Annotated in this window: 174 protein-coding genes and 1 tRNA gene (1 of these 175 cut by a window edge); 77 read left to right on the top strand and 98 right to left on the bottom strand. The window is 62.7% G+C overall.

The window, feature by feature from the left end:
- Window positions 1-122: 122 nt before the first annotated feature.
- From PLANPX_RS00005 to PLANPX_RS00015, 3 genes are all read right to left on the bottom strand, one after another.
- Window positions 123-716, bottom strand: coding sequence for a LemA family protein (locus tag PLANPX_RS00005; RefSeq protein ID WP_198421823.1), 594 nt, complete (start codon window positions 714-716; stop codon window positions 123-125).
- Window positions 717-767: 51 nt separating this feature from the next.
- Window positions 768-1484, bottom strand: coding sequence for a hypothetical protein (locus PLANPX_RS00010; RefSeq protein WP_152096745.1), 717 nt, complete (start codon window positions 1482-1484; stop codon window positions 768-770).
- A 66-nt stretch (window positions 1485-1550) separates the two neighbouring features.
- On the bottom strand, window positions 1551-2285 hold the full coding sequence (locus PLANPX_RS00015; RefSeq protein WP_152096746.1) for a DUF3137 domain-containing protein: 735 nt from the start codon (window positions 2283-2285) through the stop codon (window positions 1551-1553).
- A gap of 204 nt (window positions 2286-2489) precedes the next feature.
- Between PLANPX_RS00015 and PLANPX_RS00020 the strand changes: the two genes are divergently transcribed.
- Window positions 2490-3428 (top strand): cation diffusion facilitator family transporter, encoded by a 939-nt coding sequence (locus tag PLANPX_RS00020; protein ID WP_152096747.1) that lies wholly within the window; start codon window positions 2490-2492, stop codon window positions 3426-3428.
- Window positions 3429-3493: 65 nt separating this feature from the next.
- Here the strand turns inward: PLANPX_RS00020 and recQ are convergent, their stop codons facing one another.
- On the bottom strand, window positions 3494-5698 hold the full coding sequence (gene recQ / locus PLANPX_RS00025; RefSeq protein ID WP_152096748.1) for a DNA helicase RecQ: 2205 nt from the start codon (window positions 5696-5698) through the stop codon (window positions 3494-3496).
- 358 nt (window positions 5699-6056) lie between these two features.
- Here recQ and PLANPX_RS27060 point away from each other — a divergent pair, with 358 nt between their 5' ends.
- Entirely contained in the window at window positions 6057-7118 is a 1062-nt protein-coding gene (locus PLANPX_RS27060; RefSeq protein WP_172991750.1) for a dockerin type I domain-containing protein, read from the top strand.
- A 212-nt stretch (window positions 7119-7330) separates the two neighbouring features.
- On the opposite strand, the gene PLANPX_RS00035 is transcribed toward PLANPX_RS27060, so the two are convergent.
- The 7 genes from PLANPX_RS00035 to PLANPX_RS00065 all read right to left on the bottom strand — a co-directional run bounded on the left by PLANPX_RS00035 (window position 7331) and on the right by PLANPX_RS00065 (window position 17712).
- Window positions 7331-11188 (bottom strand): proline dehydrogenase family protein, encoded by a 3858-nt coding sequence (locus PLANPX_RS00035; RefSeq protein WP_232536259.1) that lies wholly within the window; start codon window positions 11186-11188, stop codon window positions 7331-7333.
- Between the two features lie 124 nt (window positions 11189-11312).
- Complete coding sequence (locus PLANPX_RS00040) at window positions 11313-11834, bottom strand: cyclic nucleotide-binding/CBS domain-containing protein (protein ID WP_172991751.1); 522 nt, start codon at window positions 11832-11834, stop codon at window positions 11313-11315.
- 140 nt (window positions 11835-11974) lie between these two features.
- Entirely contained in the window at window positions 11975-13000 is a 1026-nt protein-coding gene (locus PLANPX_RS00045; RefSeq protein WP_152096750.1) for a 2-oxoacid:ferredoxin oxidoreductase subunit beta, read from the bottom strand.
- Between the two features lie 117 nt (window positions 13001-13117).
- Entirely contained in the window at window positions 13118-14971 is a 1854-nt protein-coding gene (locus PLANPX_RS00050) for a 2-oxoacid:acceptor oxidoreductase subunit alpha (protein ID WP_152096751.1), read from the bottom strand.
- A 79-nt stretch (window positions 14972-15050) separates the two neighbouring features.
- A complete protein-coding gene (locus PLANPX_RS00055; protein ID WP_152096752.1) occupies window positions 15051-15524 on the bottom strand; it encodes a CBS domain-containing protein in 474 nt (157 codons plus the stop codon).
- 312 nt (window positions 15525-15836) lie between these two features.
- On the bottom strand, window positions 15837-16796 hold the full coding sequence (locus PLANPX_RS00060; protein ID WP_232536260.1) for a hypothetical protein: 960 nt from the start codon (window positions 16794-16796) through the stop codon (window positions 15837-15839).
- Between the two features lie 49 nt (window positions 16797-16845).
- Entirely contained in the window at window positions 16846-17712 is an 867-nt protein-coding gene (locus PLANPX_RS00065; protein ID WP_172991752.1) for an alpha/beta hydrolase, read from the bottom strand.
- Between the two features lie 160 nt (window positions 17713-17872).
- Between PLANPX_RS00065 and ribB the strand changes: the two genes are divergently transcribed.
- From ribB to PLANPX_RS00080, 3 genes are all read left to right on the top strand, one after another.
- Window positions 17873-19078 (top strand): 3,4-dihydroxy-2-butanone-4-phosphate synthase, encoded by a 1206-nt coding sequence (gene ribB, locus PLANPX_RS00070; RefSeq protein WP_152096754.1) that lies wholly within the window; start codon window positions 17873-17875, stop codon window positions 19076-19078.
- A gap of 113 nt (window positions 19079-19191) precedes the next feature.
- Window positions 19192-19707, top strand: a complete 516-nt coding sequence (locus tag PLANPX_RS00075; protein ID WP_152096755.1) for a transposase — start codon at window positions 19192-19194, stop codon at window positions 19705-19707.
- 99 nt (window positions 19708-19806) lie between these two features.
- Entirely contained in the window at window positions 19807-20241 is a 435-nt protein-coding gene (locus PLANPX_RS00080; protein WP_152096756.1) for a hypothetical protein, read from the top strand.
- Here PLANPX_RS00080 and PLANPX_RS00085 read toward each other — a convergent pair.
- Both PLANPX_RS00085 and glf read right to left on the bottom strand, forming a co-directional pair.
- Window positions 20231-21352 carry a hypothetical protein gene (locus tag PLANPX_RS00085; RefSeq protein ID WP_152096757.1) on the bottom strand — a complete coding sequence of 374 codons (1122 nt, stop codon included), beginning with the start codon at window positions 21350-21352 and terminating at the stop codon, window positions 20231-20233. The two genes, PLANPX_RS00080 and PLANPX_RS00085, sit on opposite strands and share 11 nt — an antisense overlap.
- 172 nt (window positions 21353-21524) lie before the next feature.
- Window positions 21525-22649, bottom strand: coding sequence for a UDP-galactopyranose mutase (glf, locus tag PLANPX_RS00090; RefSeq protein ID WP_152096758.1), 1125 nt, complete (start codon window positions 22647-22649; stop codon window positions 21525-21527).
- Window positions 22650-23154: 505 nt separating this feature from the next.
- On the opposite strand from glf, the gene PLANPX_RS00095 reads away from it, so the two are divergent.
- Entirely contained in the window at window positions 23155-24411 is a 1257-nt protein-coding gene (locus PLANPX_RS00095; protein ID WP_152096759.1) for a glycosyltransferase family 4 protein, read from the top strand.
- 4 nt (window positions 24412-24415) lie between these two features.
- Here PLANPX_RS00095 and PLANPX_RS00100 read toward each other — a convergent pair whose 3' ends face one another.
- The 4 genes from PLANPX_RS00100 to PLANPX_RS00115 form a co-directional block, all read right to left on the bottom strand.
- Window positions 24416-25336: an NAD(P)-dependent oxidoreductase gene (locus tag PLANPX_RS00100; RefSeq protein WP_152096760.1), complete on the bottom strand. Its 921-nt coding sequence runs from the start codon at window positions 25334-25336 to the stop codon at window positions 24416-24418.
- Window positions 25337-25444: 108 nt separating this feature from the next.
- The gene (locus tag PLANPX_RS00105) at window positions 25445-26128 is read right to left on the bottom strand and encodes a response regulator transcription factor (protein ID WP_152096761.1); all 684 of its coding nucleotides are present in this window, start codon (window positions 26126-26128) and stop codon (window positions 25445-25447) included.
- A 468-nt stretch (window positions 26129-26596) separates the two neighbouring features.
- Complete coding sequence (locus PLANPX_RS00110; protein ID WP_152096762.1) at window positions 26597-26857, bottom strand: hypothetical protein; 261 nt, start codon at window positions 26855-26857, stop codon at window positions 26597-26599.
- A 192-nt stretch (window positions 26858-27049) separates the two neighbouring features.
- Window positions 27050-28771, bottom strand: coding sequence for an NADPH-dependent assimilatory sulfite reductase hemoprotein subunit (locus tag PLANPX_RS00115; protein ID WP_152096763.1), 1722 nt, complete (start codon window positions 28769-28771; stop codon window positions 27050-27052).
- A 258-nt stretch (window positions 28772-29029) separates the two neighbouring features.
- Between PLANPX_RS00115 and PLANPX_RS00120 the strand changes: the two genes are divergently transcribed.
- From PLANPX_RS00120 to phnD, 3 genes are all read left to right on the top strand, one after another.
- Entirely contained in the window at window positions 29030-29563 is a 534-nt protein-coding gene (locus tag PLANPX_RS00120) for a phosphatidylglycerophosphatase A (RefSeq protein WP_172991753.1), read from the top strand.
- A 118-nt stretch (window positions 29564-29681) separates the two neighbouring features.
- On the top strand, window positions 29682-30545 hold the full coding sequence (locus PLANPX_RS00125) for a bifunctional 5,10-methylenetetrahydrofolate dehydrogenase/5,10-methenyltetrahydrofolate cyclohydrolase (protein ID WP_152096765.1): 864 nt from the start codon (window positions 29682-29684) through the stop codon (window positions 30543-30545).
- 172 nt (window positions 30546-30717) lie between these two features.
- Window positions 30718-31794, top strand: coding sequence for a phosphate/phosphite/phosphonate ABC transporter substrate-binding protein (phnD, locus tag PLANPX_RS00130; RefSeq protein ID WP_152096766.1), 1077 nt, complete (start codon window positions 30718-30720; stop codon window positions 31792-31794).
- Between the two features lie 35 nt (window positions 31795-31829).
- On the opposite strand, the gene PLANPX_RS00135 is transcribed toward phnD, so the two are convergent.
- The 4 genes from PLANPX_RS00135 to PLANPX_RS00145 form a co-directional block, all read right to left on the bottom strand.
- Window positions 31830-32645, bottom strand: a complete 816-nt coding sequence (locus PLANPX_RS00135) for a TrmH family RNA methyltransferase (RefSeq protein ID WP_152096767.1) — start codon at window positions 32643-32645, stop codon at window positions 31830-31832.
- Window positions 32646-32647: 2 nt separating this feature from the next.
- On the bottom strand, window positions 32648-32812 hold the full coding sequence (locus tag PLANPX_RS27065; RefSeq protein WP_172991754.1) for a hypothetical protein: 165 nt from the start codon (window positions 32810-32812) through the stop codon (window positions 32648-32650).
- Between the two features lie 113 nt (window positions 32813-32925).
- Window positions 32926-33801, bottom strand: a complete 876-nt coding sequence (locus PLANPX_RS00140; protein ID WP_152096768.1) for a class I SAM-dependent methyltransferase — start codon at window positions 33799-33801, stop codon at window positions 32926-32928.
- A 124-nt stretch (window positions 33802-33925) separates the two neighbouring features.
- Entirely contained in the window at window positions 33926-34618 is a 693-nt protein-coding gene (locus PLANPX_RS00145; protein ID WP_152096769.1) for an SGNH/GDSL hydrolase family protein, read from the bottom strand.
- Between the two features lie 204 nt (window positions 34619-34822).
- On the opposite strand from PLANPX_RS00145, the gene uvrA reads away from it, so the two are divergent.
- The gene (gene uvrA / locus PLANPX_RS00150) at window positions 34823-42250 is read left to right on the top strand and encodes an excinuclease ABC subunit UvrA (protein WP_152096770.1); all 7428 of its coding nucleotides are present in this window, start codon (window positions 34823-34825) and stop codon (window positions 42248-42250) included.
- 488 nt (window positions 42251-42738) lie between these two features.
- A complete protein-coding gene (locus tag PLANPX_RS00155) occupies window positions 42739-44259 on the top strand; it encodes a C2 family cysteine protease (protein WP_152096771.1) in 1521 nt (506 codons plus the stop codon).
- A gap of 22 nt (window positions 44260-44281) precedes the next feature.
- On the opposite strand, the gene PLANPX_RS00160 is transcribed toward PLANPX_RS00155, so the two are convergent.
- Window positions 44282-45658, bottom strand: coding sequence for a hypothetical protein (locus PLANPX_RS00160; protein ID WP_152096772.1), 1377 nt, complete (start codon window positions 45656-45658; stop codon window positions 44282-44284).
- A 787-nt stretch (window positions 45659-46445) separates the two neighbouring features.
- Between PLANPX_RS00160 and PLANPX_RS00165 the strand changes: the two genes are divergently transcribed.
- Complete coding sequence (locus tag PLANPX_RS00165; RefSeq protein WP_172991755.1) at window positions 46446-47681, top strand: MFS transporter; 1236 nt, start codon at window positions 46446-46448, stop codon at window positions 47679-47681.
- Window positions 47682-47789: 108 nt separating this feature from the next.
- On the opposite strand, the gene PLANPX_RS00170 is transcribed toward PLANPX_RS00165, so the two are convergent.
- Window positions 47790-49070, bottom strand: coding sequence for a fatty acid desaturase family protein (locus tag PLANPX_RS00170; RefSeq protein ID WP_232536262.1), 1281 nt, complete (start codon window positions 49068-49070; stop codon window positions 47790-47792).
- Between the two features lie 218 nt (window positions 49071-49288).
- Here PLANPX_RS00170 and PLANPX_RS00175 point away from each other — a divergent pair, with 218 nt between their 5' ends.
- Complete coding sequence (locus PLANPX_RS00175) at window positions 49289-50545, top strand: beta-ketoacyl-[acyl-carrier-protein] synthase family protein (RefSeq protein WP_152096774.1); 1257 nt, start codon at window positions 49289-49291, stop codon at window positions 50543-50545.
- 228 nt (window positions 50546-50773) lie between these two features.
- Here the strand turns inward: PLANPX_RS00175 and smpB are convergent, their stop codons facing one another.
- From smpB to PLANPX_RS27070, 7 genes are all read right to left on the bottom strand, one after another.
- The gene (smpB, locus tag PLANPX_RS00180) at window positions 50774-51442 is read right to left on the bottom strand and encodes an SsrA-binding protein SmpB (RefSeq protein WP_338034249.1); all 669 of its coding nucleotides are present in this window, start codon (window positions 51440-51442) and stop codon (window positions 50774-50776) included.
- A gap of 187 nt (window positions 51443-51629) precedes the next feature.
- Complete coding sequence (locus PLANPX_RS00185; protein ID WP_152096776.1) at window positions 51630-51941, bottom strand: hypothetical protein; 312 nt, start codon at window positions 51939-51941, stop codon at window positions 51630-51632.
- Window positions 51942-52312: 371 nt separating this feature from the next.
- Window positions 52313-52795, bottom strand: a complete 483-nt coding sequence (locus PLANPX_RS00190) for a YfcE family phosphodiesterase (RefSeq protein WP_152096777.1) — start codon at window positions 52793-52795, stop codon at window positions 52313-52315.
- Between the two features lie 3 nt (window positions 52796-52798).
- A complete protein-coding gene (locus PLANPX_RS00195; RefSeq protein WP_152096778.1) occupies window positions 52799-53983 on the bottom strand; it encodes an ATP-grasp domain-containing protein in 1185 nt (394 codons plus the stop codon).
- The gene (locus PLANPX_RS00200; RefSeq protein ID WP_152096779.1) at window positions 53976-54335 is read right to left on the bottom strand and encodes a nucleotide pyrophosphohydrolase; all 360 of its coding nucleotides are present in this window, start codon (window positions 54333-54335) and stop codon (window positions 53976-53978) included. Before PLANPX_RS00200 ends, PLANPX_RS00195 begins: the two co-directional genes overlap by 8 nt.
- A 155-nt stretch (window positions 54336-54490) precedes the next feature.
- Complete coding sequence (locus tag PLANPX_RS00205; protein ID WP_152096780.1) at window positions 54491-55507, bottom strand: hypothetical protein; 1017 nt, start codon at window positions 55505-55507, stop codon at window positions 54491-54493.
- Window positions 55508-55591: 84 nt separating this feature from the next.
- A complete protein-coding gene (locus PLANPX_RS27070) occupies window positions 55592-55732 on the bottom strand; it encodes a hypothetical protein (protein WP_172991756.1) in 141 nt (46 codons plus the stop codon).
- 116 nt (window positions 55733-55848) lie between these two features.
- On the opposite strand from PLANPX_RS27070, the gene larC reads away from it, so the two are divergent.
- A complete protein-coding gene (larC, locus tag PLANPX_RS00210; RefSeq protein ID WP_152096781.1) occupies window positions 55849-57021 on the top strand; it encodes a nickel pincer cofactor biosynthesis protein LarC in 1173 nt (390 codons plus the stop codon).
- Window positions 57022-57069: 48 nt separating this feature from the next.
- Window positions 57070-57252 carry a hypothetical protein gene (locus tag PLANPX_RS00215; protein WP_152096782.1) on the top strand — a complete coding sequence of 61 codons (183 nt, stop codon included), beginning with the start codon at window positions 57070-57072 and terminating at the stop codon, window positions 57250-57252.
- A gap of 78 nt (window positions 57253-57330) precedes the next feature.
- Here the strand turns inward: PLANPX_RS00215 and PLANPX_RS00220 are convergent, their stop codons facing one another.
- The 3 genes from PLANPX_RS00220 to PLANPX_RS00230 all read right to left on the bottom strand — a co-directional run bounded on the left by PLANPX_RS00220 (window position 57331) and on the right by PLANPX_RS00230 (window position 65425).
- Window positions 57331-58968 carry a hypothetical protein gene (locus PLANPX_RS00220; protein ID WP_152096783.1) on the bottom strand — a complete coding sequence of 546 codons (1638 nt, stop codon included), beginning with the start codon at window positions 58966-58968 and terminating at the stop codon, window positions 57331-57333.
- Window positions 58969-59153: 185 nt separating this feature from the next.
- Window positions 59154-61847: a DNA gyrase subunit A gene (gene gyrA, locus PLANPX_RS00225; RefSeq protein ID WP_232536450.1), complete on the bottom strand. Its 2694-nt coding sequence runs from the start codon at window positions 61845-61847 to the stop codon at window positions 59154-59156.
- A 392-nt stretch (window positions 61848-62239) separates the two neighbouring features.
- On the bottom strand, window positions 62240-65425 hold the full coding sequence (locus tag PLANPX_RS00230; protein WP_152096785.1) for a LamG-like jellyroll fold domain-containing protein: 3186 nt from the start codon (window positions 65423-65425) through the stop codon (window positions 62240-62242).
- A gap of 687 nt (window positions 65426-66112) precedes the next feature.
- Here PLANPX_RS00230 and PLANPX_RS00235 point away from each other — a divergent pair.
- The 4 genes from PLANPX_RS00235 to PLANPX_RS00250 all read left to right on the top strand — a co-directional run bounded on the left by PLANPX_RS00235 (window position 66113) and on the right by PLANPX_RS00250 (window position 68691).
- Window positions 66113-67345 carry a hypothetical protein gene (locus tag PLANPX_RS00235; protein ID WP_152096786.1) on the top strand — a complete coding sequence of 411 codons (1233 nt, stop codon included), beginning with the start codon at window positions 66113-66115 and terminating at the stop codon, window positions 67343-67345.
- Window positions 67346-67656: 311 nt separating this feature from the next.
- A complete protein-coding gene (locus PLANPX_RS00240; protein WP_152096787.1) occupies window positions 67657-68235 on the top strand; it encodes a DUF6677 family protein in 579 nt (192 codons plus the stop codon).
- Window positions 68236-68299: 64 nt separating this feature from the next.
- Window positions 68300-68515 (top strand): hypothetical protein, encoded by a 216-nt coding sequence (locus PLANPX_RS00245; protein WP_172991757.1) that lies wholly within the window; start codon window positions 68300-68302, stop codon window positions 68513-68515.
- Window positions 68516-68617: 102 nt separating this feature from the next.
- A tRNA-Arg gene (locus PLANPX_RS00250) sits at window positions 68618-68691 on the top strand.
- A 315-nt stretch (window positions 68692-69006) separates the two neighbouring features.
- Here the strand turns inward: PLANPX_RS00250 and PLANPX_RS00255 are convergent.
- From PLANPX_RS00255 to PLANPX_RS00295, 9 genes are all read right to left on the bottom strand, one after another.
- Complete coding sequence (locus PLANPX_RS00255) at window positions 69007-70701, bottom strand: HAD family hydrolase (RefSeq protein WP_152096788.1); 1695 nt, start codon at window positions 70699-70701, stop codon at window positions 69007-69009.
- 41 nt (window positions 70702-70742) lie between these two features.
- Window positions 70743-73628 carry a phospholipase D-like domain-containing protein gene (locus PLANPX_RS00260; protein ID WP_152096789.1) on the bottom strand — a complete coding sequence of 962 codons (2886 nt, stop codon included), beginning with the start codon at window positions 73626-73628 and terminating at the stop codon, window positions 70743-70745.
- A 34-nt stretch (window positions 73629-73662) separates the two neighbouring features.
- The gene (locus tag PLANPX_RS00265; RefSeq protein ID WP_152096790.1) at window positions 73663-74928 is read right to left on the bottom strand and encodes a Dyp-type peroxidase; all 1266 of its coding nucleotides are present in this window, start codon (window positions 74926-74928) and stop codon (window positions 73663-73665) included.
- Between the two features lie 13 nt (window positions 74929-74941).
- Window positions 74942-77467: a pyruvate formate lyase family protein gene (locus PLANPX_RS00270; RefSeq protein WP_172991758.1), complete on the bottom strand. Its 2526-nt coding sequence runs from the start codon at window positions 77465-77467 to the stop codon at window positions 74942-74944.
- A gap of 323 nt (window positions 77468-77790) precedes the next feature.
- Window positions 77791-79422 (bottom strand): hypothetical protein, encoded by a 1632-nt coding sequence (locus PLANPX_RS00275; RefSeq protein ID WP_152096792.1) that lies wholly within the window; start codon window positions 79420-79422, stop codon window positions 77791-77793.
- Window positions 79423-79540: 118 nt separating this feature from the next.
- Window positions 79541-80272 carry a PEP-CTERM sorting domain-containing protein gene (locus PLANPX_RS00280; RefSeq protein ID WP_152096793.1) on the bottom strand — a complete coding sequence of 244 codons (732 nt, stop codon included), beginning with the start codon at window positions 80270-80272 and terminating at the stop codon, window positions 79541-79543.
- A 211-nt stretch (window positions 80273-80483) separates the two neighbouring features.
- Window positions 80484-84014, bottom strand: a complete 3531-nt coding sequence (locus PLANPX_RS00285; protein WP_172991759.1) for a PQQ-dependent sugar dehydrogenase — start codon at window positions 84012-84014, stop codon at window positions 80484-80486.
- A 156-nt stretch (window positions 84015-84170) separates the two neighbouring features.
- Window positions 84171-85211: a DUF1559 domain-containing protein gene (locus tag PLANPX_RS00290; protein ID WP_172991760.1), complete on the bottom strand. Its 1041-nt coding sequence runs from the start codon at window positions 85209-85211 to the stop codon at window positions 84171-84173.
- A 147-nt stretch (window positions 85212-85358) separates the two neighbouring features.
- A complete protein-coding gene (locus tag PLANPX_RS00295; RefSeq protein ID WP_172991761.1) occupies window positions 85359-88034 on the bottom strand; it encodes a PEP-CTERM sorting domain-containing protein in 2676 nt (891 codons plus the stop codon).
- Window positions 88035-88839: 805 nt separating this feature from the next.
- Between PLANPX_RS00295 and PLANPX_RS00300 the strand changes: the two genes are divergently transcribed.
- The 3 genes from PLANPX_RS00300 to PLANPX_RS00310 all read left to right on the top strand — a co-directional run bounded on the left by PLANPX_RS00300 (window position 88840) and on the right by PLANPX_RS00310 (window position 93606).
- Window positions 88840-89382 (top strand): sigma-70 family RNA polymerase sigma factor, encoded by a 543-nt coding sequence (locus PLANPX_RS00300; protein ID WP_152096797.1) that lies wholly within the window; start codon window positions 88840-88842, stop codon window positions 89380-89382.
- 19 nt (window positions 89383-89401) lie between these two features.
- Complete coding sequence (locus PLANPX_RS00305; protein ID WP_152096798.1) at window positions 89402-92107, top strand: FecR domain-containing protein; 2706 nt, start codon at window positions 89402-89404, stop codon at window positions 92105-92107.
- Window positions 92108-92277: 170 nt separating this feature from the next.
- Window positions 92278-93606 carry a basic secretory protein-like protein gene (locus PLANPX_RS00310; RefSeq protein ID WP_172991762.1) on the top strand — a complete coding sequence of 443 codons (1329 nt, stop codon included), beginning with the start codon at window positions 92278-92280 and terminating at the stop codon, window positions 93604-93606.
- Window positions 93607-93665: 59 nt separating this feature from the next.
- Here PLANPX_RS00310 and PLANPX_RS00315 read toward each other — a convergent pair whose 3' ends face one another.
- From PLANPX_RS00315 to PLANPX_RS00330, 4 genes are all read right to left on the bottom strand, one after another.
- A complete protein-coding gene (locus PLANPX_RS00315; RefSeq protein ID WP_152096800.1) occupies window positions 93666-94262 on the bottom strand; it encodes a sigma 54-interacting transcriptional regulator in 597 nt (198 codons plus the stop codon).
- A 118-nt stretch (window positions 94263-94380) separates the two neighbouring features.
- Window positions 94381-95277, bottom strand: a complete 897-nt coding sequence (locus PLANPX_RS00320) for a PEP-CTERM sorting domain-containing protein (RefSeq protein ID WP_152096801.1) — start codon at window positions 95275-95277, stop codon at window positions 94381-94383.
- Between the two features lie 283 nt (window positions 95278-95560).
- Window positions 95561-97054, bottom strand: coding sequence for a c-type cytochrome (locus PLANPX_RS00325; protein WP_172991763.1), 1494 nt, complete (start codon window positions 97052-97054; stop codon window positions 95561-95563).
- Between the two features lie 55 nt (window positions 97055-97109).
- Window positions 97110-97730, bottom strand: coding sequence for a redoxin domain-containing protein (locus tag PLANPX_RS00330; protein ID WP_152096803.1), 621 nt, complete (start codon window positions 97728-97730; stop codon window positions 97110-97112).
- A gap of 260 nt (window positions 97731-97990) precedes the next feature.
- On the opposite strand from PLANPX_RS00330, the gene PLANPX_RS00335 reads away from it, so the two are divergent.
- Together PLANPX_RS00335 and PLANPX_RS00340 are read left to right on the top strand one after the other, a co-directional pair.
- Window positions 97991-98524, top strand: coding sequence for a sigma-70 family RNA polymerase sigma factor (locus PLANPX_RS00335; protein ID WP_152096804.1), 534 nt, complete (start codon window positions 97991-97993; stop codon window positions 98522-98524).
- Window positions 98521-99534 (top strand): hypothetical protein, encoded by a 1014-nt coding sequence (locus tag PLANPX_RS00340; RefSeq protein ID WP_152096805.1) that lies wholly within the window; start codon window positions 98521-98523, stop codon window positions 99532-99534. The genes PLANPX_RS00335 and PLANPX_RS00340 overlap by 4 nt, the downstream gene beginning before the upstream one ends.
- An 18-nt stretch (window positions 99535-99552) precedes the next feature.
- On the opposite strand, the gene PLANPX_RS00345 is transcribed toward PLANPX_RS00340, so the two are convergent.
- The 8 genes from PLANPX_RS00345 to PLANPX_RS00380 form a co-directional block, all read right to left on the bottom strand.
- Window positions 99553-100944 (bottom strand): YiiX/YebB-like N1pC/P60 family cysteine hydrolase, encoded by a 1392-nt coding sequence (locus PLANPX_RS00345; RefSeq protein WP_152096806.1) that lies wholly within the window; start codon window positions 100942-100944, stop codon window positions 99553-99555.
- A 73-nt stretch (window positions 100945-101017) separates the two neighbouring features.
- Window positions 101018-102949 (bottom strand): LamG-like jellyroll fold domain-containing protein, encoded by a 1932-nt coding sequence (locus PLANPX_RS00350; RefSeq protein ID WP_152096807.1) that lies wholly within the window; start codon window positions 102947-102949, stop codon window positions 101018-101020.
- A 193-nt stretch (window positions 102950-103142) separates the two neighbouring features.
- Window positions 103143-103925 (bottom strand): MIP/aquaporin family protein, encoded by a 783-nt coding sequence (locus PLANPX_RS00355; RefSeq protein WP_152096808.1) that lies wholly within the window; start codon window positions 103923-103925, stop codon window positions 103143-103145.
- A gap of 54 nt (window positions 103926-103979) precedes the next feature.
- The gene (gene glpK / locus PLANPX_RS00360; RefSeq protein WP_152096809.1) at window positions 103980-105470 is read right to left on the bottom strand and encodes a glycerol kinase GlpK; all 1491 of its coding nucleotides are present in this window, start codon (window positions 105468-105470) and stop codon (window positions 103980-103982) included.
- A 191-nt stretch (window positions 105471-105661) separates the two neighbouring features.
- A complete protein-coding gene (locus tag PLANPX_RS00365; protein WP_198421824.1) occupies window positions 105662-107053 on the bottom strand; it encodes an MFS transporter in 1392 nt (463 codons plus the stop codon).
- Window positions 107050-107865, bottom strand: a complete 816-nt coding sequence (locus tag PLANPX_RS00370) for an HAD-IIA family hydrolase (protein ID WP_152096810.1) — start codon at window positions 107863-107865, stop codon at window positions 107050-107052. The genes PLANPX_RS00365 and PLANPX_RS00370 overlap by 4 nt, the downstream gene beginning before the upstream one ends.
- Window positions 107866-107916: 51 nt before the next feature.
- Window positions 107917-109215 (bottom strand): MFS transporter, encoded by a 1299-nt coding sequence (locus PLANPX_RS00375; protein ID WP_198421825.1) that lies wholly within the window; start codon window positions 109213-109215, stop codon window positions 107917-107919.
- Between the two features lie 11 nt (window positions 109216-109226).
- The gene (locus tag PLANPX_RS00380) at window positions 109227-110576 is read right to left on the bottom strand and encodes a sn-glycerol-1-phosphate dehydrogenase (protein ID WP_152096811.1); all 1350 of its coding nucleotides are present in this window, start codon (window positions 110574-110576) and stop codon (window positions 109227-109229) included.
- 323 nt (window positions 110577-110899) lie between these two features.
- Between PLANPX_RS00380 and PLANPX_RS00385 the strand changes: the two genes are divergently transcribed.
- Together PLANPX_RS00385 and PLANPX_RS00390 are read left to right on the top strand one after the other, a co-directional pair.
- The gene (locus tag PLANPX_RS00385) at window positions 110900-111883 is read left to right on the top strand and encodes a sugar-binding transcriptional regulator (RefSeq protein ID WP_152096812.1); all 984 of its coding nucleotides are present in this window, start codon (window positions 110900-110902) and stop codon (window positions 111881-111883) included.
- A 337-nt stretch (window positions 111884-112220) separates the two neighbouring features.
- Entirely contained in the window at window positions 112221-113003 is a 783-nt protein-coding gene (locus PLANPX_RS00390; RefSeq protein WP_152096813.1) for a PEP-CTERM sorting domain-containing protein, read from the top strand.
- Between the two features lie 246 nt (window positions 113004-113249).
- Here the strand turns inward: PLANPX_RS00390 and PLANPX_RS00395 are convergent, their stop codons facing one another.
- Window positions 113250-113828: a glycerol-3-phosphate responsive antiterminator gene (locus PLANPX_RS00395; RefSeq protein WP_152096814.1), complete on the bottom strand. Its 579-nt coding sequence runs from the start codon at window positions 113826-113828 to the stop codon at window positions 113250-113252.
- Window positions 113829-114079: 251 nt separating this feature from the next.
- Between PLANPX_RS00395 and PLANPX_RS00400 the strand changes: the two genes are divergently transcribed.
- The 5 genes from PLANPX_RS00400 to PLANPX_RS00420 all read left to right on the top strand — a co-directional run bounded on the left by PLANPX_RS00400 (window position 114080) and on the right by PLANPX_RS00420 (window position 122625).
- Window positions 114080-115633, top strand: a complete 1554-nt coding sequence (locus tag PLANPX_RS00400; RefSeq protein WP_152096815.1) for a glycerol-3-phosphate dehydrogenase/oxidase — start codon at window positions 114080-114082, stop codon at window positions 115631-115633.
- 440 nt (window positions 115634-116073) lie between these two features.
- On the top strand, window positions 116074-118539 hold the full coding sequence (locus tag PLANPX_RS00405; protein WP_172991764.1) for a dockerin type I domain-containing protein: 2466 nt from the start codon (window positions 116074-116076) through the stop codon (window positions 118537-118539).
- Between the two features lie 119 nt (window positions 118540-118658).
- Window positions 118659-119669 carry a DUF1559 domain-containing protein gene (locus tag PLANPX_RS00410; RefSeq protein WP_152096817.1) on the top strand — a complete coding sequence of 337 codons (1011 nt, stop codon included), beginning with the start codon at window positions 118659-118661 and terminating at the stop codon, window positions 119667-119669.
- A gap of 210 nt (window positions 119670-119879) precedes the next feature.
- Window positions 119880-121754, top strand: coding sequence for a lamin tail domain-containing protein (locus PLANPX_RS00415; RefSeq protein ID WP_152096818.1), 1875 nt, complete (start codon window positions 119880-119882; stop codon window positions 121752-121754).
- Window positions 121755-121764: 10 nt separating this feature from the next.
- Window positions 121765-122625, top strand: a complete 861-nt coding sequence (locus tag PLANPX_RS00420) for a glycerophosphodiester phosphodiesterase (protein ID WP_152096819.1) — start codon at window positions 121765-121767, stop codon at window positions 122623-122625.
- 184 nt (window positions 122626-122809) lie between these two features.
- Here the strand turns inward: PLANPX_RS00420 and PLANPX_RS00425 are convergent, their stop codons facing one another.
- From PLANPX_RS00425 to PLANPX_RS00445, 5 genes are all read right to left on the bottom strand, one after another.
- The gene (locus tag PLANPX_RS00425) at window positions 122810-124366 is read right to left on the bottom strand and encodes a hypothetical protein (RefSeq protein ID WP_152096820.1); all 1557 of its coding nucleotides are present in this window, start codon (window positions 124364-124366) and stop codon (window positions 122810-122812) included.
- A gap of 80 nt (window positions 124367-124446) precedes the next feature.
- A complete protein-coding gene (locus PLANPX_RS00430; protein ID WP_152096821.1) occupies window positions 124447-126018 on the bottom strand; it encodes a PQQ-binding-like beta-propeller repeat protein in 1572 nt (523 codons plus the stop codon).
- 435 nt (window positions 126019-126453) lie between these two features.
- Entirely contained in the window at window positions 126454-127833 is a 1380-nt protein-coding gene (locus PLANPX_RS00435) for a PQQ-binding-like beta-propeller repeat protein (protein WP_198421826.1), read from the bottom strand.
- Between the two features lie 300 nt (window positions 127834-128133).
- A complete protein-coding gene (locus tag PLANPX_RS00440; protein WP_152096822.1) occupies window positions 128134-129513 on the bottom strand; it encodes a DUF1552 domain-containing protein in 1380 nt (459 codons plus the stop codon).
- A 163-nt stretch (window positions 129514-129676) separates the two neighbouring features.
- Complete coding sequence (locus tag PLANPX_RS00445; RefSeq protein WP_152096823.1) at window positions 129677-131716, bottom strand: DUF1592 domain-containing protein; 2040 nt, start codon at window positions 131714-131716, stop codon at window positions 129677-129679.
- Between the two features lie 361 nt (window positions 131717-132077).
- On the opposite strand from PLANPX_RS00445, the gene PLANPX_RS00450 reads away from it, so the two are divergent.
- From PLANPX_RS00450 to PLANPX_RS00500, 11 genes are all read left to right on the top strand, one after another.
- Complete coding sequence (locus PLANPX_RS00450; RefSeq protein WP_152096824.1) at window positions 132078-133691, top strand: serine/threonine protein kinase; 1614 nt, start codon at window positions 132078-132080, stop codon at window positions 133689-133691.
- 124 nt (window positions 133692-133815) lie between these two features.
- Window positions 133816-134505, top strand: a complete 690-nt coding sequence (locus PLANPX_RS00455; protein WP_152096825.1) for a PEP-CTERM sorting domain-containing protein — start codon at window positions 133816-133818, stop codon at window positions 134503-134505.
- Between the two features lie 69 nt (window positions 134506-134574).
- On the top strand, window positions 134575-134817 hold the full coding sequence (locus PLANPX_RS00460) for a GlsB/YeaQ/YmgE family stress response membrane protein (RefSeq protein ID WP_152096826.1): 243 nt from the start codon (window positions 134575-134577) through the stop codon (window positions 134815-134817).
- A gap of 242 nt (window positions 134818-135059) precedes the next feature.
- The gene (locus PLANPX_RS00465) at window positions 135060-135545 is read left to right on the top strand and encodes a 3-hydroxyacyl-ACP dehydratase FabZ family protein (RefSeq protein WP_152096827.1); all 486 of its coding nucleotides are present in this window, start codon (window positions 135060-135062) and stop codon (window positions 135543-135545) included.
- A 165-nt stretch (window positions 135546-135710) separates the two neighbouring features.
- A complete protein-coding gene (locus PLANPX_RS00470) occupies window positions 135711-136106 on the top strand; it encodes an acyl carrier protein (RefSeq protein WP_232536265.1) in 396 nt (131 codons plus the stop codon).
- A 100-nt stretch (window positions 136107-136206) separates the two neighbouring features.
- Complete coding sequence (locus PLANPX_RS00475; RefSeq protein ID WP_152096828.1) at window positions 136207-136740, top strand: 3-hydroxyacyl-ACP dehydratase FabZ family protein; 534 nt, start codon at window positions 136207-136209, stop codon at window positions 136738-136740.
- Between the two features lie 245 nt (window positions 136741-136985).
- The gene (locus PLANPX_RS00480; RefSeq protein WP_152096829.1) at window positions 136986-138263 is read left to right on the top strand and encodes a beta-ketoacyl-[acyl-carrier-protein] synthase family protein; all 1278 of its coding nucleotides are present in this window, start codon (window positions 136986-136988) and stop codon (window positions 138261-138263) included.
- 146 nt (window positions 138264-138409) lie between these two features.
- Complete coding sequence (locus PLANPX_RS00485) at window positions 138410-139480, top strand: AI-2E family transporter (protein WP_172991765.1); 1071 nt, start codon at window positions 138410-138412, stop codon at window positions 139478-139480.
- 231 nt (window positions 139481-139711) lie between these two features.
- Complete coding sequence (locus PLANPX_RS00490) at window positions 139712-140272, top strand: DUF2760 domain-containing protein (protein WP_172991766.1); 561 nt, start codon at window positions 139712-139714, stop codon at window positions 140270-140272.
- Window positions 140273-140289: 17 nt separating this feature from the next.
- Window positions 140290-142098 carry an Hsp70 family protein gene (locus tag PLANPX_RS00495; RefSeq protein WP_152096832.1) on the top strand — a complete coding sequence of 603 codons (1809 nt, stop codon included), beginning with the start codon at window positions 140290-140292 and terminating at the stop codon, window positions 142096-142098.
- Window positions 142095-144938 carry a hsp70 family protein gene (locus tag PLANPX_RS00500; protein ID WP_152096833.1) on the top strand — a complete coding sequence of 948 codons (2844 nt, stop codon included), beginning with the start codon at window positions 142095-142097 and terminating at the stop codon, window positions 144936-144938. Before PLANPX_RS00495 ends, PLANPX_RS00500 begins: the two co-directional genes overlap by 4 nt.
- Window positions 144939-145171: 233 nt before the next feature.
- Here the strand turns inward: PLANPX_RS00500 and PLANPX_RS00505 are convergent, their stop codons facing one another.
- Window positions 145172-145669, bottom strand: coding sequence for a hypothetical protein (locus PLANPX_RS00505; RefSeq protein ID WP_152096834.1), 498 nt, complete (start codon window positions 145667-145669; stop codon window positions 145172-145174).
- A gap of 357 nt (window positions 145670-146026) precedes the next feature.
- Between PLANPX_RS00505 and PLANPX_RS00510 the strand changes: the two genes are divergently transcribed.
- The 3 genes from PLANPX_RS00510 to PLANPX_RS00520 all read left to right on the top strand — a co-directional run bounded on the left by PLANPX_RS00510 (window position 146027) and on the right by PLANPX_RS00520 (window position 151018).
- Window positions 146027-146896 (top strand): radical SAM protein, encoded by an 870-nt coding sequence (locus PLANPX_RS00510; protein ID WP_152096835.1) that lies wholly within the window; start codon window positions 146027-146029, stop codon window positions 146894-146896.
- A gap of 273 nt (window positions 146897-147169) precedes the next feature.
- Window positions 147170-148477, top strand: coding sequence for a UDP-glucose dehydrogenase family protein (locus PLANPX_RS00515; RefSeq protein ID WP_152096836.1), 1308 nt, complete (start codon window positions 147170-147172; stop codon window positions 148475-148477).
- A gap of 354 nt (window positions 148478-148831) precedes the next feature.
- Window positions 148832-151018 (top strand): aspartyl protease family protein, encoded by a 2187-nt coding sequence (locus PLANPX_RS00520; protein ID WP_172991767.1) that lies wholly within the window; start codon window positions 148832-148834, stop codon window positions 151016-151018.
- Window positions 151019-151078: 60 nt separating this feature from the next.
- Here the strand turns inward: PLANPX_RS00520 and PLANPX_RS00525 are convergent, their stop codons facing one another.
- The 5 genes from PLANPX_RS00525 to PLANPX_RS00545 form a co-directional block, all read right to left on the bottom strand.
- Window positions 151079-151489, bottom strand: a complete 411-nt coding sequence (locus PLANPX_RS00525) for a TadE family protein (RefSeq protein ID WP_152096838.1) — start codon at window positions 151487-151489, stop codon at window positions 151079-151081.
- Window positions 151490-151574: 85 nt separating this feature from the next.
- Window positions 151575-152660, bottom strand: a complete 1086-nt coding sequence (locus PLANPX_RS00530; RefSeq protein WP_172991768.1) for a vWA domain-containing protein — start codon at window positions 152658-152660, stop codon at window positions 151575-151577.
- Window positions 152661-152796: 136 nt separating this feature from the next.
- Complete coding sequence (locus PLANPX_RS00535; protein ID WP_152096840.1) at window positions 152797-153213, bottom strand: TadE/TadG family type IV pilus assembly protein; 417 nt, start codon at window positions 153211-153213, stop codon at window positions 152797-152799.
- A gap of 269 nt (window positions 153214-153482) precedes the next feature.
- Window positions 153483-153956, bottom strand: a complete 474-nt coding sequence (locus PLANPX_RS00540; protein ID WP_152096841.1) for a hypothetical protein — start codon at window positions 153954-153956, stop codon at window positions 153483-153485.
- 351 nt (window positions 153957-154307) lie between these two features.
- On the bottom strand, window positions 154308-155276 hold the full coding sequence (locus tag PLANPX_RS00545) for a hypothetical protein (RefSeq protein ID WP_152096842.1): 969 nt from the start codon (window positions 155274-155276) through the stop codon (window positions 154308-154310).
- A 251-nt stretch (window positions 155277-155527) separates the two neighbouring features.
- Here PLANPX_RS00545 and PLANPX_RS00550 point away from each other — a divergent pair, with 251 nt between their 5' ends.
- The 3 genes from PLANPX_RS00550 to PLANPX_RS00560 all read left to right on the top strand — a co-directional run bounded on the left by PLANPX_RS00550 (window position 155528) and on the right by PLANPX_RS00560 (window position 160266).
- A complete protein-coding gene (locus PLANPX_RS00550) occupies window positions 155528-156310 on the top strand; it encodes a metallophosphoesterase (RefSeq protein ID WP_172991769.1) in 783 nt (260 codons plus the stop codon).
- 290 nt (window positions 156311-156600) lie between these two features.
- On the top strand, window positions 156601-158340 hold the full coding sequence (gene lnt / locus PLANPX_RS00555) for an apolipoprotein N-acyltransferase (RefSeq protein ID WP_172991770.1): 1740 nt from the start codon (window positions 156601-156603) through the stop codon (window positions 158338-158340).
- A 129-nt stretch (window positions 158341-158469) separates the two neighbouring features.
- Window positions 158470-160266: an ABC-F family ATP-binding cassette domain-containing protein gene (locus PLANPX_RS00560; RefSeq protein ID WP_152096845.1), complete on the top strand. Its 1797-nt coding sequence runs from the start codon at window positions 158470-158472 to the stop codon at window positions 160264-160266.
- 105 nt (window positions 160267-160371) lie between these two features.
- Here PLANPX_RS00560 and PLANPX_RS00565 read toward each other — a convergent pair whose 3' ends face one another.
- Together PLANPX_RS00565 and PLANPX_RS00570 are read right to left on the bottom strand one after the other, a co-directional pair.
- Entirely contained in the window at window positions 160372-161286 is a 915-nt protein-coding gene (locus tag PLANPX_RS00565; RefSeq protein ID WP_152096846.1) for an alpha/beta hydrolase, read from the bottom strand.
- Window positions 161287-161332: 46 nt separating this feature from the next.
- A complete protein-coding gene (locus PLANPX_RS00570) occupies window positions 161333-162061 on the bottom strand; it encodes an RsmD family RNA methyltransferase (protein WP_152096847.1) in 729 nt (242 codons plus the stop codon).
- Between the two features lie 309 nt (window positions 162062-162370).
- On the opposite strand from PLANPX_RS00570, the gene PLANPX_RS27850 reads away from it, so the two are divergent.
- The 9 genes from PLANPX_RS27850 (at window position 162371) to PLANPX_RS00615 (ending at window position 176111) form a co-directional block, all read left to right on the top strand.
- Window positions 162371-163648, top strand: coding sequence for a peptidylprolyl isomerase (locus PLANPX_RS27850; protein ID WP_232536267.1), 1278 nt, complete (start codon window positions 162371-162373; stop codon window positions 163646-163648).
- Window positions 163649-164137: 489 nt separating this feature from the next.
- A complete protein-coding gene (locus PLANPX_RS00580) occupies window positions 164138-165076 on the top strand; it encodes a LysR family transcriptional regulator (protein ID WP_152096848.1) in 939 nt (312 codons plus the stop codon).
- A gap of 216 nt (window positions 165077-165292) precedes the next feature.
- Window positions 165293-169969, top strand: a complete 4677-nt coding sequence (locus PLANPX_RS00585) for a glutamate synthase-related protein (protein ID WP_152096849.1) — start codon at window positions 165293-165295, stop codon at window positions 169967-169969.
- 104 nt (window positions 169970-170073) lie between these two features.
- Window positions 170074-170457: a GxxExxY protein gene (locus PLANPX_RS00590; protein WP_152096850.1), complete on the top strand. Its 384-nt coding sequence runs from the start codon at window positions 170074-170076 to the stop codon at window positions 170455-170457.
- A 69-nt stretch (window positions 170458-170526) separates the two neighbouring features.
- Window positions 170527-172104, top strand: a complete 1578-nt coding sequence (locus tag PLANPX_RS00595) for a glutamate synthase subunit beta (protein WP_152096851.1) — start codon at window positions 170527-170529, stop codon at window positions 172102-172104.
- Between the two features lie 249 nt (window positions 172105-172353).
- A complete protein-coding gene (locus PLANPX_RS00600; protein ID WP_152096852.1) occupies window positions 172354-173094 on the top strand; it encodes a PEP-CTERM sorting domain-containing protein in 741 nt (246 codons plus the stop codon).
- 64 nt (window positions 173095-173158) lie between these two features.
- Window positions 173159-173614, top strand: a complete 456-nt coding sequence (locus PLANPX_RS00605) for a peroxiredoxin (protein ID WP_152096853.1) — start codon at window positions 173159-173161, stop codon at window positions 173612-173614.
- 436 nt (window positions 173615-174050) lie between these two features.
- Entirely contained in the window at window positions 174051-174305 is a 255-nt protein-coding gene (locus PLANPX_RS00610) for a DUF485 domain-containing protein (RefSeq protein WP_198421827.1), read from the top strand.
- 66 nt (window positions 174306-174371) lie between these two features.
- A complete protein-coding gene (locus PLANPX_RS00615) occupies window positions 174372-176111 on the top strand; it encodes a cation acetate symporter (protein WP_152096855.1) in 1740 nt (579 codons plus the stop codon).
- A gap of 28 nt (window positions 176112-176139) precedes the next feature.
- Here the strand turns inward: PLANPX_RS00615 and PLANPX_RS00620 are convergent, their stop codons facing one another.
- The 5 genes from PLANPX_RS00620 to PLANPX_RS00640 form a co-directional block, all read right to left on the bottom strand.
- Complete coding sequence (locus PLANPX_RS00620; protein ID WP_172991771.1) at window positions 176140-177804, bottom strand: DUF1559 domain-containing protein; 1665 nt, start codon at window positions 177802-177804, stop codon at window positions 176140-176142.
- A gap of 68 nt (window positions 177805-177872) precedes the next feature.
- Window positions 177873-179387 carry a hypothetical protein gene (locus tag PLANPX_RS00625; protein WP_152096857.1) on the bottom strand — a complete coding sequence of 505 codons (1515 nt, stop codon included), beginning with the start codon at window positions 179385-179387 and terminating at the stop codon, window positions 177873-177875.
- On the bottom strand, window positions 179384-180025 hold the full coding sequence (locus PLANPX_RS00630; RefSeq protein WP_172991772.1) for a hypothetical protein: 642 nt from the start codon (window positions 180023-180025) through the stop codon (window positions 179384-179386). The genes PLANPX_RS00625 and PLANPX_RS00630 overlap by 4 nt, the downstream gene beginning before the upstream one ends.
- A 20-nt stretch (window positions 180026-180045) precedes the next feature.
- Window positions 180046-180528 carry an RNA polymerase sigma factor gene (locus PLANPX_RS00635; RefSeq protein WP_152096859.1) on the bottom strand — a complete coding sequence of 161 codons (483 nt, stop codon included), beginning with the start codon at window positions 180526-180528 and terminating at the stop codon, window positions 180046-180048.
- A gap of 148 nt (window positions 180529-180676) precedes the next feature.
- Window positions 180677-181390, bottom strand: a complete 714-nt coding sequence (locus PLANPX_RS00640; protein ID WP_152096860.1) for an RsmE family RNA methyltransferase — start codon at window positions 181388-181390, stop codon at window positions 180677-180679.
- Between the two features lie 138 nt (window positions 181391-181528).
- Here PLANPX_RS00640 and PLANPX_RS00645 point away from each other — a divergent pair, with 138 nt between their 5' ends.
- On the top strand, window positions 181529-182335 hold the full coding sequence (locus PLANPX_RS00645) for an ExeA family protein (protein ID WP_172991773.1): 807 nt from the start codon (window positions 181529-181531) through the stop codon (window positions 182333-182335).
- 48 nt (window positions 182336-182383) lie between these two features.
- On the opposite strand, the gene PLANPX_RS00650 is transcribed toward PLANPX_RS00645, so the two are convergent.
- Window positions 182384-186412, bottom strand: a complete 4029-nt coding sequence (locus tag PLANPX_RS00650) for a hypothetical protein (protein ID WP_152096862.1) — start codon at window positions 186410-186412, stop codon at window positions 182384-182386.
- A 433-nt stretch (window positions 186413-186845) separates the two neighbouring features.
- Here PLANPX_RS00650 and PLANPX_RS00655 point away from each other — a divergent pair, with 433 nt between their 5' ends.
- Window positions 186846-188186, top strand: coding sequence for a PQQ-binding-like beta-propeller repeat protein (locus tag PLANPX_RS00655; RefSeq protein ID WP_152096863.1), 1341 nt, complete (start codon window positions 186846-186848; stop codon window positions 188184-188186).
- Window positions 188187-188309: 123 nt separating this feature from the next.
- Here the strand turns inward: PLANPX_RS00655 and PLANPX_RS00660 are convergent, their stop codons facing one another.
- Window positions 188310-189623 carry an ATP-dependent 6-phosphofructokinase gene (locus PLANPX_RS00660; protein WP_152096864.1) on the bottom strand — a complete coding sequence of 438 codons (1314 nt, stop codon included), beginning with the start codon at window positions 189621-189623 and terminating at the stop codon, window positions 188310-188312.
- 219 nt (window positions 189624-189842) lie between these two features.
- A complete protein-coding gene (locus PLANPX_RS00665) occupies window positions 189843-190859 on the bottom strand; it encodes an NAD-dependent epimerase/dehydratase family protein (RefSeq protein ID WP_152096865.1) in 1017 nt (338 codons plus the stop codon).
- Window positions 190860-191093: 234 nt separating this feature from the next.
- Here PLANPX_RS00665 and PLANPX_RS00670 point away from each other — a divergent pair, with 234 nt between their 5' ends.
- The gene (locus PLANPX_RS00670) at window positions 191094-192260 is read left to right on the top strand and encodes an N-acetyltransferase (protein WP_152096866.1); all 1167 of its coding nucleotides are present in this window, start codon (window positions 191094-191096) and stop codon (window positions 192258-192260) included.
- Window positions 192261-192301: 41 nt separating this feature from the next.
- The gene (locus tag PLANPX_RS00675) at window positions 192302-193057 is read left to right on the top strand and encodes a hypothetical protein (RefSeq protein WP_152096867.1); all 756 of its coding nucleotides are present in this window, start codon (window positions 192302-192304) and stop codon (window positions 193055-193057) included.
- A gap of 77 nt (window positions 193058-193134) precedes the next feature.
- On the opposite strand, the gene PLANPX_RS00680 is transcribed toward PLANPX_RS00675, so the two are convergent.
- Window positions 193135-193971: a glycosyltransferase family 2 protein gene (locus PLANPX_RS00680; RefSeq protein ID WP_232536269.1), complete on the bottom strand. Its 837-nt coding sequence runs from the start codon at window positions 193969-193971 to the stop codon at window positions 193135-193137.
- 569 nt (window positions 193972-194540) lie between these two features.
- Between PLANPX_RS00680 and rimI the strand changes: the two genes are divergently transcribed.
- Complete coding sequence (rimI, locus tag PLANPX_RS00685; protein WP_152096868.1) at window positions 194541-195062, top strand: ribosomal protein S18-alanine N-acetyltransferase; 522 nt, start codon at window positions 194541-194543, stop codon at window positions 195060-195062.
- 77 nt (window positions 195063-195139) lie between these two features.
- Here the strand turns inward: rimI and PLANPX_RS00690 are convergent, their stop codons facing one another.
- On the bottom strand, window positions 195140-196120 hold the full coding sequence (locus PLANPX_RS00690) for a dockerin type I domain-containing protein (RefSeq protein WP_152096869.1): 981 nt from the start codon (window positions 196118-196120) through the stop codon (window positions 195140-195142).
- 495 nt (window positions 196121-196615) lie between these two features.
- On the opposite strand from PLANPX_RS00690, the gene PLANPX_RS00695 reads away from it, so the two are divergent.
- From PLANPX_RS00695 to PLANPX_RS00705, 3 genes are all read left to right on the top strand, one after another.
- Entirely contained in the window at window positions 196616-196813 is a 198-nt protein-coding gene (locus PLANPX_RS00695) for a cold-shock protein (RefSeq protein WP_152096870.1), read from the top strand.
- 189 nt (window positions 196814-197002) lie between these two features.
- Entirely contained in the window at window positions 197003-197338 is a 336-nt protein-coding gene (locus PLANPX_RS00700; RefSeq protein ID WP_198421828.1) for a four helix bundle protein, read from the top strand.
- A gap of 58 nt (window positions 197339-197396) precedes the next feature.
- Complete coding sequence (locus PLANPX_RS00705) at window positions 197397-199460, top strand: thioredoxin domain-containing protein (protein WP_152096871.1); 2064 nt, start codon at window positions 197397-197399, stop codon at window positions 199458-199460.
- Window positions 199461-199488: 28 nt separating this feature from the next.
- On the opposite strand, the gene PLANPX_RS00710 is transcribed toward PLANPX_RS00705, so the two are convergent.
- The 3 genes from PLANPX_RS00710 to PLANPX_RS00720 all read right to left on the bottom strand — a co-directional run bounded on the left by PLANPX_RS00710 (window position 199489) and on the right by PLANPX_RS00720 (window position 201966).
- Window positions 199489-200838 carry a hypothetical protein gene (locus tag PLANPX_RS00710; RefSeq protein ID WP_172991774.1) on the bottom strand — a complete coding sequence of 450 codons (1350 nt, stop codon included), beginning with the start codon at window positions 200836-200838 and terminating at the stop codon, window positions 199489-199491.
- A 22-nt stretch (window positions 200839-200860) separates the two neighbouring features.
- Complete coding sequence (locus PLANPX_RS00715; protein WP_152096873.1) at window positions 200861-201271, bottom strand: hypothetical protein; 411 nt, start codon at window positions 201269-201271, stop codon at window positions 200861-200863.
- A 176-nt stretch (window positions 201272-201447) separates the two neighbouring features.
- Window positions 201448-201966, bottom strand: coding sequence for an RNA polymerase sigma factor (locus tag PLANPX_RS00720; RefSeq protein ID WP_152096874.1), 519 nt, complete (start codon window positions 201964-201966; stop codon window positions 201448-201450).
- A gap of 262 nt (window positions 201967-202228) precedes the next feature.
- Here PLANPX_RS00720 and PLANPX_RS00725 point away from each other — a divergent pair, with 262 nt between their 5' ends.
- Window positions 202229-203461 carry an LL-diaminopimelate aminotransferase gene (locus PLANPX_RS00725; RefSeq protein ID WP_152096875.1) on the top strand — a complete coding sequence of 411 codons (1233 nt, stop codon included), beginning with the start codon at window positions 202229-202231 and terminating at the stop codon, window positions 203459-203461.
- A gap of 30 nt (window positions 203462-203491) precedes the next feature.
- Here the strand turns inward: PLANPX_RS00725 and PLANPX_RS00730 are convergent, their stop codons facing one another.
- The 3 genes from PLANPX_RS00730 to PLANPX_RS00740 are packed head-to-tail and all read right to left on the bottom strand — an operon-like array spanning window position 203492 to window position 205819.
- Window positions 203492-204301, bottom strand: coding sequence for an endonuclease/exonuclease/phosphatase family protein (locus PLANPX_RS00730; protein ID WP_152096876.1), 810 nt, complete (start codon window positions 204299-204301; stop codon window positions 203492-203494).
- Window positions 204298-204564 (bottom strand): hypothetical protein, encoded by a 267-nt coding sequence (locus PLANPX_RS00735; protein ID WP_152096877.1) that lies wholly within the window; start codon window positions 204562-204564, stop codon window positions 204298-204300. Before PLANPX_RS00735 ends, PLANPX_RS00730 begins: the two co-directional genes overlap by 4 nt.
- Before the next feature lie 40 nt (window positions 204565-204604).
- Entirely contained in the window at window positions 204605-205819 is a 1215-nt protein-coding gene (locus PLANPX_RS00740) for an acyltransferase family protein (RefSeq protein WP_152096878.1), read from the bottom strand.
- Window positions 205820-206136: 317 nt separating this feature from the next.
- Between PLANPX_RS00740 and PLANPX_RS00745 the strand changes: the two genes are divergently transcribed.
- Both PLANPX_RS00745 and PLANPX_RS00750 read left to right on the top strand, forming a co-directional pair.
- Window positions 206137-207516 carry an APC family permease gene (locus PLANPX_RS00745; RefSeq protein ID WP_152096879.1) on the top strand — a complete coding sequence of 460 codons (1380 nt, stop codon included), beginning with the start codon at window positions 206137-206139 and terminating at the stop codon, window positions 207514-207516.
- Window positions 207517-207679: 163 nt separating this feature from the next.
- Window positions 207680-208336: a protocatechuate 3,4-dioxygenase gene (locus PLANPX_RS00750; RefSeq protein WP_152096880.1), complete on the top strand. Its 657-nt coding sequence runs from the start codon at window positions 207680-207682 to the stop codon at window positions 208334-208336.
- Between the two features lie 74 nt (window positions 208337-208410).
- Here PLANPX_RS00750 and PLANPX_RS00755 read toward each other — a convergent pair whose 3' ends face one another.
- From PLANPX_RS00755 to PLANPX_RS00765, 3 genes are all read right to left on the bottom strand, one after another.
- Window positions 208411-209127: a hypothetical protein gene (locus PLANPX_RS00755; protein ID WP_152096881.1), complete on the bottom strand. Its 717-nt coding sequence runs from the start codon at window positions 209125-209127 to the stop codon at window positions 208411-208413.
- A 136-nt stretch (window positions 209128-209263) separates the two neighbouring features.
- On the bottom strand, window positions 209264-209929 hold the full coding sequence (locus PLANPX_RS00760) for an HAD family hydrolase (RefSeq protein ID WP_152096882.1): 666 nt from the start codon (window positions 209927-209929) through the stop codon (window positions 209264-209266).
- A gap of 178 nt (window positions 209930-210107) precedes the next feature.
- The gene (locus tag PLANPX_RS00765) at window positions 210108-211619 is read right to left on the bottom strand and encodes a sulfatase (RefSeq protein WP_152096883.1); all 1512 of its coding nucleotides are present in this window, start codon (window positions 211617-211619) and stop codon (window positions 210108-210110) included.
- Between the two features lie 201 nt (window positions 211620-211820).
- On the opposite strand from PLANPX_RS00765, the gene PLANPX_RS00770 reads away from it, so the two are divergent.
- Complete coding sequence (locus PLANPX_RS00770) at window positions 211821-212681, top strand: phosphoenolpyruvate hydrolase family protein (RefSeq protein WP_152096884.1); 861 nt, start codon at window positions 211821-211823, stop codon at window positions 212679-212681.
- Between the two features lie 139 nt (window positions 212682-212820).
- Window positions 212821-214050, top strand: a complete 1230-nt coding sequence (locus tag PLANPX_RS00775) for a Tm-1-like ATP-binding domain-containing protein (RefSeq protein WP_152096885.1) — start codon at window positions 212821-212823, stop codon at window positions 214048-214050.
- 61 nt (window positions 214051-214111) lie between these two features.
- Here the strand turns inward: PLANPX_RS00775 and PLANPX_RS00780 are convergent, their stop codons facing one another.
- The 4 genes from PLANPX_RS00780 to PLANPX_RS00795 form a co-directional block, all read right to left on the bottom strand.
- Window positions 214112-214483 carry a hypothetical protein gene (locus PLANPX_RS00780; RefSeq protein ID WP_152096886.1) on the bottom strand — a complete coding sequence of 124 codons (372 nt, stop codon included), beginning with the start codon at window positions 214481-214483 and terminating at the stop codon, window positions 214112-214114.
- Between the two features lie 265 nt (window positions 214484-214748).
- Entirely contained in the window at window positions 214749-215105 is a 357-nt protein-coding gene (locus PLANPX_RS00785; protein WP_152096887.1) for a hypothetical protein, read from the bottom strand.
- Between the two features lie 15 nt (window positions 215106-215120).
- Window positions 215121-215663: a hypothetical protein gene (locus PLANPX_RS00790; RefSeq protein ID WP_152096888.1), complete on the bottom strand. Its 543-nt coding sequence runs from the start codon at window positions 215661-215663 to the stop codon at window positions 215121-215123.
- A 71-nt stretch (window positions 215664-215734) separates the two neighbouring features.
- Entirely contained in the window at window positions 215735-216295 is a 561-nt protein-coding gene (locus tag PLANPX_RS00795) for a hypothetical protein (protein ID WP_152096889.1), read from the bottom strand.
- Window positions 216296-216542: 247 nt separating this feature from the next.
- On the opposite strand from PLANPX_RS00795, the gene PLANPX_RS00800 reads away from it, so the two are divergent.
- The 3 genes from PLANPX_RS00800 to PLANPX_RS00810 all read left to right on the top strand — a co-directional run bounded on the left by PLANPX_RS00800 (window position 216543) and on the right by PLANPX_RS00810 (window position 218573).
- The gene (locus tag PLANPX_RS00800) at window positions 216543-216827 is read left to right on the top strand and encodes an antibiotic biosynthesis monooxygenase family protein (RefSeq protein WP_152096890.1); all 285 of its coding nucleotides are present in this window, start codon (window positions 216543-216545) and stop codon (window positions 216825-216827) included.
- Window positions 216828-217248: 421 nt separating this feature from the next.
- Window positions 217249-218055 carry a phosphoadenylyl-sulfate reductase gene (locus PLANPX_RS00805; RefSeq protein ID WP_232536271.1) on the top strand — a complete coding sequence of 269 codons (807 nt, stop codon included), beginning with the start codon at window positions 217249-217251 and terminating at the stop codon, window positions 218053-218055.
- Window positions 218056-218150: 95 nt separating this feature from the next.
- Entirely contained in the window at window positions 218151-218573 is a 423-nt protein-coding gene (locus PLANPX_RS00810; RefSeq protein ID WP_152096892.1) for an RrF2 family transcriptional regulator, read from the top strand.
- 33 nt (window positions 218574-218606) lie between these two features.
- On the opposite strand, the gene PLANPX_RS00815 is transcribed toward PLANPX_RS00810, so the two are convergent.
- From PLANPX_RS00815 to cysD, 5 genes are all read right to left on the bottom strand, one after another.
- The gene (locus tag PLANPX_RS00815; RefSeq protein ID WP_152096893.1) at window positions 218607-218897 is read right to left on the bottom strand and encodes a hypothetical protein; all 291 of its coding nucleotides are present in this window, start codon (window positions 218895-218897) and stop codon (window positions 218607-218609) included.
- 141 nt (window positions 218898-219038) lie between these two features.
- Window positions 219039-219812: a hypothetical protein gene (locus PLANPX_RS00820; RefSeq protein WP_152096894.1), complete on the bottom strand. Its 774-nt coding sequence runs from the start codon at window positions 219810-219812 to the stop codon at window positions 219039-219041.
- A 38-nt stretch (window positions 219813-219850) separates the two neighbouring features.
- Window positions 219851-220576, bottom strand: a complete 726-nt coding sequence (locus tag PLANPX_RS00825; protein ID WP_152096895.1) for a hypothetical protein — start codon at window positions 220574-220576, stop codon at window positions 219851-219853.
- 50 nt (window positions 220577-220626) lie between these two features.
- Window positions 220627-222561: a sulfate adenylyltransferase subunit CysN gene (cysN, locus tag PLANPX_RS00830; protein ID WP_152096896.1), complete on the bottom strand. Its 1935-nt coding sequence runs from the start codon at window positions 222559-222561 to the stop codon at window positions 220627-220629.
- A gap of 122 nt (window positions 222562-222683) precedes the next feature.
- Window positions 222684-223595, bottom strand: a complete 912-nt coding sequence (gene cysD, locus PLANPX_RS00835; protein WP_152096897.1) for a sulfate adenylyltransferase subunit CysD — start codon at window positions 223593-223595, stop codon at window positions 222684-222686.
- A gap of 587 nt (window positions 223596-224182) precedes the next feature.
- Here cysD and PLANPX_RS00840 point away from each other — a divergent pair.
- The 4 genes from PLANPX_RS00840 to PLANPX_RS00855 are packed head-to-tail and all read left to right on the top strand — an operon-like array spanning window position 224183 to window position 228187.
- On the top strand, window positions 224183-225931 hold the full coding sequence (locus PLANPX_RS00840) for a hypothetical protein (protein WP_152096898.1): 1749 nt from the start codon (window positions 224183-224185) through the stop codon (window positions 225929-225931).
- 3 nt (window positions 225932-225934) lie between these two features.
- Complete coding sequence (locus PLANPX_RS00845; RefSeq protein ID WP_152096899.1) at window positions 225935-226996, top strand: DUF1559 domain-containing protein; 1062 nt, start codon at window positions 225935-225937, stop codon at window positions 226994-226996.
- A 55-nt stretch (window positions 226997-227051) separates the two neighbouring features.
- Window positions 227052-227420, top strand: a complete 369-nt coding sequence (locus tag PLANPX_RS00850) for a hypothetical protein (RefSeq protein WP_152096900.1) — start codon at window positions 227052-227054, stop codon at window positions 227418-227420.
- Between the two features lie 50 nt (window positions 227421-227470).
- Entirely contained in the window at window positions 227471-228187 is a 717-nt protein-coding gene (locus tag PLANPX_RS00855; protein ID WP_152096901.1) for an FKBP-type peptidyl-prolyl cis-trans isomerase, read from the top strand.
- 122 nt (window positions 228188-228309) lie between these two features.
- Here PLANPX_RS00855 and PLANPX_RS00860 read toward each other — a convergent pair whose 3' ends face one another.
- Both PLANPX_RS00860 and PLANPX_RS00865 read right to left on the bottom strand, forming a co-directional pair.
- On the bottom strand, window positions 228310-229776 hold the full coding sequence (locus tag PLANPX_RS00860) for a DUF4139 domain-containing protein (protein WP_152096902.1): 1467 nt from the start codon (window positions 229774-229776) through the stop codon (window positions 228310-228312).
- Window positions 229777-229901: 125 nt separating this feature from the next.
- Window positions 229902-230686, bottom strand: partial view of a hypothetical protein gene (locus tag PLANPX_RS00865; RefSeq protein ID WP_152096903.1) — the 3' portion only. It continues 433 nt past the right edge of the window; only the last 785 of its 1218 coding nucleotides appear in the window; its start codon lies off the right edge, out of view; it ends in the stop codon at window positions 229902-229904.

Below are 230686 nucleotides of genomic sequence, written 5' to 3' on the forward strand. Positions count from 1 at the left end.
GCCTCTGGAGAGAGATCGGACCGGTGTTAGATGAGCAGAACGCTTGTTGTAGCCCTGGACTCTGCCCGGGGGTAGCAGTTCGCGGGGCCTTCGCCGACTGGAATGGCTAGCGACCCCCGTGGCTAGGCCTCGATGGCGACGCGGGGGGCGGTGCGTTCGGCGTCGTTTGCTAGCTCGAAGTAGCTACCTCGTTCGACGTTAAACATACTCGCCACGAAATTGCTGGGGAACGTATCGCACAGCTGATTCATTTCGCGGACGTTGGCGTTGAAGAAGCGGCGGGCGGCGGCGAGGCGGTCTTCCGTGATGGCGAGCTCTTGCTGCAGCGCGAGGAACTGCGTGTCGGCCTTCAACTGCGGGTAGTTCTCGACGACCGCGAAGAGTTGCTTCAGGCCGATGGCGAGCGCCGTTTCGTCGACCGCTTGCTCGGCGGCGGCGCCATGGTTGGCGGCGGCCGTATTGCGGAGGCGGACGACCTGCTCGAGGACGCTGCTTTCGTGGGCGGCGTAGCCCTTCACCGCGGCGACGAGGTTGGGGATGAGGTCGTAGCGGCGTTTGAGTTCGACGTCGATGTCGGCCCAGCTTTCGCGCATGTGCTGGCGAGTGCTGACGAGGCGGTTGAACGTGGCGATGAGCCAGATGAGCGCAAGGAGCGCGACCACGCCGACGGCGATCAGGGCGATGAAGGCGGGGCTCATGTCGGTGGATTGGTCCATGGCGGTGGTAAGTGGGATGCGGTGCGTGCCCCCGGTTTGAAGAACCGGGGGCTAATTGGTTGTTTGGCGGCGGGTGGCTAGGTCGGCGATCACGTGGCGGGGCCAGTGTTCGAAGAACTCGGTCGACCATTGGATCGTCGCGGCGAGGTCTTCGACTTCCAGGATACCGCCATGATAGAGGCAGCACTGGCTGCCGCGGAAGTCGACCGTCGGCGGCGTCGTGGCGAGCATGAACTCCATTACCTGCGGCGAGACGACGTCGTACGCGAACCGCTTGTCGCTGCTCTTCACGTGAAAATCGCGACTGAACTCGACCGATTCGAAGTCGATGTCTTCGAAACCGATGGCGCTTGCGATGCGATCGAAGAATCTCTCTTTGCGAATGAAGAGATCGGGGGCCGTCGCGTAAGGGCTGTCGAGAATCACGTAGCTGAGGAGGTGGGTTTGAGTCGTCGTCGTTTTGCCGTTGGAGGAGGTTGTTTGGTAATGGAAGTCGCCGTACTGGAGAGGCCAGTCGTCGCCGGCGATGACGACGCTGCCACGGGTAGTGTTGTATGCGTAGCGAGAATGACCGTTCGTGAAGACCGAGAAGTGGCTGAAACGGGCGTCGTGCGTCGAGTCGTTCGACGGATCGAAAGTCCAGCCATGCTTCGCGGCGAGGCGGAGCAACGCGAGTTGCCGCTCTTGCTGACGTTTGCGCGAATAGATCACGCTCGCGATGAACAGCGCTGCGACGATGGTGATGATGAGAAAAGTGAAGGGTGGCATCGGCGGCGTATGTGGAGCAAGCGGGCCGAAGGCTGGCGTTTGGCCCCCGGTTTGAAGAACCGGGGGCTAAGTTGACGCTTGTTGGCGGGCGGCTAGATCGGCGATGACGTGGCGGGGCCAGTGTTCGAAGAACTCGGTCGACCACTGGATCGTCGCGGCGAAGTCCTCGGCCTTCAGCACGCTGCCATGATAGAGGCAGCACTTGGCGTCGCGGAAGTCGACCGTCGGCGGCGTCGTGTCGAGCATGAATTCCATCATCTGCGGCGAGATGACGTCGTAGGCAAAACGCTTGTCACTGCTCTTCACGACGAACTTGCGGCTGAACTCGACCGACTCGAAGTCGATGTCGGGGAAGCCGATGGCGCTGGCGATGCGATCGAAGAAGCCTTCTTTGCGAATGAAGAGGTCGGGGGTGCCGGCGTAGGGGCTTTCGAGGATCACGTAGCTGAAGACATGCGTCTGGGTTTCGGTTTTGGTGTTCCCTTCGCTGTCGGTGCTCGTCGTGGTCGTCTGGTAGTGGTAGTCGCCGTATTGCAGCGGCCACTGGGCGTCGGCGATCGTCACGCTGCCGCGGGTGGTGTTGTAGGCGTAGCGCGACTCGCCGGTGGTGAAGAGCGAGAATTGAGGGAACCGCTTGTCTTGCGCGTAGTCGTACGACGGATCGAATTGCCAGCCGCGACTCGCAGCGAGTTGTTCGAGCGCGAGCCGCCGCGCCTTCTGCTGTTTGTAGGAGTAGATGGCGCCGCCAATGATCAACGCCGCGAAGGCGACGAAGATCAGGATCATGAAGACAGGTTCCATCGGCGGCGTTTCGGCGGTGGGTGAAGTGGCGGGGACTGGGGAATCGTTGAGACTAATTCGCTGGATGGGACAGAATCTTGCCGGGCGGCGGCTTTCCGCGGGTGGTTCGCAATGGTCGGTGCGGGCGGGATGGCGTATCCTTCAGGGCCCGGTTTCAACGACTCAAATCTACACCGTCTGACGGTGAATTCTAGCTCACGACCCATGGCCCCGCCCCCCCGAACCAACAGTGTCGATGCCGCCCGGGCAGATGCCGCGGCGAACGCCGTCCGCGGCATGCGGGCGGCCCTCACGGCGATCGTCATCAGCGGGCTGCTGGGGGCGGTGAAATTCACTGCTGGCGTCTTGGGGCATAGCTACGCGTTGATCGCCGACGGAATCGAATCGCTCGTCGACATCGTCGCGTCGATCGCCGTGTGGGGCGGGCTGAAGGTCGCCGCGGCCGATCCGAGCCAACGGTTTCCGTATGGCTATGGCAAGGCGGAGCCGCTCGTGGGGCTCGTCATCTCAGCGGGGCTCGTGTGCGTCGCCGGGGTGCTTGCGGTGCAGAGCATTCACGAAATCCGCGCGCCGCATTTGGGGCCGGAGCCGTTCACGCTGCTGGTGCTCGTGCTGGTCATGGCGGTGAAGGAGATGCTGTTCCGCTGGCTGGTGAAGACCGGCAAGGAGATCGACAGCAGCGCGATGCAAAGCGACGCGTGGCATCATCGGAGCGACGCGCTTACCTCGCTCGCGGCGTTCGTCGGCATCACGATCGCGCTGTGGGGCGGCAAAGGATATGAAGCGGCCGACGATTGGGCGGCGCTGGCGGCGTGCGGGCTCATTGCGTTCAACGGCGTGCAACTATTTCGTTCAGCGCTGCATGAAATTCTCGACGCGGCGCCGTCGGCGGAGGCGCTACAGAAGATTCGCTCGATCGCGACGGCAGTGCCGGGGGTGACGGGGATCGACGATTGCCGCGCGCGGAAGAGCGGGCTGGGGTGGCTTGTCGATATTCATGTGGAAGTCGACGGCGAGATGCCGGTCCGCGAGGGGCACCGCATTGCGCATGCAGTGAAGGATGCGCTGTTGGCGAGCGATGCGGCGGTGCTCGATGCGCTCGTGCACATCGAGCCGAGCGGGCATGGGCCTTGTGACGTTTGACGCTGGGGGCACGCGACGGCGTGGATACCGACCCCCGGGCGGAGCCCGGGGCTAGAGTGACGCGCTCAGCCTTCACGATTTGCGACGCAGGTGGCGACGATGCGGATCGGTTCGTAGGGAACTTCGCCGCCGAGGTGGTCGAAGATCGGCTTGAGGCCGACGAGGCCGACTTCGGCGATCGCGAGTTCGATCCGTTTCACCAGATCGTCCTCGACCCAGGGACTGGGATCTTGCACCTGCTCGTGCCGCAGGTACTCGCTGAGGTAGCCGGCAACCGTGGAGCGGGCGCGGCCCATTGCTTCCATCGTTTCTTCGATCGACGCGCCGCGGCGAAAGTGGGTGAACGCGGCGATTGACGAGGCGTTCGGGCCTTCGGCGCGCGTGCGCGGCGAGGCGACCGGCGTTGACGCGACTTCAGCAACGTCGACGGGGACGCCGCCTGTGGAGCAGTAGTCGACGATCGCGGTGATAAACGCGTCGCCGTAGTCGTCGCGTTTGCGTTCGCCGACGCCGCGAACTTCGAGAAACGCGTCGAGCGTGCTCGGCCGGCGGCGGGCCATGTCGCGGAGGGCGGCGTCGCCGAACACCACGTACGGCGGAACGCCATGCTCGTTAGCGAGCGTCGTGCGCAGCTTGCGGAGCTCTTCGAACAGACCGCGATCAACCCCTTCCCAGTTATCGCTCGACGAACCGCTGCGCGAACGGCGTTCCTTCGCGGCTGGCGCCGGCTTGGTGAGTTGCGGACTCCCCTCCCCTTTGAGCACCGCGCGGCCCGCTTCGGTGAGTTCGAGCGTGCCGTACTCGCCCGCTTTGCGGAGGAACGATTGGCCGACAAGCTGCTCGACCCATTCGCGGATCGCCGAGTTGCGATGCTCGCTGAGCAGGCCGTAGGTGCTGAGGCGATCGTGGCCGAGTTCGCGGATGCGAGCTTCGTTCGAGCCGGCGAGAACCTTCGAGGTGTAGTCCGCGCCAAAGCGTTGGTCGAGCCGCAAGACGCACGAGAGAATCTTCTGGGCGAGCACGACCGGCTCTTCGACGAGGTTGAGCTCGCCGAGGCAGACGTCGCAGGCGCCGCAGTTGTCGTTTTCGAGCTCTTGGCCGAAGTAGTTGACGATTGCCTTGTGCCGGCAGGTAACGCCGCCGCAGAATCGTTCCATCGCGGCGAGCGATTCGAGAGCCCCGGCGTCGGCGCCATTCTCGCCCTTCTCGATGAGCTGCCGCCAGACGATCGCGTCGCGGCCGCTGTAGAGGAGCAGGCAATCGGCTTCGAGGCCGTCGCGACCGGCGCGACCGCTTTCTTGCACGTAGTGCTCGAGCGACTTCGGCATGCCGGCGTGGATGACGTAGCGGACGTTCGACTTGTCGATGCCCATGCCGAAGGCGACCGTGGCAACGACGACGTCGGCCTCTTCGTCGAGGAAGGCGTCTTGATTGCGGTGGCGCTGGTCGTCGCTCAGGCCGGCGTGGTACGGCAACGCCCGGTAGCCGAGCGAGCGGAGGGCATCGGCCGTTTTGTCGACTTCCTTACGGCTGATGCAGTAGACGATGCCTGCCTCGCCCTTGCGTTGTTCGACGAGTTGGCAGACCTCGGCGAACCGGTTCGCGGGACGGCGGATGCGGAAGTTGAGGTTCGGCCGATCGAACGAACCGATCAGCATCTGCGGATCGGCGAGGCCGAGCTGGTCGGCAATGTCGCGCTGGACGGCGTCGGAGGCGGTGGCCGTGAAGGCGTGGACGCTCGCCTTCGGGAAGACTTCCTTGAGGATTCGCAGGCCGCGGTACTCGGGGCGGAAGTCGTGTCCCCACTGGCTGATGCAGTGGGCCTCGTCGATGGCGATGAGCGAGAGGGGCGTTTGCTTGAAGAACTCAAGCGTCCGCTCGGCTAGCAAGCGCTCGGGGGCGACGTAAACGAGCTTTAACTTGCCGCGGCGGATTTGCTCGGCGACTTCGCGGCGTTCGCCGGCAGTGAGGGTGCTGTTGATCGCCGCTGCGGGGACGCCGCACGCGCGGAGGGCGTCGACCTGGTCCTTCATCAGCGAGATGAGGGGCGAGATGACGAGCGCGAGGCCGTCGCGGCAGACGGCGGGGGCCTGATAGCACAAGCTTTTGCCGCCGCCGGTAGGCAGGACGACGACCGAATCTTGCCCCGCCATGCCGGCGGACATCGCCTGTTCTTGCAGCGGCAGGAATGAGTCGTAACCCCAATAGCGGCGGAGCGCTTCGAGGAGTTGCGTGCGAACTGGCGGGGAGGATGCTAACTGGCTCGGCATGGGAGGGAATTTTAGCCGCGGCGGGCGATGGCGGGGAAGGAATTTTCTTGGGGAGTGGCGGGGGGCGAGATTGGGAAAGTGCTGTTTAGGCTAAAGCCGGGTTGTGGGAGGCGTCTCCGACGCCGATGCCGGTCACTACTCCAGGCGGTTTTCGGTAGCTCAACGCCGCTTCGGGGTCGGAGACCCCTCCCACAGGTTTTCTCAAGTCCCTCCCGCAGATTTACTGGCAACGCGGCCGGGTGTGACGGTTTTGTCGGCAGTTGGCCGGTGGTTTTCGGGCTGCAAAACTGTCGCTAACCTGCGGCCGAGCGGACATAATGGAAGGACTCGACCGAACTCCTCAGGAGCCGCACCGACGATGCGTCGACTTCTCTTTGCCGCCCTCGTGGCCATTGTAGCGCTCAGCTCGCACTCTGCGCGGGTGCTAGCGTTCGATTTGCAATTCACCATCCCGAACGATGGCGGGCAGTTCGATGCGAATGAGATGAACATCCTCAACGCGGCGCTAGTGCGCGTCGAGCGGATGTGGGAGATGGTGATCACTGGCTATCAGCCGGGGATCAATGTCGCGAGCGTGCCGATCACGATCTATCCGACGACGAGCGGACTCGCGGCGGCGAATTTTTCGAGCTTAGCATCTCCAGCCGATTCTCCGGTTTTTGCGGTCGCCACGAGCGGGTTTGTGAACGTCAACGTGAACGAGATTGAGAACTTCGCCAATTGGCAAGGCGTTGGCGCCAATGGGCGGAACTACATCGACGAGTTGCTGGCCCACGAAGTGGGGCATGTCCTGGGCATCGGCACGCTGTGGACGGCGAACAACGTTTACGCGAACAACACATTCCACTACACCGGCGCTTACGGGTTGGCGGCGTATCAGGCAGAGTTCAACCAAGCGGTCGCCTATGTGCCGGTCGAGAACGCTGGCAACCCCGGCACGCCGAACTCGCATTGGGATCAACTGATGCGGAGCAGTCCGCAAGAGGGGAACCCGAGCGATCCCTTCTCGCTCGACCCGCGCGTCGGCGTCGTCGACCAGTATGGCCGCGACCGCGGGCTGGAGTTGATGACGGGCGCCATCGACCCCGATTATGGCGAGCCGTTCTTGTCGCGGTTCACGGTCGAGTCGATGCGCGACCTCGGTTACACCGTCGCGAAGTTTGAAGACTTCAACGGCGACGGCGTCGTGAATTTGGCCGACCGCGCGATTCTGATGGCGAACATGGGCGCCACCGGTTTGGAGATCGACAGCATTGCATTCGGCGATGCGAATCGCGACCGCGTCGTGAACGCGGCGGACCTGGCGCTGTGGCAAGCGGCGGCCGGCGTGCCGGAGCCGAGCGCGTGGGTGCTGGCGCTCGGCGCGGCGGCGGTGATTCGCCTGCGGCGGAAGATCGCGATGCGGCGTGAAGCCCCATAGGGGCGGCATCATGTAGCCAGGGGCGTGAGCCCCTGGTAAACTTTGCATTGCTCTAAAGCCCTGAAAGGGCGCTGAAAGGGCGAAAGAGTTCCTGCCGCACCGCAGGAGTTATGTCGCCCCTCCGGGGCTCGCTTGCCTCAGATCGACGCAGACCAGGGGCTTGCGCCCCTGGCTACATTATTCCGCCCCTCTGGGGCTATCGCGCTTCTGTGCTAACTGACCTCTGCTCGCGGTTCGTCCGCCCGGCGGCCGAGGTTGCCGTAGCGGTGGTAGACGTGCGACAGGCTTTGTTCCTGTTGGTACCAGAGCAATTCCACGCGGCCGTGGGCGAGGACGGGGGCGTCGGCGATGTAAACGTAGGCCTCGGTCGCGGCGATGCGGATGGCGTCGGGGACGCGCGAGCGGTCGGCGTAGCGGAGCCGCCCGACCCCGCCGGCTTGGATCGCAGCGACGAGTTGCTCGTCGCTCTCCGTGATGAACTCAATGGCGCCGGCCCAGTTGTCGGTCGCCCCGTCGAGTAGTGCGACCGCTTGTCGCAGCGACTCGGGCAGCGCCGGCGACGAGCTGACGACGACGCGGCAACCGGCGGCGCGGGCGGCCGCGGCGCGTGCGAAGACGTCCCATGGCGCATCGCCGTCGGCGACGCGCAACCGTACGTTCGCCACGGCGCGATAGCGCCGCAGGTTATCTTCACCGACGAGCAGGAAATGATCGTGGGCCGGTTCGAACTCGTCGAGCGTCCAGGCGAGGTAGCTGTCGATCGCGTGGTCGAGGCGGGCCAGATCGGCGGCGGTGAGGAGGAGGCGAGCCGACTGGCCGAGCGCGGCGAGCGTGTGGCGGAGCGAGTGGAGGTGCGTTTGGCGTTCCGCGACCGATTCGTGGGGGAGGATGAGGGAGTCGGGGGGGAAGACGATGTCGAGCTCTTCGGCGCGTGAGGATTGGGCCGCGGGGACCGGGGGGATGAACCCCCCGGCTCGCTGTTGGTTTGCCGGTGACTCCTTATCTTCAAACGCCATGAGCGGGGCGACGTAGTTCGGGCCGCCGGCTTTGATGCCGGGGCCGAAGGCGCTTTTGCCCAGGCCGCCGAATGGTTGCCGCAGGACGATGGCGCCGGTCGTCGGGCGATTGATATAGAGGTTGCCCGCGCGGATCCCTTCCTGCCAAATGCGATGCTCGCGATCGTCGAGGCTTTCAAGACCCGAGGTGAGGCCGTAGCCAGTGGCGTTCACGAGGTCGATCGCCGCGTGCAGGTTCTTCGCGCTCATCACGCCGAGGAGCGGGCCGAAGAATTCCGTGAGGTGAGTGATGCTGCCAGGCTGAACGCCCCACTTCACGCCTGGGCTCACCAGCGAGGCGTTGCCATCGACGTGCAGCCGCGGCATCACGGCCCACGATTCGCCCCCTTCGAGTTCCTTCAATGCGCGTTCGAGGTCGCCGCTCGGCGGGCGGATGAGGGGGCCCATTTTTGAATGGAGTTCCCAGGCGGAGCCGACGCGGAGGCTTTCGACGGCGTCGCACAGCGTCGCGCGGAACTTGGCGTCTTCGTACACTTCCTCTTCGAGAATCAACAGCGACGTTGCCGAGCACTTTTGTCCGCTGTGGCTGAACGCTGAGTGGAGGACGTTCTTGATCGCGAGGTCGCGATCGGAGAGCGCGGTGACGATTGTGGCGTTCTTGCCGCCGGTTTCGGCCAGCAGGTTGATCGACGGCTTGCGGTGCAGCATGTCGAGCGCCGTCTCGGTACCGCCGGTGAGGATCACGGCATCGACGGCGTGATGGCTGATGAGTTGTTGGCCGACGGTGGCGCCGCTGCAGGGGACGAACTGCAGCGCGGTGCGCGGCACGCCGGCGGCCCAGAAGCATTCGCAGAGGGCGTGGGCGATGAGGACCGTGTCGGAGGCGGGCTTGAGGATGACCGTGTTCCCCGCCGCGAGGGCGGCCGCGACGCCGCCGCACGGGATGGCGAGCGGGAAGTTCCACGGCGAGACGACTATAACCACCCCTCTGCCGCGCGCGGCGAGTCCCGGCAGCTCGTAGAAGTCTTGCGCGGTCTCGGCGTAGAAGCAGCAGAAGTCGATTGCTTCGGAGATTTCGGGATCACTCTCGGTGAGGAGCTTGCCCCCTTCGGCGAGCATGGCGCCCATGAGATCGCCGCGGCGGCGGGCGAGTTCGTCGGCAACGCGGTGGAGCGTGGCGGTGCGCTCGCGCGGCGGCAGGCGGCGCCAGCCGTCGGGGTCGGCGGCGGCGCACTGCACGGCGTGGGCGGCGTCGTTCGCGGTTGCTTGGCGGTACTTCGCAACGACTGTCTTGGGACGTGACGGGTCGGTTGAGGGGCGGACTTCACGGTCGTCGAAGAGTTGTTCGCCAGCGATCACCAGCGGGACTTGCGTGGCGTTGTCGCCGTGGCGGGGTTGCCAGCGGGCGAGGATGTCGGCGCCCCAGTCGCTGTTGGCGGGTAGCGACCAGTCGGTGTCGGGGGCGTTGGTGAAGTCGGTGGCGGGGTGCGTGGGGGAGATGAGTGGAGCGGGGGGCGGGGGGACCGCGGGGATGAACCCCGCGGCTCGCGAGTCGTTGGTTGTTGATTCTTGGGTTCGATCTTGAACTCGGCGCGGTTCGTCAGTGAGCGTCTGCATCGCATCGAAGCTGGCGACGAAGTTTTGCTCCAGGCGGTTCCAAGTGGCTCCGCCGACTTCGAGGTTGAAGGCATAGCGCAAGAAGTTGTCGGGGCCGGTGTTTTCGTCGAGGCGGCGGACGAGGTAGCCGATCGCGTTGATGAAATCTTCTTGCCGGCAGGCGGGGGCGTAGAGGAGCAGGTTCTCGGCGAGTTCGAACAGCGCGCGGCGTTGGTGGTTCGCCATCCCTTCGAGCATCTCGAACTGGACGTGATCGAGTTGCCCCGACTGCGCGGCAAGCACCAGGCCGTAAGCGATCGAGAAGAGATTGTGCGAAGCGACGCCGAGCCGGACCGCGGCGAGGTTCTCCGGCTGCATGCCATACTGCAGCATGCGGTGGTAGTTGGCGTCGGTGTGAAGCTTGTCGCTAAACGTCGCGAGCGGCCAGCCGCGGAGGCTCGCTTCGACGCGTTCCATTTCCATGTTGGCGCCTTTCACGACGCGGATCGTCGCGGGGGCGCCCCCCTGCTCTACTCGGCGGCGGGCCCACTCGGTGATGCGGCGCTGCGTGGCGAACGAATCGGGAATGTACGCCTGCAGCGCGATGCCGGCGTGGAGCTGTTCGAATCCAGGCCGATCGAGCGTTCGCATGAAGACTTTGGAGGTGATCTCCTTATCGCGGTACTCTTCCATGTCGAGGTAGACGAACTTCGACACGAGTTGGCCGTCGTGACGGCGGAACTTGTTCTTCGCGGCGGCGCGGTAGAGGAGTTCGAGCCGATCGCACAGCACCTCGATCGTATGCTCGCGGGCGAGGCCGGAGATTTGCGAATAGATTGTCGAGATCTTCACCGACATCACTTCGATGAACGGCTCCTGCAGCGCCTGGAGGTACGACTTGAGGCGAGCCTGGGCGTCTTCCTCCCCCAGCAGCGATTCGCCGAGGTAGTTAACGTTCATCCGCAGCCCTTCGTGGCGGCGGTCTTCGAGATGTTGCCGCAGCAGGTCTTCCTCGGCCGGCAGCACGACGTTGGCCGTCTCTTGCTGCATCTTTTCCTTCACGAGCGGCATCGCGACGCCGGGGAGGTAGGCGCCGAACGATTGGAAGCCTTTCAGCAGCGTGCGGTCGAGCGGGCCGAAGAATCGCGGCACGCCCTGGACGTCGAGGATGTGAATCAGCTGGTCGGCGGCGCGGGGCGAGAGCTGGGCGCGGAACGCCTGGTCGGTGATCTCGACCATCGTCGCCTTGTCGGCGGGCGATTGAATCATGCGGTCGAGTTCGGCCTGTTGACGCCGCTCGGCCGAGGTTTGCATCTCGCGGGCGGTTCCCTGCAGCTTGCGCGCGATGAGGAGGGCGCGTTCGACGTCGCTGGCGGGCGACCCCGCGGCGACGGCGGGCGTTTCGGCCAGGAGTTTTGCAAGGCGGTGGGTGAGATTGTCGTTCGCTGCCGGCGCCACGGTGTTGCTCCTTCACGGCGGGTGGGATTGCCGTAAGGAATTGTAGAGGCGCGGGCGGCGAATCATAGCGGAGCACGGTGCGCAATGGCGGGGTGAATTTGGCGCGCCGAACCTGGCCAGTTTGCTAGCCGACCGGAGATTGTTCGGTGAGATACGCCAGGATGCCGCGGATGGAGATCACGCCGACGAGGCGGGAGTTGTCGTCGATGATTGGCACGTGGCGGAAGCCGCCGACGTTCATGCGATGGAGGGCGAACGCGATTTTGTCGCGGGCGCGGAGCGTCGTCGGGTTGCTGGTCATCACCGAAGAGACTGGCTTGTGGCGGAGGCGGTCGACGTCCACGTTAAGCCGCAGCAGTGCGTCGCGTTCGGTGAAGATGCCGAGGAGGCGTTGCTGGTCGTCGACGATCGCGGCGCAGCCGACGCGCTCGGCGATCATGCGGCGGAGGACTTCGCCAATCGGCGATTCGGGCGGGAAGCAGACGGGCGGGCGGGGTTTGAGGATCTCGATGCGGTCGTGGAGCAATGCCCGCTCGACTGGCGTCGTCGCTTGGGGGAGCGACAGCTCCGTGAGGGGAGCTTGGCACTGCTCGCAGGCGTCGGCGCCTTCGAGGTTTTCACAGCCGCAGGCGGGGCAGATGAGCATGGGGAGTTGCGGGGTTCGAGTTTCGAGTTGCGAGCGAGGAGTTGCGCGACGGGAAGCGCAGTTCGCGAACCGCGCGCAGCATGATGCAAGTTGCAGGCTTCCCTGCATTTAACTCGCAACTCGCTACTCGCGGCTCGTAACTACTCCACCGTCCAAGTGTCGCCCGAGTTGAACAGCGCTTCCAAGTCTCCCTGTCCTCGTTTCTGCGTCGCTTCTTCAATCTGGCCGTTGATGAGGGCGTCGTACCGCGGCGCGTCGACGCAGCGGAAGACGCCGATGGGTTCCGGGAAGCCGTCTTCGTACCGCATCCGACTGAGGAGGTACGCGAGGCTTGGCTCGGGGCTGCGCTCGTCGTGGAACAGCAGATCGTCTTCGGTGATTCCTTTGCCGAGTTCGACCACCTCGGGGTTCATGCCGTTGAGGCGGATCCCCTTCTCGCGGAGTTTGCCGAACAGCAGCGGCTTGCCATGTTGCAGTTCGAGCGTCGTGTCGAGCTTCGTGTCGCGGTCCTTCGCGTAGTCCCAGGCGCCGTCGTTGAAGACGTTGCAGTTTTGGTAGACCTCGACGAATGAGGCGCCGGGATGTTCGGCGGCCCGTTTAAGCGTTTCGCCGAGGTGGTTGATGTTCGTGTCGATCGAGCGGGCGACGAAGGTCGCTTCGCAGCCGATGGCGATTGAGAGCGGGTGGAGTGGATTGTCGATCGCCCCCATCGGCGTGCTTTTGGTCTTCTGGCCTAGCGGCGACGTGGGGGAATACTGCCCCTTGGTGAGGCCGTAGATGCGGTTGTTGAACAGGACGATGTTGATGTCGAGGTTGCGGCGGATGGCGTGCATGAGATGGTTGCCGCCGATCGAGAGACCGTCGCCGTCGCCGGTGATGACCCACACCTGCAGGTCGGGGCGGACGCATTTCAGGCCGGTCGCCACTGCCGGCGCGCGGCCATGGATCGAGTGAACGCCGTAGGTGTTCATGTAGTACGGAAAGCGGCTGCTGCAGCCGATGCCGCTGATGAAGACGGTTTTCTCGCGCGGCACGCCGAGCGTCGGCAGCACCTTCTTCATCTGGGCGAGAATCGAATAGTCGCCGCAACCGGGACACCAGCGGACGTCTTGGTCGCTGGCGAAGTCGGTGGGTTTGAGGACTGGGAGGGGTGTTTCGATGCTCATCTTATTGGTGCTTCATAAGAAGATGTCTCACGCAAAGGCGCAAAGGAAATGCGGGGGATTTCTTCTTTGCGTCTTCGCGCCTTTGCGTGAGATTTTTCTTCTGCGTGATTGAATGATTTAAGTGCTCAGTAAGTGTTCGATCTTCTCCACCAACTCGCCGACACTGAAGGGTTTGCCTTGCACTTTGTTGTGCCCGATCGCGTCAACGAGGTACGTGGCCCGTAGCAGCATGCGGAGTTGGCCGAGGTTGAGTTCTGGGACGAGGATTTGTTTGTAGTTGCCCAGGATCTCGCCGAGGTTTTTGGGGAGCGGGTTGAGGTAGCGGAGGTGGCAGTGGGCGACGCTGCCGCCGTGGTGTTGCACTTTGTGAACCGCCGTGGCGCAGGCGCCGTAGGTGCCGCCCCAGCTGACGACGAGCAGGTCGCCGCTGGCGGGGCCGTCGACGGTTTGCATCGGGATGTCGTCGGCGACGAGCGCGACTTTCCGGGCGCGGGTGTCGACCATGTGCTGGTGGTTGAGCGGGTCGTAGCTCACGTTGCCGGTGACGTCTTGCTTCTCGAGCCCGCCGATGCGGTGCATGAGGCCGGGCGTGCCGGGGACGGCCCAGGGGCGGGCGAGGCGTTCGTTGCGCAGGTAGGGAAGGAACGCGTCGCCGTTGTCGGTCGGTGCCGGGTGAGTGATCTCGGTCGGCCGGAGTTCGCTGAGCTGCGGGATCCGCCACGGCTCCGAGCCGTTCGCGATGTAGCCGTCGGTGAGCAAGATGACAGGCGTCATGAATCGCGCGGCGATCCGCCACGCTTCTTGGGCAGCGTGGAAGCAATCGGCCGGGCCGCTGGCGGCAATCACGGGGAGGGGGCACTCGCCGTTGCGGCCATAGAGGGCCTGCATGAGGTCGGCTTGCTCGGTTTTTGTTGGGAGGCCCGTCGATGGGCCGCCGCGCTGGACGCTGATGATTAAGAGGGGCAACTCGGTCATCACGGCGAGGCCCATCCCTTCGGCCTTCAGAGCGATGCCAGGGCCGCTCGAAGCAGTGACGGCCATTTCGCCGGCGAACGAGGCGCCGATGGCGCTGGTGATCGCCGCGATCTCATCCTCAGCCTGGAACGTGAGGACGTCGAAGTTCTTGTGATTGGCGAGCTCGTGGAGGATGTCGCTCGCCGGGGTGATCGGATAAGCGCCGAGGAAGAGCCGTTTGCCCGACAGCTTCGCCGCGGCGAGCAGGCCGTAGGCGAGGGCCGTGTTCCCCATGATGTTGCGGTACTTGCCGGGCGGCAGCTTCGCGGCGGCGACGTGGTACTGCGTATTGATCGCTTCGACCGTCTCGCCGTAGTGGTAGCCGGCGCGGAGACTGGCGGTGTTCGCTTCGGCGACTTCGGGCCGCTTGCCGAACTTTTGCGCGATGAAGCGAAGCGTCGGTTCGAGCGAGCGATCGTAGAGCCAGAAGACGAGCCCCATCGCGAAGAAGTTGCGACAGAGGTCGGCTTCCTTCTGGGTGAGGCCGAAGCCTTCAACGGCGAGACGGTTGAGCTTGGTCATCTCGACCGGGTGCATGCTGTAGTGGCTGAGGCTGCCGTCTTCGAGCGGGTTCGATTTGTAGCCGGCTTGTTCGAGCCCTTTCTTATCGAACGAATCTTTGTTGATGATCAGCACGCCGCCGTCGCGGAGGTCTTCGAGATTCGTGACGAGCGCCGCCGGGTTCATCGCCACGAGGGCGTCGACCGTGTCGCCGGGAGTGTAGATGTCGTTGCTGGAGAAGTGGACTTGGAAGCCAGAGACGCCGGCCTTCGTGCCGCGGGGAGCGCGGATCTCGGCGGGGAAGTCGGGGAACGTGGCGACGTCGTTGCCGGCCAGCGCCGAGGTGTTGGTGAACTGCGTTCCGGCGAGCTGCATGCCGTCGCCCGAGTCGCCGCAGAAGCGGACGGTGGCGTCATCGAGCGGGGCGATGGGTTTGTGAGGGGCGAGGGTGTCCATGGTGCGTTCGTTTGAAGACTGGACAAGATCACAGGATGAGGTGATTGGCTCGTGCTACCGTCGGACTGGTACGTCTGACCTACGCTCCTTCGCGTTGCTCGTAATGCTTCCCTGGTTCGGGGGGGAGCGTGTAGATCGTTTGGGGGAAGTGTTCGACGAGGTACTGCACGATGCCGCCGACGGCGACGACGCCTTGTGGCGTGCCTTGCTCGTCGACGATCGGCAAGTGGCGGAAGCCGCGCTGGGCCATCAGTTGAATGCCGGCTTCAACGCTTGCGGTTGCGGGAAGCGTCGCGGGAGTGCGCGTCATTGCGAGGCGGATGTTGACGCCGGTTTCGCCGCCGGCGGCCATCCAGCGGAGGGCGTCGCGTTCGGTGAAAATTCCTTCGAGCTGGCAGCCGTCGGCGTCGTCGCCGCAGATGAGGACGCAGCTTCCCCGTTGGGCCCGCATGAGTTCCAGGACCTCGCCCACCGTCGCGTCGGTCGACACGGGGAGCGATTCGTCTGGATAGGCCTGCGTGATGAGATCGGTGCTGAGGCTGAGATAACTCACTGCCTAGCCGAGTGCCGTCGGTCGGAATAACCTCCGCAGCGGGCGCCGCACACCTGCTGTGGTTCGCGAGGCGAGAGCCGTCTCGAGAAACCTGCCGTCGTCTATCTGCTGTTAATCTAACACCGCGCCGGCGCCGATTGAACTGGAAAATGAGGGCTAATTTTTGTGAGATCGCGCGTCGGTTTTACGTTGCGTTGGCGACGCTTGGCGTTCGGTGGGAGCGCGATGGGCGGTTGCTTACGGGAATGTCAGGATGATGAGCGCCGCCAAGACCGCGGGGATGAACCCCGCGGCTCGCTATGGGGATGACGGCTACTCGTTGCGGTTGGGGGCGTCGAAGTCGGTCGGTTTGTAGAAGCGGTTGAGGTCGATGCCGCCGCGTTGTTCTTCTTCGACGAGTTTTAAACGCGATTCGAGTTGCTCGACCCGTCGGGCGAGGACAGGCAGCAAACGCTCTTCGGGGTTCTCGGCTTCGGGCCGCGGCGCTTCGGGGTAGCCGAGTTGACGATGGAGTGCGCCGAAGAGCAGCAGCGGGTCTTTCTTGCGGTTCGCCCAGGCGATGCGGCCTTCCTGTCGGCCGAAGAGGGGCGGGAAGCCTGCGGCAGTGGCCTCGGCGATTAGCTCCGCGGCGAGCGACGGGTTGCCTTGCTCGGCGGCTTTGCGTTCGTGATAGAACTCGCTCCGCACGAACAGCAGGTCGGCCGTGTCGACGATGCCGATCTGGCGGCGGACGGTGAAGATCCAATTCCGCCAGTTTTCGTCGAATGCGGGATCCTTGGCGATCGCATCGAGGCCGCTGTCGTAGCCCATGCGGTTGCGGCAGAGGACTTCGAGCTGATAGAGGAACAGTCCCTGACGCGAGGCGCCCTCGGCGCGGTACGCGGCTTCGCGGCGCAAGATTTCGAGCGCGACGCGGATGTCGAACCGCTGCCGATCGTTCTCCGCCTCAGCCATGACGAACGACTGAAACGGCGTGAAGTAATGCGGCAGCCGTTCCATCGCCGTGGCGAACGCGCCGAGGTGGCGAAGTTCGGCGAGCATGAAGTCGACCGCCATCGGCAGTTTGGTCGTGGCGAGGATCTCTTCGCGGACGCTTTCGAGAATCTCTTGCGCGGGCATGTTCTCGCGCATGCGGGCGGCGAGGACTTCGAAGAGGTGGGCTTGTTCGACGTATTCTTCGCGCGGCAGCGGCGAGACGTCGTCGTGCGACGCGTCGTTAAGCGAGCCGGGGCGTCTCGCCCCCGGCGTGTTCGCGTTTGGGTGTCTGGTCAATGGGGGACCGGGGGGATGAACCCCCCGGCTCGCTGCTTGGAGGTGAGGGTTACTTTGTTTTGGGTTTGAGGTGTTCTTCTAGGAACGCGATCGAGCGTTCGATCGCTTTGCGGTCGACGGCGGCGGCGGTGTGGCCGAGGTAGGGAACGACGTAGAGATCGCTCGCGATGCCGGCGGCCTTCAGCGCGACTTGCATATTCTCGGGGCTGGCGATCGGCACGAGCTGGTCATCCTCGCCGTGATAGAAAAACATTGGCGGGTCGTCGGGGGTGACGAACGCCGCGGGCGAGGCGAGGCGGTACTGCTCGGGGCACTGGGCCCGCGAGCCGCCGAGGAAAAACGCGAGGCCTTCGACGTCGGCCGGCAGCGGACGCAAGTCGCAAGGTGCTCCGCCGCAGGCGACGCATTGGATGCGCGTGCTGGGAACGCTCTTGGGATCGGTGACCCCTTCAAGGCCGTCTTTGTCGTCGGTCGTCCCGAGGAGCGACACGAGGTGGGCACCGGCCGAGTAGCCGAAGCCGCCGATGTGGTCGGGATCAATTTTCAGTTGCTTGGCGTTGGTACGCATCCAACGGATCGCTTCTTTGCAATCGAGAATCTGCGCGGGGAATTTGTGAGCGGGCGCCAGGCGGTAGCTGATCGCGATCGCGGTGAAGCCATGCTGAGCGAGCATTTGGGCGGCGCCAGAAATATCGCCGCGGGCGCCCATCCGCCACGCCCCGCCGTGGACCACCAGCACGCCCGGGAATGGCCCTTCGCCTTCGGGAATGTACAGGTCGGCCTTCAACGGGCCCGATTCGCGCTCGGCGTAGATTTCGCCGTACTTCGCTTTGAATTCGCCGGAAAACGCCTGCTGTCCAGCGGCCAGCAGGCTGGCGGCCGCGAGTGCGAGGCCCAGTATTCGTCGTCCCGTCACGCCCAAGGCTCCTGTCGAATGGAGGTCGAGTTCTGTAGCCTCTATAATATCCCCTGAACCGCAGAAAAGCGGCAATGGCAGAAGGCTGATAGCTGAGGGCCGACAGCCCTGCCCGCTCGCCTGCCGACAAACGCTCGCCTTCCAGCCCCAGGCCCCCACCTTGAGTCATCAATTTTCCAGCATTGAGTCCGCCGTCGAAGCGATCCGCCAGGGACGCGTCATTATCGTTGCCGACGATGAAGACCGCGAAAACGAGGGCGACTTCGTTTGCGCCGCCGAGAAGGTGACGCCCGAAATCGTCAACTTCATGATTACCTACGGCCGCGGGCAGCTCTGCATGCCGATTTTGCCCGACGTAAGCGAGCGGCTGGAACTTGGCGCCATGGTCGAGTCGAACAACAGCCCCCTCGGGACGAACTACACGGTGCCGGTGGATCACCGCACGAGCAAGACGGGGATTACCGCCGGCGAGCGGTCGACGACAATTCGTGCGTTGTGCGATCCGACGAGCGTGCCGGCCGACTTCATTCGGCCAGGACACTTGTTTCCGCTCGTCGCGAAAGAGGGGGGCGTGCTACGTCGCGCGGGGCACACTGAAGCGGCCGTCGACCTGACCCGCATGGCGGGCCTTACCCCCGCGGGCGTGCTGTGCGAGATTCTCGACGACGACGGCGACCGGGCCACGCGGCCGAAGTTGCAAGAGCTGGCGAAGAAGTTCGACCTGCCGGTGATTTCAATCGAGCAGTTGATCGCCCACCGCCGACTGAGCGAGAAGCTGGTCTACCGCACGGCCGAGGCGAAGCTGCCGACGAAGTACGGCAACGGCAAGATTATCTCCTACGGCGTGAAGTATGAGTCACAGGAACCGGTGGTCTACGTGATCGGCGACCCGTCGTCGGTCGCGGCGCCGCTCGTGCGGCTGCATTCGTCATGCTTCACGGGCGACTTGCTGGAGTCGCTCCGCTGCGACTGCGGCGATCAACTCCACATGGCGCTCGACATGATCGGACGCGAAGGCGCCGGCGTGCTCGTCTACCTGCCGCAAGAAGGCCGCGGCATCGGGCTGGTGGAAAAGATCAAAGCCTACGCGCTGCAAGACCAAGGAATGGACACGGTCGAGGCGAACATCGCCCTCGGCTACATGGCCGACCCGCGCGATTACGGTGTGGGGATTCAGCTGCTGAAGGACCTCGGGCTGCGGAAGGTGCGGCTGCTGACGAACAACCCGAAGAAGACCGACGCGTTTATTTACGGTGGGTTCGATTTGGAGGTGATCGATCAGGTGCCGATCGTGGGGCCGATTCACGAACACAACGCGGCGTACATGGCGACGAAGCGGGAGAAGATGGGGCACAAGTTGCCATAGGGTAGTTCGGAAAGACCGGGGGCGAGGACGCCCCGGCTCACTGGAGGGAGTCGATCCTTTACTAGCGAGCCGGGTCGTCTCGACCCCGGCGTGCGTCTCCGAAGGCGATCGCCATGTCACTCCCTCGACAGGCCCTCGATCCTTCGCGTACGCCGTGGCACATCACTTGGGGCACCTACGGAACTCGCCTCCACGGCAGCGTACGGCCAACAGTCGAACGCGAGCACAACAAACGGGGGGAAGCGTTTGTTCCCGCCAATGCTCAGCGCGAACAAGCGATTCGCAAGATTCTCAACTTTCCGCCGGTCGTTTTTACTGGTGTGCAGCGAGAGTTTATCGAGGCTGCTTTACCGGCCGTTTGTGAACGCGGCGGTTGGACCTATCGCATCGCGGCTGCGGCGGGTGACCATGTTCACATCTTGTGCGATATAGTTCCCGCGATTCACGGCGAGAAGGTGCGACGGTTATTGAAGCGGTGGCTAGGCGAGGCGCTTTCAACGGAGTGGCCGTTGCCCGCAAAGGCGACTTGGTGGGCGGAGGAGGGATCGAATCTTGCGGTGAAGGATGAGGCGTATTTGAATAATGTTTATCGTTACATTGCTAAGCAGCGGGCGACGGTTGTGAAGTAAGTTGACGCGCGGCGGGGTCGGGACGACCCGGCTCGCTTGAAGAGATAGAACACCTAGCGAGCCGGGGCGTCCCCGCCCCCGGCGCAACCTCAGATAAACATGCCTTACCGTTTCCACGCGAATATCTTCGCTCTGCCATTACACGCCGTCGCAGGCGAGCGGTTTGCGTTGCGTGGAGTCGACGTGCAGTCGTTGCGCGCGAGTGCGTTCGACGCCTTTCTGCCAATGACGTTTGAAGAAGCGTACGCTGCCCTCGCGAAGTTGCCGCGGGTTGATATCGAGCCCGATGGGTTCTTCGTCATTTCGGGGGAAGTGAACGGGCAGCGCTGGCAGCTCAACGGGCATCTGTTCGACTTCGGCGATCGCTTGCACCGCGTTGAGCTGCATGGCGACTGCCCCGCTGAGTCGCTTGATGCGATTCTGACTTGCATCGGCTGGCCGGCGACGCCGCTCGTGTTTGAGCTGGTGCGCGAGGGGGTGGCGCTCGACGAAGCGAACTTTCGCTGGTTCGCCGCGGCGGCGGCTACCAGCTGATGCCGACGCTCGGCGTGACGCCGGCGAGGCTCACTCGTTGGATTTGCGGGACGTCCCACGTTTGGATTTCGAACGCGCACCGTACGAACAGGTCGGCGCGGGGGAGCTTGCGGCGGTACTCAAGGCCGACTGCCGCTTCGCCGACGGTGAAGCTGGCGTCGCGCCCTGTGCGCCAGTAGGAGGCATCGGCTTGCTGTTCGCCGACGAGATAGGCGAAGCGACCAGATCCAAACACCGACCACTGGTGAGTCGGAGAATTGTTGATGCGGTGCGATCCTTCCAGCAATAGTCCCAAACCCCCGCCGCGCGTGCGAATCTTGTCCGCATCTTCTACGGTGACCACGTTCTGAGTGTAGGTGGGGTTGTAGTAAGAGTAGCCCGTGTAGTCGTCGATAATATAGTTGTAATTGTAACTGTATGTTGTGTACTGGTAGGCGTACTCGTTGCGGACGGTGAGTTGAGCGGCCGTCAGACTAGCTCCGACTCGCAAGTACCCTCCCTCGAATTCCATGTGCTTGTAGAAGTCGAGATCAAACTTTCCGCCGCGAAAAATGAGTTTGTTCTCTGTGAGGTTGGTGGGGTAATAGTAGTACGAGAAGTTCTGCGTCATGAGCGGCGAGCCTTCGACGTCGACGGCGTTGTCGAAACCCCAGCCGCGCGCTTGAACGCCGAGTCCGTTGGCGTTTTGCCAAGCAAGCGAGAGTCGCGGTCCGAACACCGGGTTCTCTTTGGGCGTCGTCACGACGCGCGAGTCGAGATATGGCAGCAGGATGGGGAAATCGACGAGCACCGCCCAGCGACGGCATTGGAGGCGATTGGGTTCGATGAGCGCTGCTAGGCCGATTTCGTCGCCGCAGTCGACGGCGTCGGTGCATTCGAGCGCAGGGTCGGCGTTTGAGTCGTCGCTGAATTCTTCGTTGGCGGGAACTTCTTCGGCCCACTGCGCTGCTTGCAGGAACGGATCGACCGTTTTCGATTCTTCGGCCGCCGCGGGGAGCGCGCAGCAGAGCATCAGCCAGCAAATGGCGGCGACAAAGCGAGCGAGGTGCGTCGAGACATGCTGCATGGGGACGATCGCGACGACTGGGCGGCGAATGTCAAAAGTGGCCATCGAAGTCACTTTTGTAAGCGATCGGCGATTTGCCGCAAACCCCAATGCGCGCAGCGGCTTGCTAGCACTCAAGTCGATCTGTGGGAGGCGTCTCCGACGCCGATGAAGCGTAGAGGGAGAGCCGACATGGAAGTGGTGAGCGGAATCGGCGTCGGAGACGCCTCCCATAAACCTACGCTGCCTTAGCGATCGGCAGCGATCGCCCCAATTCCCGCTCAGCGGCGGCGAGGGCCTGGATGATCGTTTGATCCATATCGAAGTATCGATAAGAGCCGAGCCGACCGCCGATGATGGTCGAGGTTTCGTCTGCCAAGCGACGATAGCGCTGGTAGATTTGCACGCTCCGCCAATCGCGGACGGGGTACGACGCCTCGCGCCCCTGCTGGTAGGCCTGCGGATACTCGTAGGTGACGACGGTCCGCTCGCTCTCGCGCATCGCGAAATGCTTGTGCTCGATGACGCGAGTATAGGGGATGTTGACGTCGGCGTAGTTGACGACCGCGGCGCCTTGGAAGTCCCCGGTCGCGCGGGTCGTTTGGAAACGCAGCGAGCGGTATTCGAGTTCGCCGAAGCGATAGTCGAAAAACTCGTCGATCTTGCCGGTGAAGACGACGGACGTTGCGGCAGCTTCGAGTTCTTGACGATTGCCGAAGAAGTCGACGTTCGTTTGGACCTTGATATTCGGGTGGTCGAGCATGTTCTCGAACAGCCGGGCGTAACCGTCGACGGGGATGCCTTGGTACTCGTCTTCGAAGAAGCTGTCGTCCCAAGTGAGGCGGACGAGCGGCCGTTTGATTGCCGAGGCGGGAAGTTCGCTCGGATCGCGGCCCCATAGCTTGGTCGTGTAACCTTGGAAGAAGCGCTCGTACAGTTCGCGGCCGACTTCGCCGACGATCCAGGTTTCAAAACTGTCGTGCGAGCCAGATTGTTGGACGGTTTCGAGCCGGCGGCGGGCTTCAAGCGGAGTGGTGACGCCCCAGACTTGCTGCAGCGTCGCGAGATTGATGGGGAACGAGTAGAGCTGGTTCCCTTGCCGAACGACGCCGCGATGGCGGTAGCGGTTGAACTCGGCGAAGCGATTGACGAAGTCCCAAACCTGCGCGTCGCGGGTGTGGAAAATGTGGGGGCCGTAGCGGTGGACTTCGACGCCGTCGACCGGTTCGCTGAAGCAGTTGCCGGCGATGTGGGGGCGGCGGTCGACGACCAAGGCGCGGCGACCCGCTTCGGCGACGGTGCGGGCAAAGACGCTGCCGTACATGCCGGCGCCGACGATTAAGTAATCAAAACCAGCCTTCATCACTGCACTTCACGCGGTCGCGGGGCTCGCAGATTGCGGCCGGCAGAGTCAGGCCGGCACGAGGGGGCGGAACTTATAGCAACGGGCCACGATTCGGAGAAGTCGATTCGGCGAGTGCTAGCGAGACAAGTGCGGGGTTGGGACGGCCTAAGAGTTTGTCGCGAAACGAGTGGCACACGCTCTGCCTAATGAATGGTTTGTGGGAGGCGTCTCCGACGCCGATTCCGGTCACAACCACAAGCTGTTGTGGTCACGCAAAGCTGCTTCGGGGTCAGAGACCCCTCCCACAAAGTATTTAGATAAAGTTGCTAGCACTTCGTCCACCGGCGGAGCCGGTGGCTTTTATGGGGCGATAGCGCGGGATTGTCGATGAAAGGGCCCGTTTGTCCGAGGCGTTTTTGGCGTTGCTCGCATTGTTTCCGGACTGTTACTATCCTGCCGCCTGCTCGGGTTGCCACATGGAAGGGGCGGTCGAGCTTACCAAAATGTCACCGAACTGGGAGCGATGCGTGCCGACGACAATGTCTGCGCCCTCGCTTCCAACCACAGCGGCGATCCTTTCGTCGTCCTCGCGTTCCGGCTAAGGAAGGCCACGATGCGGATCGGATTTTATTCAACGATGAGCGGCATGCCGTGGGGCGGGAGCGAAGAGCTCTGGAGCCGCGCCGCTCACCACTTGCTGCGACAAGGCCACGACGTTTGCGTCAACTACAAGCGGCGACGTAAGCAAGTCGTTAAGCAGTTGACGGCGCTGGAGGAGGCGGGCGCCGCGGTTCATCTGCGCAGCAGCGTCCGCGTCGGCCGCGCGGTGCGAAAGGTGATGAAGGCGTTGCACCTGGGGCAGTCGCCGGGGAAGGATTGGCTTAAGCAATCGCGCCCTGACTTCGTGCTGATTTCGGTTGGCTTCCACACGGATGAAACGGCGATCACGCCGACGCTGCGAGAGTTGGGAATTCCGTACGGCATCTTGGTGCAGTCGGCCAGCCCCTATCACTGGATCGAAGGGCAGCGGGTAACAGTGGAGCGCGAAGCGTATGCTGGGGCCGATCGTTGCTACTTCGTCTCGCAGCAGAATCAGGCGATCGTTGAAACGAACCTGGCGGTTGATTTGCCGGAGTCGGAGATCGTGGACAATCCATTCCAGGTGTCGCTCGACGCGGCGCCGGCGTGGCCAAGCTGCGACAAGTCGTGGAAGCTGGCCTGCGTGGCGCGGGTGCACTTTCAGTCAAAGGCCCAAGACCTGCTATTGCGGGTGATGCGGCAACCGAAGTGGCGGAGCCGACCCGTCGAAGTTCACCTCTGGGGGAGCGACGGCGGCAGCGCCCAACAAGCGAAGGAGCTGATTTCGCTTCACGGGCAGCAGAAGCAGTTCTTCGTCCATGGATTTACTGAAGGGATCGAGAAGATTTGGCGCGATCACCACGCCCTCGTGCTGCCGTCGCGGTTCGAAGGGAACGCGCTGGCGATGATCGAGGCGATGCTGTGCGGGCGGATGCCGATCGTCACCGACGTTGGCCGCGTGTCGCAGTTGGTGGACGACGGCGAGTGCGGATTCGTGGCTCCGGCGGCGACGTTCGAGTTGATTGACGATGCGCTCGAGCGGGCGTGGCAGCGTCGGCACGAATGGCAATCGCTGGGCGCCCGAGCGGCGACGACAATTCGTCAGCGGCACAGTTTGCAGCCGTCGGAAGACTTTGCGGAGTTGCTGCTGAGCGCCTGCTCCGGGCAGCGGAACGCGAAGCGTCGCGTGGCGGCTGCGTAGCGGTTTAGTTCTCCACTTTCCACGCGAAGCCGCTGAGCTGTGCGAGCGTCAGGATGAGCGATTGCGTGCCGTCGCGGGAGTGCCCCTGCCCGGCGGCGGCGCGGTAGAGCTGCTCCGCCAGCGCGACGCCGGGGAGCGCCAGGTTCATGCGGCGCGATTCTTCGAGGACGATCGCCAGGTCTTTGAGAAAATGCTCGACGAAGAAGCCGGGGGCGAAGTCGCCGCGGATGATCCGCGGGCCGAGGTTCGAGAGGGCCCAACTGCCGGCGGCGCCGGAGGCGACTGATTCGAGGGCACGGTTCAAGTCGAGTCCCGCGCGGTGAGCGTAGAGCAACGCTTCGCAGATGCTCATCATGCCGCCGGCGACGAGCGTTTGGTTCATCATCTTCGTGTGCTGACCGGCGCCGGGGCCGCCTTGCAAGATCCACGTCTTGCCCATCGCTTGCCAGCAAGGTTCGAGCGCGTCGACCGCTTCCTTGTCGCCGCCGATCATGATCGAGAGCGTGCCGTTGCGGGCGCCGACGTCGCCGCCGGAGACGGGGGCGTCGATCGACGTGACGCCGCGCTCGCTGGCCACGGCGGCAATCCGCTCGGCAAGTGACGGTTTGCTGGTGGTCATGTCGACCAGGATGGCGCCTTCTCGGCAACCGGCGAGCACGCCCTCCGGCCCGAGGATCACCTCGTGAACGTCGTGCGGATGGCCGACCATCGTGAAAATAACGCCGGCGTCGGCGGCCGCCTCTCGCGGGGTGGCGGCGAACTTGGCTCCGCGAGCGACGAGGGCGTCGGTCTTGGCGCGGCTGCGGTTTTGCACCGTCGCCGCGAAGCCAGCGTCCATCAGCCGGCCGCACATGCTGGAGCCCATGACGCCGGTGCCGATCCAGGCGATGCGAGTCGAGGCGGGATCGATGGCGGGGCGCGGCATGGCGAGGTCTCCTGAGTGGGTGAAGCTCAGGTGACCTTACCATGGCGGGGGGAGCGCTGCCACGCACGCGTCGACTCACGTATTCCTAGCCCCGGGCGGAGCCCGGGGCTAGCCAGCCGTGCAGAGCAGCGCTTGCGGCATAAGTTCGCCCATCGAGATCGCTTCGTTCAACGGCGGGCGTTGTTCGTCGGTTGTCGTTTGCATGACGATCGTCACGAGTTCCGCCACCGAGCGAATGCCAAGCTTCGCGAAGATGCTGCGGCGGCGGTTCTCGATCGTGCGGACGCTGACGCCGAGCCGGCGGGCGGTGATCTTATTCGGCGAGCCGTCGACGATTTGCCACATCACTTCGCGTTCTTGCGGCGTGAGGCTGCCGATCCGTTCTTGCATGCTGGCGTGCCGGCCGCGGCGGTAGCGGCGTTCGGCGTCGAGTGCGAGGGCGGCTTCGACGGCTTTCCACAATGCTTCGCCGGTGCAAGGTTTGTCGAGCACCGCGATGGCGCCGTTGCGCATCGCCGTGACGATCAACTCGGTTTGGGGAGTCGCGGTCATCAAGATCAGCGGCAGCGAGATCTCGCGGCGTTGCAGTTCGAGCTGCAGGTCCAGCCCGCGCATGTCGACGAGGGCGTCGCCCGCGATGATGCAGCCGGCGCGATCGACGCAAGCGGCGAGCAGCGCTTCGGCCGAGGCGTGGACGCGGCATTCCAAGCGGAGCGAGCGGAGGTGGGCGGCGAGCGAGTCGATGTTCGTGGCGTCGTCGTCCACGACATGGATCAGGGGAGATTCGTTCATGGGGAATCCTTCGGCGGGAGTTTGACCGTGGCGATCAAACCGTGGCGGGCGGTAGGCGGAAAGTTGTCGGGCGGCGTCGATTCGTGCGACGCCAAAATCGGATCCGAGCAACTCTAACCCCTTGCTGTCGCGCCGTTGGCAGAATTTCGCTGACCGCTAGAGACTTCGCTCTACGCAGAGTCAGCGGATGTGCCGTGTATGCCGGGATGGGCCCCCAAAGGGGGCACATTGATCCGTAAACCCTGTGATGCGAACACCCCCGGCCCTGGAATGCGCGGAAACACCGGCTTTCTAGGCGTTGTTGACGAGCGTGCGCGGCGGTTGGGGTGAATGCGTCACGGGCGCGTGCAGCGGGGGGCTTTTGCCGTTGTGGGCTGGGGTGAAGCCTTTGAGGCGCGGGATGAGGCTGTGACCGCGGGATGAATCCGAAGACCGCAGGGATGAACCCTGCGGCTCGCTTGGATGCCACTACTTCGTCGTGCGTTCGTCGGCGTCGAAGACGTAGTGGTCGATGCAGGCGAGGATGCCCATGGCGACGATCGAGAGGACGAAGGCCGAAGCGCTCATCAGCGAGAGCATCAAGTAGTCAGCCGAGTCTTCGCCGCCGTCGATCTTCCAGAGGCGAATGCCGTGCACCAGGTAGTAGACGGCGCCCGTCAGAAAGACGAGGCCCAGCACCAGGGCGACCCAGGCAGCCAACTCGATCGCCCGCTCGAAAAGCCAAGCCATGTCCGTCGCCTCGCAGCTAGAGGAGTGTGTTAACGGACACAGTTTAGACCGGCGCAGCGCGGATCGCCACTGGGACGCGGCGAGCGGCATGGTCGCGTTCTAGCCCCGGGCTCCGCCCGGGGGTCGGCGTGAACTAGAGACGACGCTCCATCGGCATAGTGCGCGACCCCCGGGCGGAGCCCGGGGCTAGGTTTACGCCGCTTCGACGGGGAGTTCGCAGTGGGCGAGGAGGTCGTCCTTCCCCATGCGATGGCAGAAGTCGCCGAGCGCTTCGCCGGGAGTCCGGGCGTCGCGGAAGTAGCGGAAGACGTTCGCCAGCCGCGTCGGCACTTCCTCGGCCGGGACCATGTCCTGGTAGATGAAGCTGAGTCGATCGCCCTGTTTGCGGCCGCCGAGGAAGATCGTGTACTTCCCCTTCGCTTTGCCGACGAGGCCGATGTCGCTGTTGTAGGGGCGAGCGCAACCGTTGGGGCAGCCCGTCATGCGGGTGGTGAAGACTTCGCCCGCCAGGCCGAGCTCGGCGAGGCTGTGCTCCATTTGGTCGATCATGCCGGGGAGCGCGCGTTCGCTCTCGGTGATCGACAGGCCGCACGTCGGCAGCGCGGGGCACGCCATCGACCAGCGGCGGATCGTGCTGGTTTCTTCAGTGGTCGGGACGCCGTTGCGATGGAAGATTTCCATCAGGCGGCCATGGTCCGACTCCTTAAGGTCGCAGAAGATGATGCCTTGGTGCGGGGTGAGCCGCAGCGGCGGGGCGATCGTCCGGCAGACTTCGCGGAGGGCGGTCTTCAGCTTGAACGAGCCTTCATCCTTGATGCGGCCGTTCTCGACGTTGAGGCCGTAGAACCACTTGCCGTCGCCCTGGGCGTGCCAGCCCATGCCGTCGTTTTGGTCGGTGACGATCACCGGCTTCGGCGGAGCGAGCGGACCGCCGTAGTATTCTTCGACCTTCTCCTTGAAGCGTTCGATGCCCCAGTTGTGGATCAGGTACTTCAGGCGGGCGACCTTGCGGTCGGAGCGGTTGCCGAAGTCGCGTTGGACCTTGATGACCGCCTTGGTGACTTCGATCGCGTGCGCCAGCGGGATGTAGCAGAGGGGTTGGGCTAGCGCGGGGAAGGTTTTCGCCGCGCTAGGGGTGACGCCAAAGCCGCCGCCGACCAGGACGTTGAAGCCAGAGACGTGCCAATTCTCGGCGATCGCCATCAGGCCGAGATCTTGGGAGTAAAGATCAACGATGTTGTCGGCCGGCAGACCAATGCCGATCTTGAACTTGCGCGGCAAATAGGTGGGGCCGTAGAGGGGTTCGACTTCGTCCCCCTCAATCTTGCCGCCGCCGACGAGTTGCCGTTCGCGGGTCTCTTCGTCGATCAGCCACAGCTCATGGTACGCGCGGGTGCGCGGACGCATGTGGGTGACGAGTTCGTCGGTGAACGCCTGTAGTTGGTTGTAGACGGCGTCGCCATGGTAAGGGCATGGCGAGCACATGATGTTGCGCACGACGTCGCCGCACGCGGCCAGCGTCGTGAGCTGGATCTCGTTGATCCGGTTGATCGTCCGCTGCAGGTCCGACTTGAGAATGCCGTGGTGCTGCAGGCCCTGGCGGGTGGTGATGCGGAGCGTGGTGTTGCCGACCTCGTCGCAAAGATCGATCTCGGCCAGCATCTGATTGCTGGTCAGCTTGCCGCCCGGAATGGCGGAGCGGACCATGAAGCTATAGGTCTTGCCGTTGCCGCGGTCGTCGCGGTTGTCTTGCTGGTAGGTGCCGTGGTGCTTGAGGAGCTGGATACTCTCCTTGCCGAAGAAGTCGTTTTCATCGACGAGTTCGGTCGGGATCGGGCCCCGCAGGTAATCGCTTTCGATCTTGAACCCTTCGACGGGGCTCAACTTCTCTTCTTTGGTGGGGGCGTCGCTCATGATCCCGTGTGCTTACGGCCTGCCAGGTGGGAGGGCGGCCTGCGTAGATTGCCTAGGTAGGTAGATTTGACTCGAACACTCATCATACCTGTCGACGGAATGGCGGGCCATATCGTTCGGGGGGATCGGCCGAAGGCGTCGGAGGCCTTTCGTCGCTGGAAACCTGCCTCTGCCGCAGGAATCGCGAGTGGCGAAAGGCCCCCGACACCGTTGGCCGCCGCTTGTCGCCCCGGCCTGCTTCGCCGTACGATGCGAGCCATGCAAGCAGATGACACGCACGATGAGCCCACAGGTTCGCTCGGAGAGCGGCTGGCGGTTTGGCTAGCCACAGGACTAGGGCTGGGGCTCGTGACCCCCGCCCCGGGGACAATTGCGGGGCTCTGGGGGCTGGGCGTGGGGGCCGCGGTCGCCCAAATCAGCGATCTGGGCGCCCAGATCGGCGTCATTGTCATGCTGCTGATCGCCGCCGTCTGGATCTGCGGCGTCGCGGCTCGGGCCCTCGGCGGCGGCAGCGATCCGGGAGCCATTGTTCTCGATGAGATCGTCGTCCTGCCGATCGTGTACCTCGTCGCCCCGGAAATGAACTGGGCGATTTTGTTGACCGGCTACGTGCTGTTCCGGATCTGCGATATCTGGAAGCCGGGGCTCGTGCGGGTGGCGGAGCGGCTGCCGGGCGGATTTGGGATCGTCGCCGACGATGCTGTAGCCGCCGTGTTGGCGGCGCTACTGCTCCAGATTCTGCTGTGGATCGAGCAGGCGGCTGGGGTGAAATGGCTGGTGGCGAGCGCCTGACGCTTGCGTGGGGTGAGGGGTACAATCGGCGGAAGGTCCGAGGGGATAAACCCCTCGGCTCGCTGGCGAATGCGACGCATTTGCTGAACCCTGACACCTGAACCCCGACGCCTCGCCGATGCCTGCCCAACTGCTTGATGGCAATGCTCTCGCCCGCCAGATTCGTCGTGAGCTGACTGCCGAGGTCGCCGACTTCATCGAGAACAATGGCGTCGTGCCGGCGCTGGCGGCGGTGCTCGTCGGCGAGGACGCGGCCAGTCAGGTCTATGTGCGGAACAAGCGCCGCGACTGCGAAGAGGTGGGGATCCAAAGCTCGCTTCACCGGCTCGGCGCCGACGCGACGCAGGAAGAGCTGCTGAATCTCATCGCGAAGCTCAATCGCGACGAGACCGTCCACGGAATTCTCGTGCAACTGCCGCTGCCGCCGCAGATCGACACCCGCGTGATCCTCGAAGCGGTCAGTGCGAACAAAGACGTCGACGCCTTTCACCCCGAGAACGTCGGGCTCGTCGTGCAGGGACAGCCGCGGTTTTTGCCGTGCACTCCTTCGGCGGTGCAACAGATTCTGGTTCGCAACAACGTGCCGATCGCCGGCAAGCATGTGGTGGTCGTGGGGCGGAGCGACATTGTCGGCAAGCCGCTGGCGATCATGCTCGGGCAGCGCGGCGAAGGCGCCGACGCGACGGTGACGCTCTGCCACAGCCGTACCCCCGATTTGGGGGCGTTCACCCGGCAAGCCGACATTCTGGTGGCGGCGATCGGCAAGCCGAAGTTCATCACCGCCGACATGATTCGCCCCGGGGCGACGGTGATCGACGTCGGCATCAACCGGACCGACGCGGGGTTGGTGGGCGACGTTGATTTCGAGGCGGCATTGCCGGTGGCGGGGCGTATCACGCCAGTGCCGGGCGGCATTGGTCCGCTCACTCGCGTGATGCTGTTGGTGAACACGCTGACGGCGGCCCGGCAGTTGGAAATGTAGGGCTGACTTCACGGCCTTCGCGGCATCTTCACGCCGCAGGCATTTTTGTTGAATTCACCCGCGCGAGTGGTATGCTGACCCAAACCAGCAACCGGCGAGCCGGAGGGCTCACCCCTCCGGTCCCCTAATTTCCCGCGCCGTGCACCCTCCCCGCCTTCCCGCAGGTTCTCCCATGTCCGACGCATCCGCTGACGGTTCCTTCTCCTTCGGTCGCGTGCTGCTGCTCGTCGTGCCGTTGGCCCTCATCGGTTGGGCCGCCCGCATGTACAGCGGCAACCTCGAGAACAGCGCTCAGGCTCACCTTGAGCGGACGATGGCGTCGCGGCTACTGTCGGACGTTGCCGCGTCGGAAAAGCTGAACGCGAAGTACGCCGACGCTGACAACGATCTCGTCGCCGATCCGCCGAAGGATGAAAAGGAACTCCTCGATCCTGAGACAATTAACTTCTCGTACGTCGCCTCCAGCGATACCGAGGATGAAGCGACGACTTGGAAAGAATTCATCGCCGCATTGTCGGAGAAGCTTGGCAAGCCGGTGAAGCTTGTCACCTACGCCGACGTCAACGAACAAATGCGGGCCCTGCAGAATGGTGAACTGCAAGTGACGGCGTTTGCCACCGGCGAAACGCCTGAGGCGGTCAATGAGGCGGGCTTCGTCCCCGCCGCGTGCTTTGCCGACGCCGACGGCAACTTTAGCTACACGATGAAGATCATCGTCCCCGCCGACAGCGACATCGCGAAGCCGGAAGATTTGGAAGGGAAGCGGATGACGTTCGTGCGGCCCCGTTCGAACAGCGGTTGCACGGCCGCCCTGGTGATGCTGATGAACGAACACGACCTGCAGCCGGAGCGCGACTACAGCTGGGGTTTCTCGTACGGGCACGAGAATTCGATCAAGGGCATCGCCGAGAAGAAGTTCGCCGCCGCTGCGGTGGCGAGCGACATTCTCGCTCGCATGATCGCCAACGGCGACATCGCCGAGAGCGACGTGAAGGTGATTTACGAATCAAAGCCCTACCCGCCGGGCGTCCTCGGCTATGCGTACAACTTGAAGCCGGAGCTGCGCGACGGCATCGTCGAAACGTTTAAGACGTTCGACTGGAAGGGAACCGGTCTTGAAGCGGGCCCAGGCAAGTCGGGGAGCGTGAAGTTCGCGCCGGTGGAGTACAAAAAGGATTGGGAGCCGGTTCGCGAGATCAATAAGACGGGCGGCGAGCTGTTCACGAAGCTCGCGAGCACAGCGGCGTAGTTGCGATTGCCGTTGAATGTTTCATTAGCCCCCGGTCAGTGACCGGGGGGAAACCCGCGCTGCCGTTGCGCTTCGTAGAACAGCACGACGGCCGTCGCCGACACATTCAGGCTGTCGGCAATCCCGCGCATCGGCAGCCCAATCGCCGTCACCGCATCGCCGCTCCAGGCGTCGGTGAGCCCTTCGGCCTCGCTTCCCAGCACGATCGCCGCGCCGCCGCGGTAATCGACGTCCGTGTAAAGCTGCGTCGCATCGGGCCGCGCGGCGAAGGCAGGAATTTGCAAGCCGCGCAGCCAAGCTTGGGTCTCCGCACTCGTCGCTGTGCAGACGTTCGGATCGAAGATCGTCCCGAGGCTCGCGCGGATCGCGTTCGGGTTGAAGAGATCGGTCCGCGGATCGGCGATCACCACGGCGTCGACCCCTGCCCCGTCGGCGCTGCGGAGGATGGCGCCGACGTTGCCCGGCTTCTCGACCCCTTCGATGATCGCGACAAGCGGCGTGGCCGGCAGCTTGAGCGCGGCCAGTGTTCGCACCGGCGTGCGGGCGATGGCGAGCACCCCGCCGGTGCGCTCCCCGAAGCAGAGCTTTTCAAAGACTTCTTCCGTGACCGTCGCCACGGCGGCGGGCGAGTTGCTGACGGCTTCCGCAGCTTGCTGCGTCTCGGCGTCGCGGCAGCGGGATTCGGAAATAAAGGCTTCGACGATCTCGATGCCGGAGCTGATCGCTCGCAGCAGTTCGCGCGAGCCGTCGATGACGAACCGCCCTTGCTGTTGCCGTTGCCGCGCGAGGCGCAGCTTGGCGGCTTCTTTCACGCGGGCGTTTTGGCGGCTGGTGATGTGTTGCGGAGGCATGCTCAAGAATCAGCCAATCGTTTCAGCACTTCGTGGTTGTCGACCATGACTTGATGAGCAATTGCCAGCTGATTCTGCAGCTCTTCATCGGTTCGGACGATCTGCAGGGCTTGGTCAACTACCTCAATAGTGACGTACTCGCCTTCGTGGACTTGAAGATACCTCATCACTTCGATTGGAAGCGAGATATCCAGCCCATTGCTCGGTGAGACTCGGAGAATATGGCTTGGGTGACTGTGTGATTTCATACTGCAGCAGACAGTTGCAGGATCGGTTAAGTTCACCCCGGCCAGCGGGCGGCGATGCCGCTGGGGAGGCGGCGGTTGTCGGCGGTTTGGAGCGAGAGTTCGAGCGTGCGGGGCGGTTGGCCGCAGGCGCCGAAGATCCCTTCGCTCAGGTACGCGGAGAGTTCTGCTCGACCGATGCCGGGCGAGTGGCAGGTGAGGAGCAAGAATTTCGGTCGACGGTCGGTCAGCTCGCCGCAAAGTTCCAAGAGCGGCAGTAGGTCGCGTTTGACGTTCCACTCCTCGCCTTTGGGGCCGTGGCCGTAGGTCGGCGGGTCGAGGATGATCGCGTCGTAGCGGTTGCCTCGTTTCACTTCGCGGCGGCAGAATTTCACGGCGTCTTCGACGATCCAGCGGATGGGATGTTCGGCGAGTCCCGAGGCCGCGGCATTTTCCCTTGCACGGGCGACGACGCTCTTGGCGGCGTCGACGTGCACGACGTTCGCGCCGGCTGCCGCGGCCGCCAGCGAACTGCCGCCGGTGTAGGCAAACAGGTTGAGCACGTTGAGCGGCGCTGCTGCGGCCGCCGCTCGCAACGCGATCCACGCCCAATTGTCGAACTGTTCGGGAAAGACGCCAATCTGCCCCGACGGCAGCGGTTCAAGCAGCATGCGGAATGAACGCTCGGCCCCGAGCGGCACGTCGAGCGTCGCTTCGCGTTGCGGCCACTTGGCTGCAGATGGCGACCACTCGCCGTCGGCGGCGCGATCGCCTTCGAAGCGTGCGATCGCGCCGCGCCAGGCCTGCGGCTTCGCATTAGCGAGGCCAACCGCCGTCGGACAAGGGCGATCGAGCGTCCACTCGCCAAACCGCTCCAGCTTGCGACCGTCGCCGAAGTCGAGCAGTTCGTAATCTGGCCAAGCGACGGTCATAGCAGTGGGACGCGATTGTTGAAAGAAATGACGAAACCAGAATGGCGAATGACGAATGAAAGACCGTAAGGCGTGGACGCGCGGCGTTTCAATTCGTCATTCGTCATTCGTATTTCGTCATTCGTCATTTCTTCTCCACCAGCGGCGTCACCAATTCCGTCCAGACTTCGTAGCCCTTCTCGTTCATGTGCAGCCCGTCGTCGGCGAACAACTCTTTCCGTGGTTCGCCCTTCTCGTCGAGCATCCCCGGCCAGACGTCGACGTAGGTGATGTTGCCGAGTTCTTCGAGGTCGTCCTTGATGAGTTGGTTCGCTTCTTTGATCTTGTCGGCCAGTTTCCAGCGGGCGATGCTCGGTTTGATCGCGAGGAAAATAATCGGCAAGTCGGGCTGCGGGCCGCGGACCTTTTCAACAAAGTCGTGGAAGTCGTTGCGGACCTGCTCGGGGCTCTTACCGCCGGCGATGTCGTTGTCGCCGGCGTAGAAAACGACGACCCGCGGTTCGTGGATGTTGACGATTCGATCGGCGTAGTGGGTCGAGTCGCAAATTTGCGAACCGCCGAAACCGCGGTTCACCGTGAGCATGTCGGGAAATGATTTCTTCACGTCCCACAGCCGGATGCTGCTGGAGCCGAGAAACAAAACGCCCTGCTTGGGGGGCGGCATCTTCTTATCCTCCTCTTCGAACTTAGCGATCGCGTCGGCCCAGACTTCTGGTTTGCAGGGCTTCGGCTCCTTGGCGCGGGCGGGGGCGGCGATGCTGGCGCCGAGAGCGAGACACATCAGGCCGAGCAGCGGCGTGCGGGAAATCGTAGGCATCGGGAGTCGGCTCCGTGCGGAGTGGTGGGCGTTGGCGGCGGCCTGAAAACTGTGCCGTTGGATTCTTGCTGGACGGGCGTACAATACGGGATTCGATTTGCTTGCAAAAATTGACAACACGAAGCTCAGCCTCGACCAAGCTTGGTCGGGGCTAACGCAGGACGCACCTCTTGGCGATCTGCAGCCTCCAGCCGAACTCCCCGCATGCCTGCCTCCGACATCATTATCAAAGGCGCTCGCGAGCACAACTTGCGGAGCGTCGACGTCACCCTCCCCCGCAACCAGCTGATCTGCCTCACCGGCGTCTCGGGGAGCGGTAAAAGCTCGTTGGCGTTCGACACCCTCTTCGCCGAGGGGCAGCGGCGGTACGTCGAAAGCCTGTCGACGTTTGCCCGCCAATTCCTGGGCCAAATGCCCAAGCCCGACGTCGACCACATCAGCGGCCTGAGCCCCTCGATCTCGATTTCGCAGAAGTCCTCCGGCAACAATCCCCGCTCGACCGTCGGCACGATCACCGAGATTTACGACTTTTTGCGGGTGCTGTACGCCCGCGTCGGCCAGGGGCACTGCCCCCAGTGCGGCAAAGTAATCACTGCCCAAAGCCGCGAGGCGATCATCGGGCGGATCGAGCAATTGCCGGCGAAGACGAAGTTCATGGTCCTCGCCCCGGTGGTCCGCCGGCAGAAGGGCGAGTTCAAAGACCTGTTCGAAGATCTGCAGAAGCAGGGCTACGTCCGCGCGCGGGTCGACGGCCGGGTGGTGCTGCTGAACGAATCGCAATCGCTCGATCGGCAGATGCGGCACGATATCGAGGTGGTGATCGACCGCCTCGTCGCGGGTCCGACGATTCGGACGCGGCTGGCCGAGGCGGTGGAACTCGCGCTCAAGCTGGGCGACGGCAACCTCATCGTGACGCCCGAAGTCGATGCGGCTCAACCATCGCTCGAACTCGATGACGAAGATCGCGCTGAACTCGCGGCTGGCGATGACGAGGACGAGCCCAAGGCGCCAAAGGCGCGCGGCCGTAAGAAGGCGGCGCCTGCCGCTGAGGAAGAGGGGGACGAAGAAGAAGCTCCCGAAGCCGCCGCTCCCGCCGTTCGTGGGCGTCACAAAGGACACGGCCAGCCGGGCGACATCACCCTCAGCGCCGACTACGCCTGCAACTCGTGCGGCATCAGCTTCCAACCGCCGACGCCGCAGCTCTTCAGCTTCAACAGTCCGCAGGGGATGTGTCTCTCGTGCGACGGGTTGGGCGAGATGTTCAGCTTCGATCCCGAGAAGCTCGTTCCCGATCCTTCGCTGTCGTTTGGCGGCGGAGCGATCGAGCTGATCGGCTCATGGAAAGATCTCGGCCGCTGGAAGCGGCACATCTACGCCGGCGTCGCCGACACGATGGATCGCAAGCTCTCGCTCGGCGACAACTATCTGCTCGAAACTTCTTGGAATGACTTGAGCGACGAAGAACGCCGCATTTGGCTGTGGGGGACCGGCAGCGAGCACATCACCTACACGTGGCGCAACGGCAAGGCGTCGCAGAAGTACGGCGGTACGTTCGACGGCGTCATCCCTGAACTGCTCGAAAAGTACCGCACGGCGAAGAGCAAGTCGCTGATCGCGAAGCTTGAACAGTTCATGAACGTCATCCGCTGCCCCGATTGCCATGGCAAGCGGCTCAACGCCCAGGCGTGCGCGGTGCGGATCACGACGGCGGACGAAGCGTTCGCCGATGCGCCGACGCTGACGCTCCCTGACCTCTGCCACATGCCGATTTCGGAAGTCGAGAAGTTCTTCAGCGGTCTGATTCTCGACAACACGCAGCAGCAAATTGCCGAGGAGGCGCTCAAGGAGATCCGCGGTCGGCTCGGGTTCCTCACGAACGTCGGCCTCGAGTACCTCAGCCTCGACCGCACGGCGCCGACGCTTTCAGGCGGTGAATCGCAGCGGATTCGGCTCGCCGGGCAAGTCGGCTGCGGGCTTGTTGGCGTGCTGTATATCCTCGACGAGCCGTCGATCGGCCTCCACCCGCGCGATAACGATCGCCTGCTGGCGACACTCGAACGGCTGCGTGATCTCGGCAATACGGTGGTCGTCGTCGAACATGACGAAGATACGATGCGGGCGGCCGACCACATTATCGACTTCGGCCCCGGCCCCGGCGTGCGCGGCGGTAAGGTCGTCGGCATTGGCAAGGCGAAGGACGTCGAGAAGTCGAAGGAGAGCGTCACCGGCGCGTATCTCAGTGGCGCGCGGAAGATTGAAGTCCCCAAGGAACGCCGCGTCACGCCGTTCCGACCGACGACGCCGACGCGCTTCCGCGGCCCGGTTCCCGCAGCGCCGGAGTTGGAGCCGAACGAGTTCCCGACGATCCGCATCGTCGGCGCCCGCCACAACAATCTGAAAAACGTCGATGTCGAGATTCCGCTCGGCAAGTTCGTTTGCGTCACCGGCGTCAGCGGCAGCGGCAAGAGCTCGCTGGTGAACGACATCGTCAGCGAGTCGCTGCTCCGCGATCTTATGGGAGGCAAAGGAACGCCTGGCGAGCATGATCGGATCGAAGGCATCGAACAGCTCGACAAGCTGATCGCGATCGACCAGACGCCAATCGGCCGGACGCCGCGCTCGAACCCGGCGACCTACATCAAGGTGTTCGACGAGATCCGCGATCTCTACGCGCAGCTCTCCGAGTCGAAACGACGCGGTTACAAGCCGGGGCGGTTCAGCTTCAACGTCGTCGGCGGTCGCTGCGAAGCGTGCAGCGGCAACGGCTCGAACAAGCTCGAGATGGATTTCCTCGCCGACGTCTGGATCACTTGCCAGGTCTGCCAGGGGCATCGGTTCAACCACGAAACGCTGCAGGTGCTGTTCAAAGGGAAGTCGATCGCCGAAGTGTTGGAGATGGACATCCAGCAGGCGATGGAGCACTTCGAAAACGTGCCGGCGGTGTACGATCGGCTCGCAACGCTTCACGCGGTCGGCCTCGATTACATGAAGCTGGGGCAGCCCTCCCCTACCCTGTCTGGCGGCGAGGCGCAGCGTATCAAGCTCGCCCGTGAGTTGGTGAAAAAGTCGACCGGCCGGACGATGTACCTGCTCGACGAGCCGACCACCGGCCTCCACTTCGCCGACATCGAACTGCTGCTAAAAGTGCTGCACGACTTCGTCGACGTCGGCAACACGGTGCTCGTGGTCGAGCACAATCTCGACGTCATTAAGACCGCCGACTGGGTGATCGAGATCGGCCCCGAGGGTGGCAAGGCAGGCGGCCGCGTCGTCATGGCGGGGACGCCCGAGCAAATGGTCGACCACGCCATCAAAGCCGAGCAGCAGAATCCTTCCAAGCGAGCCGAGGGGTTAACCCCCTCGATTCCATCGGCCGACGCGCTCCTTCCTTCGCACACCGGCCTCTCGCTTGCCCCGTACCTCGGCGTGAAGACGCCTAAATCAATCGCCGCCCAACAGGCTGCGAACTCAAAACGCGTCCCCGTCCCGCAAGCGACGCACATCACCGTCCGTGGCGCTCGGCAGCACAACCTCCGTAACGTCGACGTCTCCGTGCCGCGCGATGAAATGACCGTCTGCTGCGGCCCGAGCGGCAGCGGCAAGACCTCGCTGGCGATGGACACGATCTATGCCGAAGGGCAGCGTCGTTACGTCGAGAGTTTGTCGAGCTACGCCCGGCAGTTCATCGGCCAACTGCAGAAGCCAGCCGTCGAACATATTGAAGGTCTCTCGCCGGCGATCGCGATCGAGCAGCGCACCACTGGCCACACGCCGCGGTCGACAGTCGGCACGGTCACCGAGATCTACGACTACTTCCGTATTCTGTTGTCGCGCTTGGGCCAGATGCACTGCCCCGACTGCGACATTCCGATCGGCACACAGTCGCCCGACGAAATCATCACCGCCGTGCTCAGCGAGCCCGAGGGAACCAAGGCCTACTTGATGGCCCCCCTCACGCTCGCACAGGGCGAGCAGTACGAGCAACTGTGGGCGAAGCTCAAGGGTGACGGCTACCTGCGCGTCCGCGTTGACGGCCAAACCTTCGAACTCGACGCCATGCCGGCCGTCGATCGCCGCCGCAAGCACGACGTCGAGGTGATCGTCGACCGCATCACGATCCGTAAGGAAGGCCGCGGACGGCTGGCCGACAGTATTGAGAGCGCCCTCTCGCTCGGCCGCGGCGTGCTGCACCTCGCGATCGTCGACGACAAGCAGACCGAGACGCGCTGGCCGGTGAAGGTTCACAGCCAGCACCTCGTCTGCACGCAGTGCAATCGGAGCTTCGAGGCGCTGTCGCCGCATCACTTCTCGTTCAATAGCTCGCTCGGCTGGTGCGGGGCGTGCGAAGGACTCGGCACCGAAGTCGGCGCCAACCCGGCGTCGCTCTTCCGCAGCATGTCGATGAGTCTCGCCGAAGGGGCGATCCTCGTCTGGCCGAACGTGAAGCAGCCGCTGTTCGCCGCGATGCTCGGCGCGCTGCGCGACCGGTTTGGCATTCCGATCGACGTGCCGTTTGACAAGTTGTCGCCGCGCAATCGCCGGTTGGTGATGTACGGCACCGGGGAGGAGTGGATTGAGGTCGTTCCCCAAAACGCCGTTCAAAAAGCCGCGACCGGTGGTCGCGGTTCCGCCGTCTCCGAAGACCGCGACCACCGGTCGCGGCTTTCTGCATTTCGTTTCCAATACAAAGGGTTGTACCCGGCGCTTGAGGAAGCGTCGCGTTTGTCGCCGCGCCTGCGCGGCCGCCTCGAACATCTGGTCGACGAAATCGAATGCAGCCAGTGCGGCGGCAGCCGCTTGCGCGACGATTCGGCGGCGGTGCGTTTTCAAACGCGCACGATCGACGAATATTGCCGCCTGCCGCTCGGCGAGTTGCTGCCGACGGTCGACAAGTGGAAGCTCCCCGCTCCGCAGAAGAAAATCGCCGGCGAGTTGGTGCGCGAGATTCGCAACCGGCTGACGTTCCTCTGCGACGTCGGGCTCGAGTACCTCACCATCGGCCGCTCGGCGCCGACGCTCTCGGGCGGCGAGTCGCAGCGGATTCGCTTGGCGAGCCAAGTCGGCAGCGGTCTCTGCGGCGTGCTCTACGTGCTCGACGAACCGACGATCGGTCTCCATCCGCGCGACAACACGCGATTGGTCGGAGCGCTGCACAAACTCCGCGATCTCGGCAACACGCTGCTCGTGGTCGAGCATGATCGCGACGTGATCGCCGGCGCCGACGGGCTGCTCGACTTCGGGCCCGCGGCAGGGAAACTGGGCGGCGACATCGTCGCCCGCGGCACGCCGGAAGAGGTGAGCAAGAAACGGGGCAGCGTCACCGGCCCGTACCTCAGCGGTAAGAAGGCGATCCCGGTGATCAAGAACCGGCGCGTCCTCAGCGAAGATCCTGCCGCTGATGGCAAGAAGTCGAAGCCCGCGGCCAAGTCGAAGGCGAAGGCCTCCGCACTGCCGCCGTCGACGTTCCCATCGTCGTCGCTGCGGATCATCAACGCCCGCCACAACAACTTGAAGGGTGTCAACGTCACGATCCCGCTCGGCACGCTCACCGCGGTGACGGGCGTTTCGGGGAGCGGCAAGAGCTCGTTGGTCGAAGACGTGCTCTACAACCAGCTCGCTCGCCAGCTTCACCGTGCGAAGACGGTTCCGGGCAACCACGACGGCATCGCCGGCGTCGAGCAGATCGACAAGGTAATCCGCGTCGATCAACGGCCGCTTGGCAACACGCCGTCGTCGAACCCTGCCACGTACACCGGCGTGTTCGACCTCATTCGCGAGTTGTTCGCGCAGCTCCCCGAGGCGAAGGTCCGCGGCTACGCGGCGCGGCGGTTTAGTTTCAACGTCCCCGGCGGTCGCTGCGACGACTGCGAGGGCGCCGGCCAGAAGTGCATCGAGATGCACTTCCTACCCGACGTGTGGGTCGACTGCGATACGTGCCAGGGGCATCGCTATAACCGTGAAACGCTCGACGTGAAGTATCGCGGCCGCTCGATCGCCGACGTGCTAGAAATGTCGTGCGGCGAAGCTCGCGAACTGTTCGAGAACATTCCGAAGGTTCGCAAAATCCTGCAAACGCTCTGCGACGTCGGTCTCGATTACGTCGCGCTCGGCCAGAGCGCCGCGACGCTGTCGGGCGGCGAGGCGCAGCGCGTGAAGCTGGCTGCCGAACTCGCGCGGCCTGATACGGGACGCACGCTCTACATTCTCGACGAACCGACGACCGGTCTTCACTTCGACGATATCGCGAAGCTGCTCGACGTGCTTCATCGGCTCGTCGACCTCGGCAACACGGTGCTGGTGATCGAGCACAACCTCGACGTCATCAAGCAGTGCGATTGGCTGATCGACATTGGCCCCGAAGCGGGCGCCGGTGGCGGCAGCGTCGTTGGCCAGGGGACGCCGGAGCAGTTGGTCGAGCAGATGCAGGCGGCTGAAGGCGGAACGTCGAAGGCGAAGAAGAAACCCGCAGCGAAGGGACCGGGCCTCAGCAATCCGCCGGCCGGATTCCCGTCGCACACGGCGTTTGCACTGGTTCCCGTCCTCGCCGAAGGGCCGCATGTCGAACGCAAGCCGTACGACTTTGCCGCGGCGGAAGCGAAGCGGCACGGCGACCTCGATATCAACGACCTCGGCAAGGAAGTAAAAATGCCGTGGGAGCTCGATGGCCGGAAGTGGCACGTCGAGGACCGCGTGTCGCGCAGCGGCGATCCGGTGCGGTGGGACGGGCGGATTCTCGCCGCGATCGACGAGCGGGTGCACCAGCTGAGCGAATCGTTCCTGCCGACAGATTGGTCGCATCGCACGATCGTCGAGATCAACGGCCAAAAGAAGTCGGACGGTTGGTTCTTCCACGCGATCACTGGCGAGCCGTGGGTGCTCAAGCTGAAGTTCCGCACCGCGAAGCGGACGTTCAACGCCGAGCGACTCACGGCGGAGCTCAACCTGCCGCCGTTCAACGATCTCGCCGAGATCGAAACCTACGGCAACGGCCCGCGGGTAAAGTGCAAGAACCTCCGCGGTCCGTTCCAAGAGGTGCAGGTCTTCGCCCACGGGTGGGACGAGCTCAACACGCCGGCGTTTTGGTCGATGGTGGAACTCGCCGTCGAAGGATTCAAGAAGTTCACCGAGCGCGTCGGGAAGAATCCCGAAGACGTGATGCCGTGGAAGGTGCTCGGCAAGAAGTGGCACCTCGCGCGCAAGGGCTTCCCGCCGGGGAAGAAGGTGGCTTGGCCGCAGGAGACGCTCGAGGAGCTGCTTGAGCTGTTGGAGTCGACCGCCGCCGCAGGACTGGCCGCTGAAGCGACCAGTCCGAATGGCGATGCGAAGGCGGGGCCGCAGTTCTTGTGGAACAATCAGCAGGTGGTGCACCTGATGATTCCAGGGCAGCGGATTCCGTGGGCGACGGTGCAAACCAAGCGGACGGTCGGCGTGGACGTGTCGCTGCACGGCCCCGCGGGGGCGTTTGCGACGGGCCGCGTGGCGGAGATCGGCGTGAAGCAACTCATTCAACCGGGGAGCGAGGGGTATGACGCGGTGAAGCTGCGGTTCATCACGCCGGAAGACCTCACGCGCGGCGGACTGCAGAAGTTTCTGGCGGAACACCTCGAAGCAGTGCGGGCTGTAGCGAAGTAGCCGCGGGTCAACGACCCGCCGGAGCGGCACGCGTTGGGCGTCCAATCGCGGTAGCGATAACGGTGTGCAGACCGCAGCCTGTGGCAGGGCTTCTACCCCCTCCCTAGCCCCGGGCTCCGCCCGGGGATGATGGCGCGTAGGGCGACGTCCACTGGAATGGCGGCCGACCCCCGGGCGGAGCCCGGGGCTAGAACGCGCGGCGGTGCGAGCGATGTTGCCGTTTCGCCACAGCGCGTCCCAACCGAAATAACCGGCCAAACTTTCGGCTCGCTGCAGCCGAAATCGCCCCAGGCCGCGCCGCGCAAAGGCCATTCTCTGAGATAGCTTTTCAAGGTCTGCCGCTCCTCGACCTGCCTCTTCCCAAGCTGCCTCTTCCCGCCTGCGGCCTCGCTCCCTCCGCAGTGGCTCGTCTGCGATCGACTCGCTCGCGAAAACCTTCCGGTTCTCGCTCCACCCTTCTCTTCGAGTTACTTCCAGGAAGCCGCGCTGTGAAAACTTCGCCTGCAGCCCGTCCGCGCTCGTTACAGTTTGAACCGCTCGAACGCCGCGAAGTGATGGCCGCCGCCATTACGGCCGGCTTCAACGCCGGCGTGCTCACCGTCACCGGCACGGCGGGCAACGATACGATCAACTTCCGGCAGACGGGCGGTCGCATCTCGGTGGCGAACGTCAGCGGCAGTTGGGCCGCGGCCGACGTGAAGTCGATCGTCGTCAACAGTCTGGGCGGCAGCGACGTCGTTTCTCTCAACAGCATTGCAAACGGCGGCGCTCAGGCGATGGTCGAGGACGTGACCGTCAACGGCGGCGTCGGATCGGATCGCGTCAAGCTGACCGATGGCCGCGACGTGCTGTTTAGCAATCAACAGTTTCGCGTCACGGTCGCGGGCGTCGCCACGGTCGCGGGCAAGGCGGTGCCGACGGCCGCCCCGCCGAAACCGGCCAATTGGTTTGAAGCCAACATTCGCGACGCCGCGCTTCGTACGCTCGGCGCTTCGCTCTACCAAGATGGCGTGATCGATCGCAAAGACGCCCTCGCGCTGTTGCGGAACGTGGAGGACGGCAACATCGTCGATGCGTCTGAACTCGCCGACCTGCGCGACATCGTCGCCAACACGAAGCTGTTTGGCACGCTTGAGTACGTCGGCAAGCTCACCAGTTACATCGTCTCGGCCAATCCGGCCAATGCGAAATACCTCGGCGGCGCGCTCGGCAACCTCACGGTCAATTCCAGCTCCGCCCAGTTGGAGAAGTTGATTGGCAAGTGGTTCCTCGGCAACGATCGTCCGCTCGCGTCTGGGACGTACAAACAGGCGGGCGGACAGCTGTTCGTGAACGGCGCTAGCTACGAGGACATCAAGCAAGGTTCCGTCGGCGATTGCTACTTCATGGCGTCGCTCGCCGAGGTGGCGCTGAAGAATCCCGCCGCAGTGACGAACATGTTCATCGTCAACGGCGACGGCACCTACACGCTGCGGTTCTACAACGGCGGGCAGACGGCGTACGTGACGGTCGACTCGAACCTGCCGACCGACGGCGCGGGGCGATTCATCTACGCCGGCATGGGCCAGCTGGCGGCGAGCGCGGGGAACGAGCTCTGGACGATGCTGGCCGAGAAGGGCTATGTGCAGCTTAACGAAATGGGCTGGCAGCGGGCGGGCCTCACGGGCTCGGGACAGAACTCGTACGCCGCGATCGCCGGCGGCTATTGCTACGCCGCGCTCGGCCACATCACAGGCCAGGCGACGGTCGCCTTCGCGCAGACGAGTTCGGCGGCGAACTTCAACGTCTTCGTGACGGCGTTCAACCAAGGGAAGATGATCGAGTTCGCGTCGAAGAGCACGCCTGCGTCGAACGCCGTCGTCGGCGGGCACGCGTACGCGGTGGTGGGGTACAACGCGCAGACGCAGACGATCACGCTCTTCAATCCGTGGGGCGCCAACTACGCGCGGGTGACGATGACGTGGTCGCAGGTCCAAGGCAGCTTTGCTTACTTTGATCGCACGGCGTGAGCGCAGCGCCAGTAGCCGCGGGTCAACGACCCGCCGGAGCGAGACGAAGATAAGCAGTTCTTGTTCGCCAGCCGCCATTTAGTCCTTCAATCGCCCGCGCGACGCTGGCGGTGCAATCAATCGCCGATTGGCGAGCAGCGTGCGGCGACACCGTGCGTTGAGCGATCACTTTCCCCACGGGATTGTGGATCGCGCGGAGTCGCTGGGCATAGCGCTTCACGCGCTTGTTGGTCAGCGGTCGCATGCTGCGTGCGATCCGCCAGCGCGTCAGGCCGGTCAATCCGCTGGAGACCCAATCTCGTTGCTGCTGCGCCAACGGGTCGTCGCCGAACATCTCCAACGGGAAGTGGGGGCCCAGCATCTCGGGCCAAGCGTAAGCGAGGCGTTGCGCGGCGTCGGGAGCGAACCATGCGTAGAGCTCTCGCGCCTGCTGGGAAAACCAAGTTGAGCTAGGCGCCGCGGGGGACGTTAGCTCACGTAGAAACTCGGCGGTCTGCTCGCCCATGAGCCGCGCGGTCGCCGGCTTGTCGAACGGACGAGGGTGGCCGGCGAGCAATCGCTGGAGTTGTCGGCGTCGGAGTTCAAGCCGCTGCGCTGCGAGTTCGCGGTCCAGCAGCGGTTCGTCGCACAGCTCCAACGTCACATCGAGAGTTTTCAGCTGATAGAAATAGTATTCGAGCAGCGCGTCGACGAGTTGAGGCGAGTCGCCGTCGTCGGGGAGGCGATTCAAGTCGACTAGCCGTTCTATGCAGAGGTCGACTCGCATCCCAACCTGCATGCACTGGTCGAATGCCGGCAGTCCGCGCAACGCGTCGATGAGATCGCGTCGCGTCGCCGCCGGCAGATCGAATTGCATGACCAAGCGACGGAGGGCGTCGACCGTTTGGCGAATCGTGACCATGACGATGACGCATTCGGCCCAGCCCCCTTCGCCGCGGACAATGAGCCCCAAAAATTGGAGTGTTTTCCGGAGCTCGTCGGCGGCGAGTTGCGAGGCTCCGTCGTCTGCCGCGAGCTGAGCGCGGGCCCAACGCAGCTGGGCGAGTTGCCGCAGCTGGAGGCCTGGCGATAGCACATCGGCGCGCTCGCTCCAATGCTCGGTAAAGATCGGCCAGTGAAACTTCGCTCGCGAAGCCCCCTCGTCGCACAGATCGATCGCTTGTTGGTTCGATTCGACCCAGGCCCGCATCGTTTCGCGTTCGGCAGGTTCGAGCGGCGTCGGCCAGTCTTCGTCGGGGTTACGCTCTAGCTGGTCGAACCAGAGCGGCGGAAAGGTTGGCTCGCGATACGCGGCAATGCCTTGCGCCCAACATTCGTAGGCGTTGTCGCCGTCGGCGAGCGGGACGCGCTCGTAGCGGAGTTCTATTGGCAGGAGCGCCAGGAGTTCTTGCTGCAACATCGGTCGCTCCGAATTGCTGATCGAACGGATCGCGGCGGAATCGCGTGGAGGTTATTTTACTAGATGACTCTTTAATTGGCGCGTTGATTTGAGTTGTCTGTATGCTGCAACCCTTTCAGGGTTGGGGATGGTGTGCGGGGGTGTTTCCCGGGGTAGATCGCTGCTGCGATCAACCCCGGGCTGGATGATGGAACGCCGTTGGCGTTCGATTTGATTCCAGCGATTCCGATCATGCTCCGACGGCGAATTTTGCGTTCGTGTCGTGTCGCTTTGGGCTTAATTGCAAAAAGCGATTTTAGGCGACACTAAGCATTGGCGGTAACTTGTTGCGGTGATTGGGATTGCGATGTCGTGTCGTGTTTTAGTGTCGCATTGGACGCGACATGAAGGGGTAACGGGCGGGCGAAACGCTGAGCCGCAAGCGGCTGCTGCGGCACGGTTCGGCCGCGCATTAGCGATGTGAAGCGGCGGCCGTCATCGGCGTCGGAGACGCCTCCCACAGCTGCGGCGGCGCCAGCGGTTCGTCGTTTCACCGGCCATCTTTTGCGAGGTCTGGTTCTCGTTTGAGATGGCTTGTGAACGTCTGTTTAGTGTGGCGCTATGCGCGGCCGAAAGCAACGTGTTATTTTCTGCCACGTCAATGGCGGATCGCGGCTTTCCGAAGTTACGGGGCGTTGGCGCCGTCGCGGCGAACCACTCGCATAGTCGGACGGTCCTGCTTGCCGTAAGATTGAAGCTCCTGCCGGCGATGACTTTCGTCTCGCCCCAATGCACTTCGAGCCCACCGATGAGCAGTCCCGCCGCGTCCGCCCTTTCCAGCGAGTTGCCCCCGTCGACGCCGGTCGTCGAGAAGACGGCGCTGAAGGTGCTGCTGGCGATTAGCGTGGCTCACATGCTCAACGACATTATTCAGTCGTTGATTCCGGCGACCTATGTGTTGCTGCAGGGCTCGCTGAAGCTCGATTACTTCGACATCGGCCTCATTACGTTCGCGTTCCAACTCACCGCGTCGCTGTTGCAGCCGGTGGTGGGGTTGTATACCGACCGCCGGCCAAAGCCGTATTCGTTGGCGATTGGGATGGGGCTGACGCTCGTGGGGCTGCTTTGTTTTTCCCAAGCGCGGTCGCTGGTAACGCTGATGGCGTCGGCGGCGCTCGTGGGAACGGGGTCGAGCATCTTCCATCCTGAAGCGTCGCGAATGGCCCACATGGCCGCGGGCGGGCGGCATGGGTTTGCGCAGTCGTTGTTTCAGGTCGGCGGCAACTTCGGGACGTCGCTGGGGCCGTTGCTCGCTTCGGCGCTCGTGATTCCGTACGGCCAGGGGAACATCGCCTGGTTCTCGTTGATCGCGCTGGCGGGCATTATCGTGCTGACTCGCATTGGCGCGTGGTATCACGCGAAATTGGCGACGCGGGCGGCGAAGGGAATCGTCTCGAAGCCGCAGCGGCACGCCTATCTCTCGCGGCGGCAGGTGGCGAGCGCCATCGGCGTGTTGGTGGCGCTCGTGCTGTCGAAGTACGTTTACCTCGTGAGCTTCACGAGCTACTACCCGATGTACATGAAAACCAAGTTCGGGTTGAGCGATCAGCAGGCGTTGCAGGCGTCGTTCGCGTTCTTGTTCGCGGTGGCGGCGGGGACGTTTGCGGGCGGGCCGCTCGGCGATCGGTTTGGCCGCAAGGTCGTCATTTGGTTTTCAATCCTCGGCGTGGCGCCATTCGCGCTGGCCTTGCCCCATGCCGGGATGGTGGGGACGATCGTCCTCACGGTGTTCATCGGGGCGATCTTGGCGTCGGCGTTCTCGGCGATCTTGGTGTTCGCTCAAGAACTGTTGCCGGGACGAGTCGGCGCCGTGGCGGGGCTGTTCTTTGGCTTCGCGTTCGGGATTAGTGCGATCGCGGCGGCGGTGCTCGGGTACTGGGCCGATCGGACCAGTTTGGAGCAGGTGTTTCAGTTTTGCGCTTACTTGCCGCTGATGGGGATCATTGCGGCGTTCTTGCCGAAGCTGGAACAGCGTAAGGTTTGATGAGTGCGCTTTAGCCCCCGGTTCTTTAAACCGGGGGGTGAGTGGACGCCGCAGTGGGCCCCCGGTTTGAAGAACCGGGGGCTAATAAGGGATCAAACGCGCGGCGGGTTACGCGCTGCGGCGGGTGATTGATTGCGGATCTTCCGCGGGCGCTTGCTCGTTCGCGCGGGCGCGTTTCCAGAGACGGATGATCTCCATCGTCAGCGAGCGGGCCTCGGTCTGGCGATAGGGCGAGTCGGCGGGCAGCTCGGCCATCAACCGGCGATGGGCCTTCGCCATCGCGTGGTACGGCATCGTCGGGAAGATGTGATGCAGCGCGTGGAACCGCAGGCCGATCGGCGCCCAGAGCCCGCCGATGAGCGGGGCGTGAGGGTAATTGATCGAGTCGAGCATTTGCTCGACGAAGTTCATTTCGGTGCCGTGGCTCGTCCAGCGGTGGGCGCCGAGCGTGCGGAGCGAGTTCATCGCGACGATAAACACGCCGGTGAGGTAAATCTGCAGCAGCATCGAAGGCGGCAACGGTTCGTTGAACAGTAGCCCGTAGCTCATCGTCATCCGCACGCCGACGAAGCAGATGAAGAGGAAGCAGCAGACTTCCTGCATGCGAATGATCCGCAGCGCCTTCTTCGTCGGCAGCGGGCGGATATATTTGGGATCCATGATCATCGACGACATGTGTTGGTGGACCCAGTTCCGCAAGCGCGGGCTGAACCAAGTCATCGGCGTCAGGATTCCCCACCGCACGACGCCGAGGATCGGCAGCACGAGGATCTGCGATAGGTAGATCAGGATCGCGCGAGCCGGCATGTTCGACAGCGAGATGTATTCGCCGTCTTCGTGCGTGCCGTAGTGTTTGCGGCGGTGATGGTCGAGATGCGTGTAGTAGACGAACGACGGGATCAGGAAGGGAATCCCGCAGAGCATGTTCCAGACAAATCGGAACGTTTTGAATTCGTCGGCGCGGATGTGGACGAGCTCGTGAATGAACAGCGAGCAGCGGTAGTAGAGCAGCGACGACACGAAGAACATCGCCACCGTGGCTGGCCAGTGCCAGTCGGTGCGGGCGGCGAGGTCGGCGTTGTGCCAGAGGGCGTTCGACGCCAGAAGTTGCGGATGGGTGACCCCGGCGAAGGCGGCGACGCCGATCGACCAACTCGTGAGGAAGTCGGTCCAGTAGATCCAGGGATTGGGGCGGAACGATCCGCCAACGATCGTACGAGCCTGCGACAACGAGAACCCGCCCAGCGGGCCGGCCCCGCGGGTCGGCTCGGAAATCGAGATCTGCGACACGTTCAAGCCCCGCACGCTCAGTCGTTCGGTGCGTTGCCCCGCGGCGGTGCACCAACCAAAAGTCTGGATCGGACGGCGGAGGGCGAACTCTTCGATCAAGGCTGCTCGGATGGCAAGGTCAGCGGAACCCCACCGTGCGGACAGCCCCCCAAATGGTACAACTGCCCAATTCTCGGGCGGGGTCATGCCCTGGCCCGGGGGCGGCCGACGTGCTGCTTGTTGCCCCCTAGACCCGTAGTTAGACTGGCAAGATTCTGGCCCCCGGGTTTTCGGGCGAGTTTTCCAGGCCTACCGCACGTCCCCCCCGCGATCTCACTGTGCCTGAAGTCGTCGTCACCGGCCTGGGGATCGTCTGTCCGATTGGCGTCGGCGCCGATGCCGTATGGGCGTCGATTGAGCGGGGACAGAGCGGCGTGCGGGCCGTGCCCGAACTGCTGCAGGCGGAGCTGCCGATTCCGATCGCCGGCGACGTGGCCGATTTCGACCCAAAGGAGTTCGTCAAACCGCGGAAATCACTCAAGGTGATGTCGCGGGAGACGCAGCTCGGCTTTACCGCGTCGGAAATGGCGTGGGCTGCGGCGGGGCTCGACGGGGCAAATATCGACCCCGACCGGCTGGGCGTGACGAGCGGGTCGAACATGTTCTGCCCCGAAATGCCGGAACTGGCCGCGGCGTGTCATGCGAGCGATTCGGGGGACGGGATCTTCGATTTCAACCGCTGGGGAAATACCGGCCTGCGGGAAGTCTTTCCGCTGTGGCTGCTGAAGTACCTGCCGAACATGGCGCCGGCCCATGTGAGTATCGCCCACGACGCCCGCGGGCCGAGCAATTCGATTGTGGCGGGCGATGTGTCGGGGCTGCTCGCGCTCATTGAGGCGGCGGACGTGGTGGCCCGGGGGCACGCCGACGTGATGCTGGCCGGCGGGGCGAGCTCGAGCATTGGCTGGATGGATCTCATCTGGCACGCGGGCGCCCGGCTGTCGCAGCGGGTTGATGAGCCAGAGCGGGCTTGCCGGCCGTTCGACGCCGATCGCGACGGGATGGTCGGCGGCGAAGGGGCGGCGATGTTCGTCCTGGAGACGCGGGAACATGCCCTGGCGCGGGGGGCCAAGCCGCTGGCCAGGATTGCTGGCTACGGGCGGCGGTACGAGGCGGCGACGGCGTCTTACCAGCCAACGGGGCAAGCGATTGGGCAGGCGATCGAGGCGGCGCTCGCCTCGGCCGGTGTGAAGCCGGGCGACGTCGGACATGTGAGCGCCCATGGGCTGAGCACCGAAATTGACGACCGAATCGAGGCGGCGGCGATTCGCCGGACGCTGGGGGATGTGCCGGTGACGGCGCTGAAGAGCTACATCGGCAACGTCGGCGCCGCGTGCGGAGCGGTGGAACTGGCGATGACGCTGCTCGGGCTGCAACGCGGGCTGGTGGCGCCGACGCTGAATTACGAAACGCCCGATCCGAAATGCCCGGTGAATGTGGCGACGGAACTGGCGAATGCGGCGTCGCCGTTGGCGTTGTTGTTGAATCACCGGACGACGGGGCAGGCGGTTTCGCTGCTCGTTGAGGCGGAGTAACGCGCTCAGCTGCATCTCTCCGACCTCAAAGAAAACTAAACTTTGAGGTCCCCTCCCCTTGAGGGGGAGGGTTAGGGAGGGGTGATTGAAGCTGGTACCAACGTTCCACCCCCTCCCCAGCCCTCCCCTCAAGGGGGAAGGGGGCCACAACACTAGTAGGTTGGGTCGTGCGGAATGGTGAGCGACCCCCGGGCAGAGCCCGGGGCTAGGGCGCGTGTCACTCAGCAGTTACCGGCCGCGGCGCATGGCGCGGTCGATGTCGCGTTGCATGTCGCCCTTCTTGATCGACTCGCGTTTGTCGTAGTTCTTCTTACCGCGGCAGATGCCGAGCAGGACTTTGGCTCGGCCTTCTTTGAAGTACAGCTTTAGCGGAACGAGCGTGAAGTTTTTCTCGTAGGCGAAGCCGGCGAACTTGTCGATCTCGCGGCGGTGGAGGAGGAGCTTGCGGCGGCGCTTGGGCTCGTGGTTCCAGGCGTTCGCGTTTTTGTATTCCTGGATGTCGGCGGCGACGAGCCAGACCTCCCGCTTTTCCATCCGCGCGTAGGCTTCTTCGATCGAGACGAGCCCCGCGCGCAGCGATTTGACCTCGCTGCCGACGAGCATGATGCCGCACTCGAGCGTGTCGACGACTTCGTAGTTATGGCGAGCCTTGCGGTTGTGGGCGATGACCTTTTCGTTGGGGTCGTCGCCTTTGGCCGCCTTGCTGGCAGGTTTCTTAGCCGTGGGAGGGACTTTCGAAAGGGGAAGTGGGAAAAGCGACAGGGGCCAAGCAAGGACCGCTTCGCGGGGACGGGGTTCGCGGTCGCGGCGGAAGGTGCGCGACAGTCCCGCAGAATAGCTGGCGGGGGCGGGGAAGGAAACGGGCAGATCGTGCCCGACCGCGGCCGAAAAAGGCAGCTAAGCCGCCGAGCGGCGAGAAAAACGCAATCTGGGGCCCCGGGAGGGAGGCGTGGGAAACGTTGCAGGCCCCAGATTGCGACGGGGTGCAGTCGTGACTTGCGTGGTTAGCCGGCGCCGCTGTTGGCCCTGTTGGGCGCGGCGCCGCCGGCTAACTCACAGTTTCCAGTGTTTCGTTGGCTGGCGATTATTGAATCACTGTCGGAAAGCCAGGCAGACCTGCCAACCCGGGCAAGGCGTTGGCGACGACCGGCGTTCCGCCGCGTTGCTTCTCATTCAGCGCTTTCTGGCCGAAGTATTCCTGCAGGTCGACGTGAAGTTGCACGCAGTCGACGTAGCGCGAACGCACGGTCGAGTTCTCTTCGAGCAGTGATACCAAGCGGGCGAAATCGGCTTCGTCCAACTCGTCGTCGAGTAGGTCCCAAATCAACGCTTCGGATTCCTCTATCTGGCCTTCGAAGTCGCTTGACTGCGAACGGTTTTCAAATCGGTTGTTCATCGTAACTCTCCGCCTTGACGAGTCTCGGGCCGCAGTTTGTGGAAGCCGTGGGCTTCGCGAAACCAGCGGCGCAACTGCGCCAAGAAGATTCGTGGGCAACATCCTTGTCGTGAAGCAGCCGCCGTTTGCTCGCGCACCGTGCGGCCACTACCACAATCTTCGGTCGAAATAGGGAAGCAAACGGCATGCCCGCCTATAAAAAGAACGAAAATCCGGGCCGTTTGGTTCGCTAGCATGCGAGAAATAGCGGTGTTTTCGCTGTTATGGCCCAGTGCCGGCCCTGTCGCGGCAGGCGGTGCCAGCGGCCGCGGGAGTGCCCAATGCTGAAGCAGCGGCGGCGGAAGGTTGCCGCTGACGGGGGCACGCGACGGCTACAGCGGGATGATCGTTGCCTCGAGCGTCGGCAGGTCGACGATTGCTAGCGAATGAGGATTCGCTCGGTAGAGGGCGCCCGGATTGAGGACGAGCGTCTCGCCGATCCGCTCGATCGCCGCGACGTGGGTGTGGCCGTAGCAGACGAGGTCGTAATCGCCAGAGCGGATCGCTTCCTGGAAGCGGCGGCGGTCGTCGCTGTGAATGAGCGCGATGCGGCGGTCGCCGATTGCGAGGTCGCCGAAGGCGCCGTGGCAGGTCTGCCCTGCTCGTTCGATCGCGGTGGCGAATTCGGCGTGGTCGTAGTCGCAGTTGCCGAAGACGAAATCGGTCGGCCACTGGGCGAACAGCTCGACGACCGCGATCGAACCGATGTCGCCGCAGTGGACGACGCGATCGACCTGCAGGCTTTCCAGCATGCGGATCGCGGGGCGGGTGACCTCGACGTGGCCGTGCGAATCGCTGACGACTCCGAGTCGCATGGCTTACTCCTCGGGATAGAGTCGGGATTCGACTTGGGCGAGCAGCCGCTTCATCTCGCTATCGTACTTTGCGGCAGGGGCGGCGGCGAACGCGGTGAGGATTGGCTGCCCGAGGACGATGCCTTCGCCGGCGGCGGGGATGTCGGCAAGTTGGCACGCCGCGGAGTCGAGCGACGAGTGGCTCATCGCCCAGGCGTGGAACTCGTCGCTTACCAAGGCCTCGCGTTTAGCGTAGAGGATTGTCTTGCCGTGGATGAGCGGTTCGTCGTCTGTTTTCGAACTGGTCTTGCTGGAACGTTGCGAGGGCACGGGCTCTGCCAGTTCACCTTGGCAGGCGTTGACGTGCGCCTCGACGGCGTTGACGCCGGTCATCCGTTCGACAATTTCAGCGGAGGATGAGTAGCGCGGGTTGATTTCGATGATCCAGGCCTTCTCGCCATGGATCACGAGGTCGACGCCGACGAGGCCGAGGAGTTTGAAGCGCTCGCTCAGGAGTTCGCCGAGCCGCGCGAGTTGCACGGCGACGGCGTCGCTTACTTGCAGCGGGCCGACGGAGCCGGAGTAGTGCCAAGGCTTCGCTCGCGCCGCGGCGTCGCCGACGAGTTGGTGCGTGACGCCGAGCAACTGCGAGCCATTGCGCGAGCAGACGAACACCGCGGCCGCGGAGGCGCCGCCGATGAAGCGTTGGAAGTAGGCTTCCGCGTCGAGCGCCCGTTGGCGAGACTCGGCGCCGTCGAGGAGCCAGACGCCGGAGCCGTTGGCGCTGCGGTAGGTTTTGCAAAGCCACGAGCGATCGAGCGGCAGCTTGTCGGGCGTTTCGACGGTCTCAGGAAACCAGAGACCGGCGGCGTGAATGACCGGCTGCAGCAAGAGCGGATTGCGAGTGGCGCGGATCGCCCCGCCGCTGCAGCCGATGAGGGGCCGCACTTTCGCGAGCGAGGTGATCAGCTCGTGATGGTTTTCCATCGCGCCGGTGAAGAGCCAACCGTCGCATTCCGTGTGCGACAGCCAGTCGGCGATCGATTCGGGGTAGCCCGATTCAATCCGCGTGACGTCGCAGTGCGCCCGCAAGTCCGCGTCGGCGAAGAGGTCGGCGGCGACGACTTCGTAGCCGGCCCGCAGCGCGGAGAAAGCCGCCGCGCGAACGCTGGCGCCGACGATCGCGAGTTTCTTGATTGGCTCAGCCATCGCGGCGATACCGGCCGCGGAATTCCTCGGCGGGGTATTTGAGGCGGTTCTTCACCATCTTGTTGCGGATGGCGTCGGAGACGTCGATGCCGAGCTCGTTGGCGAGCGCAAACGAGTAGCCGATGACGTCGGCGAGTTCTTCGCCAATGGCGGCTAGCTTCTCAGCGTCTTCAGGCAGCTTCCGCGAGGCGTCGACGTCGAGCCACTGGAAGTGTTCCATCAGTTCCGCGGCTTCGACGGCGAGGGCCATCGAGACGTTTTTCGGAGCGTGGAACTGGCGCCAATCGCGTTCTTCGACGAACTGGCGAATGATTTGGCGGAGCTCTTCGACGGTGGTGGTGGCGTCGCTCATGGGCGTTTCTGTAGTGAAGAGCCTAATAAATGATCTTGTGGTCCCCTCCCCTTGATGGGGAGGGTTAGGGAGGGGTGACTGCAGCTGGTACCAGCGATCTACCCCCTCCCCAGCCCTCCCCTCAAGGGGGAGGGAGCCGAAGGGTTTTTTATAAACTATGCCGCCCGTTCAAACCCCGGCAGCAGCTGCTGGCGGGCCGGGTGGCGGCGCTCATGATAGCGCTGCCGGTAGCCGTCTGCCAAGTGGCTCATCACCTCCAGGGCGAGCAGGTCGGCCCGGTTCATCACGTGCCGGGCGCTCCGATTGCCGAGCCCCTGCACCAGCTCTTCGAGGACTTGCAGGTGGAGCTGCAGTGCTCGCTGGGCTGAGACGTTCGCCTCGGCCAGCAGCGTCGCGAGGTCGGACATTTCGCGGGCGAGGTTGCCGGCGCCCATGATCACGTAGGCTCGCAGCAGTTCGCGATAGTGAGCGACGAGTTCCGGCGGCAGCGGGTGCGGCTCGCGCGGCGCCATTGCGAGGAGGTCGATCCCAATGCAGGGCGCGTCGTCGGCTAATAAGCCGTCGGCGTCGGCGATGAGCGATAACGTGACTGGCGGCGGCTGGCGGCCTGCACTTAGTTCTTCCAAGTCTGCGATTAGCGCCCGCTGTTGCTCAAGCAGGCGTTCTGCTTCTTGGCGCTCTTGCTGCAGGCGGTGGCGTTCGGCTTGGATTAGCCGGCGGTTCTCGCGACTGAGCGCGGCACGCTCGATCGCCCGCGAGAACTTCCAAAGCAGACCGCGAACGGTGGTCTCGGCGAGGCAGCAATAATCGTCGGCGCCCGCTTCGTAGCACAGGGCGTCGAGCGTTGCCGGCGGTTCGTGGCCGAGCAGCAGAATCGGGGCGTCGTGCCCGCCGGTGCGGAGGGCCGTGGCGAGTTCCAGGCCGTCGAACACTAGCGGCTCGTGGCCGATGAGGATCGCGTCGAACGCTTCGTGGCGGAGGCGAGCGAGGCCGGATGCTTCGCCGATCGCTTCCTCGACGGTGATTTGCGCGGCCCCATCGACGGCGAAGGCGTTGGCGAGCCACGTGGCGGCGCCGCGACTAGCGGCGATGAACAGGAGCTTCAGCCGGGCGGGGAGCGGCGCCGCGGCGACGCCGGCGTGATGCTCAGCAGCGGTGAAGGCAACGGCCATGGCGCGTCCTGTGTCGAGTGGGCGGTTTGTTGAGAGAGGCGACGGAGGGTAGTCGATTCGTCTTTTTTCCTCAACGGCGGCGGGCTACTGGCGGAGAATGATGGTTGTGGGAGGCGTCTCCGACGCCGAAGCCGCGGTCCATACTAACGCGGCATGGAGAATCAAATCGGCGTCGGAGACGCCTCCCACAGGATCGAGTTCAGGCTCCGGCGCGGGGCGTGGCATGATTTCCGGCCTCGCGTAGCTTTCCTACAATGACGGCCGGCCCTGCGACGATACTACAACGTGAACTTTGAACCGCTGGCGCCAGCATTGCTGGCAGGCGGATGGAATGACGAACGATGCGAATTGCTTACCTCGATTGCGCTAGCGGCATTAGCGGCGACATGACGCTCGGCGCCCTCGTCGACGCGGGCGTCGATCTGGCCGCGGTGCAGGCGGGGATTGATTCGCTCGGCCTGCCGAGTTGCCGGCTCGTCGTCCAAGAGACGAAGAAGTGTGGATTCCGCGCGACGCAGCTCACGGTGGAGCATGAGCCGGAGCACAAGCATCGCCATTTGCATCACATCGAAGCGATGATCGCCGGCAGCGTGTTGACTGCGCGGCAGCGGGAACTCGCGCTGCGGATCTTTGGCAAGCTCGCCGAGGCCGAGGCGAAGGTCCACGGCACGACGATTCAGAAGGTTCACTTCCACGAGGTGGGCGCCGTCGATTCGATTGCCGACATCGTCGGCAGCGCGATCGCGTGGGACCTGCTTGGCGTCGAGCGGATCGTTTGTTCGCCGGTGCCGACGGGGACGGGGTTTGTGCAGATCGCTCACGGGCGGTGTTCGATTCCGGCGCCAGCGACCGGCGAGCTGCTGCGCGGCATTCCGCTGGCCGACTTTGCTGCAGAGGGCGAGCTGACGACGCCGACGGGGGCGGCGATTGTGGCGGCGCTGGTCGGTGAGTTCGGCCCGTTGCCGGCGATGACCGTCGAAACGATTGGCTACGGCGCCGGGCAGAAAGATTTTACGCATCCAAATTTGCTGCGATTGCTGGTGGGCGAATCGTCTGCCAAGGCCACGCCCTCGATGAGCGACACGATTGTCTTGCTCGAAACCAACCTCGACGACGTTACCGGCGAGGCGATTGGGTTCGCGAGCGAACGGCTGCGGCAAGCTGGCGCCCTCGATGTGTCGACGACTCCGCTGGCGATGAAGAAGAGCCGGCCGGGCGTGCTGCTGGCTGTGCAGTGCCGGCCGGCGGATGCGGAGGCGCTCGCTGCAGTGATCTTCCGCGAGACGACGGCGCTCGGCGTGCGACGTTCGACGGTCGAACGCATCGTCTTGCCGCGGCGAACGACGACGGTGTCGACGGCTCATGGTGAAGTGGGTGGCATCGTCGCGACGCTGCCTGACGGGAGCGAACGGTTCTCGCCGGAGTACGACGCGTGTGCGAAGCTCGCGGCAGAGCGTTTGTTGCCGTTGGAACAAATTCAATCTGCCGCGCGAGCGGCGTTTACAACTGGCTGAGCGAACGCTCGCCGATTGGTTACACTCCGCATTCAACAAGGAAGTTCGATGGCCGGGATTCACGAGATCGTCCGCGAGACGCCGAAAGTCAAACGCCCTCCCCTGCAGCCGAGCGAACTGCTGCCGGAACTGCGGCGCCGCGTCGGCCGGTTCGAGGAATTCGCGTCGCTGAATCGGGAGCTGACGAATCTGGTGGAGGCTCGGCTGCAGGAACTGGCGGCGTCGGCGTAAGCGGGCGAGGCTATCAAGGTCCGCGATCGCTGAATCGACCCGAGGCGCCGGGCCCAAAGCACGCGGACTGGAAGCGGCTCACGGCTCTGTATCATCGGAAGTGGCTTCAACCGGCAGTTGAAACGGCGGCAACGGCAGGCGGATGGCGAGGTCGCAGTCGTCGTGTTCACGGCGTTCGACTTCATCTGATTCGACCCATGCGCCGTCTCTGATTTCCCCGGTGAAGTCGGAGCCGTTGTCGTTGTCCTTGTCTTCGAAGAGGCTGTAAAGGAGATACCCGTCACGTGTTCGCCGGTAGATAAGGCGTTCGTCGGAGTACGGGTCGCCGAGGAGCGTCGCGTCGTCGAGAGCGAGTTCGTCGAGCGACGTTGGATAGCCGTTGTGCTCGGCGCGGTAGACGGCGAGCTCAACAGCGACGCGCAGTAGCCGCAGTCGAGTCTCGTCGCGACTCTTGGCTTTGAATCCCGAGGCTACTGCGTCGAGAAGGTAGTATGCGAGCGCATCTCCAACTGCTCGCGACCGTTGATCGCGGTTGAGCGATTCCGTCACGAGGGGGACTGATTCCGCTAGTTCGGCGAATAGCTGCTTTTGAACTCTCACGCGGCGGCGAGACTGTGGCTCACGTGCGGCGCGTGCGACGCGGTCATGCCAGTCATTGACGATGAGAAGCACCTGCGATTCGTCGAAATCGATCGTTCGGAGTCTAGTCAAGGAGTCGGCGTCTTCGACATTTAGTCCGCCAAGTCGGCCACGGAATAGTCGCAGACAGATGTCCATCGCCACGCAACGTTCGCCGAAGTCAATAATCGGCGCGAGATCGGTCGACTGCTCCAAGGTCGAGAGGTCATTCCGTATCTGATGGAGCAACTTCGTAGAAACTTCAGGCGACTGAAGTATTGCAAGCGTTACTCGACCCGCACGTTCGCGTAGCGAAACGCAGACTAGTGAGTTGATCACCGTCCATCCCTGATTCGCTTGATTGCTCTGCTGCCACATGGCCCATGCGTCCTGCCAGGCTTCTGCGCACTGTTTCTTGGAAAGGCGCCAATTGGCGCGAAGTGCAAGAGCACAGGCGGCGCTGCGAAGTTGTTCAGCATCGGGCAGAGTAACGAGGGCCAGTTCGCTGGACTGATCTTGCAAGAGGTTCGGAGGGGGGCTGTAGAATCGAGGCCGTGCAGCGCTGGCGATGAGTTGATCGAGCCGCTGTTCATTTGCTTTCAACCATGAGGTCGCGGGCGGTACGCTTGAGGCGAGTAGCCTTCCATCTGTGACGGCGTTGATCACTTGCTGGGACAGTTCGGCAGCGCTCGCCGTATTGAGGGTAGGATCTTGCGATTGGAGCCACTCGACGAGCCTCTGCTCAAAAAGCTCTGTGCGCGGGCCGTCGAAGCGTGGCTGGCAAGTCTGCGGATCAATTCTTAAGGCACCGCAGATACGTTGAAAGTCGTCATCGCTAACCCCACTCGGCCCCATCGCTTGCCAAAAGATGATTGCTCCATTGTTATCCTCGGTCACGCCCTTCGCTTGGCGATCTATGATCGCTTGGGCGTAGTTTGGCAAGTCATCCTCAGCGAGCGGGTTGGTGATGAAAGTCGTCTCTCTGTCGAGTTTGATTGCCGGCTCCGCTGCGGCGATCAAACTAGAGCCCGCGCCAGTCGCGGTTAGGGCGACGAACAGCGTGGCGAGCCAAGTTCGACTAGAGTCGTGGTGACGCATAGCACTTTGCTTGACGAGAGCGGGAATCTCGAGATCCCTGCATTCTACGTGGCGATTTAGCGAGACGCTAATCGTCGGGCGGCATGCTCTCGCCCCTCAGGCGTGAGCATGCCGAGCCCTCGCAGGCGCTCCAACGCGGTTCTACATGTCGACGCTCCGCGACGACATGCCACCCGTTTGCGGGATTAAGCTTCCGCGGTTGGTTCGACAGCGGCCTCTTCGGCGCCGCCCTCTTCCTGCGGCACGCGAACCACAGCGGCGATGCTGTCGGTTTCGTCGAGCGACATGATGCGGACGCCCTGCGTGTTGCGGCCGATGATGTTGAGGTCGCTCACCTTGATCCGTTGGATCTTGCCGCGGGCGGTCATCATCAGCAGCTCTTCCGTGTCGTCGACGCGGACGATGCTCACCACCGGGCCGTTGCGGTCGGTGGTCTTGATGTCGCGGAGGCCTTTGCCGCCACGGTTTTGCGTGCGGTAGCGGAAGCTCGACGACGACTCGTCTTCAGCGGCGGCTGGTTCCGCGGCTGCGGGGGTCGGCGTGGCGCCATCGGCGTCGTCGGCCAGCGGGGCGACTTCGCCGGGGGCGGCGTTGGGGCCGAACGGGGTCCGCTTGCCGTAGCCGTTGAGGCAGGCGGTGAGCAGCGTTGCGTCGGGGTCGGCGACGACCATGCCGACGAGCGAGTCGTTCTTGCCGAGGCTGATCCCCTTCACGCCGCTCGAGTTGCGGCCCATCGGGCGGGCGTCGGCTTCGCTGAAGCGGATCGCCATGCCGAGCGAGGTGGCGAGGATGATCTCGTCGCCCGGCTTGGTGACGACGACGTCGATCAGCTCGTCGCCTTCCTTCAGTTTGATTGCGATGATGCCGGTCTTCAGCGGTCGGCCGTAGGCCTTTAGCGCGGTCTTCTTCACGAGGCCCTTGCGGGTAGCCATCATTAGGCAGTGATCGGGGAGGTCGAAGTCCCGAATCGCTTGGCAGTTGGCGATTTGCTCGCCCTCGGCGAGGTTGAGCAGGTTCACCACCGCGCGGCCTTTGCTTTCGCGCGAGAGGGCCGGCAGATTGTAGACCTTCTGCCAGTAGCACTTGCCGAGGTTTGTGAAGAACAGCAGGTAATCGTGCGTGCTGGTGACGAACAGGTGCTCGACCGGATCGTCGTCGTCGGCCTTGGCGCCTTTGATCCCCTTGCCGCCGCGGCGTTGCGCGCGGTAGGTGCTGGCCGGAGTCCGCTTGATGTAACCCTGATGGCTGATCGAGACGACCATCGTCTCTTCCTCGATCAGATCTTCGAGGTCGACTTCGCCGACTTCTTCGCCGCTGATTTCGGTGCGACGGGCGTCGCCGCGCTTCATCAGCATTTCGCAGTCATCGCGAATGATGCCGTTGATGCGGGCCGGGCTGGCGAGGATGCCGCTGAGGTCGATGATTTCAGCCAGCAACTCGGCATGCTCGTCGGCGAGCTTCTCTTGCTCGAGATTCACCAACTGGCCGAGCGTCATCCGTAGGATCGCGTCGGCCTGCACCGGCGTGAGCGAGTACTCCTCCGCGACGCCCCGCTCGGCTTGGAACTGCGCGTAGCCCTCGTCGCCAAGCGCTCGCTTGAGCATGGCGCCGGGGGTCTTGATCTCCATCAAGCGGATCTTGGCCTCGGGCTGCGTTTTCGACGAGCGGATCACGCGGATCACTTCGTCGATGTTCGCATGGGCGAGCAGCAAACCCTGCACCGTGTGCTTGCGTTTGCGCGCGCGGGCGAGCAGGAACTGCGTCCGCCTGCGGATGACCGTCACGCGATGGCGGATGAACTCCTCGAGCATCTCCTTGAGCGTGAGGACGCGCGGCTTGCCGTCGACGAGCGCGAGCAAGATGATCGAGATCGTGTCTTGAAGCGGCGAGAACTTGTAGAGCTGGTTCAGCACCACGTCGGGATCGGCGTCGCGCTTGAGCTCGATGATGATGCGGACCGGTTCCTTGAGATCGCTCTCGTCGCGAACGTCCGAGATGCCGGGGATTTTCCCTTCGCCGGCGAGGGCGGCGATCTTGAGGATCACCGCGTCGCGCGATTGCTGGTAGGGAATCTCGTGAATGAGGATGCGGGCCTTCTTGCCGCTGTCGTCGATCGTGGTGCGGGCGCGGACGAGGACGGTGCTGCGGCCGGTCATGTAGCCGCGACGGATGCCGGTGCGGCCGCAGATGATGCCGCCGGTGGGGAAGTCGGGGCCCTGCACGTGTTCCATCAGCTCGGCGATGCTGACGGCCGGGTTGTCGAGCAGCGCGATCAGAGCGCTGCAGACTTCGACGAGGTTGTGCGGCGGGATGCTCGTGGCCATGCCGACGGCGATGCCGCCCGAGCCGTTGACGAGCAGGTTCGGGAACTTCGACGGCAGAACGGTTGGTTCAAGATGGCGTTCGTCGTAGCTGGGGACGAAGTCGACGGTGTCGAGCTTCAGGTCGTCGAGCATCAACGACGCGAAGGGGGACATCCGCGCTTCCGTATACCGCATGGCGGCCGGAGGGAGGCCAGCGATGCTGCCGAAGTTACCCTGCTTGTCGACCAGCACGTGGCGCATGTTCCATTCCTGGGCCATGCGGACGAGCGTGGGGTAGATGACCGATTCGCCGTGCGGGTGGTAGTTACCGCTGGTGTCGCCGGAGATCTTCGCGCATTTCACGCGAGCGGCGCCGGGGCTGAGATTCAGGTCGTTCATGGCGACCAGAATGCGGCGCTGCGAAGGCTTCAGACCGTCGCGCACGTCGGGGAGCGCGCGGCTGACGATGACGCTCATCGCGTAGGTGAGGTAGCTGTCCTTCAGCTCGTCCTCGATCGGCAGATCGATCAGGCGAGCGGCGATGTTTTGCTCTTGGTCGTTGAAGCCGTTCGGCACGCCGGGGAACTTCGGAGCGTCAGGTCCATCGAAATTATCGGTCGACACGCGGGGATCCTTCTGCGGTGATTCGGGCGGCCTGTTCCGCCCGGGGCGGGCAGGCTGCGAGGACCCGGCATTTTAGCAAATTCTGGGGTGGATTTATAGCTCCTTGGGCGAGGCGTGGAGGGGGGCTGAGAGACGAAGTTGAAGCCTGTTTTAGCCCTGCTTATTCGCAGCTATTCGCTGAAGGATCCAATCAAACGAAACCCTCTGGTCCCCTCCCCTTGAGGGGGAGGGTTAGGGAGGGGTGACGGCGGCGGGTACCAGCGTTCCACCCCCCTCCCCAGCCCTCCCCTCCGGGGGGAGGGAGCCACAAAATTCAGAAGGAGGCAATAAACTACTCGCTTGTGTTAGCGTCTTAGACGAGGCGATCCATTCGTGGAATGGAAGCCGCCCCCCGGGCGGAGCCCGGGGCTGAGGGCGAGGCAGGCGGCGAGCAAGAGGCAGGCCGTGGCGGGCTCGGGGACGGCGGCGATGGCGGGCGTGGCGTTGCCGAATTGCTGCTTCCAAACGTTGAGGTCGAGCTCGTTCACCGCGCCGTCGCTGTTGGCGTCGCCTTGGGCGCGAGTGGCTCCGGCGGCGATGCCTGTTCCGCGTTGCCAGGCTAGGAAGTCGGCGCCATCGACGACGCCGTTCGAGTTGAAGTCGGCGTTTGAGATGACGCCGACGTACGACTCCAGCACGGGGAGCGTGGACCCGTCCGCGCGAACGATCGTCATCTTCAGGTCTTCCAGAGCACTCGGCGTCCAGGCGCCGACGCCCAGCGAGACCGATTGGCCCACGGCGAGCGTCGCGCCGTTGCCGGCGTCGATGAGGTTTGCCTCGCTCAGGTCGCTGTGGCTGGCTGGGGCCGAGAGCTTCAGCCAGGAGTCGTCGGGGTCGACTTGGTTGGGGCCGGCGAGGTCGGCGTCGTAGTGGTCGGCGATCGAGGTCCAGGCCGCTTGGTTGAGTTTGTTGCCGGGCGACTGGATGCTGTAGCCGAGCATCGTTAGCGGGCCGTTGGTCGTGTTGACCAGCGTGAGCGCGCCGGTCGCGCGATCGACGTTGAGCGTAGGGACCGGATTGCCCGTGAGCCCGAGGACGGTTTCGAGATCGATGGCGTTGTCGTAGATGCGAAGGTCGTCGAGGTCGCCGTCGAGATGCCGAGTGGGCGTGCCGCGGGAGTTGAGCGCGCCGATCATCATCGAGTATTGGTACGAGCTATAGACGGCTCCGGGAGAGACCGCCTGGGCGCTGCTGACCGGAACTCCGTCGAAGTAGACGGCGTTGTTCGTCACGATGGAGTTGCTCCAAGTCGCCGCGATGTGGTGCCACTCGCCGTCGTTCCAGCCGGTGAGCGGATTCTCGGTGTTGGGGCCAGCGACGGCGCCCCCTTGGGCTCGGACATAGACGCGGAAGTCGTCGACGGAACTCTCGCCGAAATCGACGGAGAAGGCGGTGTTCGTGCCGCTGTTGACCTCGCCCATGATGGCTTGCTGCTGGGTCTCGCTGGACGAGCGGACCCAGAAGGCGATCGATCCGGAGGCCATCGCGACCGTGCTTCGGGGCATGGCCAAGGTGGTGGCGTTGAGGTAGTTGGTGGCGCCGTCGAACCGAACGGCTTGGCCGATGGCGCCGTCGGCAATGTTGATCGGCAACGTGGAACTGCTCGATTGCCCGGTCGCTTGCAGGGCTCCTGGCACAAGGTTGGCGTAGATTTGGCCGTTGCGCGTCGAGGCGTCGAAGGAGAAGTGCGAGACGAGTTTCGCGTTGGCTCGCGTGGCGACGAACGTAGCCGCTAAGCCGCAAGCGATTGAGAGGAGAGCGAATGGGGAATGAGGAATGGGGAATGGGGAGCGAGTGGAAGGTTGGTTGGGTTGGGGCGCGGTATTTTCCCCATTCCCCATTCCGCCTTCCCCATTCCTTCTGCGTTGAGCGGCGAGTAACGCGAAGGCAGGAAGCACGATCAGCAGCGAACTCGGTTCAGGAACACCCCGCAGCATCGCCTGCAGATTGATCGCGGCGTTGCCCGCGGCGAGCCATGCTTTGTGGAACAGGTAGACATCCGAGAGGTTGGTGGCGCCGTCGAAATTCATGTCGCCGCTGAGGTACTTGCCGTGCGTGTCGAGGATCGACGTGTCGTGGAGCCAGCCGCTGACGAAGAACTGCACGTCGGTCATGTCGACGAGGCCGTTTTGATTGAGATCGCCGTCGAGGCCGTTGAGCGACGAGGCGGAGGTCACCGATAGCTGGATGTAGCTGCCAATCGCGTCGCTTCCCGTGCCGAGGATGGCGAAGTGGAACCAGTCGGCGGTGAGCAGCGACGGCGGCGGCGGGTTGTAGTCGAGGAAGTCCTCGCCCGTGGGGACCTGATTGATGGCGCCGGCGGCGACGAGGTAGGTCGACATGCCGAAGTCGGGATCTTCGATCGATTGACCGACTTTGAGCAGCCGCAAGGTGCTGCTACTGGTTGTTCCGCCGGCGGGGTCGAGGTCGACGATTTGGCCGTCGAGGTAGAACGCCACGCCGTTCGTGCCGGCGCGATATTCGAGATCGATCGTTTGCGTCGTGGGAAGGAACTTTCCGAGCGTCTTGGAAAACTGCTGGGCGGGACGTTCGTAGGTGAGCCCGTAAAAGACGTTGGGATCGTACCCTTTGACGACGCCGAAGTTTCCTTGCGGATCGGTAACGGATTGCAACTGGTCGTGGGCGTAGATCTTGAACGTGCCGGGGCCGAGGTCGTTGAGGTCGGGAACCTGCGTCTCGTCGAGCCAGCCGAGATCCTCGAGCTTCTCGCGAATACGGAATTGACCCGTGCCGGAGCCCATCGTGTCGATCGGGTTGCCGTACTCGTAGGTGGGGGCGCCGAAGGGGACGGCGACGTACGGCGAGACGCCGGGGACGTACGCCTTGTAGCTCGCAGAGCCCTTGTCCCAATAGTACGGATGGTAGTTGGCGTCGCTGAGCTGGCGGATCGCCTTGGCGTGGTCGGCGCCGGTTTGGTGGCCGATTTCGTGGTTGATCACGCGCTGGGTCGTCGATTGCAGATAGATGCGATTACTGGTCGAGAGGCCAGCCCAACCCTGGTCGGGGTCGGACGTCGTGTCGACGACGTCGTAAGCGAACATGTAGTAGTTCGAAAGGTTCAGCCCGTACGTCCCGGTGGCGATGTTATTGGCGAGGGTGTACCAGTTGCTCGGCCGCGTGCCGTCGGCATTTAGGGGGATGGGGGCGTCGACGATGATCGGATCGTAGTAGATGTCGAATTCGCCGCCGGAGTTTTCCGCGAAGAACTCCCGGGTGCTGAGTTCCTTCGTGCGAATCGAGGTGACGCGGGTGGTCCATTCGGCGGGGGTGAAGAGGTCGTTGTCGTCGTGCACGACGTAGTAGAGCGCCCGCTTCTTGCCGAAAGCCCGTGGGGTGCGGGCGTTCTCGGCGATCGAGGGGTTGGGATAGACGTCGGCGCTCGCGAAGGGTGCTAGCGTCGTGAAGCTGGCGAAGGAGATGATCCATGCGCCGACGATGGCGCCGGCTTGCCGTGCGGAGAGCCTGTTCATGCTTGTCGCTTTCTCTGATCCGGTTGACGAGTGACGTAGAGCTTCCGACCCAACTGCCCTGCGGTCGCGTATGTAGTAGCAGTGGCGGCGCCCCGGTGCGACTCGCCGCAACGATTACATCTCCTTCAAATTAGCGAGCTGAGAGGAGGGAATTCGGGAAGAGGCGCAAAATCGACGCCGCTCGTCCTGGTCGACGCCCTCCATGGCGTCTCTCGTCATTTGTTTCCGGTTTTTTTCGGGCTAGACCGAGCGCGAGCGAGGCCGCGGCAATGCGCAGAATCGACCGTAGCGGCCGATTTTTTTCTTGCGTTGCCCGCGCAACGGCGGTTAAGGTGGCATTGGCGGTGAGAGAAATCGGTATTGCTCGCTTCGCGGCATTCCTGATAATCACCGCCGCAGCTACGGTTCGCCGTTGGTCTCTTGGGTGATTGCGCAAGAGGCTGCGGGCGGCGACGACTTCCGTGTTTCGACGGGTCTGCGCGGGCGATGGTCGCCCTGCTGCGGCTCGTTGAAGCCGACCGGCTAACCTCGCGTTTGCGTTGGCCGTGGATCGCGGAAGTGACTACTGGTTTACGTGGGCTCGCCTAGCGAGTCCGAGAGTTAGCTGTATCGTCGGCAGCATCGCCGCGCATGACGCCTGGCCGCTGTCGCGCCTCCGAATTCATGGAAGAAGGAAAGGGCGCCCCTATGAGCAAGGGTATGGCCGTACTGTCGTTACTCGCGATCGTCGCCTGCAGCGCGCTGGCTGGTCCAGCTGACGCCGAGCTGATCGTCAAGCAAAACGGCCACTTCTCCGAGCTGGTGGAACAGCTTTCCGGCAAAGAATACGTCCTCGGCTCGCCGGCGCGGGACGATCGCCCCTACGTCGATCCGACCCCGGTTCTGCACGCCTTCCGCCACATGGCGGCCAGCCTCGCCTGGGGCGACGTGAAAGTCGCGGCCCGCAAGGCTGCGGAGCTTGGCTATGAGGTGATCGAGTTCACCGACGTCGACACGCAGCACGAGTACTACGTGCTGCGTGAGAATCTCAAGGCTGTGAAGACGCTCCGTGGTTGGGGCTCGTACATCGTCAATCCGCAGAGCAAGGTCGACGCGATCGTTGAAGTGCCGCATCCGTACGCTGACATGCACACGCCGGAAGTCGGCGGGCAGATTTTTGAGGAGTGCGAAGCCCGCGGCCTGCTGCTGGCCGGGGCGCATCGCGACAAGGCCGACGTGCCGGATCTGGTCGACAGCATTTTCCACCAAGTGCATGCCGCGTGGATCGGCCCGCTCGCCCAAGTAACGGCTTGGCAGATTCACGGGTTCGCGGGACAGAAGCACAAGTTCCCCGCGGGAACGCAAGTCGTCGCCTCGACGGGCGACGGCGCCATTGTGCCGGAGATTGCGGCGCTTGATTCGGCGTTCGACGAACAAGGGATGTCGAGCTACGTCTTCACCGAACTCGACGCCGACAACGACGACAACAAGCAAGTGAACGGCGACACGCCGGGCATTGCATTCCGCTCGCTAGCTGCCGCCAAGAATGAACAAGGCCGCCTGTCGCGGAGCTTGGGCGGGGCGTTCGTGCACATCGAGCTCGAAGGCACCGTCCGCACCAATAAAGAGAGTCGGCATCAGGCGAGCACTGCGATCGCGCTGGCGATGGCGGCGGCTCCGCGCGGCGAAGAGGCCGATGGCCGGCGTCAGCTCGCCTCGCTCGAAGTGGAAGCGTCGCCGATCTCGCTGGCGGTGAACCATGAGCTCGCGACGCCGGCCGTGGAAGTGGGCGCCAAGATCGTCAATAAGGCTCCGCCGGCGGCCGCTCCGCCAGTCGTCGTCGCCGCGGCGACGGTCGAGGTGAAGCCTGAAGTGCGCGTGGCGGCGAAGCATGCTGCTGCGGTGGCGAAACCGCGGACGGCGGCCATCTCGGCTCCGTAGGGCCGGCGATCTCGGCTACGCCGAGTCCTTGTAGCCCCGGGCTCCGCCCGGGGGTAGCACGGCGCGCAACGATGCGTATCGGAATGGATACCGACCCCCGGGCGGAGCCCGGGGCTAGAATTGCGTGCCGTGGGAAGATTCGGTCTGGTGCGGCGAATGCCAAGAATGGCCGCACTGCGGGGGCGATGGCCTGGGGCTGAGTTCCGTTTCCCCGTAGAATGGCGGCATGCTGGTTATTACCGATGGCCGGCGCCCCGCGCTGCGGTCTCGTCCGGCGCATTCCTTCCCGACCATCTGACCATCGAGATTCCATGGCGAAAGCCGTTCTTCCCGCCGGGTACGACGTTCCTGAGAGCGCTCAGCCAATTGCGATCGAGCTCAAGGAACCATGGATCGCTGCGCTGCTGGCGTGGCTCGTGCCTGGCCTCGGGCACGTTTATCAGGGGCGAACGGGTAAGGGAGCGTTGTTCTTCGTGTGCGTGTTCGGCACGTTCGTCTTTGGGCTGTTCTTGAGCCAAGGCAAGGCGGTGTACGCCTCAATGCCGGGGCAACAACCATGGCGGTGGCAATACTACTGCCAGCTGGGCGTCGGCTTGCCGGCGATGCCCGCGCTTGTGCAGCGTCGCTTGCGAAGCCAAGGCCAGCCGGCGCTGTTTGACGGGTTCATGGCGCCGCCGTTCGACACGCCGCAATCGTTGGTCGACGCTTCGGGCAACAAGTCGCAGCAGCCGAATCAACTGGCTGAGTGGACTGTCGCGATGCATCCGATGTTTGAAGTTGGCACGATTTACACCGTGATCGCCGGCCTGCTGAATATTTTGGTGATTTGCGACGCGTACGCCGGACCGTTGGTGCTGTTGCCGAAACGCAAGAGCGATGAGAGTACGTGAAGTTTCGCGAGCGGCGGAAAGCGCCGCCGTACGGCTCGTTCAATTCATTTAAGACGCAACCGCGATGCTTGAAATTAATTCCATGCTGATTCTCGGAGCCTCTGTGGCGACGATCTGGTATTCGTTGCCGCTGATCGTGAGCGTCAGCTTGGTCTGCGCGGCGACGCGACACGAACTAATGAAGCCGATTCTGCAGCATGCCGTCCGCTTCGCCGCGTGGGTGGTCGGCTTTATGGCGGTGTTCGTGGGGCTGCTGGCGCTGCTCGGCAGGCTGCAGTAAACGATGCAGCAATCGCGCGGGAACCGGCCCGCAGCGGCGAATTGGCCGCGACTTTCGGCTGCGTAGTTTCCGGTGTATGCTTGAAGGCGTTGAACGCAACATGCGTCCGTAGCTCAATCGGATAGAGCACTGGTCTTCGGAACCAGGGGTTGGGGGTTCGAATCCCTCCGGGCGTACTGTTTCCAAGGCACGTCGAGACAACGACTTATCTACCTGCCGTGGTCGGCAGTACGGCGTTTTCCCAGAAGCGCAAGACGGTACATACCGTTTTGCGATCACAGGGGAGAACTGAGCCGCCATGCCACGTCTGACCAGCGCTCTTCCGAAGTACCGCGCGCATCGCTTGCGCGCCGCTCAAGCCTCTGCGCGACGGCGCTAAGAAATGATTCCGGTCGATCGGCGTTCGAGGTCGACCTGCCGCCGCTGCCGTGCCGGTACGCTCGGTTGTCGCGATTCCGCGGTTCAAGTCGGCAGCTACGACAGCAATTGACTCACTCGTCGACGTTTGGCCGTTCTTGCTTAGGACCAACGGTCGTATCGCCTGTGATGAGTTGAACTCTCAGGGGCTGATCGTCCGAGGGCATCATCCATTTGGTGAGGACGACGATGCAAAAGAAGGCGCCAAGTCCCAGGATGAGCCAGTGAAATCCCTCCCACATTTGATGCAGGCGAAGCCGGATAATGCACCGTGCGTAGGATCGTCGCCTCTTGACCTTGTGCGTTGGCTTCAGGTTTTCGGCGTTCGGGCCGTTGTGGTCCTCCCGTCCGAAGTTTGCGTAATGCGCCCTAACTCCAGCTTTTCGGATCTGATCAAGCGTCCGATTCGGCGGCACGTCGAAGGGACGCAGCATCGTGCCGCACGCGTATTCCATCTCTTTTCGGATCTCCCTCATAATCGAGACATGGTAACGATTACGCTCGTAGTGCTTCCGGGCGAAAACCAAGCCGTAGGCGCCCAGCGCCGTCACAGCCAACGCGGCCGGAAGAGACCAAACCGCCAGATCTGCAAAAGTCATCACGCCGATCAACGCGCCGGCAACGCCCAAAACGAGGTTCGTCATGCGTTCGCGCTGATTCTCGTGCTGGCGCGCCTGTTCAGCATGCTCGGCATAATAGAACTCAAGACGCTTCACCCGATCCGCGGTATTTTCTTGGACTGCTGCGGGCGAATCGGCTGAGCCCCCTGCCCCGCTACGCCGCGCCGAGCCGCGATCTAACCACATCAAGAGGCCGGAAAGGTCTGAACTCCACAGTCCGCGATTGCGGCAGGCGGCGAGAGCTGCTTTTTCATAGGGATACGTTGGAAATGGCGGAGCTCGTTCCAAAAGGTGCACATTCGCGCCGAGCGCGAAAGGCATCGCCAAATCCATTTCCCAGATATCGCCGCAGAAGACGGTGTTTTTCAGTTGAGCAAGATCGCCGCCCAGGACGCGGCAGATAGCCTCGAAATACGCGCCGCGCCTCAGATAAATCGGTCTTTCGGGCTCTTCGTCCGGTCCCGCGTCTGAGACAGCGGAGAGCGCCGCAAACATCGCCCTAGCGTCAACGGAAAGGCTTGAGTCGTCCCACGCAAGTTCCCGCACGAGAAACTTGCCGGCGTCGCTATGCACCGATACGACCTGCAGTAAGTCAGCATCGTTGCCAAGCAGGTGCTTCAGCCTACCCTCGATGAATTCAGTGCTGGAGTTTGAGACGATGAAAATTTTTATCCCCTCGTTGACGAGGCGTTGAAATACCTCCCTAGTTTCGGGGCGCCAAGGCGCTGGCACGGCGGCGTATGCTTCTCCATTGATCGTCGGAGGCAGAGAAGGATTCTTCATCCCGCGACGGCGAAGGACCAGCTTCGCCGATTCGTCGGCAAGGATATAGGGATCCGCCGCGGCCGGCGCCGCCGAACAGCCGCCGAGCATCCAACCAGCGACGGGCGAATGGCGGCGAACTTCCTCAAGAGCGCGTCGCCACTCGACCTCGGTTAGCGGCCCACCGGCAATAAGACTCTGACCGTGGCTCCCCTTGTCCTCCGGCCTGTGGTATTTCTGCTCGTGCAGCAAATGCTCGATGTGCTCCGCGAAGCCATGGCGGAATAGTTCAAGGTATTCAGCCTGAATGGCCGGGATTTGCGTACAAGTACCGTCGAAGTCGAGCACGATGTACTTGACTTGATTGTTGCGAGGATACGCGGGCATGGAATCCACCGAGTCGTGAGCCTATTTTCGACCGTTGCTGATCAGTCCTCGCCGAGCAATTCCGACAGTGACACGCGCCGAAAGCCGGTTGGCGCTTCCTCGCCGGGCTTGGCGATTCGGATGCCGCCCACGCGCTCGTCCGCTTCGTTTCTAGCGAGTTGCTCCCAGTCGAAGAGGAAGACTTTCTGGAAGTATTCGGCAACGCGCGACGAGCGTACGTGAAGACTTGCGTCGCGGTTAAATAGAGCGCCCTGATTCGTTAGGTTGTGACTTCCCAGAATGACTTCCTGAGCATCCACAATAATGCCCTTCGTGTGGCATTTGGGCTGCAACCTTAAGGCGCCAGGCGACGTGTCGAAGCCGAAATCCTTTAAACGCTCGATCAACTCCTGTTGTCGGACAATGTCGGCGGCTCGATGAAAGTCGCGTGCGTCGCGAGAGATGATCCGAACGTCGAGGCCGGCTTGTTGCTTGTCTCTGAGAACTGTGAAAAATTCTACAAGTTCGTCGTTGTCGTCGTCGGTCATCTTAAACGACTGATTCTGTAGGTAAATCGTACGCGTGGCGCGGCGAATCATCTCCGTCGCAACTTTCATAAACACGCGCTGATCGTCGGCATCGCGGTCTGGCGTTAGCAGCGGACGAACGTCCAACTCGCCGTCGTTGTGCGTAATGACCAATGGGTCGAAATATTGCAATCCCGCGCGTCTTCGTTCGTTGCTGATTTCAAGAGCTTCAATTGGCACAAAAAACTCCGTGGAAGGCGTCGAAACGGCCTCGTCGTCCTCCAGCGGTACTCTCTCGGCCTCGCGAAAGTCATATTCGATGTAGTTTTGGAACAACGTGGCGAGCTCTTTGTGTTCGATGATGGCGTGCCACTCGCGATTGTGTCGACGAAGAGGTCGGTCGTCATCGGAATCTTCTCCGGCGGGGTCGATATCTGCTTGATTCGAGTCTTTCCAGTTTCCGCTTGATAACCAAAACTCCTTTCCGTCGCGCGAGGCGACCTTAATGTGATACGAACTCGCAATCAGACGGTTAGGGCCCCGAACCGAGGCCCAAACATGCGAGAACTTGTCGCCGAGCCTTTCCTGCATATCCTCGACCGCGGATTCTGTAGCGTCTCCTTCGCCCACGCCGCGCTTTTGGGTCACCATTCTTAGCGTGTTTCCGCGTGGCGAGATCGCCGCTTCGATCGCATCGCTGATGTGCTCAGCGCCCCACTCATACATCGTGGCAGTGAGGTTGTCCTCGACTCGACCGAAGAAGTCTTTCAAATTCGGAAATCCGGAGTCGGGGCTGACGTGAAAGATGGCGTTCATTGGGGCCTTGAACGGCTTTAACGCCATTTCCGAATTGGGGTCGTTATACCCCGGCGGCTCTCTGTAGCCGGCGGGGCGAGCACGCCGTTCCAGCACAGTCATATCAATACCGAGATCCTCCAGTTGATCCGGCAGGGGCGCCGTACGAATGTCAATGCCGACGCCCTCGAGTTCACGCGGGAAGGCAGGTTTTCCCGCGTTGCTCAACTCGTCGTAGGGAAGTTTCTCTCGCAACTCGATGACGACGACTCGTTCATCAGTGATCCAGCCATTCTTGAATCGATATCCCAGACGGATCTTGAGTACGTCCGGGCGGCCTTCAAACATCTGCTTAGCGCGTTCGAGGGCTTGTTCCAATGGGGGCGCTCCCATGGGGGCGCTAACTGCGGGTAACGGAGGCGCCGGGATCGCCGTTGGGACGGGAGTTCCGATGGTGACGGTAATCTCGATCGGAATGTTGAATGTCATGCGGACGGTTCCAGGCGTTGTTGATGCGAAGGCTGGCGCGCTTTCTACAGCGGGCCTCAAGTCGGTTAGTCCGGCCTGACGTCGCGGCTGTTCACCTATCACCCTGTCGAGTAATTTTTTCAGATAGGGCGCTGACACCGCCAGATTGGCCGAATCGTCGAGGTAGCCGCCATGGTGCAGGCCTACGGCGCGGCCTGTCAGTAGATCGATGAGTACGGAACCAGAGTTCCCTCCGAGCGTCGAGCAGTCGTGCTCGATGCGTTCCTCGCCTACCTTCGTTACCAAGCCGGGCGCTAAACGTTTCCGCTCATAGACGTCGCCGAAGATTCGGCGGGCAAGTTCTTGATCGGGAATGCTAGGATCCTCGGCGGGATAACCAATCGCGGCGATTGTGCTTTCCAGTTTGACTTCATCCGCCAACTCGATCGGCCTTGGCAGCTGAGGCTGCCCGGGGCCGCGGGTGACTCGCAGGAATGCGACGTCGGGTTCATTTGAGCCGGCGATCCAGAGCACCGAGGTGACGGGATGCTCCAACTCGTCGTTGCGCAACTCCTCCTCTCTAAAATCAATATCGCACGACATCACGCTCCCTAGCAGGCCTGGGCGGAAAATGAACCCGGAAGCGGTAGGATCGCGCCTAGAAAACTCTTGGGCCACATGACGATTTGTGACCACAATATTGTCAGCGATCAACCACCCCGTTCCCACCCATGAGACGTCGCCGTTGGTGATCTCGATACGGCCTACTGCAGGTATCGCTCGATCGATTTGCGCTTTGCATTTCTGAATGACGGCAGTCCATGACTCACTATCAGGCCCAATGAAGTTTGTCGTCGACTGATTGTTACTGATCCGCGCGACAGGCCGCGCGCCTGCGTTAAGTGCGATAATGCGTTCACTGGCTTCGTCGGGGAGCTGGAGTCCCGCGGTAGTGAAACGAGAAGCGCTCGCAATGCGAGCGCATTTCTCGTTCGCGAAAAGATCGCCGACGAATAGCTTTGCCGCCGCGCGGCCTTCGGGAGCGATACCCGCCCCCAGGGTCGCCAGCTTGGCCCTCAACTCGTCCGCTAGGCCTGGAACTCCCTGTCCGAACTTGCCGGCTACGTCGTCTAACCGTCGCTGCGTGGCTTTTGCCATGGTTTTAATCCTTTAATGTCTTTAATTTGGTTGTCTACGTATCGAATAGGGCGGAGCCCGCAAATCCTTCCGACCCCTTCGGCGACGGCGGGCAGAAGTAATAGCCGCCGTCGATGTTTGAAAGTATTCCACGACCGTAAAGCGCATCGATTCCAGTTCCCTTCAACGGGAAGTCGGGATTGAGCTGCCAATTGTTAACCGCCCATTCGAATTGCTTACGCAAGTCGTGCATGAAGGCGAGGAAGAGCAAGCCGCAAGACGCCTTGCCGGTTCCATCGATGCCGTCAAAGTACGGATAGCCGCGGCGTAGGAACCGACGGTCGAGGTCTTCGACGCCGAGGAAGTCTTTGCCGTGGCGGCGGGGTTGCACCTTACGGATATGGGCCGTGAGCGGTCCGTCGATGGTTTGATAGGGACTTGGGTACGCCGGCGTCATGTTGCTAGGGCCGGTCGCCTGTCGTGACAGCGGCTTGCCGCTGGCCTTCTCCCGGCCGATCATGCCTTCCTGCTCGGACTCCGCAATAGTTTCCCAAAGCGGCAGATTCTCTTGGATTTTCCGCCATACGAGATAGCTGCCGTTTTGCGCCCAGGCGGGCTCTCCGTCATGCGGCGAGACGTAGACAAAGCGGTCCAATTCGCCGTTCCGGGCGTTCGAAAGATTGTCGATGCCGTCGTCAAATCGCAGGAACTCGCGGCGATCCGGCCGCGAGAAGCCCTGGTCGAGCGTCCGCACGCGAAGCCGCGATTCCTTTCGCCCGGCGACTCCCCAGTTGCCCTGGCAGAGAGCGCGGGCCATAGAGACGTTGACGTAGGGGTGATCGCTGGCGATGAGAAAAATGAGATCTGCGGCGCTCTGCCCAGGATCGAATTGGTCGCCTACGACTTTCGGCATGCAACGTAGCCACTTGGGCTTATGATGTCGCAAACCAAAGCGGTCGTCGCCGTCGGCCGAAGTGAAGAGGCTGGCTCCGTAGCCAATGGTGATTGTCAATCGCCACGACTTCGGAAGCTCGCGCAGAATGGGAATATGATTGTCGTCCGGGGTTCGCAGCATTTGCGTGCGGGCGAAGCTCGACAAGCTTTGCAGCGCGTCGCGCAGGTCTTCGCGGCCCTTCACATTCACATCGCCTGTCACGACTGTGAGAAAATTCTGCGGATCGATGCGTCCAGCTCGTTCGAACGCATAGCGCTCACGATCGACCGGACGATCTTCAATGGACCCAGGGGGAGTAACCGGCCACTGCGGGTCGGTAAGCCCCGGTTGGAAAGGCCCGTCAAGTATGGGTTGAGGTAGATCCATGAGTCGAGGAGCGTCAGCTGACGAATAGCGGTCGCCGCCGATGATGTTCTTGGTGTTCGGGAAAAAGAGTAACGAAGAATTCGGACCAGCCCCCCATGCGCACGCGCACTAGGTTGAACGCCTCCGGATCTCGCTGGGCTCCGGCGAATGTTTCTGGGTCGCAGACCGTGAAGGTGGCGACGGAGCCGCCTTCGCCTCTCGCGAACGCTTTGAGGATCGAGGCGAGATCTTCGACGGGGAAGTTTTCCGGCAGGTTGTAGTCAGCCGGCGCGCCGTCTCCTAGACGACGCATGCAATTATCGGCGTAACTTCGGAAGCTATCGGCAAGCGCGCCAGTACGAGCGTGACGCGAACCGTTGTCAGGCGTCGGAGATCGATCGCGATGGACCGGCGCGGGCGAAAGGTCCGAGGCGATTGGGTCGCCGGCCCGGCGGCCGTCGGGAGAGGCGCCGACCAATGATCCGCTGAAGACGTACTGCTCAAAAGTTCCGACCCCGGGGATCATCAGAATCTCGAAGGCGTGGTTCTCGTGAGCGTATCGCCGTTCGAGCGCGCGGCGCGCCTCGCCATGAAGTTCTGAAGACCATGCAGCGATCAAGCGGTCGCAAAACTCGTCGATCAATTTCCATGCCAGCTCGTCTACCTCGCGATTGCCATACCCAAACTTTGGCAAGTCATCGCACATCGAGCGAATTTCAGCGATTCGCTGAGGCGATACGGCAGTGCCCAGCGCGGGCGCAAGGCGGCCGTTCGTCGAGACGAGATTGGCGCCCCAGTTCGTCGCAACGGCTGAGACAAGCTCCTCGAGGCCGACGCTTCGCTGCTCGTAAACCAGTGATCTGAGCGCATGCAGTGAATCGGCCGCCGTGCTGACGCCAACCAGCAGCGGTGAAAAAATGTGGCGTCGCGCGCCTCCATCGACGAGATCGCGGGTCGACTCGATGCAGCCGCCGATCAAGGCCGACAGCAGAGGAGACGGCGCCACGTCGCTTTTAGTGCCATAGTTGGCTAGTAGATTCTTGATGTATCGGTGGCAGCTTAGGTCGAGGTGCGCAATGAGCGTCGCCCATAGTTGGTCCCAAGTTGTTAACTGGCAAGCAGGCGGCGTGCGCCAGCTATCTTTGAGCCCACGGAGGTGGATCGGGCCGGCGCCCGCAAAACTTGCCCCGCGATTCAGAGCTTTTTCAATCAAATCCGGCGCTGAAATAAAGCCGAAGCTGAACTCCGACTCTCCGGCGGGCATCGTTTCGTAACATCCGTCGCAGGCATAATTGCGGGCAGAAGCTAGCGATAACCGGTCGCCGGCGACCTCGCGAAAGCCGGCAATGATCTTGTCGTCTTGAAGTAGCACCGGATGGGCCCCGCCGCTCATAAGAGCCTGCGCCGCGAGGCGCAAGACGTCGTCGGGCGTGCCGGCATGAACCCGAAGGTCCAGCGTCGGGCTGTTTAGCGGCAAGCGACGAGCGCACTCCAGGCACATTGCCGTAACGTCGTTGCAGGCGTCCGTCGGATGCTCCTCATCAGACGCAATGACGCCGCCGATCGTGATCTGCTGCATCCATTGGTTGAGTAGCCCGCCCTGGTCGTAGTTCGACGGGCCAAAGTAGCCGGTCAACACGCCATCGCAAGCGGTGAAGCGATTCTCCAGATGCCGGCGATTCAGAATGGCGCGCTCATCAAGTTTGATCCAGAAACAATCGAGCGTTTCCTGGGCCATCGTTGGCGTTAAGCGTCCCTGCTCAATGTCTCTCTCATATAGCGGCTGGAGGATTTGATCGAGCCGACCTAGGGGGACGATTTCAACCGTCCAGTGCAGGGCGCAGTGCATCAGATAGATGCTCTGCACGGCTTCGACGAAGGTTTCCGCCGGTTTGGCAGGAACTCGCCGGAGGCGATCGGCGGCCTGCTGAAGAGACTCGCGCCTCGGATCCTCTTGAGCGAGCGTCGCGGCAACACGCTCGGCTTCCTGGGCATAGCGGCCGGCAAGGAAGATCACCGCTTCCAGGGCGATGCGAACGGCTGAAAGAAAGCACTTGCCGCGTTCGTTGGCTGTTCGGGAACGCTTGCGACAATCGTCGATCAGACCTTCAAGCCCTCTACTGACTACCCTCTCGTGATCGGGAACGATATGGCCCATGGGCGATAGCTCGTTCAAATAGCTGAGCATCGCGCGCAGTTCTTCTTCTTCGGTCAAATATCGGACGAATTCCTTACCCTGGCCAACAGAGAATGGCGGCAACGTGCCTAGGATCAGTTCGTCCGGATCGACGGCGAACGTGCCAGCCCTCCGCGCCACATTGGCGTCCGTAATAATCTCAAACATTCGTCGTATCGCGCGCGATTTCCGCAGAGGAATCGGCTCGCTCGCGAGTTCGCGACGTTGTTCGTCGGACAGATCGTGACGGTCCCGGAAGAGATGACCAACGTCGTCTTCATTCAGCCACAGCGGTTTGTCGCGCCACAGCTGGAACGTCCGTTGAAGTAACGCGCAGACTCGCGGCGACGGCAAATCGGGATGGTCGGGCGGAAGCGACTGCAAATACCTCCAATAGGCTACGTCGCTATGAAGCATATCGCCTCGCGAAGACGCTGTCCGGCCAGGCTGAGGAGTTACTGTAGGAACAAGGTACCGTTTTCCATTTTAGAAGCAAGCTTTTTCCGGCTCTCTTTTTCAGGATGGCGTTTCAGGCCGCTAGCAGGCGCGAATCGACTTCATGGAAGCCCGGGCGAGGCGAAGCTCCCTCTCGGTCAGCAACCGGTGGATCAGGGCATGGCGTCGGTTGATCGCGCGATGCTCCCTCTCGACGCTGACTGATGCGATCAATCGCCGTTGAAGCGGATTGTGTGCTTGTGCCGTGGACTTTAGCGGCTTGTGATAGACGCCTTCGCGAGAGGGGATCTCGCTTGCGTTAGCACGACTGCCAAGATTGCGATCACAGACAGCATGGATGCTGGCGTTTCCGGAACCGACGTCGTCAATCCGAACGACTGGCCCGTTGAGTAGATGAGGATGGTGCGCAACAGCGACGCGTCGTCGAGATCCACGAGCCCGCTGTTGTCGAGATCACCCGCCATCCACTGACCGACGCGATTGAGGCTGGAAGTGTCTGAGCGCCAGTGCGCAACGAACTTGTTGACGTCGAGTTGATTGAACAACCCGTCGTTGTTGAGATCGCCCGGCGGGACGTACGAGACGGTGCTCACGTCGACGTCGACGTAACTGCCGATGAGGTCTTGCCCCTTGGCGAGGACGTCGAACTCGAACCAACTCGGCCGGAGTTGGTAGATGGAAGTCGGCGGCGGGGCGCCGATGGCGGCCCACTCGTTGGCAGCGCCTGTGCCGACGAAGTACGAAGGGCTCACGGCGATGTCTTCGAACCGATCGCCCACCTGCAGCGAGCGGCGGCGATCGTTGCGGTCTGAACCGCCGGTGAGATCCAGATCGAGCAGTCCGTCGTTCAGGTAAACGAAGACTCCTTCCTCCTGCGCGCGGTACTCCAGCGTGAATGCATCGGTGCGAGTTTGGAACGCGTTGACGCCCTTGTTGAATACCTGATCGTTTCTGTTGAACGTCAATCCGTAACGCGAGTTGGCGTCGTAGCCGTTGACGACGCCCATCACGTTCGCCTGGGCGTTGAGCGTCGACTGCAACTGATCGTGCGCGTAGACGCGATAGGTGCCGTCGCCCGTCGCGTTAAGGTCGGGGACTTGGCCGGAGCTGAGCCAGCCCATGTTCACCCGTTTTTGATGGACGCTGAATGTGCCGTTCGAGATGTTGCCCATCACGCTGAGCGGATCGCCGTATTCGTCGAGTTCAACGCCGTAGGCGACGGGGCTCAATCCATGAATCGTGGGGGAGTACTCGACATAAGCTTTCTTCTGGGCGTCCCACACATGAGGATTGAAATTGCCGTTGTCGCTCAGCCGCCACGCGCTCGAGTGGGGCGCCCCCGTGCGATGTCCGAGTTCGTGATCGACGACAAGCTGTCCCCAGCCAGGGCCCGGGGGCGTTTGCATCGCCAGATTGTTGCCCGGAAAAGTGGCGACGCCCGACCAGCCTTGGTTGACGTCTTCGGGGGTGGCGCTGACGTCGAACAAGTTGAGCTGATAGGCCTCGGGCTCGAGTCCGAAGTTGCTGCGGACGTAGTTCTCGGCAATGCCCCACCAATCGTTCGGACGATGCAATTGATTGTCTTGCGGGTTGACGGCGAGCGTGATCGGCACGTCGACGATGTCGGCGTAACGGAGGTCGAGCTTACCTCCGGACGATTTGGCGAAGAACTCGCGCGTCAACGTTTCGCTGGCGCGAATGGCGTCGATCTTCGCTTGGTTGAGCGGTGGCGCCGTATCGGGGCGGAGAACCAGATACAAGCCGCGTTGGTTGCCGGTGGACGCGGTGATTCCTCGGCCAGGGTAGACGGCCGCCGATGCATGCTGCTGGGCGAGGAGCGTGACGCTAACGACGATCGCGAAGCCGGAAACCAACCGATGCATGATGATTATCTCGTAGCGGAGAAGCAGTCGTTGCCGAACCGCGTGAAGTCAACGAAAACGCCCCGCCTGCATGCTCCGCAGGCGGGGCGAAGGTCTTGTGATAGTTGCGACTCGTCGCTTAGCGCCGACGCGAGCAAGCGAGGCCGCCGAGCAGTCCGGCGGCCAGCAAGCCGATCGACGCCGGCTCCGGAACTTGAGCCGCCGAGACGCTGAACGAGTCGATCGAAATCGACGCGGCGTCGCTGCTGCCGCTTTGGATGCGGAAGCGGTTCAGTGCCAAGCCTGGGTCGTAGTTGTGCGTCGTCGACGCCGAGTTGACGCCGTCGGAGACCGCGAGCCGGCCGAAGCCGGTGTCGAAGTTGTACGTGAACGTGCCGGTGACGGCTTCGTTGCCGACGCCGGTGTAGGTCGAGGGGCCGCCGCCGGCGAACCCGTCGAGAGCCCAGCCGTTCACCGGCTGACCGCCGCCCGGATCGCCGATGAAAAGTTTCTCGCTGCCGCCGACGTAGAGCGACATGCCGGCGTAACCGTTGATGTCGAACATCGTTCCGGCCGACTCGGCCGAGCGGAAGGTGAGCGTGAGAACTTCGCCCGCTCCGAGAGCGCGAGTGAAATCAAGAAAACTCCCTTGATGCTGCCCGACCTGGTCGGTGTCGAGCACGCCGCCGACGATTGTTTGCGCACCGGGCGCCGACCAAGCCCCGCCGACATCGGCGGGCTTTCCGTTCACGGCCGTACCGTTCGATTCGCTGAAGTCGTCGGCGCCAATGACTTCTGCCGAGGTTTGCGGGCACCAGCCGACGCAGGCCAGCACGATCGAGAGGGAGAGGATGCTACTCAGGGTCTTCATTAGTCAATCTCCGATAAGAAACAGTCACGATGAGCGAGATGTTGTGCAGTGGCGAAGAGCCGGCGTTCACAAATTTCTGCAAGGATGAGGACGCAGGATCACCGCGGAGTCGTGCGAAGCCTCCGCTAGGTTTCTATCCGCTTGCAAGCAAGCAAATGCGACAGGGAAAGTGGAATATTTCCGCCTTTTTTGTTGTGCCGTGGAATGGTCGCTAAAAGAGGTCGTTCATTCGCCTCCAGCGCCATGGCTCCTCATGGCTGGACGCGAACGCATCGTCTTTTAGCTCCATGCGATTTGCACGTGACGCGCGGCGTTCCACGCGACCGTCGATGAAAGCGTGTTGGGGCGCCGAGGATGCGACTGGCAGTGCGAAGCGTTGATCTCGCTCCAGGTAATGGCATTGGTTGATGTCGTCGCCTGCGAGTTCGCGCCCTGTAGTTGCAGTTGTAGTTGGGAACGCAACGCTCGCCCGGAAACCTTCTACGCCGGCAATCCAGACGTAACTGCGTCCGTCGGTGCTTCGTGCTTCCTGCAGGCTCGACTGAGCGATCGCATCGACTTCCGCCGCCAAGTTCGCGACGCCGGTTTCGCTGGTCGACGGGACGTTTACAGAATCATTCTCGGTTGCCACGAGTGATGCGATCGCTGCCGCCGAGTCGCCGGCGCCGAAGTTCTGCTTCCATGAATTGAGATCGCTCTGGCTGCCGCCGTTGCGTTGCCACGCTAGAAAATCGGCTCCGTCGACGCGGCCGTCGGCGTTGAAGTCGCCCGGCAGCGTGACCACCGGCGCGGAGGCAGCTTTGAGCGCCTGCAGCAGCCGGTAAGCATCATCGAGATCGACGCGGCCGTCGAGATTGTTGTCCCCTGCGAGCAGCTTCGCATGCGTGGAGAGCGCGCTCGTGTCGCGATTCCAACTCGCAATGAGGTTGGCGACGTCGACGGCGCGGTTGACGACGCCGTCTTGGTTGGTGTCTTCGGGCCGGTAGCCCGCGACCACATAGGCGCTGCGAGTGAGCGATTGAATGCCGTTCGTGCCGACGGTGGTCAGCGTAACGTCGTAGACGCCGGGCGTCGTGTAAATGTGCGTTGGGTTCTGCAGGCTGCTCGTGCCGCCGTCGCCGAACGTCCACGACCAGCTGGTGACGCCGACGCTGGCCGACTTGTCGGTGAACTGCACGCTGAGCGGCCCTGTGCCGGCCAGGTGATCGCCGGAGAAGTTGATCGGCGCCGCTCCCGTGCCGACGTACTTGATGCGCAATATGCGTGCCCCAGTGGCCGTGGGGTCTTGGAAGTTGAGGTCTGGGTAGAGGTCTGTGAAGTAGAGTCCGTCCGGCCCGGCGACGATGCCGCCGATCGTCGCTTTGCCTTGGCCGACGTATTCGACGAACGTCGTCGGTCCTTCGAGCAAGGCACCGTTGGCGTCGAGCTTGAATTTAACGATCCGCTTGCCTTGTGATTGCGGGCCGGTCGCCCATGTCGGGCCCGATTCGGTTGCGAAGGCGACGTCTTGCTGCGACGACGGAAAGCCGCTGCCGCCGAACGTTTGCGGCTGGATGAACGCGACGTCGACCGGAGCGTGCGGCACGTCCCAGTTGTAAATCGCGTTGGTCGTCATCGAGGCAGCGTTGCCGTTCCAGCCGTAGCTCGCGCCGCGATTGACTTGCGCGAAGCGGTCGTTCGAGCCGGGGCCGTTTTCGACTTCGTACAGTTTGCCGTCCGCCGCCCGCCATGAACCGCCGAACGGGTTGCGGAACCCGTAAGCGTAGACGTAGTCGCGGGCCGTGATGCCGTCGGCGGCGTTGTAGAACGGGTTGTCGGTGGTCGCCGTATCATTAAGGTTGAGCCGAAGAATTTTGCCGCGCAGCGAATTCAGATTCAGCGAGGTGTTCGCGTCGAAGCCGTCGCCGTTGTGAACGTAGAGCTTGCCGTCGGGGCCGATGGAGACGTCGGAAATCTGGTGCGACTGGCCCTGTGTTTCGCCGACCATATCGAGGATGACCGTCTCGCCGCTGGAACTGCGGCCCTCGTCGATGCTGTGCAGCCGCACCACTTGCGGGTGGTGGTCGCCTCCCTCGATGCCGTCCGTATCGCGCACGCGCGTGATGATGACGTCGCCCGTTGTGGGATCGACGACGATGCCCGCGACGCCTTGCTCGCCCGAACCGGGAAAGGCGCCCGTCGGGTTGTAGTTCAGCAGGCCCGTGGCGTAGCTGTGGATCGAGCCGTCGTTGTAGACGACTTTGACGTTGCCGTAGAGTTCGGTGACGTAGAACTTTGGATCGTTCGGATCGGGGCCAGGATTGGCGACGAACGCGATGTTGACCGGCAGTTCCAACCCGGACGCGACGACTTCGATGCGGTAGCCGGGCTCGAGCGTCGCGAATCCGAGAATCGAGGAGCGAGCCAGATTCGAGAAATCGGGCGCTGTTTGATTCGCGGCCCCGTAGTAGGTCGCGCCGTCGGCGGCGACCCAGAAGTACGCCGTCGCGTTGGCCGCGACGTTGATTGCCGGCAGGTAAACGGTCCGCTCAGCGCCCGATCCATCGACGAACGTGAGATCGGATTCAGCGAGCGTCAGTCCCGCTGCGCCGCCGGAGACGGCGATGCGCGGGTTAACGTGCAGCGCGAGTGCTGCTGGATTCGTCACTGCATTCACGGCGCCGTTGCTGCCGGCGATCGACAGCAACACGCCGCCTTGCGGGGATTCGAGTTGGAGTTTGGGTTTCACTCCGATCGGCGCGGGCAGCACGACGGGACCGCCGGCGCCATTTGTCCATGTCGGCGCGGGCGTCGTCGCCACGTCGTCGATTTCCAGCGGGAACGCCTGAGTGATCGCGCCCGTGCTGAAGGTGCGAGTCGCCCACGGGCTTACGGAACCGGCGCTGTCGCGGAAGCGGACGCGCATCACGTAATTTGTAGAATAGTTGAGGTCGGCCTGCCCCGCGTGAGCGCCGACGAGGATCCCATCGCCGAGGTGAGTGTGGACGCGTTCGACGCCGGCGATGCCGATCGTCGTCCACGCGAGTTCCACCGGCTGGCCATTCGCGTCGGCCGTCCAGATTTCCCAATCGCTGTTTTGGTGGGTATCGCCGTCAGGGTCGCTGAAGCCGATCGCTTCCATGTGAACGTCGCTGGGGTTCGCGATGTGCCCGTCATGGGAGGGTTCCATGATCGTCGGCGCGGCTGGGACGCCGTTCGCCGTCGACGGGACGCCGACGATGTAGACGTAGTTGATGCGCGTCGCCTTATCGGGGGCCGCTCCGCTGTCGAGCGTCAGCCGACCGTCGAGGACGTTGACCGTAACCGTCGATTGCAAGAACTGGTTGGCCGCGAGCGGAACGGCGTTGAATGCCGTCGTTCCCTCGACGCGCAGCGTGTGCGTGCTGGGATTCGCTGCGTCGCCGATCGAGGCGGTCACCTGGTAGCGGCCGTTGGGAAGCTGAAACTCCCACTTGGCGCCCGCTTCGATGTGAATCAACGAATCGAGACGCTGATCGGCGTTGACCCCGCGATCGCGCGATTGATCGGTGTGATCAGTCGACCAACCGTAGGAGAGGCCGTTACCGTGAGCGGCAAAGACCTGGCCCGTGTCGTCGAGAAAGCGATTGGGAAGCCCGGAGCCTGCCAAGCCAAAATTGACGAGGTAGACGTCCCCCGCGAGGAGGCAGCGCTGTTCCAGGCTTTCCAGACGAAGTCGCCGCGACGCCTCGCGCGGCGTCGCTCTCAAGGTGCTAAGCTTCATGATCGAACGCTGCGCTCTTCGTTGTTCCAGTCGGTCGTTCTCGGTGCAATTCAATCGCGTCGACGCGCCACTGGCATCCTGCCTGCCCTGAATAGAACTCATGAAGACGCACCGCCGCGTCGGTGAGTCTGGAGGGCGATATTTCCGAATATCCTGCTACAGGTTCGAATCGCTTACAGGCTGGCCGTCGTCCTTCGAGCCTCGCAGCGCGAAGGTCGTCGGATCGGCGTCGTACGAAACCGTCACAACCGAACCATCGCAGTTGACCATCTGGCAGCCTGAGGGATGGGCGCTGCCGTAGATCGTCACCGCGTCATCAGCGCTGATGGCCAGCGACGAGCCGTCCGCGGCGGGCGGGAGTTTGGTCCAACGCACGACGTCGTGGTCGAAGCCTTGATCCCAGCCTTGGTCGTTGCCGATCCAAGCCGAGGTGTCGTACTCGCCCGCGGGAATGTACTTCTCGCCCGCGAAGAAGGTTTGCGACGTGCCGTCGGAGATTTCCGCCATCCGCATTTCTGCGAGGGCTAGCACCACGCCGTTGCCGGCGAGACGAGTCGTTCGTCCGGGACGCTCAAAAGGGACGGAATACTCCCCGTACTCCGACGCCGATGCCATCGCGTCGGGCATCGTCCCGCCTGCCGGTTCCGGTCCTGAATACAAGACATACGCCGATAGGCTGCCCGCGTTGCCTGCGTAGTCGTTGCGGCCAACGTTCGTGGGCCGATCGGCGTTGAAGTAATCGCTGGCGTTGGTGAACGGATAAGCGTCGGCCCCTCGACGGGAGGGGCAATTGAAAATCGAGACCGCCGATTGCAGCCGTTGCTTGCTGCCGGCGCGCTGGACGGGCGTGATCGTGTTGGGATTGCCGTCGGCGCCGAGCTGCCATAAGGCGTTTTGCTCGGTATACGCCAAGATGCAAAAGTACCATCCGCCTGGTTGCCGGCTGCCGAACCCGCGGTCGGGGTCGCCGGCGTAACGCCAGCCCCAGCCGCCGGTGGGGAAATGTTTGTGAGTTCCTTCCAGGTTCAGCGCGGCGAGCCCCATTTGCTTCAGGCTGCTTTTGCACTGGGTGCGACGAGCCGCTTCCCGCGCGGCTTGGACCGCCGGCAGTAGCAGCGCCACCAAGACGCCGATAATCGCGATAACGACCAGCAGTTCGACCAGCGTAAAGGCGCTTTGTACAGTTGAACGTTTCACAGTTCGCTCCATTCTTCTCATAGCAAAGCGTCGATGGCGGGGCGGGATTCTAGCGCGACGTGAGATCGCGGCGGTTCGATGTCGTGGCGGTAAAATGGAGGCTGCCACAAGCTTCCCCAATAGCTTGCGGCAGCCAAGCGTTCGTGTTCACGCAGCGCGAACTCGACGCACGCGGCACGCGATCGCAGTCGCGCCCATCGCCGCCAACCAACAGCAGCCGGGTTCCGGGACGGCGCTCACCGCGCCGCCGCCGGTGTAGCTGATCGTGCCGACTTTGAGTTCGCCGTTCGAGCGGTAGATGAACTGCAGGTCTTGGGCTCCGGCCGCCCCGCCGCTATACGCCTTGCCCAATCCGAGATTGGCGCCGGCGACGACCGTCGATTGTCCGGTGAGGTAATACTCTGCCAGTTCTGTCGCGCTGGGGTTGGCCCCTTCTTCCCAGCCATTGCCGGAACCGTTGCCGGCGGGGAAGCCGGCCGGATGCTGATCGGCAAGGCTCGACCAACCGCCCGTGCCGGGGCCGCTGGCGCCGAAGTTGGCTTTCCAGGCCGCCAAGTCGGTGGCGCCGAGTGCGGGGTATTGACGCTGCCAAGCCAGGAAATCGGCGCCGTCGACGGCGCCGCTCTGATTGAAGTCGCCCGCCAGCGTGCCGCTGTTGAGCATCCCCGCAGCGCTCTCGATCGAGTACGCGCTGATCGGAATCGGCGTGCCGGTCGTGTTGCGGATCGTGGCGTTGCCGGTCGTCTTGTCGACGAGCAGGTTCAGCGTCGGCGAGAAGACGAGGTTCGCATCGTCGGTGATCAGCAAGTTATCGACCTGGAACCATTCTCCGCCGCCCGCGGATTGCAGACGCAGCGACTGCCACGGCGCCGCAATCGGCGAGTTCTGGATCGTCGTCGTGTAAGTCGGCGCGTTAACGTCGGAGCCGTCGACCCAGAAGCTGTACTTGTCGTCGAAGGGCGCCGTCAAATCGTTGTCGAAATCGAGTTCGACAATCAAACGATGGAACGCCGTGTTGGTGGCCGGGACGCCGGCCGGCAACGGATTGGCCGGCAAGACTTGGCCTTGCTTGAGGTCGACGCCGTAGGCGTTGTACTGGCCAGGATCGCCGACGAAGAGCGTTTCGTTCCCGCCGGTGGGGCCAGTGAAGAAGGCGAGCCCGCCCCACTGAGCGCCGGACGTCAATTTGAAGTCGAAGGCAACGTATAGCTTGTTGTAGTCGTACGGGGCAATCGGCGTGGCGAAGGCGCGGAACTTTGCGTTGGCGAACTGCGTGTCGGCGACGCCGCCGGTGACGTTGTCCCAGTTGTCGCCGGCTGCCCAATCCGTGCCCGAGCCTTCGGCACTGAAATCGTCTGAAGCTAGAATCACAGCGTGAGCTTCGTTCGATGCGGCGCCCACGGCTGCAAACACGACCAGCGACGCGGCAACGACGGCGACTTTGCGCCGGCGGCTCGCCACGCAGGCGGCAAGGCCGGCGAGCACCAGGACGAACGAGCTCGGTTCCGGCACGCTGGCGACCATCGCGGTGAAGGCGCCTGCGCCATTCACCAGGTCGTAGGCTTCAGCAAACAGATCGAAATCTTGGAGCGTGTGGCTGAAGTCGCCGTTCAAGTCGCCTTTGCGGTAAGCGGCCAGCGGCGTGAGCGTTCCGTTGACGGCGCCCTGCCCTGACTTGAACAGCGTCCAGTCGGCTGCGTTGAGGTTACCGTCGCCGTTGAGGTCGCCGAACGCGGGCCCAGTTCCGGTGTAGACGACGGTGGCGCCGATGTGTTTTTGCGTGCCGCCTTGATCGACAATCACCGTGGCGGAGAGATCTTCGAACGGGGACCGCGCCCAAATCGTTCCGAGATTGACGGCAGCCGCGCCAATCGTGCCGCCGTCGCCGGGTGCGACGCTGAACGAGAACTCGGCGAGGGTGGTGGTATTGGTCGGATCGGTCGAAAGAACGGTCCATGGGTCATTGGAATCGACCGAGCCGTTGCCGCCGTTGCCGGGGCTGTCGTAGTGCCCTGTGACGGTGGTCCATTGATTCGGTCGCAGCGCTCCGTCGTTCGAGCGGATTTCGTAGCCGACGACGTTGGTGAGGGCCGTCGGGCTGTTGAGTGAAACGGCGCCGGTGGACCGGTTCACCGTCAGCGTCAGCGTCGAAGCCGCGAGGCCAACGTCCGCAGCCGTCGTGCCGATCACGAGATTGTCGTAGAGGTCGGTGGTGTCGTCTTGGCTGCCGAGTCGCAGCGTTCCCCACGGCCCAGTAATCGGCCCGCCGCCGACAACGGTGTAGGTTGCCGACGGAGCGCTGAGATTGACGTTGTCGACCCAGAAACGATAGACGTCGTCCGCGCCGGTCGTGTCAATCTCGGCGATGAGCGTATGTGATTTGTTGTCGATCGGTATGGGGCTGTTAACGATCTGCCCGCCCTTCAAATCGAGCGAAAAATAATTGCTCGGCGCCGTGTTGCCCATGAAGAACGTTTCGTTGCCGGCGTTGCCCTCCGTGCCAGTGAAGAACGCCAGGCCGCCCCATTCGTTGCCGTTGCCGGGGACCGACTGGGCGTAATCGACTTTGATGTAAGTCTTAGCGTTCGAGGCGTCGAGCGGCGTCGCGAAATCGCGGAAGTTGGTGGTATGGGCACCGCCCGTCGGCAGCGTCGTGGCGTGGCCGTTCTCGAGCGCTTCCCAGGCGTTGCCCGCCGCCCAGCCCGTGCCCGACGTCGCGCTGCTAAAGTCGTCGGAGACGAGGACCACGCCGTGGACTTGCGTTGCAGCGCAACTGGCGGCGATGAAGAGCGAGAAGAAAGTTCGAAGCCGGTTGAGGGGCATGCTGTTCATCCTCTAGATCATGCGGATCGCGCAACCGTCGAAGAGGCCGCCGAGTTGATCGATCCTGTTGTGTTTCAAAGCAACTGTTTCGCGTCGCCGTGCGGGACGCGCAACGCTCGTCAGCCGATGACAAGCACCGGACCGCAGTCGACGTCAACTGTGGAAAAGCTAAAAGAGTCTGTTGAGTCGCACGACTCACACGCTTCGGCAAACCAAAGCGACTAATGAATTAATGCAACTCGTCGAGAAGGATGTGCCTACTTCGCGAGGTTGTTGAAGACGCGGGCCGCAGTGCAAAGTCGAAATTTTTGTCGTCTTTTTCAGCAGCGACGTGCGCAGCCGCCCCGCCAGCGCACGAGCGATCACTCGGGCGCGACGCCTTCACTCAATCAATTGCATGAACCGACGCATGGCGCGTCTGCCCTTCGCAGCATCGGATACTTGCTCTCGGAGACATATCCGCATCGCAGCCGGCGAACGTGACATGGAAAATTTCGAAAATGGCAAGAATCTACGAATGGATTGAGTTTTCTCGGTAAATTTGCTCGCGGCGAGCGAGTGATACCGCAAGCGAGCCGCTTGCCTGCTCCCCGTCTTGTGCCGTCTCGCTGCGGTTGTCAGTTCCGCGATCTTGCACGGCCAGATTGCTTCCACGCTGAAATCGCAATTCGCGCAGCGTCTAGTTGACGGCCGCATCCTTTCTGCCTCTAACTGAGGTTGGCTTGTACCAGCTTTGCGCGCCGACGTGTGGCCGCGCGACGGCGCCTGGCGCCCTCTTCACTCCTGCAAGCGATCTATTCGTCCTATGAAAGATCTACGCGAACCACCTCCGTCGACGTTGTTCGTGCAGCTGTTTGCGAAGCACCAGTCGGGGCTCCACTCGTTCATCGGCTCGTTGGTGCCGACCAAGGCCGACGCCGACGACGTGCTGCAAGAAACAAGTCTCGCGCTCTGGAAAAAGTGGCCCGACTACGACGTCACGCGCGACTTCTTTCGCTGGGCTTGCGGCATCGCCCACATCGAGGTCGTCCGCCATCGCCGCAAAGCGGCTACCGATCGCCTTTGGTTCAATGAGGAGCTGATCGAAGTCCTCTCGTTCGAAATGATCGAAAACAGCGATCTCTTCGATATGCGGAGAGACGCGCTCGAGTCTTGCCTCAAGAAACTGCCTCAAGATGATCGCAACGTGCTGGAGTTGCGCTATCAAGGCGGGATGAGCGTCGAAGGCGTCGCCGATTCTTTCGGCAAGACCAGCCGCACGATTCATCGGACGTTCGCTCGCATTCGCAGGCTCCTCTTCCAATGCATCACCGCCAGCATTCGCAATTCTTCGGGTTTGGGCGCCTAAATCGAGATTGGTAACGACCATGGCAGATTCAGCAAATGACGGCGATGATCTGGCGCTGATCGAAGGTCTCGTCGTCGACTTGCTCGAAGGCGTCATCAGCAAGCAGGATAAAGAGCGGCTGAACGAGCTGTTGCTGGCTAGCCCGCGTGGGCGACAGCTCTATTTGCAGTACGCGCAGCTTGAGTCGACGCTGCAATGGATCTATTCCGCCCGCAAGCAGGCGGCCACGGTGATCGACGAGACGATCCCCGGGGAAGTGCGGCCGATTGCCGACATCGCGCAGCAGCAATTGCGATTCGCCGACGACGCGAGATTTATTCAGGTGATGACGGCGTGCGCGGCGAATGAGTCGCACTCGCAAGATTGGTTGCAACTGTTCCCCCGCATCCTCGCGATCACCAGTCTGCGCGTCGCGCCGCCTGCTGCCGCGGCGCGCGCCGTTCAAGCGATCGTCAACAAGCTCCTCGCCGAGTACGAACCGGAAATGAGCCCGGCGGCGTTTTGGTCTGCAACGGCCGATGCGACATGGGAAGTGCTGCAGCAGGCCGCGCCCGCAGGGAGCGACGCCGACGTCCTCACGCACGATCTGCTCGACAATGCGTTTGCGGCGCCAGAACTCACGCCGCTGCTCGACGCGGCGTCGGTTCACGAGATTCTCGACGAGTGCATTCCGCATCTTCTCCCGGCGGATACGCTGCGAGTGCTGTGCTTGCGCTATCTGCATGGCTTGTCGCCGCGGCGCATCGCCATGCACCTCAATCGTCCCGTGCAGCATGTGCAACTGCATCTCAGCAAGGTGCGCATCCATTTGGTTGCACGGTGTCTGAACCGCGGCGGCGACCACGCGGCGCCGCTCGATGCCGGCGATTTGCATCGCTGGAGCAGGCTGCTCGACGCCCCCGCGAACGAAGCGAGCCGTCACCTGTGGCACGCCAATCAACAGCAGAACGAATCGACCGAGCCGACGCATTTGCTGCTGCTCGCGATGGTGCACGACTACCTTGGCCGCGAGCTTTCTCCTAAGCGCTTGCTTGACGAAATTCCGGCCCAGAAGAATGAGGCGTATTTGCTGGCGATCGAACAATCGCTCCGCGATATTGAAGCGTTGGGAGCGACTTCGGACGCGTCGTTGAGTAGCCTCCCGCGTAAAAACGCCGATTCAAGACGGCCGCTGGCGATCGCTGCGATCCTTGGCATTGCCGCCGGACTGCTCTTGGCGATCGGCGTCGGCGTGTGGATGAACGCCCAGCAACCCGCTGAGAGCAAACTGCTCGCGGTCAAGGAGCCGGAAGCTAAACCAAAGGCGCCGCCTCAGCCCAAGGTTGAAGTCGCGCCCGCTCCGCCGTTGCCGCCGCCGGAACCTCCCGTCGTCGCCGTGCTCTCCGAAGCCCTCGGCGTTGCCGCTCGCGACGGGAAGCAACTCGCCGCTGGAGCCGTCGTTCGCCAAGGCGACGTCATCGCATTCGAGCGCGGCATCGTGCAAATCACGACAATCTCCGGCAGTACCTTGGTGCTCGAAGGGCCCGTCGACGCGACGGTGACCGCTAACAATCGGCTCTCGTTGCGGCGCGGCAACGTCGTGGGGCTCAACAAAAGCGCCGGCGAATCGCTGACGATCGACGCGCCCAATTCGTCGATCGTCGACCTCGGCACCGAATTTGGCGTGGCCGTGAGCGCCACGAACGAAACGGCCGTCGCCGTGTACGAGGGGGAAGTCCGGCTCGACCTCCCGGAGGAGGCGGCTGCGGAAACGCCCGGCGCAGGCGTTCAGCTGCAGGCAGGCTGGGAAGCGACGATCGAGAAGTCGTCGACGATTCCTTCGCTTCCCACTCCGCTGTTGCATGACCGGCAGTTCGTCCGCGCCGATGAAGTGCAGCTGCGCAAAGAGTCCCAGAACGGCGACCGTGACGCCGCCGCGAAGGTCGCCTTTTACGAATTGTTGAGAATCAAAGGCTTGCTCGCCTACCAAGGCTTCCACCGCGAATCGCTGGGGAATGAGTTCTCGATCGGTTTCCGTTCCCCCGCCGTTCGCCAAACGGGCGAGGCATTGTTCAAAGCAAACATCAACAACTCCAACAAACGTTTTGGGACGTCTCATTCACTCGCGACGGAGAAGGACGTTTCATGCTACTTGGATTTCGACAACAGCCAGCAATCGCGGGCGTTCCTCAGCGGCGTCGCGGATGAGAGCGGCATGATCGGCCATCGCCCGGCCGAGGTCTGGCTTTGCTGGCGAACGAAAGCCTACGGCCCGCCAGACGCGGAGTTTTCCTGGGCCGGCATGTCGCTCATGTACGGCGACAATCGCTCGGTCGACGAGCCGCTGTTCATCGGGCAACCGGCGCCTATCACGCACTATGGCATCCACATGCATGCGGGCATGGGAACGCCGGCAGAGATGCTGCAAACGCTCGACAGCGATCCAAAGACCCCTGGCGAGCAACCGCGGCTTCCGGATTTCGACGAACACCTGTGGGTCGTGCGGTTGCGAATCGGCGAGAATTCGACGGAAGCCGCGGCCTGGTGCGATCCTCAACTCAAGAAGTTGGCAACGTCGACGCCTGACGCGGTGCAGGTAATCGAGCAGTTCCAGTTCGATCGGCTCCGCCTCGAAGCGCAGCCGAAGGAGCAGCAAGGCGGCTGGCTCTATGATGACATTGTCGTCGCGGCTAGTAGCGACGCGATTGCAGAGGCGTTGTCGGTCGTGACTGCGGTCGGCAACTGAGCATCCGGCAGGTGGAACTCGAACCGACGGTGGGTACACTCTATTCGGTCGAGGATTCGGCGAATTGCCGCACCGCTCAACTTCCAACGCTTCGCTGCGGCGGACGCTGCTGCTCCATGATATGGCAGAGCAGCCGAGGCATCACGTTCCCGCTGACAAGGACTGAACGAATGAGCCGCACTCTGTTTCAGTTGACGCTCTTGCTCATGCTCGCGGTCCCGTCCCGGTTGTCGGCGGCGGAATCGGAAGTGCAAGTCGAGATCAATCGGGGAGAGCGAGAGTCTCCGGAGTTTCGCTTTGAAAAGATCCCCAGCCCGACGACTACAGATGCGGCCAGCGGCGCCAAGATGACGATTGTCGCTGGCCGGCGTGACGAGAACGGCGGTCGGCCGCTCGTCCTCACTGACGGCAAGTTGCCCAAAGGGGCCGACGAGCCAGCGAGCAATTTCTTTTTCGCTCCCAATACAAACGGCGGCCGACTCCTTCTTGATCTCGGCGAATCGACCGCCGTCAAAAGAGTCGGCTCGTACTCTTGGCACCCTCAGTCGCGCGGGCCGCAGGTTTACAAGCTTTACGGCGATAATCAACGCGCCAAGGCGTTCGATGTTGCATCGGCCGGCCGAGATGAACTTGCTGACGCCGATTGGCAGTTGATCGCAAGCGTCGATTCCCGCCCCGACGATGGCGATGAGGGAGGCCAGCATGGCGTCAACATCGCAGGACGCAAGGGACGCGACCTTGGCAAGTTTCGCTACTTGCTGTTCGACGTCGCGCCGACGGAAACGAAGACGCCCTTCGGGCAAACATTCTTCAGCGAAATCGACGTCGACGATGGCCGCGAGCATGAAGCTCCCGCGCGGTTGGCGCCGGAAGTAGTGCGCATTGGCGACAAGTACGAAATCGTCTTCGACGCTTCCGACGCCCCCGACTTAATGCCCTGGATCAAAGAGACGCTCATACCCATCTGCATCGAGTGGTATCCGAAAATCGTCGCCTTGCTTCCGAGCGAAGGCTACGCGGCGCCGGAGCGGTTCACGATCACTTTTCATTCCGACATGGGTGGCGTGGCCCACGCCATGGGAACAGAGATTCACTGCGGCGAACCGTGGTTCGCGCAGAATCTGGACGGCGAAGCGGCGGGGGCCGTCGTGCACGAGATGGTGCACATTGTCCAGCAATATGGCCGGACGCGCGGCGCGCATCGCAACCCGGGCTGGATGGTCGAGGGAGTGGCGGACTACATCCGTTGGTTTCTCTACGAGCCAGTGGAGAAGCGCCGGCGGCCCAACCCCGATCGGGCGAAGTATACCGATAGCTATCAGACGACCGCCGCGTTTCTTGACTATGTGGTCGACGAGCACGACCCTAAGCTGGTGGAGAAGTTCAACGCCGCGATGCGTCAGGGCGACTACGACGAAAAGCTGTGGAAGCAGTACACGGGCAAGACGGTCGATGAACTCTGGGCGGAATACGTGCGAGCACTGAAGGCCGACAAGTAGCGCCGAGTTGAACGCTCTTTCTTTCGGCCTTCCGAGCCTCGCCGGAGTTAAAAGCCGTTTTAATTCGCGGCCAGAAGTTCCGCGTGTGCATCGGCGTTGAGGTACGCGAGATACTCGTCGAGCGTCGACAACGGCACGTGCATCATGAGGCATTCGTCGTCGCCGCGATCGGTCCAGCGGGCGTCAACGGCGATGGTGACGGCGACGTCGATTGCAAACGGATCGGCGGCGGCCAGGGGCGCGCTGTGGCTGCGATTAAGCTCAGCGAACAGATGTGCGCAGGTTGTGCGAGTATCCGGCAGCCAATGATCGAAAAAGAGCGTGCCGCCGTTGGCGATGCGGAAAAAATGCCGCGGCGGATCGTCGGTTCCGGCGATGGGGCGCGTGCTGCGGATCGTGCCGTTCAACGCGGCGAACTGCACCCCCGCGGAGTGACGGCAGTCGATCCTCACGAACGGCTTGGGACTGCGCGGGCCAATTCCATGCAAACGGCGAGCAAGGTCTACTTTGTTGGCGGCGCACGGGCCGATCAACAGGACTGCGAGCAGTTCTTGGTCGTCGGGCGGGAATTCAACGGCGAAGCGACGCGTGGCGGCTTCGACTTGCCGTAGTTTCAGATCGATGATTGCGCAGCTGCGAGAACGGGACGACTCCATGGCGGCTCCTGGTCGCTCCGTTACTGCGCGCTGTCGCGCAGCAACGGAACGCTGACGAGGGGATTGGTTGAAAAACGCCCGGCGGTGCGAGAACCGCCGAGCGCGCCACAGGAAGAAGCTACGCGCCGCGCCGAGTGCGGCGGCGAGCGGCGGCGACGGCTCCGACCATGCCGACTGTCGCCATGCCGACGGTGGCTGGCTCAGGAATCGCGACGGCGGTCATCTGGGCTTGCGAGTGCCCCAGAATCACTTGCGCGACGATCGAGTTGGCGACGTTCACGTTCAAATGGAACGCATTCACCGAGATCGAACTTTGATCGCCTGCGACGACTTGCTCGTTGAGGATCAACGAAGCGTTGGCGATGCCGAGCGCGGCGAGGTTGACGCTCGTGTTCGGCGCGATCGGCACGTTGACGTAGGCCGACAGATTGACGGGGATGCCGCTGATTGTCAGCCCGAGGCTCTGGATCGTCGTTGTTCCGGTGGCGACGAGCGAGCCAAAATCGCCGGCGACTTGCGCCGTGCTGCTGAGGGTGCCGTTGATGCCGAGCAGCGTAATGCCCGGGGGAAGCACTGGCAGCGTCACGGCGTTGACGCCGGCGCCGACGACGCCGCCCGACGCGGAGGTGGTCCGTGAGCCGAGTCCGCCGTTGACGTTGGAGGCTGCCGTGGCGGTCACTGAGCCGGCCGTTGCCGTCGCAGTGGCTACCACCGGAACGCTAGTGGAGACATTGACGTTCAGCACCGTGTCGGAATTGGCGTATGGCGCTGGAGCGACGCCGTTGACTCCGACGGGCAACGGACCAACGTCGAGATTAACGACGCTGAGTGCGTTGAGGTCGACGAACATGCCGTAGCCGTTGCTACTGGCGGAGGTGTTGACCGCGTGGGCGGCCGGAGCCGAGCAACATGACAAGAGCGTGGCCAGCGAGGCGAACGCAAAGGTGCGCGAACGGGCGAACGCACGAAGCGTGTGGGAAGCGCGCACCGCTCCCTGGGCGAGTCGAGTAGTCATTAGCAAGTCTCCGAGTAGAACAGGAAAAGCTGGAATGACCCGAAGACTTCCGTGAGACTCAAGTTCCTTGACGCGACTCTTCCATCCTGAATATGCAGGCCGAAGCAGGCCGTCAATTAAAAAATGGTAAGTTATCCAGAAAAGGGTGCGAGAGCTGGGGCGAACCCACCAAAAATTGACTGCCAGCGCAATGTTTCGCGAGGCGGTGGTAACTCTGTAGGGGGAGTTTCGCGCGCGACGATGCGAAGCGGAATAGAGGCCGACTCTCGGGTAGAGTCCGGGGCTATTCAGTGGCTAGGCGCTCTTGGCGGGCTTCAGCCGCAGCGGCGATGGCTGCCCAACGTTTAACTCGTTGCCGCCAGCCGGTGCGTTGCGACATCCGCTCCTTCGCGACCGCGCGGACATGGTCGCGATACGCGTTTTGCAGCGTTTCGAGGTCTTCATCGTTGACCGGCATCATGCGGAGCGAAACGCTTCCCATTTCGTCGAGCGACTCGCGGCCCCACTTCACGCGAACCGGGGGATTGGTCGGGTTGCGGATGTTGTCGGTCGAGTTGTCCCAGGTGACGCGACCATCGAGCCGCGTTCCCTTCGGCAGGCGGACGAACTCGGCGTATTGGTACTGCTCCTGCCAGTTGAAATCGAAATCGTTGATCCGCAGCAAGTCGATTTGCTTGCCGTCGGGGAGCGTGGCGGTCAGCTCCATTTCTTTGCCGAGATAGTGGGCGTGCGAATTGGCGCCGAAGGCGTCGACGGCCACTGGCAGCGTGAATGAGTCGGTCTTGGTGTAGCGTTTCTCGCCCGCGGGGATATCGACGCCTGAAATGGCGCCGAAGAGGGGCGGAAGCTGCACGCCCGTGAAGCTTCGTTCCGGCTTCTTGTCGGCGAAATAAATGCCGACGACAGAGCGTTCGCGCTCGGCCACTCCCGAGGGATGGAAGTGGGTCGAGAGGATCAGCGACGACCCGGCAGGAACCCGGTAGGCAAGACCGGCGGGGAGCGGTAGCGGCGTGGCGCCCACGGCCCAACCGCCGAGGCTGCGGCCATTGCTGCCGCCGCCGAGGTCGCCCCGGCCGCGGCTGTCTTCTTCGTCGCCGTCGAATGATTGCTGGGCGAATTTAGGGTGCTTCACGGCCTGTCCCGATGGATCGCAGTAGAAGAGGCTGTGGTGGACGACCGTCCGCGCGCTGGGACGGAACTCGATCGCGCGGACCCACTTGTCTTCGGTAAGGCCGAGCGGGATGGCGAAGTTGTGGTAAATATCGGGACCGTCGGCGGGGACTTCAAACTCGTCGGTCATCTCGACGATCAGGTCGGGCTTGCCAAGCTGCCAACCCGGAGTGAACTCGGGAGCGGCCGGTAGGTCAGCGGGATCGCCCTCGGGCATGTCGGCGTCGACCCAGGCTTGGATCGTGGCGATCTGCTCGTCGGTGAGGCGGCGCTCGCCGTGGAAAGGCGTCTCGATGGGCTCGGCATGCCAGGGAGGCATGAAGCGTGATTCGGTGACGGCCGCGACCAGGTCGGCCCGCTTGCTGACCTGCTTGTAGGTGAGCAGCGAGAATGGAGCTGCTTCGCCGGGGCGATGGCACGAGGCGCATTGGGCGAACATGATCGGGGCGATGTCGCAATTGAACGTCGGCGCGGGCGCTGGTTTGACGTCGCTTTTTGTTTCAGTGCTCCAAGCCGTCGTCGTGCTGATGGCAATTGCGCACAGTGTTAGCAGCGCGGCGGCCGTGGCGGCAAACTTGAGGCGGTTCGGTTGGCGAAGGTGCATCATTGCTCCTGCAGAGGGGCGTTGTATCGTTTAGCCGGCCGGCGAGCGGCGGCGGGTGTTACTTGCTGACTGGCGAACGTTGGCTGTTCGTTGTAAAGGGAATCTTGCAGCCGAGCGCCTTCGTCAGCGGCGTGGCTACTGGTTTGCCATCGGCAACCGCGGCCAAGGCGTCGTGAAAATCGTGCTCGGTCGCTGCGCGGCGTTTGCGGCCGAGCGCTTCGTAAAAGTTATCGATGCGGCCTTGGTACAACGTCTTGCCGTTCAGGTCCACGATAAACGCTTCCGGGGTGACCGTGGCGCCGACGCGGCGCGCGATCGATTGGTCATGGTCGAGGATCACCGGCAGCTCGATCTTGAACTTCGCGATGTGGCGCTCGGCGTCCTCGGCCGTCACGTCGGGATCGGAGTGAATGAGATAGATCGGCACGCCGCTTGTGACGAACTTGGCGCCTAGTTCGCGAAGCGTCGGCTGGTAGAAGTTGGCGATCGGGCAGTCGGGAGTGATGAACACCAGGGCGATGGCTTGGACCCCCTTCTCTTCCATCGGGCGATGCACCGTGCCCGCGACGTCGGTCAGCAGGAGGTTGGTGCTCTGTTCCGCGGCATGCAGTCGCGCCGCGGCAAGGTGCAAACTGAGGACGATGGCCGTCGCGGCGGCTAGAGTGATCGATCGCGGCATAGGAAGGAGCGTTCCCAGGAGCGTTGGTGTGACGAAAGCTAGTTGTCTCCGGCGGGCCGAGGGAGGACTAGATTCTAGCGAGAAACTGTGGAATTGCCGATTTCAGATGTTTTCTGTCCTCTCGGCGGGCTGGAAGTGACAATAGGTAAGGCGGGCTGCGGCGCGGACGGGCGTATGGGATTGTGCGCCGTGTGAATTTCTGGCGTCGTGAATCCCTCCCCTGGCCCCTCCCTTCAAGGGAGGGGGAATAAGACAAACCGATGGACGCGAAGGGCGTATTCGAGATTCTGGTTCGCGAGCATGCTGGCATGCTCCGCGTCTATTTGCGATCGGCGGTGGCCGATCAGGCGGCGGTCGACGATTTGTTTCAGGAGACGATGCTGACCGCGTGGCGGCTGATCGATCGCTTTGATTCGAGCCGCCCCTTCGGCCCCTGGCTGCGCGGAATTGCGGCGAAGCTGGTGCTCGCCTGGCGGCGGAAGCACGCGACCGATCCGCGACTGTGCGACGCCGCGGCACTCGAGCAACTCGATGTGCGGATGAGCGAAGTGCAGCGTCTGCCGGGCGACACGCTCGATGAAAAGCTCGACGCGCTGCGGCGGTGCGTCGCCGCGCTGCCTGAACAGTACCAGGCGACGCTCGACGGGCGCTTTCGCGAACAGCTTTCGCCGCCGGAGATCGCCGCAACGCTGCAGCTCAACCTGGAGACGGTGAAGAAGCGTTTGCAGCGAGCGCGAGCGCTGCTGCTGGAGTGCATGCTCGGCAAGCTGGCGGCGCTGGAGGCGGAAGGATGAGCAGCGAACACGAGCATCCGATTGACGAGCGGGCGAGTGCGTGGCTCGATGGCCAGCATGGGCTCGCGGCGAGCGACGCGCAGGCGATGTCGTCAGCTGAGCGGCGGCGCCTCGTAGACTTGCAGTGGATAGACGCGTTGCTGGGGCACGCCGCTCCGGCCGAAGCGGCCGCGACCGACCGTTCGGTGGCGAGCGTGTTGGCTCAGTTGGAATCGCCCTCGCGCACGCCGAAGCGGAAGACCTCGCGTCGGCCAGTCCGCTTCCGCCGTCTGTTGCCTGCCATCAGTTTGTCGTCGGTCGCGCTTGCGGCGGCGCTCTTGCTGGCGGTCGGCTTCTGGTGGCAGCGGAGTGCGGAACAGGCGATGGCAATGGTCGAGCTGTCGTATCAAGCCGCGCTGGCGCCGCGCGATCGAACGTATAGCGTCCTCGTCGAACGAACCAACGGCACGATGCGGCCGATTACGGCTCACCTGACCGTTCGCGGCGGCGATAAATTTTTGTTCGAGAAGCAAGGCCCGCTCGGCGCCACGATTCGACTGGGAACCGACGGCGTGGGCTATTGGTTCATTCCGCCGCAGGGCCCGATCGTGCGCGCCAATAGCGACGAGTTCCTGCCGGGCTGGATGCGGCGTACCTCGACCGACTTGCCTCATTTGCAGGTCTCGACGCTGCTCGAGCGGATGCGAGATTACTACCAGTTGCAACGTTTGCCGGCGGAATCGCTCGTGCCCGGCGGGCCGGAGTTGTCCCATCTGAAAGCAACTTGGTCCGCGGGCAAATTAAAACCATCGAAGTATGGCCGCACGCCGCCGGAGCAAGTGGAACTGTGGGCCGATCCCGCGACGGGCGTCGTCGAGCAGTTAGTGCTGACGTTGCCGATCGATGCCTCGCGCCGGCAGGCCCACGAAGTGACGCTGCGGCTGGTGGAAGAGCGATCGCTCAGCGATGAAGCGTATCGGGCCGAGTACTATGCGCCGGAACGCGATTCGGTGATGGCGCCGCGGGAGTAGGCGCGCTGCGCCAACTCGCTAGTTCCGCCCTTCGACGCTGCGAACGATTTCCACTGCCTGTGGACCCTGCTCTAACCGTCCCCCATGCGCCGGTGAGTAGACGGCATGCACGCGGAATAGTCGCCCGGCGAGCGCCATCCGCAGCAGATCGCCCGCGGCGAGGGCGTAGCGACCCATGTGGCGCGGGAGTTCGATCTTTAGCCCATCGACGCCGTCGTAGGCGCGATAGACGACTTCCGTGCAGACCATGCGATGCGAGCAGGTGAAATCAAAGTCGAAATCGTACGGTTTTCCTTCGTGAAGAAAGGCCTGCACGATGGCGCTGCCGATCGCCGCCGGAGCGAGCAGCGGCCGCAGCACGATGACTGAATCGGATCCCAGCGGCGACGCGATCGAGCGGACGCGGACGCCGTCCTTCATCGATTCGAGCACCAGCGACGTCGGCAACGAAGAGTCGCGCTCGCGCCGTTCCGCGGCGATTGCTTCGCACAGCCGCCAGCGCGGAGCGACATGCTCGTGCTGCGCGACGCCCAGCCGTTGGAGGTCGTCGAGCGAGCCAATCACCAGCGCCGCGTGCGGCCAATAGCCCGGCAGAAAGTAGTTCGTCGCGGCGTACTCCTTCCGCACGACGAGCACATCGCCTGGCTGGACGAGCGCCGTCATCTCGCGATCGATCTCCGGCGGCAGCCCGGGACGATGGCCGGGGCGGACCGTCACTTCCGCCATGCCGGTGGAAACAACTTCCTGCGCGGCGTAGAGCGCGCGTCCCAGCATGTCGCGACCGATGCGACGAACGGCTCGTCGCCCGCGCACACGCAGCCGCGTCCTCAGAAACATCCAGAGCGATGGCCGCAGGCGATCCCGCAAGCGATCGATGATATCGACGAGCGGCGTCAACTGTGCCACTGCCTCGGCCTCGGCCTCGGCGAGCCGTTGGCGATGCGCGTCGTAGTAGCGAGTTGCCTGCCAAAGATGCCACGCGTTGCCGACGCTCACCAGCGAGCGTTGCACGTCGTCGTACATCCGCGGCGGGATGCCGTAGACGGGATCGGGTTCGTCGAGCTTGCGGCGGACGACCGTCGTGCGGTGGAACTGTTCGCGCAGGTAACGGGCCGAGTCGACGAGCAGCGCGGCCGCGGCGAGCGCGATGAGAAACTCCTCAGGCGTCGCGGCTTCCGGCCGGTGGACGCGGCCGCGAATCTCGTCGATGAGTTCAAGCAGAGCGACGCGGCTCTTCCAGTACGAGAGCTGCAACTGGCGAACCGCGAGTTCTTGGCTCGCCGTGACGTAACCGACTTCCGCGACCTTCACCGCGTCGAAAATCGCCGCGGCTTCGCTCTTCAGCTGCGTGAAGTAGTCGTCAATTTGAATGACGGTGCGCGCGGCGGCGAGGAGTTGCGAATCGGCCATCGCCGTAGTGTAGCGACGGCGGAGCGAGGCGTGCAGAGTTGATGGTCGTGTTTTCGACGGTCGCGTTCTGAAGTTAGGGAGCGGCTGCTTGCGTTTCCGGCGCCGCGGCCGGTGGAACGGTGGCCGGCGAACGATCGCGTTTGTCGATGGTCATCGTGTCGAACAGTCGCCCTTCGAGGTCGAAGGCTTTGAATTCCAGACGACGGCCATTCACCGCGGCGAGGCAGTAGTGGTGCCCGTGCTTCACGTTGTTCTGGAACCAGGGCTTGATAGGGCCGGCCGTTTCAAGGTTCCCCCCTGCCCCGCCGGTGATCATGTAGATCGTCCCGTCTTGCTCCTGCACCTTCTCGGCCTTCATCGGCCAGGTCCGCTCGTACGAATGGATGTGGCCGTTCCAAACAATGTCGACGCCGTAGCGATCGTAGAGCGGCACGAGTGCGCGGATCCGCGTATCGCCGTACTCCGAGCGTTCGCCTTTCCACATATCGCCGTAATCGTCTTCGTCCGACGAGTACGACGGGTGATGGTACGACACGAACTTCCACGTGGCGTCCGACTGCGCGAGTTGCGATTCGAGCCACTTGTATTGCTCGCTATCGGGATCGACCGCTTTGTTCGAGTCGACCATAAAAAACTGAGCGTTGCCATAGCGGAACGTGTAGTAGTACTCGGGCGCCGGGACGGAAACGTAGTTGTAGTAGTGGGCGGCGTTTTGCTCGTGGTTGCCGATCGTGGGGAAGAACGCGACGCGCGACGATAGCGGCTGCATGCCGGGGAAAAACTCTTCGACCCACTGCTGCTTATTGGGCCCGCTATCGACGAGATCGCCGGGGATGATGGTGAAGTTCGGCCGTTGCATCCAGAGTTGATCGCTGAGCCGCTTACAAACCTTTGGATTTCCTTGCGTATCGCCGAGGATGCCAAAGGTGAACGGCGTTTCCTCATTGTTGGCGGTTTGAAAGGTGAGCAGCGGGCTGCGAATCGTGCGGCCGCAGTCGTCGGTCGCTTCGACTTGATACGCGTAGGGAGATTGCGCCTCTAGATCGGTGAGGCGGATTTCGTGAATCGTCGTCGCCTGATCGCCGGTTTGCTCGTGGCCGAGTTCGCCCGTCTCGCCGTACAGAACTTTGCCCTTCGCAGAGCGCGATGTCTCCCACATCACTGTGATGCCATCTTGTGTGACGAACTGCAGGTAGGGCGTCACGACGAACGTCATGTCGTCGGGGATCTCGACGGCGTCGAGTTCGAGCAGGTCGCTGCCGTGGTCGAAGTCGTGCTTCACCCACTTCTCGGTCGCGGTGAGATCGTAGACTGAAACATCGCGAATGTGGCCGCGATGCGTGACCAGCTCGTCGTGATCGGCCGTGGCGCCAATCGTGTACGGGGCGTAGCGCGACGGGTAGATTGGCCCGCGTTGGTCGTCGCTTACCGCGTCGAGTTCGCCGTTCACGTAGAGCCGCATCTCGGCGCCGTCGTAGGTGGCGACAACGTGGTAATACTTGCCGAGCTCGAACTTCGTTTTGCCTTCAAGCAACGTTGCCTTGCCGTTGCCGTCGTCGCTGCGACGGGCCGCGAGCACGAAGCGGAAGACGCGATTGTTGTAGCCGAGCAGAAAGCCTTTCTCGCCGTCTCCGTCAGCTTCGAGCGTGCTGATGATGGCTCCCTGCGGGTTGGGGGCTTCGATGATTACCCAAGCGGAGAGCGTGAGGTATTGATCGGGGAGAAACTCATCGGCCTCGCCAGCCGGGGAGGCGATGCGCAGGTAATCGTGGACGCCGTCAAATCGCATCGCGGCGCCAAGTTTGTCGGTTACTAATTGCGGCTGGCCGACGATCGTTGCGTCGGGGCCAAGGCGGGCGGCAACCTTTCCTTCCTTCACCGTCGACGGACTGAAGTACCAATGCGAGACGGGATCGGGTCCCTCGTGCGCGATTGCCAACGGACTGATGTGCAACGAGTTGCAAGCGGCGAAGAGCGCAGCAGCGAGAACAGCAGGACGAAGCATGGCGGCTAGCTCCAGAGGTCGCGGCGCCAACGAGCAGCGTCGCGAAATCGACGGCAGGACGATTCGGCGAATGTAGCCGCCGAGCGTGAAGATTCGGCGCACTACTGCGAATATAAATTGTCCTGCGCATCGCGGGAGCGAGGCGATGCGCAGCGGCGCGGACGATTTGCGAGTCGGTTCGCTGCGATCGTTACTAAACTTTCGCGGCGGCTTCGAGCATTTGCGCACCGGCGAAGGCCCCCGCCGCCATCAAGGCGCCAATGACCGGCCCCACTACCGGGATCCAGGCATACGACCAGTCGCTGTCGCCCTTTCCGGGGATCGGCAGCATCGCGTGAGCCAAACGCGGGCCAAGGTCGCGAGCCGGGTTGATCGCGTAGCCCGTCGTGCCGCCGAGCGAGAGGCCGATCGCTAAGACGAGAAGCCCGACCGGCAACGCGCCGAGCGCGCCCAGGCCGACTTTCATGTTGCCCGGTTCGAAGACCTTCGTCGCCTCGTTGGCGATGAGAATGACGGGGTCGGTTGCGAGCAGCACCGCGAAGACGAGCACGAACGTTCCCACCGCTTCACTGAAGAGGTTGCTGCTGGCGCGACGAATCGCGGGACCGGTGGCGAACGTGGCGAGCTTGGCGCCCGGGTCATCGCTCAGCGGGTAGTGATCGCGATAGAACACGTAGACCAGGATCGCGCCGACGATCGCCCCTGCTAGCTGGGCGATGATGTAGGGAACCGCCAAGTCAGCGGCGAACTTGCCGGCGACCGTTAGGCCGATTGTTACCGCCGGATTGAGATGGGCCCCGCTCGCGGCAGCGGTGCACCAGACGGCGACGAACACTGCCATCGCCCAGCCGAAGGAGATGACGATCCAACCGCTGGCGTGCCCCTTCGTGCGCGGCAGGACGACGTTCGCGACGACGCCGTTGCCGAGCAAGACAAGGAGAGCTGTGCCGACGAACTCTGCGAGGTAGGCGTGCATGGGATTTCAACTCCGAGAGAAGGTTGACGATGAGCCGAACGCGATCCTCGTGAACTACTCTTGCGCCCAGCCTTTGGTGCGTTCGACGGCGCGGCGCCAGGTCGCTCGTCGCGACGCCGCTTCATCGGCGGAGATCTTTGGTGCAAACCGCTTGTCGACTTGCCACTGCTGGCGAATCGCGTCACGATTCGGCCAGACGCCGACGGCGAGGCCTGCGAGGTACGCGGCGCCGAGGGCCGTCGTCTCGGTGACCTTCGGCCGCACCACGGGGATTTGTAGCACGTCGGCCTGAATTTGCAGCAGCGTGTCGTTGACGCTGGCGCCGCCGTCGACGCGCAGTTCACTGAGTGCTTGGCCGAGGTCGTGATGCATCCCTTCGAGCAGATCGGCGACTTGCAGCGCGACGCCGTCGAGCGCGGCGCGGGCGATGTGGCCGGTCGTCGTGCCGCGGGTAATGCCGATGATGGCCCCGCGGGCGTACGGATCCCAATCGGGGGCGCCGAGGCCGGTGAATGCCGGCACGAACGAGACGCCGCCGCTGTCTTCAACCGTGTTGGCGAGCGCCTCGACGTCGCTGGACGACTTGATGACGCCGAGCCCGTCGCGCAGCCAGCCGACCGCGGCCCCGCCGATGAACACGGCGCCTTCGAGGGCGTACTCGGTGACGCCGTCGACTTTCCAGGCGACAGTGCTCAGCAGGCGATGCTTCGACGCAACCGCTTCCGCCCCGGTGTTCATCAACATGAAGCAGCCGGTGCCGTACGTGTTTTTCGCCGCGCCGGCATCAAAGCAAGTCTGCCCGAAGAGGGCCCCCTGCTGATCGCCGACCATGCCGGCGATCTTTAGACCCGCGAGTGGCGACTTGCTGCTCGCCTCGCCATAGACTTCACTCGAGAAGCGAATGCTAGGCAGGATCTCGCGCGGCAGGTTGAGCAGCGTGAGCAGCTCGTCGTCCCAGTCCCCCTCGTGAATATTCATGAGGAGCGTGCGTGAGGCATTCGACGCGTCGGTAACGTGCAGCTCGCCGCCACTCAGTTTGAAGGCGAGCCAAGCGTCGATTGTGCCGCAGCAAAGCTCGCCCGCTTCGGCACGCTGGCGGGCGCCGGGGACGTTGTCGAGCAGCCACGCGATCTTCGTGCCGCTGAAGTAGGGATCGATCAGCAGGCCCGTCTTGTCGCGGATGAGATCTTCTTTGCCGTCGGCCCGCAGTTGATCGCAAAACGCGGCGGTGCGGCGATCTTGCCAGACGATGGCGCGGTGAATCGGCTCGCCCGTCTTGCGATCCCACAGCAGCGTCGTTTCACGCTGGTTGGTGATGCCGATCGCGGCAACGTCGGCCGGTTTCAGTTTGAGCTTGGCGAGCACTTCGACCGCCACGTCGAGTTGCGCCTGCCAAATGTCGGCGGCGTCGTGCTCGACCCAGCCCGGCTTCGGGAAATGCTGCTGGAACTCGCGCTGCGCGGCGCCGACGATCGAACCGGCGTCGTCGAAGACGATCGCCCGCGAGGAGGTGGTTCCTTGGTCGAGAGCGAGCAGTAACGCCACGGAACGCCTCCGAAGAGCCAATGCATTCAACACAGAGAGCACGGAGGACACAGAGAAGCGGATCGTTGTCGCTTTCGTTCAGGCAGCAGACCTGAGCATTTCTCTGTGAACTCAGTGTCCTCTGTGTTGAATGCTTTTAATGAGTTGAAGAGTAGAGCGTCAATGTACTGCAGACGGCTCAGCGTGCGAAGCTACGCCCGCGGCCGCATCGACCAGGTGAACGCCAGCAGTACGAACGCCAGCACGCCGCAAATGAGAATCGAGTAGAGCACAATGTCCCACGCCGCGTCGCGGCCGAGGATTGGCTCATACTTGTGGACAGCCCAGCCAAAGCCCTTTGCCTGCGCCGTACGGCCCATGTACCCGATGAGGCCGATGAATCCTGCGGCGGCGCCGATCGCCTTCTTCGACACAATGTCGAGCGCAGCGATCGTGATGAGATTGATCACCGGGTAAATGAAAAAGCCGATCGCGAAGAGCATCGTCATGTCGATCCACAGAAACCCCTTCGGCGTGAAGAGAATCCCGGCGAACGCGGCGACGATGGGGATCATGCAGAGGGCCGCGACCATGCCGCGGCGGCCGCCGAGTTTGTCGGAGAGCCAGCCGAGCAAGATCGTCGAAGGGATGCCGCCGATTTCGAGAATGGCCGTCGACCAGCCGCCCCCTTCGAGCGTCGCTCCTTTCATTTCACGCAGGTAGGTTGGGCCCCAGTCAAGCATGCTATATCGCGTGACGTAGGCGAAAAAATTCGCGAAGGCGAGCAGCCAAACCCATGGGTTAAGCAGCACCTTGTCGAACAGAATCTCGCGAAAGGTCAGCTCGCGCTCTTCGCTGACGGACGACTTATCAACCGCAGCAGGATAGTCGTTGCGGTAGACCTCGATCGGCGGTAGGCCGACCGATTGCGGCGTATCGCGCATCCGAATGAGCAAATAGAATGCGCCGACGACGGAGATCGCCGCGGGCACGTAAAACGCGTACTGCCAGTCGCCGAAGGTGCTCACCGCCCAGGCGACGATGACGCCGGTGGCCGCGCCTCCCACGTTGTGCGAGGTGTTCCAAATACTGAAGGTGAGGCCGCGTTCCGATTCGCTAAACCAATGCCCCATCGTCCGGCCGCACGGCGGCCAGCCCATACCTTGGGCGAAGCCGTTGAGCGCCCAGAGCCAGAAGTGCGTCGTGTAGTCCGCCGTGGCCCCAAAGGCGACGTTGATTGCGGCCGTCAGTAGTAGGCCCGTGGCGATGAACTTCCGCGCATCGCTCCGATCGGAAAGTACGCCCATTACGAACTTGCTTAGGCCGTAGCTGATGGCCGTGATCGCCGTGATGTTGCCGATCTGGTCTTTCGTGTAGCCGAGCGCTCCCTGCAATTCGATCGTAATCGGCGAGACGTTGTTGCGCACCAAGTAGTAGGTCGCGTAGCCAATGAACGTCGCTTCGAGCATCCGCCAGCGATACGCTGGGTAGACGCGGGCTACTTCCTCGGCGGGGCGCTGCGGTATCGCCGTCGGCGGAGCGTAGAAGCGGCCCAGCGGGCGGAGGATGTTGAGCATGGCGCCTTCGAGAGTCGGAGGAATCACACACCGCGAGCGGCGCAGAACTGGCGAGACAAGTCGTCGAGATCGCTCACTATCAAATCAGGTCGGTGCGCTTCGGGCAAGCTCATCGCTTCCGCAGCGTTCGCTTCGCCGGTGAGCGTGAGGATCGCCAACGTTCCCGCGTCGCGGGCCATCCGCACGTCGGTGTAGAGCCGGTCGCCGATCATCGCTGTCTCGCTCGGCTGCAAGCCGTGGCGATCCATCACTTCCTGGATCATCTCGGGGCTTGGCTTGCCGGGAACCGCATCAGGCTTGCGACCGGTGGCCGATTCGAGCAGCGCGCAAAAGGCCCCGCAGTCGGGAAGCACCGTCGGCTGATCGGTCGGACAGATGCGATCAGGATGCGTCGCGAAGTACGGCACGCCTTTGCTGAGCCAGTACGCGGTGCGGCAAAGACGCTCGTAGGTGAGCTGATAGTCAAAGCTCACGACGACCGCGTCGGGAGCGTCGTCGACGATCTCGAACCCGCCGAGGCGCCAATCTTCGAGCGCCTGCTCAGTCGTGAGGACGAACAGCCGCTTCGCCTCAGGAAGCGTCTTCTGAATGTGGTGAATTGTCGCGTGGGCCGAAGTGACGACGGAATCGGGCGGCGCCGCGATCCCCATCTCGTGCAAGTGCTGGACGTACCCTGCCCTGCTCTTCGAACTGTTGTTCGTGACGAACGTGTAGCCGATGCCGAGGTCGCGCAGCTGGGCGAGGAACGGAATCGTTTCCTTAAACAGCGTGCGGCCGAGATAGATCGTGCCGTCCATGTCGAAGACGATGTGACGGAGTTTGGCGAGTCGTGCTTTCAATGGATCGAGCAGGTTAGGCGTGAAGGTGTACTAGGCGATGTGTGGCGAGGCTCAATCGTAGCCGTGCGCTTTGGCTGGCCAACAGAGGGCAAACAGCAAGCTGCCGATTCCCGCGGAGATCGCAAGGAGTACGAACGCGGCGTTCCAGCCATGCTTGTCGGCCAACCAGCCGATGCCGACGCCGGAGACTAACGTGCTCGCGTAGCCAAATAGGCCTGTGAGGCCGGCCGACGCTGCAGCGGCCCGTTTGGTGGCGAGATTGGCGGCGGCGATGCCGATCAGGCATTGCGGGCCGTAAATGAAGAAGCCGGCTACCGCCAAAATCGCGGCGTTGGCGGCGATCGATTCGACCGGCACGAGCCAGAAGACCAGCAGGGCTGAGCAACAGCCGAGCATGTAGAAGAGGCAAGCCCGCGTGCCGCGGCCGCCGAAGACGTGATCGGTGATCCAGCCGCTGGAGATCATGCCCAAGATGCCAGCGACTTCGAAGGCGCCGACGGTCCAGCCTGCTTCCGTCTCGAGTTCGAAGCCCTTCGCTTCTTTCAAAAACGTTGGCGCCCAATCGACGACGCCGTAACGGACGATGTAGACGAAAAAGTTGGCGAGCGACAGCAGCCAGATGTACTTATTCGTGAACACCAGCCGCCGCAGCGTCGACCACAGCGAATCGGTTTCGCTCACGGCTGTATGCGCGGTCCCGGCGACAGGCGGCAAGCCCATCGACTCGGGCGTGTCGCGTAGAGCGATTGCCAGGGCAATGGCGCCAGCGATCGCGATACCTGCCGGAACGAGAAAGCAAAGCCGCCAATCGACGCCGACCAGATACCCGCATAGCACGGCGACGCCTGCCCCGCCGACCGAGTGGCCGACGTTCCAGACCGACATCACCGACGCTAGTCGTTTCGGTGAAAACCAGTGAGTCATCAGTCGGGTGCAAGGCGGGAAGCCCATGCCTTGAAACCAGCCGTTGAGCGCCCACAGTGCAATGAACAACGTGAGCGTGTTGCTGAAACCGAACGCAAGGTTGAGGGCTCCGCAAATGGCCAACCCGCCTGCCATGAACCAACGTGCGTTGACGCGGTCGGCAATGATGCCGTTAGCAAACCGCGAGACGCCGTACAGCACGCCGTGCGCCGAGAGGCACCAACCAAGGTCTTCTTTGGTGTAGCCGAGTTCAACGCCGATCGCGGGGATCGCAAAACTAAAATTCTTCCGCACGAAGTAGAAGAAGGCGTAGCCGACCATCGACGACAGCAAGATCCGCCACTGCCAGTAGCGGAACTCTGCGGACGTTTCGCCGGGGTCGGCGACTTCCGCATCGGCGGAAGAGTTCGTGACGATCATCCCCATCGGGCGGCCGTTCAGTTCGTGGAGGAGAAGGCGTCGTCGAGCGCCGGTTCCATGAGGCCGGCGCGGCGGACGACGTCGAGAATCGTGAAACGACGGCGAATGTGATACGCCTGCCGGTAGCTGCGGCGAAGCCGATCGCGGTCGATGCCGATTTCTTCTGAGAAGGTCGGCGCCCCGGCGGCGGCGAGCATGTCGCGGAGCTCGCCGTGTGGGACGAGCTGCGCCTGCAAACGACGCGAGAGTTCCGGCCAGCCCGCCTTCAGCTTCGCGAGTTGAACTCGCACAGCGTCGCGCGAGACGAGCTTTGCGCGGCTTTCTTCGTACGCCTTTTGCTTGAGCTCGTCGTGCGCGAACAGCGTGGCGATCTCGGCGTCGTTGTCCATCGCTTCGGGCCACTGGTCAGCGATGCGCTCCACATCAAGCGATTCGATCGGCTGGCGAGCGAACGCTTCATACAACGCGATCGATGCGAGCGAGCCGATGCCCACCTTAAAACCGTGGGACGGGGCGTAGCCGTTGTGCGTGTGCCCCTCCATGTCCCACAGATGGCTGAACTGATGCTCGGCGCCCGAGGCGGGCCGGCTCGAAAGGGCCGATTGCATCGCGAAACCCGACATCATCAGCGCGATGGTGAGCCGACGAATCGTCTCGAAATCGCCCGTTTGCACCCCTGCGGGATTCGCCATCCACTCGCGGAGCCGCGACTGCACGGCGTCCCACGGGAACTGGCTAATTGGCTCCTCGCCAAGGAAATCGGCCAGAATCCAATCGGCGCCGGCGGGGCATTTCGCGGCGAGATCGGCGTAGCCCGACGCGTTCATTGACGGCGGCGCTGCGGCGATGACGTCGAGGTCGGCGACGACCCCCTTCGGCGCCGGGCAGTCGAACGTTTGCTTCGAGCCGCGGTAGGTGATCGACGCTCCATAGGCAGTGTAGCCATCCATCGACGCGGCGGTGGCGACGGACAGGTAAGGCCGCTCGACCTGATGCGCGGCAAGCTTCACCAAGTCGTTGATCGAGCCGGCGCCCAGCGAGATCGGGACGGCGTCGACGGTCTTCAGATGCTCGCGAATCTGATCAACGAATGAGTATTCAGCATAAAGCTTCTCCGCCGGTAGGATCAGCGGATCGACCGTCGGCACGCCGGCCGCACGCAGCGAGTCGAGAACGTCCCGCCCCGCAATTTCGCAGGTCTGCTCGTCGCCGACGACGATCGCCGTCGCCGCACCGAAGAGGCTGGTGAACGCCGCCGCCGTGCGATGGCGAGCCCCCCGATCGAGCTCCAGTAACTTTGTATCGCGAGCCGAGCGGAGCGCGGCGGCGAGGAGCTCGGTCTCGGAAGTTCGTTCGATCGTCGGCATGTTCAGCCGCGCGAATGGCTTCGCGCGCTCTCGATTTCCCGGCCATTACGGCGATTTTGTGTGGCGGCTGGCAATTGCTAGCCTTGGCGCCGGCGACACCGATCGAAGCTAATCGCCGGGTGTTAAAAAGCTCGCCGCGACCACCCCCACTTGACAGTCGGGGGTGGTGTTGAATAGATATGCAGATTATAGATTCACATGGTAATGGTTTTAGGCGGCGAGGTCAACGATCGCCGGCGTTCCCGCTGCCATCTTCGGCCCGTTCGATTGCCGACTTCTCCCTTATCAAATTCAATCGCGAGTCTTCAGCGATGAGCAAAGCCATGGTTGAACCCCAGCCGAAGCGATCTACTCCCACGGGCGACGGCGTTTACAGCGACGCCCAGCTGCTGTTGGCCGCGAGACTCTATTACGTCGACGGCATTCTGCAGAACCAGATCGCCAAGATGGTCGGCGTTTCGCAGGCGAAGGTCTCCCGCATGCTCGCTGTTGCCCGAGATCGCGGGCTCGTGCGGATCACGGTGCCGGAGTACGAGCCTCGCGAGCGCGAACTGGAAGCGGAGCTCGTCTCGGCCTACCAGTTGAAAATGGCCATCGTCGTCCGCAAGGTCGCCGGACAATCGGTGGCAGATTTGCGGAACACGCTCGGTTACTTCGCCGGCCCGATCGTTGCCGCCACGCTCGCTCCGTATGGCACGCTGGCCGTTGCCGGCGGACGGACGTTGCAGTCGCTAACCGACGCCATGAGTCGCGGCCCTGGACCGATCCGTCCGGTGGTGGTCCAGGCGATGGGCAACGTCGATTCCACTCCTGGATCTTACGATGCGTCGGAAATCGCCCGCACGCTCGCCCAGCCCTGGGGCGGCGTCTACCTCACGCTGAACACGCCGGCATTCGCGCCGACCGCGGCGGTCGGCAAGCAGTTGCTCGAATTGAAAGATACTCGCGACGTGTTTGAGCGCCTGGCTGCGGCCGAAACGGCCCTCGTTGGCGTCGGCAACCTGCAGAATTCCGTCTTCATCGAGCGGAACATTTTGCAGCAGAAGGATATTCAAGAACTTCATCGCGCCGGCGCGGTTGGCGAAATTCTGGGCCGTTTTTACGACGAAAACGGCGTGGAATGCCAGACGTCCTATCGTCAACGCGTGCTGAGCTTACCGCTGGAGAAGCTGCGAGCGATCCCGAATGTCGTCGCCGCGATTGCGGGAAGCGATCGAACCGCCGCGATTCGAGGCGCTCTGCGCGGCGGGATCCTCAAGTCGATCGTCATCGACGACGATGGCGCGCGATCGCTGCTCGCGGGGTAAGCATCGCGATCGCGTGAATGGAAATTCACGAGGCTGAGCTCGCCCCGCAAAATTGTTGACAGTGGTGAGATCGCTATCTAATCTCGACGAACGTCAGACAAACTTTTCGCCGTTTCGACGGCCGCTAGATATCCGATTCGAGCCAGAGAATTAGAGAAAGGCTCCACGGTTACGCCGTGGAGTCTTTTTTTGTTGGTTCGCGTTTCTCTGGTTCATTCAGCGCCAGATTCACGAGACCTTCATCGACTGTTCATGCCAGGCTCACCGGCTTGTTTGAGCGAGTTGATACAATCAACAAGCTAACCATTGAGTTCGCACCCTCAGAGGAGCATCGCTAATGAAGATCTACCGCGTTTCGCTGATCGCCGCGTTGGCGGCCATGGCTGCCGCCCAGCTGCAGGCGGCCACGCTGGTCAGTTACAATCTTTCGGGAGTGGCAAACGCGGCGGTTCCGAGCGTCGCAGCGAGCCCTTCGCCGGTCGGCATCACTAACATCCCGTTGACGCGCGGCGCGGGCATCAACGCCGCCGCTCTGACGAACGGCTTCTCCGCTGACACCTGGAATCGTCCTGCTCCGTCACTCGAGAACGCGATCGCCAACGGCGATTACTTTCAATGGGGCCTCGGGGTTGCTTCCGGCTACACCGCTTCGTTGTCGACGACCGATTTCTCGTTGCGTCGCTCGGCGGTAGCGTCGCCGATGAACCTGCAGCTGCAGGCGAGCGTCGACAACTTCGCGACGCCGGGCATCGTGATTTCCACGTTCAACTATTTTGGCCGGACGTCGGGAACCGCTCCCGTCACTCCGCCCGCGCCGTTCGAGTACATGACGGCTGACGTCCCAGGCCGGCCAAATACGACGACGTCGACCGGCGATCCGGTTCCGACGATCAACCTGTCGTCATTCGCCGCATTGCAGAACCTATCGGGCGGCACGAACGTGACCTTCCGTCTGTATGCATGGGGAAATACTTCAACGGCTGCAACCAGCACGCTTGCCCTCGGCCGCATGGTCGGGCCCGCAGTGGGCGGCGACGTGGCAGTGGCCGTTCCAGAACCAACGTCGCTCGCATTGGTCTGCGGGGCGGCAGTCATTGGGTTGGCGATTCGTCGCCGGTAGCAGTTGCGTCGTTCGCGACTGCGATGTGCAGACTGCGCTTGGCCGGGGGGCCCAGCGTACAACGCGGCATGCCGACCGTTTAGCTGGCGGGAGGCATGCCGTTTTTCATTGCTTGGCGCAACAAGTTGTTGCGCATTTTTCTACCCCCGGGCTCCGCACGGGGGTGGGTTTCCATTCCGGTTGGCAACGTCGCGCGATGCGGCGGCCGACCCCTGGGCGGAGCCCGGGGCTAGAGAAGATTGCTCGTTACGCGTTCAGCGCCCACAGTTCGGGGCGAGTGCTCGTCACCGAGCGGCAGCCGCTCTCGATCGCTTCTTGGACGTCGGCTTCGGTACGGCACAAACCGCCGCCAATGCGCGGCAATCCGCAGCGATTCAGGTCGCTTGCCACTTTCACCGCGGCGACGGCGGGCAGAATCTCGATCGCGTCGGCTTGCGATTTCGTCGCCACGGCAATTCCCCGATCGACGGCCCTGCTGTCGGAGAGAAATAGCCGCACAATCGACAATAGCCCTAGGCGCCGGGCCGGTTTGGCGAGGTAGTGGTGCACCGTCACGATGCCTGCGAAACGATTGAATTCGGCCAAATACTCCAGGGCTGCTTCGCTATTCTCCAGCCCTGAAATGAGATCAATGTGGGCGAAAATCGCCACTGGCGAAAGCTTTTGCTCGGCGAAGCGATCGAGCGTTCGCGGCAGGTCGGCGAGCGTCCCGCCCTGCATGATGATCATGCTGGCCTGAGAGAGAGCGTCGATGTTTTTCGACGGGTCCCAAACCACGGGGATCACCGGTTTCCGCAGGCATTTGTCGATCGTGGTTCGCGGCATGCAGAGAAAATGCTAGAGCAACGAGTGGTTCACGGAACGAGCGTGATCGTGACGCTTTGCTTGACAACCAAAGGATCGAGATTGCAACAAAGCAGCTTGACGGGAAACTTTCCTGCAAGTAATAATAGTCGAACTCGCCGGCAAAACCGACGATTAATCAAAACAACTAAAAGCATCTCGGGCCAGAGATAAAAAAAGAGAAAGGCCCCGCGGTAGCACCGCGGGGCCTTTTTTTATTGGTGTGAATAAATATGCGTTCCCCGGCTGATCAACAATCCGCACCTGACGCTCGGCTAGAGCAACTGCAACAGCAGCCGCTCGACGTGCTCATCATCGGCGGCGGCATCGTCGGATCGGGCGTCGCTCGCGACGCGGCGATGCGCGGCCTACGCACTGGGTTGGTCGAGCAGCATGACTTTGCCTCGGGCACGAGCAGTCGCTCAAGCCGTTTGCTGCACGGCGGGATTCGCTACCTGGCTCAAGGCCGCGTTAGCCTCGTGTGGGAAGCGAGTAAAGAAAAATCACTGCTCCGCGAGATCGCACCACATCTCGCCGATCCGCTGGAGTTTGTGTTCCCGACGCGGAAGGCGAATGGTTGGCCCCGCTGGAAGCTCGGCGTCGGCGTGAAGCTGTACGACCTCCTCTGCGGCGTCGGCAAGGGTGGCGGCAGCGGTTCGATGGGCGTCGCCGAAACGCTGCGGCGCGTCCCGGGTCTCAATCAAACCGAACTCACCGGCGCCGTCCGCTACCACGACGCGCTGACTAACGACTCGCGGCTCGTGCTCGACACGCTCAATTCGGCCGTGCGTCATGGCGCCATCGCCTGCAACTACGTGAAGCTCCTCGACGCGACCGCCGAAGGCGATTTGTGGCGTTGCGAGCTTGAGGATCTCCGCACTGCAACGCTGCATGTCGTGAAGGCCCGCTCGGTCGTCAACGCGACCGGCCCGTGGTCCGACCGGATGCCGAACTCCGAGACGTCGCTGCGGCTTACCAAGGGCGTTCACCTCGTGATCGACCGCTCGCGGTTGCCGGTGGATGACGCCGTCGTGCTGGCCGAGGGAAGCCGCATTTTGTTCGTGATTCCGTGGGGCGAGCGCGTGATCCTCGGCACCACCGACACCGACTACCACGGCCCGCTCGACAATCCGCCGTGTGACGACGCCGACATCGCCTACATCTTGCAGGTGGTGAACGACGGCTTCCCTGCTGCGAAGCTGACGCCGAAAGATCTCGTCAGCACCTGGTCAGGCCTCCGCCCGCTGGTGGCCGACAAGAACGGCAACCCGTCGGACATTTCGCGGCGGCACAAGATTGCAATGAGCCATGCCGGTTGGTGGGACGTCACCGGGGGCAAGCTCACGACCTACCGCTTGATGGGCGAAGAGACAGTCGACGCGATCGTGAAGTTTCTCGGCATGAAGGCGGGCCCCTGCCGAACGGCGTCGACGCCAATTGTAGAAAGCGGACACGCAGAAGCATTTAGCGGCATCCTGCCTCCGCCAGTCTCGGCGGCGGCGGTGGCCCACTACTGCCGCGTCGAGTCGGCGCGGCACTTAGACGACGTGATGATCCGCCGCAGCAGTTGGCGGCATTATCACCACAACCAAATGGAACTGGCGGCGAACGTCGCACGATGGATGGCGGCGGAATTGAAGTGGACCGACGCCGAAACGGAAACCGAACTTCAGCGCTACCGTCGACTCATCGGCGGCGTCGAGGGTGCGGCTCCCCGTATCGGCGTCGCGCCAGTGAACGGCAACGGTCACGCCGCGGCAGGAGCCGTGCGCAGCGGAGCGATTTAGGAACGTGTTTGGAAGATCGCGGGTGCATCGAGTGACGAAGCGCTGCGACGAATCACGAGAGTTGAAGGAAGCGTCAACGAGTTTACGGGACGAGACAGTAACGTTTCTTCGCATATCTATTCAGCCGTCGGCAGTTCGCTGCGTCGCAATTCGCCGGCAACGTCTTATCTGTCGGTAGTTCACTGAGGAAACGCATGATCTTCAACGGATCTTCATCCTGCTTGTCTATTACTTAAATGCTTGTTCGCCTCCTTCACGAATCAACAGTGGAGCGGCGAGTCGCCAGGCATCGAGTGGACGGCAAGGGAGGTTCGATGAGTCATGCAGAGGAAGAATCCGTCGTCGAGGAGCGCCTTCCGGAGCGCGGTTTGACGACTCGTAGGGGCACTAATCCAGCATCGGCTATTCAACGGGAACGCACATTCATGGGAGGGCTTTCGATGAAGAAGAACATTTGGCGCCGTCGGCTTGCAGCAGCGATGGCAGGCGGGGCGGTTGTTAGCGTCGCGTCAATGGCGCAGGCCATTGAAATGGCGAATGTTACTGCTGATGGAGCGGGAACGTCGAATCCCGTTGCTGTGTCGATCGCGTCGGGGCAAGGAACGCCGAACTTCTTTATTGAGTCGGGCGCGGTCACCGGCCAGTATCCGATTCGGATCGGCGCGTCAGCGACCGACGACTACACCAGCGGCGTACTACTCACCAGCGTTCGCGAGAATGGCGGACGTAGCGACGGCCTGGGCATTCCGTTCTGGCCGATTTCGAGCATCACGACCACGCCCATTCAGGGAGCCGCCGCTCCGGACGGAAAGCTGGCGCTCGTCGTCGACGCCCGCGTCGGTTCCGCCACGGTGCCTGCGAACGGAAATCTTGCCGCCGCCTATTTTCCGTTCAGCGAGGGTTGGATCGGCGGCACGACTCGCAGCACCGCCAACGGCGGCAATCCGAACGATCAGTCCGTGGTTCACGGCGTCAATCTCATTGATTTGCAAGTTGGGTTCAATAGCGTCGCCAGCGGCATTCATCGCGTGAAGATTCCGACCGTCACGGACTCCCGTCAGCAAGGCCTGCTCTTCACGAATCACGCCAAGAATGAAGACAACTACTCAGCCGTGGCTCCAGATCCCACCGGCGACGGTTGGATTGTCGCCACGACGCACGGCGGCAACGCGCTTGGTTTTGAGCCGGATCCGTACACGTTCGTGTATCTCCCGTACGGCACTCCGAATATCACGATGGCTAGCATCCACGGCGCCAGCGGGCCGAATATGCAGCCGACCGTGATGAACAAGAGCGGCTCCCCCTTCACGATCGTTCGCGAAGGCATTGGCACCTATCGGCTCTCGATTCCGGGGCAGACTCCTTCTTCGGGCACCCTGCTCACGAATACCGGTGGTCCGATTTCCGGGTCGGCGACTTCCACGACGGATAACGTGCTGACCTACCAAGCGGCGGATAACGGAACTGACTGGATCATCCAGACTCGCGACTACGGTCAAGGGACTGCCGGGAACGTCATCGAGCCTTACCTCGAGACCCCGATCGCCGAACGGTCGCAAGCGTTCCAGTTCGCCTTCATGCCGTTTGCAACTCCGCCGACGGCTCCAGGCCCGAACATCACGCCGTTGAATCTGAAAGACAAGGTCATCGGCTTCAATGTCGCGATCACGGAAGTCGATGCTTCGCAGCAAGCGGCTCCGAACAACTACGGCGTCGTGACTGAAGGAACTGCCGGATATCGTTTGGAGCATCTTCGTCAAGATCGCGGCGACAACAGCATTGCGATCAACGGCGTCTTCCCATCGAAGCAAGACGGGATCATGTTCGGAACGATTAGCCAAGGGTTCCGCGACAATACGACGCTTCCCAACAATCCTTCGGGCCAAGCCGCTTACGGCATGATTGCCGCAGCGGATGGCGGGGCCGGCTGGGAATTTGCAACGCACATCGCCGATCCCGGCGCTGTGGCTGGAGCGTTGCAGGAATTCAACGTCAATTTCTCCGCAGTCTTCTTTGGGAATGACACGCCGTTCTCGAAGGCACAAGCGCAAGCGACGACAGGGGGTTCGCTCACCGTCGCGCTGCCGGGCGTCAATTCGTTGAATGACGGAATTCTGGTCGCCCAGGTGGGGGGGAATATCGACTCTTTCGCCGTTGCCACTCCGGACGTCAACGGGGCGAACTGGACGGTGAAGACTTATTCGAACGATACGACGGCCACGACCAATCCCGTCAACTGGATCTACCTGCCCTACGAAGCCGACAACCTCGTCGCTGGACGAGTTTCCGCGAATGGAACGGTCGTCAACTCGACTGGAGTTGGCGCCGCGCCGGGGCAGTTTACGTTGACGAAAGAAGCGGGTTCAGGCTCGTACTTGCTCACCATCCCGGGTAAGACCCCAGCCGATGGCACGTTGTTGTTGACCCCGGAAGCGACCGCCGGTCTTGAGGACAATCTGCTGACCTACGAGGCAGCCGGAAATTCTTTCCGCATTTTTAGCATCGATCAGGTGACGGCGGATGAGCGCCAATTGAGCTTCATCACTCCGTCGCTTGAAGATACGAACTTCACGTTCGCATTTATCGATTACGACTTGGCCCCGACGTTGAATCCTGGCGGGAACTTCCTGGCCGCGGACTTCAATGAAGATGGCAACGTCGACGGAGCCGACCTGACTGCCTGGAAGGCGGGCTTCGGAACCGGAACGACGAAGGCGCAAGGCGACGCGAATGAAGACGGCAAAGTGGATGGCGCCGACTTCTTGACTTGGCAGCATCAGTTCGGCCAAACCCCGGCGGTTGCGGCGGCGGGGTCCGTCGCCGCTGCGGTCCCGGAGCCGTCGAGCCTGTTGCTGATTGGCGTTGCCGCAGCGGTTGGCTTGGGCGCTGTTCGCCGTCGGTCGTAACGTAAGAGTGAAGCGATTTGGAAGCATCGCCGTGGCGCCGGGCAGCGCGCCACGGCGGTCTTCCTCAAAATTAACGGCCTCGATTTCTAAGAAGCGCGGGTGGGAAAGGTTTGCGAAACATGAATGGATCTAACTCGGCCGGAACTGCGGAACAGCGGCGTGGATTTACGCTCGTAGAGCTGTTGGTCGTCATCGCAATCATCGGGGTGCTGGTAGCGTTGTTGCTGCCCGCAGTCCAGGCGGCGCGCGAAGCAGCCAGGCGGACGCAATGCATCAGCAATATGAAGCAATTGGGATTGGCTGTTCTGAACTACGAAAGTGCGAAGACGACTTTACCTCCGGCGATGACTCGAGTGCCGGATCAACACATTTTCGCGTTCATGCTTCCCTATATGGAGCAAGGGGCCCTGTTTTCGCAATGGGATCTCGAGAAGAATTGGTCTGATCCGCCAACTTCAGCGAAGCCGGTTACCAATCTGACGTTGTCTCGAACCCCGATAACGCTGCTTCAATGTCCGTCGACTCCTGGCGCGGGAGATCGTCGGCTACCGAATGCCACGGACTACGCTGTCTGCTCGCGTTACGTTGAGGGCGCAAACTCCACTAAAGCGCGGTTGATAGCCGCCGGTAGGATCAGAGATCGTGGGGAATTGACGCGAGTTACCGGCTGGATTGAGCAGGAAAGCGGTGCTAAGGAACAATTTACCGGTACTTTTTGGCACAGCATGCTTGGGCAAACGTTGATTTCGCCGACTTCAGCTGGTCGTCCTGTTTCGGCTCCTAATAAGTTGAAAGATGTCACTGATGGCCTTTCGAACTCGTTCATGTTCTTCGAACAGGCAGGCATCCCCGATTACTACGAGCACAATGGCGTACTGGTGTCTGAGAAGAGCGCGCAAAGCACGGGCTGGGCCGACGAGAAAACCGGATTTGATTGGGGGCATGACCTCGAAAAGTGCGGGTTTATCCCCTTTAACTGCCATAACGGCGACGAGATTTACAGCTTTCATCAGGGAAGCTCGATCTTCACGATGGGCGACGCTTCGGTGAAGGTTCTCCAAGAAACGATTGATCTTGACGCCTTCACCTCGTTGTTCACTCGCAATGGCGAAGACACTGTTGTGGAATAGCGCTCGAACTGAACGGGGGGCGATAGGAGAATCGCTCATGAGCTGTTTGGGCTGCAGGCAGCATACTCGCTCATTGACGCGACTGCGCGTGAGAGGGCGCCCCCTTGATGCGCTCGTTGAGACCACAGACGATCGCTCAACGTCTCTCCGCCATAGCTCATGCGTTACGATTCTTAGAGTTTCCAAAATTTATTTTCCTTGCAGCCATTGATGTTGATCGCAAAAAAGAATTTCCTGCTGGCTGGATTGATGCTGTTCGGTCTTGCGCGAGTCGATGCATCGATCATTGTTTCAGAGATCATGTTCAATCCGCAGGGAACAGATTTGGATGCGACGGCCGTTCCTCCGTACAACCGCGAGTGGGTGGAACTGTACAACAACGGTTCGACCACCATTGATCTGAGTGGTTGGCAGTTTGGGGACTCGCAGGACAACGACTGGGCGACTCCATTTCCAGTGGGCACGACGCTTGGCGCCGGCCAAGCGTTGGTCGTGACCGGCGACGCGGCGAGTTTTGACGCGCACTGGGGAACCGGCATCAACCGCATTCAGGTCGGCTCGTTTCCGAATCTTGCCAACACGATTGGCACGAATGAGGGGGCGGGCATTCGCGACCAGCAAGGAGCCATTCAAGATAGAGTGAGGTATCAGGAGCTAGGCTGGCCGACGGCAAACGGCTCGGACGGCAACAGCATCTATCTGCTGCCCGGCGCGCTGACTCTGACCGCGAACGACCTTGCTTCCAATTGGCGGCCTTCCTCGCAAGGCGTGTATGGCGCCAAGTTCCGCAGCGCGGCGGGGCAAGAGAATCACGGCTCGCCGGGCTTCGTCGCCACTGTGCCGCAGACTCCTTTCGCCCCGGATCCGAACGCCGCATGGTCGATGGTGGTGATGCCCGATACGCAGAACTACTCGAAAAGCACGCGCGACTTGCCGATCTTCTCGCAACTCACCAACTGGATCAAAGACAATAAGGAAGAGTACAAGATTCAGGTCGTGCTGCAGGAAGGCGATATCGTCAACCAGAACAGCCAGGTCGAACCGACCAGCGGCGACCAATCGGCCGACCAGCAGTGGGTCAACGCCAAGGCGGCGATGAGCATTCTCAACGGCCAGTTGCCGTACATCATGGCGGCGGGCAATCATGATCTGGGGACGACGAGCGCTCAGAATCGCAACACGCAGTTCAATACTTACTTCAAAGCGTCGGACAATCCGCTCGTCGATCCGGCTCAAGGGGGCATCTTGAAGGGGTATCAGGTTCCTGGCGAGTTGCAGAACGCTTACTTTGAGCTGCACGCTCCCGACGGTCGCGACCTGCTGATCTTCTCGCTTGAGTTCTGGCCGCGGCAATCGACGATTAGCTGGGCGAATCAAATTGCAGGACTCCCCAAGTACGCCGACTACACGGCCGTGCTGCTGACGCATTCGTACCTCAACCCGAACAACACCCGCGCGAATGATACTCCCGACGGCTATCCCGTGGGGACTGATGGCAACGACGGCGAGGAGATGTGGAACGAGTTGGTGAAGCTCCATCCCAACTTCGAGATGACGCTGAACGGCCACGTCGGCGGCGACGGCGTCGGCTATTTGAAGAGCACCGCGACGCAAGGCAACGTCGTGAATCAAATGGTGTTCAACTCGCAGTTCGAAACCAACGGCGGCAACGGGTGGATTCGCGTGCTGGAGTTTCTCAACGACGGCAAGACGGTCCATGTGCGGACCTATTCGCCGTTCTTGGGCCTCTACCGTACCGATGCGGCGAACGACTTTACCTTCACGCTCTCGCAGTTGCCGATGTTCGCGGCCGCTGATTTCAATCGCGACGGCTTCGTCGATGGTTCCGATCTGGCTCTATGGAAATCGAACTTTGGCGCCACGGGCACGGCGACTGTGCAGATGGGCGATGCCAACGGCGACGGGGCCGTTGATGGAGCCGATTTCTTGATTTGGCAACGCGACGTCGCCGGCGCGGCGACGGCTGTACAAGCGGCTGTGCCGGAGCCTTCGGCTCTCATGCTCATGCTGTTATCATTAGTTGCGCTGCGTTTGCGCGGTCCGCGCGTGTTAGTCTTGGTTTGAAGGAGAAGTGATGGCGGTTCGTTTCACGCTTGCGCTTGGCTTGGGCATCCTGTCGGCTTTGGCCGGATCTGTTGGAGTCGTGCACGCGCAGAACATCGTGGCTCACCGCGGCGCGTCGTTCGATGCGCCCGAGAACACGGTCGCGTCGATGAAGCTGGCGTTCGAACAAGGCGCTGATGGCGTCGAGGCTGACTTCTACCTCTCTTCCGATGGCGAGATCGTTTGCATTCACGACGCCGACACCAAGCGGACGGCCGGCGTGAAGCACGTCATCGTGAAGACGCCGCTGGCTGAGTTGCGTAAGCTCGACGTTGGCGCCTGGAAAAATGAAAAGTACCGCGGCGAAAAGATTCCGACCTTCGCCGAGATCGCCGAGACGATCCCTGCCGTGAAGAAGTTTATCATCGAACTGAAGACGGGCCCGGAGATCGTCGCTCCGCTGAAGGAGGCGCTCGCGAAGACTAAGCTGAAGGACGATCAGATTCTCATCATCTGCTTCAACGAGAAGACGGTCGCCGAATGTAAGAAGCTACTACCGAATTTGAAGTGTCACTGGCTCACCGGCTACAAGCAGAACGAGAAGACGGGCGAGTGGACGCCGACGCTCGACGAGGTCGTCGCGACGCTCGAGCGGAGCAAGGCTGACGGCCTGGGCACGCAGGGGGACATGAAGCACGTCGACGCGGAGTTCATCAAGGAGCTCTGCGACGAGGGGCACTGCGAGTTCCACGTCTGGACGATCGACAATCCCAAGGTCGCCAAGTATTACCAGAAACTGAAGCCGTGGGGAATTACGACGAATAAGCCTGGTTTTATTCGCGAGCAGCTCAACGCGAAGTCGACGAAGGTTCCGGCCGCGGCGGCCAAGTGACCCTCTAGAGAAGAATAGACAGGATGACAGGATTTTTTGGATCGACAGGATTAAATGCAGATGGGGGTGATCAACATCTTGTCCTCAACCTGCTTCCGTCTTACATCCCGTAGATCCATTCAATCCTGTTATCCTGTCAATAATCCAATCGACTTAGCCTACTGTCCCGTAGGCAGCCTCGTCGTCACGCATTGAATGCGGCGCGGGTTTGTTCGACGAGGTCGTTGTCGGGCTCCGTCGCCGTGTTGAGGTTGAACGCGTTGCTCGCGAGATAACGGTCGCGCCACGCGGGCGAGACGTTGTAGTAGTCTTCGAGCACGGCCGAGCTGAATTTGTAGTCGTGCGCGTCGTTTCCCTTGAGGAACGTCAGCACGCGCGAGGCGTTGATCACTTCGTTCGCGTCGCCGGTGGCGCTGAGACGAGTGAGCATCAGCTGGGCGCCGCGGCTGCGATCCGCGCCGAGTTCGTTGAAGATCGCGTCGATCGTCGGCGGCGTTGCGGCGTCGCCCTCCCCTGCTGCGAGCTCGTCGATGCGAATCGTAGGCATTTTGTCTGGTCCGCCCATTTCATTGAGGAACATCGGCAGGAACGCGGCGTTCTGTAGTGTGAGGAGGAGCCGCGTTTCTTCGTCGCCGCTCGTTTCGTAGGCGTAGCGCAGCGCGTTGCTCGTCGTGACGGCGTGGAGCGAGGCGATGCCGGGCTGACGCATGAGCAGCTCGCCGGCGGCGAGGTGGAGGCCGTCCCAGATCGATTGGAGGGGGACGCCGGCGGTGAGTTGCTCGATGACGAGGTTGCAGGAGTCGTCGTTGTTGGCGCGGCGGATCGCGGTGAGGAGTTCTGTTGTTGCGCCGTTGTCGGTGGTTGGTTTTCCGAGGTGCGCCGGGGGCGGGGACGCCCCGGCTCGCTGGAGTTTGGCTACGCGCTCGAGATTTTTTCTGTAGGGGACGTCGGCGGCGTCTTGGCGGTCGCGGGGGCTGTCGCCTTCGTGCATGAGCAGCGCGTAGGCTAACGAGCGGAGGACTGGTTCGGAGTGGCGCCAGCCGATGCAGTTGAGCGTTCGCAGGCTGTTGGCGACGTAGATCGCTTTGTGGCCGATCGAGCGGAAGTCGCGCATGCCGTAGCGGAAAAGATGCTCGTAGGTGTCGTTCGCCCCGGCGGTGCGGGCGAGGCCGACGATCGCGGCGTCGGCGGCTGCATCGTCCCAGGCGTCCATCGCGGCGGTGAACTCGGCGGCCGCTTTGTCGGCGCCCGGCACCGCGCGCTCATCGACCGGCTCCATCACCCAATCGCCCCGCTCTTCGACGTCGCGAGCGGCGGCTACTTTGTAATAGTCGAGCGCCCAGAAGATCGGCAGCCAGCGATGTTCGTCGGGCGACGCCATGCTCGCGAGGTGAGCGGAGTTCACCACGAGCACCGAGTGGAACTTGTGCCCGACTGAAGGGCGCGGTTCGACGTTCTTCACGCCCGCGAGCAAGAGCGCGGCGAGCAGCGTTTGGTAGCTGAGGCCGCCGTTGATCCGCTTCGCGATGACTTCGAGCAGATCTTCGCGCGGCGTTTCTTCGATGAGGCGGACGATGGGCGCCACGTCGGGTTGCAGGCCGAGGGCGTGCTGCGGGAGTTGCGTTTCGGCGGCGGAGACGGGGGCGAGCCGCGCGAGGAAGTCGAGGTTGCCGAGGCCCGCGAGGGCGCCGAGCGTGGCGCCGCTGCGCAGGAAGGTGCGCCGTGAGGCTTGAGTGGGCATGGTCGTCCTCTTGTCCGCCGGTGGACGATAGTCGAGTGCCCCCGGCTTGAAGAGCCGGGGGCTAAGGGGGATGTCGCTTGTTATTCCTCGATGCAGAACAGGTGGTTTTCGCCGCGGATGAAAATTTGGTTGCCGGCGATCGCGGGCGAGGCGTCGACGGGTTCGTCAACCGTGTTCGTGGCGAGGATTTCTAGCTCGCCCGTGTTGGGGATGACCACCGTCGTGCCGTCGCGGCCGGTGAAATAGATCTTGCCGTCGGCGCCGACCGGGGAGGCGTAAACGTTCTCGACGCCGGCGAGCCGCTTCTGGTTGATGATCGGTTCGCCCGTCTTCGCTTCGAGGCACGAGAGGACGCCGTTGGTTCCCTTGGTGAAGTAGAGCTTGTCGCCGTAGATGAGCGGCGACGGCACGTAGGGGGCGCCTTGATTGGTTTTCCAAGCGACCTCGTCGGTGTCGGTGATGTCGCCCTTGGCGTCGAGCGGAATCGCGACGACCGCCGAGCCGCGATGGCCGGTCATGCAGTAGACAAGATTGTCGTAAACGACGGCGGTGGAGATGGGGTTGGTCACTTGGCCGCCGCATTCCCAAATGACGTCGCCGTTGTTGATGTCGTAGCTGCGGCTGCGGTTGGTGCCATTGAGGATGACTTGCGTCTTGCCGGCGGCCTCGACGACGAGCGGCGTCACCCAGGTGGTTGGTTCTTCGCGATCAATTCCCCACTTCACTTCGCCGGTCTTCGCATCGAGGGCGAAGAGGTGCGAATCTTTTTCGTGGTCCCACGGTACGAGCAACGTGTCGCCGTAGATCGTCGGCGACGCGCCTTCGCCGAAGCCGTTGCGAGTTTCCATGTCGCCGAGGTCGCGTTCCCAGATCTTGTTGCCGTCGAGGTCGTAACAGTAGACGCCGTGCGAGCCGAACGAGGCGTAGATGAACTTGCCGTCGGTGGCCGGCGAGCCGGAGGCGTAGGAGTTGGTGTCGTGCATCCCTTCATGCGGCGCGGCCTCGCGGGCGGTCTTTTCCCAGAGGATTTTGCCCGTAGCGCGATCGAGGCAGAGGACGTTGAATTTGTAGATGTTGCGCGGGCCGCTGTCGCGTCGGCCGAAACCGCCGAAGCCACGGCCGCCGCCCGGTCCACCGGGGCCGCCTGGCCCGCCGGGTCCGCCGCGACCGAAGCCTCGGCCGTCGCCGGGGCCGCGTTCTCCGCGCTCGCCTCGTTCACCGCGCTCGCCACCGAAGCGGCGTTCGCGGGGGGCTTCGCCTTCCGGTGGGGCTGACTGGTCGCTCAAGCGACCAGTCCCTTCGTTGGATTCGGCGGCAGGTTCTTGGGCGGCGGTTTGTTCGACGTTCTCGTCCACCTTTGGCGTTTCGGCGCCTTCAGGAAGCTTGCCGGTGTCGACGGCGGTGAGGACGTAGACGCGATCTTCCCAAACGATGGGGCTCGCGCTGCCGCGGCCGGGGATGGCCGTCTTCCACTTCACGTTCTTCTCGGCACTCCACTCCAGCGGCGGGGTCGCGTTGGGAGCGACGCCGGTCATTTCGGGGCCACGCCATTGGGGCCAGTTCTGGTTGTTGGCGGCATCGAGCGCGAGCGCCGTGGCGGCGAAGGGAGCGGCCAGGAGAACGGCGGTGAGCGGAATGAGTTTGAGTGTCATCTTGAACTCGATTTTGGAGTTAAGTTGCGTGGTTTGGGTTGCGGTGGGAATGTTGTTTTGTCGCGGATTGAATTTTGTCGTGAAACGCGTTTTCGGCGACAGAATTCTAAGTGGTTGGTTTTGTTGTGGTTGCGACTGCGCTGGTGGTGACAGAATGGCGTTGCAATTCTTGCTGATGGGTTTGGGTGATGCTTGTGTTGGGGCGACTGTTTAACTGGGTCGCTCCGGCGGCTCGTTGAGCCGCGGCTACTCGCGCATTATCTCGCGTTGCGACGCTGGAAGCTACGACCAATTTTCGGCCACCCCGCGATCGGGGGGATGAACGGTGCGACGTAGGAACAACACCGCGGGCGCGGCGAAGTTTCGTGCGGCGCGGTGGGCGAGTAACCCCGACCTAGCTAGGTCGGGGCTATTGGAGTGTCGCGGTGTGCGGGGCTACTCGGCGCCGATGCAGAAGAGGTGCTGCTCGCCGCGGATGTAGACGTCGTTGCCGACGAGCGCGGGGGAGGCGTCGACTGGTTCGCCGACGGAGTTGGTAGCTAAGATTTCCACCTTGTCGCCATCGCTGATGACGACCGTCGTGCCATCGCGGGCGGTGACGTAAATACGGCCCGCGGCGCCGACGGGTGACGCGTAAACGTCGCCGATGCCCTTGAGACGCTTCTGGTTGATGATCGGCTCGCCGGTGCGGGCGTCGAGGCACGAGAGGATGCCGGTGTTCCCCTTCACGAAGTAAAGCTTGCCGTCGTAGAGGAGCGGCGAGGGAACGAACGGGGCGCCCTTCGTCGACTTCCACGCGACGCGATCAGCGTCGGTGACGTCGCCGGTCGCGTCGAGCGGGATGGCGACGACGGCTGACTTCTGAAACCCGGTCATGCAAACGGCAAGGTCGTCGACGATGACGGTGCTCGGGATCGCGCTGCTCACTTGCCCGCCGCACTCCCACAACACTTCGCCCGTTTCCAGATCGTAGCTGCGGCTCCGCTTGTAGCCGTTGAGAATCGCTTGGGTGCGGCCGGCGGCTTCGACGACGACGGGGGTCGCCCAGCCGGTCGGTTCGTCGCGCGGCGTTTCCCACTTCACTTCGCCGGTGGCGGCGTCGAGGCCAAAGATGCGCGAGTTCTTTTCTTGGTCCCACGGGACGACGAGCGTCTCGCCGTGGATCGCGGGCGAGGCCCCTTCGCCGAAGCCTAGACGCGTCTTCATGTCGCCCAGGTCTTGCTCCCAGAGCAGCTTGCCGTCGAGGTCGTAGCAGTAGATGCCGTGGGAGCCAAAAGATGCGTAGAGTCGATTTCCATCGGTGACGGCGGAGCCGGAGGCGTAGCTGTTGGTGGCGTGCATCCCTTCGTGCGGAGCGGCCTCGCGGGCGGTGCGCTGCCAGAGGAGGTCGCCGGTGTGGCGGTCGAGGCAGATGACTTCAAACTTGTGGATGTTGGGTTCGGCGTCGGCGTCCTCGGGAGGAGCATCGGCATGCGGGGCGGCGTCTGACGCTGTAGGTTCGAGCGAGCCGCGGGGTTCATCCCCGCGGTCTTGCAGTTCAGGCTGAACGCCAGTATCGACCGCGGTGAGCAGGAAGAGCCGGTCGCCCCAGATGATGGGACTCGCGCTGCCGCGGCCGGGGATGGGCGTTTTCCATTTGATGTTTGATTCGGGCGACCATTCGAGCGGTGGGTTCGCCGTTGAAGAAAAGCCGTTGGCGTGGGGGCCGCGCCATTGGGGCCAGTGTTCGCTTGGCGGATCTTCGGCGTGCGCGGCGGCGATCATCGCGCAGTGCGCTGTGAGGAGTGCGAACGTGATGAAGAGGCGACGCGGCACGGCGGGGCGGGATTGGTCGCTGAAGCGACCAGTCCGAGGGGGCGTGGGGATCGTGAGGGCGAGCCCTTATTGTGGATGCCGAGGCGTGGCGTGGGGATCGCGGAAATGTGCGCGCGGGGCGGATGGAATTGCGCAGGACCTAATAGGGCGCCACCAATATGAATGTTGTGGCTCCCTCCCCCTTGAGGGGAGGGCTGGGGAGGGGGTGGGACGCTGGTACCCGCTGCCGCCACCCCTCCCTAACCCTCCCCCTCAAGGGGAGGGGACCTCAGAGTTGCATTTCTTCCGGGCTTCCGGCAGTTAGCTCACGTTCAACCCACGCGTGCTGTCGCCGAAGGATTCGGTCTTGATGCCGAGGGCGTTCAGCACCGGGACGTAGAGATTGCAGAGGGGCGTGTTCCGCTCGCTCGCAATGTGCCGGCCCGTGTTGAACTGCCCGCCGCCGCGGCCGCCTAGCAGGATCGGCAGGTTGTTGGGGTCGTGTGCGTTGCCGTCGCTGAGGCCCGAGCCGCAGACGATCATGCTGTTGTCGAGGAGCGTCCCCTCTCCTTCGCGGATGTTGCGCATCCGCTCGAGCACGTAGACGAACTGCTCGACGTGCCAGCGGTTGATCTTGCTGTATTGCTCGATCGCCGCGGCTTGGCTTTGGTGGTGCGAGAGTTCGTGATGCCCGCCGTGGACGCCGTCGATGAGCTGCGAGAAGTTTTTGTTCGAGACGCTGTTGGCAAACATGAACGTGCTGAGCCGCGTCGTGTCGGTCCAGAAGGCGAGCACGATCAGGTCGAGCATCAGGCGGACGTGTTCTTGGTGATCTTCGGAGCCGGTGACCGTGGGTTCGTCGGGATGGTTCGGGGCTGAGCTGGGGCGCCACTCGCGCGGGTCGGGCTGCGAGTGGAACGCGAGGCGACGTTCGACGTTGCGGACGGCGTCCATATATTCGTCGAGCTTGAACTGATCGTCGCGGCCGAGCTTGCGGCGGAGTGAGCGGGCGTCTTCGAGCGCCATGTCGAGGAGGCTTTGCGCGTCGTCGAGCGCTTGGCCGGCGCTAAGCGGCAAGCCGCTGTTGTCTTTGGCGCCGAAGAGGCGTTGGTAGGCGGCGCGGGGATTGATCTCGCGGGCCATCGGCACGTCGGCGGCCCGCCAGGAGATGAACGAGCCGTAGAGTCGCGTGAAGCCGACGTTCGAATCGATGCCGCTGATCACGGGGTCGATGGCGAGTTCGAGCGACGGCAGCGGCGTCTGCTGGCCGATGCGGCTGGCGGCGAATTGATCGAGCGATTGGCCGCCGACGCTCAGCTCGCTGCCGGTCGTTTGCGCGACGGGGAAGCCGGTGAGGAAGTTGGCGGTCTTCGCGTAGTGGCCGTCGCCTTGGCGGCTGTTCGGCTTGTCGAGGCCGGAGAGGACGAGGACTTCGCTCCGCACGGGAGCGAGGGGCGTGAGCGAGAAGGGAAGTTCGTACTCGGCGCCTGTTTGCTTCGGCACCCAGTTGTCCATGAACGCGCCGTTGGGGAAGTAGAGCGCGGCGAAGCGCGTCGGCGTGGGGGCGAGCGAGCCGGAGTCGCTGGCGCGGGCGCGGCGCGTGAGGGGCGCCATCACGTTGAGCATCGGCAGCGCGAGCGCGGCGCTGGCGCCGCGGAGGAACGTGCGACGAGGGACGTGCCAGGATTTCTTTTCAGACATCGTTTGGATCCTTCACCACGAAGGCTCGAAGACGCGAAGGACGCACGAAGATAAATGACGAATGACGAAATCCGAATGACGAATGAAATGCGAAAAGCATCATTGTCTTGGCGTGCGTCCTTTGTGAAATCATCGTGCCTTCGCGTCTTGGTAGTTTGTCTCTCTACTTTTTCGCATACCGATGGCGGAATGGGTAACTCATCGCAATTTGTTCGACGAGCACGCTGCTGCGGCAGTCGTTCGCTTCTAACGACTTCACCGTTTCGCGAACGACGCAGTCGTCGAATTGGCTCAGGCCGCGGCCGAGGGCGTAGCCGAGCATTTTGCGGGTGACGTTGTGGAGGAATTCGCCGCGGCGCGTGAGCAGTACCTGCTTGAGTTCGGCGGGGCCGTTGAAGGTTTGGCCGTCGGGGAGCGTGCCGCTCGAGTCGATCGGCTGGCCGGCGTTGTGGTGCCGCCAGCGGCCGGTGGCGTCGAAGCATTCGAGGCCGAAGCCGAGCGGATCCATCCGTTGATGGCAGGCGGCGCACTCGGGGTTCGTGCGATGTTGTTCGAGCCGTTGGCGGAGCGTGAGGCCATCGTGCAGGCGATCGTCCTCAGGGAGCACGCCGGCGTTAGGGGGCGGCGGCGGGACGCTGGCGCCGAGGACTTCTTCGAGGACCCATTTGCCGCGGAGGACGGGGCTCGTGCGGAGCGGCAGCGACGTCGTGGTGAGCACGGCGCCGAGGCCGAGGACCCCGCCGCGACGGCGATCGTTGAGCGGAACCCTGCGGAGCTCGCTCCCCTCGACCGGCGGCAGTCCGTAGTGGGCGGCAAGGCGGTCGTTCAGCACGGCGTAGTCGGCGTCGACGAGGTCGAGCAGGCTGCGATCTTCGCGGAGAATGGTTTCAACGAGGCCGCTCGCTTCGGCCCGCATGTCGGCGGCAAGCTGGGCGTCGAACTCGGGGAAACGCTCAGCGTCGGGTTTCACCGTGCTGCCGAGTGCGCCGATGTTGAGCCACTGCGTCGCGAAGCTATCGGCGAGGCCGCGAGCTTTTGGATCGGCGAGCATGCGGCGAATTTGGTCGCGGAGGACCGCTTCGTCGTGCAGCTTGCCCGCGTCGGCGAGTTGGGCGAGCTCGTCGTCGGGCATCGTGTTCCAGATGAAGTACGACAGCCGCGCGGCGAGCTGGTGGTGGCCGAGCGGGTAGACGCCTTCGGTTTCGGGCTCCGGTTCGACGAGGAATAGGAAATGAGGCGAGATGAGCACGGCCTTAAGGGCGAGCTTGAGCGACGGCAGGTAGGCGTCGCCGCGGGTTTGGGCGCGATCGAAGAGCGTCATCAGACGCTGCAGTTCGTCGTCGGCGAGCGGGCGGCGGAATGCGCGGCGGGCGAACGCGGCGAGCGATTGGCGGGCAGCGGCATGTGGGGGAAGGTCGGCGGTGGGAAAAGTGAGGGAAGAAGATAATGACGAATGACGAAATCCGAATGACGAATGAGGAGAGCTTGAGCCCTCGCCGTTTTCTTTCGTCATTCTGGTTTCGTCATTCGTCATTTCCTCGCGCTCGGGGAGTGCGACATCTAAGACGCGCGTTGCCGCGAGCAGGTATTGCTCAAGTAGCACGGGCGAAACGAAGAGCGTGTCGCCGGTGTTATCAAACCCTTCGCCGCCAGAGCCGTCGGAAGGAAAGGCGTCGGCCGGACGGAGGTCGAGGCCGGTGAGGTCGCGGATCGTGTTGTTGTATTCGCTGCGGCTGAGGCGGCGGCTCATCACGTGGCCGGGATAGAACGACTGGTTCCCGTCGGTGGCGAGCTTGTGGCAATCGTCTTCAACGCGGCGATGCGCGGCGATCCAGTGGACGAGCGTGCTGCGCTTCTCGTCGTTCAGCTGGTCGCTCCCCTCGGGAGGCATTTCGTGCAGGTTGACGCGGGCCATCACCTGCTCCCACACGAGCGGCGCGGCGAGGGCGTCGGCCGAGGTGGCGTAGGGAGCGAGGTTGAGGCCGCCGTCCGATTCGGCGCCGTCGTGGCACGGCAGGCAGTGATGCTCGACGATGGGGCGAACCTTCAACGCGAACTCGTCGGGCGGCAGTGCCGCCGCCGGTTGCGGCGCCGCGGGCTGCGGAGGTTCGACGGCCGGCTCTTGGGCGACGCCACACGTCGTGAAGATCGCCAGCGCGGCGAAGGTGGAGAAGCCGAGGACATGAAGGCGGGAGGCGAGCATGACCCCCTTAGGATAGCCCGGCGCTACAGGGGGGAGAATGACGAAATCCGCACGGCGGAGGGACGAATGGCGGTTGGAATTGGGAGAAAACTGAACCACGAAGGCACGACGATACGAAGAAAAGCACGAAGAAAGCGGAAGATCGGAAAGTGAATATCCACGGCTCCTCGTTTCAGTCTCCCGCTGCAATCTCCTCCAGGTTGCTGCTCTTCGTGCGTCCTTCCCGCCTTCGAGTCTTCGTGGTGAGGCAGTTTTTCAGAATGAGCAGGTTACAAATGCCGGATGGTCGCGCTTCCGTGTTGGTGGTTCAGTTTCAAACTGATTAGAATACGGCGTTGGGGCATTTTAACGTTGGCTTCGCATGCAACCTTCTCGCATTGGTCCGATCGCACTTGAGGGACCGCTCGGCGGTTCCGCCGACAGTAATGTGCTGCGCGGCGTGCATATCGAACGCAATTTGCGGATGGCGGTGAAGCTCCTCCCCCGCGACATGATCACGCGGCCAATGGGGGGCGACTATTTCTCCGCGGACGTGAAGCTGCTGCAGCGGCTCGTGCATCCCAACATCGCGCGAGTGATGGGGGGCGCGATCGACGAGGGGCAGCCGTATCTTGCGCTGGAACTCGTCGAAGGTGAATCGCTGCGCAGTTTGCTCGATCGCCGCGGTCGCTTGCCGTGGGAGACGACCGCCGACATCGCCGAGTCGATTTGCGAGGCGCTCCATTATGTCCACTCGCAGAAAATGATTCATCAACGGCTGACGCCGTCGCGGATCATCTTGCTTCCTGAGGGGGGCGTGAAGCTGGTTGGCTTCGATTGCCAGATGACCGACAAAGATCAGGTGCTGGGGTTACGCTCGCCGATGAGCGTGGCGAATTATCTGGCGCCGGAAATTTTTAAGGGCAAAGGTTCGGCCGCGTTGCCGACGGCCGACATGTTCAGCGTTGGCGTCATCCTTTACGAATGCCTGACCGGCTCGCTGCCGTGGGGGGCGAAGACGCCGTCTGAGTTGGTGCTCGCGCGACGTGCGGGGCCGGCGCCGCGGGTTTCGGCGAGCGTGCTCGAATGCCCCGTGTGGCTCGACGTGCTCGTGTCGAAGTTGCTCGAAACGAAGCGCGGCATCCGCCTCGCGACGGCCGACGGCACGCGGCGAGCAATTCTCGATGCGAAGCGGAAGGTCGCCGAAGGGATGGGCGCCGCAAAGCATGCGATGTCGGGCAAGCAAGGCGCGCTGGCGATGAAGGCCGACCGCAAGGAAATCGCCGCGCTGCGCAAGCACCAAACGCCGACGGTGAAAGACGACAGCCCCTTCTACGAACGGGCGTGGTTCTTGGGATTGTGCCTGGCGTCGCTAATCGCCGTTACCGCGTGGGCGATGTGGCCCAAGAGTGAAGCGGAACTGTACGACGAGTTCGCGCCGACGATGGCGTCGGAGAGCTACACCGACTGGCGGACTGTTTCCGACAAAGTCGCCGATTTCCGCGAACGTTTCCCAGAATCGGAACACAATGCGGAGCTTGATGCGTTCGAAGACAAAGTCGCCGAAGGGAAGGCAATGATCGAGGTGAAGAATCTCGATCGCTTCGGCAGCACGCCGAATTCGAAAGCGCAAAGCTTGTTCGCCCAGGGGCAGAAGCGGCAGCAGTTCGGCGATTTGATGTCGGCTTGGGAACTGTACGAGCAAGCGATCGAGGCGGTCCCGGCAGAGGCGCCCGCCGACGTCGAGGTCTACCGCCGGTTGGCGACGAAGGGGATCGCCGAGATCAAGGCGTCGCCCGATGCGAAGCGGACGCTCGCGCAAATGGCCGAGGCGAAGTTGGCCGAGGCGGAGGAACTGATCGACGAGGGCAAGCTGCTGCCGGCGAAGGTGCTGCTGGCGGAGTTTGTGGAGTTGTACGGGGGCAATCCGAAGCTCCGCGAGCAGGCTGCGGCGGCGCGGGCGAAGATTGGCGAGATCGATGCGCAGCGGGAGTAGCTTCGACCTGTTTTAGCGCCCGTCCGTATCCGTATTTCTTGTTGATATCGGATATGGTGCAGGTAGACTAAGTCGCGGTCCTCCTAGCCGCTGCGAACCCGTCTTTCATTCGAGACTGAGTCCAATGACGCTACAGAAATTCTCGCGAATTAACTTGTGCCGCTTACTGGCGATCTGCACCGTCGGAATTGCAAGTTGCACGTTGCCGTCGTGCGAGACGCATGGCGCCCTGACAAAGTATGCGACGCGGGAGGCGTGGCAGGCTGCCGTTGGCATTTACTCGACGGAAACATTTGAGTCGTATGCCGGCGGGCCGGCGATTCCTGAAACTGGCGGAACATTCTTTGCCGGGCCGTTTCACATTGTCGTCGACGCCAATCATGGGCGAATTGGACCGGCGGGACCGGGATTCTTCGGATTCGATACGCCTGGCCTGACTGGGACGTTTTTCGTCGGCGACGTTCATTCTCCCGAAAGTACGCATCCGCACTTCAACACAATTCGCTTCGCGATTCCCGTTTGGGCCTTTGCCGTCAACTTCGCCGCGCTTGATGACGGCGGTATCGATGATGTACGCGTTGCGGGAGAGTCGTTTGTGATCTCGCCATTTGGGTCGCTAGGTCTTCGCTCAAATTTCTTCGGAGTCGTTTCAACGACGCCCTTCAGCGAAGTCGATATCCGCAACGCCAATGGCAAGCTGGAGCGGTTCGGTATGGATGACATGAGCTTCAAAGTCATTCCGGAGCCAGCGACGGGATTGCTGTTGTTTACCGGCATGATGGGCTTGCTGCGACTAGCGCGTCTGCGGAGGTAACTCGCTGCCAGCCTTCGTGCTCTTCTGCTCTGTTTGTTCGGGGACCGCTTTTACAAGGAGACAGTTGTTATGCAACTTCTTTGGTTCCTTCTCATCGGCATTGCCGCGGGTTGGCTGGCGGGGCAGATCATGGGGAGCGGCGGGTACGGGATCTTGGGGGATCTTATCCTCGGCGTCATTGGCGCCATCGTCGGCGGGTATCTGTTTGGGATGCTCGGCATCGCCGCCGGCGGATTGATTGGGGCGCTCATCACCGCGACCGTGGGGGCGGTGGTGTTGATTGCGCTGTTGCGGCTGATCAAACGGGCGTGATGCCGGCGACGGGGCCGGGGGATGGGGGGCCGAGCGGGGACCGCGACCGCCGGTCGCGGCTTTGTGGGCCGGGGCGCCTGCGGGCGGGGAATTGTGGGGCTGAAATCCGCGGGATTCCCCAAATTGCGGGGGCGTTACCGCCGTTGTGGCCCTAAAAGTCGGCCGCTATAATCGCGAATTCGCTATTTTACCAGCCCGGCGAGTATTCGCCCCGCCTCCCCAAATGTGTCGATAGAGAGCCTATGCGATTCTGTCTGCTTGATCGTATCTGCTCGTTCGAACCTGGGGTGGAGCTGACCGCGGTAAAGAATGTGTCGCTAGCTGAGGAATATCTCGCGGATCATTTTCCCGAGTTTCCGGTGCTGCCGGGCGTTTTCATGCTCGAAGCGGCCACGCAATCGGCGGCCTGGCTCGTGCGGATGAGCGAAAATTACGCCCACAGCATGATCGTGCTGCAGGAAGCGAAGTCGGTGAAGTTCACCGATTTCGTCACTCCCGGCAATCGGCTGGAGATGCGGGTCGAGCAGCTGAAGCAAGAAGGCTCGGCCGTGTCGTTCAAGTTTGAAGGAAAAGTCGGCGAGCGGACGTGCACCAGCGGCCGATTGACGCTCGAGTGCTTCAACCTCGGCGACGACGATCCGGAACTGGTTGATTTGGATCGCCGGATGGTTGGCGTGCAGCGAGGATTCCAAGCGATTCTCACGCGGGAGATGAACCTGAAAGCGTAGTCTCTCGTTGAGGCCAGCCGAGCGAGTTCGCCGGCGGCGATTGATATAGATCGTTCAACACACCGTTCAACATACATTTAGATAGACTCGCTCGCGGCGTCGGTCGTTTCGTGAAAGCGGCGGCGGTTCAGCAGCGAGTCCTTACCTGCCAGCGGAGGTATAGTCGTGGGAATTCCGTCGCAAGAAGAGATCTTTGACAAGGTTCGCGAAGCCCTGGTCGATGCGTTGGGCGTCGACGAAGACGAAGTAACGCCGAACGCGACGCTGCGGGGCGACCTCGACGCCGAGTCGATCGACTTCCTCGACATCGTCTTCCGGCTTGAGAAGGCGTTCGACATCAAGATCGAGCGCGGCGAGCTGATCCCGATGGACGTGCTCGAAGACACCTCCTACGTGAGCGACGGCAAGGTCAACGCCGCCGGCATCGCGAAGCTCAAGGAGCGGATGCCCTTCGCCGACCTGAGCGGCTTCGAGGCCGATCCGAACGTCCAAAACCTCGGCAACCAGCTGACGGTGCAGGACATGTGCAACTTCGTCGAGCACAAGTTGAAGAAGGCCTAAGAAGTTGCGAGCGGCGAGTAGCGAGTTGCGAGCGTGTCGCACGCTTGCGTTCGCTTATCTCGCGACTCGAAACTCGAAACTCGCAACTCGGAGCTTCCCCATGCGCTGGTTCTGGATTGATCGATTCACTGAATTCGTGAGCGGGTCGCACGCGACGGCCGTGAAGGGCGTCTCGCTCTCAGAGGATCATCTCCACGACCACCATATCGGCTACCCGATTATGCCGAACTCGCTTTGCTGCGAGGGGATGGCTCAGGCGGGCGGGCTGCTGATCAGCGAGCACTACGGCTTCGGCGAGCTTGTCGTGCTCGCCAAGCTGTCGAAGGCGAAGTTCACCGGCCGCGTTCGCCCGGGCGAAACGCTCACCTACAAAGTGACGGCCGACTGGATTCGCAGCGACAGCGCCCAAGTGTCGGGCGTGGCGACGGTCGGCGATCGGCCGCACGGCGAGGTGCAAATTCTGTTCGCCCGCATGGGCGAAGATATGGCCAAGGAGATGGGCGCCAAGCTCTTTCGGCCGACCGACCTGCGGCATTGGCTCAATTTGGTCGGCGTGTTTGAAGTCGGCGTGAAGCAGGACGGCACTCGGCTGAAGCGGGAAGATTACCCGCTCAATGAGGCCGCTTCTGCCTGATCCGGTGATCTCTTTGGTGAGGGTGCCACTGGCATCTTGCCAGTGAGAACTGCCGAGCGAGCACCCGCTTCCGCACTGGCAAGATGCCAGTGGCACCCCGACTCGGGTCGAATCGAATGGCGTTGGCGCCTACAATCTGGGGATGACCGCGGGGATGAACCCCGCGGCTCGCAGCGTGAACTTGCTGGCTCGCAGTCGATTGTCACTGCTCGATTAGCCCCCTTTCCTGTTTGTGGATTCTTGCCATGCGTCGTCGCGTCGTGGTCACCGGCATTGGTTGCGTCACTCCCTCGGGCAACAACCCGGAGAAGCTGTGGGAGAACTTGCTCGCAGGTCGCAGCGGCGTGGGGAAGACGACGCTGTTCGACGCCAGCAATTTTCCCACGAAGATTTCGGCCCAGGTGAAGGACTGGTCGATCGCCGCAGAAGGCGAAGACGCCGCCGTGTGGGCCAACCGTAGCCGCCACACGCAGTTCGCCGCGGGCGCTGCCAAGCAGGCGGTCAACGACTCGGGCGTGATGACGGGCGTCGAGCCGACCCGCTTTGGCGTCTACCTTGGCGCCGGCGAGGGGCAGCAAGACTTCTTCCGCTTCGCGCGGATGATGACCGCCGCGACCGCGGCCGACGGCGACTTCTCGCTGAAGAAGTTCGTTGAGACGGCGCTTAAGGAACTCGACCCGGTGGCGGAACTCGAGCAAGAGCCGAACATGCCAGTCGGTTACTTGGCTGGCATGTTCAACGCTCAGGGGCCGAACGCCAACTGCCTCACCGCGTGTGCCGCGAGCAGCCAGGCGGTTGGCGAAGCGACTGAGATCATTCGCCGCGGCGAAGCCGACGTGATGCTCTCCGGTGGCGCCCACAGCATGATTCATCCGTTCGGGATCACAGGGTTCAACCTGCTGACGGCGCTGAGCGAGAACAACGCCGAGCCCGAGCGGGCGTCGCGGCCGTTCGATCTCAATCGCGACGGTTTCGTGTTGGGCGAAGGCGCGGCGATGGTGGTGCTCGAAGAATACGAGCGAGCGAAGGCTCGTGGCGCGCGGATTTACGGCGAGATCGCCGGCTACGGCACGACGGCCGACGCCTACCGCATTACGGATCAGCATCCCGACGGTCGCGGCGCCACCGCGTGCATGACGATGGCGCTGAAGGACGCGCAGCTCAACCCCAACGACATTTGCTACATCAACGCCCACGGCACGAGCACCGCGGTGAACGACAAGGTCGAGACCCACTCGATCCGCCGCGCTTTCGGCGAGCAGGCATACAAGATTCCGGTGAGCAGCACCAAAAGCATGACGGGGCACTTGGTCGCCGCGGCTGGCGCGACGGAGCTGATCATCTCACTGCTCACGCTGCAGCGCGGAGTCCTGGCGCCGACGATCAACTACGAGACTCCCGATCCGAACTGCGATCTCGACTACGTGCCGAACGCGGCCCGTGAGAAGAAGTGCAAGGCGGTGCTTTCGAATAGCTTTGGTTTCGGCGGGCAGAACATCACGCTGATCGCGACGGCGGTGTAGTTGCGAAGCTCTAGCCCCGGGCTTCGCCCGGGGGTGGGCGTGAAGTCGGGACGACGTCCCGCTGGATGGTGCGCGACCCCCGGGCGGAGCCCGGGGCTAGAAACGCGGCGGCAGATGTTGAAGCTCGCTTGGACGGTGAAGCACGAATGCCAGATCAGCAACTTGAATCCGCGAAGCCTGCTGCCACCCCATCGCGGAGTCGCGGCAAGCTTGTGGCGCTGGCGGCGGCGACGGTTCTTGTTCTGTATCTTTGCTACCTGCTGATCCAGCCCTTCATTCCGCCAATCGTGTGGGCGGTCACCGCGGCGGTGGTGACGCATCGGTTCAGCCAATGGGTTGGCCGCAAGACAAAGACGGCCGATGCGAAGGCGGCCATTTGTGTGGGCATCGTCGCGGTGCTGGTGCTTTTGCCAGCGGTGTTGGTGATCACGGTGGGCGCGCAGCAAATTGGCAAGGCGATCGAGGGCTGGCCGGCAATCCAAGAGAGTCTCAATGCAGAACTCGCAGAGCACCCGCGGCTCAATGAGCTCTGGCAAGATTTCGATCTGTCGCAGGAGGCCCCGCAGCTGATTGATCGTCTTCGACCCGGCGCGGTTGCCGCGGTGTCGACGCCGCTCTACCTGGTGGTGCAAACGGCGCTGACGCTGTTCGTCCTCTACTTTCTCTACCGCGATGAAGATCTCGCCATTGATTCCGTGCGGAGCGTCCTGCCGCTCAGTGAGGCGGAGTCGAATCGCCTCTTTCGCCGCGTCGACGACACGATCAACGCGACGATGTTTGGCACAGTGACCGTCGCCATGGTGCAAGGGATCATGGGCGGCATCATGTTCGGCATCCTCGGCATCGAGGGCGCCACGCTATGGGCGTTGATCATGGGGCTGTTGGCGATCATCCCCTACTTGGGGACGTTCGTGATTTGGGGGCCGGCGGCGGCGATTTTGGCGTACCAAGGCGAGTACGGCAAAGCGGCTATCCTCGTCGGTTGGGGAGCGATCGCGATCGGGCTGATCGACAACATCCTCTACCCCTACTTGGTCGGCTCGCGGTTGCGGCAGCATACGGTGGTGTCGTTCGTGGCGATTCTCGGCGGGGTGAGTTTGTTTGGCGCCACTGGCATCGTGCTTGGGCCGGTCGTGGTGACGCTGACGTTCTTCTTGCTCGATCTTTGGCGCCGCCGCACCGACGGTCACGGCGATTTGGTCGTCGCCGGCGTCTAGCCCCGGTCTCCGCCCGGGGGTGGGTGTGAAGTAGGGGCGATGTGCCACCACATGGTGCGCGACCCCCGGGCGGAGCCCGGGGCTAGGGGTGGGCCGGAGTTTCCGCGGGTGCGGAGACTCTGTCGGCTCCGCGGCTTTAGCGGTATTTTAGAGCCTGGCGTCGCCCATCGAGCAGGCCGCCAATACGGCGCCCGCTGCCCGGTCCGCCCTGCCCTGTCGGAGAGGTTTTTGATGCGTCTTTGGTTAGCGATTCGATGTTTCTTCAACGTGCTGTTCCATGCCGACGTTGCCAGCCGGTGTCGTTTGGCGTTGGAAGGAACCGCTGCGGCGCCAGCCGCTCCGCCCGCGGCACCAGCACCGGCACCGGCACCGACGCCAGCGCCGAAGCCGGCGGCCCCTGTGAAGTCGCCGCGCAGCGATGCGATCACGCTGCTCAGCACGTTGCAGCGCGAGGCCCGCTTCGTCGACATCGTCAATGAATCGCTCGACGGTTACTCGGATGCTCAGATCGGCGCCGCCGCGCGTGACGTGTTGCGAGATTGCGGCAAAGTGCTCGCTCGCGTGTTCGCGATGCGCCCGCTGCAGGCCGGCGAAGAGGGAGCGACGGTAAGCGTTCCGGCCGGCTACGAAACTGAATGCTTCCGGCTGACGGGCGACGTGTCGCGCGAGCCGCCGTTTTCAGGCAAGCTGATGCACGCCGGTTGGCAAGCGACGAAGTGCGACCTGCCGACCTGGACGGGCAGCCAGCAGGCGGCGCTGGTGATCGCGCCCGCGGAAGTTCAACTAGGCTGATCGAGAAAGAATTTTAGATGACCGCCAAGTATGTTGTGGGCATCGACCTGGGCACCACGAATTGCGTGTTGGCCTATGTCGCGCTCGAGACGAAGTCGCCGCAGGTGGAGCTGTTGGAGGTTCCGCAGCTGGTCGCCGCGAGCACCGTCGAAAGCCGCCCCTCGCTACCCTCCTTCCTCTATCTAGCGCCCGAGCATGAAGCGGCGTCTGGCGCGCTGGTCGTTCCGTGGCAGTCGGCCATGCCGTTCGCCGTGGGCGAGTACGCGCGGCGTCGCGGCGCCGAGACGCCCGATCGCACGGTCGTCGCCGCGAAGAGCTGGCTCTGCCACAGCGGCGTTGATCGCCGGCAACCGTTGCTGCCCGACCACGCGCCGCCCGAGGTAGCGAAGATCTCGCCGGTTGCCGCATCGCGGCGTTACCTCGAGCATCTCGTTGCGGCGTGGAACGCGCAGTTCCCTGATGCGCCGCTAGCGCAGCAGACCGTCGTGCTCACTGTGCCGGCGTCGTTCGACGCTGCCGCTCGCGAGCTGACTCGCGAGGCGGCGTTGGCGGCGGGCTTGCCCGATTCGCTTGTCCTGCTGGAAGAGCCGCAAGCGGCGGTCTATTCGTGGCTTGCTGCGCGCGGCGACGCTTGGCGGAAAGATTTGTCGAAGGGCGACCGCCTGCTGGTGTGCGACGTGGGGGGCGGCACGACCGATCTTACGCTGATCGACGTCGCCGAAGCGGACGGCGAGTTGGAGTTGCGCCGACTGGCGGTGGGCGACCATCTGCTGATGGGCGGCGACAACATGGACCTCACGCTGGCCCACCGCGTTGCGGAGCTGTTCGCCGAGCAAGGCGTCAAGCTCGATGCTTGGCAGTCGGTGTCGCTGTGGCATTCGTGCCGCGATGCGAAGGAGAGTTTGCTCGCCGCCGATGCGCCGGAATCACATCGCATCTCGGTGCTGGGCCGCGGCAGCAAGCTGATCGGTGGCACGGTGTCGGTCGAGGTGCCGCGCAGCCTCGCCGTCGATCTGCTGGTTGGCGGCTTCTTCCCGCAGTGTGCGCTCACCGATCGCCCGCAGCGGCGGCGGGCTTCGGGGTTTCAAGAAATCGGCCTGCCCTACCAGGCCGACGTGGCGATCACGCGGCATCTGGCGGCGTTCCTCACCGCGCACGCCGGCGAAGGGGATCAATCTGCTGCGCCAACGCACGTGTTGTTCAACGGCGGCGTGTTCAAAGCCGACGCTTTCCGCGCATTGATGCTCGAACGACTCGGCGAGTGGGCCGGCGCCGACCGAACGGTGCGCGAGCTGCCCGGCCCGCGCGACTTGGACTTCGCCGTCGCGCGCGGCGCCGCGTTCTACGGATGGGTCAAGCAGCAAGGGGGCATGCGGATTCGCAGCGGCGCCGCACGCTCGTACTACGTCGGCATCGAAACGGCGGGCTTGGCGATTCCTGGCGCCCCGCGGCCGTTGCGGGCGCTGTGCGTGGTGCCGTTCGGCATGGAAGAAGGCACGGCGATCGACGTTCCTTCGAACGAATTTGGCTTGGTGCTCGGCGAACCGGCGCACTTTCGCTTTTTTAGCTCGGCGGTTCGTCCGCAAGATGCGCCTGGCCAGTTGCTGCCTGCGATCGACGAAGAGCAACTGGCGGAAACCGATTCGCTGGAAACCGTGCTCGAAGCCGGCAGCGACGACGCCGAAACCTACGTCCCCGTAAAGTTTCAATCGCGGATCACGGAGCTGGGCGTCTTCGAGCTGTGGTGCGTGAGCACCGCGTCCGATCGACGCTGGAAGCTGGAGTTCAGCATTCGCGATGATGCGCATGATGGGGCCGCGTCTTGAGCGAACGCCCTTTGCCAAACGCCGACGGCGAGGCGCCTAGCCGGTTTGTCGTCGGCATCGACCTCGGCACGACCAACTCCGCGGTGGCGTACGTCGATACGCAGCAGGAGCCTTGGCAAGTCGCCACGCTGCCAATTCTGCAAGTCGTGGCGCCGTTTCAGGCGGAGCAGCGCGAGACGCTGCCGTCGTTTCACTACCAAACTACCTCAGCGGAAGCGAACGCCGGCGCCGTGCGTTTGCCGTGGAGCGCGGAGGCGCCGTCGCATGCGGTGGGAGTCTTTGCACGTGACGAAGGGACCGGCAATCCGGGGCGGTTGGTTGCTTCGGCGAAGTCTTGGCTCTCGCACACCGGCGTCGACCGTACGGCCGACTTGCTCCCCTGGCATGGCGACGCCGACGTCGAGCGGCTTTCTCCCGTCGAAGCGTCGTCGCGGTACCTACGGCATCTGCACGAGAATTGGAACGCCGCGTTTCCGAATCATCCGCTCGCCGAGCAGGATGTGGTGGTGACGCTCCCGGCGTCGTTCGACGAGGTGGCCCGACAGCTGACCATAGAGGCGGCCAAACGGGCGGGCCTGCCGCGCATCATTCTGATCGAGGAACCGCAGGCCGCGTTTTACGCGTGGGTGTACCGCAACGCCGTCGACTGGCAGCAGCAGATTACGTCGGGGCAGAAGATTTTGGTGTGCGACGTCGGCGGCGGCACCTCCGACTTCACGCTGATCCGCGTGAGCGCCAACGAGACGACGGGCCACGCGGTCTTCAATCGCATCGCGGTTGGCGAGCATCTCATCCTGGGCGGTGACAATCTCGACCTCGCGCTGGCTCGCTACGTCGAGCAGAAACTTGCCGGCGACGACAAGCTGCCGGCGCATCAGTGGGAAGTGTTGGTGCGCACGGCTCGCCGCGTTAAGGAAACGCTGCTGGGCGAGAACCCGCCCGAGACGATCACGATCAATCTCCCCGCGGCGGGCGCAAAGCTCATCGGCGGCGGGTTGCAGACGGCGGTGACGCGGGCCGAAGTTGAGTCGCTGTTGCTCGATGGCTTTCTGCCGCGCGTGAACTTGACCGACAAGCCGGCGCGGAAGCAGTCGGGCTTTCAAGATTTCGGTTTGCCTTACGCGACCGATCCGGCGATCACTCGCTACTTGGCGGCGTTCTTGTCGGCCCATCGTTTTACCGGCGACGAAACGTTGGGAAGCGATCGGCCAGCGGGCCAAGGGGCAGATCCGGCTCGGCCCGACGTGGTGCTGCTGAACGGCGGGCTCTTCGCGTCGCCCGTGTTGCAGCAACGACTGCTAGAAGTCGTCGCGTCGTGGTTTTCATCGCCAGAGCAGTCTTGGCGCCCCGCGGTGCTCGAAAGTCCGCGGTTGGATTTGGCCGTCGCGCATGGCGCCGCCTACTACGGCATGGTGCGTCGCGGCGAAGGGGTGTCGATCGCGGCGACGCTCGCCCGCAGCTACTACATCGGCGTCGCCAGCGACAAGCCGACCGCGGTTTGCCTGGCGCCCGGCAACGCGGTGGCGGGGCAAGAGTTTGAAATCGAGGGGCTCGACCTGCAGGTGACGCTCGCCGAGCCGGTGGAATTTCCGCTGTATGTCTCGAGCAGCCGACTCGTCGATCCGCCAGGCGCGATCATCGAGGTGAACCGCGAGGAACTGACGCCGCTGCCGCCGATTCGTACCGTGCTGAAGTCTGGCCGCCAGAAAGATCAGCAGCAAGCGAAGGTCCGCTTGCGCGCCCAGCTCTCGGAAATCGGCGTGCTGGAACTTTCGTGTCGCGAGGTCGATGCGAACCGGAGTTGGCGGTTGCAGTTTGATATTCGCTCGACGACGCAAACGGATCTCGCCGCGCACGACACCGCCGGCGAGCGCGAAGGGTTCGTCGACGAGCCGACGCTGGCAGCGTGCCGCGAGCGAATTGCCGGCGTCTTCGCCGAGTCGGGCGGCACGCCGCCGCGGGAGCTGATGCCTGAACTGGTGCGCGCGCTCGAACTCGACAAGCACGAGTGGCCCACCTCGGCGCTGCGGCGCCTTTGGGAAATGTTGATGGAGTTCCAAGCGGGACGCCAGCGATCGCCGGCCCACGAAGCGCGGTGGCTCAACTTGGTCGGCTACTCCCTGCGGCCTGGTTACGGATTCGCCGTCGACGACTGGCGGGTTGCTCAAACCTGGCGGGCGGTCAACGGCAAGATCGCGTTCCCAGCATCGCATGCCGAGACGCTCATTTTGTGGCGGCGGATTGCCGGCGGGCTGAGCCGCGGTCAGCAACTGGGGTTGGCCGAGCCGTTGATCGCGTCTGTTCGCGCGTTGCGGCGTCGCTTCGACGGCGGAGCCGCGCTGGCTGGAACCACGGCGCTCGATCCGGCCGCGACGCTGGAGATTTGGCGGCTGCTGGGCTCGCTGGAGTTGCTGCCTATCAACCTGAAGCTCGAGTTGGGCGACCATATCGTCCATCTTTTGCCGAAGCGCAAGCTCGAGAACGCGCGGCCAACGATGATCTGGGCGTTAGGCCGGCTCGGGCAGCGCGTCCCGTTGAGCGGGCCGTTGAACACGGTGGTTCCCGTGCAGCAGGCGGCGAAGTGGCTCGACGCGATCTTGGCTCGCCCCGAAACGGACCTGCTATCCAATGCGGCTGTGATGCAACTCGCGCGTCGCACGGACGATCGGCACCGCGACGTCGATGCTGCTCGCCGCGCTCGCATCGTCGAGTGGCTGGAGTTCCGAGACGCAGCTGAGCACTTGATTGAACTCGTTCGCACTGGCGGTGCGCTCGATGAGGGCGAGCGGGGCGTCGTGTATGGCGAGTCGATGCCGATTGGGCTGCGCATTCATGAGTGAAGCGCCGCAGCGATTGACGAGTATCCCTAGCCCCACTGAAAACGAAACTATGCGGTCCCCTCCCCTCGAGGGGGAGGGAGCCACAACATTCATAAATACGTATCACGAGCGCATGAAAACAGCCGCCGGCGCGCTTCCTTGCGCGCTGGGCGGCTGAATCGCGAGCTTCCGTGCTCGCGCGTTTCGATCAGCCCCCGGTCAGCGACCGGGGGCTAAGCTGATGTTCGTCTCGCTTACTGCGGGCCGATCGTCGGCGGATTGGCCATCAGGAAGTCGCGCGGACCGCGGGTCGTGTAGTACGGGTACGCGGTTTGGCCGGTCGGAGGACCAGGGTTGTAGGTCGGGTACTCGGGGTAGCCGCCCGCATGCGGGCAGAGGCCGTTGGCTCCGCAACCAGCGAGGCCGCATCCGCCTGGGCCGCAGCCGCCAGCGCCACAACCGCCGCCGGCAATCCGTTCGGCCAACATGCTGCACGGTCCGCCGTTGCAGCAACCTTCGCAGCCGCCGCAGGCTTCGCCGCAAGCGACATCGCAGCCAGCGAGTTGGCAGTTGCCGGTGTCTTTGTCAAAGAACTTGCCCATCGGACGGGCAGCGCTGCGAGTAATCAGCGGCCGCGGAGCGCGGCGGTTCGAAGCGACGCCGCAGCCATCGCCGCAGCCTGTGAGCCCAGACGAGGCGCAGCCGCTAGCCAACAGGCATAGCAGCCCCACCAATGCAATGCATTGTTTCATCGAATTCCCCCCCTGTGAATCGCGGGATCGACCAGCAGAGCGGTCGACCTGTCGGCTTCGCCCCCAATCTGACGAAGCCTCCGAGCCGTGGCGCCGCGCGGGGCGTCGCTGGATCAAACAGCTCGTGCAATAGGTATCGGCGGCATATTCGGTAAAGTTGAAAGGAGTTGGGGAGAGCGGGGAGTTTCGAGCCGCCAGAACTGCTATCGCAGCAAGTAGCCGCGGGCCAACGACCCGCCGGAGCGGGGATAGCGGCCCGTTCGCCGCTGAGTGGCGTTCATCGTATGATGGGAGAGCGAACCCGCCATCTACGGTCCGTGTCACGCATTCGTCATTCCCTCCCCTGCCCCGCTCCATATGCCGTCCCATCAACTCCACACGCGACACGAGCGGCGGTTCGATTCGAACCGCTTCGTCTACCCGGTGCTTAGTCGCCGGTCGCGGGGGATTTCGATCGGGGTGAATCTCAATCCAGACAAGATCTGCAACTTCGATTGCATCTACTGTCAGGTCGATCGGACCCGGCAGAGCGAGACTCGTTTCGTTGAGTTCGACGCCCTGGTGACGGAGCTGGGCGACATGCTCGACTTCGTCTCCTCGGGCGAGATCTACGAGACGGAGAAGTTCCGCGACACGCCGCTCGAACTCCGCCGGCTGAACGACATGGCCTTCTCCGGCGACGGCGAGCCGACGACCTACAAAAACTTCGACGAACTGATCGCCTCGTGCGCGGAAGTAAAACGCGTCCGCGGGCTCGACGACGTGAAGATGGTGCTCATCACGAACGCGAGCATGTTTCATCGGCCCCATGTGCAGCGGGGGCTGGCGACGCTCGACGCGAACAACGGCGAGATTTGGGCCAAGCTCGAAGCGGGGACCGCGGAGTACTTCAAGCTGGTCGATCGGACGCCGATCGCGTTCCAGCAGATTTTGGACAACATTGCCGCCGCGGCCCAGGTGCGGCCGCTCGTGATTCAGTCGCTCTTCATGCGAGTGGCGGGCGAACCGCCGACGCCGGCCGAACTCGATGCCTTTTGCGACCGGCTCAACGAAATCACCGCGGCGGGGGGGCGTTTGAGCCTGGTGCAGATTTACACCGTGGCCCGCCGGCCGGCTGAGAGCTTCGTCGCTCCGCTCACCGATGCCGAGGTCGACGCGATCGTTGCCTTGGTGGAATCCCGCACGGGACTGAAGTCGGCCGCATTCTACGGTACGGCCGGGTATTAGCCGCGGCTCAACGAGCCGCCGGAGCGGTGATGGTTGGGGTTGGCCCCGCCGCTGCACTACCGGAGGGATAAACCCTCCGGCTCGCTTTGGAACCGTTCGGCTCGCTTTGGGACGCTTCGGCTTGCTTTGCGCGAATTTGGTCGTTCTGCCCCGCTGGTAACGCCGTTTCCGATCCGCAGCCGGATGACTATGCTGTAAGCTTTTCCGGAACGGATGCCCCGCCATCAGCAGCTGCCGCGGGCCCGCTCGGTTGGTTTTTAGGATCGTATTCAAATGAAGATCGCCGTTGTTGGGACAGGGTACGTGGGCCTCGTGACGGGGACATGCTTTGCCGACAGCGGCAACGAAGTTATTTGCGTCGATATCAACAAAGCCAAGGTCGACGCCCTCAACCGGGGCGAGATTCCGATCTACGAGCCGGGGCTCGCCGAATTGGTCGAGCACAACGTCGAAGCCAAGCGGCTGAAGTTCACCACCGATCTCGCGGCAGCGGTGAAGACGGCCGAAATCGTCTACCTGGCCGTCGGCACGCCGCAGGGCGCCGATGGGGCGGCCAACCTCTCGGCCCTGTGGAGCGTCGTCGAAACGCTCGCCCCGCACCTGCGAACCGACGCGGTCGTCGTGACGAAGAGCACCGTGCCGGTCGGCACCTGTGCGCGGATCACGAGCATGCTCCGCGAGTTCACCGGCCGCGACTGCGACGTGGCGAGCAACCCCGAGTTCCTGAAAGAGGGCGCCGCGATCGAGGACTTCATGAAGCCCGATCGCGTGGTGGTTGGCGTTCGCCGGCAAGAAGTCGCCGACATTTTGCACCAGCTGTACGAGCCATTCCTGCGGACCGAAAAGCCGTTCCTCTCAATGTCGCCGGAGAGTGCGGAGATGACGAAGTACGTCGCCAACGCGCTGCTGTCGACGAAGATCAGCTTCATCAATGAGATGGCGAACCTCTGCGAGCGGATGGGGGGCGACATCAACGACGTCCGCCGGGGCATCGGCCACGACAGTCGCATCGGCTTCGCGTTCCTCTTCCCCGGCGTCGGCTACGGCGGCAGCTGCTTCCCGAAGGACGTCCGGGCGCTTGAAGCGATGGCCATTCAACATGGCTTGGAACCGACGATCCTACGGGCGGTCGACGCGGTGAACGAGCGGCAGAAGTCGGTGATCGCGAGCAAGATTGAGCAGCACTTCGGCGCCGAGCTGGCCGGCAAGACGATCGCCGTCTGGGGCCTGGCGTTCAAGCCGCGGACCGACGATATCCGCGAGGCCCCGGCCCTGACGCTGATCGACTGGCTGCTGGAAAAGGGCGCCAAGGTGCGGGTCCACGACCCCGAGGCGATGAACAACGTGCGGGCCGACTACGGCGATAAGCTGGCGTACTGCGACATGCGGATGGACGCCATCGACGGCGCCGACGCCCTGTGCATCATGACCGAGTGGAAGGACTACCACTCGCCCGACTTCGCGGAGATGTACCAGCTGCTGAAATCGCCGGTGATCTTCGACGGCCGAAACCTGTACGAGCCGGACCGGATGCGTCGCCGGGGGTATAAGTACTTCAGCATCGGCCGGCCGACGGTGTAGGGCGCGTAATGACTGAATGACGAAATCCGAATGACGAATGAGAGGGAGCCTTTCGGGGGTTCGAGCATCTCTCTCGTCCGTCTTCCATTCGTCATTCTGGCTTCGTCATTCGTCATTTCCCCCGCGGGCTTCCGTGGTTCGGCCCCCGTTCGTTGACACTCCCTCCCCACGGGTTTAGCCTTGAGGGTGTGCCGGGCCGGCAGGGGCAAACGCTGGGGACGGACAGAGAGACTCTTTTCGCGGCGCGCCGCCATGGGCGGACGGAACTTCTCGCTGCGCTTTCCCCGGGACGGGATGGAACTGAACGACGCGCGCCGGCATGATCGCGGGCGCAGCGTGATGAGAAAGGCAACCATGTCAGGATTCCGTGGCTCGTTGGCCCGCACGCTAGCGGTCATTGGCTTTGCATTCGCTCTCGCCGCATCTCGCGCGAGCGCGACCGGCGTGCCGATCGACGGCTTCTTGCCGATGGTCGGCATCACGCTGACCGACGAATTCGTCGACGACATCGACTTTTCCCCGCACGCGGCGACTTCGGTGGGAGGGGGGTACCTCAGCCAGAACGGCTCGCCGCGGTTCGAACTTGCGCTGCTCGACACGGGCGCCGCCACGTCGTTGCTGACGACCGCCGCCGACGCCGCGTTCAACATCGACGGCCCCTACTCAGGCGAGCCAGATGGATTTAAAGGGACTGAGTCCATTCAAATCGGCGGCGCCACGGGCTTGCTCGACGCCCTCGTGAGCGATCCGCTCGGTCTGTATGCCTCCGGGCTGCAGAATCGTACGGGTGGAGGCGCGGCGCTCGCGATCAATACGAACACCTTGCTCGGGCAGACGAACACCTCGGTGGCGACGCTGCCGGTCGAGTCGCCGCTGCCGAACATCCTCGGGCTGACGTTCGCCAGTCAGTACGCTACGCGAATCCGCAACAGCCAGCCGCAGGTCTTCGAAGCGGACGGCAAGACGGTGCGCAGTCCGGCGATCGACTTTTTGCCGCTTGGCTCAGGCGGTTCGCAGGGCATCACGCGGAAGGCGCCGATGAGCCTGCAAGGCGCCGCGCCGTCAACGCCGTTCTACCAGTTGAACTTTGGGGGCATCGGCAGCGGAGATCTCGACTTTTGGGAAAATCCTTCATCGCCTACGGTTGTGCAAGGCGGCCACTTTCTCAACGTGAACGCGTCGAACAACGGGACCGCGCTTGGTACGAAGGAGTTTTTTTTCGATACCGGCGCCAGCGTGACGGTGCTCTCTGAGCTCACGGCCTTACAGCTCGGTATCGACGTGCAGACCGACACGCCCGACTTCACGTTAGAGATCGTTGGCTCGGGTGGCGGCTCGGGCGCCGTGCCGGGATTCTTTATAGATCAATTCACGGTGCTGGCGACCGGCGGCAGCGTCACGCTGTCGAACGTCCCGGTGTTGGTGTTCGACGTCACCAATCCCGCGAGCCCGGGCAATATCGTGCCAGGCATCGTCGGGACGAATGTTTTCGCCGGGCGCGACATCATCATTGATCCCATTCCCTCAAACGGCGGCGGCGGATCGAGCGCCGGCGTCTACATTAGCGATGCGGTGACGTCGCAGAAGAATTGGACGACCGCAGCCGCCAGCGCGTCGTGGGCCACCGGCGGAAGTTGGAACGGCGGGGCCGCTCCGACGACGCTAGGCATCGCGAACGTGCGGAACGCCGGCAGCGGCAACCAAGAAGCCGTTGTATCGGCGTCGACCACCGCCTTCGAAGCCAACGTCTCCGGCGTCGCGGGGCGGACGATGACGGTTCGCGTGCAGACCGGCGCCAAGCTCACGACGTTCACCGGCATCAACATCGAGCAGTTCGGCGCGATTCATCTCGAAGGCGGAACGCTTGACTCTCAATACGTCGAAGTGATGGGGGGCACGCTCAGCGGCAGCGGCAGCATCGCCACCGGCAGCGGGCCGATCGACGGCCAAGTCGAGAATCGCGGCGGGATCGTCGCTCCCGGCAACGGCTCGACAACGGGGACGATTTCGATTCGCGGACGCTTCGCCAATGCTCACGACGGCGCCCTCAACATCGACGTCGGCGGCACGACGGCCGGAACGCAGTACGATCGGCTGCTGATCGACGGCACCGTGGCGCTCGACGGCGTGCTCAACGTCTCGCTGGTCAACCTCGGCGGCGGAGTCTTCACTCCAGCGCTCGGCAGTTTCTTTTCAGTCATCGAAGGGACGACGATCGGCGGTACGTTCTCGACGCTCAACATGCCAACGCTGCCGAGCGGACGGATGTGGGCCGTCGATTACGAAGAGACCGCCGTCAAATTGAAGGTGACGCTGCCCGGCGACTTCGACGGCGATTGGAGCGTCGACGCCGACGATCTCGCGTTGTGGAAGACGGGCTACGGCACGACTTACAACGGCAATGATTTGCTGCAGTGGCAGCGATACTTTGGGCAGAGCATCGCGGGCGCCATTGCCGCAGTGCCGGAGCCGACGACGGGCGGGCTGATGCTCGTGGCTGCGTTGGGCTTGGCGGCAGTACGCCGGCGTCGTGGCGTTTAACTGCCCACTGCTTTCGATTACCGCTCCGGCGGGTCGTTGACCCGCGGCGACCGCGCGCTGCTAGTCGATCGGGCGTTCGGTCTTGAGCGTGCTCGTGGCGTGGATCGTTTTTGTCTTCGAGAACTTGGGCGTAATCCAGCCGTTGTTGAGCATCGGTATATCGATGGTCACCGTCACGGTGTCGTCCGTCGGGCCGACGACTTTGATCTTGGCGTCGCGGGCGCCGACGATCTTGAGCATTGAAGTGGCCTTGGCGGTCGCTTCGGCCGCGGTGGCGCCCGGCACCATGGCATGCCGAGCCGCTTCGTAGGCCGCTTGATCCGCAGTGTGGCGAATCATGTTCACCCGCCCGAACTCCAGACTGGCGAGCACGAGCGTGAAGAAGATCGGTGCAACGATCGCAAACTCGACGGCAGTCGCGCCGACGGGGTGAGTCGCGAGTTTCGAGTTGCGGGCGGTACGGCGGGGCATTGTCGTGAGGCGAATCGGCTTGTTGTTTTAATCGTCGTTTTGAACTTGCTCCGGCGGCTCGTTGAGCCGCGGCTACTAAATGCAGCTACTCCGTCAGCATCACCGGTAGCGTCGAAGCGATCTCGCGGAAGATTGCTTCCAATGCGGCAGCGTCGGCGGCGTGGAAGTGCTTGCCGCCGGTGGCTGCGGCGACCTTCTCCATGCGGGTGATGTCGGCTTCGCTGCTAAACGTTACCGTGTTGATCGTAATGTTCTGCAGTGCCGCCTTCTGGGCCGCGACGACTGGGTCGCCGCCCGAGTTGTGCAGGCCGTCGGTCATCAGCACCATCGTGCGAACGGCGAACGGCCGGACTTTGGCGCTCGTGAGCACCTTGACGCCGTTGTCGATGCCCGAGCCGATGGCCGTGTTGCCTTTGACGGCGCGGCTGCTCAGCGTGTTCATTTGGTTGCGGATCGGCTGATAGTTGAAGCCGAGTTCCGCGTTGATGTCGGAGACATTGCAGGTGAAGCTGCAAGACGTGTCTTTGCTCGAGTAGCTAACCAGACCGCACTGCTCTTCCTGGAGCGTGCCGTCGAGTTCCTCGAGGAACGCATTGACGGCCGTGTACAACGACCCCCACCGACTCTTCGTCATGTTCGGGACGCTGCAGGCGTTGCCGCCCGGAACCGTCGAACCGTTGAGCGTCCACATCATCGAGCCAGAACGGTCGACGACGAGGCAAATGTCGCGGTCGAGCTGCGTCGACGCGGCGATATGCACTGGTTGGAATGTCGAGACGCCGAGCACGCGACCGAGCAACAGCCCGACGGGCCCGGCGGCGGAGGAGGCGGTGCGGCGGCCAGTAACGCGAACGGCGTTCGGCTGCGTCCCGCCGACGGTGAATTTAAACCGCGAGGTGCTGCTCGATTGGGCGCCCTTGCCAATTTCGATTTGATCGTTGGTGAGCTTTAGCCCCACGCCGGCGACTTTGTTCTTGGCGGCGGCGGCGACGGCGGCGGCTTTCGCCTCCGTTTGGCTTTGCGACATGCTCAGCGTCTTGGCGCCGGCGCGCGCGGCGGCGTCGGTCGCCGTGCGGAGTTCAGTCCGCGTCAACTGCATGTAGGCCACGTCAACGGCGAAGGCGGCCGCAATGATGAACAGCGGCAGGCAGATCGCGATCAACGGCAACATGCCGCCCGAGCGGCAATGACGAAATCCGAATGACGAATGACGAATGAGCCGTCGGCGGCGCACACATCGTCGTTCGACCTGCGTCAACTCGCTGCATTCGTCATTCGTCATTCGTGCATTCGTCATTTTATCTTGCCTAAAACTCTTTCATCATCGTGGCCGTGCCAGTGAGCGTCTTGCCGCGGAAAAAACTGCCCGGAATCACCGAGTTCTTCGCCGCCGGCGCCGAAACGGTGACCGTGATGTACTGCCCACGCGTGAGAGCTTGAAAGTTCACCGGGTTGATCGTGATGGTGGCGCCGACGACGCGTCGGTCGGTCAGGACCGCGTTGCACGAGGCCTGCACGTTCGCGGTCGTCGACACCGGTTCGATGGCGGTGCGGATGCCCTCGTAGGCGGCGACCGTCAGCGACTGCTTGAGGAAGATCATCGTGCAGCACTCGATCATCGCGAGCACCATCAACACGAGAATCGGCAAGCAAACGGCCAACTCGCTCGCCGCGACGGCGCGACGCGAATCGCGGCAGTGGTGGAGGCTGGGGCGCCGTCGCATTGGGGAATCCGTAGGGTGAGTGGCGATGCGGAAATCCGTCGTGCAACTGTAGGTCACGGGAAGCCGCCCGCGAATTTGCCTCTAGCCCCGGGCTCCGCCCGGGGGTGGCGTGGCGTTAAGGCAAGCCTGCCTGCAGTGAATGTTCCGGCTCCCTCCCCCTTGAGGGGAGGGCTGGGGAGGGGGGTAATGAACCCTGGTACCCGCTTCCGTCACCCCTCCCTAACCTTCCCCCTCAAGGGGAGGGGACCTCAAGAAGTTGATTATTTGAATTAGCTCGCAGTAACCGGCGTCGGCTCCGAGGTTTCGGCGGTCGTGCTCGCCGCGGGCGGATCGACCGTCTCGCCCTTCAAGCGGGCGACCATCGCGTTGAAATCGTCGGCCAGCCCCTGCCAGAAGTCGACTTCGCGGAACTTCAGCGGGCGGAACTCTTCGCCGTTCGCCAAGCCGCGGATCGTATTGCGGAGGCGGTAGATCGGCCCGGCAAAGCGGTGGCTTAGTTTGATCGTGTCGAGGATGAAGACCGGCAGCAGGAAGAACATCACGAGCAGGAACGGACCGTGCGTCCACCAGACTTGCTGAGCATGCTCCTCGAACGAGCGGAACGGATTGCTCATGATCTGCAGGCAGAACGCAACGAGACTCGCGACGCCGATGAACGCACACCAATGAAACACCAATCGACGAACAAGGGCGCCTTGCACCTTGGGATCGACAAACGTTTTCTTGCGTCCTGAATGCGACATGAGACAGTCACCTTGTAACTACCTGGGCGCGATGCCGGAGAAATTCCGCTGGAGTCGACGGTGCGGCGTCGACGCATTGCACATCCAAAGGGTAGGTCATCCCAATTAACGGAATGCCACAAGGCGGCAGGGGATGCGGAAGCCCCTAGCGGGGAATTTGGATCGTGGGGCCCTACAGGCGTTACAAGCGGACGCTTGGCGTCGATTATGGCTCAGAGTAGCGAAGCCTCGGAAACGTGACTTTGATATCCCCTCCCCTTGAGGGGGAGGGTTAGGGAGGGGTGAGAGTAGCGTGTACCAGGGTTCCACCCCCTCCCCAGCCCTCCCCTCAAGGGGGAGGGAGCCAGAGCGTTAATGAGCGAGCAATTCATCAACCTGCCGGTGGAACGCAAAGATCGCGCTCCGTACGGCGACGTATTCGCCGCCGCCGTCGAGAAGCGTTGCCAGTGGCTGCCAGGCTTCGGCCGGCAGCGCCGAAGCCTCGGCCGCTGCCGTGAAATCGCCGGCTTGGATCGCGGCGTCGCCGCGGCGCGGCGAGTAGCTCAGCAGCAATAAGTTCGAGCGGATCGCTACGTTTGCGAGGCCGCCGGCAGCCGGGCCGAACCGCTCCGTCGCCGAGGCGATCACGGCCGCGGCCGGTTCGCCTTGCAGAGCCGCAACGACCGCTTGCTCGGGGCTCGCGCCGTCGCCGGCCTTCGGCAGCGGCGGGAGCTCGACGCCGACCGACACGGCCGCGGCGGCCGCTTCGGCGAGCGTCGCTTCGTAACGCTCGGCCGGAAGCTGCTTGGCGTACATCGCCGCGGCGAAGCTCCACTTTTGGGCGGCCTGCCAAACGGCAAGCCGCTCGGCGGGCGCTACCGCGGGAGAGTCGGGGGCGGGTGTTTCGCTGGGGAAGAGTTCGTCGAACGAGGCGCCCTCGCCCGCGGGCGGCTGCGCACCATCGGCTTCGAGCGAGGGCTGGGTAGCGGCGTCGGCCGGCGTCGCCACGGCCTCTGGGGAGGCTGCGGCCGGAGGCTCCGCGACCGGCGTTTCGGTCGCCAGATCGAGCGGCGGGGTTTCAACGAGAGGAGCCTCGGCGGGGGAATGCTCTACGGGAGCCGTGTCGGCAGGGGCGGCGGTCGCGATTTCTGCCGGTTCCGTCGGCAAAACCGGCTCGGGGGCGGGGGAAACCGCACTCGCCGGTGGTTCCGCCGTAGAATTGTCCGCCGTTTCATGGCGAACGGCTGCCGGGCCCGGTTCGTACTTAATTTCCTCCCAGCAACCGAGCAGTGCCGGCAAAACGCACAGGGCCGCCGCCGTGAGGAGCGGCAAGCGTTTCACGAAGCTGAGATGAACAAGAAGCAAGGAAGAGCCCAAGACGACAGGTGGGGCAATGTGCGACAAACAACTATACTCAATTCCCCGCTACAGGCCGATGGTGAACCTGAGTAAGAGGTAGCCTTGGCCAGGGAAATTACGTCGTGAGTTTGAACTTCGAGCCCAATCATTCGACCCAATCGTCAGACCCGCTATCGCGGCGTCGCTTTCTTGCGCGCTCGGTGAAGACGATGGGCGCCGTCGCGGCAGCCACCATGCTTTATACGTGGCGCGTCGAGCCGCATTGGGTCGAAGTTGTCGAGCGGCCGCTGCCGATCGCCGGGTTGCCGCCGTCGATGGTCGGCAAGCGATTAGTGCAGGTGAGCGATTTGCACGTCGGCCCCGTAGTCGATCAAGACTACATCATCTCGTCGCTCGAGCGGATCGCCGAGTTGCGGCCCGATGCGATTATCGTGACGGGCGACTTCATGACCTGCCACGGCGACGAGTCGGTGGCTCAAACGCTCGACGCGATGCGGGCCTTGCCGCCGGCGCCCTGGGGACGGTTGGCGATCTTGGGCAACCACGACTACGGCAGCCGTTGGCGGCAAGACTATGTGGCAGACGCCCTCTGCCGCGGCCTCGAGAAAATGGATGTTCGCGTCTTGCGGAACGAAGTCGCCATGGTCGGCGACCTGCAGGTGGCGGGCGTCGACGAGTACTGGGCGGGCAAGCACTTCCAGCCTGAGCGGGCGTTGCGGGATCTGGATACGGGTCGCGCCGCGCTCGCGCTCTGCCACAATCCCGACGGCGTCGACCAACCGCAGTGGGATGGTTTTCAAGGTTGGATCTTGGCGGGACACACGCACGGCGGCCAGTGCAAGGCGCCCTTCCTGCCGCCGCCGATTACGCCCGTGGCGAACAAGCGATACTCCGCGGGCGAGTACGACCTGGCGCCGGGACGCTGGATGTACATCAATCGCGGGCTGGGCTACAGCTTTCGCGTGAGGTTCAACGCGCGGCCGGAGATTACGGCCTTCACGCTGCAACGGGCTTAGCCCCGGGCTCCGCCCTCACGAAACTCTGAGGTCCCCTCCCCTTGAAGGGGAGGGTTAGGGAGGAGGGGTGGCTGAAGTGGGTACCAGGGTTCGACCCCCTCCCCAGCCCTCCCCTCAAGGGGGAGGGAGTCACAGCATTCTTTCTAGCCAAGCTCGCCCTTGGCTCTGCCGAGCTACTCGGCGCCAGAACTGATGAGGCACGTGGTACTCAAGCAGCACTCCAAGTGGAATTGGCAAGCTTGCGCGTTCCCCGTAGCTTGTCGACTATGACGGCCGACGCTCAGCCACCGATGGACACCACTTCCCTGCCGCAATCCGACGCCCCAGCGGTGGCCGCTGGCCGCTGGACGACGCTGGGGCTCGGCATGTTCGGCGCCCTGCTCTGCTACCTGGCTCACCCGCCGATTGGTTGGAGTTGGCTCGCCTGGATCGGCCCCGCCGCTTGGTTTTACGTCGCCCGTTTGCCGGCGATGCCGGGTAAGCGGCCCTACCGCGCCTTGTGGCTCGCCGGAACCTGCTACTGGATGGCGACGGTGCAGTGGATTCGCCTGCCGCACGAGCTGAACATCTTCGGGCTTTTTCTGCTGGCCGGGTACCTTGGCGCTTACCTGCCGCTGATCGTGGGATTGAGCCGCGTGGCGATGTTCCGCCTCGGCGTGCCGCTGTGGCTTGCGGCGCCGATCGCCTGGACGGGGCTAGAGTGGATTCGCGCGCGGCTGATGACTGGCTTCCTGATGGCGTCGCTCGCCCACACGCAAATCCGCTTCACGCCGATCATCCAAATTGCGGACATCCTGGGCGAATACGGCGTCACGTTCCTAATCGTGATGGTCGCCTCCGCCATCGCCGAAGCCGCCTACCGCATTAGCGAGCCGAGGGGTTCATCCCCTCGGTCCCCAAGGTCTCCCGGGCGCATGCTCGCAGCGATCGCCCCAGCGATCCTCGCCTTCATCGCCGCGTACGCTTACGGCCAATTCCAAATCACCAAACAAAGTTACACGTCGCCCGAAGCCAAGACCGCCACCGTCGCCCTCATCCAAAGCGACATGCTCGCTGACTGGAAAGGCACCCCCGAACGCGACGAAGCGGTGATGGTGCAAATGGCCGAACTCTCGCGCCAAGCCGTCAGCGAGAACGAACAGGTTGGCCTCATCGTTTGGCCAGAGACGATGTTCCGCCGCACCTATCATCACTCCAACGACGGCTACCGCCCGCCGCAGGAGTTGCTGACGCAATCGGTCGCCGAGATGTTCGGCGGCACGGCGGCGTACCTCGGCCAGTTGACGCGCGAGCTCAACGTGCCGGTGCTCGTCGGCCTCGATCGCGTCTACTGGGCGCCGCGTGCGAAGGATGCGCCGCAGACCGACGAACGCAACTTTCCGTTCACCTACGAGCAGTTCAATTCATCGGCCGCGTACGATCGCGCCGGAACGCTCGTCGGCACCTACGACAAGATGCACTTGCTGCCGTTCGGCGAGTACATCCCGTTCGTTCGCTGGCTTCCCTTTCTACGACACTACTCGCCGATCACCGGCGGCGCCCAGCCCGGCGTCGGGGCGACGGCGATTGAAATCGATGGCGTCGTTTACTCGCCCAACATCTGCTACGAGACGGTGCTCCCCCACCTCATCCGCCGGCAGGTCGCCGAGCTAGCAGTCGCCGGCAAAACCCCCGACGTGCTGGTGAACCTCACCAACGACGCCTGGTACTGGGGTTCCAGCGAGCTCGACATGCACCTGGCGAGCGGCGTCTTCCGGGCCGTGGAAATGCGGACGCCGCTCGTGGTGTCGGCCAATCGCGGCCTGTCGGCCCATGTCGACCATCTGGGCCGGGTCGTGGCGGCGACGGAGCGTGACGTGCCGGCGGCGCTCGTGGCCACGGTGACGTTGCCCCCCCGCACGACGGCGTACCCGAGCCCCTTCGCCGCCTGGGGCGACTGGTTCGCCCTCGCCTGTCTGGTATGCTGCATGGTCCTGGCGATCATCGGTTGGCGCGACCGGCGGAAGAAGCGTCCGGTGCAACGGGAATGAGCGGGAGCAGGCGGCGTTCCGTCGCACCTGCTCCCCATTCAGCATTCGCCTTCCCCATTTGATTGCCGCTCCGGCGGGTCGTTGACCCGCGGCTACAAGCTACCCTCCCACCTTCGACTACCCCCTCCTATGCCCGTCGTTTTGCAACTTCAGGACGCTTACAAGCGTTATGGCGATCAAGAACTTCTCGATGGCGCTACCTGCGCGCTGCCCGATGATCAGAAGATCGGTCTGATCGGCCGCAACGGCGCCGGCAAGAGTACGCTTTGCCGCATTCTGCTAGGGGACGAAGAACTCGACGCTGGCGAGGTGGTGCGGAGCAAGAAGCTGCGGCTCGGCTACCTGCGGCAGCACGACCCATTCCTCGAAGGCGAGACGGTCCTCGACTTCCTGATGCGCGACAGCGAGCAGCCCGACTGGCGCTGCGGCGAAATCGCGTGGCAGTTTCAGCTGCCCGACGTGATGCTCCACCAACCGGTGCGCTCACTCTCCGGTGGTTGGCAAACCCGCGTGAAGCTCGCCGCGCTGCTGCTTCATGATCCGAATCTGCTGATCCTCGACGAGCCGACGAACTTCCTCGACTTGCGCACGCAGATGCTGCTCGAAGAGTTCCTGCGCAGCTTCAAGAGCGGCATTCTCGTCGTCTCACACGATCGCTCGTTCCTCAAGCGAACCTGCACCCACACGCTCGAGCTCTCGCGAGGCAAGCTGGAGCTCTACCCCGGCGACGTCGATTCGTTCTTGGCCAACGTCGACGAACGTCGCGAGCATGATCGCCGCGTCAACGCGACGACGATGACGAAGCGCAAGCAGCTCGAAACGTTCATTGCGAAGAACCGCGCCAACGCCGCGACCGCCAGCCAGGCCCGTAGTAAGGCGCGGATGCTCGAAAAGCTCACGCTCGTCGAAGTCGTGGGCGAAGAGGCGACGGTGCGGTTCAGCTTCCCCGAAGTGGCGCCTCGCCAGGGAACGGCCCTGCGGACCGAGCGGATGGCGATCGGCTACCCCGACCGCGAGGTCGCCAAGGAAGTGCAGATCGAAATCGAGCATGGCCAACGCGTCGGCATCGTCGGCGACAACGGCCAAGGCAAGACGACCTTCCTGCGGACGATCTGCGGTTCGCTGGAACCGAAGGATGGCTCGCTCAAGTGGGGCTACGGCTGCCAGATGGGCGTCTACGCGCAGCATGTTTACACGACGCTGCCGCAGAACGACACGGTCGAGGATTACCTCCATCGTCAGGCCGCGCATGGCACGAACATGCAGCAAATTAAAGACGTCGCCGGCAGCTTCTTGTTCCGCGGCGAATTGATTCAGAAGAAAATCAAGGTTCTCTCCGGCGGCGAGCGTGCCCGTTTGGTGCTCGCAGGCCTCCTGCTCGAACAGCACAACATCCTCGTCCTCGACGAACCGGGCAACCATCTCGACGTCGAAACGGTCGAGGCCCTTGCCGACGCCCTCTGCCGCTATCCCGGCACGGTGATCTTCACGAGTCACGACCGCCACTTTATGCAGCGCGTGGCGAACACCGTCATTGAGGTCGGCAACGGCAAAGTCGCGAGCTACCCCGGCAGCTTTGAAGACTACGTCTACCGCGTGCAGAAGGAACTCGAAAGCGGGCTGCGGGCCGAGCACTCGACCTACAACGCCGGCGCCTCGGCGAAGCACGCCGCAGAGACTGGCGGCGTTGCAACGCCTACGCGGCAGCTATCGGGTAAAGAAGAACGCGAACTCGAGAAGCGATTGAAGGCTGTTGAGCGGAAGATCGCCAAGCTCGATGACGAGAAGAAGCAGCTCACCGCGAGCTTGATGACGATCACCGACGGTAAAGAGTCGAAGCGCGTCCAAGACCAAATCGCCGCGATGGCGACGGAGATCGCGGAACTAGAGAGCGAGTGGCTACAGATTTCAGGGGATTTAGGGTAAGACTCCCGTCGTCCTGAACGGAACAAAGAGTCTGGCGTATCAAGCGAGCTGCCAGATTCGTCGCTCCGCTCAGAATGACGAGGATGGCCTGCTGGGAAGTTCGCGTTAGTCAACGATCTTCCGCGCCTTCAACCAAGCTTCCAGCTCATTCGGCCACAAATCCGCCGGCCGCTTGTCGCGGAACATGCCAAAGCCATGCCCGCCGACTTCGTAGATATGCATCTCCGCCGGCACTTTATTCGCCAGCAGCGCCTCGTAGAACAGAATGCTGTTCTTCGGCAGCACTCCGCCGTCGTCGCTCGCATGCACGAGGAACGTCGGCGGCGTCTTGTCGGTAATCCGTTGATCAGTCGACCATTCCGCGGCGAGCTCTTCGCTTGCATCGGGCCCGAGTAAATTGTTGCGCGAACCGCGATGCGCTGCTTCCCCCACGAGCGTAATCACCGGATACACCAGCACGGCAAAATCGGGCCGGCTGCTCTGTTGGGCGATCGGGTCGGTCGACTTGGCATCGCCGTCGTCGAACATCGTCGCTGCCGTTGAGGCGAGATGCCCGCCGGCGGAGAAGCCGCAGACGCCGATCTTCGCCGGATCGACGCCCAGGTCCTTCGCTTGGGCTCGAACCGTGCGGATCGCTTGCTGCACGTCGTCGAGCGGCACCGGCTGCTGGTTCTTCCCGCCGCCGCAGCGATAACGGAGCACGACGCCGACGATGCCGTGCGCCCGGCACCACTCCGCCACTTCGCGGCCTTCTTTCTCCATGGCCAGGCCCGAGTAACCGCCGCCGGGGCAGATCACGATCGCGGCGCCGTTGCGCTTCTCTTTATCGGGCATGAAATAGGTAAGCGTCGGCGATTTGGTCACGCGCTCGGTCCACTCCGGCGAGTCGACGGTCCGCGGTTCGTCCCCCTGGTTGGCGGCATGGTCGGCCGGCCACAGCAACTCTTCCTTCGGCGTTTCCGCGGCGATCGCGGCAAGCGGCATGAGAAGCAGAACGATTGAGAAGAGGCTGCGGATCATCAGTGGACTCCGGTTGGATAAGTAATTTGTATTCGTGCGCGATGCTTCAAGTATTCGCGCGTTTCTGCCAAATGCCGACCACTGCCGGCGAGTACGTACGCACGTCCCATTCCTTCACGCCGTTGTACTGCTCGCCCGTCGGCAGCAGCGTCGCGTCGAAGCGTTCGTCGCTTTCGGTTACCACGATGCTGTCTGGCGGGCAGTGCTCCATCACCGCGGCGATCAGGCCGAGCGTCTCTTCCTGCCGGTCAACGAAGAAGTCGTACGGCGGGCTGCAGAAGACGAGCCACGGAACCGCACCTGGCGGCGGAGCCGCGCCCTTGGCGCCAACGCCAGCGGCTTGTCCGTCGGCCCGCCACCAACCTTCTTCGCCTTGAACAAGATTGCGCTTCCCCCACAGGAACGCGCTCGTCACCAACAGCGTCGCTTGATCCTTGAGGCCGAGGCCTTTGATGTTCTCTTCGACGACCCGTGCCGTCGGCACATGGCGTTCGATGAACGTCGCGTGCACCGAGCCGCGGCTGATCGCCTCCAGGCCGAGCGCTCCGGTGCCGGCGAACAGGTCGATCGCATGCCGCCCCTCGGCGCCGACGCCGACTAAATTAAAAATCGACTCACGGACGCGGTGCTTCATCGGTCGCGTGACCGGATCTTCGCCGCGGCGGAACGGTTCGTAGGTCAGCTTCCGCCCGCGATGCTTGCCGCCGATGATCTTCAGCTCGATCGGTGCATTGAGCTCGTCGGCGACGCGGCGTTTTGGTTTGGGTTTGCCCATCGAAGGTTCTCTGGTTTACCACGACGGCACAACGGGCACGACGAGGAGATGTATATGGCCTGACTGGAAAGTCCCTATCAACTGCTTGCGCTGCGAAGCCAGTGAGCGATTTCAGGTGAGTCGCCCTATTTTGACCGAACTTCCCAATTTCTGATACGTAGCGACAAGAACACAGATTCTTCGTGTCCGTTGTGCCGTCGTGGTTCAACAGCCTGTTCGCGGCGCCTGCCGTCGCTTAGGCGAATTTGCTATTCTGTGATGCTGTTTCAGCCTCTCTACCATTGCAACTAGAGCTTGGGGTTTTGCCCGATGTCAAGGATTGTTCTGCTGTTGCTGGCTCTCGGATTGATCGTTCAGGGGCGTTTCGCCGCAGCTCAGGAGACGGCCCCGGCCGCCGACGCCGCCAAAGCGGACGCTGCTCCGGCGAAAGCAGCCGTGGAGGAAGCGGCGTCTGCCGATGAAGCGAAGACCTCCGCCGAAGGCGACGCCGAGACGAAGCCGGAGCCCTCGCCCGAAGCGGTGAAGGCCCGCGCAGCGTTTGAAGTTATTCGCAAGCAATGGCAAGAGGTCGTCGCGCAGATCCCCGCGGTTCAGAAGGAGCGCCAAGCGGCCAAGGGCGAGAAGCGAGCCGAACTCGACAAGCAGGTGGTCGACCTCTACCGCCAGGCGGAAGCTCTGATTGACAAGATCGGCGAGGCGGGCCTGGCCGTCTACCAAGCCGACCCCGAAGCCTACCCCGAGGTCAACGACACGCTGGTCGTGATCGCTCAGTTCGAGCTGAACGGCGGGACTAACGGCGATGGCGGCGACCAATACGAAAAAGCGTTGAAGCTCATCAGCGGACTGATCGATGCCGGCGCCGGCGCGAAGTACCCGCAGCTCTACTTCTGGGGCGGTCTCGCCGCCTACAACTGCAACGAGTTCGACCTCGCCGAACGCTACTTCGCCGAGTCTTCAAAGGCCAACGGCGAAGTCGGCGGCCTCGCCCCCAACCTCGTGCAGAACGGCCTGCAAGCGCAGGGCAATCTGACCACGATGAAAAAGGCATGGGAGAAGGAGTCGGCGATTCGCGCGGCCGAAGCGAAGGCCGATAACAACCCGCGCGTCAAGCTGACGACTACCAAGGGCGACGTCGTCATCGAGTTGTTCGAGAACGAAGCCCCGCAAGCCGTCGCGAACTTCCTCACGCTCGTGAAGAGCGGATTTTACGACGGCCTGACGTTCCACCGCGTCATCCCCGGATTCATGGCGCAAGGGGGCGACCCTGACGGCAACGGCAGCGGCGGTCCCGGCTACAGCATCAAGTGCGAATGCTACAAGCCTGACTACCGCCACCACTTCCGCGGTAGCCTGAGCATGGCCCACGCCGGCCGCGACACGGGCGGCTCGCAATTTTTCCTCACCTTCGTGCCGACCTCGTTCCTCGACGGTCGCCACACCGTCTTCGGCCGCGTGGTGGACGGCATGGACAACGCCTCGTCGATCAAGCGCGGCGAACCGGTCCGCAGCCCCGACAAGATCGTGAAGGCCGAAGTCCTCCGCGACCGCGGGCACGAGTACAAGTTCGACAAGCTGCCGGGGAAATAGGCGGCGATTGGCCGGGGCGCCCCAAGAGGCGAGGCGGCCAACAATTCGAAGCTCCGAAAGGGTCGGGCCAGTTTTGGCCCGACCCTTTTTCATTCCCCCCTCTGGGGCGTCAGGGGGCTCTGAGGCAGCCCCTTTTCCCGGCATTTCCGGCCCGACTTGACGGACCGCGCCAGCATGCTTATCCTACTATCGCGATTTTTGATTCTGGCCATGGCCTGTATCGCGAAAGGTGATTCAGGGCATCGGAAGCTCATCGGCGGTAGTCGAGGATCGACGGCGCAAACTCGTTAAGCGTCATTTACCGCCCCATTGCCAGCAGAAATCGTGGTCCCGTCCGGCAGGTTCGCTGGGCGGGAGCCGCTGAAATCGGTTCGGCGTTGTCGGATTTGCCGGCGACACTCCCCGAATCGCGCACCGAAAAATCAGCTTCGCGCAGCCACGCCCAACGGTTGCGCAAGACCGACGCCCACGCGTCCTGCATTCAACGCCATGCATATTCGCTCACTCAAAATCTTCTGCGACGTAGTCGACCGGCGGAGCTTCTCCCGCGCGGCGGACGACAACGACATCTCGCAATCGAATGTGAGTCACATGGTCCAGGCGCTCGAAGAGCGCCTGGGCGTCCAGTTGCTCGATCGCTCGAAGCGCCCCTTCGAACTGACCGAGGAAGGCCGCCGCTACTACGACGGCTGCCGCCAGTTGGTCCGGCAGTACGAGGAACTCGAAGAAGAAGTCAAAACGCTGCACGACGCCGAAGCTCGTCGGCTGGTGGTCGCCTCGATCTACTCGGTCGGCCTCCATCACATGAGCGCGTTCATGCAGCGGTTCGGCAAGGAACATCCGCGGGCGGCGGTGCGGTTGGAGTACCTCCACCCCCATCGCGTCATCGAGGAAGTCGAGAACGAAGACGCCGACCTCGGGATCGTCAGCTATCCGAAAGAAACCGACACGCTCACGGCGATCCCCTGGCGGAGCGAGCCGATGGTCGTCGTCTGCCATCCGGGGCACCGGCTGGCGCGCGAGACGGCGATCGAACTCAAAGCGGTGGCGGGCGAATCGTTCGTCGCGTTCGAGAATGGCCTGGCGCCGCGCACGGCGATCGATCGGGCGCTCGCGCAGAACCACGCCGAAGTGAACGTCACGCTCGAGTTCGACAACATCGAAACCATCAAGCGCGCGATCGAGATCGACGCCGGCATCAGCATCTTGCCGGAGCCGAGCGTCCGCCGTGAGATCGCGATGGGCTCGCTGGCCAAGATCGCGATCGGCGGCGACGGCCTGTTCCGTCCGCTGGGCATCGTCCACCGCCGCGACCGCCCGCTGAGCGAACTCGCCAGACAATTCGTCGGTCTGCTGAAGGCCGACGCGGAGTTCTCGGCCGACCTCGTGCCGGCGAGCGCGTTCCAGTTGGATGAGGCGCCAGCTTAAGGGCGTAGAAGAAAGATCTCACGCAAAGGCGCGAAGGCGCAAAGGGGTGAGATTGAAAAACATAACAACCGTTAAATCGAAGCATTAGCAGATAGAAGTAGAAGAAATCATGCAAACCAGCGGGTGCATTTCTTTGCGCCTTCGCGCCTTTGCGTGAGAAAAATTAAAACCGCCGCCATCAGTAAGAAGGCGGCCTACGCGTTGGAAAGTGTTGCTATGGAAAACCAACTCCCGCTCGTTCACCTCCCCGAGAAGCACGGTCTGTACGACCCGGCGTTCGAGCATGACTCGTGCGGCGTCGGCTTTGTCGCGCACATCAAGGGCGAGCGCAGCCATCAGATCGTCCTGGATGCGATCGAAGTGCTGCGCAACATGGACCATCGCGGCGCTTGCGGCTGCGAAGCGAACACGGGCGACGGCGCCGGCATTCTCACCGCCCTGCCCCACGACTTCCTCGTGAAGGCGGTGAAGGCCGACCTCGGCGTCGACCTCCCGGCCGCGGGCCGTTTCGCCGCCGGCAACGTCTTCCTGCCGCAGCTCGAAGCCGAGCGCAAGATCTGCAAGGAAACGGTCGAAAAGATCGTCGCCGAGCAGGGCCAGCGCCTCATCGGCTGGCGCAAGGTCCCCACCGACGTGGCTGCGGCCGACCTCGGCCCGACGGCTCGCGCCTCGGAACCTGCGATCGAGCAACTCGTCGTCGCCGCCGCTGATGGCGTTGAGGGCGAAGCCTTTGAGCGTCAGCTTTACATGATCCGCAAGCGCGCCAGCAACAAGCTTCGCGCCGACAAGACGCTGAAGCAGGCGAAGCTTTTCTACATCTGTTCGCTGTCGACGAAGGTGATCATCTACAAGGGGATGTTCACGACCGACCAGTTGTTCCACTACTTCCCCGACCTCGCCGACGACGATTACACCAGCCATCTGGCGATGGTCCACTCGCGGTTCGCAACGAACACGTTCCCCTCGTGGGATCGCGCTCAGCCGTGCCGCTTCATGAGCCACAACGGCGAAATCAACACCCTCCGCGGCAACGCGAACTGGATGTTCGCCCGCCAAGGCATGGTGCAGAGCGAGCTGTTCGGCGACAACCTGAAGAAGCTCTTCCCCATCGTCGAGCCCGACTGCAGCGACTCCGGCACGTTCGACAACGTCCTTGAGTTCCTGCTCATGAGCGGCCGCTCGATTCCCGAGGCCGTCATGATGATGGTCCCCGAGGCGTGGCAAAACCACGAAACGATGCCCGAAGAGAAGCGGGCGTTCTACGAATACAACAGCTGCCTGATGGAGCCGTGGGACGGCCCCGCGTCGATCGCGTTCACAGACGGCAAGTTCATCGGCGCCACGCTCGATCGCAACGGCCTCCGTCCGTCGCGGTATTACCTCACCCATGACGACCGCGTCATCATGGCGAGCGAAGTCGGCGTCCTGCGTTCGATCAAGCCGGAGAACGTGAAAGCCAAGGGCCGCCTCCAGCCGGGCCGCATGTTCCTGGTCGACTTCGAGCAAGGCAAGCTGATTCGCGACGAGGACCTGAAGCACGAATACGCCAGCCAGCGTCCCTACGCCGAGTGGCTGAAGAAGGAGCGGATCGACCTCAACGAGCTCCACCCCGAAGAGCGTCCGCACGGCTTCAACCGCAAGACGCTGCTTGAGCGGATGCAGGCCTTCGGCTTCACCGCCGAGACGATGAATTTCATGCTGCTGCCGCTGATCAAGGATCAAAAGGATCCGATCGGCTCGATGGGCAACGACTCCTGCTTGGCGTGTCTCAGCGACAAGCCTCGGATGCTGTACGACTACTTCCGCCAGCTCTTCGCACAGGTCACCAACCCGTCGATCGATTCGATCCGCGAGGAAGTGATCATGTCGCTGGAGTGCTACATCGGCCCCGAGCAGAACCTGCTCGAAACGACGCCGAAGCACGCCCATCGCTTGCGGATGCCGCATCCGATTCTGTCAAACGAGCAGATGGCCGCGCTCAAGCGGATTAACCGCCGCGGCTGGCGCTCGAAGAAGATCGACATCACGTGGCCGCGCGAAGAGGGAACCGCCGGCATGGTGACCGCGCTCGAGCGCGTTTGCCAAGAGGCCGAAGCCGCCGTCGAGGAAGGCTACACGCTCGTGGTGCTCACCGATCGCAAGATCAGCGCCGACCGCGTGCCGCTGAGCTCGCTGCTGGCCACCGGCGCCGTTCACCATCACTTGGTTCGCACTGAGAAACGGACCCGCGTCGGCATCTGCGTCGAAACGGGCGAAGCTCGCGAAGTGCACCACCACTGCTTGCTCGTCGGCTACGGCGCCGATGCGATCAACCCCTACTTGGCGTTCGAATCGCTCTGGCAAGCCCGCCGCGAAGGGTTGCTCGATTCGGGCGAGTCGACTGTTAAGGCCGACGAGTCGGGCGAAGGCGACCAGCACCCCGCGATCGACAACGTCTCCGACGGCGAAACCCACGACCCCGTCACCGCGGCCGATCACGAGCTCGTGAAGAAGTACCGCACCGGCGTCGCCAAGGGCATGCTCAAGGTGATGGCGAAGATCGGCATCTCGACGCTGCAAAGCTACAAGGGCGCCCAAATCTTCGAAGCGATCGGCCTCCGCGACGAAGTCGTCGCCCGCTGCTTCGCCGGCACCGCCAGCCGCATTCAAGGCGTCGACTTCAAGGTCCTCGCCGAAGAAGCTCTGCGGCGCCACGCCCTCGGCTATCCGCAAACGCCGGCCGGCAAGATGCCGATGCTCCCCAACCCGGGCGAGTTCCATTGGCGGGCCGAAGGCGAACGCCACATGTGGGATCCGCAGTCGATCGCCGATATCCAGGTCGCCGCGCGTAACAACAGCCCTGACGCTTACAAGCGGTTCGCCGAGCACATCAACCACGACTCCCGCACCCGCTGCCAGTTGCGCGGCCTGCTGAAGTTCAAGGAAGGCGCGCAGTCGATTCCGCTCGAAGAAGTGCAATCGGCGAAGGAGATCGTCAAACGCTTCTGCACCGGCGCCATGTCGTTCGGCTCGATCTCGGCCGAAGCGCACGAGTCGCTCGCCATCGCCATGAACCGCATGGGCGGCAAGAGCAACACCGGCGAAGGCGGCGAAGATCCGATCCGCTTCCAGCCGCTGCCGAACGGCGATTCGAAGCGCTCGGCGATCAAGCAGGTAGCGTCAGGCCGCTTCGGCGTGACGATCAACTATCTCGCGAACGCCGACGAACTGCAGATCAAGATTTCGCAAGGCGCGAAGCCGGGCGAAGGGGGCGAGTTGCCCGGCCGTAAGGTCGACGACACGATCGCACGGATTCGTTACAGCACCCCCGGCGTCGGCCTCATCAGCCCGCCGCCGCATCACGACATCTACTCGATCGAAGACCTCAAGCAGCTGATCCACGATCTGAAGAACGCCAATCCTTCGGCCCGCGTCAGCGTGAAGCTGGTCTCCGAAGTCGGCGTCGGCACGATCGCCTCGGGCGTCGCAAAGGGCTACGCCGATCACATCCTGATCGCCGGCGACGGCGGCGGCACCGGCGCTTCGCCGCTGACCAGCATCAAGCACGCCGGCCTGCCGTGGGAACTTGGCCTCGCCGAAACCCACCAGACGCTGGTGATGAACGACCTCCGCAGCCGCGTCATCGTGCAAACCGACGGCGGTTTGAAGACCGGCCGCGACGTCGTGATCGCCGCGATGCTCGGCGCCGAAGAGTTCGGCTTCGCCACGGCGCCGCTGATCACGCTCGGCTGCATCATGATGCGGAAGTGTCACCTCAACACCTGCCCCGTCGGCGTTGCCACGCAAGATCCGGAACTTCGCAAGAAGTTCAACGGCAAGCCGGAGTATGTGGTGAATTACCTGTTCATGGTCGCCGAGGATGCTCGCCAAATCATGGCAAGCCTCGGCTTCCGCACGATCGACGAGATGGTCGGCCGCGTCGACTGCCTCGAAACCGACGCCGCCATTCGCCACTGGAAGGCCGACGGCCTCGATCTCACGAATCTGCTGATGCCGGCGAAGAAGCCGTACCCCGAAGCGGGCACCTACAACACGCGGAAGCAAGATCACGGCCTCGAGCAATCGCTCGATATGCGGACGCTGCTGAAGCTGGCTGAACCGGCCCTCGTCGCCGGCACGCAGGTGAAGGCCGACGTCGAGATCGTCAACACCGACCGCGCGGTCGGCACGATCCTCAGCCACGAGATCGCCAAGAAGTATGGCGCCGACCTGCTGCCCGACGGCACGATCCACTTCAAGTTCACCGGCTCGGCCGGCCAAAGCCTCGGCGCCTTCCTCGCGAAGGGCGTCACGCTGGAACTCGAAGGCGATGCGAACGACTACGTCGGCAAAGGCCTCTCGGGCGGTCAGATCATGATCTACCCGCCGGCGAGCGCCAGCTTCGTCGCTGAAGAGAACATCCTCGTCGGCAACGTGTGCCTCTACGGCGCCACGAGCGGCCAGGCGTTCTTGCGAGGCCGTGCGGCCGAGCGGTTCGCCGTTCGCAACAGCGGCGCCTCGGCGGTGATCGAAGGCGTCGGCGACCATGGCTGCGAGTACATGACCGGCGGCCGCGTGGTCGTGCTTGGCTCGACCGGCCGCAACTTCGCCGCCGGCATGAGCGGCGGCGTCGCGTACGTCTGGGCCCCCGACCGCGAACGCTTCCTGCTCAACCTCAACATGGGCATGGTCGAAGCCGAAGCCGTCGAAGCGGAAGAAGACGTCGAGGAACTGAAGCAACTCATCGAGCTGCACCAGAACCTCACCGGCAGCCCGCGAGCCGGCGACATCCTCGACCGCTGGGACGAAACGCTGCCGCAGTTCGTCAAGGTGATGCCGGAAGACTACAAACGCGTGCTGCTGGAAAAGAAAGCCGCCGCCAAACAAAAGCACGCCGCCCCCGCGGCGGTCTAGAAGAAAGATCTCACGCAAAGGCGCGAAGGCGCAAAGAGAGAATAAGTAACGGAGAGATTGTCACGGAGGAACGGCGGTACTGAGCAACTGACGGGAATCGTGTGATGGATGAGAATCCGATTTCACAGCAGATCGTCGATGCCGCGTATCAGCTTCACAAGACGCTAGGGCCAGGGTTACTAGAGTCGGTTTACGAAGTCGTACTGGCCTACGAACTTCGTAAACGCGGGTTAAAGGTCGAAAGACAACTGCCAGTTCAGGTTGTTTACGACGGGATTTGCTTTGAGGAAGGTTATCGCCTCGATCTGTTGGTCGAAGGCAAAGTGATCGTCGAGATCAAATCAATCGAGACGGTCACGCCAGTCCACAAGAAGCAACTGCTCACTTACCTGCGACTGTTAGACAAACGCTTAGGACTATTAATCAACTTCAACGAGGAACTAATCCGCAACGGAATTTCCAGAGTCGTCAACGGCCTAGAAGACTGACCAGTATTCCCTTTGCGCCTTCGCGCCTTTGCGTGAGATCCTCCCGCTTCAGTTAGATAAGAGATTGCCATGGGAAAGCCCACCGGATTCAAAGAGTTCCCCCGCGAGACCGTCCCCTACCGCGACCCGGTCGAGCGCGCGAGCGACTTTCTCGAAATCTTTACCCAAGCTCCTGTCGAGCACCTGATGACGCAGGGCGCCCGCTGCATGGATTGCGGCGTCCCCTTCTGTCAGTCGAACAGCGGCTGCCCGATCGACAATCTCATCCCTGAGTGGAACGACATGGTCTACCAGGGCCGGTGGCGCGACGCGCTCGATCGGCTCCACAAGACCAACAACTTCCCCGAGTTCACCGGCCGCGTTTGCCCGGCGCCGTGCGAAGGCTCGTGCGTGCTCGGCATCAACAACCCGCCGGTCACGATCAAGAACATCGAGAACGCGATCATCGACCGCGCCTGGGAGGAGGGCTGGGTCGAGCCGAGCGTGCCGACCTACCGCACCGGCAAGACGGTCGCCGTCGTCGGCAGCGGCCCCGCCGGCCTCTCTGCCGCCGCGCAGCTCAACAAGGCGGGCCATACGGTCACCGTCTACGAGCGCGCCGACCGCATCGGCGGCCTGCTGATGTACGGCATCCCCAACATGAAGCTCGACAAGGGCGTCGTCGAACGCCGCGTTCAGCTCCTCCGCGACGAAGGGGTCAACTTCGTCACCTGCACCCACATCGGCCGCGAGGAAGAGTTCCCCTCGGGCCACATGACGCAGATCATGCAAGAACGCGGCTGCGAAGTGAAGTTCATCGAACCGCAGAAGCTGATCGACGACTTCGACGCGGTCCTCTTCTGCACCGGCGCCACCCGCACGTTCGATCCCACGGCGAAGGCCCCCGGCCGCGAGCTGAAGGGGATCTTCAACGCGATGGACGTCCTCACCCGCAACACGAAGAGCCTGCTTGACTCCGAGTTCACCGATGAAGCGTTCACGCCGGTCCGCGGCAAGCATGTGATCGTCATCGGCGGCGGCGACACCGGCGCCGACTGCATCGCGACCAGCCTTCGCCACGGCGCCGCGAGCATCGTCAACTTTGAACTCCTCGCCCCGGCGCCCGCCGAGCGCGCTGCGAACAACCCCTGGCCCGAGTGGCCGCGCATCTTCCGCGTCGACTACTCGCACGCCGAAGTGAAGGCGATCACCGGCGAAGATCCGCGGGCGTACAACATCATGACGAAGGAATTCGTCGCCGATGACGCTGGCCACGTGAAGGGCGTTCGCACCGTCGAAGTCGATTGGTCGAAGCCGGTCGCCGGCGGGGCGCCGTTCAGCGAAGTCCCCGGCAGCGAAAAGGTGTGGCCCGCCGAGATGGTGCTCCTCGCCACCGGCTTCGTCGGCCCCGAGCTGACGATCGCCGAAATGCTCGGCATGAACACGGTCGAACCGCGCCGCGGCTGGACCACGTTCGCCGCCGAGCACGGCAAGTTTGCTACGAACCTCGACGGCGTCTTCGCCGCCGGCGACTGCCGCCGCGGCCAATCGCTCGTCGTCTGGGCCATCAACGAAGGCCGCGGCGCCGCTCGTTCGATCGACGAGTACCTCATGGGTTTTACGAATCTCCCGGCGCCAGGCATCAATTTGCCTGCCCAGGTGGTGTAAGCCTAGCGGCGCTCGCCCTTAGAGTGTGAACATCAAACGTACCCCCGGACTGGTCGCTTAAGCGACCAGTCCGAGCCCACGCTAGGGTGCCGTCATCACGCACGGCCCTCCATCGCATGACGCAGCGGTCGCGTCGCCGCGCACGCGCTTCAAGCGATCATCCGCTCAGGCACAAGAATCGCTCTGAGTCGGCGACCGAAGTCGCCGTCGTGGCGGCCTCATGAACCGAATCGGCCCCGGGCGCGCCACATGTCTCGTTATCTCTCCGCGGTGTTGTCTCTGCTTCTCACTTCGTCGTTCGCCACCGCCGCTCCGTTGGCGCCCCTCTACAACGAAAACGCCGACGCCGTCGCCTCGCCAACCTACTTAACGAACTTCGGCAACGTCGGCATCGCCCCGGCCGGATCGCCGTTCCCCACGAAGTCGTTCGAGTTCAACACGCAGGGCAACCCCGAAAGCTTCTTCTACGACCAGATCAAATTCCTCGTCGACGACGTCGGTTCGCCCTACGCGGGGACGCCCTACAAACAGTTCCAAATCAGCTTCGATCTCCTCACTAAGCAATTGATTGGCTCGGCGAACCTGTTCAACATCCTCCTCGATGCCCCAGGCGTCGCGGCCCTACGCTTCGAGAACACCGGGGCCGTCGTCGTGCAAAACTTTACCTATACCACGGTGGGGCAGCACGCCGATCTCGCCGCACGGCACGTCGATCTGGCGCTCGACCTGAATCTGAAGCGGTTGTCGGTCGCCCTCGACGGGCAAGAGGTCTACAACGCGGCCGCGAACAGCGCGACGCAACTCCGCAGCGTCCGGTTTTCTTTCGGGGCCTTGTCGACGGATGTGGTCAGCGACAACGCATTCGTCTACGTTGACAACATCCAGATCTCCGCGGCCGTCCCCGAACCGTCGACCATGGCGCTCGCCGCCTGCGTCGCGCTAGCATGTATCGCCCGCCGCCGGAGCAGCAGCGGAAGTCTGGCCCCATAAAGCCCGACCCACGGACTGGTCGCTTCAGCGACCAGTCTGAACCCACGCTGCACTCGTCCTCCCCATGCCCTCCACTCAACCCGGCGACCCCGCCCCCAACGTCACCCTCCCCCTCCACGACGGCACGCGCATCGCGCTCGCCGATCTCTGGAAGGAGCACGTCGTCGTGCTCTTTTTCTACCCTCGCGACGACAGCGTCGTCTGCACCAAGGAAGCCTGCGCGTTCCGCGACTCGTTCGAAAAATTTGTCGAAGCGGGCGCCACCGTCGTCGGCGTCAGCGGCGATTCGAGCGAGAAGCACGAAGGTTTTGCCAGCCGCAATCGGCTGCCGTTCCTACTGGCGAGCGACGCAGACGGTGCGCTGCGCAAGGCCTTCGGCGTGCCGAAGACTCTGGGGCTCATTCCCGGCCGCGTCACGTACGTGATCGATCGCCAGGGCATTGTGCGAAACATCTTCAGCGCCCAATTCGCCGCCGACGCCCACGTCCGCGAAGCGATGGACGCGGTGCGGGCGTTGTGAGGTTGTGTCGACTCGTGCGCCCGATTCTTTGATTTCTTGCGTCCCTTCGAAATCGCTCCGCCGGGTCGTTGACCCGCGGCTACCAGCCGCGGGTGGCCGAAAATAGGTCGTAGCCATCGGCCGCCGACTCCTCTATGTTCGATGCGTCGGGCCATCGGCGGCCGCCGCGGAGCGATGCGCATTTTTAGCCCCGGGCTCCGCCCGGGGGTCGCGTTCTACGCCGCAATGGCAAGTAGCGTACGCCGCCGCGAAGCCGAAGGCCGTTGACCGCAACGACAAGCAATTTTGTCGCGACAAACAGCCGCAGATCACGTTGTGCCAGGACGTAACCCCTTTTCAAGAAACGACATAGAATTCTGTCGCCAAAAATCGCGTTCGCGACAAAATGACGCGACAAAAACGACAGCCGCAACCAGTCGACCAGGCAGGTAATTCCATGGCCAACCGCAACGCCCGCATCGGGCTGATTCTGTTCTTCGTTTACCTCGCGTTCTACGGCGGCTTCGTCCTGCTCGCCGCCTTCTCGCCGGCAACGATGGCGCGGCTCCCTTGGTCGGGAGTGAACCTCGCCATCTGGTACGGCTTCGCCCTCATCGCCGGCGCCTTGCTCCTCGCCCTCCTCTACGGTTACCTCTGCCGCGTCGAAGCCCCCAATACGAACGCACCTCCCGATGGCCACGCGCAAGACTAGACGCCAAGCATCGCCTCCTCCCTCATTCCCCATTCATCCTTCCGCATTCAGCATTCTTATCTTCGCATGTCCCACGAACCTTCCACGCTCGCGATCCTCATCTTCCTCGGCATGGTCGGCATCACGCTCGGCATTAGCTTTTACCTCGGCCGCAAAGCCAAAGACTCCGCCGGCTACTTCGCCGCTCACGGCCAGATCCCCTGGTTCGTCAACGGCGTCGCCTTCGCCGGCGACTACCTCTCGGCCGCGTCGTTCCTCGGCATCTGCGGCATGATCGCCTTCTACGGTTACGATGGGTTCCTCTACTCGATCGGCTACCTCGCCGGCTGGATAGTCGCCCTGTTCGTCGTCGCCGAACCGATGAAGCGGCTCGGCAAGTTCACGTTTGCCGACGCGCTCAACGCGAAGTTCAACTCGCCCGGCATCAAGCTTGCCGCGGGCGTCAGCACGCTGGCCGTGAGCATCTTTTATCTGATCCCGCAAATGGTCGGCGCCGGCGTGCTGGTGCGACCGCTGCTTGGTTGGGAGCATTGGCAAGGCGTCGTCATGGTCGGCGCCGTCGTCATCGTGATCGTCGTCACCGCGGGCATGGTGTCGACCACGTGGGTGCAGTTCATCAAAGGCGGGATGCTGATTGTTTTCAGCTCTGTGCTGACGGTGATGATTTTGCAACGCGGCCTGCATGCTGATCCTGAACTACCTGCGGCACAGGCGATGGTGAAGCAAGCCGACGGCTCCGTGCTCGTGAACGGATTGCCGAAAGGAAACGAACCTGGCGAAGCTCAATTAAAGCCAGTCGGTTCGATTAGCAAGCTGCCAGGCGGCGTCGAGAAGACGGGCGCGCTTGGCCCGCTGGAGTTCTTTAGCACGCTTGAGCAAAGCGAGGTCGTTCTCTGGAGCAAGACGGAAACGAAGGGCGACGACGGCTCAACGACGACGACCTTCTCGCCGAAGCCGACGCCAGGCAGCCAAATCCTGCAACCCGGCGCCAGCCCCACCTTCGCCGGCATCCGCAGCGAAAAGTTTTCCGACAAACTCAATTTCCTCTCGTTGATGCTCGCCCTCTTCTGCGGCACGGCGTCGCTGCCGCACATCCTCATCCGCTATTACACGGTGAAGGACGAAGCCGCCGCGCGTAAGAGCACGATTGTCGGCATTGCCTGCATCGGCTTCTTCTACGTACTCACCCTCTACATGGGCCTCGGCGCCATGACGAGCGGCGCGCTCGACGTCACCGACTCGAACATGGCCGCCCCGCTGCTCGCTCGCAGCATGAGCGAACTCCTGTTCGCCATCATCTCGGCGATCGCTTTCACCACTGTCCTCGGCACGGTGAGCGGCCTCATCCTCGCCTCCGCCGGCGCCGTGACGCACGACTTGCTGGAGAGCGTGACGACCGTCCACATGAGCGATCAGCAGCGCGTGCTCGTCGCCAAGTGCGCCGCCGTCGTCGTCGGCGTCATTGCGATCTTCCTGGGGATCGCGTTCAAAGAGCTGAACGTTAGCTACCTCGTCGGCTGGGCGTTCAGCGTCGCCGCGAGCGCCAACCTGCCGGCGCTGGTGATGCTCCTCTTCTGGCGCGGCACGACGAAGCAAGGGATCATCGCCGCGGTGCTCGTCGGCATGATCAGCTCGCTCACTTGGATCCTGCTCAGCGGCGACACCTACGCGAGCGTTTACGGTTGGGATAAAGCCGATTCAATAGTCCCGTTCAGCCAGCCGGGGATCGTGACGATTCCGTTGGGCTTCGCAACGCTGATCGTAGTGTCGCTAATCACTCAACCAAAACAACGCCTCGCGGCCTGAGCATCAACCCTCCAACACGAAGTAGCGCTCACTTGATTTCGTCATTGCCAACGACCTCGCCTCCCGCGTAAGTCAGCAGTTTTTTCAAAACCGCCGGATCGATCTCGTTGCTCAAATAGCGCACCGAGCCGTCGCACCATCCCGCGACAAATTGCTCGCGGTCATCCCGCTTCACGCCCGCCAGCGCGTTCGCCAGATCAACTTCCCAGTCATCCGGCTTCGTCCAAACGACCGCCCGTTCCGGCACGACCTCCACCGTCATGACCGTGTTCGACGTTCCATCCTTAATGTCCTTCCACGAAATTCCTTCCTTCGCGGCGAACACCGCCCCTTCCATGATCGGCGCCACGAACGTCGTCCGTCCGCGATCGCCAATCGCCGCTTGCACGGCGGGGTCGGGATCGCGAAAGACTTCCGGCATCCGCTCAATCAGCTTGCGGTTGTGCTCGCTGTCCCAAGGCTCGTCGAGTTTGAACTCTTTCCAGAGCTGTCCCCCTTCGAGATAGGGCAAGACGTGGACGCGCCAACTCAGGAGCGGGCGACCATTGGCATCCCTGCTCGAGGCCGCAGGAAAGACGTCCTTCTGTGCCGACGCGTAGTTGAGCAAGCCGAGGCCAATCTGCTTGAAGTGATTGATTCGCGTATTTCGGTAACTCTCGTTACGCCACTTTTGCGTCATCGCGGGCAGGAAATCTCGCATGAACGCGAGCTGCTGCTCATCGTCGCCAAAGGAGATCGACAGCTGCGTTCCCTCGACGCGCGGCTTCACTAGCGCCAACAGCGGCAGGAACGTGCTGGCTCGCTCTCGATGCGCCGGCGGGCCGTCGATCGATTGCTTGAGCAGCGTCACGCCGGCGAGCGCCATGCCATTTTTGGTCGCTTGTTCCAACACGCCTGCCGCTTCGGGCGTGGCGCCATCGGCGACGAACGACCACTGGAACTTCGGCGGAAACTTCACTGCCGCCCCGGCCCAGCGCACGTCATTCGCCAAGAACTTGCCGTTGATCGCCGCAAACGGCTCCGGCAGTTGCGGAAACATCTCGCGCAGCACCCGCCGACTATCAGCGTCGCCGACGAGCGCGATTCCCGCATCGGCGTCGCCGAGTCCCGCGAGGGCTGCGAGGACGTCAGATCGCGAACCGCTGGCAGCCTTGGCATGTAGTTCTCGCACGCGTTCAAGCTGCTTGGGCGAACCTGCCGCGACGATTGTTTCGTTGATCACCGCGAACTCGCCCGGGTAGAGGAAGTCTCGCACTTCATGCCTTGGCAACCCGGCGCCGCGAGGATTCAATTCTTGCCGCATTTCGTTGAGGAACTTGGCCGCCTCCGCCGCGTTGCCGCCGCGGTCGATCTCGACAATCCAAGTCATTCCCCCCTCCGCAACGTCACTCACGCGCAGTATGGCATACGCACGCCGGGCGCCGAACTTTTCGAGCAGTCCATACACTCCCTGGATCGCGGCTGCACCTTGCTTGGCGGCTGGCGCCTCCGTTTCCGGGATGACGCCAAAGCTAATCGCCTCGGCCACAAACGCCGGGACGTCGACGCGTCGCAGTTCGATCACACCGACGCCGACCACGTCGGCGGTGAGATCGGGCGCGATGGCGACATGCTCGTCGGCGCGGGCGGCGGCGAGCGGAGCAGCCACGAGGCTGAGAGTGAGGAAAGCGAGTATGGAAATGTGTCGGAGCATGTGATGGTCCGTCTTTACTGACGAGGGTGGTTGAATATCTCGCGCTGCCGTCGGGCTTAAAGCCCGACCTACGGTTTGGCCAGCTTGATCTCGAATCGCCATGCCGACCCTGAGATGCCGTCGCTGGACGGCAACTCGAGAATCGCCGTGTCGCCGTCGAGGCGATATTGGTACGGCTTGCCGGTCAGCGGATTCAGGGGAAGCGGGACGGCCTTGATCTCATCGAGAGCTGCGGGAAGCTTGCCCGTCTGGGCGGCATGCATGCGAATCGCTTCGATCGTTTGTAGGGCGTTGAGTTGCCACTCCAATTTCACCTCCGCACTCCGCACCGACCGCAATGCGGGGAGCATCACCTGAGCGGCCGCTTTTGCGAAGTTACCCTCAAGGGAACTGCCTCCCCTGAACTCTTCGGAGTCGATCGCCACGCCCTTCAGCTGCGCCACCGGGACGTACCACCACTTCTCCATCACGTCGGCAATCCGGCGGAACTCCCGCGCGGCGTCGATCGCGAGCACTTGGCCGACCGGCATCGCCTCGACGACCGCGGCCTCCATTCCCGAATCCAACAATCGCTGCTTCGCCGCTGGATAGGCGAGCACCCCCCACCCCGCCACAGCCAGCCGAGCCGCCTGCGGATCGGGTTGAGCCGAGCCGTTGGCAGAGAGTTGCTGCAAGCTAATGAAGCTATCGGCCAGCAGTTGCGCCCATTGCTCGGGCGAATGTTGCGCCGTCTCGGGCGACTCCATGAACGGAAAGATGGCGACGTTGAACGACAGCTCATGGCGAATCGACGTCCGCAGGTCAACGAGCGGCCGCGGCAACTCGGCGATGGCCCAGTAGAGATTCGGCGAGTCGGGCGCGGAGATCAACTCGATCGCTTCGGCGTTCCCCATGCCGCAGATGGCAAGCCCCACCAATCCGCTGACAATGAAGGGTGACTTCGCCACGTCCTCGCCGAGGCGATAGTTCATCCGCAGCAGATTGATCACTTGCGGATAGTCGTGGTCGGCGACGGCCACTCGCGCCGCCAGCATCAGGCCGCGACTGATCGCACGCATCGCTTGAATTTCCGGCAGACGAAACCCGTAGATGTCCGGGCCTCGCAGTTCGGTGATGATGCCGTGCCCCCAGTCGCAGTCGAGTCGCTCGCTTCCCGGAGCGACGAAGTTGTCGATGATGTCTTGGAAACTCGTTGCGGCCTGCTTTGCCTTGTCGAGCGGCAGCTTCTCCAGCGGCAGCGTTTGGTCGTACCAGCGATGGACCTCCTCGTCGCCGTACTCTTTCTCCAGACGCTTCCAGATCGATTCGACGCCTCCTTCGGGGAATGCCCGCGAATAATGCGTTGCCGCGTTACCCGGCTTTAGCTCCCGTTCGCGAAGCGTCAGTCGATGCTTGAGCGCCGGCACCGGCTCTGCTGCGGGCGTGACGGTCATCTTGAAGACCGTGAGTCCTTGCTGGCCGTCGGCGTCTTGCACCATCGTGAGTTCGCCATGGCTAATGCTCGGCGAACTTGCGAAGCAGGACGCTGCGACTGCGGCCCACAGCACTCGTTGTGTAATGAGGAAGTGTTTGGATGAGTTCATATTGAATCTCCCGAAGGGGTTCGTTCCCACGGCCAGACGACGCGGGGAGGAGCGGGGGCGGCGGGGAGGAGTTCTTGTTGCAGGTTGCGGATTGTTTTCGGCGTGGCAGGCGTCGGCTCGGCGTCGACGGCGATCTGGTCATTGTGAGAAGCAGACGCCGGTCGATCGAGGCGGCGGAGCGCGAACCATGGGCCTGCAAGGGTGGGCCGTGCATTACGAGCGTCGGCGGCTAGGAAGCGATCAAGCTCGCTTAGCAGCGACGGCGTCGTTACGCTGCGATCGCTCGCATCTTGAGCGACGGCCGTCGCAGGAGCCTCATACACAGCGAGCCGGGGCGTCTCGCCCCCGGCGCGTTCTGGTTCGGAGACTTTACTCTGTTTAGCGCTCGGCCATCCCAGTGTCACCGCCACTGCAAGAGAGGCCGCCATCGCTGCGCTAGCGCAAGACCACGCTGCGATATGGCGGCGGTCGGGAATCCCTCCCCTGCCCCCTCCCTGCAAGGGAGGGGAACAATGCTGCGCCTCGCACGCGGCCCAGCCGGCGCGGTACAGCACCTGATCGCGATCCAAGCGGCTCACCGGCAGCGCTCGCGCCGCGAGCAGCGCCTCGAACGCCGCCAGTTCCTCTGGTAGTCTCATCTCGTCAGCCATGGTTAATCTCAGCAAGATTGCGGCTCCCAGTGATTGCGGAGCTGTTCGAGTGCCTGCGTATAGGTTCGTTGAGCGCTGCTTTTCGATCCGCCGACCAGCTCGGCGATCTCCTGCCATGCGAGCCCGCCCCAAACGCGCAGGACGACGATCTCGCGGGCGGTGGGTTCGAGCGTCGCCAGCGCATCGTTGAGCCCGGCGGCGTCGGCGGGGTCGGTGGTCGGCGTTGGTCGAGCCGCTCGCACTTCGGCGGCCGAGTGTTCGTGTGCGGTGCGGCGGCGTTCGGATCGCATCGCGTTGAGGGCGCGGTTCCGCACGACGCGGTAGAGCCACGCCGCGGGGTTGTCGGGCGCCGTCGGCTGCCGGGCGAGTTCCACGAGGGCTTCCTGCACGCAGTCGTCGGCCGCGGCGGTCCACTGCCGCGCGTAGAGGGCGAGCGCGGCGGCGTGCCGGTCGAGCATCTCGGCGATTAGCGTGGCGTCGACGCTCGGCATGGCGATTCCGGGCCGATGGGACGTGGTTCTGCAGAGGAGACACCGCAGCGGGCGGCGTTTGCCCAGGAAAGATTCTTCCCGGGCCTTAAAACTCCCAAACCGTGAAAAGTGATTGCGTAGGACGCTGGCTTTGAGAGCCGCGCCTGCGTTAAGGCTGCGGGATTGTCAGGCACGCCGCGAGTCCGAGCGCCGCGGTCTCGATCCGCAGGATCCGTTCGCCTAAGCCAACTGCCTTCCAACCTGCTGCCGTGGCTGCTTCGACCTCGCCATCGCTGAGCCCCCCTTCGGGGCCGATGGCCAGGAGCGTCGGCAACTGCTGAGCAAACTCCGCCGCCGTCGGACGAACGCCGGTCGGATGAGCGACCCAGCGGCGGTGGGTGGGAGTTCCCTCGTCTAGGAGATCGCTTGCAGTCAGCCAGTCGCTCCACCGCATCGGCTCGGCAATCTCCATCAGCCGATTCCGCCCGCACTGCTTACTCGCCTCGATCACGTACCGGCCGAGCTTATCGCCCCCCTGCTTCTCGCTCCGTTCCGTGACGAGGGGCACGATCCGCGTGACGCCGAGCTCGACCGATTTTTCGACGATCCATCGCTGGCGGTCACCCTTCGGCAGCGCGACGCCAAGCACCAGCGGCTGCGGCAGTTCGCGATCGACGAGCCGGCTTTCCAGAATCGCCAGCTCCACCGTCGACCGCTTGCACGCGACCACTTCGGCGTCGAACTCCTGCCCCGAGCCATCGAACAGCGTCACCGCCATCCCCGGCGTCGCCCGCAGCACATGGAGCAAGTGATGGGCTTCGTTGCCGTCGAGGGTCGCCTGGTCGCCCGTGATGGGAGCGTCGGAATAGCAGCGGCGGGCCATGGCGAGGTTCTGATTCGAGGGGGTGCTAGCACAAACGGTGCGGCGGAGTGGCGCACCGACGCAAGTTCCGCCGTCGCTGGCGCCGATGGAACAGGCAGCATTCTGTCTGCCGTCGAGCCGTCGCTCAAGAGACTCGCCATGTACCACGCCCATTGGGGCCTCGAACGCTCGCCATTCGCGGGCGGCGAGGGCCTGCCGTTCTTCGAAGGCGAAGGCCAAACCGAGGCGATCGCTCGGCTGCGCTACGTCGCCGAACAACGGCGGCATGCTTTGCTCCTCGCTGGGCGGGGCGTCGGAAAGACGGCGCTGCTGCGGCAATTCGCCGAGACTCGCCGGTACGAAGGGCTTCAGACCGCGATGATGAGCCTGGCCGGGCTCTCGCCGCGAGAGTTTCTGTGGCAAGCTGCGGCTCAGCTCGCACTGGGCCCGAAGTCGAGCGATGACGTGGTGCAATTATTCCGCCGGATCACCGACCACGGCTCGGCCGTGGGCTGGGGCGCCGGCGCTGCGACGGCGCTACTACTCGACGACGCCGATCAGGCTGGCGCCGACGTCCGCCTGCAACTGCTGCGGTTGCTGAGCCTCGCCAGCGGGACGACCCCCTGGTTGACCGTGGTGCTCGCCGCGACGCAGACCGGCGCCCGACGGATGGGCGACGAGTTGCTCGACGCCCTCGACCTGCGGGTCGAGCTGGAGCCATGGAGCGAACCCGAGATGGTCGGCTATATCCAGCACGCCCTGCTGGCCGCGGGAGCGGAGCAGCCGATCTTCGACGATGAGGCGCTTGGCGCCTTACACGCCCTCTCGGACGGCGTGCCGCGGAAGATCAACCGGCTGGCTGACCACGCCCTGCTCGGCGCGGCGGCGGAAGGTCGCGATACGATCGATGCGGCGATGATCGAAGCGGCGCACGATGCGCTGAGTTGGACGACGACGGGTTCTTAGCCGATACGTTCGCTGCGCTTGAACTTAGAGCAGCGGCTGGGCGTAAGGTTAGTCGTTCAGTTGTGACAAGATTTCGTCCCAAGAGAGCCGCACCTGCCCGATCCGCCGCGACAGGCGGTCGGAGGACGAGACGTGGGTTAGCTTCGACCGCGCCTCGGTCACTTCGTCTTCCAGGGCCGAGAGCCAATCGGGGACGTCGAGCCCGGCGCCGTGCGGTTCGCTGACTAGTTCGGCGATCTCGCTTTCTAACGCGGTGAATGCTTCCTGCCGCTCGGCTTCGTCGCCATCCATTGCCGGTTCGACCATCGCCCGTAGTCCGTCGATCACCAGCGGGCGGATGAAGCGTTCGCTCAGGCGGTCGGCGATCGTCGGCAGCTGCATGCCATACTCGTTCGCGAGGGCGTTGAGCCGCGCGATATGGAGGTCGGCCGCCTCGCTCGTCCGTTCGGCGAACGCTTGGCGCCAAATCTCGGCGGCAGATTCTTGCCCCTGCCGCACGAGAATCTCGTGGGCCCAAACGACGGGCTTCAGATTCCACGCGATACGGTCGTAAGCGGCCCGCTGGCGCAGGAAGTCGATGAACATGTAGAGCAATTCGCCGTGGTCGCTCTGCGTCGTCGTCGTGTTGTAGTCGCGGTAGGCGCGGTAGTTCTCGACGACCGCTTCGATGGCGATCGACAGCAACTCAACGACGTCGTCGCGATCCCACTGTTCGTCGATCTCGCTGAGGAGCTTGATATTTTCCATCGCGTCTTCGTCGACGCTCAGCGAGATCAGCCAATCGGCGACTCCCTGATGGAGAATCCCGCGGAGGTTGCCGAGGCTGAGGAACTTTTGCGTGAACAGGTCGGCGCCGTAGCGCTGAACAAAGGTCACGAACCGCGGCCAGTAGTCGGCCGGGACGGCGAGTTTTTCGACGATGCTCAGCCGCAGCGTTTTGCTGTGGGTGAGCCAGTGGTCGAGTTGTCGCTCCGTGAGCTGTTGCAGCACGTCGACGAGGATGTGATCGGCGTCGCGATCGGTCTCTTCCTCGCTCGGCTCTTCCCAATCGCTCGCCGACTCGACAATCGCACGGACGATCGACTGGTAGCCGACTTCGAACAGGCTGTCGAATTCGGTGACGGCCCCCTGTCCCACGGGGTTGGTGCTTTCGAGTTCCTGGGCGAGTTGGAGCAGCTGGCATGTCTCGCGGATCAAGCCAAGCCGCGGCAACCAACCGAGGAGGTCGTGCAGCAGTCGTTGGATCGAGCGAGTGACGACGACCTGCTTCGGGATGCCGCCGCGTGAATGGGGGACGTACAGCAACTGCCGCGGCGTGAGTGCTTTGAGGAAGTCGTCCCAAACGGCGCGAACCTGGTCGGGGTCGCCGGCCAGCACGGCTCGCAACAGCGAGACCGACACCGCGTCGATCGGATCGCCGAACCGTTCGGCGTCGCGGGCGTCGTTGCGCGTCGTCATCAATAGCCGCGCAGCTGTGGCGGTTTCGACGCAGGTGCCAACGATTTTCTGAATGAGGGCGTCTTTGATCGTCCGCAGGCGGTCGAATTCGACGAGCGATTCGTGCGAGCCGCTCGGTTGGCGAAAGCGGTAGCGGTGAACGGCTTCGAGAAGTTCGAGCAGTTGGCGGTAATTGTTGCCCGCCTGGTTGAGCCACTGTTCGAGAATCTCCGCGCGTTCCGGCCGCTGAGCGTCGCCGCCCCAGGTGATCGCCGCGTGCTTCCAGAGACGGGCGACCGTGTTGAGGAAGCTGAGCCGTTGCTCAAGGCGATCGGCTTCGTATTCCCACTCGGTGCAGAGGGGCTCGACGCCGTCGTCGACGATGTCGCCTTCGATGCCATCGTCGGTCGTGTCGCGGAAGGTGACGTCGTCATAAGCGGCGTCGAAGATGTCGCGCTCTTCGTCGTCGTCATCTTCTTCGCCTTCGATCGCTTCGTCGAATTCGCCTTCATCGTCGAATTCGTATTCGTAGTCGGCATCGTCGTCGAAGTCATCGTCGTCGGCGGGATCGCCGAAGGGGATGTCGTCGTCGAGCAACGCGGAGCCGACGCCCCCGCCGCCGATTTGCAGCGTGGGCGCTTGCCAGTATTCCTCGGCGTTGGCTTCGAGGTAGCCGAAGAACGCGGCGATCTGCGGCCAGTGGTCGCCGTCGCCGGCGTGTTGCTGCGATTCGACGGTGGCAAGCCACTGGAACGCAAGCGGGTGGAACGAGATGTCGCCATCTTCCAGCGGCGTGCGATCGCGCTGGTTGACCCACTGCATCATCAGCGCCCGCGCCGCGACGACGTCGCCGTGGTCGAGAAGCGCTTCGATGACGAGCTGGAACGCCTTCGAAGAATCGAACTGGTCGACGAACAGCCGCCAGAAGGCGATGTCGCCGGCCGCGGCGCCGGCCTTATGCCAGGCGTTGAGGGCGCCCGACACGAGGTTCGCCGAGACTTCAATTTCCTTCGCCACGAGCCGCTTCACGCCTTCGATCGTGGAGGAAGCGAACTGATCCCACCACATTGCGAGCCGCGTGAGGACGGTCGAGAAGCGAGTTTCCAGCGTCGTGTTGTCGACGGCGGCGGCTTCGCTCCAGGCGCGGGCGGCGAGATCGAGAATCTGCTCGACGAGTTCGATCAGTTCGTCGACGCGCCAGTCGTGGACCGTGTTCTCCATTGCGGGGAACAGGCTGAAGTTGGCGGCAAAGCCGACGATGTTCCACGGGTCGACCAGGGCGCCGCACTCAATGGCGCGATGGAGGAGCGCTTCGACCTGTTCCAGATCTTCCACGACCGGCTCAAGTTCGTCGCGATCGAGTGCGTCGTGCCCCGAGGTGAGCCGGCAGTAAATCGCCGTGAGCATTCGCGCCGAGGCGACGCGGACGGAGTCGGCCTGTTTGAGCGCGGCCTCCGTACGGCCCATACGGGCGAACAGCAGCGCCAGGTGAACTCGCTGCAGTTGGATCGCACGGCGGCGGGCCAGTTCGTGGTTGAGGTGTTGTCGCGCGCCGCCGAACGGTTGGCGGGTGCGTACCGCTTCATCACGAAGCCGATCGCCATGCGGACCGGCGGCGCTCTCCAGCAACTGGCGATAGAAGTCGTCGCGGTACGAGGCGATCACCGGCAGCAGCGTCGAGAGCGTCACCGACGAATCGTGCCGGTTGGGCGAGTCGCCGCTGGTGCCCGAGGCCATCAAGATCGTCCCCGCCAGCACCGCGGCTGCTTCGTCGATGCGGTCGTTCGGGTCGATCCCCGCCGGGCAGTGGCGCGGATCGCAGCGCGTAAGCAGCGCGTCGAGCGTCACCTGCTGCAGCACGAACCGCGAGTAGTAACCCGCGTTCGAAATGTGGTGCGTGTCCCACTGGCCGAAGTGGTAGTTGGGGCGGCGATTAACCGGGTGATCGAAATCGTATGCCCGCGGGTCGAGGGCGACCTCTTCGAGCCGATCGAGATCGAACCACGCCCGCGAGAGGATCTCGGGATCAGCGTTGCGGAGGATCTCAAGGGCGCGAGAGACAATCGCCTCGTAGCGGCCGGTGGCGACGCCCGCTCCGCGGACGAACAGCGGTACGGGGCGAACGAATTCATGGGGGTAGGGATCGCTGCGGGCGCCCGATTCCAGCACCGCGGTGGGGCGGTAGCCGACGTAATCGTTGAGCTGAGCGATCGCCGCGTCGATGATTCGTTCGGTTTCGTTCCAGGGGCCCCCTTGGGCGAGAATCGCCTCGCATGCCCGGCCGATGAAGAACGGGCGGTAGAGTTCCCACGGGTGCTGGTGGTGCAGCAGGTCGCGGTGAAATTCGCAGTAGGCCTTCGGGAGCTTGTCGGTGGCGAGCGCGATCACCGCGCGGGCTTGCTTCGAATCGGCGAAGGCGCCGCTACTTTTCTGGAGTCGGTCGACGGCCCCGAGTAGCCAGCGGCCGAGGGTGGGCAGGACGTCCTCGGGGGGGGCTTGGCTTTCGATGGCGCGGAACAGGCCGTTCAGATTGGCCAAAAACTTCGGATCGCTCGTCCCCGCCGAGAAGTTGAGATAGCCGACCGCCTCGTCGAGCAGTGCCGTGGCAGCGGCGTCGGGGCTTGGCGGCGGAGAGCTCACGATGGCTTCGTTCAGGGGTGGAGGGAACGGCCGCCCGGTTGGGGGCGTTCGCAATGGGGGTGTGTGCCGGGTTCCGAGCCGGCCCGCAATCAGTTGGCTGAAAAGGGCGCGGGTTGGGGGTAGGTGCCAAACCGCCTAAATTTGGCCAGTTCCTTCGGGCCGACCTGTATCGTAAGGGACGGGCTGCGGGCTGGTCTAGGCATGAAACGTGCTTCGGCCCCTGTCTGGTCCCGTGGATTCGGCGGAGAGCGAGGTCGACTGCGCGATTCCATGAATATGAACATTGCGTGAGCGTGGTACGGCGGCTGAACAGGGCCGAGAAGTCTTTGTCCCGTCGATTTTAGCTGATTACACTAGGCAGCTGAGACCCGCGTGATATTTCGACGACCGATCTTCGCCACTTGCGCCCCTTTCGTACGACGAGACTGCCAGGATGATGCCGACGCTTTGGAATAGCACCGCCGTTCGCCGAGGGTTTGCCCTTTCGCTAGTCTGGATGGCGGCGTGGTCGTCGTCTGCCGTCGCGCAGGGCGAAGGGCAACTCGTCACGCGCGAGTTGGCCGCCAGCAAGGGGCTGGAGCGGGCTTGGTTTGCGCAGATTCCGGTCGACGCCAATCGAAGCCGCGTCACCACCTGGTACCTCTACTTCGATCGTTTGTACGGGGTTACTGATTCGGGCATCATCACGGCGCTCAATGCCGAGACGGGCGAGCAGCTATGGGCTCGTCAGGTGGGAAATCCTGGGCACGCCGCCTTTGGGCCAGGCGCGAATAGCGACTTCATCAGCGTCGTCAGCGGCGGCCGGTTGTACATGCTCGATCGTCACACCGGTCGGGTGAAGTGGATTCGCGAACTTGGGAGCGCCCCGGCGTCGGGACCGGCGCTCAGTAACACGACAGCCTATGTCGCGCTCATGACGGGGCGTATTGAGGGCTACAACCTCAAAGATCCGGTAGCTGAGCCGTGGTATTACCAGTCGAAGGGGCGTACCTTTCTGCGGCCGACGGTCACCGGCAATGTCGTGAGCTGGCCGACTGCCACGGGGTTCTTGTACGTCGGTCACGCCGATGATCCGGGCGTGATGTGGCGGATGCAGACCGATGACGACATCGTCACCTCGCCGGCTCAGCAGTCTCCCTACTTGTACATTGCATCGACCGACGGCTATCTGTACTGCCTCAACGAAATGAACGGTCAGGAGGCGTGGCGCTACTCGACTGGGTATGCGATCACGAGTTCGCCCGCCGTCGTGGGCGATATGGCGTTCGTCGCGTCGTTCGAGCCAGCGCTGCACGCTCTCGATTCGCAGACTGGGCAAGGGAAATGGGTGGCCCCGGGAATTAGCCATTTTGCCGCTCGCGGCAAAGAGCGGGTGTACGCGTCTGATCGCATGGGCAACCTGTTGATTCTTGAATCAGCGACGGGCCGGCCCGTTTGCCGCCTGCCGGTGGCCGAAGGCCAAGAGACGCTGGTGAACGACCAGAGCGATCGGATTTTCCTGGTGAACGATCACGGCCTAGTGCAGTGTCTGCACGAGATCGGCGTCAACGAGCCGATCATGTATCGCCAGCCAGTCGCTCCGCCTGCAGCTTCCGACAAGCCTGTCGGCGACGAGACGCCTGCAGCCGACGCGGCAGCGCCCGCCACGCAACCCCCGGCGGTGGCACCAGCGGCCGAAGAGGATGCCAGTCCCTTCAGCGAAGAGCCGGCTGAGCCTGCTGATGCGCCCGCAGGCGATGCGGCGGAAGACGACAATCCTTTCGATACGTTCTAGAACGCATCGCAACGCCTTCTCGCGTTCCTAGCCCCGGGCTCCGCCCGGGGGTTGCGTCACGCGCGACAATGCTCATCGGAATGGAAGCTCACCCCCGGGCGGAGCCCGGGGCTAGAAACACGGCTACCACTTCTCCTGGCCTGTCAGCGACAGAACGCTTGTCCAGAGTTCGCTTTCTGGATCGAGTCGCTTTTTCAGGCCTGTGGAAGTCGTCAGCGGGACGTGGATCAGGTGATTGTGCCACAGGCCAATCAGCAGGTCGGTGCGGCCCGACATTGCCGCATGGACCGCGGCCCGCGCGAAACGCTCGCAGAGCAACGAATCAACCGCCTCGGCCGGCAAGCTGCGGATAAGGTAGCTGGGGTCGAAATACTTCACTGAGGTCGGCACTCCCTCGGCCTTGAGGTACGACTCGATCTGCTCCTTCAGGAAGTAGCCGATATCTGCCAGGCGACGATTGCCGGAGGCGTCGGCGCCTGCGATTTCTTTGAGCAGATGTTGCCCTGCCCCTTCGGCGACGACGACAACCGCGTGCGAGCGGGCCTGAAGCCGCCGCTTTAGCTTCGCCAAGAAGCCATGCGGACCGTGGAGTTCCAGCGGCAGTTCCGGCACGAGGCAGAAGTTTGCTTCGCCGCTGGCGAGCACGGCCGTGGCGGTGATGAACCCGGCTTCGCGTCCCATCAGCTTCACGAGGCCGACGCCGTTGTCGACCGACTTAGCCTCGACGTGGGCGCGGTCGATCGCCACCTCTGCCTCGGCCACCGCGGTGGCGAAGCCGAAGGTGGTGTAACAGAACTCGATGTCGTTATCGATCGTCTTCGGGATGCCGACGACGGCGATTTTCAAACCGCGGCGGGCGACTTCCACCGCGATGGCGTGCGAACCTCGCTGGGTGCCGTCGCCGCCAATGCAAAACAGGATGTTGATTCCTTGGCTCACCAGGAAGTCGACGGTGGTATTAGCTTCTTGCGGGCCACGCGAGGTGCCGAGAATCGTTCCGCCGTGGTGGTGGATGTTCTCGACGACTTCGGGCGTCAGGCTCATCGGCGGCCGGCCGACGGCGGGGTTGAGCCCTTCGTAGCCAAAGCGAATGCCGACGACTTGCGGCACGCCGTAGTTGTGAATCAGCTCGAGGACGACGGTGCGGACGACGTTGTTGATCCCCGGCGACAGTCCGCCGCAGGTGACGATCGCCGCCTTTACTTTTGCGGGATCGAAAAAAATCTTCTGTCGCGGCCCAGCGTGTTCCAGCGATAGAGGGCAGATTGCTTCGCCGGTGCGGAAGCGGGGTTCGTACAGGATCCGCGCGTCGTCGAACGTAAAATCGCATCGCCCGTCGCCAGGAACCGTCGATAGTTGCAGCGGCGACTCGACGTTGCATTGCCCAAGCGAAGCGACGTCGAACTGCGACTGCGTGAAGTTGAGGTTCGGAGCCATGGTGCGTTGCGGGATTCGATAGAGGGAAAGATGCGAGCCCGCGAATCACGCGAATCTGCGCGAATGATTTTCATGGGGCAGTGGCAGCCCACTGTTGTCTTAGAGGAGCGTAACCCGCCTAGCGCCATCCGCCAAGCAAGTTTAGCGGATGCGATCGCTTCTAAATTCGCGTCAATTCGCGTGATTCGCGGGTAAATCGAATTTCAGCCACTACGACGCCTACAGCCACTTATGTTCGCGGTACCACGCCACCGTGTCCGCGAATTGCTCTTCCAGCGTTGCGGCTGGTCGATAACCGAGCGTCGTGCGAATCTTTTCGTCGGAGCAAACCCAGCCGCGAGCGGTTGCTTCGCGAACTTTGTCGAAGTTAATCAGGGCGGCGCGGCCGCGCACGCGGCCGACAGTCTCGCCGATGGCGCCCGCTACCCAGAAAATCGGGGTGGGCATCGGAATTGTCGCGACGCGCAAGTCGGCAGCGCGGGCGGCAAGCCGTCCCATTTCGCCGTAGGTCACGTCGCGCTCGGCGGCGACGTAATACTTTCCTTGTGAGGCGTTTGGCTGCCCATTTGCGAGCGTTGGGAGGCGTTCCCCGCGAGCGGCAATCCGGATGATTGCATCGCACAGATCGGCCGCGTAGATGAGCGACACAGGAAACCGGCGCACGCCAGGCGACAAATGGAGCGGCAGCTTCCGCAGCGTCCGGTAAAGGTGTAGGCCAGCGCGATCGGCGCGACCAAACACCATCGGCGGTCGGACGATCGAGACGGCCAACCGGTCGGCGTAGGTCGCCAGCATTTGCTCGGCGGCGAGCTTGCTGCGGCCGTAATTCGAAACGGGCCGTTCGGGCTCCGCCTCGGTGCGAGGGGCCTTCATCGTCCCTGTTCCGCCCGCAGCGAGCGAGCTGACCATGAGTAGGCCCGGCGGCGTCGGTTGTGCCGCGCACGCTTCGGCCAACCGGCGCGTTCCCTCGACGTTGTCTTCGAAATATTGGCTGGGCTTGAACGCTGCCGTGCGTCCCGCGACGTGGAAGACGTAATCGACCCCCCGCACCGCTCGGCGGAGGCTATCGGCGTCGCTGAGGCCTCCCTCGAACCGCTCAAACGGCAGGTTGCCGAGGAACTCAACCCGTGAAGTGGGGCGCAGCAGGCAGCGGACTTCCCAGCCGTCGCGAATTAGTCGCTGAGCGAGATTCGAGCCGACGAACCCGCTCGCTCCGGTGATTAGGCAGCGTGACATTTGAATAAGCTTCCCCAGCGTCGGCGAGAGAGGCGGCAATATATCAAAGGAACGGCCGATGTTAGAGCCGGCGGCGTGACGATGCTTCAGCCAGTCGTCGGGCCCGAATTGCCCTGTTTTACGGCGACCTGGCCGCCTGGGCAAACTTGACCGCCCCGCCTCGCGGCGTCTACAGTGACGGGCCACGCTTCCTGCCGCACCCGCGTTTATTCATCGATTATCGGCTCATCTGCCATGGCTCAATTGGAAGTCATTCGCGTCGCCTCTCGGGGTGAGCGGAAGCAATTCTTCGACCTGCCGTGGGACCTTTATCGGGGCGACCCGAATTGGATTCCGCCAATCCGGCTGGTGCAGAAGGAACTGCTCAACTTCAAGCGGCATCCGTTTTACGACGACGCTGAAATCCGCCACTTCTTGGCTCGCATCGACGGGAAGCCAGTCGGCCGGCTCGCGGCGATCATCAACCACGCGCACAACCGGCAGTACGACGAGAAGCGGGGCTTCTTCGGTTTCTTTGAGTCGATCGACGATCAAGAGGTCGCCAACAAGCTGTTCGATGCGGCTCTCGATTGGTTCGCCAGCGAAGGGATCGAAGCGGTCCGCGGTCCGGCCAACCCTTCGCTGAACTACGAGGTCGGGTTGTTGATCGAAGGATTCGACGATCCGCCGTGGTTCATGATGACCTACAACAAGCCGTACTACGGCCGGCTGATCGAGGGCTTTGGCTTCCGCAAGGCGCAAGACATGTACGCCTTTTGGGGGCATGTCGGTATGCTGAAGGAAGTTTCACAGAAGGTGAACGATCTGAGCCAGATCGTGATCGATCGCTTCGGGCTCGTTTGCCGGCCGATGAACGTCAAGCGATTTAATGAGGAGATCGCGACGTTCCTCGAGATCTACAACCGCTCGCTCGTCTCCACGTGGGGCTTCGTGCCGATGTCCGCGGGCGAGGTGAAAAAGCAGGCGGCCGGGATGAAGCAGATGATCGTCCCCGAACTAACGACGGTCGCTGAAGTCGACGGCAAACCAATCGGCACCATGTTCGGGCTGCTCGATTTCAATCCGCGCATCAAGGCGATCGACGGGAAGCTCTTCCCGTTCGGCTTCCTGAAGTTGCTCCGCAACAAGAAAGAACTCAAGCGGGTGCGGCTCATCAGCACGAACGTATTGCCGGAGTTCCAAAGCTGGGGCGTCGGCATCGCGCTGGTGTCGCGACTTGTCCCCGACGCCCTTGCTTGGGGCATTCAAGAAGCCGAGTTCTCTTGGGTGCTCGAGAGCAACGACTTGTCGTTTAAGACGCTGAAAAAGGGCGGCGCGAAAATCTCGAAGCAATATCGCGTCTACGATTTTGGCCCGCCTGATACGACGGCGAACGCGAAGTTCATGAAGCAGGAAGAGTAGATGCTCAACGCCCGAGTTCGCGTTTATTGGGAGGGCATTCGATGCGGATTGTAGCTGCTAGAGGTTTTGCAGACGGTGTTGATGAATCGAAGCGAATTGCAGTTGCAGATAGCATTGCAAGTGTCGTGGACGCTTTAGTGCCAGGAGATCCGCCATTTGGTGATCGCCCCATTCATCTCATTCATGGTGTCTCGCCGCTCGCTTTCTGGGCCGATGAGGATTTTTTTGGCTCAGTTTATCGCGTTCGGATTAGTTCTACCGGAACAAGATTTCAGCAGTTTGCTTACCAAGTGGCCCATGAGCTTGGTCACATTAAGTTCGGCCCCGCGCGCTCCAACGTTTTGTTGGAAATATTTGCTGAAATGGTTTCACTTGCCGCAATGAGAGGCGTGGGAGACGCCTGGCGTCAAAAGCCTCCCTATATTGATGGCACGGTAAATTGGATGCTAATGGCGACCACCGTGCCGTATATCCAGAATGCAGCGAGATTGGCTGCCGACAATCTTCCGCCATCCATCCGCTTGCGATTTACGGAAGCAAGTGTTGGTGAAAAGGCAAATCGTTTGGCGAGTATTCGCGCAGATGTTGAGAGGCTTCCGCTCATCGATGCGATCAGTCGTGCCTACCAGCAGGCATGGGCGCACCTTATTATTGATACAGAGCAGCCTCGCTGGAGCGACTTATTGGGGATTGGATTGCAGACGGATCCTCCGCCAAAGGTTAGTCTCAAATGTACAGATCAATTGCCACTTCGCTCTGCGGCGATTCCCAAATGGGTTCCCCGTTTTCTTCTTTAGGCTCAGGTCGTTTGGCTTCAGGTCGAACGTGATTGAGAGTGGGCTAAGGCGTTCACTGCTGCTGGTGCCTACGCCCATTACCACCGCCCGCCGTATTTCGCGATGCACCACATCGCGCTCACCGCGTCGCCCAGGCCGATCTTCTTCCCTTCGTCGAAGCTTCGCGGATCGTAGCTGATCGGCACTTCCATGATGCGATAGCCAAGCTGCGAAATCTTCGCGGTGATCTCTGGCTCGAAGCCGAAGCGGTTCTGCTCCAGATCGAGTTGGTCGAGCACTTCGCGGCGGAAGACCTTGTAGCAGGTTTCCATGTCAGTGAGCCGCTGGCCGGTAGCGAGGTTCGAAGCCTGCGTCAGCATCCAGTTGCCGAAGCGGTGCGTGCGCGACTTGTCCTGCGTTGCATTCTCCAGGAACCGCGAGCCGTAGACCACGTCGGCATCGCCCCGCTCGATCGGCGCCAGCAGTCGCGGCAAGTCGTTCGGGTTGTATTCGAGATCGGCGTCCTGCACGAGCACCACGTCGCCGCTCGCTTGCTGGAAGCCGGTGCGCAACGCGGCGCCTTTGCCGCGGTTGTAGCCGTGGAACAAGATCCGCACGTCGGCTTCGCGGGCTAGCTCGACGAGGATCTGCCGCGTGCCGTCCATGCTAAAGTCGTCGACCAGGATGATCTCCTGGTGAATGCCGACCGCCTGCACGCGGCGCACAAGTTCCACGACGGTGTCGCGTTCGTTGTAGACGGGAATCACCACCGACACGGCGAGCTTCGTGCGCTGAACGGGTTCAATTGCCGGGGCCCGCTCTAGTTCGTACGCGACGTTGAGCGTCTGTTCGGCGATCGCGAGGTTCGCCTCCATCCGCTGCAGGTAGCCAGCGTCGCGGGCGGGGGCAGCGAGCGTCGTACGCTCGGCATTCATCGTTGTGTCTGGCATGGGAGGCGGGGCGGGTCGGAGGGTGGAACGCCAGCGGCGGTTCCGGTGAGGATCTCTGCAAGCGAGGCAAGCTGGGGCGTCGGCAGAGGCGGCTTTGGAAGAATACCCCACAAATTCCCGCCATGCCGCGATCTCGGCGGCAATCGGCAGCCGCCCCTCAATTGGCGGGTTGGGTCTGACCGCGCCAGCCCGTAAAATCGGCGCTGCGACGTCGCCGTCGAGAGCCGCAGCGTTTGCAGTCATGTGGAACAGACGCGCCCGCAACCCCCATATCTGGGCGAAGTTTCGCGCTTGGCACTCTCGGAGCCTTTTGGTACTTTTTCGACTCGCTCAAAGGAGCGATGGACGCCAGCCGTGTCTGTCGAGACGAACAGCAATGTTCAACTCTCTCGACTGCTAGCAGGCGACAGCGAAGCACTCGATCAGCGCCGATCGCATGGATGCCGTTGGCCTGCCGTTAACACAACTCGACCTTGTCGCCGCGCGGGCGATGAGCAGTCAGATAGCCCGCGGAGCGCCCGATGAACGCCCGGCCGACATGGAAGGAGGCCTCGATGAGCGCCGATCCTCAGCAGCAAGTCCGTGTTCACATTCGGTGGATGATCCGCCGCGACATGGCCGAAGTGCTCGACATCGAACGTCACAGCTTCGAGTTCCCCTGGTTCGAAGAAGACTTTATCCGTTGCTTGCGTCAGCGCAATTGCATCGGCATGGTCGCCGAATGCGGCGAGCGCGTCGTCGGGTTCATGATCTATGAACTCCACAAGACGCGATTGCACATCCTGAACTTCGCCGTGGCTCCCGAGTTCCGTCGCCGCGGCGTCGGTCGGCAGATGATCGAGAAACTGCTCGGCAAGCTTTCGAGCCAACGCCGCGTTCGCATCACGCTGGAAGTTCGCGAGACGAATCTGCCGGCTCAGCTCTTCTTCAAGGTAGCCGGCTTCCGCGCCGTGACCGTGCTGCGGGCCTACTACGAAGATTCGCCGGAAGACGCCTACCTGATGCAGTACCGGCACGTTGAAGAGGAAGCGGCCTCGCAGTTGTCGGTGAATCGCATCGACCGCATGGCGGGCTGATCGAATAACCCGTTCGCTTGATCGTTCAACGAAATTCGGCCTGGTCACGTAAGCGATCAGGCCAAATTTTTTTCAGCTCAAGCGATCTGCTTGCGCTGGCGTCGCGTTGCCGCCACGGCGCCTAACGCAGCAGCACATGAGCCAATCGCTGCTGGTTCCGGTACTGCGGCGACAGCACTCGTAGCGACCGCTGGCGGTTGAACTCCGAAGTTGCGTTGCCAGATCAAAAAGTCGGCTCCGTCGACGCGGCCGTCGCCGTTCGCATCGCCATGATTTGGCGTTGCGCCCGTTTCGCGGCCGAAGCCGGTTTTCCATAGGGCGAGATCCGTGGCGTCGACGTCGCCGTCAAGTTGGAAGTCGCCCGGAATGCCGGCGAGCGCGAGGTAGAACGACGAGGTTGCGTTTACCGTTCCGGTGACCTTCATCTCGACCTCGGTGCCGTCGAGGTCGGCGATTTCGGTGACGTCGAACGGCAGCGACAATGCGGCGTTGATTCGCGTGAAGTATCCGCTGGTCGCGCCGGTAGTGAGAGTGAGCGCCCCCAATGTTCCTGGCGGCGAAGTCCCCGCGACCGGTTCCGCGGCGAGGTCGATCGTCTGGTTCGTACTGCCCGTCACGACGACGGAGCCTTGGTTCATCGTGACCAAGAACTGCGACGTGTCGATGCTGTAGACGACGCCGGGGCTTGCAGTGCGCGTCATCGTGCCGGGCGGCGTCGGCGTCGACACCTGGGCGGCCAGTCCGCTCGCGACCGCCTTGATCCCGAGGATCGGTGGAAAGCCGAGCGTTAGCGTATAATTGCCGCTCGGGGTGATCGTGCCGCTGTTCACTGTCACTTTGGCCGGCGTGCCGAACCCGTTGGCTCCAAAATCGAGCGTCACGTTCAGCGAACCGGTAAGGCTCTTCGTGTCGTCGTCGCTGAAACCGAACGCCGTGGCTTTGAGCTTTAAGTTCGACGTGGACGAGTTGATCGCGAACTGCGAGCCGATCGGGTAGGCGAACGCAGCCGGCGCTGCTGCGACTGCAACGCCGGCAACCAACAGTCGGATGAATCTCATTTCAGAGATCGTGGGCATCTTCGAACCTTTGCGAAAAAGAAGAGAACCGCCCACCGTCGGCGCAACCGGCACAGGCGTTAGATCAGGCGTTCGCCCGTCGCCCTAGTAGATCGTAGATTCGACCATCGTCGCTCGCAACGAAATTGGCGCGGGAGCGCCTTTTCCCCGAAAAAAGGCTGCTTTTTGAACGATAGGAGGCTGGAGATCGCTGGCAGCGACTGCGATTCCTCACGGCAATTTGTCTATACTTTTCCTGCGTCGCCGTCTACAATTAGCGACTTGGGGTCGTATCGAGTCAAACCCCCCGTGTTGTGTGTTAGATTCTTCCTCTCAGATCGCTCTCTGGCGACTGCCGCGGACGCTTCTCTTCAATCGCGGAAGACTTGGGTGCTCCTTTACTGTGGGATTGTCGCGCGTAGCTGCCAGGGTTTGGCGGAGACGAGGGCGCGGCCCGTTTGTTAGTTCTTTCGTTTCGTTTAGGGAGTTTCTGCGACTATGGCAGAAGGCACGATCAAGAAGTTGATTGCGGACAAGGGCTTTGGCTTCATCCAAGGCGAGAAGGGCGAGCTCTTCTTCCACCACTCCGCGGTTGAAAATGGCCAGTTCGACACCCTCCAAGAGGGTCAGTCGGTCAGCTACACCGAAGGCCGTGGCCCGAAGGGTCCCCGCGCCGATGCGGTCACGCCTCACTAATTAATTAGTGAATTGACTTAAAATTGACGAACGCCCCGGAAGGCCTCAAGCTTTCCGGGGCGTTTTTTTTTGACATGAAGCTGGAGTGGCAGGAGAGTATTCAATCGGAGGGCTGCGGAAATGACGAATGACGAAATCCGAATGACGAATGGGGATTGCGAGGCGTCGAGTCCTGGGCGAGTTTATGACTTGGAAGAGCGAACGGCGCAGTTCGCGGAGCAAGCGATTGATTTCGCGCTGACTTTCTCGCGTAGCCCGGTGGTGTCGCCGCTGCTGTCTCAGTTCGTTCGCGCCGCGACGAGTATTGGCGCCAACTACTGCGAGGCCGATGACGCTGAAAGTAAGAAAGACTTCCGCCACAAGATTGGGTTGTGCCGGAAAGAATCTCGCGAGACCAAGTACTGGGTACGTATGTTAGTGCGTGCGGATGCGTCAAAGCGAGAAGCGGCGAAGCCGCTATGGCAAGAAGCCCACGAACTAAATTTGATCTTCTCGAAGATTCGTCGCTCAACCCCGCCAAAGTAATGTTACGAATGCTCGCGGCATTCGTCATTCGGATTTCGTCATTCGTCATTATCTGAACATGCCAAACAAGCTCGCCAACGAATCGTCGCCCTACCTGCTCCAGCATAAGGACAACCCCGTCGATTGGCATCCATGGGGACCCGAGGCGCTTGAGCGCGCTCGCAACGAGCAGCGGCCGATCTTTCTTTCGATTGGTTACTCCGCTTGCCATTGGTGCCATGTGATGGAGCATGAGAGCTTCGAGGACAAGCAAATCGCGGCGATGATCAACGATCGGTTCGTCGCGATCAAAGTCGATCGCGAAGAGCGGCCCGATCTCGATCAGATCTACATGAACGCGACGCAGATGATGACCGGTCGCGGCGGTTGGCCGATGTCGGTCTTCCTCACGCCCGAGTTGAAGCCCTTCTACTGCGGCACGTATTTCCCGCCTTCGGCACGCGGCGGCATGCCGGGTTTCGACGACGTGCTGCGCGCCGTGTACGACGCCTGGCTCATGCGTCGCGGCGAAGTCGAGCAAATGGCCAACCAACTCACCGGCGAACTGAGTCGCGCCGGGCAAGCGACGGCGCCGGGCGAGTTGTCGCGCGACTTCATTGACGCCGCCGTTGGCCAGCTGACGAGCACGTTCGACTCTCGCTGGGGCGGTTTCGGGGGAGCGCCGAAGTTTCCGCACCCGATGGATCTGCAACTGCTGCTCCGCTTCTGGCATCGCACGGGGCACGCCTCGTCGCTGGAGATGGTGCGCACCACGCTCGACCGCATGGCCGCGGGCGGCATCTACGATCAGCTCGGCGGCGGCTTCGCACGGTACTCAGTCGATGCACGCTGGCTCGTGCCGCACTTTGAGAAGATGCTCTACGACAACGCCCTGCTGACGAGCGTCTACGTTGAGGCGTATCAGGCCACCGGGCATGTCGACTACGCTCGCATCGCGCACGAGACGATCGGCTACGTCCTTCGCGACATGACCGGCGCCGAGGGAGGTTTCTACAGCGCCGAGGACGCCGACAGCGAAGGCCACGAAGGAAAGTTCTACGTTTGGACGGCCGACGAAATCGATGAAGTGTTGGGCGACGACGCCGGTTCGACGTTCGGCCGCATTTACGACGTCACCGATGCGGGTAACTTCGAAGACTCGAACATTCTCAACTTGCCGAAGACGCTCGCTCAGTCAGCCGCGATTATGCGCCGCGACGAGGCGGAACTCGCGGCGGAACTCGCAGCTTCGCGGGCCAAGCTGTTCGCCGCTCGGGAAAAACGCGTTCATCCCGGCAAGGACGACAAAGTGATCGTCGCCTGGAACGGGCTCATGATTGACGCTCTCGCTCGCGCAGCGGCAGCGCTTGACGAACCCCGCTACGCCGCCGCGGCGGCGAAGGCGGCCGACTTTGTTCACACGAAGCTGCAGCGATCCGACGGTCGGTTGCTCCACACCTACCGCAACGGCGTCGCGAAGCTCGACGCTTACCTCGACGACTATGCGTGCTTGGCGAACGGACTCATCTCGCTCTACGAGGCGACGTTCGACGCAGCGCGACTGGCCGAAGCGGCGCGGTTGCTCGACATCGTGCTGGCGCACTTCGCCGATCCGCAGGCGGGCGGATTCTTCTATACCGCTGATGATCACGAACAGCTGATAGCCCGCAACAAAGACGCTACCGACGCGAGCGTTCCCAGCGCCAGCGGCATGGCCGCGTTTGCATTGGCCCGGCTAGGGAAACTCACCGGTGAGTCAAAATACATCGCCGCCGCGGAAGGAACGCTCACCGCAGCCGCCGGCCTGATGCAGCAGGCCCCCGCCGCGATGGGGCAAATGCTGCTCGCGCTCGACTTCCAACTTGGCCCGACGTTCGAAATGGTGCTGGCGGGCGACACAGGGTTCGAACTCGTCGCCAAGTCGGTGAAGGAGCTGCGGCGGCAGTTCATCCCGAACAAAGTCCTCGCGTGCGCCAACGCGAAGGCAGCCGACCAGTCGCCGCTGCTCGCGGCTCTTACTGCCGGCAAGGCGTCTGCTGCGGGTGAGCCAACGCTATACGTCTGCGAGGGATTTACTTGCCAAGAGCCGGCCAAGGGGGCGGCGGCGGTGGCGGAGGAAATTGAGCGGCTCAGTGCTCGCTAAAAATTCGGCTGATCCTCTCCGAAGCAAGTCATTCTAGCTGGTCGTCGCCCGAGTCCTTGTCGTCAGACTCCAGCTTTGGCGGACCTACGCCAAAATCTTTTGGCTTCGCGAACTCGCCACCGTCATCGACGCCATCTGTCCCAACCGAGTAAATGATCCAGCCACGATCGGTGTGTTTCGCGATCAGTGGTTTGCCTGTAAGCGGGTCGGCAATTTGCGCGGCAGGCAGGCCTAGCTCGGCTAGCCCGCTTGCCTCGCGTCCATGTTCGGCCTTGTAAAGCAGCAGTGAGTTGAATGCCCGCAACGAACGCAGCATTGCGGTGTTACGATCCTCGGCGCTGACCGCCGCTTCCATCGCAGGCATTAGTAAGTCGGCTAACACGCCATGGCCGGTCGGTTCCGCAAGCGAGCCGCCAGATTGGGTGTCGGATCTGAATTCATCCCAGCCTCCATCCGCCGCCTTCAATAGAGCGTCGTAGTGATCGGACGCCCCGAGGTAGTACTGCTTCATCGGCCAGCTGACCATACTGAAGTAGAACGGATTAACATCCTGTCCAGGCATGAGGTCGAACGTGTTCATCGCGTACCCTCGCTCGCTTCGTAGCATTCGAGCGAAGCGATGCGGGTCATCCTGCCGCGCTAGTTCCGTCTCAAGTTTCATCAGCACTTCGGGCGATGCGAGGCCCGTATTCAGCGCCTGGTAAAGCTCGTGAATCGCTACTCCACGAACAGCGATCGACACAAGGTAGCTGACAAGCAGAGGTTCCTCGTCGTGGAGTCGCGAGAGTCGTAGCAACGCGACGCCCTTCTCCACGGCGGCGTCAATCTCGCCCGCTTGAAGTAGCGTTCGGCATTGCCAAGCGACGTATCTTGCTGCCGCGCGGAAGTTCGACAGCCGATCAAGCATCTGTTCAAGGAACTCTTGATGGTTAACGGTGAAGTCGCCACGCGATGCGAATTGCTCGCAAGCAGCGGCGCGAGTTAGTTCTTGATCAATCAACGGATAGCTGTTGAGAATTGCACGCATTGCCTCTGCTTGCTCGGCAGTCGGTAGTTCGCCAAGAATCTCCGCCTTGTCGTAGGCCTTTCCGAGCGCCGTCTTGGCGTAGAATCGCCCATACTCCTTTGAGAACGCTTCGATCTGAGGGCGTATAGCTTCAATGTAGGCGGCGGCGTTTTCGCTGTTGGGGAGAGGAGCTGGAGCAAGGTCGGCGATGCTGGCAGGATCGCCCGCTGCACGGATCGCCTCGAGTCTTGCCTGCAATCTCGATTCGACCCGCCAAGCCATGACGCCGTTTGCCATAAGTAGCAGGCCAATGGTGATTGCAAACCCCAACGCAAGGCGTTTGAGTAACCGTTTGCTAGGAGTAAATCGCATTTCAATTCCGCCAGTTCTTGAGCTAAAGGTGCGATGGGTTCGCTTGCCGCTTCATTGCAGCATCGATCTCCGCGGTTTGTTCGGCGTTGAGCGTCCAGCCATTGATGAACGCTATCTGTCGAACAAATCGCCGCCCCGTCTCAGCATCCGTCGTTTCAGCGATAGCCACGGCGGTTTGCACGAGAGACTGTTGAGATGGAGCGACGGCCAGCGTCGAGCGACGCGGCGATTTGTGATCAAGGCCAAGCAAAAGATTTAGGCCGATTCCGATCGCAAGTAAAACGCTCGCCGATTGCAGCAACCGCCGATCCCATCGTGTCGCGCGTAATTCTCGCTTGGCTTGCGAGAGCACCTCGTCGCGCAGCGCCGCCGGCGCGGGGTAGCTCCCCTGCCCTAGGCGTTGCTCAAGAAGTTTTAGTTGATTGTCGTTCACAACTCTCGTCTCGGGTTCAATTCGAACCAAATGCTCGCTGTCTGCTTCGTCTATCGAAATAGCCGGACCGCCACGCGGTCCGGGCGGAGGCGCCGCATCGCTTGCCGCTTCAACCCGGACGGCGTGGCCGTCCGGCTAGCGGTTAGTGATTTTTTCCAAGATTCATCAAACACGCTTCACTCTTGCGAAAATTCTTTCGCTAGCCAACCTCGCAGCGACTCCAGTGCTCGTCGGTAGCGCGTCGCGACGGTTCCCGGTGGGCGCTGCGTCAGCTCCGCAATCTCGGCGAACGTCAGCCCCGAGTAACTTTTTAGTTCCACGATCTCGCGGTCGTCATCGTCCAGTCGCCGCAGCGCCGTGCGGAGCGCCTCAGTGTCGTCGGCCGCCTCCTCGTCGTCGGTGGCGGCCAGTCCTTCGGCAGCGACAGGTTCGGCCTTCCAGCCAGGAACCGACGCCGTACGAATGGCCTCGTTCCGCGCGATCTGAAACATATACGCGATCGGATTCTCGACGCGGCGAAATTGCCGACGGCTTTTCACCGCCCGCATGAACGCCGTTTGCACGACGTCGGCTGCAGCGTCGGCAGACCCCAGCCGGGCGACAGCGAACCGGTAGAGTCGATCGGCGCACGCGTCGTACAGCTCTGCGAAGGCAGAGTCGTCGCCGCGGGCCAAGCGGTCCGCCAAAGTTCGCATGCAGCCCTCCTCGTTCGGTCGTGACAACGGAATAGACCCGCAGAATGGCTCGGTTTATTCAGAATTCTTGGGGCTTCTCGCGAATAGAGGCAGTCGGCCCGGAACCCCTGACTCTGGCCCGGCAATCAGGGTAAAATCCGTCCGCGACGCTGAGGCGGCCCCTTCCGGCGGCTCGTTGAGCCGCGGCTACTTGGGGTTCGCCGCTGGGGCGAGCGTTCTTGCTCAATTTTCTACCGCATATCATCTTCGGCCAATCACTTTGATGTCTGATCCCTACTTCCAGCAGTTGTTCGCCGATCGCATCGGCGGGGCCCAGTACGGCAAGTCTGCCGCGATCTACAAGTTCGAGAAGATCAAGCGGGCCAAACGCCAAGCCTTGGCTGATCATCCCGAGCGGCAACTGCTCGACTTCGGCATCGGCGAAAACGACGGCATGGCCGACGAGCAAATCCGCCAGCGGATGGCCGAGGAGATCAACGTCCCTGCGAACCGTGGCTACGCCGACAATGGGACGCCGGTCTTCAAGGAAGCGGTCGCGCGGTTCATGCACCGCGAATACGGGGTCTCGCTCGATCCGACGACGCAGGTGAACCACTGCATTGGTTCGAAGTCGGGCCTCGCGATTTTCCCGGCATGCTTCATCAACCCGGGCGACGTCACGTTGATGACCGTCCCTGGCTACCCGGTGGCGGGGACGCACACGAGCTTTTACGGCGGTTCGGTTTACAAGCTGCCGCTGCTCGCTGAGAAAGACTTCCTGCCGGATCTCGACGGCATTCCCGCCGACGTTTGTGCGAAGGCGAAGATTCTTATCCTCTGCTTCCCGAACAGCCCGACCGGCAGAACGGCGCCGCCGGAGTATTACGAGCGGGCGATCGCTTTTGCCAAGAAACACAGCATCGTCATCCTGCAGGACGCGGCCCACGCACAGCTATCGTACGATCGGCCGCCGAACAGCTTCCTGTCGATTCCCGGCGCCATGGACGTCGGCGTCGAGATGCACTCGATGTCGAAGGGTTTCGACATGATCGGCTGGCGGCTCGGTTGGCTCTGCGGCAATCCGCTGTTGGTGAAGGCGTTCGCGGAAACGAAGGACAACTTTGATAGCGGGCAGTTCCTCGCGATCCAGCGCGCGGCGATCGCGGGGCTGGATGATCCGGAAATTCCGAAGCGGATTCGCGCGAAGTACAAGCGTCGGCTGGAGAAGCTCGTCGCCGTGCTCAAGCGGTGCGGATTCAAGTGCGAGATGCCGGGCGGCACCTACTTCCTCTACACGCCTTCGCCGAAGGGATTGGCCGATGGCCCCGCGTTCGAGAACGCGGAAGCGTGCAGCCAGTACCTCATCACGCAGCAGTCGATCTGCACCGTCCCGTGGGACGATGCGGGCTCGTTCCTGCGGTTCAGCGTGACGTACGAAGCGGTCGACGAAGCGGCGGAAGATGCGCTGATGGCCGAGACGGAGTCGCGGCTGAAAGGCATCAAGCCAATCTTCTAGCCACGGGTCAACGACCCGCCGGAGCGGCGCTTAATCGGCTGTGGTTTGTTTTGCATTCTTCCGCCGCAGCACCGCCATCATGCCACGGTGGTCGGACGCTACCGGTTCGTCGAGGACTCGCGTTTCGACGACTTCCCACTCGTCCGCGGGGCGGAACTGGATGTAGTCAATTTGCTTATCGGGCTTCGCCGACGGGAACGTGAATGCCGGTTCCGAATTGCTGCGGCTCCAAGTTTTGGCGAACGTTTTCATCACGCGGCTGTCAGGCGTTGCGTTCAGGTCGCCGACCAGAATCATCGGCTTGCCGGCGCGCTTCGCGGCGAGGTCTTCGATTGTCTTGATCGATTCCATCCGCTCGTGATCGTCGGGGCGATAGTCGAGATGCGTGCACACAAATAGCAGCGAATCGTCCCCATCGCCAACTTCGACTTCGAGAGCGCCGCGCTGCTCGCCTTTGTAGTCGGAGGGCAGCTTGTGGTTTTCATGCCGCACGATCGGCAGCCGACTGAGGATGGCGTTGCCGTACTGGCCGCCGTCGTGGTCGATGTTTTTCTCGAAGATGTGCGTCATGCCAGTGAGCCGGGCAAGTTCCGCGGGCTCGTCGGTGCCTTGCGAACGCCGGCAGCCTTGGTCGACTTCGTTGAGGCCGACGAGGTCGGGCTTCTCGGCGTTGATGATGGCTGCGATCCGCTTCAGGTCGAGCTTGCCGTCGGTCCCTTCGCCGTGGTGGATGTTGTAGGTAACGACGCGGATTTCCGGCGGCAGTTCAGCGCGAACGGCGGTTCGGTGTGAAATGCCAAACGCCGTCAGGACGAACAAGCAGCGAACGATCGACTTCAAGATGCAGACTCCGAGTTATTGGAACGTTGTCGTTTTGCCCTAGTAGCTCTGATAGCGGCGACAATAACGCCAACCAGGCCCAGCAAGGCGCCGATGAGGGCGCCTCCCATCACGTACTCCAACCCCTCGTATAAATGAGGGTTAGGGTGAGGGTTGATCGAACGGGCGACGATGCTGCCAAGCATCATCCCGGCGCCGCCGACGATGACCATCGCCAGCAGCGCTGCAGCGACATATTTGAGCAGCACGAGAATGGTACGCATGCGTCGCCTCTCGATTGCCGTCGCGTCAGCCCCGCATTACTTACACCCGCACCGACCAACCGCGGCGGGCCATTCCCCATAGGATAATCCACCAGAAGGCAACCGTCCCCGCAGCGAATAGGAACGAGGCCAATTTCGGGTCGGCGATGTGGTCGGTAATCAGTTCTTTGTAAATCCAGCCTTTCGCGCTGGTCGTCTCGATTGTTCCGTCAGCCGCCGTCACCTTCGCGCTGATGGCGCCGAGGAGTTGGCTCAGCAGCCCCGAGCCGACAAAGATGAAAATCGCGTTGATGCCGACGATCTCGAACGGCCGCGCGAGCTTGCGGTAGCCAGCGACGTCGAATAGGCCGAGGCAGAGTCCGAGTCCGATCGTGCCGACGCCGCTTGTGAACAGCACGAAGCTACTGGTCCAGAGCTTCTTGTTGATGGGAAAGACTTCACCCCAGGCGAGCCCGATCGCGGCCATGATGGCGCCGATGATGGCGAGCCGGCCGACGGTTCCCCAATTGGCGCCGTAGCGCATGATCGCCAAGCCGACCCAGTAGCCGAGCAGCGTGTTGACGATCGCCGGCAGCGTGCTGAGCAGGCCTTCGGGTTCGGTCTTCTCGCTCTTGGCCTGCGTATACATGTGGTTGCCGCCGAGGACCGCGATGTCGACGACACGAACGACATTCCCCTCCGGCGTCAGTCGCGTTTGGTAGTCGCTTCCCGAGGGAAGCGATGCGAGCAACCCCCAGTAGCCCAGCAGCAAGGCGGCGCCGATGACGACCTGCGTGCGAAGCCCCGTGTGGAGCACGAGCAGCGACGCTGCGAGATACACGAGCGCGATCCGCTGCAGTACGCCGAGGATTCTGAAGGTGTCGAAGTGGAACGCTTCGTAGCTGAACGCCACGTCTTCGCGGAAGGCGATCGAGAGAAATCGCCCGAACAGAACGCTAAACAATCCCAGGCCGAAGAGTAGAATCGTCCGCCGAATGATGCGGGTGTAAACCGCCGGGTCGATCGCGGCGCCTTCTCGATACTTTTTCATCGAGTAGGCGAGCGACGTCCCCATGATGAAGAGGAAGAGCGGAAAGATCCAATCGGTCGGCGTCCAACCATGCCATGCGGCGTGATCGAGCGGAGCGTAGCGCTCGCCCGCCGCCCACGAGCCAGGATTGTTGGCCATCACCATGCCAATGACGGTCATACCGCGGAAGGCGTCGAGTGACAGAAGTCGTGGCGGCTTGGTCGCTGTTGGAGAATCGTTGGACATAGGTTGCTGCGATGCGGGTTCGGAAAGATTAACCGCCAAGGACGCCAAGGAAATGCAAAACAGTAGAACCTCCGATGGACGCAGGTTAACGCGAGTTATTTTTTATCGACATCGATTCGCGTTCATCCGCGGTTCTTGTTCTCTTTGTATTTCGTAGTGCTCTTTGCGCCGTCGCGGTTCACATTTGTATGATTTTTTAGCCCTTCAGAGCCCGGTGAATCAGCTGGTGGCTCCCCCTGTCATACGATGTTGCGACGCCGCTTTCCACTGTTAATTTTGGCTACCTGCGGTAGGTTGTGGCGATCGAGATCACCTGCATGAATGACGCATCGCCAAACGAACCGAATGCCAACGCCGCCCTGCGGCTGGGTTTGTGGGACGCCGTCAGTTTGGTGATCGGCATTGTCGTCGGGACCTCGATTTTTCGCACGGCGCCGGAAGTCTTTCAGAATACCGCGGGCCCCTGGTCGGCGCTGGGGGCGTGGACGCTGGGGGGGCTGCTGTCGATTGTCGGCGCCCTGTGCTACGCCGAACTGGCCACGACCTACACGCGGGCTGGCGGTGATTACGAGTATCTCACCCGCGCGTTCGGAGCGTGGGCTGGTTTTCTGTTCGGCTGGACGCAACTGACGGCGGTCCTCACCAGCAGCATCGGGACGATGGCCTACACGTTTGCCGACTACGGCGTGCGTTTGTTTGGGCTGGGCGATGCGGCGGGTGTGTGGCTGGCGACGACCCCGATCGTCGGGGCGACGATTCTCAATGCGCTGGGGACTACGCTTGGCAAGTCGACGCAGAATGTTTGTACCGTGGCGAAGGTGCTGGGATTGATTGGCGTAGTGGCGGCGGGAGTCGCGTGTGCGGATTGGGGGAATCTAGCTCCGGCGGAGTCGACGCCGACTGCATCGCCGTCGTCGATCTCCTTCGGCTTGGCGATGGTGTTCGTCCTCTACGCCTACGGTGGTTGGAACGATGCGGCATTCGTGGCGGCGGAGGTGCGCGATCGGCGGCGGAACTTGCCGCTCGCGCTCATTGGCGGCGTGCTGGGCGTGACGGCCGTTTACCTTGCCGTGAACGTTGCCTATCTCGCGGGGCTTGGGTTCGATAACGCTCGTGCGACGCGCACTCCCGCGACCGACGTCATCGAAGCAGCGATCGGCAGTGTTGGCGGTAGCTTGGCCAGTATTCTGGTGATGATCTCGGCACTGGGCGCCATCAACGGCATGGTGCTGGTCGGTTCGCGGGTCTACGCGGCGGCAGGCGCCGACCATCGGTCGCTGCGGTGGCTCAGCGGCTGGGACGCCGAACGGGGCGCCCCGCGGGCGGCGCTCATTGCTCAGGCGGTGGTCGCGCTGGCGATGGTCTTCGCGGTGAACAGGATCAACCCCGGCGATGGCTTTGGCACGTTGCTGGCCGCGACGGCGCCGGTGTTTTGGTCGTTCCTGATGGGCACCGGGGCGTCGGTGATCGTGCTCCGCTGGCGCGATCCGTTGCGAGAGCGTCCGTTCGCCGTGCCGTTTTATCCGTTGCCGCCGCTCGTTTTTTGCGCGACGTGCGGTTACATGCTGTGGAGTAGTCTGACGTACGCACTGTCGATTTCGCCCTGGCTGCCGCTCATGGGGGCGGGGCCGGTGGCGGTGGGGCTGGTGGTTTATTTGGCGACGCCGCGGGGGCATGCATCGCGATTCGCGGATTAATGCTTTTGATCGTGTTCAGCTCGCTCCCGGCAGCGCCCGCCGCTTGTTACAAACCCGTGAAACTCTTCCCATCCGTCCGGGGTTATAATCTCATCGCCTGACAAGCATTGGCCGCAACGCGGCGACTCGCCCCATTGGGCTACCCTTTCGCGGAGTTCGTTTCATGTCGTCTTCTCCTCTCTCTCGTCGCGACTTCGCCCGTGGCATCGCCTTCGGTGCGGCCGCACTCTCCGCTCCCGGCGCCTTCGCCGAAGCCCTCACCCTCACGCCTCGGCAAACCGAGGGGCCGTTCTACCCTGACCATTTGCCGCTCGACACCGACAACGACCTCTTGATCATCAACGACAGCATCGATCCGGCGATCGGAGACATTACGCATCTCACCGGGCGGATCCTCGATGCCGATGGCAACCCGTTGCGGAACGCGCTCGTCGAGATCTGGCAAGTCGACGGCAACGGCGTCTACCTTCACAGCGGCAGCGACGGCGAGAAACGTGACGCGAACTTCCAGGGTTACGGTCGGTTCACCACCGGTTCGACGGGCGAGTATTACTTCCGCACGGTGAAGCCAGTCCCCTACCCTGGCCGGACGCCGCACATCCACTACGCGATCAGCCAGAATGGCAAACGGCTCCTCACGACGCAGCTTTACGTGCGCGGCGAGAAGGGGAACGACCGCGACGGCGTGCTGCGCGGCATTCGCGACGAGAAGCAACGCGAATCGGTGCTGATCGACTTCAAGCCGCTGGAGGGATCGAAGATCGGCGAACTGACCGCTGATTTTCCGATCGTGCTCGGCATCACGCCGGAAGACGCCTGATTGCTGCTGAGCTTGTCGACGTTCAGGAGTTGAAACGGAGTTCAAAGCCACCGGCTCCGCCGGTGGCTTCTGTCTTAGATGGCGGTGTCGAGCAACTGGTACCCGTAAACGGCCAGCGCCACGGTCCAGCCGATATAGGCGACGAACGCAGGGCTCGAGAGCAGAAGCAGTGGGAGATCCTTGAGGGATTCCAACGGGTTACGGCCCGACACGGCCCGCACCGTCTCGACGATCGCGTGGAAGCCCGGAGAGCCAGGAGTCGGCACGAGCAGGTAAACGCCGTACTTTGCGGAAAGAAGGGCCAAAGCGATTAAGGGGGATTCCTGCCACTTGGTCACGTAATGCGACAGGAGTTCAACGCCCAGCGAATTGGGGCGGAGCGCCCCGAGGTAGATTTGCGGCAGCGCGGTGATTGCGTCTAAATAGAGGTTATCCCCCAGTACGATCCAGGCAAACGCCAAGAATCCACAGGGCGGACTCAGCGCAAATAGAATTCGGCAGAGTGGATGCAGCTCGTCTGCGAAGACGATTCGCCCCTTCACCTGTTGAGCGCATGCCGGCGAGACGTGGGCCCGTTCGAGGAACCGCACCCCGGAACCGAGTGGCAAAAGGCGGAGGAAGAACGCCATTCCCCGCCAGCTAAATGCCGTGATCGACGGTCCCTGATGCAGCGTGATCGTCACAGGCCGGAGTCGCATCGTCCAGCCGACTGCGACCACGATGGCGACAAATGCGACGTTCATCGCCGCCAACGATGCCCCGATGGCGAACAACGCAGAAGCGGCTGCCATGAGGATTTGTCTGTATAAAGGTGGGTAATGTGACTATTTGGCAAGGTTCGTATTAGGCAGACCGCCCCCCGCGTCGTCAACCCCCACATTGAGACACGTGTGCGCGATTACGGAATCGTAAGAATCGCGTTGCGCTCTAACGCTGGTTGATGAGCGCCGCGATGCGCTCCGGCGTCAGTTCATGGTGTCCCTCAACGACCAGGCGGGCATGGCTCAGCTTGTCGCGCGTCGTTGTTCCCAGTACGCCGATGCTCGTCATTCCTGCGGCGTTTGCGGCTTCGATCCCCTGCGGAGCGTCTTCGATGACCGCACAGTCGTTGGGGGAAATACCCAAACGCTCGGCTGCTTTTAAGAAAACCTCTGGGTTTGGTTTGCCATGCGTCACATCGGCCCCGGTGATCACGGCGCCGAATTTTTCGACACGCCCCAGTTTTTCGAGCGTCAGTTTCACATTCTCTGGCGGGCCGGAGGAGCCGACCCCGAGTTTGAATCCTGCGGCGCTCAATGCGTCGATTAATTCGACAGCTCCGGGCAGCGGCGTGAAATTCTCGTTGATGATCTCGCGGTAGAGGAGCTCCTTGCGATCGCCAAGTTCCTTCGAGCGCTCGGCTGTCATCGATTCGCCGGGGTAGAGTTGGGCGAAGATGTCGCGGTTTGTGCGGCCGAAGGTGCTACGGAATTGCTCGTCGTTGAACTCGACGCCGATCTCGGCGAACATCCGCTCCCAGCTTTTGTAGTGGGGGATGTAGGAATCGGTGAGGACGCCGTCGACGTCGAAGATGACTGCAAGACCGTTGGGCATCGATTTGGCGGGGCTAAGGTGAGAGTTGCTCGTAAAGTCGCAAAGTCGCGAAGGCGCAAAGCGACGCAAAGAGGTCCAGAGGCGGCATGCTCGCTACTGGGCGGCAACCTGTCCGAAGTTCTCGTCTTTTCTTGGCGAGTTCTCTGCGTCTTTGCGCCTTAGCGAGAGAACTCAAAGTTTACGGCTTGAGAGACGTAGTGTCACGGACCGGCCCCGGGGCGTTAATGCTGCTGGCGTTCTTGGTGGCGCCCGGGAGTTCCTGGTGTTGGAACCCCGCGTCCATTCCCTGCCCGCGGCCGGTGACCGGGACGCCGGGAGTTGGATTTTTTGGGACGGTGTCGCCGGTTTCAGCGGTCCATTGGTCGAGCAGTTTGCTGAGTCGCATGTGCGGGTTTTCGTACTCCTGCTGCAGAGCTGATCCAAGTTCCGGGTTCTTTGCAGGATCTAGTAGGTTTTTGAGCTGCTGCGGGTCGGCTTGCACGTCGTAGAATTCTTCCCGCGGCCGCGGCTGTAGGAAAATATCGCCCTGGTCGGCGTTCAGCTTGCCGGCGGCTTGATAGTCCCAAAGCTCCTTGCCCGCGGGGAACTCTGGCCCCGATTCGACGCATTCGCTGCGAATTTCTGGGTAGGCGTTGCGGATGTAGAGCCATCGGCCATCGCGGACCGAGCGCTCGTGCGCTTGGCCGACGTGCCAGTTGTGTTCGCTGAACGCGTAGTCGCGCACCGTTGCGGCGGGGTCGGCGAGAATCGGCTCGATGCTGACGCCTTGCAGTCGCGGATCGAGCGGGACGCCAGCGAGTTGCAGCAGCGTTGGGGCGAGGTCGATCACGCTGATGATCGACTCCGTCTTTCCCGGAGCGATGGTCCCTGGCCGCCAGACGATGAATGGCGTCCGCACGCCGCTGTCGTAAAGCCGCGTCTTGCAGCGCGGAAACGGGCGGCCGTTGTCGGCGGTGAAGATGACGTAGGTGTTTTCAGCGATGCCTTGCCGCTTTAGCTCTTCAACGACGTTGCCGATGAAGCGATCGAGGCGGCTGATCTCATGGTAGTAGTGAGCGAGGTCTTGGCGGGTCTCGGGGCCGTCGATGAGGAATGGCGGCACGACGACGTCGGCCGGATCGTACTTCGGATCGGCGTCAGTCGCTTGCCATTCGCGGTGCGCATCAGTCGAAGCAAACCACATGAAGAATGGTTTGTCTTTCGGCCGCTCACGCAGGTGGCGCACCCAACGTTGCTCGCCGCCGGGGCCGGCTGGCGGCGTGATCTCGTCGAACGCCGCGTCGACGGCCGGGCCCATGTGGTTCTTCCCGGCGAGCACCGTGAAGTAACCAGCCTCGCGCAGAGCTTGCGGAAACATAAACTGCCCCGCCGGCAGCGGCATGTGGAGTTCCGGCGCGCCGGTGTTGTGAGGGTATCGGCCGGTGATGATGCTGCAGCGCGTCGGGCTGCAACTGCTGCAGGTGAGGTAGGCGCGTTCGAAGAGGCGACCCTCAGCGGCGAGCCGGTCGATGTTCGGCGTCTTCGCCGGCGACTTCGCATAGCAAGCCAAGTCGTCGGGCGAGACGTCGTCGGCGATGATGAACACGAAGTTGGGCCGCGTGGTTTCGGCGTGTGCATTCAACGAACTGAACGACAACGGCGCCATGAGTATGGAAAAAATCCACAGAATTCGCGTTAAAAAAAATTTCATCTTTTGTACTTCTCGTCGTGTCCTTTGAGCTGTGATGGCGAAGCGGCCTTAGTGTCCAAAAACGAGCGTTCGCTCCGCCCTGACGGCTGGTTACGACCGAGAATCCGACCTGATATGATACCCGGTTCCGCGGCCGGGAGCTGACTGCCCGCGGCGCTCATTCTTTCGACCAACGCCGTCATATCGTCTGGGAGTTCCGCCGTGTTCGTTCCGCGCACCACCCGTGAAAAAGTTCTCGCCAAGCTCCAGAAGAAGGTCGCGAGCCGCACCCCGGTCCTCATCTCCAGCGCCGCCAGCGGTTTGGTTGCGCGGATGCTCGAAGAGGCGGGCGCCGACTGCGTGAACACCTTCCACGGCGCCCGGCTCCGCGCCAACGGCATGGGGACGATGGCAATGCTGTGGCCGATCGTCAACGCGAACGAACAAGTCTTCCGCAACACGCAGGAAGACGTGCTGCCGGCGATGAAAGGCGATGCCTTCGTCTGCATGTGCATCAACGCAAACGATCCGTTGCGCGATATGTGGGGCTTCCTCGAGCAGATCAAGTCGCTCGGCGTCATCAGCGTGTCGAACATCGGTCCGTCGGTCAGCTACATCGACCGCGACAGCGAAATCTTCAAGGTTCTCCGCAAGTGCGGCATCACGATCGAGAACGAAGTCGAGATGCTGCGGATCGCCAAGCAAGAACTGAACATGGTCACCATCGGCGTCGCCTTCACCGAAGAAGACAGCCTGCAGATGATCGAAGAGGCGAAGCCTGATCTCTTCTGCTACCACGCCGGCACCACCAAGGGGGGCCGCAAGGGCTACGACTCGGGCGAGACGATTGAAGGGACCGCCGAGCGGACCAAAATCGTTCACGACAAGTGCAAGAAGATCATGCCCGAGCTGATCTGCATCGCCCACGGCGCCGCGATGGAAACGCCGGAAGACGCGCAGTACATGCTCGACCACGCCTCGTGCGAAGGGATCTGGACCGGCTCGTCGACCGAACGGCTGCCGATTGAGAAGGCAGTGTTCGAAGCGGGCAAAAAGTTCGCTGCGCTGCGGTACACGAAGTAGCTCTCGTTAGAAATTTAAAAAGTCTCACGCAAAGGCGCGAAGGCGCAAAGAAGATGAACGCCATCGTCTTGTTTTCTTCGCGCCTTTGCGCCTTTGCGTGAGATCTTTCTGCTTCTCATCAATACAAGGAACGCTCGTCATGGCCAAGTCGGTCGTAGTTCTCTCGACGTTGGATACCAAGGGCCGCGAGACGGCGTTTCTCAAGGAGCAGATCGAGCACGATGGCTGTCGCGCCGTGCTGATCGACATCGGCGTCGTCGGTAAGCCGACGATCAAAGCCGACGTTACCCGCGAGCAGCTCGCCGAGGCGGGCGGCACGCCGTTGGCCGACTTGCTGAAGGACGCCACCCGCGAGAAGGCGGCGCCGGTAATGGTCAAAGGCGCGGCAAAGCTCATCGCCGAAATGATTGCCAAGGGCGAAGCCCACGCGGTGATCGGCCTCGGCGGCACGCAGGGAACCTCTAGCGCCACCGGCGTCATGCGGCAGCTCCCCTACGGCTTTCCTAAGCTGATGGTCTCGACCTGCGCCGCCGGCGACACCTCCGCCTTCGTCGGCATCAAAGACATCATGATGATGTTCTCGGTCAGCGACATCCTCGGCCTCAATCCGTTCATGCGGAAGGTGCTGGCCAACGCCGCCGGCGCCGCGTGCGGCATGGCGACCATCGACCAGGCCCAGGTCGCCGCGAGCAACAAGCCGCTCATCGGCATGAGCAATCTCGGCGTGCTCACGAACGGCGCGGAATACGCCGTCGAGTATCTCGAATCGAAGGGCTATGAAGTCATCATGTTCCACGCCGTCGGCGCCGGCGGCCGGGCGATGGAGCAGATGATGCGCGAAGGGCTGATTGTCGGCGTGTTCGACTACGCGATGGGGGAGATCAGCGACGAACTCCACCACGCCCTCCGCGCGGGCGGCCCGGAACGGCTTACCGTTGCCGGCAAGTTGGGCCTCCCGCAGGTGCTGGTCCCCGGCGGCAGCGAGCACATCGGCCTCTTCCTCGCCGAAGAGAATGTGCTGCCCGAGAAGTACAAGAACCATATGAACACGTTCCACAGCCCGATCATCGCGGCGCCGCGGCTCAATCCCGACGAGCTGGTGGAAGTGGCTAAGGAGATCGGCAAGCGGCTGCAGCACACTAAGGGGGACGCGGTGATGATGCTCCCGCTGCGCGGCACGAGCCGCTACGGCGTCGAAGGGGGCCCGCTCCGCAATCCTGAGAGCGACAAGACGTACTACGCCGCGATCAAGTCGAGCCTGCCGTCGACGATTGAAGTCGTCGAAAAGGATCTCGGCCCCGAAGACCCGGCGTTCGTGAAAGAATGCTGCGACCGCCTGATCGGCCTGATTGAAGCGAAGAAGAAGTAACCGTCACCGCGCGTTTTAGCCTCCGGTTCTTCAAACCGGGGGCGAATCTGCGTGGCGAAAGCTAAAAGCCATAACCCAGAACAATCGACTCATCGCGTACCTGAACAACCTCCAGGTTGGCGGGAAGCTCATCGCGAATCTTCGCGAAGGTGACCGACGGGAGAGCGAGCCATTCTATATCGATTGTCTTGAATGGTCCGATGCTTGGTCCATCCCAATACTTGGGACTCTGTTGAATCATTACTTGATACTCAGGGTAGTAGTATCTATCGGCTGACCAGGAAGCGATGGCGTCTTCGCCGGGGCCTTCGACGTCGACGTAATCGTAGTAGAGCAGTTTGATTCGCGACGCGACGCCGTGAGCGGCGAGGGTTGAGAGGACCGCTTGCCACTTCGTATCGTTCATGTAGCTGCATTTGACGATGCGCGACATGTTGATGTGCCCTGTTCGATTGCTCGTATTTTAGTTGCCTAGCGGTCGTTGACCGTTATTGCGAGTCCGCGTCATCGACCAGCGAAGTTCCGGTCCCTGCGGGACCGCCGACAATAGCCCAGCGTTTCAACGTTGGGTAACGGTGATGGCGAACCGCCGTAGTCCCTACGGGACTACAAAGTGCATTTCAATCGCCTCAACCCAGCACTAAAAGTGCTGGCTATTGTCGAACGTCCCTCCGGGACGACTGAAACCCGCGCCGACTCTAGGAGTTCCCCAATTCGCGTCGTTTCACCCAAGCGTCGTAGGCATCTTTTCGCCACTTTTGCACTTCTTCTCTCGCGCGATCAACGCTGTCCGGTCCGAAGCGGCTGTCGAGATGTTCTTTCATCGTCGCGTTGTATCCCTCGCGATACGCCAGCTCTCCTTCCGATACGAAGCAGCTCGTAACGACGACCTCCGCTTTAAATCTCTCTTTGAAAAGCTTCTGGCAATAGTCGCCCCAAGCTCCGCGCACTCCCCAGAAGAACTGTAGCCGACCCTCCTGGATATCGCTCGTAGCGTCGGCGCACCCCTCTTCGTAGGTGTTCTGATCTTCAAGATTACGACGCCAATACGCCATCGTTCGGAAGTCCTGTTACTCTCCCTTGGCCGGTTCGATCACCCCGAACAAGTGCCCGCCGTGGTCCTTACCGGTCCAGAACCCGGCGTAGTGGCCGCGGTAGATCATCACCCGCGCGGTGAACGTCCCCAGCCCGGGGATCATCATCTCGTCGACGCAGATGACGGGCGTGTCGCCGGCCCAGCGGATCGGCAGCGTCAGCGGGATGGTGACGTCGTGATCGCCGTAGCGGATGCGCGACTGGATGAGCCAGTCGCCGCTGTCGAGTCGCCGCACTTCACCCAGTTCGTACCGTTCTTCGGTCAGTTTGCCGCCGGCGCCTACCCTGCCCTCTTCGCCGGTGACGGTGAAGTGGCCAACCATCGTCGCCCGGTTCATCAGCTTTTCGAGGGCCGCGACCTGCTCAGCTGTCGGCTGGGTGAGCTGCTGCTGCGGTTCGGCCTGTACAGCGGCGGGCGCTTCGACAGCGCTCGCCTGCAGCATGAGAAACGAAGCCGTCACTAACGCAACGGCAGCAAGCAGAAAAGCAGCGCGGATCGCAGCGTTGAGCGTACGCATGGCAGGCACTCCTGAGTCGAGTCGCGATGGTGCATCGTTGGACTCGCTCAGTTTACCACGCCGCGGCCGGCTTAGCGCGCCACGCCGGGGTAATAGCCGCCGCCGTTCATGAACTGCGAACTGTGGCCAGTCGTCGGGATGCCGCCCGCCGGGCGGACAACGGCGCCTTGAGCGTTGGCTTGGCGGACGCCGGCGCGGAGAGCGCGGCTGTCGTTGGCTTGCTGGCCGTTGACATCGTCCTGATCGAGCGCCGGGCGAACGAACATGTAATAGTTCGGCAGCGCGGTTTCGGTCTCAAGATAATCGAGCCGCAGGTAGGGGCTGATCGTCGATTGGGCCCGGTAAGTGCTGAATGGCTTGCCCATCGGTTTCGTCTGCACGGCGACCGGGGCCGGCGGCTGTACCGTTCGCTGGTGGGTGCCGAAGGCGACGTTCTGCGGGGCGCCGAAGAAGTTGAGCGCTGGGTTGTTGCGACCCGTGTTGCGTTCGTAGCTGGTCGTCTGGACCTGACTGCTCGTCTGGCTGCTGATGGGCGAGTACCCGCTGTTGGGGTATGGCGCCTGCGCAGAGGCGGCGCTCACGCCGAGTGAAGCGAAAAGAGCGGCAACGGCGGCGGCCAGGGCAATACGCATGAGAAGACCTTCCGAGAGCGGACGACAAGTCGGCAAGCGCAGCGGCGCGCCACCGTTGAACTAATCGTCAAACTCCCCCTGGTTGCTTGCGTCGAAGTGGTAGAATGCGGGGCAAAGTCAGTTGCCAGTAGTCCGTGGTCAGTTGCTAGGGGAATCTGCTATCAGCTAGCAACTGACGACTGGCAACGGACCACTGACAAACAATCGCACGACAGTACCATCACAAACAACTCTGGAGCGCTTCCAAATGATCACCGTCGGCATGAACTACCACACCCTTCCCGGCAAGCAGAAGGACTTCGAGGAGAAGTTTGCCGCCGTGATCGACGCCCTCAACGCGGCGCCGGGGCACACCAGTTCGACGCTGTGGAAAGACGTCGCCGACGACGCGTCGTACCTCATCACCAGCGAGTGGTCCGACGAAGCGGCGTTCAAGGCGTTCGTGACCAGCGAAGCCTTCCGGGCCGTCACTACCTGGGGCAAGGAGCAGATTCTCTCAGGCCGGCCGCAGCATAAGGTTTACAAACACTAATTCCTCTCTCGAGCCTTCACACGAGAGCTAGCCGGAGGGCCATGCCCTCCGGGTGAAGTGCTGGTCGATGCTCGATTCCGCTGGTTCCGGGCCGTGTAACAGTCCGGCTATTGGGTGTTCGTGCGGCTTAGGTATCTAGTCGTGGTTGTCTTGATTTGTCGTAAGTCTTTTTGTCGAAATGCTTTACTGCCCGGTTGCGGTCGTCCCGGCATCTCACGGTCAGCCGAATCTTCGCCCCAGGCTGAATAATCGGACCGAACCTGGTCGATAAATGGACTGTCGGATTTAATGTTGACTATCCAGACCATGATTCATAAGATTGAGCCCTGCGATGGGGAATCACGCCCTAACCCGCCACAGCCAACATGCGTCGGAGGCGTCGACACGCCCCCATTTGACGATCTTCCCACCGAGTGCCGAGATGACCGCAGCCGCCAACATCGCCGATCGCCAGTTCACGCCGGTGGAGCAGGAACCCGTCGCACCGCCATTTCGGCAGCTTGAGCCAACGCCCGAACTGCTGGCCGAACTGGCTGAGGCGAGCGAGCGGCTCGAAACGGCTCAGCCGGAGGAGATCATCGCCTGGGCCCATCATCGGTTCGCCCCGCATCTGACGATGGCGACCGCGTTCGGCCCCGAGGGGTGCGTCATCCTCTCGATGCTCGCCAAGGTGGCGCCCGAGACTTACGTCTTCAATCTCGATACGGGCTACCAGTTCCAGGAAACGCTCGACCTGCGCGACAAGATTGCCAGCCTGTACGGCATCGAAGTCGACATGCTGCAGCCGGAATTGACCGTGCCGCAGTACGAAGCGCTCCACAATGGCCCGCTCTACAAGACGAATCCGAACCAATGCTGCTTTGATCGCAAGATCAAAGTGTTGCGCGCTGCGGCGACCAAACATCACGCCTGGATGAGCGGCATCCGTCGCGACCAGAGCACCGACCGTGCCCGAGCGGCGATCGTCGAGTGGGACAAGAAGTTCAACCTCGTGAAGATCAGCCCGCTGGCGAACTGGACGAAGAAAGATATTTGGAAGCGGATTCTCGACGAGAACGTCCCGTACAACCCGCTGCACGATCAAGGCTTTCCCAGCATCGGCTGCTGGCCGTGCACCCGCGCGGTCGCCGAAGGCGAAACCGACGAACGGGCTGGCCGTTGGAGCGGCACCGCGAAGACCGAGTGCGGTCTGCACACGCTCGAACAACAGGATGGCAGCGGAATTTAAGTTAGATGCGAGCGGCGAGTTTCGAGTCGCGAGTTAGGAATGACTCAGGCTCCGACTTGTTCTCGCAACTCGTTACCCGAAACTCGTGACTTCTCATGCTCTCCGCTAAATCACAATACGCCTGCCTCGCCATGCTGCAGCTGGCCCAGGATTATGCCTCGGGCGAGACGGTGCAGGTGCGGCGGATTGCGGAGCGACATGGGATCCCTTCAACGTTCCTCGTGCAGATTTTGCATGAGCTGAAACGGGCAGGCCTGGCAACGAGCACCCGCGGCGCCGCCGGCGGCTACCGACTCAGTCGGCCGCCAGCCGACATTACGCTGGCCGACGTTGTCGACGTGTTCGAAACAGCCGACGAACCGGCCGAGTGCGCCGCCGCCCAGTCTCCCTGGGGGCCGGCGATGCACGAAGTCTGTTGCGAGCTGAGCCGCGCCCGTCACGAGCGGCTGCAGTCGGTGACGCTCGCCGAACTGCACGAACGCTCCGCCGAAGGGGCGGAAGCGATGTTTTACATCTAGTGGGCCGCGGCCGAAGGCGCCTATCGCGGCAGTTCAATACATCGGCTGGCTTGGATCCAGATTGTGAAACCGCAGCTCCTGCGGCGGGCCGAGCGATTCGAGCGCCGTGCGCAACAATCGCAGGCCTTGTTCGAAGTCGAGGACGTGGAACATCAGCAGGTGTTCCGAAGGCGCCGCTGGGTCGCGGTCGTCGGCTTGGCGAAGGTAGTTCGAGTAGATGCCTGCTCGCGGGGTTTCAATCGCCTCGCGAAGGGGCTGAACGAACTGCCGGCGAATCTCGTCCGACGACAGCGACGATTTGAACGACACGCCGACGCGGTCCATGGGCGGAGCCTCAAGGAACTAGAGTGGTGAGTTGTCCGCCTGACTCCATTCTAGAACGTCGCGGCCGATTAGCACCCCGGCGACGGCGATTTCTTCGCGTCGGTTGAGCGGGGAGCGGTTCCCAGCGGAGGTCGTCGCCGATCATTTCGGCGGAGACTCTTCATTTTGACTTGCTGCAGCTGGGGCGTCGTTTGGCCGCCAACCGAGAATGAGCCGCGGCAGAGATTCGTCGTCGAGGCTGATGGACATGTAGGCGATGCCATCGCCGCGCGGCCACCAGGCGAATTCTTTCGCTGCGGACCAGTTGGGAAAGCCGACGTCTTCAGGCTTTCCATGAAACGTTGGAGGCCCCCACACGTCGACGATGTTTTGCATCGACTTGGAGAAGTATTGATCGGCCGCCGTCCGCCCTTCCGCGGTGGCGGGGAAGGTTTGGAATTCATGGAAACGGCCGCTGCCCGTCGCGGCCCACGACTGGAATAAGCTGATTGCCTGCTTCGCGTCGACTTCGCCTCCGAGCCGACGCAGTTGTTCGAGGAGATCGCTGATTTGTTCGTGGACGCGCTTCGTCTGCGAGATCACAAGACTGTTATTCGAGGGAAACGGCTGGATCTCGCCTTCACCCGTACCGTTCTCCATCCAAGACTCATGTTCGATGGTAGCGACGATCAGGTCGATCAGCGGGTCGAAGTCGGAAGGTTTCTGCTGCAGCACCGCGTGAGGAAGCGGCACGACCAAATCGCCGACGGGATACGTCACAAGCATGAGCGAATTTGATGTCGGGGCTGTGGCCAGTCCATCAGGTTCGTAGCCGCGGCGGAACCCTTCGCGGTATGCGAGCGTCGCTAAGGCGATCAGGAATAAGGCGATAACCGTCCAGCGAAAATATCGGAATGTCGATTGACGCTCGGGCATGCGGCATCCTTACCTTGTGAGACGCGACGGGCGACGCGCTACTCTCTGCGTCGCCAGCCGCCGAGAAGGACTCGTCCCTCCCCAGGTGCATCCTGAACGGCGATATAGACGTCACCGTTCGTTTGAGACCATTGGGCAATGGACTGCCCCAGCGACCAGCTTGGGAAGCCCCGTTTGTCGCAGCTGCCGACAAATCGCGGCGTGCCCCAGACATTGGTGAGCCGTGGCACAAAGCTGTCGAAGCATGTCGCGACGGCTGCACTGGCTAGCGTGGGATCGCTACCGAAGCTGAGGAGCACAACTGGCTCAGCGTTCTCGCTGACCGCTTGCGATTCGATGAGCGAAATGGCGTGTGCTAATTGCTCGCTCATGTGATCGTCGCGAAACTTGTTGAGCGCGACTTCAATTTGATCGTGCGCGGCGCCGCTCTGGTGGATCGCCAAGGAAGCGTTAGCCAACACGTGCACCTCGCCATTGCGGCCATTAGCGTAGTCTTCGTCCCATGACTCGGGAGCGACTGTCGTCTGCAAGTGGCTGCTGAGTTCGTCGAGCAGACGTTGGCGAGCCGCTTGGTCGGGCTCTTGCGACGCGAGATCGGCGACGGGGTAAGTCTTCACGAGAAAGGTTTCGTCGTATCGCTGGCGCTCGCCCGCGCTGCGACCGGCGGCGTAGCTTCCGAAGCCGATGCATGCGGCCAGCATCGCAAACAACAGCGTCCCCATGCTGAAGCGGAGCAACCGCTGCGGATGCCAGCGAGCGTTCACGATCAACCTCCATGAATCCAGCGCGGCGACGATGCGGTCGCAGTGAGCGTTTAGCTGGCCGCGATTTTACGAGCAGCCAGCAGTTCGAGCACCTGCTTCACGCACTCGTCGACCGGCAGTTTCGCCGTGTCGAGCACGAGGTCGGGCTTGCTCGGCGTTTCGTATGGAGCACTGACGCCGGGGAAGTTGGCGATCTCGCCACTGTCGGCCTTCGAGTAAAGGCCTTCCTGATCGCGAGCCCGGCAGACGTCGACGGGAGCGTCGAGGTGAACCACCAGGAATCGCTCGCGGCCGACGACCTCGGCCGCCTTCAGGCGAACCGATTCTTCCGGCGCCAGGAACGCGGCGACGCAAATGAGGCCGGCGTCGTTCAGTAGCTTGGCGGCTTCGGCGCTGCGGCGGAGGTTCTCGCTGCGATCGGCGACGGTGAAGCCGAGGTCGCGGCTGATGCCGCGCCGCATGTTCTGGCCATCGAGCACGCAGACCGCACGTCCCGCGTCGAACAGCTTGCGCTCCAGGGCGTAGGCGAGCGTCGTCTTGCCGGCGCCGGCCAGGCCGGTGAGCAAGATTGTCGCAGGCTGTTGGCCGAAGCGGCCGGCACGTTCGGCGGCGGTGACTTCGCTCCGTTCCGACTGCAGGTTAGCGTCGGCCTCGGCGCTCCAGTGATCATCCTTGCCGGCAGCGGCACGATTGAGGATCATGCCGGCGCCAACGGTGACGTTCGTCACGCGATCGATGACGATGAATGCGCCCGTCCCCTTGTTGCGACGATAATCGTCGAATGCAATTGGCTGATTGAGCCGCACGAGGCAGCGGCCGATTTCATTGAGGGCGAGGACAGGCGTCTCTTCGCGGTGAAGCGTGTTGACGTCGATGCGGTACCGCAAGTTGCTGATGGAACCGGCGGCGGTCTTCGTGCCTTGCTTGAACCAATACTGCTTGCCCGGCGTGAGCGGCTCTTCGGTCATCCAGACGATCGTCGACTCGAAGGCGTCGGCCGTTTGCGGGACGTTGTCGGGGCGAACGAGCATGTCGCCGCGGCTGACGTCGATTTCGTCAGTGAGTGTGACCGTGACCGATTGCGGCGTGAAGGCTTCGTCGAGTTCGCCGTCAAACGTAACGATCGACTTGATGCGGCTCGTCTTGCGCGAGGGGAGCGCCATGACGACCTCGCCCTTCTTGATGCGACCCGAGGCAATCGTGCCGCAGAAGCCGCGGAAGTCGAGGTTCGGCCGATTGACGTACTGCACCGGCAGGCGGAAGTCGATGAGGTTGCGGTCCGACGCGATGTGGACGTTCTCGAGGTGGTGCATCAAGGTCGACCCCTCGTACCACGGCATCTTTTCGCTATGCTCGATGAGGTTGTCGCCCTTGAGGGCCGAGATCGGGATGAAGTGCTGATCGACCAGCTCGAGCCGCGTAGCGAACTCGCGGTAGTCGGACTTGATCTTCTCGTAGACCTCTTCGGAGTAGCCGACGAGGTCCATCTTGTTTACCGCGACGAGAACGTGCTTAATCCCGAGCAGCGAAACGATGAACGAGTGCCGCTTCGTTTGCGTCATCACCCCGTGACGGGCGTCGATGAGGATGATCGCCAGATCGCAACAACTCGCCCCGGTGGCCATGTTGCGGGTGTACTGCTCGTGGCCGGGGCAGTCGGCGATGATGAACTTCCGCTTGGCCGTCGAGAAGTAACGATAAGCGACGTCGATCGTGATGCCCTGTTCGCGCTCGGCCTTGAGGCCGTCGGTGAGCAGCGCGGGGTCGAAATCGCCGCCGGTGGTGCCGTGCGTGGCCGAGTCGCGTTGGATCGCGGCGAGCTGATCTTCGTAGATCATCTTCGTCTCATACAGCAGTTTGCCGATGAGGGTGCTCTTGCCGTCGTCGACGCTGCCGCAGGTGAGGAAGCGGAGCATTTCTTTATGCTCGTGCTGCTTCAGGTAGGCGTCGATGTCGGTGGCGATCAGGTCAGATTGGTGCGACATGGTCTTTGTATTGCAATCAGAATGGCCTCACGCAAAGGCGCGAAGGCGCAAAGGGAAATCTCTGAGAGTTGGTCTTTTGCTTTGCGCCTTCGCGCCTTTGCGTGAGATCTTTTGTATTCGATTTAGAAGTAGCCTTCTTTTTTCTTCTCTTCCATCGAGCCGCTTTGGTCGTAGTCGATGATGCGGCCTTGCCGTTCGCTCGTGGTGGTGAGCAGCATTTCCTGGATGATTTCCGGCAGCGTCGTCGCCGTCGATTCCACGGCGCCGGTCAGCGGGTAGCAGCCGAGGGTGCGGAAGCGGACCATCTTCTGCTCGACCTTATCGTCGGGGCCGATCGGCATCCGGTCGTCGTCGACCATGATCAGCACGCCGTCCTTATTCACCACCGGCCGCATTGCCGAGAGGTAGAGCGGGACGATCGGGATGTTCTCAAGGTGGATGTATTGCCACACGTCGAGCTCGGTCCAGTTCGAGAGTGGGAAGACGCGGATGCTCTCGCCCTGGTGAACCTTGCCGTTGTAGATGTTCCAGAGCTCGGGCCGCTGGTTCTTCGGGTCCCAGCGATGGTGCTTGTCGCGGAACGAGTAGACGCGTTCCTTGGCGCGAGACTTCTCTTCATCGCGACGAGCGCCGCCGAAGGCCGCGTCAAACTTATGCTTCGAGAGCGCCTGCTTCAGGCTCTCGGTCTTCATGATGTCGGTGTGGACCTTGCTGCCGTGGGTGAACGGGCCGACGCCCTGCTTCACGCCCTCTTCGTTGATGTGCACGATGAGGTCCCAGCCGAGTTGCTTGCGAATCAGGTCTTCGCGGAAGGCGATCATCTCGCGGAACTTCCACGTCGTGTCGACGTGCATCAGCGGGAACGGCGGCTTGCCGGGGTAGAACGCCTTTTCGGCGAGCCGCACCATCACCGAGCTGTCTTTGCCGATCGAGTAGAGCATCACCGGGTTGTCGAACTCGGCGGCCACTTCGCGGATGATGTGGATGCTCTCGGCTTCGAGCTGCTTCAGGTGAGTCAGGTTGTATGAGGTCATCGGTTTGCTGCGGTGGACGATGCGGAGCGGCGGCGCTCAAACGCGCGACACGCCTGGGGACCGGCGACCCTCGCGAACAGGGTTCGGAAAAGTCGCCGGCTAACGGCCCGACGCCGTGCGGACTGTAGCGGTCGCACAGGCAGATGGGCGGAATCCACCAGTTTAGGTGGCCTGCGACGGCTTCACAACATGGCTTGCCGCCCCGTGGAAAGGGGTGTCCAGGCCCCCGGCCGGCCCCGGCCGCCAGATTCTCGCGTGACAGGTTCGTAAGGAATCGATCCTTGGGAAGGGATTCAGTGTTCAATTGTCGGGCTTTGAGGGTCGCGCACGGGAGACCGCAATCCCGGGGGCCTGGAACCCCGCAAGGCCGCGACAAAAATCTTGATATCCCCCCCATTGAGGGTGACAATGAAGGTCGACAGCCACGCTGCCCGGGGGCGAGCAGCGAGCCCAATTCGAATAGACACCTTGTGAACGACACCGGCTGCCATCGGCTGCAGGCTGGCTCCACTCAAAGCCAGCGACGCCGTCACTCATCTCGTATTCCTAGCGATCAGTTCGATCGTCCGGTAAGGGTCCGCCAAAGTATGCGTCACTGGCATTCGACCGAGCGAACGTGGCGGCTTATTTCCGGAACGCTGTTGGCGTTGCTCGTCATCCCAGCGGTTTCCGCCGTCGCCGTCGAAACGCCGTGGGGCAATAGCCTCGGCTACACGAAGCTGCAGCAGCGACTCGGGGCAGCGATGCCTATCGGGGCCGGCGGGACGATTTCGCTCGTCGAGGCGTCTCCGTCGAACGGATCTGGTTCCTATCTCGTCGATGTGTCGGGCCCCGAGTTCAACGGCAGCCTCGATCCGAGCGGCGCGCCGGTCGTGTTGACTGATGGGAGCAGCGCCGCCCACACCGGTTTCTCGTCGCACGCGACCTGGACCGTCGGCCAGTACTTCTTTGGAAACACGCAAAGCTTCGCGCCGGGCGCCGACAGCGTCGTGAACTACGACGCCAACGCTTGGTTGAGCAGCACCTTGCGAGTCGCCGGCACTGCTCCGCCCGATGCGCAACCTTATCGCGTGCAGAATTTTAGTTGGGTGAGTGCAGATTCTGCATCTTCGCCGCCTGGTGCGCAAGAATTGGCCGCGCTGAGGCGATTGGACTACCTGATTGAAACGGGCGAGACGACTGCCGTCGTCGGTGCGAACAACGCCATCTCATTCACAGCGCTCAGAGCCCACCCCGCGCTGTTTGCTCACTCGTACAACGCCATCGTCGTCGGCCGAACCGACGGTGGCCATTCTCGCGGCCAGACATCGAGCTTCTACGGCCCCGGCCGTTACCGACCCGACGTGGTGGCGCCCTCGACCGCGACGAGCTCCGCAACGGCTTTGATCAGTTCGATGGCCGCGATGCTGCATGAAACCGCCGCCGGCACGGACGCGGCCCGTAGCGAGGTGATGAGGGCGATCATCATGGCCGGGGCGACGAAGACCGAGTTCGCCAACTGGCTCGACCAGACGAGCGGCGTGATCAATCCCTGGAATCACACCCAAACCCGCCCGCTCGACGACGTCTTCGGCGCCGGCGAGGCGAACGTCTACAACAGCTATTCGATCCAGATCGGCGGGAAGCAATCGGCCAGCGCAGCGGCTCCCGCGGCTGCCGTGAAGCCGTACGGCTGGGACTATCAGGATCGCAAGTCGGATGCCGCCGTCGGCGATCTCTACTACAACTTCGAAGTCGCCGCGGGCAGCACGGCGTCGGAGTTGTCGATCATGCTGAACTGGAACGCGAAGATCACCGACACAAACGCTGATCCGAACATCTTCACGCCTGTGCAGTCGCTGCAGAACCTCGATCTGCAGTTCTACGACTCGTCGAATAGCTTCATGGGAACGATGATCGACCAAAGCATCAGCACGGTCGACAACGTTGAGCACATCTACCTGACGAATCTCGGCCCCGGGACCTACACGTTGAAGGTCAGCGGCGCCGCCAATTGGGACTACGGTCTGGCCTGGCGGATGGCGACGTCGTTCAACAGCCCGAATGCCGACTTCAACGCCGACGGGGTCGTCGACGGCGCCGACTTCTTGGTGTGGCAGCGCAATTCCACCATGCTCGTCAACGCCACGAATAGCCAAGGCGACGCCGACGGCGACGGCGACGTCGACGCCGACGATTTGGAGTTGCTCAAAAACTTGTTCGGCACGACGACCGCGCCGCCAATGGCTGTGAGCATGGTCGCGGCAGTGCCCGAACCAGCGGCGGTCGCTTTAGCGGCCGCTGGCGTCGCCTCGTTAGGGATGATGACCCGTTTGACCGCCAATCGACGGAAGTAAGCGATGCCAAGCCGATCGATTCAACCACGCCAACTCTCCGGCGGTTTCACGCTGGTCGAACTGCTCGTCGTAATTGCGATCATCGGTGCATTGATCGCCATGCTGCTGCCAGCCGTGCAGGCGGCGCGAGAAGCCGCTCGCCGCACGCAGTGCATGAACAACCTGAAGCAAACTGCTCTCGCTGTTCTCGACTATGAACAAGCGAAGGGCGAATTGCCTGCCGGGGGAGCGTTCGATGCGGTCGAGAAGTCGATGAAGTTTCAGACCAGCGGTTTATATTTTCGCGTCGATCTTCGTTCCGGGACCGATCAGAGTTGGATCGTGAGCGTGCTGCCCTACATGGAGCAGCAGCAAATCGCTTCGCAGTTCGCGAAGGACCGTCACGCAGCGGCCAATCCCTCCAATCCCCAGGCTGCTCAACCGGCGTCATTGCTTTGTCCCAGCGAAGAATCGCTGGGACGCGTCTACCAGTGGCGCGGGGTCGATGGAACAAGCACGCCAGTCCCCTTCGGCAAAGGCAATTACGCCGGGTTCACCGGTCCGTTTCACACGGACGACTACAGTTCTCCCGGGGCGATCCGCCTTTTCGGGCAGGCGATGCGTCGCGTGACTGATGGAGCGTCGCAGACCATGGCGATCTCGGAAGTGAGGACGCGAGATCACGAGTTTGATCAGCGCGGGGCGTGGGCTCTTCCTTGGTCCGGGGCTTCGCTGCTAGCATTCGATGCGCATCCGCTCTGGTACGAGGATTCTGTCTACAACGACCAGCAAGAATACGACGAATTTGTTTTCTCGCCGCGGAGCTTGGGCTACACTCAACCCCCTAACTCGAAGAATCCCGACGTCTTGTACGAGTGTCCTGATCTTAGCGCTGAGCAGGTCGAATTGATGCCGTGTACGAACAGCCTAGGCTACATCTCCGCGGCGCCTCGATCGAACCATCCCAACGGAGCGTACTCCGCGTTTCTCGATGGGAGCGTCCACTTCCTCGCGAACGACATCGATGAGCCCCTTATGGCCCATCTGATTTGCACCGCTGACGGGCAGGTCGTTACCGTTCCGTAGTTCAGCTAGCGGCGATCCATTCCATTTGATCGCTTGGTTAGCGATTCACCTGCCCATGGGCGATGCGACATCCGAAAAACGCTCGTCGTCCGCGTGGTTCATGGGGATCTGCGCGGGAATGCTGGTGGCGATCGCCGCCTGGTCATGGTCGTTCATGCAACAGCCAGCCGACGTCTGGTCGCCGGAGCAGGCCAAATCGCTGCAGGCGGCCCGCGACGCCGTCCACTCCGCTCGGGGGGGCGGCCTACGCGTTTCCGACGATTCCAAGGAGCTAGAGCGGGCCCAAGCCGTGGTCGACCGGCTGGAAATCGACCTCGAGGAGGCTCGCACGTTCCGCGGCCGCTGGGCTTCGCGAGTGGGGGCTGGCGGATTGGCCCTGACGATCTTCTGCGGATTGGGGTATCTTGCCACTCGGGGGGATTGAGCGCCGTCGCCTGATTCGCCCGCTCAGATTTCCCTCCCGGAGTTCTTAACGTGAAGATTCGCCTCCTCGCGATCGCCGCGCTGTTGTGCTCGGCGTCGCTCACCTCCAACGCTCAAGAAACCTTGCCAGCCGCCACTCCCCCCACGGGCCCTGCCGGTGCGGCAGCCCCCGCTGAAAAACTCGACGCCCGCCACTGGAGCTACGCCATCGGCATCGACATGGGGAAGAGCTTCGGCGCCAACAAGCTGCCGCTCGACCTCGACAGTCTGGTGGCCGGATTGAAGGACGGCATCGCCGGGAAAGATCCGCAGTATTCGCCTGAGGTCTGCGCTCAGGCGCTCCAGCAACTCGCCACCCAACAAATGAGCGCCATGCAAGAGAAAGACAAGCAATTTCTCGTCACCAATGCGAAAGCTGAAGGCGTGCAGGCCACGCCCAGCGGTTTGCAGTACAAGGTGATTTCGAAGGGCAAGGGCGCCGGCGCCTCGCCGACCAAGGCCGACACCGTCACCGTCCACTACCGCGGCAAGCTCATCGACGGCACGGTCTTCGACGAATCGTACGGCCGCGGCGAACCGACGACCTTCCCGCTCAGCGGCGTCATCCCCGGCTGGACCGAAGGCCTTCAGTTGATGAAGGTCGGCGACAAGTATGAGTTCGTCATTCCCGCCGAGCTCGGTTACGGCGCCCGCGGCGCCGGCGGCCTCATCCCGCCGAACGCGACGCTGGTCTTTGAAGTCGAATTGCTCGGCATCAAAGGCAAGTAAGCGGCTACAGCCGCCCGATAAGATGCTAACGCGAAGAAGCGGCGCCAGTTTGGCGCCGCTTCTTTTTTTAGTGGTGCGGAGCGGCGTTATTACCCCCGGGGCAAGCCCGGGGGCTCGCTGCGCTACAACTTGCTTGCCGCCTCCAGTGTTACGTTGTTTTGCTTCACGTTCGTTCCTTGTTGTTGCACGATCGTGAAGTCCAGCGTTTCCTTCTCGCCTGGCTTCACCTGCGTCTTCAGCTCGACGGTCTGGTAGTCGTGCAGTTTCGGCTCCAGCCCGCTAATGAACGCGATATGCCCGTCGTACGTCCGGCGAATCTCGACGTCGATCGGCTTAGCGGTGTAGTTGCGAATCCGCTGTTCGTATTCGGTCCGATCTGCCCAGCCGACGACCGAGGCATTTTCTTCCTCGCGCCGGGCATCGTCGCCGACGAGTTTGAACGTGTTCGTGTTGTGGATTTGCGTCCAAATTTTCTCGCGGCTAACGCCCTTCTTCACTAGCTCGAAGACGACTTCGGGATCGACGCCCAGGTTCAGCTCAATCTTGTCGCCGATCGGAATGTACTTCACCGTCTGCTGGGCGAGATACGACAGCCCGTCGCGACCATTGTTGCGAAAGACGCGGACGACGCCGTCGGGGAGCGGCGTCGTGCCGAGGTGCGACTCTTCGTCGTTGGCGAGCAGGTACATTCGCACGAGTTGGTCGCCGTATTCGCGCGGCCGGTAGCGGTACTCGATCTTCAGCGGAGCGTCATTGGCTTCGAAGCTGTGGAGCCGTTTCGACCAGCCGTTGGGAATCGTCTCGGTTCCTTCGACCGTGTAGATAAAGTATTCGCTGAGGCCTTCCTTTACGATTTGCTTCGCCTCGGCGAGTTCGCCGCCGCCCATTCCGGCAAGGGTGGGCGTCGCGGCGTCGTACGCCAGCTTGTCGGCCTTCGCGAAGAACTCTCGCGTGGCTTGCGACTTTAGCTCACGCCGCGCGAGGTCTTCCATCTCACTTACCTCGCTTGCCGGGATTTGGGCGAGCTGCGCGATCTTCTCGACGAGGTTGATTGTGCCAACCACGAGCCGAACCTGAGCATTTTCGTATTCTTCGCCGCTGTTGTTCGTGATGCGGACGAAGCCTTCGAGATCGAGCGTCGCCTCATCGCCGTCGGCAATCGCCACGTAGTCGGCGCTCCAAGTGATGCCGCTCGTGAAGTAGGTAATCTGCACGGTCGCCTCGCCGTCGAACTCGCTCTGCACGTTCCAGTACAGCATTTGCGGCTTGTCGTGCGGGAACGTGGTGTCGAGCAGTTCCAGCTTGTCGGCTGGCTGGAGAATCGTCAGCTCAACCGAAGATGGATCGATGAGCGTGTTGGCCCACGAGAATTGCAGCGGGTTGAGACCCTTCTTGAAGCTGATGACGCGGGTCTCGCGGACCAGCGTGATGTCTTCGCTGTTGTAGATCGTGAGTTGGACCGAGTCGCGAGACGGGACGGTTGATAGGTCGATGTTTTGGGCGAGCGAGCGTTGCGACGCCGTAGCCGTGATTGCGAGTAGTGCCGCTAGTGCGGCGAGCTTGCGGAGATGTGGAATGTTTGTATGCATTTGAGTTTCGTTGAAATTGAAAGTCGAAGTGATCAACGCGTTTTCGAAGGTTCGGACTGGTCGCTTGAGCGACCAGTCCAGCGGCGGGGACACGGCGCCCATCACGAGCGCCCGCGTTAGCGACATCACCACTCATTCTTCAGCGTGATGTGCAGCTTCAGCGCCTGCTTCTCCGCCTTGCCATCCTTCCCAGCGGCAGGCAGCTCGGCATGAAACACCAGTTGCTCGGCGTTGCTCCGCTCCTCATCGGGCCCGTCGGCGAACGTCGTCTCCTTACCGAGTTCCCACTTCACGTCGCGGCCGTTGTCGCCGCGAACTTCGTTGCGCAAGTGACGCAGGTTCTCGATCACGTCGAGCCGCACCGGTTGCTTCTTAAAATTCTCGACCTCGAATTTGACGATCAGCTCTTGGTCGTACAGGTTGCCCGAGACGCGACGGGTTTCGTTCTTTTCGATGGTCCGCTTCACGACGACGTCTTGGGCGACGCCAAGGTAGAGCCGCATCTCGTCGTCGCGCGGCGTGAACTTTCCCCAGTCTTCGCCGAGGAACGCCGTTCCCGCTTGCGGATCGTCGCCGCCGCCGGCGATGAAGATCCGCACCTTGCCGAACGGCAACGCCGCCTTGCCGAGTCCATGCTCCGCATCGTTTTTGATGACGTAGTGCATCGGTACGCGGAGCTTGTTCTGGGCGCGATCGAGATACTCGTACTCTTGCGGATTGCAGGTGTAGGTCTTCTCGATCGGCACGGCTTTGAATCGCTCGACGAGCAGTTCCTTCGTTTCGTTCAAGCCGACAGGTTGCGAGAAGTTCGGCCCGAATCCCGCCCACAAACTGGCGCCGGCGAATTCTTCGTTCGCAAGATTCTTGAGCCGCATGAATTGCGAGAGGTCGAGCGTCCGCTCGTCGTTCG

It is taken from the genome of Lacipirellula parvula (assembly GCF_009177095.1).
GTDB lineage: Bacteria > Planctomycetota > Planctomycetia > Pirellulales > Lacipirellulaceae > Lacipirellula > Lacipirellula parvula.

Bases quoted from the DNA above. Each gene is read 5' to 3' on its own strand.
- PLANPX_RS00300 (WP_152096797.1), top strand. From the start codon at position 88,840: ATGAAAGATCTACGCGAACCACCTCCGTCGACGTTGTTCGTGCAGCTG.
- PLANPX_RS00245 (WP_172991757.1), top strand. From the start codon at position 68,300: ATGCTTGAAATTAATTCCATGCTGATTCTCGGAGCCTCTGTGGCGACG.
- PLANPX_RS00335 (WP_152096804.1), top strand. From the start codon at position 97,991: ATGGACGCGAAGGGCGTATTCGAGATTCTGGTTCGCGAGCATGCTGGC.
- PLANPX_RS00570 (WP_152096847.1), bottom strand. From the start codon at position 162,061: ATGGGCAAACCCAAACCAAAACGCCGCGTCGCCGACGAGCTCAATGCA.
- PLANPX_RS00010 (WP_152096745.1), bottom strand. From the start codon at position 1,484: ATGCCACCCTTCACTTTTCTCATCATCACCATCGTCGCAGCGCTGTTC.
- PLANPX_RS00165 (WP_172991755.1), top strand. From the start codon at position 46,446: ATGAGCAGTCCCGCCGCGTCCGCCCTTTCCAGCGAGTTGCCCCCGTCG.
- PLANPX_RS00525 (WP_152096838.1), bottom strand. From the start codon at position 151,489: ATGCCCCGCCGTACCGCCCGCAACTCGAAACTCGCGACTCACCCCGTC.
- glf (WP_152096758.1), bottom strand. From the start codon at position 22,649: ATGAAGGCTGGTTTTGATTACTTAATCGTCGGCGCCGGCATGTACGGC.
- PLANPX_RS00530 (WP_172991768.1), bottom strand. From the start codon at position 152,660: ATGTTGCCGTTGATCGCGATCTGCCTGCCGCTGTTCATCATTGCGGCC.
- PLANPX_RS00550 (WP_172991769.1), top strand. From the start codon at position 155,528: ATGCTTTATACGTGGCGCGTCGAGCCGCATTGGGTCGAAGTTGTCGAG.
- PLANPX_RS00600 (WP_152096852.1), top strand. From the start codon at position 172,354: ATGTCTCGTTATCTCTCCGCGGTGTTGTCTCTGCTTCTCACTTCGTCG.
- PLANPX_RS00120 (WP_172991753.1), top strand. From the start codon at position 29,030: ATGCAAGCAGATGACACGCACGATGAGCCCACAGGTTCGCTCGGAGAG.
- PLANPX_RS00590 (WP_152096850.1), top strand. From the start codon at position 170,074: ATGGATGAGAATCCGATTTCACAGCAGATCGTCGATGCCGCGTATCAG.
- PLANPX_RS00330 (WP_152096803.1), bottom strand. From the start codon at position 97,730: ATGCCGCGATCGATCACTCTAGCCGCCGCGACGGCCATCGTCCTCAGT.
- PLANPX_RS00675 (WP_152096867.1), top strand. From the start codon at position 192,302: ATGCGGATTGTAGCTGCTAGAGGTTTTGCAGACGGTGTTGATGAATCG.
- PLANPX_RS00015 (WP_152096746.1), bottom strand. From the start codon at position 2,285: ATGGAACCTGTCTTCATGATCCTGATCTTCGTCGCCTTCGCGGCGTTG.
- PLANPX_RS00350 (WP_152096807.1), bottom strand. From the start codon at position 102,949: ATGCTTCGTCCTGCTGTTCTCGCTGCTGCGCTCTTCGCCGCTTGCAAC.
- PLANPX_RS00260 (WP_152096789.1), bottom strand. From the start codon at position 73,628: ATGGCAAAAGCCACGCAGCGACGGTTAGACGACGTAGCCGGCAAGTTC.
- PLANPX_RS00780 (WP_152096886.1), bottom strand. From the start codon at position 214,483: ATGTCGCGCATCGTCAAATGCAGCTACATGAACGATACGAAGTGGCAA.
- PLANPX_RS00620 (WP_172991771.1), bottom strand. From the start codon at position 177,804: ATGCTCCGACACATTTCCATACTCGCTTTCCTCACTCTCAGCCTCGTG.
- PLANPX_RS00660 (WP_152096864.1), bottom strand. From the start codon at position 189,623: ATGGCTCCGAACCTCAACTTCACGCAGTCGCAGTTCGACGTCGCTTCG.
- PLANPX_RS00810 (WP_152096892.1), top strand. From the start codon at position 218,151: ATGCTCTCCGCTAAATCACAATACGCCTGCCTCGCCATGCTGCAGCTG.
- PLANPX_RS00190 (WP_152096777.1), bottom strand. From the start codon at position 52,795: ATGCGACTCGGAGTCGTCAGCGATTCGCACGGCCACGTCGAGGTCACC.
- PLANPX_RS00805 (WP_232536271.1), top strand. From the start codon at position 217,249: ATGACCGCAGCCGCCAACATCGCCGATCGCCAGTTCACGCCGGTGGAG.
- PLANPX_RS00640 (WP_152096860.1), bottom strand. From the start codon at position 181,390: ATGGCCCGCCGCTGCTATTCCGACGCTCCCATCACGGGCGACCAGGCG.
- PLANPX_RS00815 (WP_152096893.1), bottom strand. From the start codon at position 218,897: ATGGACCGCGTCGGCGTGTCGTTCAAATCGTCGCTGTCGTCGGACGAG.
- PLANPX_RS00440 (WP_152096822.1), bottom strand. From the start codon at position 129,513: ATGTCTGAAAAGAAATCCTGGCACGTCCCTCGTCGCACGTTCCTCCGC.
- PLANPX_RS00160 (WP_152096772.1), bottom strand. From the start codon at position 45,658: ATGTTGCAGCAAGAACTCCTGGCGCTCCTGCCAATAGAACTCCGCTAC.
- PLANPX_RS00705 (WP_152096871.1), top strand. From the start codon at position 197,397: ATGCCAAACAAGCTCGCCAACGAATCGTCGCCCTACCTGCTCCAGCAT.
- uvrA (WP_152096770.1), top strand. From the start codon at position 34,823: ATGCCTGCCTCCGACATCATTATCAAAGGCGCTCGCGAGCACAACTTG.
- PLANPX_RS00515 (WP_152096836.1), top strand. From the start codon at position 147,170: ATGAAGATCGCCGTTGTTGGGACAGGGTACGTGGGCCTCGTGACGGGG.
- PLANPX_RS00765 (WP_152096883.1), bottom strand. From the start codon at position 211,619: ATGAAATTTTTTTTAACGCGAATTCTGTGGATTTTTTCCATACTCATG.
- PLANPX_RS00585 (WP_152096849.1), top strand. From the start codon at position 165,293: ATGGAAAACCAACTCCCGCTCGTTCACCTCCCCGAGAAGCACGGTCTG.
- PLANPX_RS00605 (WP_152096853.1), top strand. From the start codon at position 173,159: ATGCCCTCCACTCAACCCGGCGACCCCGCCCCCAACGTCACCCTCCCC.
- PLANPX_RS00280 (WP_152096793.1), bottom strand. From the start codon at position 80,272: ATGAAGACCCTGAGTAGCATCCTCTCCCTCTCGATCGTGCTGGCCTGC.
- PLANPX_RS00755 (WP_152096881.1), bottom strand. From the start codon at position 209,127: ATGGCAGCCGCTTCTGCGTTGTTCGCCATCGGGGCATCGTTGGCGGCG.
- PLANPX_RS00040 (WP_172991751.1), bottom strand. From the start codon at position 11,834: ATGCTCATCTGCCCCGCCTGCGGCTGTGAAAACCTCGAAGGCGCCGAC.
- PLANPX_RS27060 (WP_172991750.1), top strand. From the start codon at position 6,057: ATGCGTCGACTTCTCTTTGCCGCCCTCGTGGCCATTGTAGCGCTCAGC.
- PLANPX_RS00735 (WP_152096877.1), bottom strand. From the start codon at position 204,564: ATGCGTACCATTCTCGTGCTGCTCAAATATGTCGCTGCAGCGCTGCTG.
- PLANPX_RS00275 (WP_152096792.1), bottom strand. From the start codon at position 79,422: ATGCATCGGTTGGTTTCCGGCTTCGCGATCGTCGTTAGCGTCACGCTC.
- PLANPX_RS00265 (WP_152096790.1), bottom strand. From the start codon at position 74,928: ATGGATCTACCTCAACCCATACTTGACGGGCCTTTCCAACCGGGGCTT.
- PLANPX_RS00610 (WP_198421827.1), top strand. From the start codon at position 174,051: ATGGCCAACCGCAACGCCCGCATCGGGCTGATTCTGTTCTTCGTTTAC.
- PLANPX_RS00695 (WP_152096870.1), top strand. From the start codon at position 196,616: ATGGCAGAAGGCACGATCAAGAAGTTGATTGCGGACAAGGGCTTTGGC.
- PLANPX_RS00135 (WP_152096767.1), bottom strand. From the start codon at position 32,645: ATGCCTCCGCAACACATCACCAGCCGCCAAAACGCCCGCGTGAAAGAA.
- PLANPX_RS00215 (WP_152096782.1), top strand. From the start codon at position 57,070: ATGGCCGGGATTCACGAGATCGTCCGCGAGACGCCGAAAGTCAAACGC.
- PLANPX_RS00615 (WP_152096855.1), top strand. From the start codon at position 174,372: ATGTCCCACGAACCTTCCACGCTCGCGATCCTCATCTTCCTCGGCATG.
- PLANPX_RS00840 (WP_152096898.1), top strand. From the start codon at position 224,183: ATGCGTCACTGGCATTCGACCGAGCGAACGTGGCGGCTTATTTCCGGA.
- PLANPX_RS00680 (WP_232536269.1), bottom strand. From the start codon at position 193,971: ATGAATGCCGAGCGTACGACGCTCGCTGCCCCCGCCCGCGACGCTGGC.
- PLANPX_RS00845 (WP_152096899.1), top strand. From the start codon at position 225,935: ATGCCAAGCCGATCGATTCAACCACGCCAACTCTCCGGCGGTTTCACG.
- PLANPX_RS00255 (WP_152096788.1), bottom strand. From the start codon at position 70,701: ATGCCCGCGTATCCTCGCAACAATCAAGTCAAGTACATCGTGCTCGAC.
- PLANPX_RS00050 (WP_152096751.1), bottom strand. From the start codon at position 14,971: ATGGACACCCTCGCCCCTCACAAACCCATCGCCCCGCTCGATGACGCC.
- PLANPX_RS00395 (WP_152096814.1), bottom strand. From the start codon at position 113,828: ATGCCGCGAACCACGATCGACAAATGCCTGCGGAAACCGGTGATCCCC.
- PLANPX_RS00775 (WP_152096885.1), top strand. From the start codon at position 212,821: ATGGCCAAGTCGGTCGTAGTTCTCTCGACGTTGGATACCAAGGGCCGC.
- PLANPX_RS00595 (WP_152096851.1), top strand. From the start codon at position 170,527: ATGGGAAAGCCCACCGGATTCAAAGAGTTCCCCCGCGAGACCGTCCCC.
- PLANPX_RS00125 (WP_152096765.1), top strand. From the start codon at position 29,682: ATGCCTGCCCAACTGCTTGATGGCAATGCTCTCGCCCGCCAGATTCGT.
- PLANPX_RS00200 (WP_152096779.1), bottom strand. From the start codon at position 54,335: ATGAGCGACGCCACCACCACCGTCGAAGAGCTCCGCCAAATCATTCGC.
- PLANPX_RS00630 (WP_172991772.1), bottom strand. From the start codon at position 180,025: ATGAGACTACCAGAGGAACTGGCGGCGTTCGAGGCGCTGCTCGCGGCG.
- PLANPX_RS00415 (WP_152096818.1), top strand. From the start codon at position 119,880: ATGTTGATCGCAAAAAAGAATTTCCTGCTGGCTGGATTGATGCTGTTC.
- PLANPX_RS00140 (WP_152096768.1), bottom strand. From the start codon at position 33,801: ATGACCGTCGCTTGGCCAGATTACGAACTGCTCGACTTCGGCGACGGT.
- PLANPX_RS00860 (WP_152096902.1), bottom strand. From the start codon at position 229,776: ATGCATACAAACATTCCACATCTCCGCAAGCTCGCCGCACTAGCGGCA.
- cysN (WP_152096896.1), bottom strand. From the start codon at position 222,561: ATGTCGCACCAATCTGACCTGATCGCCACCGACATCGACGCCTACCTG.
- PLANPX_RS27850 (WP_232536267.1), top strand. From the start codon at position 162,371: ATGTCAAGGATTGTTCTGCTGTTGCTGGCTCTCGGATTGATCGTTCAG.
- PLANPX_RS00710 (WP_172991774.1), bottom strand. From the start codon at position 200,838: ATGCGATTTACTCCTAGCAAACGGTTACTCAAACGCCTTGCGTTGGGG.
- PLANPX_RS00655 (WP_152096863.1), top strand. From the start codon at position 186,846: ATGATGCCGACGCTTTGGAATAGCACCGCCGTTCGCCGAGGGTTTGCC.
- PLANPX_RS00355 (WP_152096808.1), bottom strand. From the start codon at position 103,925: ATGCACGCCTACCTCGCAGAGTTCGTCGGCACAGCTCTCCTTGTCTTG.
- recQ (WP_152096748.1), bottom strand. From the start codon at position 5,698: ATGCCGAGCCAGTTAGCATCCTCCCCGCCAGTTCGCACGCAACTCCTC.
- PLANPX_RS00490 (WP_172991766.1), top strand. From the start codon at position 139,712: ATGCGTCTTTGGTTAGCGATTCGATGTTTCTTCAACGTGCTGTTCCAT.
- PLANPX_RS00635 (WP_152096859.1), bottom strand. From the start codon at position 180,528: ATGCCGAGCGTCGACGCCACGCTAATCGCCGAGATGCTCGACCGGCAC.
- PLANPX_RS00105 (WP_152096761.1), bottom strand. From the start codon at position 26,128: ATGAACGAATCTCCCCTGATCCATGTCGTGGACGACGACGCCACGAAC.
- PLANPX_RS00075 (WP_152096755.1), top strand. From the start codon at position 19,192: ATGTCACTCCCTCGACAGGCCCTCGATCCTTCGCGTACGCCGTGGCAC.
- PLANPX_RS00410 (WP_152096817.1), top strand. From the start codon at position 118,659: ATGAATGGATCTAACTCGGCCGGAACTGCGGAACAGCGGCGTGGATTT.
- PLANPX_RS00520 (WP_172991767.1), top strand. From the start codon at position 148,832: ATGTCAGGATTCCGTGGCTCGTTGGCCCGCACGCTAGCGGTCATTGGC.
- PLANPX_RS00465 (WP_152096827.1), top strand. From the start codon at position 135,060: ATGCGATTCTGTCTGCTTGATCGTATCTGCTCGTTCGAACCTGGGGTG.
- PLANPX_RS00800 (WP_152096890.1), top strand. From the start codon at position 216,543: ATGATCACCGTCGGCATGAACTACCACACCCTTCCCGGCAAGCAGAAG.
- PLANPX_RS00760 (WP_152096882.1), bottom strand. From the start codon at position 209,929: ATGCCCAACGGTCTTGCAGTCATCTTCGACGTCGACGGCGTCCTCACC.
- PLANPX_RS00540 (WP_152096841.1), bottom strand. From the start codon at position 153,956: ATGTCGCATTCAGGACGCAAGAAAACGTTTGTCGATCCCAAGGTGCAA.
- PLANPX_RS00295 (WP_172991761.1), bottom strand. From the start codon at position 88,034: ATGCCCCTCAACCGGCTTCGAACTTTCTTCTCGCTCTTCATCGCCGCC.
- PLANPX_RS00625 (WP_152096857.1), bottom strand. From the start codon at position 179,387: ATGAACTCATCCAAACACTTCCTCATTACACAACGAGTGCTGTGGGCC.
- PLANPX_RS00115 (WP_152096763.1), bottom strand. From the start codon at position 28,771: ATGAGCGACGCCCCCACCAAAGAAGAGAAGTTGAGCCCCGTCGAAGGG.
- PLANPX_RS00505 (WP_152096834.1), bottom strand. From the start codon at position 145,669: ATGAAACAATGCATTGCATTGGTGGGGCTGCTATGCCTGTTGGCTAGC.
- PLANPX_RS00420 (WP_152096819.1), top strand. From the start codon at position 121,765: ATGGCGGTTCGTTTCACGCTTGCGCTTGGCTTGGGCATCCTGTCGGCT.
- phnD (WP_152096766.1), top strand. From the start codon at position 30,718: ATGTCCGACGCATCCGCTGACGGTTCCTTCTCCTTCGGTCGCGTGCTG.
- PLANPX_RS00375 (WP_198421825.1), bottom strand. From the start codon at position 109,215: ATGGGGATGATCGTCACGAACTCTTCCGCCGATGCGGAAGTCGCCGAC.
- PLANPX_RS00790 (WP_152096888.1), bottom strand. From the start codon at position 215,663: ATGCGTACGCTCAACGCTGCGATCCGCGCTGCTTTTCTGCTTGCTGCC.
- PLANPX_RS00430 (WP_152096821.1), bottom strand. From the start codon at position 126,018: ATGACACTCAAACTCATTCCGCTCACCGCCGTTCTCCTGGCCGCTCCC.
- cysD (WP_152096897.1), bottom strand. From the start codon at position 223,595: ATGACCTCATACAACCTGACTCACCTGAAGCAGCTCGAAGCCGAGAGC.
- PLANPX_RS00455 (WP_152096825.1), top strand. From the start codon at position 133,816: ATGACGCTACAGAAATTCTCGCGAATTAACTTGTGCCGCTTACTGGCG.
- PLANPX_RS00485 (WP_172991765.1), top strand. From the start codon at position 138,410: ATGCCAGATCAGCAACTTGAATCCGCGAAGCCTGCTGCCACCCCATCG.
- PLANPX_RS27070 (WP_172991756.1), bottom strand. From the start codon at position 55,732: ATGCCACGCCCCGCGCCGGAGCCTGAACTCGATCCTGTGGGAGGCGTC.
- PLANPX_RS00345 (WP_152096806.1), bottom strand. From the start codon at position 100,944: ATGGCCGATTCGCAACTCCTCGCCGCCGCGCGCACCGTCATTCAAATT.
- PLANPX_RS00720 (WP_152096874.1), bottom strand. From the start codon at position 201,966: ATGCGAACTTTGGCGGACCGCTTGGCCCGCGGCGACGACTCTGCCTTC.
- PLANPX_RS00400 (WP_152096815.1), top strand. From the start codon at position 114,080: ATGCGTTCCCCGGCTGATCAACAATCCGCACCTGACGCTCGGCTAGAG.
- PLANPX_RS00305 (WP_152096798.1), top strand. From the start codon at position 89,402: ATGGCAGATTCAGCAAATGACGGCGATGATCTGGCGCTGATCGAAGGT.
- PLANPX_RS00185 (WP_152096776.1), bottom strand. From the start codon at position 51,941: ATGAACAACCGATTTGAAAACCGTTCGCAGTCAAGCGACTTCGAAGGC.
- PLANPX_RS00460 (WP_152096826.1), top strand. From the start codon at position 134,575: ATGCAACTTCTTTGGTTCCTTCTCATCGGCATTGCCGCGGGTTGGCTG.
- PLANPX_RS00740 (WP_152096878.1), bottom strand. From the start codon at position 205,819: ATGTCCAACGATTCTCCAACAGCGACCAAGCCGCCACGACTTCTGTCA.
- PLANPX_RS00450 (WP_152096824.1), top strand. From the start codon at position 132,078: ATGCAACCTTCTCGCATTGGTCCGATCGCACTTGAGGGACCGCTCGGC.
- rimI (WP_152096868.1), top strand. From the start codon at position 194,541: ATGAGCGCCGATCCTCAGCAGCAAGTCCGTGTTCACATTCGGTGGATG.
- PLANPX_RS00240 (WP_152096787.1), top strand. From the start codon at position 67,657: ATGGCGAAAGCCGTTCTTCCCGCCGGGTACGACGTTCCTGAGAGCGCT.
- PLANPX_RS00565 (WP_152096846.1), bottom strand. From the start codon at position 161,286: ATGATCCGCAGCCTCTTCTCAATCGTTCTGCTTCTCATGCCGCTTGCC.
- PLANPX_RS00405 (WP_172991764.1), top strand. From the start codon at position 116,074: ATGAAGAAGAACATTTGGCGCCGTCGGCTTGCAGCAGCGATGGCAGGC.
- PLANPX_RS00285 (WP_172991759.1), bottom strand. From the start codon at position 84,014: ATGAAGCTTAGCACCTTGAGAGCGACGCCGCGCGAGGCGTCGCGGCGA.
- PLANPX_RS00645 (WP_172991773.1), top strand. From the start codon at position 181,529: ATGTACCACGCCCATTGGGGCCTCGAACGCTCGCCATTCGCGGGCGGC.
- PLANPX_RS00445 (WP_152096823.1), bottom strand. From the start codon at position 131,716: ATGCTCGCCTCCCGCCTTCATGTCCTCGGCTTCTCCACCTTCGCCGCG.
- PLANPX_RS00095 (WP_152096759.1), top strand. From the start codon at position 23,155: ATGCGTGCCGACGACAATGTCTGCGCCCTCGCTTCCAACCACAGCGGC.
- PLANPX_RS00385 (WP_152096812.1), top strand. From the start codon at position 110,900: ATGGTTGAACCCCAGCCGAAGCGATCTACTCCCACGGGCGACGGCGTT.
- PLANPX_RS00725 (WP_152096875.1), top strand. From the start codon at position 202,229: ATGTCTGATCCCTACTTCCAGCAGTTGTTCGCCGATCGCATCGGCGGG.
- PLANPX_RS00560 (WP_152096845.1), top strand. From the start codon at position 158,470: ATGCCCGTCGTTTTGCAACTTCAGGACGCTTACAAGCGTTATGGCGAT.
- PLANPX_RS00005 (WP_198421823.1), bottom strand. From the start codon at position 716: ATGGACCAATCCACCGACATGAGCCCCGCCTTCATCGCCCTGATCGCC.
- PLANPX_RS00380 (WP_152096811.1), bottom strand. From the start codon at position 110,576: ATGCCGACGATCGAACGAACTTCCGAGACCGAGCTCCTCGCCGCCGCG.
- PLANPX_RS00325 (WP_172991763.1), bottom strand. From the start codon at position 97,054: ATGATGCACCTTCGCCAACCGAACCGCCTCAAGTTTGCCGCCACGGCC.
- PLANPX_RS00665 (WP_152096865.1), bottom strand. From the start codon at position 190,859: ATGTCACGCTGCCTAATCACCGGAGCGAGCGGGTTCGTCGGCTCGAAT.
- PLANPX_RS00690 (WP_152096869.1), bottom strand. From the start codon at position 196,120: ATGAGATTCATCCGACTGTTGGTTGCCGGCGTTGCAGTCGCAGCAGCG.
- PLANPX_RS00020 (WP_152096747.1), top strand. From the start codon at position 2,490: ATGGCCCCGCCCCCCCGAACCAACAGTGTCGATGCCGCCCGGGCAGAT.
- PLANPX_RS00110 (WP_152096762.1), bottom strand. From the start codon at position 26,857: ATGGCTTGGCTTTTCGAGCGGGCGATCGAGTTGGCTGCCTGGGTCGCC.
- PLANPX_RS00425 (WP_152096820.1), bottom strand. From the start codon at position 124,366: ATGCCCACTCAAGCCTCACGGCGCACCTTCCTGCGCAGCGGCGCCACG.
- PLANPX_RS00495 (WP_152096832.1), top strand. From the start codon at position 140,290: ATGACCGCCAAGTATGTTGTGGGCATCGACCTGGGCACCACGAATTGC.
- PLANPX_RS00045 (WP_152096750.1), bottom strand. From the start codon at position 13,000: ATGAGCATCGAAACACCCCTCCCAGTCCTCAAACCCACCGACTTCGCC.
- PLANPX_RS00480 (WP_152096829.1), top strand. From the start codon at position 136,986: ATGCGTCGTCGCGTCGTGGTCACCGGCATTGGTTGCGTCACTCCCTCG.
- PLANPX_RS00820 (WP_152096894.1), bottom strand. From the start codon at position 219,812: ATGCCCGAGCGTCAATCGACATTCCGATATTTTCGCTGGACGGTTATC.
- PLANPX_RS00320 (WP_152096801.1), bottom strand. From the start codon at position 95,277: ATGACTACTCGACTCGCCCAGGGAGCGGTGCGCGCTTCCCACACGCTT.
- PLANPX_RS00145 (WP_152096769.1), bottom strand. From the start codon at position 34,618: ATGCCTACGATTTCCCGCACGCCGCTGCTCGGCCTGATGTGTCTCGCT.
- PLANPX_RS00080 (WP_152096756.1), top strand. From the start codon at position 19,807: ATGCCTTACCGTTTCCACGCGAATATCTTCGCTCTGCCATTACACGCC.
- PLANPX_RS00100 (WP_152096760.1), bottom strand. From the start codon at position 25,336: ATGCCGCGCCCCGCCATCGATCCCGCCTCGACTCGCATCGCCTGGATC.
- PLANPX_RS00230 (WP_152096785.1), bottom strand. From the start codon at position 65,425: ATGAACAGGCTCTCCGCACGGCAAGCCGGCGCCATCGTCGGCGCATGG.
- PLANPX_RS00315 (WP_152096800.1), bottom strand. From the start codon at position 94,262: ATGGAGTCGTCCCGTTCTCGCAGCTGCGCAATCATCGATCTGAAACTA.
- PLANPX_RS00745 (WP_152096879.1), top strand. From the start codon at position 206,137: ATGAATGACGCATCGCCAAACGAACCGAATGCCAACGCCGCCCTGCGG.
- PLANPX_RS00580 (WP_152096848.1), top strand. From the start codon at position 164,138: ATGCATATTCGCTCACTCAAAATCTTCTGCGACGTAGTCGACCGGCGG.
- lnt (WP_172991770.1), top strand. From the start codon at position 156,601: ATGGACACCACTTCCCTGCCGCAATCCGACGCCCCAGCGGTGGCCGCT.
- PLANPX_RS00235 (WP_152096786.1), top strand. From the start codon at position 66,113: ATGAGCAAGGGTATGGCCGTACTGTCGTTACTCGCGATCGTCGCCTGC.
- PLANPX_RS00475 (WP_152096828.1), top strand. From the start codon at position 136,207: ATGCGCTGGTTCTGGATTGATCGATTCACTGAATTCGTGAGCGGGTCG.
- PLANPX_RS00750 (WP_152096880.1), top strand. From the start codon at position 207,680: ATGTCGTCTTCTCCTCTCTCTCGTCGCGACTTCGCCCGTGGCATCGCC.
- PLANPX_RS00795 (WP_152096889.1), bottom strand. From the start codon at position 216,295: ATGCGTATTGCCCTGGCCGCCGCCGTTGCCGCTCTTTTCGCTTCACTC.
- PLANPX_RS27065 (WP_172991754.1), bottom strand. From the start codon at position 32,812: ATGAGGTATCTTCAAGTCCACGAAGGCGAGTACGTCACTATTGAGGTA.
- PLANPX_RS00220 (WP_152096783.1), bottom strand. From the start codon at position 58,968: ATGCGTCACCACGACTCTAGTCGAACTTGGCTCGCCACGCTGTTCGTC.
- PLANPX_RS00850 (WP_152096900.1), top strand. From the start codon at position 227,052: ATGGGCGATGCGACATCCGAAAAACGCTCGTCGTCCGCGTGGTTCATG.
- PLANPX_RS00785 (WP_152096887.1), bottom strand. From the start codon at position 215,105: ATGGCGTATTGGCGTCGTAATCTTGAAGATCAGAACACCTACGAAGAG.
- PLANPX_RS00535 (WP_152096840.1), bottom strand. From the start codon at position 153,213: ATGCGACGGCGCCCCAGCCTCCACCACTGCCGCGATTCGCGTCGCGCC.
- PLANPX_RS00390 (WP_152096813.1), top strand. From the start codon at position 112,221: ATGAAGATCTACCGCGTTTCGCTGATCGCCGCGTTGGCGGCCATGGCT.
- PLANPX_RS00510 (WP_152096835.1), top strand. From the start codon at position 146,027: ATGCCGTCCCATCAACTCCACACGCGACACGAGCGGCGGTTCGATTCG.
- PLANPX_RS00085 (WP_152096757.1), bottom strand. From the start codon at position 21,352: ATGGCCACTTTTGACATTCGCCGCCCAGTCGTCGCGATCGTCCCCATG.
- PLANPX_RS00670 (WP_152096866.1), top strand. From the start codon at position 191,094: ATGGCTCAATTGGAAGTCATTCGCGTCGCCTCTCGGGGTGAGCGGAAG.
- PLANPX_RS00195 (WP_152096778.1), bottom strand. From the start codon at position 53,983: ATGGCTGAGCCAATCAAGAAACTCGCGATCGTCGGCGCCAGCGTTCGC.
- PLANPX_RS00205 (WP_152096780.1), bottom strand. From the start codon at position 55,507: ATGGCCGTTGCCTTCACCGCTGCTGAGCATCACGCCGGCGTCGCCGCG.
- larC (WP_152096781.1), top strand. From the start codon at position 55,849: ATGCGAATTGCTTACCTCGATTGCGCTAGCGGCATTAGCGGCGACATG.
- PLANPX_RS00310 (WP_172991762.1), top strand. From the start codon at position 92,278: ATGAGCCGCACTCTGTTTCAGTTGACGCTCTTGCTCATGCTCGCGGTC.
- PLANPX_RS00340 (WP_152096805.1), top strand. From the start codon at position 98,521: ATGAGCAGCGAACACGAGCATCCGATTGACGAGCGGGCGAGTGCGTGG.